This is a genomic window from Paraglaciecola sp. 2405UD69-4, assembly GCF_047525415.1.
Lineage (GTDB): Bacteria > Pseudomonadota > Gammaproteobacteria > Enterobacterales > Alteromonadaceae > Paraglaciecola.
Genome location: NZ_JBLIXM010000001.1, coordinates 449,190 through 679,875, shown reverse-complemented (window position 1 = coordinate 679,875; position 230,686 = coordinate 449,190). Strand labels below are relative to the sequence as shown.

The window sequence follows — 230,686 nt, the reverse complement described above, 5'->3', positions numbered from 1 at the left end:
CCTTAGTTTGCTCAGCAGTGAGCTGCAAAAAACGCCTTTGTATGTCTTGGGCTTTATGCAAACTTGGCCAAAGGTTATTAATAGTCGCTTTTTGTTTTTCAAGATCAACACCACCAGCTTTGGCCTTTAATGTTTTATATTCTGCATCTTTTGCTGCCAGCTCTTTTTGTTGCCCTTGTAAGGCCTCTAGAAGTTGCTGGCTTTGCTTGGTAAGTTGCTCATATTGACGCTGCTTTTCAGCTATTGTTTGCTCAAAAGAGTGGATTTGTTTTTGTATATCCAGGCGGGACTTTTGGTCTCGCTCAATCTGCACTAAGGTAGCCTTCCAGCCACTTAGATGTTCACCCACTGCGCCGTCTGCGCCATGGTCAGCCAAATAGTTTTGTATACTTGTTTGCTGAGCAGTTAACTCTGCTAACTCTTGGTTTACTGCCCTTTGATTTGCTTGAGCGCTTTGCTGCTGGCGTTGAAGCTCTTGGGTTTGTTGTTGCTGCTTGGTTAGCTGTTGTTGCAAACTCGTAATTTGTTGATCTAACGGGATGACCTTGTCGGTGATAAGCTTTTCTTGCTCTTGCTGAGCCAGCTTTGCTTTTTGTAACCTCTGCTCGGCTGCAACGAGTTGAGTGCTGGCTTGGCTTAATGTTTGTTGCAAGCTCACTTCAGAGTTTTGATGTTCAAGCAGCTGGGATTCAATTGTTTGGCATTGACTAGTGACCTCAACTAGGCGTTGCCAGTTTGGGCGCAACTGTTCAGCTGGCTCACTTTTTTGCAGTAGCTCTAAATCAGATTTTGCTTCAAGTATTGCCTGCTCAGCTTGTAAATAAAGAGTATTCGCGGCTTGCTGCTCTTTTTCAGCAGTTTGCAACTTATCCCACCATTTAATGTGACTTTCGTAGCTTTTAGCTTGCTTTTCAATGCTAGTTTGTTTTTTTTGTAACTCAGAAAGTTCTTCTTGCAAGCCTTGTTTTTGCAAAGGACTAAGTAGTGCAAAAGTGTTTGCGCCAGCCTGTAACTCGCTTAATTTTTGTTTAGCTTGGCTGAAGTGCTCGTGAACTTTGATTGAAATTTTGCCGTAAACTTCTGTGCCAGTTAGCTCTTCTAATAATTCAGCTCGCTGCTTTTCATCTGCATTTAAAAATGCCGCAAAGTCCCCTTGGGATAGCATCATAGACTTAGTGAAACGGCCAAAGTCTAATCCGGTTATCTTTTCTATTTCTTCACTTTTTTGACGTATCTGCGTAGCTAATACTTTACCTGTGGCCACTTCTGCTAGCTCTGCATCCGCTGGCTGCAAATTACCTTCTACCTTTCCCCGTGAGCGGCGCATACTCCAAAAAGCCCGATAAGCTATTCCCTTTACTTCAAACTCTACCTCAGCTAAACATTCAGCCGTGCCACGGGTCATGATTTCATTACTGCTGTTTGTAATTTGCCCTAGCCTAGGGGTTTGATGGTAAAGGGCTAGGCATATGGCATCTAACAGAGTGGTTTTACCTGCCCCTGTTTGCCCAGTAATGGCAAAAAGCCCATTATCAATAAAGGGTGACTGGGTAAAATCTACCTTCCACTCACCTTTTAATGAGTTTAGATTTTTAAGGCGTATGCTTAAAATTTTCATAAGTTTGTCCCTTCATGCTCTACCTCAGACAATACTTGTGCAAACCTTTGGCGTACTTGCTTCAATGTCACTTGCTCTTGGTCAGCATCTTCACTGGTATCAAAGGTTTCCATGTCGAGACGTTTTTCAAATACCTCTTCTGGGCTTAGCTCTGCTAGGGTTTCTTTGTTAACTTGATTTAGTAACTGGCGTCGCTGATTCCGATTACGGCGCAGCTGCAGTACATCTACATTTAAGCCCTCCGTCAGGGTTTGAATTCGTGCTTGTAAATCAGATAAATAATCTTGGCTGTCTACTTCAATACACAACCAGCACGGTGAGCTTGCCTCATAGTTTTTAAATCTCGTTAAAGCCTTTTCTATACTAGATAGCTCCCCCTTTAGCACCTCCATAGCTTGAAAACTAGGAACATCAACAGGGGTTAACTCTTTGCAGCTAGAGCCAGTAAACTCCACCAGCATCACTTGTTTAGGTTTGCCTAGTTCATCAAAACTAAGGGGAATAGGTGAGCCGGAGTAACGAATATGTTCTGACTTGGCAACAATTTGCGGTTTATGAATATGCCCAAGTGCAATGTAATCAGCCGGAGGAAAACCATCTGCTGCAAAACCATCTAATGTGCCTATGTAAATATCCCGTACACTTTCAGATTGAGTCACCCCTAAAGCGGTTAAGTGCCCTGTGGCTATGATAGGTATATCTATCCCGCTATCTTGCCTTTTTGACAATGCAAGGTGATACAAGCTTTGATAATGCTCCTTGATGGCCTCGCCTAAGGCTTGACGTTTTTGAAGACCTGTTTCACCCGCGCTACTTTGCAATACGTCGCGGGCACGAATAAAAGGCACTGCGCATAAAATAGCCCCTGGCGCCCCTTGCTTATCTGTTATTGTAAATACTTGTTCTGCAGTGGTAATGCCAGTGCTGGCCACCACAAAAGTATTTAAACAAGCGAGTATTTGCTTTGACTCATTTAGGGTTGAAACCGAATCATGATTCCCCCCTAGCACCACCAATACACAATTTAATTTTTGTATGTCTACAACAAACTGGTTGTACATTTCTCTGGCATAGCTTGGTGGCGTACCTGTATCAAAAATATCACCTGCAATGATTACTGCGTCTATCTGTTCTTTTGCCACCAACTGCAACAACCACCCAATAAACTTTTGATGCTCGTCTTTACGGCTTTTCGTGAAGAAGCTTTGTCCTAGGTGCCAATCGGAGGTATGCAGTATCTTCATTATGGGCCTTTTAAAATGTTAAAAATGATAGGTGAAGGGTTTAGGTCTAGCTAATCGGTAACTAAGCTATTGTATCTTAAAACCCTAAGCTTCCGCCTTACCCTTAATAAAAACTCGGTGTTTTTATTTGCGTATCAGCCAGTGTTACTTGATAGACTAAACCCCGACTTTCTTCGGTAGCCGCTATTCTAAGGTCCACGCTATGATTTATTGCTTACTCGCTATTCCCGCTTTACTAATGCTTTATTGGTTTTATCGAGATAAGCGAAAGCTTCAAAAGCTGCAACAAAGGCGCGCTGAGCTTAAAGGCCAAGTATTTCCAGCAGAGTATGTACAAATTTTAGAAAATGACTTTCCTCTATACACTCGCTTGCCCGATGAGCTACAACAAGTCTTAAAAGAACACATACTGATTTTTTTAGATGAAAAAGAAATAGTAGGCCGCGATGGCTTTGAAATAACCAATCAAGTCAGAGTACTTATTGCTGCCCAGGCTTGTATGTTGATATTAAAGCGGCCGGGTAATTACTACCCTGGGTTCCAAAGTATTTTGGTTTACCCTGATACTTATGTCGCAGAGTCTAGCAGAACCGAAGGGATGCTACATATTACCGATACCAGCACTCGAGCTGGTGAGTCGTGGCACAAAGGTCCAATCGTTTTAGCATGGAGTCACGTTATTCAAGGAGCAAGAGACAGCCGTGATGGCCGCAATGTTGTCATGCATGAGTTTGCCCATAAACTAGACGAAGAGAACGCCGCAATGGATGGGCTGCCCATGTTACCCACTGCACCACAATATAAAGCATGGTCAGAGGTATTAAATGCAGAATTTAAAGTACAGCAACAAAAATGGGCAGATGGAATTGATGATGTTATTGACAGCTATGGCGCAACCTCACCAGCAGAGTTTTTTGCAGTGGTCACAGAGACCTTCTTTGAAAAGCCTCACCCACTGGAAAACCATCACCCTAAGCTTTATGAACAATTTAAACAGTGTTACATGGTTGATCCAAAACAATGGTCTAAAAACAGAACCAACTAAAAGCTATGTAACCCTGTGGGAGCGGTTTGATAAGCACAAACACACTCCCAGCTACGATTCAAATTAAATGGTTAACCCTAATTAGAAGCAACAGTAAGTGGCTCACTGTTTTGATTTTTCATCACATCTATCACTGCTTGAATACCGTCTTGGCGAATCATTGGTGCAAACTCACTTTGCTTACTAGACAACAAGCTAATACCTTCAGCCACTAAGTCGTAGGTCTTCCATTCTTGAGTCTTACTGTTTTTACGTAGTTTAAAGTTAACATGAATATCTGGGCGCGCTTCTTCTCTGATTATCGCTTTTACTGTCATACTTTTTGCGCTGTCTTCGAACTTAACCGGCTCAAATATTAATTCTTGGCCGCCATAACTTGCCAAAGCCACCGCAAAGTTCGAAATCAGATACTGCCTAAACTCTTCAACAAACTCAGGAATTTGTGCTTTAGGTACCGTTCTAAAGTGTTTTCCTAACACTTTAAAGGCTGCAAATTTGTAATCAATATGGGGCATTAACTCTTGATCAATAATATCTCGTAAATGATCAGGGTTGGCTTTAATTTCTTGTGCTTCAGCCTCAATTCTAGTGAAAGTTGTATTGGTTACTTGCTCTAACAATAATTGCGGGTTGCTTTGCTGAGCAAAACTTGTGCTTGCTATAAATGCAGTCAGGACAAAAAGTGTCACTTGGCTCACATTCTTTATGATATTTGAAATTACAGAGTTCATGTGTGTGCTCCTTTGAGCGTAAAAATTATATAAAGTAAAGTTAATACAAACAGAGTTAACGCTAGGTTAAAGTCGCCTTGCGTATGAAATATTTAAAAAATCCAAACCCGGGTTATGATCATTTAGGCCGCCATTCGAATAATGCATATATCGCACAGCGATTGAGCTTTTAAGTTGCTCACCAAATTCCAATATCACACCTAACCTGTCTTCAAACTGATAATGTGAACCAACATTTTTACCAGCAAATCGAGTGTCTGTGATAAGTGAAACCCCTATACCAAACTCCCACTTTAAAGGGTACTTGCCGTATAAAGTGTCAAACTGCTTTGAGAACACAGGAGAAAGGGCTAGGGCATAATTTGTTTCATGTTGATTTTGATCACCAAACTCCCAGAAGTTTAAACTCACTTCCCAATACACATCTAAATCACCTAACCAATCAAACCTAGCTAAGTTTGTATAATAGGGACGATATGCTAAGCGGATCCCAGACAGATCTTGCTCTCCATGGAGATAATCAACTGCCACACCATGCTCGCTAGCATGCGCATTTAAACTTGTAAGCAAGGTGAATACAGCCAACCATATAGCCACACCAATACTTTTACTAACCCTCACCTTCTAAATCCTCATTGTTTGTCATTTTTTGATGGGAGAAGTATGAACGTCAAAAACACATAAAAATAATTATATATTTATATATGACACATTTTATTTTGTGATGTATTCTAGCCACACTATTTGTTGGAGATAAAACATGCGCCCACAAGAACTCAACCTATTGATGGTATTTGATGCCATTATGACCGAACGCTCTATTACCCGAGCTGCAAATCGCTTAGCTATGACCCAACCTGCAGTATCAAACGCAGTAAGCAGAATGCGAATTGCTTGGAAAGACGAGCTTTTTGTTAAAGACGGCCGCAATATTCAACCCACTTTGCATGCACAAAATTTGTGGAATCAAATAAGAGTTCCCTTAACGTCATTAACAGAAGCGGTTGATCCCAAGGCTTTTGACCCTGCTACAGCAAAACGTACTTTTAGGGTAGCGGTTACCGATATAGTTGTAGATATGGTGTGGGCTGAACTACGCTGCGCCATAGAAAAAGAAGCGCCGGGGGTTAATATTCATGCAGTGCCTTACACTATAGTAAACACTAATCAGATATTAGAAGATGCTGAAGTAGATATGGTTATAGGGGCATCAGGGGTAATTTCAAATACCTTTAGAGCTGAGTTTTTGTTTTCACCCATTTATGTATGCGTAATGAATCATAACCACCCACTAGCAAAAGCAAACCTTGAATTAGAAGAGTTTGCAGCGGCTGATCACCTCTTGGTTTCTTTGTCTGGTGATATCGCAGGTTACACAGACCAAGTATTGTTACAACATGGCTTAACTCGGCGCATCGCTATTACAGTAAATCACTTTTCTTCGGTGGCTAACCTTATCCAAAATAGTGACTTAATTTGTGTAGTCCCAATTTCTGCAGTTGCCAAAGAAATCATTAACGGTGACATAGCAGCCACTAAGCCCCCCATTGAATTAATGCCACAACAGGTTTCATCTATTTGGCATAAACGACAAGACAGGGATCAAGGGCTAATGTGGTTAAGAGATCACTTTCAGCGGATTATTAGAAAAAATGTCGAGCTTGAAACCAAGCAGGTAATGAGCAGTTTATGTCAGCAAAACTCAGCCATGTGTGACCAAGAGCATGCAGAAGAGATGACAGTGCCAACCTTAATAGCTAGCTAGTTTCGCCAGAGGCCATAGCCTCAATATTAATGATATTTGAGCGGTTCAAGGTGATCTTGAATCTTTGACTTTGAACCTGCTGCTTTTTATCTGTGTGCATTAACACTAGGTTAATTTGATAGCGGCGCTCAACTGCTTGCTTAGATATTTTACTGCCATCAAGTGAATATAGCCGGCCCTCACCTTTTCTTAAAAAACGAATAAAGGGCGTTAAATTAAAATTAATTCTTTGCTGCACCGCTTCATAACCCGGTAAAAAGGTTTTAGCATTAACTTTAGTATCACTTCGAAAATGTAATAGTTGTGCTGCTTGTTTGTTTTGTTGGCGGCGAGTTTGAAATAACCTATCGACTTGCGGCGGTAAGTCCTTATTACGAATATATTCAAGCCAAATGGTTTGGTAAGAGACGCGAGTTTTATTAACAGAGTGGCTATAAATAATTCGCCATTTGGGTAAGCCTTTTTGGATCCGGCGCCATATCATACGGGTTAAGTCGTCTTTGAATATTTCTCGTAAACCGTAAATCACCCCTAACATCCCAACTAGCGCAATGGTTACCTCTGTAAAGTTAGTACGGGCGTTTAACACCAACGTCATCACAAATGCCATAATAACTGCGGTAACTGAGCCTCGAACCATTCTATTTAAATTGGCATTTAAATTTCTAAAGTCTTTCTTAAACACCACTCCATATTCAATTAACCTTTGCAGTAAGCGCATTTTGTTAGTGATCCGGTTTGGATCTGACAAGGTCACTTCTGAGTTGTATTGATTATCTTTGCGGTAGTTACTTTCTCTTCGGCATAACTCTAGTAAGAAATTCTGTTCACTGGCGTAATCACTGCTTTTAGGCGCTCTAGATAACAGCTTTAAAAATGATTGCTCTACCTGCCAACTTAAGTAATTGTCAGCATTTTCAAAGTAGGCTTTAAGTTTTTGATCCGGCGGGGTGTATCTTCTGAGCTTCTTTAACAGTCCAGAAATTTGCTCTGCCAACTCAATGGCCCTTGGATAGAAGTCTTCACTTTTTTTAAGTTTCAGGGTTTGCTTAATATCTGTATTCAGCGCAATACGAATTTGATAAGAAAACAAATTTAAATTTAAGCGGTAGTCGCTTTGCTCACCCTTTTTTTGGCTGATAAAACGACTTCGGACTAAAGGCAAGTGCAATTTATCGGAATAATAAGCACTCTGGCATTGAATACTGCTATGAAAGTAATGTTCTTCTGTAAGGGTTTTAGAGCTTATTCCCATTTCTTCAGGGAGCGAAAAATACAAATCAAGTCTTTGCTTATCGCTAGGTAATAACGGATAACTAACGTTAATAGAAAGGTTTTCATCTTGTGTTAGTTTAATCTTATCCACTAAAGCTTCGTTATCCTTTTGTACAATATATAAAAACTTATAAGGTAATTATGCCTGAATTTTGCGATTTAACCCATCCTCAGTTTTCACGAATACTCTTGTAACTCACCTAACTCTTTAGAAGCTAACCAAACTTGACTACCACAGCTTTTCAAAAGCATCTGTGTTAATGGTTTATTCAATTTACTTGGTGCAAGTTGCTTGTATAAATATATAGCTAGCAATCCAAATACCACTGAACATAAGCCTTGTGATACAAGCCATGTGGCATCTCCATGCTGCACAATATCTACTCCCCCAAACAGCTTAAAACCAATAACAATATAGGCAAAGTAAAAGGGTAATATCAGCAAAGACACCTTTAAATAGTAAAGCACTGATAGACTTATTTTATTAAGTTGCGTTTGTACTTCGGTAACAGGCTTTGAGTAATCTAAAGTCAGCTGCATATAAAGATGAACAATCCCGCCAACACTTATAAAGCAAGACCAAACCAAGACTACAAGGCCTGCCAAAACCATAGATAGGTTGTCAATATTGGCGTAAATGAAATGACATAAGAAACTAATCATAAATACCCCAACCACTAAGGTAAAAATGTTCATAAACAAAAAACTACGCATTTTTTGCTCTGCCTTTAGCAGTTTTATCTGTTTCAATGCCTCAATGTTTAGCTCAATATTGTCATCATCTTGCTGCTGACTTGCAGCCCACTCTTGTTGCATTTTTTGAATATTATCCATTGCTATCTCCTTTCATATAAAGTGCATTTAAACTTTGTTTAATGCGTGAAATTTTAGTACCAACATTACTTGTTGATATATCGAGCACATCGGCTATTTCGTTATGAGACAAACCATCTAAGTGCATGATAAATAAAGCTCTATCGTATTTATTTAACAGCTTAAGTAAGCGTTGAACTTCAATTAAGACCTCGCTATTTTTACTGTCTATTGGCTCTTCTAATACTCCAGTGTTGGTTACCTCTATATAGTCCTTTCTTAATGATTGAGTCCTTAAAAAAGAAATCGCAGTATTCAAAGCCACTCGATACACCCAGGTGCTTAATTTAAGACTGGGGTCATAGCTATCGAACGAGCGCCAAAGTTGTAACCTAATGTCCTGAATTAAGTCACGCCTTTCCTCATAACAATAACTGTAGCTATTGGCTATTTTATGAAGAATTCCCTTGTGAGCTTTGAGCATACTTTCGAAATTTTGCTCTTTAATATTTGGTATCACACTTAACTACTCTTGTAGGTTGTCTTATAACTGCTGTATCGCCACAGTCGATTTAGCTTACCTAACTATGATTCGCTGCAACCTAGAAAAAATCACAAACCAAAATTAAAGTTTTTTTAAACCCTAAAAAATTCCCTAGAAATGATTTTCCAAACTGATATAAATAAAGATACTTTTTACGTCCAAATACTTACTAGGAGGCATCCCTTGAAAAAGTTGTTTTTATTATTTCCTTTATTAGTTCCACTACAAAGTTGTAGTGATGCAGACGCCACCTCACCTGTTCCAGAAATGGAGTTCCAAGTACTACACGATTTTCAATATAATGAATATGCAAACACAACAGCTAAAAGCACTATCTTGATCAACTCTCAAAGTGAGTACGAAAGTGAACTATTGAAGCGTAGCTCAGATACACCTCAAAATATTGATTTTGATAGTGAAACTGTATTGTTAGTTGATATGGGCACACAAAGCTCTGGCGGTTACAGCCTAAGCGTCACCCTAACCGAGCATAACGATCACATACTGGCGAGTATTGACTACCAGTTCCCGGGGGCGAATTGCGGTGTTACAACAGCTCTGACTAACCCAACCCAAATAATTAAGATTGAAACGACTAAATATGTACTAGTAAGCGAAGACATCAGCTACTCAGATTGTTAACGTAAAAGTCGCCACCCATATAGGTGGTGCAGCTGTGTTAACCTTTTAGCTATTAATTAGCTTGCCGTAAATACCCCCAGTTGAGCACTCTGCTTTGCATTGCGTGTGCAGGTCGCTATAATCCGCCCTTTCCATTCCACTAAGTTTCAACTCGCCTCCAAATATGCAGTTTATAATCAGATTACATCCCGAAATTATTATCAAAAGCCGTCAAGTACGTAAACGCTTTACCTTTTTACTTGAAGGTAATATTCGTCGTATTTTTAAAATGAATGATATATCTGTTGAAGTGCGAGCCTCTTGGGATAAGTTTTCACTCATAGTAAACCGTAAATCTATACATCAAGTAGATGAAGTGATTGAGCGCCTGCAGCGCGTTCCAGGCATAGACCAAATCATCCGCGTTGAACAGAGCACCTTCACCGATTTAGACGATATTTGCCAACAAGTTAAACAAGCTTGGCAAGACCAGTTAGCCAATAAAAGTTTTGTTGTCCGCGTGAAACGCAGGGGCAAACATGAATTTTCTTCTTTAGAAATTGAGCGCTACGTAGGCGGATTTCTTAATAAAAATTGTGATACTAAAGGGGTCGAGTTAAAAAAACCTGATATCACAATAGAGTTTGAAGTTAACCAGCATACTTTGATTCAGCGCCACCATAGAATTAAGTGCTTAGGGGGCATGCCTTTGCCCACACAAGAAAGCGTATTGTCATTGATGTCTGGTGGCTATGACTCAGGTGTAGCCACATATCAAATGATGCGGCGTGGTGCGCGAACTCACTTTTGCTTTTTTAACTTAGGGGGAAAAGAGCACGAAATTGGCGTCAAACAGGTAAGTTACTATTTATGGAAACGCTTTAGTGAATCTCACAGAGTTAAATTTATTTCTGTTAACTTTGAGTCTGTAGTGGCTGATATTCTCGAAAATGTCGATAACCCACAAATGGGCGTGGTCCTTAAACGCATGATGGTCAGAGCGGCCAGTCAAATAGCTGAAAAAATGGACATCAGTGCCTTGGTCACAGGAGAAAGTTTAGGACAAGTATCTAGCCAAACCTTAGTCAACTTGAATGTTATAGATAAGGCAACCGACACGCTTATTTTACGACCACTTATTTGCATGGATAAGTTAGATATTATCGACCAAGCTAAACATATTGGCACAGAAGAATTTGCTAAAGTCATGCCTGAGTACTGTGGAGTGATATCCAAAAAGCCCACCACTAAAGCAGATCTGATGCAAATAATCGAAGAAGAGAAAAAGTTAGACTCGAATATTTTGCAGCAAGCTATAGCTGAGGCAAAACTGCAAGATATCTTGTCTCTCGAAGAAGAGGCCCAGCAAAACACCCAAGTTGTCACTGAAGTTGAAACCCTTCCAAACCATGCCGTGGTATTAGATATACGCCCAACAGAAGAACAAGAAAACGCTCCCTTAGATATCCCAGGCATTACCGTAAAACACATACCATTTTTCAAATTAGCTTCGCAGTTTTCATCATTACCTCAAGAGCAAAGCTACTTTTTATATTGTGAGAGAGGCGTGATGAGTCAGTTACAAGCACTCTTGCTTCACGAGCAAGGTTACCAGCAAGTGCAAGTATATAGGCCCAAGTAAATACTATGCTAAACCGCAACACTGCCTAAGTAATGCCATATACCTTTACCTTGACATGCCAACCAACATAGTTACCATGATAACTATATTAATTAAAACAGAGAAAGATTATGCATTGTGTATTTGCAACTATTACTCCCAAAGAGCAATTTTTTGATATCGCTAAAAACGCGATTTTATCGATACTTGAGCCAACCCGCCAAGAGGCAGGCTGCGTACAATTTGATGTACATAGTAATAAAGAACAGACTCAGTTGTTTCTTTACGAGCAATGGAAAAGTGAGCAAGACTTACAACTTCATTATCAACAAAACTACACCCAGAGGGTATTTGAAGCATACGAAAAGTGGCTTGCTAAACCCGTTGATATTACGACGTTCAATTTGCTAGAGAAGTAATATGTTTTTCCTCAAAGAGCTACCTACCCATGCCATGGTAAAACGCTATAGCAATGAATTTTCACCTAACAAAAGTCATGAAATATCTAAAAAGCTGCAGGGGCTGCGGGAATATAGTTTACTAATTAGAGCATTAGATGATTACTTTAGCTCCTATGAGCTGTCGCAGTTACGTTTTCTCATTTTGATGGTAATTGACAGAGAGTTACAACGGGATTGGCTATACGCGTCCGAAATAACTGAGCGCCTTGATGTATCTAAGCCAGTATTAAGCAGAGCCATAAAAAATCTATTGACCGAGCAGCTTCTCAATAAAGAAAAAGACACTCAAGATGCTAGGGCCAGTAAGTTATCAATCACAACACAAGGCAAGGCCCTATTAACTGAGATACTGCCAGGCTATTTCAAAATTTTAACCGATGCGAAAATAACAAGGTAACAGCTATGAAACACCGACTAGTATCTTCATGTTTGATGTCGAGTTTATTATGCATACTCATGACGCTATGGGTAACCTATTTAAACCTTGGCTTTTCAGAACATTTCATCACACTGTGGCTAAAAGCATTTTGTTATGCTTGGCCTGTGGCTTGGCTTATTTCGTTTACTTGCAGCCCTTTAGTGCTAAAGCTTACCCATAAAATATGTACATCAAGCGACAAGCCTAACTAAAGTTAGCCCTTCCCTTTGGTACCTTTAAAAGCATAACTTAAATAAGCAATGCATATGAATAGTTTGAATGGAGAAGCAAAACAGGAAAAGCTACCAATTCCGTATAAAAATCGATACTTTGCAAGTGAATAATGGATGTTATAAGCAAAGTAAATACTGTTTAATTAAAGATAATAAATTTACCATCGATACAATACTATACTCGTTGCCCCGCTTACGAATTTTCATACATAAGGATATATAGATGCTTAGCTTTAGAAACATGCTCTACTTAGGATTTTCATTTGTACTAGTTTTACTACTTGTCATAAGTGTTAGTTCATTTTATACGCTAAATAATGCATCTCAGGGTTTTACTGAATACCGCAACTTAGCCAGATCAACCAATATTGCAGGTAGAGTACAAGCAAATATGTTGATGATGCGCCTAAGTGTGAAGAGCTTTATTCAAACATCCAAAAATGAAGATAAAGACGCCTTCCTGATGTATTGGGAAATTACCCAAAAGATGATGGAAGACGCGAAGGGATCGGTGAAAACCTCTTCTGGGTTGGCCCAATTAGATTTAGTAGAACAAAATCTAGAACAGTATTATCAGGGCTTTTTAGAGGTAGTTAAGTTAAAGCAACAACGTAATGAACTCGTCAAAAATATTTTAAATATTGAGGGTCCCCAAATAGAAAAGGACTTCACTAAAATACTACTTTCTGCCAAACAAGATGGTGATATGGAGGCATCTTATAGTGCTTCATTGGCTACTCGCTCTTTACTATTAGCTCGTTTGTATGTGGTGAAATACCTAGATGCAAATGAAGACTCTTCGGTTACGCGGGTCAATCAAGAACTAACCACACTGCAAACCCAATTAAATAAGCTTGACCAGTTACTACAAAATCCAGAAAGAAGAGCATTATTAGGCGAAATTAATAGCCTGCTAGGCACTTACTCCACTGCTTTTAATGACGTTGTTAGCGCTATATCTAAACGAAATATTATTATTGCCGATACGCTAGATCGCATTGGCCCTGTGGTAGCAAAATCAATAGAAACCTTAAAGCTAGATATTAAAGGCGAACAAGATACGTTAGGTCCAAAATTACAAAACGCAAATGACCGCGCTGTCCTTATCATTATTGTAGTGTCTGTAATTTCCTTAATTGCAGGGCTTTTTATCGCTCTTTTCATTACCAAAAAGACCTTAACCAAACTAGGCGGCGATCCTACAGACGTCACGAATATTGTGAAAAGAGTATCCCTTGGTGAGCTAGATATAGATCTTCACAATACAGACATGCCCGCCGATAGTTTATATGCAGCTGTTGTTAATATGGTTGAGGCGTTAAAACGCAAAGTAACATTAACTGAGAAGATATCATCTGGCGATTTATCCGTAGAAGTGCAGCTTAGCTCTGAAAAAGACGCCTTAGGTCTAGCACTACAAAACATGTTAAAAAGCCTAAATGTCTTAATATTAGAAGTTCAAGATTCTAGTGAAAACATTTCTGTTGGTAGTGAGCAAATAGCGGCCACTAGCTTGTCTATCGCAGAAGGTGCAAATCAACAAAAAATCAGCCTAGAAGCCATTACCGCTTCTCTTGTAGAACTATCAGCTCAAACCAATGACAATGCTAAAGGCGCAACAGAGGCCAACAAAATTGCAGATAAAGCACAAGACGCTATTATCGAAGGCCAAAAGCACATGAGTGAAATGATAAAGGCTATGGGTGAAATTCAAGAAGCGGGCAAGAGTATTTCCAGCTTTATCGATACCATAGATGAGATTGCAGCCCAGACTAATTTACTGGCCCTAAATGCCGCAATAGAAGCAGCTAGAGCCGGTGAACAAGGCCGAGGTTTTGCTGTGGTGGCAGATGAGGTTAGGAGCCTAGCTTCAAGAAGCACAGAAGCTGCTGTTGAAACATCAAAACTAATTCAACTATCAGAAACCCGAACTGGTAATGGAGTAACAATAGCCGAAAATACCGCAGAATCACTCAAAACCGTGCTAGAGGGCATGAATAGCACCACAGAGTTGGTGGCACAAATTGCTAAGGCGAGCCAAGAGCAAGCCATAGGGGTTGAAGAAGCCACCCGCGGTATTTCAAATATTGATGAAGTTGTACAAATGAATGCAGCCGCTTCAGAAGAAGGCGCCGCTGCAGCAGAGCAGTTAAAAGGGCAATCTAACTCAATGCGCACTATTATTTCTCGTTTTACCTTAAGACGAGCCTAATACCCTAAAAGCCTTAATACATTTACGCACAAACACTTAAACCCAAGTGCTTAAAATGCCATTTACTTAAAATGGCATTTTTGCTTTGTCTTAAAACTTTCTTCTACATACCGTCAGGCAGTAAAAACCTATTTAAACGGGGGTTTAGCTTCAGGAGGCAGGTTTTTCTGTGGTAGCTTGTATAAATTAAGCTAGTGAGGTTTTTTAGCTTTAAAAAAGTACTTAATAAATTGTAATGTTCCATAGTAATAGTCTTGTTCGCTAAAGCTAAACAAGACTATTACTGCCACTACTATTGGTTTGCTAAACGGCTCCCTAATATCAGGGTCTAGCTAGCAGCTTACCGCCGTTTTTCTTGAAACTGTTGTGTAAGTGCGTCAAGTTTAATCGCTAGCGCATTCAATCCATTTGACTCTTCTTCTATTTGCGCAATTTTCAGCATATTTTCTTCTGACTCCTTGCTAATTTGCTGCATGTCGCGATTAATCAAACTAATACTGTTGGATTGTTCATCGGTGGCAGCAGCAACAGAGCGATTAGCCTCGGCTATATCAGTAAAATGTATAGTATTCGCTTCTAACACTTTATTGGCGTTACCAATAGACTCAGCTGTGATATTAGACTGCTCTATAATTGACGCTATCTCTTTGGTGGCAACAGACGAAGTACGTTTCAACTCTTGCATTATACCCTGTACTTCATGGGTAGAATCAGCCGTATGCTTAGCCAAAGTACGAACCTCATCGGCGACAACAGCAAAACCACGCCCTTGCTCTCCTGCCCTAGCAGCTTCTATAGCAGCATTAAGGGCCAGTAAATTAGTTTGGTCCGAAATTGCTTGAATAGTTTCTAGCACTCTAGCAATGGTTTCTGTGTTATTACTTAAAGATCGAATAACTTCTGCAACATCGTTTATCTTTGCCACTAAGCCATTTATATCTTCATGAGTACTGGTTATCACCTCAGATATCTGTGCCCCTTCTTTATTTATTTCTATTGCAACTTCAGAAGCTGACTCGGCGCTTTTGGCCACATCCGTTACCCCATTACTCACTTGGTTTAAGGTATTAGAAATACTATGGGTGAGCTGGTCACTTAGCTGCGCGCCTTGCGCGGTTAACCTGGCTTTATCCTGCAATGATAAAGCAACCTGTTTTAACGCTAAGCTATATTCTTTCACTTCAAAAAAAGTGGTTTCTAAGCGAGATACAAATTGATTGTAGCCTTTAGCCACATCCGCTACTTCTTTTTGCCCATCAACGGACAAACGATAGGAAAGATCAGCTTTACCATTCCCTAATTTTGTAAAAACACCTGATAGCTCGCTAATGGGTTTAGTAATACTGCTCGCTACAAACCAAGCCGCTAAACAGGCCAAAAATGTAATTAAAAGAGACCAAAACACCATGTCAAAGGTGGCACTATCTAATAAGGCAAACATCTCTTCATAAGGAACTTGAGCAACAACAAACCACCCCATACTAGGAATAAAACTAGATGCAACTATTGTATCTACACCGTCTTTATTGACTATGCTCACATTAAAAACATTTTGCTCTAGTAGTTCACCGCTACTCTGCGCACCATATAAACGGCTCAAATCTGTATTGTTAATTAAGCTTGTATCAGGGTGCAGTTGCACTTGCCCTTGGTCATTCACCAAATAAACCAAACCAGTTTGTTCAATTTTAAAACTAGACAAAAGCTCAACTACATCTCTAAAAGACTTAGCAGTACCTGATAACCCACGGCCGTTTACCTGCTGAAAATTAACAAACAAATCTGTTTTACCGGTATTTGGATCGCGGTAGATACTCACCATGTTTGCCTGATTGCTAGCGGTATAATTAAAAAACCAACCATCCGCCTCATCATTTTGTAAAGTTCTAAGAAAGCCTTCTTGATTCCAATAACGATGGGTTTGTTTGTCAGCAAAAGATGCTGCACTTAAGTCATGTTGCTGCACTGTATTTTGTAGCATTTGGATTAGTGCTTTTTCTCCCTCATCACTTTGCCCTTGGGCATTCCAGTTTAAAATAAAAGGGTCGCTAGCAATCTGGGTCGCAATAATTTGCATGCCCTTAATCTTGTTATCAATCTGATTTGCAATACGTTCTATTATGTTAGGCAGCTCAGTGGTTAAAACCCGCTTTTCGACAGTAGAGCGAGCCGTCATCATGCCTACCCCACCAACCAGAACAGAGGTTAGCAACACAAAAATTGTTAATATAATGATAATTTTTTGTTTTATAGACAATTGATTCATAAAGAATTTTTTGAAATACCTGTATTTTAGCTGCGCTAAATATATATCGGAAAGATTACTATAAGATTAAATTTAATTGAGTCAAATAAAGATAGTTATACCTTTATAACAAAGGACAAAAATGTGATTTAAAACTCATTTTCACAATATTTTGGGCATACAAGCTAGGTAAGGAGGCGTAAAGGGGTAGTAGTCTAGATAAAAAGGATCGCAGTCAAATTAAATATCATTATTTAACTGAGAAGAAATTGGTTAACAAGAGTAAAAACAAAAAAGGCTTATCTTGCGATAAGCCTTTTTCTAAACATGGCGGAGAGAGAGGGATTCGAACCCTCGTTAGGTTTAACCCTAAACACACTTTCCAGGCGTGCGCCTTCAGCCACTCAGCCACCTCTCCGTAAAACGTTTAAAGAAAGCGGTTTAACCCACCTCTTCGTAAAACTTTTTAAATTGTAAACCTATTTAAGAGTTACTGAACCTAACTCTGCGCAAGGTGTGCGCTTACCTAGAAACAAGCTAATACTAAATGCCATTCCTATAAAAGTGGCGCGTATGTTAGGGAAAACCGCATAAGTACGCAAGTGTTAACTGATGTTAAACCGTTGATACGGTTATTAATCACTCAAAATATCGCTGAACACTATATTTACAGCCATCGCCCGCACCTAATTACAGCTTAAACCGGTAATTCAATTTTACCGTCCACCACCATAATACAGTCCATACCTGCGTTTTTTGCAGCCATTCGACCAATTTCGGTATCTTCAAAAACAACACAGTCACTCGGCTCTAAGCCCATATTGGTCGCCACAGTAATAAAGGTTTCTCCATGGGGTTTACCATGGGTGACGTCAGTTGAGGTAACCACTGTATCTAATCGCTCTAATAATCCAGAGTCTGTTAACAAGGCCATAGCGTTACTACGATCTGCCCCCGTGCCTACACCCATTTTTAGCTTACCTTGATAGCGCTCCATAACAGCAAAAGTGTCGTCTATTACTACAGGTTTGTCTTTAAGCTGATTAAACATCTCACGCTTAAACATTGCTACTTCATCAGGATTGTTATCTTTATCGTGCTTTTCATTTAGTAATTTTACGATTTCATCAGTAGGTACGCCGCCCAAACCATGCAAGTAGTCTTTATCAAATGGGTAGCCGTATTTTTCGCAGGTTTTGCGCCAAGCTATACTGTGAGTTCCCATAGAGTCAATTATGGTTCCGTCCATATCAAAAACAATTCCCTTGTAACGACTTAAGTCAGGCATGTTGCACTCCAAAATAGAAAAAAATAAATTAGGTATTTAATGTTTATCATTAATTGTTTGCGTAGTTTACATCTTGATTAAAACGAAAAAAGCCAGCAGTGCTGGCTTTTTATGAATTATTTATGACAAACAATCATCAAGCGTTGCCAGTGACTTTCATTTTTAATTCAGCTGAAAAATCTAACATTCTGTTAAGTGGAATTAGTGCTTTGTGGCGTAAAGCTTCATCAACAAATATCTCATGACCACTTACTTCTGTTAAAGATTGGTGGATAGCTTGTAAACCATTCATCGCCATCCAAGGGCAATGGGCACAGCTTTTACAAGTTGCGCCATTACCGCCAGTTGGCGCTTCAAGTAAAATTTTATCAGGAGCGGCATGCTGCATTTTATAAAAAATCCCGCGATCGGTAGCCACTATGAATTTTTTATGGGGCAAGCTTTTGGCTGCATTAATAAGCTGAGTAGTAGAACCTACTGCATCAGCCATTTCTACCACACTGGCAGGAGATTCTGGGTGTACCAGTACTGCAGCGTCTGGATGCAAGTTTTGCATATCTCTTAGGGCTTTTGCTGAAAACTCGTCATGAACAATACACTCACCTTGCCATAACAACATATCTGCACCGGTTTCTTTCGCTATGTATGCACCTAAATGTCTATCTGGCCCCCAGATGATTTTTTCACCTAAGCTATCTAAGTGCTCCACTATCTCAAGGGCAATACTTGAAGTCACCACCCAATCGGCACGGGCTTTCACTGCTGCAGATGTATTGGCATATACCACTACTGTATGGTCAGGGTGAGCGTCACAGAAGGCAGAAAACTGCTCTACTGGGCAACCTAAATCTAAAGAGCAGGTTGCATCAAGTGTGGGCATAAGTACTGTTTTTTCTGGGCTAAGAATTTTAGCGGTTTCACCCATAAATCGCACGCCTGCAACAATTAATGTGTCGGCATCACAATCACGACCAAATCGCGCCATTTCAAGTGAATCTGAAATGCAGCCACCGGTTTCTTCGGCTAGGGCTTGGATTTCTGGATCAGTGTAATAATGGGCAACAAGTACCGCATTTTTTTGCTTCAAAAGAGTTTTTATTTCCTGCACATAATGCTGTTGCTGAGCAACATTGAGAGGCATAGGTTTAGCTGGAAATGGATAGTCGATTGGTTCGACCGCAAATACCTGAGACATAATTGTAAATGATTGCTTTTGGAGAAACTAAATTGTCCAAGTATTATACCCATCTGTCATGAAAATGACATATACCAAGGCGATCCAATTAATTACCAGCTAGATATAACTGATATTCTTTGCGCCAATACTGACTATCATTTTGATTATTAGCATCTTCATACAACTGGGCAAAATTTAAATGTGCCGACGGATGCTTAGGCAAGTTTATTAACAGCTCCTTCCAGGCTGTTAAGTAATGGGCAGGGATATATGCTAAATCATGGTATTCCATAAACGTTAGCTTATTAGATGCTTTAAACGCCTGCGCCGGGTGATTGTCACAGGTTCGCGCTAAATTTTGCGCATTAGCATTGGCTTTTTCGGTAGCTTGTTTAAAGGTTAAATTAGGCGCATCTACGCCGCTACATACCCGTTTAGCCAAAGCCGCACTTAAAGGGTACTCATCAATAAATCCCGAAAAATGCGCCAACTCATGTACAAATACATCATAGGTATCTTGTCTATCTAAAAACATAACGCCATTGTGAACATTGGCTTTACCTTGTTCGGCAAAAATTACCAAATGGGTAAAATCAATACTTTTAAGCTGCTTGGCGAAAGCCAGTAAATCGCATCCTAATCGCCCTCGATTTAACCAGTTTCGCTGGCATAACACAGTAGCAGGATCAAAAAATGTAACTTGGTTCACGCAAATAGGCAGCTTATTTAATCGCTTATCATGGCTAAATCGCTGTTTAAAAGCCTTAGCTTGGGGCAATGATTGCAGCTCACCTGTAACAAATAATATTTTTTGCTTACAACTGGGAGGATACTTTGTTTGCTGCGTCCAAGTAACACTTTGCCCCTTTGCTAAGTAGTCATCTATGTAAGTTTGATACAAGTCAACTAAAGGCTGATCGGCTGGGTTAATGGTTTTAAGGATAAGGTTAGCAGCGAGATATTCTTGCTTGTCCCATAAATCCATAGCGCTAGCCAAAGTGGCTTGGCTTGAAACTTTTGATACATAAAGGGGCTCTTCAACTAATGCTTTTTCGACACTTGGAAGGCTAAAACACAGATAATAAAGTGGGAGCAGCGCCACAAAACAAGCTAGGCTCCCTTTTAGATAACCCACAGAGAGTTACTGGGTTTGCGTAGCTGTAGACTCAGCATCGTTGGCGCTGTCACGTAGTAAGCTTAACTCTAAACGTGCATATCTATGCTCAACGTATTCAAATACATTGGTACTCAAAGCTAATTTGAAATAGTTAGAAGCGATACCTTTGTGGCCTCGGGCAGCATGATACTTTCCTAAATAGAAATAAGCTTCACATAGCCTATCGGTTAATTGTTGCTGGTTTTCTACACCACCAATTAACAAGCTAAGCAGTTGATTTTCTGTTATTTTCCCGAGGTACAAATCAACAATTTGCGTGGCCCAGTTTTGTTCACTAAGATTTTTTCTTAGCTCGGCCAATGTAACCAATGCCTGAGCACTGTCTATTTTACTTGCTGCTAAGTAACTCCAGATGGCTCTGTAAGGATCACTGGCATCTTTACTATAAAACTTTCCAAAATCTTCAACGGCAAGGTCTGGACGTCCGCCATAGTAAAGGGCTATACCTCGATTTAAGAAGGCAAACTCCATTTCAGGATTAATATCTATTGAGGCATCAAAGGCCTCATAAGCTTGGATAAAATCCATTTGCTGAGTGTAATGCACACCAATAGAATTATAGGCTTCGGCTAAGTCGGGCTTTAGTCGTAATGCTTGGTTAAAATCATATAAGGCCAAACCAGACAGGCCCACACTGTCATAGAGCACACCTCTTTGATGTAACAACTGCGCCCTTTGTTCGTTTTCAATTTCGTTATTTCCTAAAATATGACTATAACGGGCAATAGCCAACTGCGACCTTTGATTCATAGGTGCAGGTTCGGCTAACAATAAATTCCCCATTTGCCCAGAGCCGTCAACACTAGAAGAGGATGTATTGGCGCAGCTAACACATAGAAAACTAACAATAGATAAAACGAGTAATCGTGTATACATAGTGATTAGGAGATTTTGACCTGAAAAATAAGTTAGTGATTCGACCTACAAAGCTAGGAGTAGTTTCAATAAGTCCAATAAAATTGTAATTAAGAATCTCTTATTTAAAAGTAAAAGTAAAGTTTCAACCACAAGCACAGCGATTCATTTAAAGACTTGATCCCAACATAAAAAATGTCGCACACTAACCGGCCGACAATTTTGAGAACGATGTTGAATGACAACAGCATACAAACAACAACAAAAAACATTGCTTGAACTAGCATCCAAAGCCCAATCAAAAGCTTACGCCCCTTATTCAAACTTTAAAGTAGGCGCGGCAATATTTGACAATAATCAAAAACATCACGGCGGCTGCAATGTCGAAAACGCTTCGTATCCATTATGCCAATGTGCTGAAGCCGGCGCGATAGCCTCTATGATTGCATCTGGCAGTCAAAGTATTACCGAAATCCTAATACTTAGCCCTAATAACGACTTCTGCCCACCATGTGGCGGCTGCCGTCAAAAAATTGCAGAGTTTGCTAACGAAAAAACCCTTGTGCATTTAGCTAAACAAAATGGTGATGTTAAAACCGTAAACTTCTCTGAATTACTGCCATTAGCATTTGGCTTTGAAAAGTCTGACGTATAATTTGACGCTTGAGTGGCCTAAAATGGATGATGTGTAAACACATCATCTACCATAGTTTCAAGTTCAGCTTGGTCGTCACAGGTTTTAGCGTAAGTACGCAGCCCCATAGTTTGCACTTGAATGTGGCGAGCAAGCTTGTTCACGTCCTTCGAGCTTTCTATTTCACCTAAGTCTTGTGACTCTTTTAGTAGTCTTACAAACTCAATTTCAATTTTTGCCAATAAACGCTTAGTTTCTTGTATTAAATCGGCATTTTCTTCGGTTAGCTCACCCATGGTTTTAGCTAACATACACATTCGACTTGGCGCGGTATTCTCATAATCTAAGACGACCGTTTTCATAAATAATTTAAGGGCTTTTAAAGGAGACTTTGCTGTTTCTCTCGCAGCAAGTAGTGCTTCAATTCCCATATCTGTATAACGGTTTAGGGCTTCTTTAAATAAGCCTTCCTTGCTTCCAAAAGTGGCATAAATACTACCTGGGCGCATATCAATTACGTCTTGTAGATTACGCATTGACGTGCCGTTAAAGCCTTTTTCCCAATATAATTTGGTGGCATTTTCAACCACCTCAGCGCGGTCAAACTTGGCATTTTTTCTCATCATTCACTCCCAAGTAATAAGGTATCATTCAAACCCTACTTTGAACGACCGTTCAATTTTATCTTGAACAATCGTTCAAGTACAGATATATTAGGCCCATCTAAACGCCGCGAATAAGATTTCGCTATTTATTTTTAAACAGGAAACACCCCATGAACGATATCAAACTACATACAATTGAATCAGCTCCAGAGAAAAGCAAGCCATTACTAGAAGACTCAGTAAAAGGTTTTGGCATGTTACCTAACTTGCACGCTGCTATGGCAGAATCACCACAACTACTAGAAGGTTATAAAGTGCTTCACACTTTATTTGGTGAAACATCTTTTGACGCAGAAGAGCTAACGGTTGTATGGCAAACCATTAACGTTGAGCACGGTTGTCATTACTGTGTACCAGCACATACTGGTATTGCTCATATGATGAAAGTTAACCCTGAGCTAACTGAAGCCCTTCGTAACCAAGAAGCTATGCCAACAGAAAAACTACAGGTATTACACGACACTACTTTGTTAGTTGTACGTAACCGTGGTGTGTTATCTGAGCAAGAAGTACAAACTTTTTATGACGCAGGTTATACGTCTGAAAACCTTTTAAACATAGTGTTGGGCCTAGCTCAAAAAGTTATGAGTAACTACACAAACCATTTAGCGAAAACACCTGTTGACGATGCATTTGCACAGTTTGCATGGGAAAAGAAAGCCTAAGGGCATCTAAACCCTGCACTTCATAAAAAACGCCTGCTTTTTACAAGCAGGCGTTTTCTTTTTTGAAAGGGGAAATTGCTAAGCCTCTTAATTTCCCAATAATTCAAACTTAAGTATTTAGCTTTTCTAGATTGGCCTTTAGTTTTTGAGAAACCTGTATAAATTCAGCCAATTGTTCGGGATCAACACCCGCAGCCATAACTCTAGACAGTTCAACTTCCGCTTTAACAAACTCTTCAATTAGATCCTTAGCTGATCCTGTCAACTCTAATAGCTGGCTTCTTTTATCTTTAGGGTTATCTTTTTTAATGAGTAATTGTTGCACTACTAACTCTTTTATTAAGCGGTTAATCTGTGCTTTATCTCGGCCCAGATAGTTAGCTAATTTTTGTCCTGTGCATTCATCTATCATAGAAATAATTTTTAATGATTTCATATGCATAGGTGATAAATTTTGATCTATTTCTTTTAATCTTTGCATCAAATTATTACGCACAAGATGCATTAAACTAAAAAGTGCTTCGTTTAAATTCACTGAATCTCCTGAGACAAGCCACCATAAATGGTTGACATTATCATCTTTTAAATATAGTAGACCTTATCAACTATACTTAGTTTATTTCCAAGCTGCAACTAAACACTAATAGGAGGATGTTATGGGGCCTAAAATGCGAATGGCTCAAGTGTCATCAATTGAGGATTTATCACCTCATATGCGAAGAATTACCTTAAGTGGTGACTCACTACTGGACTTTCCCTCTGATAAAAAAAGCGCCCATGTTAAGGTCATTTTCCCCAATCCCGAAACGCCAAATACACCACCAAAACTGGGGATATATTTGGGATTTAAAAAATGGATGCGTTCATACACAGTAAGATATTTCGATGGGGAAAACTTAACCTTAGATTTTGCGGTAAACGATCATCAAGGTTTAGCAACAAATTGGGCTGCAAATGCCAAAGTAAATGACTATGTGGGCATTGCTGGCCCTGGAGAAGTTAAGCATACGGATTATCAAGCAAGTAGACATCTGTTTTTTGGGGACTTAACTGCCCTGCCCGCCATAGCGGCAACCTTAGAGCAACTACCAAAGACAGCAATAGGTCATGCATGGATACAAGTTCCCACTGAACAAGACATTCAAACCCTGTCGCACCCAGCGGGTGTAAATGTAAAGTGGTTAGTCACCAAAAACAAACTGACCGATGAGTTTTTAAAGGCCCTTCAAGCCCAACCTAATGATCTAACAGGTACCGCTATTTTTATCGCCCTTGAAGCAAGTATAGTGCGCCAATTAAAAACACATCTTAATGAACACTGCGAATACGACAAATCCAAACTGTACGCCAGCGCCTACTGGAATAAAAAACAAAAGCCGTGAGTATAAAAACCCACGGCTTTAAACCTAGTATCGCTGCCAGCTTATAGTGCATTTTTCGATTATTCTTTAGGTAACGGCTAGCTAGCCTTAGCTTGGGATGCTCAAATTACTGGGATGAGTCAACAACTTACTTCACAAAATAATTATGTAACTGAGCATTGATAATAACTAGCCGCGCCTACATTAATCATTCATCGCTATTTAATTTCTACGTTAAATAGAGCAAAAAAACTTATCTTTTCATTTCACTTAAAGAGTATTAAATGTCTGAATTACTAGAAAATCTTCAATGGCGTTACGCCACAAAAAAAATGGACCCAACTAAGCCAGTCAGCCAAGAAAAAGTTGATTACATACTAGAAGCGATACGCTTAAGTGCCAGCTCTAGCGGCTTACAGCCATACGAAGTGATTGTTGTTACTAACCCAGATATTCGCAAACAAATTGTTCCCCACGCTTGGAATCAAGCACAAATAACCGACGGCTCGCATTTACTAGTGTTTGCTGCATGGGATGATTACACAGCCGAGCGTATTAACTATATGTTTGATTTAGTTAACGAAAAAAGAGGCTTTAAAAACGAGGGCTGGGAAAACTACCGTCAAATGTTACTAAGCACCTATCCTGAACGTGATGCTGATACAAACTTTGAACATGCTGCAAGACAGGCCTATATAGGTTTAGGCTCGGCATTAATTGCCGCAGCAGAAATGAAAGTTGATAGTACCCCTATGGAAGGCTTCGTTCCTGAAGAAGTAGATAAAATATTAAATTTAAAAGAGCGAGGCTTAAAGTCAGTACTCTTATTGCCTTTGGGCTACCGTGCTGACTCTGGTGACTGGCTAGTAGACTTACAAAAGGTTAGACGTGAAACAGATGAGTTTATTACTGTAATAGACTAGAAAACGGTTAACAACTTAGATGATAAAACGCCATATTCCACAAGTTATCAGTGGGATATGGCCATGAAAATGGCTAGGGGCTGTTGACCTTTCAAAAGTATTTTTACAGTGAAAGAGCAGCAGCCTCTGCTATCAAACTACTGGCAGCCTGATGTTGAAGGCTCAGTTGCCATTTTTTTAGCTTCTTGCCTCGCTTCAAACGCAGCTAATTGCTCTGCAGATGCTGGAAGTTGATATTTATCTTTCCACTCGCTAAACGGCATACCGTATATCTCTTCACGGGCTTGGTTATAGTCCATTTCAGCCCCTTGCTCCTTGGCTGCAGCCATATACCACTTAGCTAAACAGTTACGACAAAAATCTGCCAAAATCATTAAGTCGATATTTTGCACATCTTTGTTAGCATCAAGGTGTTTAAGTAAATGCCTAAAAGCCGCAGCTTCTGCTTCTGTCTTTTGTTGTTGGTTCATTGAAAGCCTATGTTTGGTGATTATCGTCTGGGGTCAGTTGCGGTTACTTCAATGCGCTGAGAGTTCTCATCATGAAACGCCAACAAATTAGTTAACCCCTGCATATTGTGTAATTCTCTAAATTCTATCCAATCTATTAAGCAATATAAACATATGGCAGGGTAATTCCAGCTAGAGAATAGGCCAGAATCAACGTATGCATTTAATTGCACTAAAACAGCATTCACCCGATCTTTTTGCAGTTTAAAAAACAACTTATCTGCATCAGCTTGAATGCCAGAGTTTGATAAAATGAACATCTGCACTAATGAATCGTTTGCCGAATCAATTAAGGTTAAGAGGTTTTCTTGCTCCCACGTTAGTGCGGGATCAGCGAACTTATCGGTTAGGTATCGGTAAATTACCCTAGAGTCATAAATAATCTGAGTTTTACCATCCTCTTCATCCTCTAACATAGGAATTTTCATAGTAGGATTTTTCACCATGAGCTGTTCCCTGTCTTGTTCAGAAAACACCTGCAAATTAATAAACTCATGCTGAATATTCGCTAAGCAAATACGGATGCGACGCACATACGGAGATGTAGTAGAGCCGGTGAGTTTTAACATTAAATTACTCCTAATTCTTTGCTATCAGTTTACTTACACTATGCCCAACCCTACCTAAGGGGTTGAGCATGGGCCGCAGCCCTAAAAATTGTGTTAGCCAACATCACATTTAAACCATCTAAATAAGCGCGAGTAGTCGGCTCTTGAGTATAACCTATCACCATACCATTGCCTTGAGGTTGGATAATCAAAAAAGGCTTATAAGCAAGTTGTTTAGTGTTTTCTTTCCACAAATATCCGCTTGCTAACAAAGACTCTTCGTCTTTAAACCAGGCTAGGTTTTTACCTGATGTTAAGGTAATAGGCGTATAAATATTACGACCAGATACCATAGCTACTACATTAGGATTGACCCCAGCGGTTAACCAATGTTCCTGATCAACTTCAATATTTGCCAACACACCTGCCACATAATCAGGCTGTTGCTTAGCATCAACACTGGCATCTAACAGGGCTTGCTTGTCGGTTAACAACTGACCTTTGACTCTGTCTGAATCAGATTTGGAATTAGCTGAATCTTCTTTGTCTGTCACTGCAAGTTCACGCTTCACATCTAACAAACCTGCTTTAGACGACGCAGCAAATGCAGTTGCATCACCAAAGGTAATTAATACACCACCATTATCAACCCAGTTTTTAATATTATCTAAGGCAGACTTAGAGAACGCTTGACCGTAACGCCCAGATGGCAGAATCAACACTTGGTAGTGGGCTAAATTTCCCGAGCCTAACTTGTCTGTACGAATAGCGGTAACTGGGTAATTTAACTCTTGCTCTATTACAAACCTTGAATTACCAGCACTTAATGAAGAAACCGGCTCATCCCAAGCCATAGCAATATTTAGCGCAGGCATGTCTACTACATCACCACTACCAAAGCTTGGGCCATTTATCACCCAACTGCTATCAACGCCCGTTACCAAAGCGCCAGTATCAGCTGCGATTTGCTGCACTTTGGCTGCTAAGTCTGCACTGTTACGTCTTTTTTCAATAATCAAACTACCCGCAGGGAAAGACTGCTTAGAGTCTAATTGAAAAGCTTTATCTGCACTTTTAACAATCAAGCCTTGTTGCAATGCTTGTGTTAAGAAATGTACTGATGCCATATCGCCCCAAGGCACTAGATAAGCCACGTTTGCATCTGGGTTAGCAACACTACCTACTAGTTTATCACTAGCCTCTAACTGAATGGCTTTAGCAGAAACGGCTTTACCGCATGTGTCTGTATCCACATTAAACATTAACGGTAACGACCAAGCAGTTACATCGTAAATTTCGTCTCGTAACAATCTCGCTCGGCGTCTTTCTTGTTCTTTTATAAAGGCGTCAGACATATCTACTTGCTGGGTAAAAGTAGTTTTAACAAAACGCCCTCTGGGCTGGGCTGTATCAATAAAATACGTACCCGCTTGGTAGGTTTCACCACAGGCTTTAAATGATTCAGTCGCTTGCTGTACTTCTACACCATGTTGCGCCATTAAAGTAGCTAACTTGTGAGTAGTGGTTCTGTCTTGGCCGTTAGATAAAATAAAAGTCCGTTCTTTTTTGTCAGCCTTACCACTTTTAATGGCGTCTACTTGGTACTGATAATAATCTTTAAGTAGTTTTTCACGATTATCCGCTACCGCCTCTGCGGTAGATATTGAAGCAACAAAATGTTTGTGTACTGTGTCTTTAAAGGTTAAAAGCTCACCATTGTCTTTTAAAAATACTTCACCTCTTGACGAGCCGACTTCATAGGTAGAAGCGGCAGCACCATAAAAAGTTGGCCAACTATCACCGTACCCTGGGAAAAAAGCGTCGTACACTTCGCGGGTAAAGTAATCAAAACCAAACTTGTCGAAATGTTTACCGTTGTTACGGCCCACTAAGGTGATATTTTCTATTTGGTTAGGGTGAATGTGGGGGTTAAAAGGTTGTGCAGATGGGGCAAAAAAGTAGCTTGAGTCACCGCCCATTTCATGAAGATCAATCACCACCAAAGGGCGATATTTATTTAATATTTTTACTTTGCCTTGGGTTTCAGGTTGCGTAAGGGCTAACCAGTCGCGGTTCATATCAAACAAATAATGGTTTGTACGACCTCTTGGCCAAGGTTCGTTATGCTCAGCAGATAAGCGGTCTGGGCTGTGGCTAATACCTACACTGGCATAATAGCGCTGTGTAAATCGAGTTCTTCCGTCTGGGTTTTGTAGCGGGTCAATGAACACAATATTATTGTTCAAAATTTTCTTGTTTGTGGGTTCATCTGGAGCAGCAAGCAGATGATAGGCAGTCATCATGGCAGCATCTGTGGTACTAATCTCATTACCGTGCACACCGTACTGTAACCACACAGAGCTTGGTAAAGCATCTTGGAACTGCTTAGCTTGGTTTTTATCTGTCACCCTAGGATCAGACAAACTTTGCATATCGCTAGAAAACCCTTCTAAATCTTTAATTAATTCAGGCTGGCCAATAGCAGCATAAATTAATTTACGGCCTTCCCATGTGCGACCGTACTCAAATAGTCTAATTCTATCTGGTGCTGCACGCTCTAGGGCTTCAAAAAACCTAAGCATATCGCCATGATTAGTGATTCGCTCACCTACTTCATAGCCCAACACTTGCATATGGGTTGGTATGTTTGGGTTATATTCCACATCTGGCCATAAGTCATATTCAGCATTAGCAGCCGAACTAACTAAACTTGAAATGAATAATATGCCAATAAAAAAGCGTTTGTATAAACAACTAACAGACTGAAAAAAAGCACTAGAAGTAAAGCTCATTAAGGAAGATTCCTATCAAATGAAGGATAAAACAGTGAGGAGCATAATAAAGTGTTTCACTTAAAAACTGCAATTTATCTGCGACAGAAGGCTAAATAAACATGCCAAGCTTATAAATTAAGTAACTGCTGTTTACTAAACCCAGTCTACAAACACTACATTTTTACTAAGCTTAGTTTCAGCATCTTGAATAACAGCTAGCGAGGGCGTTTTGAACACAGCTAACGTACTGCTACTTGACATTTAAGGTAGGTAGTAACGCCACTATCTTGTAAAGAGATAACTCAGCTTTTAAAAGATCGACCTTAGCCTCTATATGCTTCATTTCGGCTTTTATTTCTGTTGATGTTCGTGCATTAAGTAAAAACATATTACTGTCACCGGCGCTAAAACGTTGCCGCTCCATGCCTGATAGTGTTTTTGCAAGCTCTGCATTTTCCTGTTGTAACTTGGTGACATTCTTAGCTTGTACCCAATAGGTATAAGCTTGCTCAAAAGATTGCACCAAACTTTCTTCCATGGCACTTATCTTTAAGGATAGTTCTCTATCTTTACTTTTTGCCTTGGCCACTTCGGCCTTGGCTTTACGGTTGCCCAATGGATAGGAAAACGAAAGCCCAATTTTACTTTCGACTTGATCTAAAGTCTGGCTACCTGAACCAATATCTTTAGCGATTGAAGCCTTTAAATCTAACTTGGGTAGTAAGGCATTGTTTGCTAACTTAACTTTGTTTTGGGTTTGCTCTTGCGCCACTCGCATACTTTTTAAGGCTGGATGTTCAGCTATTTGTTTTCGTAACGCACTAAGTTGCGTATCCCCCACCCATAAGGGCCAAGCTATGTCTTCAGGTACTTTTGTAGCTGGCGGCATATTGATGACATGGCCGTCAGAATCCCGTAAATAATAAGATAATGCATGAGCATAGCCATCACGGGTTTGCTTTAGCTTTTCCACTAGCAAGCGCTGTTCTAGTAGGTTGGCTCTAAACTCAGTTAAGGATATTTGAGCTAAATCTCCTCTTTCAACTCGGGTGGCGATGGCTTCTTCTCTTAGAGAGGTAGTCGCAAGCAGTGACTCTACGGCTTCTACTTGCAGAGAGCTTTCATACCAAGTTAGATAATTTACGAGGCCCTTGTAAATGAAGTCATTAAGCATAGTATTTGCTTGGACTTCCCAGAGCATTAAGTCCAGTCTTGCATTGGTAACGCCAAGACGCTGTTTGTTAATTTCTCGCCCTTTTAACAAAGAAAAGGCAATACCAACACTCGCTTCACCTGCACTTTGGGTTTCATACTGTTGTTCGTAAACAGGGAAGTTACCATCTGTGACCCTATATTCAGTAAAAACAGAGGCGTTATAGTCTTCTAATGGTTTAACGATTCTTTGTTGCAACGAGGTACCGTCGTAGTAACCCGTTACTCTCGAAAAGCTATCGTGCTCTAGGTAAGGGTCAAAGGCACTGTTAGCTATATCAAGATCAGCATTTGCCTGCACTGCCCCTTCTTTTATGGCCTTTGTATACGGGTGTAAATGCTGCATTGAATAAAGCAGTGTATCAACTGTAGGGCCTGTTTCAGCGTTAGCAAGTTGCGCCTTTTTATACTCGCTAGTTTGCGCCCAAGCGCTACTGTTAATCAATAATCCAATCGAAGCTAATGCAGCGCCAAGTAAGGTCTTTTTGACCAAATACTGAGTATTTACCACGTGCTAGCTGCCTCTTCGGTTTCTTGCCCAGTGGTTTGCTGAGGAGGGAAGTTATTGAGTTGACGCCACAACTCATAACCTAGCCTCACTTCTTCAAGTAGTATCCAGCCTTTCACTCGGCTACCTAGTCTTGCGGAACTTTCTCTAGGCCATGGAATGTCTTGTCTATCTGGTTGGATCCATACCTGAAAAGTACCAGTAGCATTGGCCATGGGCTCAACATATACCACCTCACCACCAAATGTACCTACTGCACTCCCTGGCCAGCCACTAAACTGAAACACGGGCCAACCTTCAAACTGCAACCTAGCTTTTGCGCCAGGAGTCACCAAAGGTGCATCTAAGCCAGTAACAGTCACACGCACACTGCGCTTGGCATTAGAGGGGATAAACTGCCCCAACACTTGACCTGCTTTTACATAGGTTGACACACCACCTGAAAACAAACGCACTATTGTTCCGTCTACTGGCGCAACTTTGGTTTGAGTAGATTGCCTCGAAAGGCTCATGCTGACTTCATTAATATCCGAAATAGAAGACGCGGCTTTAGCTTTTAGCTCTTGTAACTTGATTTGCGCTTGCTCAACATCTTTACGAGACACTAGCCCCTGTTCTTGTAATCCCATTTGGCGATTCAAATTATTCAAAGCATTCGCCACTGCAATGTCGTTAGCTTGGTTTCTCTCTTTGGCGGCAGAAAGTTGCGACTGTAACTTTTCTAGCCGCTCGGCATCTATATCAATCAGGGTCACTATTGGGTCGCCTTTTTTTACCTGCATGCCTTCTCGTACGTGCCAAGTTTTTATTTGCCCATCAACTAAGGCACTAATGGCTTGGGTTCTATCTAAGGGATCCAGAGAATCAACCACTCCGGTACCATAGGCGGTTTGCATCCAAGGTGTAAAATACAGAATTAACCCCGCCGCCAACACCAAAAATACAATCAAACCACACACCACTTTATGTAGCTTTGGGATAGCAAGTTTAGATAAAGAGGTTACGTTATAGAGAAAGCGTTTTTCTGCACTATTCATTATTGTCACCCTGCTGAACATTATTATTAACAAGCTCAGTTACATCATCATGCAAGTGAATCGTTCCACTAAACATGCCTTGCTCAGGTGTATTGGTAAAATACAAAACCGTACAATGTAGGCTGTTTAACTTAGCTAACAAGCGCAGACGAAGCGCCTTAGGGATAGCATCAAAGTGCTGATTTATAATAAGTACTTTAGGTTCGGCAATTAGAATACCCGCCAGCTTTAACAATAAAAACTCTAGTGGCTGCAATGGCGCACCTAGCACAGATATTTTTTCTGAAAGACCATTAGGCAGGGTATCAATTACAGATAACACTTCTACTGCGGCTAGGGCATTGCGCATTTCAGAAATACTAACGCTAGGGCTTGCCAAGCGTAGGTATTCTTCAATGGTACATTCTACTATTAACGACCTATCTAAAATGGTGATAGCTTGTCTTAGCTCATAGGTATCATAATCAAATAGGCTAAGGTCACCCAAGAGGATCTCCCCTTTATTTGCCTTATCATAGCGTTTCATAAGAGCCGTTAACTGTTTTTGAACCCAGCTTTTTTCAGTAGTAATAAAATACTTACCACCAGCAATTAAGGTGGTATCAATAAAACAACTATCGTCACCGTGCAACAACACTAAATTGTTGAAAACCAGTTGAGATGAACGGGGCACCCGATTGGCGTTTTCGTTTACATCTTCCTGAGGAATGAATAGTGCTGAGCCAATTTTATCCGCCGCACCATATAATTCGTAGTAAAGTTTAAGGTATTGGGTAAACCGCGACAGACCAAAAAATACTGCAGACATAATAAGCTCAGCAGCAACCAATTGCCCGATAGATAACTGCCCTTGCACCACAAGCACACCACCTATCCCCAGCAAAGAAGCACTGGCTAGGGCATAAAGCAGTAAAAACATCACGACTTGTGAAAAAGTGTAATGAAAATGGCGTTTGTGATTATGAATATAATCACTTATGTACCCATCTGTACTTCTACCAGCGTACTCTAAATGGTCAGCAGATTTAAAAAACTCGTGTGCTGCGGCAATATCATTGAGCCATTTAGCCGATTCGTATTTGGATTGTGAAAGCTCTATAGCCGTGCGCTTAGCACCCGCTCCCCATATTTTCCAAATAGCGTACATGATTAGAATTAACACAAGGTTAAAAGCAAACAATGCAGGGTGATACAAAGAAACCAAAGTAAACCCGACCAGCATTTGTAGTACTAATGCGAAGCCATCAACCATTAAAGAAGGAATGTTTTTCTGTAGCGTCATAATATCAAAATAACGCTGGGTGACATTGGTGTTTTGTCTGCCTTCAAAAAAGCTATGGGGCGCCATAATAGTACGCAAACTTAAGGCTGCAGTTAACCGTGCATACACCTTACGCTCGTAAAACTCCATGATACGCATACGTAACGCGCTAAAAATACCAGATATAAAAAGAGTAAGAAACAACACAGTGGCAAGTATTACAACCGCCCGAGTAGAGCCTATATTTGCAATACTATTAATTAAGGTTTGTACTGCTATCGGCACTGCCAATGTCATTAAACTTATGGCTACACCATATGCAATAGCAACCCAAAAGAACCCAGCCTCGGGTTTTATTAACTTAAACAGCGTTTTTTTGGTGGCACGTAAATCTATCGTTTTTGCCATAAACCCTCTTTTAATCGACCCTGAGTACTTACATACAAGCATGTAAGTTATAAATAACTATTCACAATACCACGTTACGGCACAACCTTTAACGGGCAACTGTCTACCTTTGATCACCAGCAAAATAACTAAAACTTATTGAGGGAAGTTTTTTAACAAAAAGGATAAAACAAGGCCTAATATAATAAATTAAGACAACTCATAACTGCAATTACTGTGAGTTGAAACACAAAATAAATATGCCCAGCTAAAGAATCAATACCTCTGTTATGCCATTGTGGCTATGGACGCTAGCCAATTCAGCAGGCGGAAACACCGCTTTAGAGAAATAAGTGATGTGGGGTATATCACCATTAGAGTAACACCACCCCATATTACAGGTTAAAACTACGAGCCAAAAATCACCACAACTACGGCCACTAGCGCTCCAACCCCAGCTATTTTCAAACCATTTTTATAGACAGGCAACTTAGGTAAAAACATCAAAAAAGCAGAAATCACAAAAAACAACAACCCTAAGCCAAAACTAATATTCAGCCAAAATAATGGGCTATTGTTAGTCGCTTTATGTAGCTTTACCATTTTCGAAAGTACAATAGGATACTCTTTACGAGTCACTGTCGCCGTGCCACTGGATTTTTCGTATTCCCCCACGTTAAGGGTAATAATTGAATCTGTCTCAGATACTACTTTGCTCCCCTTGGTGCGCAGTGCTAAAAGCAGCTCTTTACTATTAAGGCCTGGTTCTAACTGCTTAACCTGAACTTGATCATATTTTAGAATGTCAGTAGGACGGAAAATAAGAAGAATTCCGCTAACAGCGTAAACTCCCATAATTCCCGCTAAGAAAAAGCCAAGCCAACGATGATATTTGCGAAACGTTAGATGTAATTTTGATGCAGCCATTAGTTTAGTTTTCTGTATTTTAAAAATGGCGTACTTTATAAACGAGAATGCTTTCTATTTAAACTATAAAAAGTAATAACTTGGAAAAATAATGATATTTAACATTATGTTAGGCATTACTTACCATTCAAAAACAGTAAATTAAGATAAGCTGACTTTAAGACTAACCCAACCAAAGACAGCAAACTTTTAAAGGCCATAAGAATTAAACCAATCCCCACTATTGAATCAACAGCCATAAAAGAAAACATATACAAGGCTTGGCCAAGCGTAATACCAATAAACGCAATCTCATATGTGGTTTGTCTATCCAACAAAATTACAAATCCAGCGACCAATACCGCTCCGCTGTAATAATAAGTATTTGAGTCTCACGGTTCAATTTAACCTGTGACATACGGCGACAAGAATAAAATTGCGGCACCTAAAAAACTCGATAAAAAAATACTAATTAAAAATTTTTCAATGGTGACCTCTGTATTCCCTTACGCTTAACCTCCCTCCCAAAAAAAGCCTTTGGGCCAAGGCCAGAACCATTTTTGTTATGGCTGTCAGGGTAAATAACAATAAGGTCTAAAACTTCGCTTGCTATATTTCATATGTCTCGCATACGACACTTTCACCACTAGAATAGATTACCTTGTCGTCGCTAACTAAAAATATAACACGTTTACCGAACTCAAAATTATTCACAAAACCGCACTCACCGCTCAAGGTAATATTATTATTTAGAGAAAAGTCATATCGATACTTTCCCTCTTTTTGGAAAATTGAATAATGAAGCTCCTTATCTTCTCCATCATTTAGTGACCAAAATTTTAAATCAGAATTTGGGGTTGTGATTTTAGCATCTACAATTCGTATGTTTGAGCTGTTCAAAATGGTTACTTGAGGCACAAGATTTATGCCTATGAAATACAGTGGAATAATCAAAAAAAGTAAGCTCAGTTTTTTACTTGAATAACCCTTCATACAACAGTCCTTTAAATTTAAGGTGTTACTAAACACTAATAAAATTGTTGGCTAACATTGCGAGAAACAAGCAAAATCAACTGTTATTAGTTCATTTTTGTTATGGCTGTCTACTTAGCTCTCAAGAGACTGCAAACTTTTATGCAAAGCAGCTGCGGTTTTAATAATTGTTTCAGAAATAGCCATTAAACTAGTTTGCTCGTCCATAGCTCGTCTTTGTATTACTCTGTGGGCTTCGGCTTCATCAAGATTCATTTCTTGCATGATTAGCAATTTAGCTCGGTCGATCTTTTTATGCTCAATAAATGCTTGCTTTGCTGTATCTAGCTCCAGCTCCATCCGTTTAATATGATCAGATTGCTCTTTAATCAGCTCATAAAACGCTCGGTTACCAGTTAACTGCTCGGTTTGATTATTTGCATTTATGTAAGATTGTTGAAGGGTATTTTTTGCATCTTCATTTGATGTTACTTGAGTAGACAACCAATAATCCATATCAGAAATGTTGTTTGCAGCAGTATTCACTCGTTTTCTATGGTTGAGCAAATCATCTTCCACCTTGGCCACTCGGCTTTTGGTTTGCTCGAGCAGGCCTGCGCTTAACTGTTCTTCGACTGTATGCATTTTATCTATGCGTGCCGTAGTTAATTCATACCAAACTTCGCTTATCTCAGCGGCTATAGGTGTACCATTAGCTAATTGCTGGATCATAGCTCGCATCTGCGACAGTGACTTAACTGAGTCAGCGCTTTCTAGGCTTTGCCATTGTTGGCTGTCGCTCTCAAGAGCGAACTCAAAGAAAGTTTTAAAACTATTTTGTTGGCTTACCTCTAGTTGCTTGATTCGTTCACAGAGCCTTTTATCAAATGTGCTTTGAGAAAACCCCACTACCCCCCATGCTCGTTCTTGCCCTGCAAACTCTTTACCCTGTATAAAATTAAATAAAGCAACTAATTGCTGGGTGATTTTAGGGTCGCTGGCTACATCAGATGCTTCAAAAACCACAGCCAACAAGGCTGAAATGACTCGACAAAATGCTCGGGTTGATTGGGCAGCGGTCAAACGTTGGTTTTCTATTTTTCGTCTTAAGCTTGGCACATGATCCATATCTTGTAGAGCAAGGGCAATTAAGTTGAATAAGCGCATGTTACTGGCACTATCACTGACTTGTAAGTATTTAGCTTTAAGCTGGCTGCGAAGCATTTCTTCTGTGGTTATGCTTGCTTCTATTTGATTACGCCTTTGCTCGCAAAACCGCGTGGATTTGCTGATTAAAAAGATATTAGAAATACCCCGTTCACGCTGCAATTGGTGAATCAGCTCACAAACAAAAGTAATAACTTGGCAATTTGATGCAAGTTGGTGCAGAGCTTCTATTTCTGATCGTTTAGTGGCAAGTAAAAACTGCTTGGTAGTGTCACTATACTTGTTCATGGACAATCCGAATTTATTACAAGATGAGGGTTAAATGAAACGCTAAACCGTTTCTGCCATAAAAAATAATGCAATTTTTATGCTTATTTTATTGTTCTAAGTAACCACTATGAGTCGTTGAGCGGTAACACCTTTATCATGAATGTTATTTAAAACCTTGTTCTGAGCTTTTTCTAGAGCCACAACTCTCGGGGTAGAAGGCGCGTACTTGATTGGTTGGCAGGCACTAAATGCACCAAGAAGCCATTTGCTTATAAGCAATAAAGTTTACAGATATTCCTTGGTTATTCTCAGAAAAACATACCATTCTTCCGCTATATTCTGGCTGTTTACTAAGCACTTCATCATATTGATTTTTAAAATTGATTAAAGGCTCTTTTCGGTACTTACACTGACAAGAAGTTCGTATATCTCTTTCAGTGATAGAGTCACAGTTTTCTCCCTCTGCATCTAAAACAAGAATGGCTTGATTTCTAAGAGCCGAGACTGCTTTTATTTCTATTTGATTTTCTAGGAATAGACATTCAGCGATAACATCTAAAGATGAAAACAAAGATACTAATAAAATTACGATACTCTTCATAAATACTCGAATGTGAATTGTACAAACGCCAGCAAAGTTATCATGGCTGTCCTGATAAGGATAAGCTCAGTAAACACAAAAACCAACGATGGAATGAAAAATGCCAAGCGTTGGGAATTTGTCTTAAACGCGTTGTTAGTTTGCGTGCCAAAGTGACACATAGATTGCTTATTGCACACTTTAAGACCATAATACACATGTGACATTTTGACACAACAGGAGATAACATTATGGCTACTACTTTGCCTCGCATCACCGCTAGAGTTGATGTCGATACACAAGACTTACTTACTAAGGCTGCCGCGATCGCCGGCATGTCTAGCATCAACTCGTTTGTTCTAAGCGCTGCAATCGAAAAAGCTAAACAAGTCATCGAACGGGAACAAGCTTTAAAACTGAGCCAAGCTGATGCAATGTTGCTAATGGACGCTTTAGACCATCCTGCAACACAGAACTCAAAGCTAAAAGCTGCTTCTGAACGATACGATAGCAAAACTCAGTGATGAATACGGTACTTCTAGATAAAGCTAAACACGATAGAAACCGATTTAACTGTGGCATCGAAGCTCTCAATAATTACTTAAAAGTAATGGCGAGTCAGCAAGCAAAGAAAGACAACACCAGAACGTTTGTCTTGGAAGATGATAATGACAACTCACATATCATCGGCTTTTACACGCTAACAATGACGCCAATTGATTTAAAGACATTGCCCGACAAGTTACAAAAAAAGCACCAATCATCCACCTCGGGAGGTCTGATTGCCCGTCTTGCTGTCGATGACCGATATAAGGGGAAAAGATTTGGTGAATGGCTGCTTATCGACGCACTCAGAAAGCTGTTAGCTGCTAGCGATAGCGTTGCATTTCCGGTTGTTATCGTTAATGCCAAAGACGGTGCGAAACGTTTCTATGAAGGCTATGGTTTCCAAGCATTTGAAGACGCTGAAAATAAACTCTTCATCACCATTGCTGATGTGAGAGCAAGCTTAGGCTAGTTAACCGCTAGCCTTTAGCAAACTAACTTTTAAATAAGGGGATTTTAGGAGCGCTTTACCAGCGAGTAAAACTCCCACCATAATGTTTTTGTTATACAGCATTGCCACTTTTATTAAAAATGTAAAACAACACCCAGAATGCATATACCCCCGCAAATAAAACATAGAACAATGGATGTTGTGCCATACTTACCAATATGTGAGTTAAAAGAGAAAAACTGAAGTCTTTATCCTCTGGCCAATCGACGATCAATGTAAACGGCACCATTACAGCAAAAATTGTAAAATAGAACTTAGAAGCTACGATAAAAGCACGTTTCGCAATTTCAAAAATATTACTTACATTCAACTTTTAATTCCAAAAAATCTCTGCTGTATAACGCTTAACATATGGGGATTTTAGGAGTGCTTTACCAGCGAGTAAAATTTCCATCATTATGCACTTGTTATACATATATGCTCATGCTGCTTTTAGCCTTGCTGCTAGCAAAATTAAAAGTCCTGTGACTAAGCCTGTGACAAGAGAACCGCTAACCCCTAAGTTAACAAATATGGGCCTTAAAAAAAGAATAAGAACCACCGCGGGAATAAAAAGAAGAGCTGCCACTTTGAGGCTGACAAATAAGCGAACTGAATTTTGACAATGAGGGCATGATCTATTCTTTCCGAAGCGATTCATTTCCTTTGAAAATAGGCTCACAGGTTTTTCACAGTGCGGGCACTTCATACTTTCTCCTTTTATGTATAACGCTTAAGCTAAGCAGAAAATACGATGCGTTTTGGCCGAAGGCCAGGGAGTGGTTTTCTGATTAAGCTTTTTGTTAGACATTACCTACCCCAAACTTAACTTTAACTAACTTTACAGTCTCGTAAAATAAAACAGTGAATATTATATAAACAGGCCAAACAGACACTTCCATTAAACCCGCGCCACAATCTCCATTACCATAACGTAAAATTTCGATAATAGATGGAATACAGGCGATCGCTAATATTGTTAAAGGAATATATAAACGTTTTGCTTTTTGAATATATCTAACAAAAGTAGCGATAAAACCAATAACTAGCGATACCAAAAGTAAACTTACCGAATCATGCCAATTTTGTTCATAACCAACACCACTAAAGCACCCATGAGAATGTAGGGGGAATAAAATAATTAGAAATGCGAGTCCATATCTCATGTAATGCCTAACTCCTCACTAAGAGGCAAATAATAGTTGGTTAAAATAAGCGACGAAGGAGCAAAAACCGACTGTTATTTGTCCTTTTAAGTGACTTGTTATATTTATATGCCCGAAATACTAACTTGATTAGGTGACTTGTGCATCATAATGCTAATCAAAATTGGCTCATTAGTGTTTTTAAAAACAAACTCAGCGGCTTCTTTTTCTGGTTGATTTGTTAATTTTGAAAAATACTTAACGTGACTCATATTTAATTCGGTTTTAGAGACACACAAAGATATATGTAAGTTGGATCCCTTTGATATCGGTGAAAATAATTTATCATTGCAAGTAGTGATAGTATTACCTGAAGCTTTGATACTTTCGTACAATTGAATGTAGTTTTTAACTAAAGCAGGTACATAAGCACTTTGGATATATGTTCTGGTTTTATTATCTATTTCACTTTTACTTAGTTCTAAGCGAGTAATTTTTACCTTTGGGCGAAATTGATTATAGATAGAGTCCGTTATTGACTCTATATCAATATATTTAGAGCTAAATAAATCATCAGCGGTTGTTATTTCATCTGATGAATTCAATAAATTATTAAAAGCGCTTTCTTTCGAATATGAAATAAACGAAATTACTAATAATATGAAAAGAGTAAAGCGTCTAATTACCAAAATTGATCACCTATAACACTAAGCTAAGGGGCAAAAACACAATGCGAAAATAGCGAAGCCGCATTGTGTTTTTGTCCCAGTGACCGAAGGGAACGACTTAAGCGCCTTGTTATATTCCTGCTGCTGACTTGCTACTAATCTGATCATTAAGTTCTTTAGTCTTTTCATCTGAGATTTGTAGAGGAAACTCATTAAAACTGCGCTGCATTTCTCGGATTCGGGAAATCATTTTTGATTTGGGTTTGGATTTTATGAGAACTTCCATGATACTCATATGCAACTCCATATCTAACGCCTGCCTTGACTCTTGGCCACCATCAAAATTCAGTTTTTCCCTAATATAAAAGAGTTGTTCAACTCTATCCATATTTAACTCCAATACAAATGCTTCAGCCTCATTTTTGATTTTTTCAATTTCATCAACACAATCTTGCGAAGCAAAAGCACTGAGTGGAGTTAAAAATAGTAAAAGAAAAAGACTTCTCATAAATATCCTTGAGGGAATATAACAATATTAATAAGTAGCAAACACCCGTGTTTAAACACGGGTGTTTGCCGTATATATACATGCGGTTAATTTAGGCATATAGGGTAAGTTATTGCAACGAAAACGGTTTTTTCTAAATCTGTGATTGGGTGATGTGGACATACGGCGATTACACAAGATCTTGCATATATACGGGTCTAGCACTGCAAGTGTAATTACATACAGCTATTAAATTGGAAAAACCTAATGAATAAATCACCGTTTTTAATTCGAACGAACTGCATGGGCCCCCATTCTAATTATTAGTTTTGGAGCCCTAATATTCTGCTTTTTTATGTGGCAAAGCCATGTATTTGCTCTACCCGCGACTCTAATTCTTCGTATTTCAAACTGCCTTACTAGATTTACATGGATGTTACCTTTCGCCGCTCTGGCATTTAAGGTTATTTTCAACATGGTTAAAAACTACTCGGAGCACGGCTTCTTTTATGAAATAGATCCATGTAATTCATAACATAAGTCAGTTGGCGAAATAGATTTCGATTGAAAAAAGCCATGGATGGCATAAGTAAACACAGTCAATAATATTCAGTGCACACAGTACGAGCACTATTCGATACGTATCGTAAAAACAAAAAAGCCAGTGTTATACCTTTCGGTAAAACACTGGCTCAACTAACTGCTTATGCTTTTATTTTATCTCGTTTTTCTTATCTCTTATTTCTAGAACCTAGCTATAAAGCTAGGTTTAAATATTCGATTACAAAACTTTATTCTCAAAAGAGGCTTCTTCGTACCAATCTTCCATGTTGTCGTACATTTCGCCTTTCATGATGAAGTAAGGAGATTTGTGATAAATCTTAATATCGTGAAACGGGTCTGTGATGATTTTACTTGCCCATACTAAACCAGACTGCACGCCCATCAATTTGAATAAGTGTACAGTTCTAAATGCGATTGCTCCTAAACCTACTATTAACCAGATTATTGCCATGTTATCGACGAACCCAACAAAGTCCACAGCAGGCGTAAACATCCCAAAAAAGCTAGGCTCAAAAAACAGCACAATAGGAACCAAAGCCCAAATAGATAACAACACAACCTTGCGCTGTAGGTTGTAACCGACTTTAACGCTTTCTTTGTATTCGTGGGTGGCTTTGTTTACCTTGTCGTAATCTAGTGGCTCAAAGAAAAAATGCCCTGTTTGGCGTAACGTCATAGCTAGTAGCCAGCCCACTAATGCGGCAATAGCAGGGTAGAAAAACACCAATACGTAACTCACTAAAAAGCACATTGCACTTAATAAATGCAAAAACTGATTGATTCTATTGTGATGATAATAGCGGTGATCATCCCAGCGCTGTTGTTGTAGTTCTTGTAAAAAAGTCATGTTATTGCCTTTGATTATTAATTAAACGTAGAGTGGCCAGTCATTAATGCTTGGCCCATTTTGATAGCAACTCCCTCTTTGATCCCTTCACAGAATTCATAATTAGCAGTTGCGAATAAAATAATGGTGGAGCCATGTTGAAAATATCCCATTTCATCTCCTTTAGAGAATGAAGCCTCACATGGCAATATGTTTGGCCCTTTGTATTTAAGGCTCAGTGTTTCTGACAAAAAATTAAACTTCATACTGGCCACTAAAATAGCTGCCACTGGCACTAGCGTGATACTGCTATTTGGCTTATCTGAATGTAATTCGATAACCGCCCGTTCATTTTTGCAAAATAGCTTTTCTACCCGTTTTAATGCAACGGGATTAACGTTCCAAGTATCACCAGAAATATAAGACACTCTGTTCACGTCACAGGCAATTGGCGCATGAAACCTGTGGTACATGCTCGACTTTAACCTTAGGGTGACAAACTTGCCGTTTTTGTACTTTTCTTGAAGGTACCTATCGGGTATCAATTCACTAATGTCATAAGGAAACCCTTTAGCCTGAAACACGCTCGAGCCAAGTATTTCACCATGAGCACCCACAATGGCATCGCATGGACTGGTCACTATATCTTCATCTTGCTCTACGGGGCGCAGCCCTTCTTTAAGCTGCCTAGTAAAGCACTCACCTAAACTATTAAAACGCTGTTTTTGAGCATCTTGCAGGCGTAAGTCTTCAGCAAACAATGACCACACCCAGATAGATACTTTTGTCAGTAATGGGCTTTGAATTTGACTGTACCAGCCAATAAAAAAGGTTAACCAACGCCGCGGGATACGGTTAGTTAGCAAAAAGTTGAGTTGTTCTTTTTTAGTTAAGCTTTGCACTGGGCTATTTATGTAGGAGTTCATACTCAGGCAACCGTTTTTTGATTGTTGTACATCAATGGCAGGGATAAACCTAAGTCACTTAAGAACTGATGCATAATAGGCTCTGCCTGATATTCAGCCGCCCTTAAAATAGCCTGCTGACTCATTGCATCACGCAACGACTTGTCTTTGAAGAAAGTCACGATGCAAGCAGCCATTTCATCTGTGGTGTCCACTAAAAAGCCACTCTTATTGTGCTGAATGATGTCTTTAGGCCCTTTGCAGTTGTAGGCAAGTGTTGGCATACCATGTACAAACGATTCAAGAATAACGTTACCAAAGGTGTCGAACCGCGACGGAAACACAAACAAATCTAAACTCAAATACAAAGTAGCCAGTTGCTTTTTGTTTTGCCAGCCTAAATACACAGCATCTGGCAAGGCTTCTTTTAATTCGTCTAAAGCGGGGCCAGAGCCTGCAATGACAATTTTTAACTCTGGTATAGATTGTTTAGCTTTTTCGACAATGTCGGGTAAATCCAAAATGCCTTTTTCTTTACTAATGCGACAAGCAATAAAAAGCACAGGTGTATCGTCTGTTGCATTAGGAACAATGCTAGATTTACTGATTTTGTGAGCGCCTAAATCTCTTGGTTGCGTATGATGGGCAGTCAATAACACCTTTTCTTCTGGCAGTTGCATTTCATGGCCTATTAACCATTCTCTGTGCTCACTGTTTAATACAAATACACCGTCATAACGGTTATACAAGGCTCGCATTAAGCGCCGGATACGGTCGCGTCCATACTGGTTTAAATCTGTAGTATGTTTAATAAAGTCAATCCAGTCGGTGTGCATAAAGAAGTAACTTGGCACATTGAACATCTGCTGAATAAACATAGATACCAAAGCCATTGGGCCTTCGGTAGAACATACAATGCGGTCGTAACCGCCTTCATAGAAAATTTTAGCTATTTCCATCAAATCAGGAATGCGAATAACCTGCTCGCCGTATTTTTGTAATTCAAACTCAGTAATGGGTTTTACTACATGCAGGTGCGGAGCAGGCTCGGCGCTACTATGACAAATCAAAAAATCCACAGGCAAGTTTGCCCTTTGTACTTCTTTAAGCTTGCCTGATAGCGAATTCGACACACCATTTTTGTCAAGCAAGGTGTCCGTTAAATACAAGGCTCTGTTGGCATGTTTATTTTTACCTATTTGCTCAGCAAAACGATTTAACAACACACGGTTTTGATACAGCACTCGGGTAGAGGCCAAAGTAGACCCCGCCAACACTAAGCTGATTAAAATAGGAAAAGATAAGTTGTCGAGCATTTTTTCAACCCGTACATTACTCATGTTATCTTGGCGCTTACCGTCCCCAAAAAACAGTGCTGTTAACTGGCTAGGGATTTCAAATTTTTGCGTCATTTCTTCCATCGAGAAACTGTCAATATTTAAGCCTTTATTGCCTTGCAGCTCTTTTTCGATGCGGCTAGCAACTAATCTGTTTAGATTAGTAAAAAGATCACCTATGGCGTGATTAACAGTTTCTGTGAAAGTTTCTGGACCTAGTTTTTTGCTGTCTGCAATTTTTTCTAATTGACCTATACAAAACTTATAATCTTTAGAAACTTGCCACTTAAGCAATTTACTGGGCTTTTTGCCTTGCAAAGCTTCGTGCACAAAGGAGAAAAACTTCATTGTTTTTTTGTGCTTTTGCATTTCTAGCAATAAATTACTAACAGCAAAACACCCAATTTTGTCCCAAGTTGAACCCCTGTGTAACATAATGCGGAACAGGCCTGGGTCTTTAATTTTAGTGGCAACTTGAGAGAAGTAATCAAGCAAAGCTATGTTTAGTTTTTGGTTTTCACCCACTTGACCAAATGGCGCGACATCGCCTTTTTTTAAGGCTTCTAGTGCTAATTCAGAGGCAGTTTGAGTTTTCAATCTCTCTTGAAGGTTTTCAACATACAAACGAGAGCCGCATTGGCCTGCAAAAATACCAGTGTGATCATCAGAACCGCCCGTCAGTACTTTGGGCTTATGGGGGTCGACTGCAAAATCCGCTGGGTTCAGATTATGCTTTTTGGCATAGCCTAGTATTTTCTCCGGAGTCAGGCTTTGCACCCAATTAAGGGTAAGCACACTTTGCCACAGGTCTCGCTGTCCATTTAGCACCTCAAAGCGAGAAAACATCACAGCTAGTTTTTCAAATAAATCTAGGTCTATTTTTTCGTTGCGGGTATAAAAATACAAAGGATGCGGCATGATAACCGGAATATCATTAGCTGCCACATAACGTAAAAAGTCATATATGTTTTGGCGTTTTTTATTCAGTATCACTTCTTGCTCTGGGCTAAAACCATAAGTTAATACATGAATAAACAAATCATACTCGGGGAAAAAACAGGTAAATTCAGACCCTACTAATACATCAACTCCTTTTGCTTTTAAGTCCCAGCAAGAGCGAGCATTATTATGATTAGTAACTGTAACCACATCACTGCCGTTTTTCTTTAATAGATTGACCAGCTTTTTAGTTTTAAGCCAGGTTTCTGGCAAACGTAAAATTCTGCCCCAAAGCTCGTCGGGAATATCACTGTTGTGATCATGGCAATGAAAATCAATACTTAAACAGTCATCTGGATTAAAGCGACCTTCTTGTGTCTGCAGGAAAGTCTCAAACTCATTTTTCAATGATGCTCGAAAGTCATTCTGTGGTAATGATGAATTACTACTTAGCATACTTAAAGCACCTTATCGCTAGTACTGCCGCTTTGCTGGGCAGATGACAAATTATTCAGTTCATAACCAGGTTGGCTGTTACTATTTTTTGAGCCGATTAGCGGCGAAGATAAAAAGCGCCCTACTAACGGAAACTTAGCCCTTAGCATGTCATGTAAAAACTGCTTTTTAATCGCTTGGTTAGTGAGCATAGGTGAGCTCCACCACCAGCCATCAGCTTGCATTTGTTTAGCGCCAGAAATAAAGCAGTTTATGACTTGCTTAAACTCCTGATCTGTATAACTCAAATTCATAATAAAGCGCCCTGTCCCTGTCCAGCTAAGCTCAAGTCCTGCATCTCTAAGATAAAACTGCAGCATCCAGTTGTAGCGGCTTGGCTGGGTATAAATCACAGATAATATAGAGTGCATATTAGTAATTTTTAAGGGTAGGTTTGCCGCGGCTAATGCCTTGTTAAACATCGCAACACGGGTGTCCCAAAGCTCTTCAGAGGCAGCATACATAGCTTGAATAGAAGGCTGCTGTACCCGAGTTAAAAATTCGTTCATGGCTGAAATCACATAAGGGTGAGAGTTAAAGGTTCCTCTAGCAAAAGACACATCCACCGGCTTATTGTCTTTAAAACGCTTCATTAATTGGTGAGTACCTGCCACCACACCAATGGGAAAACCGCCACCTATGGTTTTGCCGTATGTCACCATATCTGCTTGGATCCCAAAGAACCCCTGCGCGCCGCGGTAACTTAGCCTAAACCCTGTAAACACCTCGTCAAAAATCAGTACTATGTTGCGTTTAGTACAGATTTCTCGGATTTTCGCTAACCACTTTGAGTAATTAGCTTTATCAAAATGAGTTTGTCTATCACTAGCCACAAGAGACACATCAGAAGCCGAGTCAGCATTAGGGTGAAATGCCTGCAAGGGGTTAATCAATACACAAGCAATATCTTTACGGGTGTTTAATACATGTAGGGTGTTGTTACTTAAATCAGACAAGGTATAAACATCATGGGTTTTACGACTATTGCCTATGCCTGGCTGCACTCCGTCCCACCAACCATGATAAGCACCGCATAGTCGTACTAGATGGGTTTTACCTGTGTGATAGCGAGCCAGTCTTACAGCTTGCATGACAGCTTCGGTGCCAGACATATGAAATGACACTTCATCTAATCCTGACACCTGTTTAATTAGCTCTACGTTTTCGGTGATTAACGGGTGATAGGCACCAAGCACTGGGCCTAGGTCTTTTGCCTTTTCTACACCAATATTCATGCATTCTTTGTAAAAGTCGTACCCAAACACATTGACGCCATACGAGCCCGAAAGGTCGTAGCGCCAATTACCGTCTAAATCTTTAACCCTTGAGCCTTGGGTTTCGGTGGCCATTGACCCTAACGTAAATTCTTTTGCAAGGCTGCTACGAAACGGAAAAGGAATACGGTAATGACTTGTGAATCTAACGTCAGACACGCTTTCTTCAAGAGGCTCATATTTGGCTAGTGTCTGGCTGCACTTAGCACGTATATTCTGTTGTAGTTGCAAAAGCCCTGCACGACGTTTGTCTGCAATATTATTAGGGGCACCATCACTACAAAAATAAACGGCATCGGGGTAAGTAAAATAAGGGATTTGTGCGGCAATACGTCTTGACCACTTACTATGACCCCGTAACGAGGGATGCTTAGCTTTAGAAAGTTGTAGCCTTATAGCTGCCTTATAAACAAGGTAAATACCAAGTAAAGCCAGAATAGAAAAATAAAGAGTAGTTTGCTGCATAACACAATGCCTGTCGTCAGGTTTTGCATAAACTAGCACGGCATTTTGATAAAATTATTTCACTTTTGAGACTGTTTTATTACATAGGGGAAATACAGATAAGGCCTTTTGAAAGGCTAAGTCTTAATATTTTGTAGAGGGGTAAACACAAATAAAATGCCTAAACACCCAGCTAAAGTTTGAATAAGTGACCTTTGCAATTGCAAAAGCCACATCAAATATTTAGGTGTTTTTTAGTTGGGTGAAGTTATATTGCTAACCTTCCAATAATCACTGCAGCAAACAGCAAGGCACGGCAATACCACAACACCCAATGTCACTAAGCGGTAGCAGTTTTCGCCATCTTCAGAGCCTTGTTTTCATCTCTTCTGGCTTTTAACGCCAACATACATGGCGTTAACACCAGAGTTAACACAGTTGCAAAGGCCAAACCACCAGCCACTGCAGTCGCCAATTGTGACCACCACTCTGTAGACGGCCCACCGATATCAACATTACGGCCGATAAAATCAATATTTATCTGCGCAACCATAGGTAGTAAACCTAATATAGTGGTGACAGTTGTCATTAATACTGGCCGCAACCTTTGGGCACCGGTGCGCAGTATCGCTTCCATATAAGGAAGGCCTTCTTTACGTAAGATATTGTAGGTGTCTATCAGCACAATATTATTGTTCACCACTATACCTGCCAACGAAATCACCCCAATCCCAGACATAACAATGCCGAAAGGTTGTTGGAAAATAAGTAAGCCTAAGAACACCCCAACAGTTGAAAACAACACAGCACTTAGGATCAAAAAGGCTTGATAGAAACTATTAAACTGAGTCACTAAAATGATGGCCATAACAAATAAGGCAACTAAAAAAGCGTTAGATAAAAACGCGGTGGACTCATCTTGCTCTTCGTTTTGGCCCTTAACAGTGAGAGTGACTCTAGGGTCTAAGTTTAAGCTGGGTAATTGTTGTTGTAATTTCGGTAACTCGATACTTAACAGCTCACCCGGCACCATATTGGCTTCAACAGTCAAGACACGCTGGCTGTCTATGTGCCTAATAGAGTCAGTTTTTGGTTGTGGTGTGCGCTCTACAAAATTAGAAATAGGCACCATTCCACTGGCGGTTTTCATTCTTAGATCATCTAGTTTTCCGATAAACCTTGAGTCAACTGGGTAACGTACCCGAATATCTAACTCATCGTCTACGTCATCGGGGCGGTACTCACCAATTTTTAACCCATTAGTGACAAACTGAACTGTACTTCCCACTAAGGTTGCATCAGCGCCAAATCTTGCGGCGTCGCTTCTATTTACTTTAAGCTGCCACTCGATCCCAGGTTTAGAGGCAGTATCACTTACTGCCGTAAATTTATCGTTGGCATCCAGGGCAGCTCTTACTTTCAAGGCCGCATCGTCTAAAAGCTCTGGGAACCTTGACGACAATTGAATTTGTAAATCTTTACCTGATTGGGGTCCATTTTGATCAAGGGATATTTCAATATCCATACCCGCCATGCCTTTTACCCGTTCTTGCACTTTTTTAAGTACTTCGTCTGAATGTACTCGCAAATGCCAATCCACTAAATTAAGGCGTAAAAAGCCTACTCTATCTGTGCCACCGGTGCGCACATATAAGTTTTCTATTTCTTCCATATCAAGGAGTCGGTTTTCAACCTTTCTGACAACTTGATCTTTTTCATAAATAGACATATCCCCTGCACTGCGCACAGTGATATTGATACCTTTAACATCAACATTAGGGAAAAACTGCGTGCCTAAGCCAGACATACCGTAAGCAGTAAAAGACACTATGGCCACAACAATTGCCAACAGCAGCATTTTCCAAGGCCGTTGAATCGCGCCGTCTAAGACACGGACATACTTACCTGTAAACCCTTGCAAGTTACGAATATCACCGTTTTCTGCTTCATGAATTTGTTGTTTATCAAATTCAGAGATATACCTTGGCTTACCAAATACCCCTCCTAATACAGGCACAAAAACCAAAGCCATAAGTAAAGAAGCCGACAACACAGCTATTAAGGTAAAGGGTAAATACTTCATGAATTCACCCATCATGCCTGGCCAAAACATTAATGGCGCAAATGCCGCAAGAGTCGTAGCTGTTGATGCAATAATTGGCCATGCCATACGCTGTGCAGCGCGGCCATATGCAGCTCTTTTGTCTAACCCTTCACTCATGCAGCGGTCGGCATATTCGGTTACCACTATGGCCCCATCAACTAACATACCCACGGCCATGATAAGTGAGAACAGCACCACCATATTTAAGGTGTAACCAAACAACGAAATAATTAAAATCCCTGTCAAAAATGAACCGGGAATAGACACCCCAACCAATAAAGCTGTGCGTAGTCCTAAAATTGCCACTATCACTACTGCCACTAAAATAATGGCGCTTGAGACATTATTTTGTAAGTCACTGAGCATAGTATTAACTTCGATGCTTTGGTCACCGGTATAACTTACCGAGATACTTGCAGGCCAAATAGCAGAAGCTTGTGCCGTAGATACTAATTCTTTCACTTTTGCCACGGTTTCAAGCATGTTTTCACCGGGGCGCTTTTTTACCTCTAAAGACACTGAGGGCTCGCCATTTAGCCGAGCAAAACTACTTGGGTCTTTATAAGAGCGCCTAACCTGAGCCACATCTTGGAAGGTAATAACACTTTCACCGTCAACCTTAACTGGCTGCTCCATCACATCTTTTACAGACTCAAAAACAGATGGCACTTTTACAGCAAAACTGCCCTTGCCATTATCCATAGTACCGGCTGGAACTAACTTATTGTTGCGGGATAACAAGTTAAAAATATCTGTTTGATCTAAACCGTAAGACTCCATGAGTAGCGGGTCCACTACGATTTCTACTATATCTTCGCGGTCGCCGCCTATGTCTACTTCAAGGACCTCGCTTATGCCTTCTAACCTATTTTTTAACTCCCGCCCTACCGTCACTAGCGCGCGCTCTGAGACTGGCCCAGATAAAACCACAGTCAGCGCTGGTTTTTCACCAGCTATGGTAACTTCATGAATAGTGGGCTCTTCGGTTTCTGCTGGTAACTTAGCTTTAGCCACAGTGACCTTGTCTCGCACATCTGCTAAGGCTTCTGCCGAGTCTAACCCTGCAACAAATTCTAATGTAATGCTGGCAAATCCTTCACCAGATGTAGCCCTCATCTCTTTAAGGCCATCAATGGAGCGCAGCTCCCGCTCCATTGGCTTAACTAGCATTCGCTCAGAATCTTCTGGCGAAATACCATCGTGCACAATAGACACATAAATAATTGGAATAGGTACGTCTGGCTCAGCTTCTTTAGGGATATTTGAATAGGTCACTAACCCAGATACCACAAGCAGCACAAAGATCATTAAAACAGTGCGGCTATGGCTAAGGGCACTGGCAATAACAGTTCTCATTACATATCCTTATTTAGTTCTGCTTGAGGCTTTTCATTGGCGTACTCTACTTGAACTTTGTCACCTTCCCGCACAAAGCCATGGCCTAAGGTAATGACATCAGCGGTTTGCCCAAGGCCAGATAACCACACACCTTCACTATCACTTTTCACTATATCGATAGGAACAAATTTAACATGCTCATCAACCACAGCTTTTACCCCTAGATTTCCTTTTTCATCTAGAGCCATAACCGCCGGTGATATATTCACAGCCCACGAGGTTTCTAGTGGTAATACCAACTCAGTACTCATACCAGCGATTTGTTGATAATCTTGATTAGGCACAGCCACTTCGATTCGAAAGGTATTAGTGCCAGGCTCAGACACACTAGAGATGTAACGAATAATCCCTTGTAAGGTGTCACCAGAGACCATGCGCCCCTTGGCAGCTTGACCCAGTTTAAGGCCTTTGATGTTTGATTCGGTTACTTGTGCACTAATGACTAATGGGTCTAAATCTACCACTTCTGCAATTTTGTCACCGTCACGAAGTAAATCACCTACTTCTACAAAACGTTGATTTAACACGCCATCAAAGGGAGCGGTGATTTCAGCTCTAGAAATAGCCAACTCATTAGCGGTTACATCAGCCTTCGCCATTTCTAAATTAGCGGTTGCTTGGGCTAATGCTGTTTGTGATTGATAACCTTTTTCTTTCAAAGACTGTGCAGCTTTTAGCTCCACTTCTCTTTGCTTTAAAATAGACTTAGCCGCCGCCAAGCGGTTGGTTGAATCATTGGTATCTAGGCTTATTAGCTTTTGCCCCTTAATGACTCTTTGCCCTTCTTGAACATAAATAGCGTTAACCTTTCCTTGTACTTCAGAGCGCAAAGTAGCCATTCTGTCTGGCTCGGTTCTACCATATAAGGTAATTTCTCTGGTTACTTCAGTCGCCTGCATACGTTCAACTGTCACTTTAACTAAAGCTGTATCAGAAGCCTTTTTTTCAGGTGGTTTTTTATCCTCTGTCCCTAACATTCCTGAGCCGATCCATAAACATAAAGCAATAGAAATGATTAATGCAATCCAAGCGGGTTGTCTCTTAAACACAGAGATTTTTGATGACATGGGTATTCCTTATAGAGTTAACTTGGCCATTTTAACTAATTTATAAAAAAGAAAGCAGTGAATTAACAAAAGTAAATGTTACTAAATACGTCTAGGGTGACAGTGAGCAAATTAACAAAGAATAATCACAAAACAGCTGATACCTACTACGAATTGAGTCAGTAAATCCGATCAAAATTTGGCAACTATAAGTCACAAGTTTGCTAGTAACCTATGGCAGTTTAATTAAGAAAACTTACTATCCCTTGTCTGTAAATATCTCATTACCACAATGAAATATTTGCAATCTTATTTAATCCAGTTTGAGGTAATGTTTAAGAATAAAATAAAATCAATATAAATCATATAGTTAAATGTTAGTGTGAGTTTGGTCTCAAGTTTGCAATTCGGTAAGTTCTTATTCTAAAAAAGGCAGCTTACATATGAGCAATTCTATTCAAACTATTAATCCTTTCACCGAAGCGCCATTACAAAACTATTCTCTTCTCTCAGCTAGTGAGGCAGAAAGCGCTGTTAACCATGCAGACGATACCTTTCAAAATTGGAAATTAGTCCCTCTATCAAAACGGGTCAAACTAGCCAATGCTTTAGCCGAGCAAATAGAACACAACAAAACTCAGCTAGTTAAGTTAATGGTTGAAGAAATGGGTAAAGTCCAATCTCAAGGAGAACAAGAAGTAGATCTATGCGCTGGTATTTGCCGCTACACCGCCAGCATAGCTGAAAAAGAATTAGCCAATGAAGAGCGTGATTACCAACAAGGTAGAGCCATAGTAACCTACCAACCTATTGGTGTTATTCTCGGGATCCAACCTTGGAACTTCCCGCTATACCAAGTTATTAGATACAGCATCACCAATGTAGTGGCTGGTAACACCACAGTCATGAAACACGCCTCTAACGTATTCGGTATGGCACTGAAAATCCAAGAGTTATTTGAAGCGGCAGGCTTCCCTAGGTATGTGTACCAGTCGTTGTTAATTGACGGTGAAACAGCAAGCAAGCTGATTGAACATGATGCAATCAAAGGCGTAACCTTTACAGGTAGTGATGCAATTGGGAAAAAAGTGGCAGAACAAGCCGCCAAACGCAGTAAAAAGACAGTATTAGAGCTAGGCAGTAATGATGCTTACCTAGTGCTAGACGATGCCGACATTGAATTAGCAGTTAAAACCTGTGTAAAAGCCAGAGTAATCAATAATGGCGAAACCTGTGTGTCTGCTAAACGCTTTATAGTAACTGAGAAAAATTACGACAACTTCAAACAAGGTATCACGCAAGCCATGATGGCCTTAAAGCTTGGAGACCCAAAGGCCGAAGATACTGACCTAGGTCCTATGGCACGCAAAGACCTGCGAGAGACCCTGCATGAGCAGGTTACTGAATCAATAAAATCTGGTGCTACTGTAGTGTGTGGTTGTGAAATACCTAAAGGAAAAGGCTATTTTTACCCAGCATCAATTTTAGAAAACGTCACCCCAGGCATGCCCGCTTATGACGATGAATTGTTTGGCCCAGTAGCAGCCTTAATCAAAGCAAAAAATGATGAAGATGCTATGCGCATAGCCAATGACTCACGCTACGGACTCGGCGGTGGCATTTTTTCTAAAAACGAAGAAGCTGCAATTGAGCTGGCAACGAAACATTTCGACACTGGTATGGTCAACATAAACGGTTATGGCTTAGCCCAACCAAACTTACCCTTTGGAGGCGTTAAAAGTAGTGGCTATGGCCGCGAACACGGAGGCTTTGGTATTAAAGAATTTGTAAACATCAAATCAATCGTCATTGCCGAAACAGCTTAAACATTTACTTACAATAACTTACCAAGAGGCGCACAAAAAAGTGCGCCGTAGAATACCTAAAATGAGTAATTAAGTTAAAAGCAGTTGAGCTTAATCTCAAAAGTATTCTTTTTTGTTTTCATAAGCCTGTTTGATATGTGCAATCAGTAGCTTTAATTTCTTAGGTAGGTATTTAGTGTAAGGGTAAACCCCATAAACACCGAGTTTCCTAGGCTGAAACTCAGTCAAAATTGGTACCAATGTTCCTTGTTGTAAATCCTCATAAACGCAACAGCGTGGTACATAAACAATCCCAAATCCAGCTAATGCAGCTTTACGTAATGCTTGAGCATTATTGGTGGCTAAACTACCACTGATGCGCACGCTTTCTTCTACCCCATTTTGAGTAAAACGCCAATCAAACGAACCTTGTGCTTGATAGGTATAAGCAAGGCAATTGTGATTTTTAAGCTGCTCTATGCTTTTTATTTCACCGTGCTTTTTTATATATTTAGGGGAACAACAGACAACCCAGTTTGACTGAATCAATGGCTTGGCAATTAGGCTTGAATCCTCTAGTTTTCCTGTTCGTATCACAAGATCTAAGCCTTCTTCAAGCAAGTCAGCAAAGCCATTATCAAGTCGCATATCAACAGTAATATTGGGGTACATTTGACAAAACTCAGCAATGGCTTCTGCTAAAAGCAGCTCTCCAGATATGGTTGGTACCGATATTTTAATATTGCCGCGAATGCCTTGACTGAAGGCAGAGACAGAAGCAATGGCATCACTGACTTGGCCTTCTATGTTTTTGGCATGAACATAAAGGTTTTCACCTGCTTCTGTTAAGCTAAGGCGCCTGGTTGTGCGGTGAATCAGTTGTACGCCAAGCGCTTGTTCTAGTTTACTTATTTTTTTACTTAACGCTGGGGTAGATAAGCCAGCTTTAAGTGCAGCCTTATTAAAAGAGCCGCTATCAGCGACGTACACAAAGAGGGTTAAATCTGCTGAATTCAAAACTATTAGGCCGTTTTAGGAAATAGTTTATTATTTTATGTCGTATTTATTGCAAATAAAAGCATGATTATAATGAGTTATATGTTCCCTTAGAAGAAATACCATTATGCGACTTAAAGACTGCCATAACTTTCATGATTTCAGGACGTTAGCTAAAAAGCGTCTGCCCAGTCCGATTTTCAATTATATTGATGGTGGCTCTGATGATGAGTCAACTTATCGCCGCAACACTGCTGCATTTGAAACCTGTGACTTAGTCCCTAACGTCTTGACCGGTGTAAAAGATATCGACCTCTCTGTAACAGTAATGGGTCAAAAGTTAGATATGCCCGTTTACTGCTCACCCACAGCCTTACAACGTTTATTTCATCACCAAGGTGAAAGAGCCGTAGCAACGGCAGCAGAAAAATATGGCACTATGTTTGGTGTGTCTTCTCTTGGTACTGTCAGCATGGAAGAGATCGCCAAGCAAGTTGATACTCCTCAGGTATACCAGTTTTATTTTCATAAAGACCGCGGGTTAAACCGAGCCATGATGGAACGAGCCAAAGCATCCGGCATTCAAGTAATGATGCTAACGGTTGACTCCATCACGGGCGGTAACCGTGAACGGGATTTACGCACTGGGTTTTCTATTCCTTTCCGCCTAACGCTAGCTGGTATGTTGCAATTTGCAATCAAGCCCATGTGGGGCATCAATTATGTGACCCACGAACGCTTTCGATTACCACAACTTGACGACCACCTTGATATGAGTGGAGGAGCATCTTCTATTGGAGATTACTTTACCAACATGCTTGACCCTTCAATGAACTGGGACGATGTAGCTGAAATGGTCAAATTTTGGGACGGTGAATTTTGCTTAAAAGGCATTATGAGCCGCGAAGATGCAAGAAAAGCGGTAGATATTGGCTGCACCGGCATTGTGATATCTAATCATGGAGGTCGCCAATTAGACGGCTCGCGAAGCTCTTTTGACCAGCTTGCCGAAATTGTCGATGAAGTAGGCGATGAAATAGACGTGATTTTTGATAGCGGAGTACAACGCGGTACCCATGTACTAAAAGCGCTATCCTTAGGAGCAAAAGCCGTAGGCATTGGCAGAATGTACCTTTACCCGCTAGCAGCGGCTGGGCAACCTGGCGTTGAAAGAGCATTAGGTTTAATGCGAGCAGAGTTAGAACGAGGCATGAAATTAATGGGAAAAACCTCAATAGAGCAATTGTCGACTAATAATTTGCGTTTTCGTTCCTAGTTTAGGTAGCCATAAAAGCCTAATAACCCAAAGAAATAAAAGTAATAAAGACAGATATGGACCCTTCAGTCGGGTCAAGTACGACTCGACTACTTTCCTCAATTTTGTTTTACATCAGCTTTGCATTGCAGGTAAATATTCTCTAGCTAACCATGACACCCATTCTAAAAATTAGCAAAACACTCACCCTAGCTAACAATGACACCCATTCTAAATATAATTAGCAAAACACTCACTCAGGTTCAAGGTTGAAGCTGGGTTACAAAATAATGCCATTTTAATTAAGGGTGTCTTTGTAAAATAATAAAGCATTTGTTGTGTGTAAATTACCTTGTTAGTGGACCATATAAAACATAGCTACCGTCTAAACCATTGTATATAGCTATGTAATTTACCGTTTCATTGGAAGGCTTATATAAAGTAAAGCCTAAGTCATCCATAATTATTTGATTTCTAACTTCGCAGATCTCGTTGTAACTTAAACTACCTCTCAGAAATTCTTTAACTATTTTATTGTTGGGATTTAAATTGCCAGAGGAGAATTGGTTTGTAATATATTCTGCATCACCTTCGTTGCAGCTAACAACTCTAGTAGCAGAGGCCTGAAAGCTAAATATGGCAATTGTTATTATCACAAATATATGATTCTTCATTTTACACATAACGCCAAGTTAACCTGCCGGAGCGGAGTTGTTTGTTTTTGTGGTAGCGTAAGCGTAAAGCCACAAAAACAAAAGACGCAGCGGAGGTCAGGCTGAACTTTTTGTTATGTAAATTAGCCACATTGCCTACCCGCGACAAACAGACTAACAAATATACCAGTTGCCGAGCCGAAAAAAAGACCTAACAGCAAGGCAGATATAGTTTTGTTTTGAATAATGCTGACTGAGTGACCTGCACGAATTCTTAGCCCTAAATAGATAACTGTATTAACTGCCGGGGCCCACAAGATCAATGATGTGAGAAAAATATCTTTCGTAAGACCGCTGAAGCAATATACCCCTCTCTTAAGCTCAATTGAGAAGTGCGGGAGGGTCGTACCATAAATACCAACCACGGCAGTTCCGGTAAAAACTAACGTGAGGATTACCCCCGCAACAAATTCCTTTTTCATTGAGCTTCTCTTCACTTCAATCCTTTACATAACACTGTCCACAAACCCGGTTGATGGTTTTGTTAGATTGCGCCACCTCGTTATGGCACATAAATTAACCCTATCTCTAAACTTATATTACCGTTTTTTTCCATTACTCGACCGTTTAACTCTAAGTCACTCCGCCCTTCATTTTCGGTGAAAAGGTCGACTATAATTTGCCAATAATCACCCATCAATTGAGCACAAGATGTTTCCCAAGTTTCTTCAGGCAGGTTGATTAGAACCTCTCCATAATCTGCTACATAACTTTTGTTAGCAAGTGCTATGTCGACTGGTATAGGTTGAATAGCTAATCATGACACCCATAACTAATACAGAATAGCTAATCATGACACCCATAACTAATACATACACTTAAACATTTGGCTTTATTATCGTTTATGAGAGATATCTAGCTAGTTGAATGAGGTACCAGAGGGGTCTTCGTACTTTTTATTAATCAAGGCTAAATTGGTATTTTGCAGGCGTAACTAGGTTGTAGTATTCGCTTTGTTTTGAATTTTAGTGGTTATGCGGGTTGTAATAATTCTTTAGCTTTTCCCATTCCTCGAAGTCGTTGATGGCCTGTATGACGCTTAAATTGATTCATCATTATTTCTGCACCTGCTGCGTAGCAAAAGTGCTGTTCAAATTCTGTGGAGAGGGTGAGCCATTGTTCATCATCTAAACCTAACCTTTGTAATATGGGGGATTGGATTGGGTTTATATATCCTCGTTTGTCTTCTCGTATGATGCGGCCTGTGGTGTCAACTAACTCACAGTAATCTTTTAAGCTAAACGCTATGCCTTGGGGCATGTTTCCTCTGTGGTTACCTACAAAAGGCATAAGTTGTTGGGGTTGATTGTTATTTAGTTTGATAGCTTGAGTTCGTTTTTGAATACTTGTGTGTTTTGATGTTTCTGGCGTTTTCGCAATTTTGGCCCTGATGGGGTTTAAGTCTACATAGGCCATACAGGCCAGTACTGCTGACTCATCTAAAAGGGCTTGAGATTTGAACCTGCCTTCCCAGAAGCGGCCCGTACAATCATCCTCTTTATTAGCTTCTCGAGCGATATATTCATTTAAGTCACGCATTAGCCAGCTAATGTCGTGTAAACGTCTTCTGTATTCAACTGTGGTTTCATCTAACGTGAGTAATTGACCTTGGGTGAGTGTATCGCCCCTAGCAAACATTTGTGTCAGCAGTGTGCCTTTGTGCAACCTATGCCACCGGTTTATGACCTCTTCATCACTCCAAGCCTCAGCCTGCTCTGCATTGACATGTAACACCACATGCACATGATTACTCATCACCGCATAAGCACACACATCAATCGCTAATACAGAAGTTAAAAACAACAACCTGTCTTCAACCCACCCTCTCCGATGCTCATAGCTTTGACCTGAATAATCATCCACTCCACATAAAAAAGAGCGGCGAACACAACGAGAAACACAATGGTAATAAGGAGTATCTTGCAAACAAATTTGAGACTTCCGTGGCTGAGGCATGACATCAATCCTTTGATTTATTTTATAAACAAAAGCCTAGCTCAGTTACAAAATAATGCCATTTTAATTAAGGGTGTCTTTATAGTTATTTGATGAAACCCGCATATTCAAAGAATACAATTAGTAGTGATAAAAGCAATAAACCACCAAAAGCAAATAAACCAATTAAAATATTTGCTAATGCCGTGTGCTGCCGAATTACTTTACACCCGCAAAGATTACATTTAGCTGGAAAGGCTTCGGTACACACTATATTTTTTAATACGCTAATTTGATGATTACAAATATTCATAAGAAACATAACGCCCTAATTAGGTGGCACAAACGCGTGGGCTATACTGCGAAGCAGCCCGCGTGTTTGTGTCCCCAACATTTGATTGTTAGATGACATTTGTCACCAAACTGCCCAGCGACACTAAAAATGCCAATGATGATATTACAAGAGGTATCGTAAACCGCCTGAATGAATCATCAAGCTCTGCTATAACTGAAGCGAGCAAGGGGAAATGAATAGCATTTATATCTGAACCCACTTTCATTGCGAATAGATGTACATTACTTCCGTTTTCTTGCTTATAACGGTACTTTTTATCCAAATGGTAATAAAGGCGCCCGAAAATTAATCCCGGCTCAGTTGATAATTTTTCCGCTACTAAATTGCAATCTATAGGAACATATATTTTTGCAGAGCGGTTAGGATTATCTTTATCAAAATTGAGATAATCTTTCTCATACAGAGAGTAGATTTTTTTTAGTAACTTCCTATCTGTAACTGTTTTCAAAGTAACTGTCCTGTCATCTAACAATATTAATATCCGGAAAAATTCCGTGTTTAAATATGGAATTTTTTCGCCTTTCTACATTATTCTTTCTTACCATAGCCTCTAACCCATTGTACAGGTTAACTTTATTACCACCTACTCATTCAGCCAATGGGGAAACACAGAATTTTTCCTAGATCTTGCTGTTATGCGGAATTTCAATCAAAACTGGATAAATTAGCAGTACTAATAGCATTCAAAAATGCCGCGGCCGTACTTTTGATATAGCATTTAATAGTTGCCGACAGACAAGCTGGCGGGCTAAAGCCCAACCTACAAGTTCTGTATGCTTTTTTTCTGTGAGTAAAGCGAATGCCTTGTGTGTGAAGCACATGCTCCATCACGCAGTGATACCCTGTGCGCCAAACACAACATCATAAAGCCTGGCCCAACACCTCCCTCACAACTTGCTTAACATCCCCATAACGACAATGCTCAAAACTACCAAACCCTGCCACTTGCCTCACTTTTAAACGGGTGAACAAGGGCATGGTCATGGCGGTTAAAAATCGACAGTAGATAGACTCGGTTAAAGGCACATCGGTTTTATCAGCAAGGTGAGTTTGTAGCGCTGACATGGCCTCTACCACTTGTACTTTATCGGGTACTGCAATTGGGTTTGAGTATTCTAGTTTTGCCACTTGGCCGTTACATACACTGCAATGGCCACAATGCTCGGGTACTTGCTTGTCATCAAAGTAAGCGGATAGATTAAAGTTTAAGCATTTACCTAATTCAAAAAATCGCACAAGTGCGGCAATACGCTTCACTTCTTTTAGTTCGTTCTCTGCAAAATACTGGGCTAAGGTTTTAGCTAAGTCTGGTGCTAATAAGGCTTGTTGATTAACTTGGTAAACATCGGTAATTAACCGAGAGGCTAGTTCAATATGATTGTGTTCGTGTAAATATTCTAAGGCTGTCACCACCCTACTGCGCTCGGCTCCATATGCTTGATAAATCTCATCAAAATTCACTACACCCCAAACCTTTTTCATAGCGGTATGGGTAAATACGGCATTGAGAAAATCACTTCGTTCTTTAGAAAACTGACTTAAAATTGTCCCTTTGTCTGTGATGAATTTATATTTAAACTCGCCAAAGTAGGCGTATAAAGGGCGAATGACCTTGGCAAGTTCAAGCTGCACCAATAAGGTTTTTAGGGGTAATTGGCGAATATTACTCAAGGTCGACAAGCTATTGATTTGGGTTTCCCATTGAAATTGCCCGAGATTCGATATCTCAGTACCTTGGGCGGCAATATCGTCTATGACCCGCTGAATGGCTGGCAAGTCTGGGGTATCACCATATACAAAGTTTTCGATTGTCACTAAGCCATCTAAATTAGCTAACACAGTGCAATTAGCAGCTTGCCCATCTCGGCCTCCACGGCCTATTTCTTGGCTGTAGTTTTCAATAGATTTGGGTAAATCGTAGTGCACCACAAAACGTATGTCTGATTTGTCTATCCCCATACCAAAGGCAATGGTGGCCACCACTACTTGCAGCTTGTTTTCCATAAAGTCCTGCTGAATGGACTGCCTAATTTCACTGTCTAATCCGGCATGGTAAGCTTTTGCCACGCAGCCATTTTGCTTTAAAAAACCTGCTATTTGTTCTGCCGTTTGCTGCAATGTGACATAAACAATTCCAGCCCCTTGCTGCTGTGACACTTGTTTTAATAGCGCTTGATTTTTATGGACCTCGATTACGGGCACCACATTAAGGTTAAGGTTAGAACGATAAAACCCCGTTTGAATTATGTCATTTGGGGCAATGGCAAACCTGCTGGCCATGTCTTGCTTAACTTTTTTAGTGGCCGTTGCTGTGAGTAACAGTACCAAAGGTATCTTGAGTTCTTGCTTATAGGCTGGAAGTTTTAAATAGTCGGGTCGAAAGTTATGGCCCCATTCAGAGATACAGTGGGCTTCATCAACCACCAGCATAGATACTTGAATAGACTCTATAAACTGCCTAAAACGTTCGTTTTTAAAACGCTCTACCGACACCATTAATATTTTGCATTGGCCTGAACGCACATCGTGCATTACCTGTTTGTTTTGCTGAGCAGTTAAGGTCGAATCGATACTGGCCGCTGCGATACCTTTACTGTGTAAGAATTCAAGTTGGTCTTTCATTAACGCTAATAGCGGTGATACCACTAAGGTTAGATGGGGCAATTGGGTGGCCACAAACTGGTAACACAAAGACTTGCCCGACCCGGTTGGAAATATAGCAAGTGTTGAGCGCTGATTTAATAGGCCATCTACCACTTTTTGTTGGCCAGTGCGAAATGCTGAGAACCCAAACAAGGTTTGCAGTAATTGCGTGTGATCTGGATTTGAATTCATTTGTTGTACCTTCCTTGTTTACTGTCACTAAGCTTCAAAGTTTCAAGGCAAGGTTTGTTAGCTAGATTAATGGTCAGCGCCATTTAAGATTTCTCTAACTGATAAATTGCATCGGTAAGTGAATCCATTCTGTCTACCAATACTGCCTGAGCATCGTATAGTCCTTGATTATAGTAAAGACTCCCCATTTCTTTAGAAATAAAATCAATCAAGAAATCTGCATCAAATTGCCCAAGCTCTAAGTCTAACTCTGAGGACATAAACTTTTGTAACTTAGTGATAATTTGTTCTTTTTGTTGCGACGAAAACTCAATTTTTGACACTGGTACTCTCCGAATAAATTGGAATATAAAATAAGTGAGTGCTAACTTTTATGTAAGTGTACTTAATCAAGCAGGCTAGCTTGGAAGTTAACCATGCTTTGAGGTAACTGTGGATTTTCTAATGTAAAAAGTGTGCGCTCTGCTAAGCTAAATTTTTCAAGCAGGTTATCATGATAGAGATTAAAAATTGTCGAAAATTCATTAGTATCTTGTAAAGCCTGCAAGCCCTTTTGTAAACGTTTAGCTAACTCAGGACGGTTAGGATTAACGTAAAAAACAAGGGGGAATGGATAATAAAGCATTAAAGATGGCTCTATGCTCAAGCCACCTAAAGGTGCTGCTAAGTGATTATAAATGTCCTCAATTTCATTCACTCCTAAAGCCACATAATCAAACTCTTTGTGCTTAAGGCGATGAAACAATTCATCTAAAGAGCCTCGCTCAACCACTGGATAATGGTTGTGCCTAAACAAGGCAGCATCGGCCCATGTATTAGGGATCCCGATACTATGCTGTTGTAATTGTGCTTGAGACCTAAATTTAGCAAACTTAGGTAATGAAGCGTCTCTAACTATCAAGAGCCTAAACCCCAACAACCCCTTGGTGAGTGGACTTGGGACCACTAGCTTATTGATACCATCAAATTTACTGTTACCTGCCACGGTAACTAACACATCAACCCCGGTTTCAAACACACGCCCTTCATCAGCCGCGCCGGGGTAGTCAGTATTGTCTATATAAACACTTGTTGCTTGCCCGTTAACGTCTGTTATGCGCAAACAAGCCTTAAGTAAGGCCACTTCATAAGCTTGCCTGCTGGCAGATTTATTGCCATTCCAAAAATGCACTCTATCCATCCGCTTAACCCCTTCAATAATCCACGTCGCCGAATTCAGGCCCATTTAAGTACTTAATGGCCATTAGCTAGCATACAATTTAATACATATAGTTAACATTAAGGCCATTTATGCAACTTGCGATTTTTATTATGTCTCGCTTACCAAGACTCTTTTTAGTCGTACCCATTTGTCTATTTTTAAGTGCATGCACAAGTTCTGAGCAGTCGAGCGCTCCCTCAGTTGTGAAAGTAATAAAACATGAAGGTAAATACTCACTATCTGTAAATGATGCACCATATGAAGTAAGAGGAGTAGGCCTAGGATTTAAAAATATTGAAAAAGTAGTCGCATTAAAAGCAGCTGGCGGTAACACCTTTAGAACTTGGGGTATGGAGCACATTGACGAAGAGTTGGCGATAGCTGAGCAATTAGACTTGATGATTGCTGTAGGCATTAGCACAGGTAAAGAGTTGTTAGGGTTTGATTACAATGACCAAGCCGCTGTCGCTAAACAATTTAAAGAAGTGACCGCTGCCATAGAGAAATATAAAAACCACCCTAATGTTTTAATGTGGGTTATCAATAACGAGCCTAACCTACTATTTGATGACCAAGGTAAATTAAAAGATGTTAACCCTAAGGTGTACGCTGCCATGGGCGACATCATTGACTATATTCATGCAAATGATCCCAACCACCCTGCTACCTTTAGCTTAGCTGGCGCCAACCCTGCACATATACAGCAAGTTGTTAAATACGCCCCAAATATCGATATTATTGCGGTGCAAACCTATGGTGACCTAACCACAGTCCCCCAAAGCATTGCACAAAGTAAAGTGGATAAACCCTACATGGTCACAGAGTTTGGGCCTATGGGACATTGGGAATTACCAACAACCGAATGGGGCCGAGAAATCGAAGAGCCAAGCGCAGTAAAAGCAGCAGGTATGGCAAAACGTATGCAAGATGTCATCATAAACGACCAAACTGGGCACATAATAGGGTCCTTTGCTTTTTTCTGGGGCCAAAAACAAGAGCGTACTCCTACTTGGTATGGCATGTTCAATGAATCTGGGGAGCACACTGCCCGTATTGATGAGCTCACCAAAATTTGGACTGGGCAATATCCTAGCAACCGCGCACCTTTATCAAAGGCCATTACCATAGATAATATTACAGCGGTGGATAATGTTTATTTAAAGCACGGGCAAACGGCCACAGTGAAAGTACTAGTGTCAGATCCAGATGGCGACACTTTGTCCTATGAATGGGTGCTAATGGAGGAAGTTAAAGCCCGTAGTCAGGGAGGACATTACGAAGCCAAACCAGCAAGCTTAACCTTAAATATAGTGAACACAAGTACTGCAAATGATTATGTAGAAATGACATTTGTGGCCCCTAAAACTCCCGGTGAATACCGTTTATTTAATTACGCCTACGACGGAAACAATAATGTAGCTAATGCAAATATTCCATTTATGGTTCAGAATTAAAAACAACTAGAGACTAGAGCGTTACTTTGCTCTAGTCTCCATAATTTAGAACACTATATTTTGGAATGACTATGTCTAACACTGCCAGCGAGTTTGCAAACCTAACCCCAGAACAACGCCTTAACTACCTAGTAAAAGAGTGTGTTGCAGCAAATCAAATTTGGATCCTCACAGACCAAGACGGTTGCGTTATGCTAAACACCGAAGACGAAGACTGCGCCCCAGTTTGGCCAAGCCAAGCCACTGCGCAAGATTGGGCCACTGGTGACTGGGCTGAGTGCCAACCCCATGCCATTGACTTAAAAACCTGGCATAGCCGCTGGAGCCAAGGCTTAGAAGACGACGATGTGGCTATTGTTGTATTTCCTGATGAAAACGACCAAGGCCTAGTTTTATCAGCTTATGAATTTGATTTAGAGCTAAAGAACCAAGCTAAAAAATAATTCTACTACACACCAAGTTAGCGGCCTCTAACACCATAGGGGCCGCAGATTAGCCTTTCACAAAAATATAAATTACAGGTTATTGATAAAGTACTGAGCCCTTAAAGTACTCAAATGTAACGACGTCCCCTCGCCTTCAACAATTCCATGACGCCTATTTGGGTAAGACATCAAATCAAACTGCTTATTATGTTTAACTAGCTCATTAATAAGTAACTCACTGCCTTGGTAATGCACATTGTCATCTCCAGTGCCGTGCACTAACAAGAGCTTACCCTTAAGGTTAGCTGCATGAGTAATAGCAGAAACTTGTGCATAGTTGTCTATATTATCTTCCAGTAATCCTGAATATCGCTCTTGGTATATAGAGTCATATAATCGTTTATCTGGCACTGGAGCTTGAGCCACCCCGACCTTAAAGGTATCTGACTGTCTAAATAGTAGGTTTAAGGTTAATGAACCGCCTCCTGAATGCCCCCATACACCAACACGATCACAGTCTATAAAACTCCAACGGGCACACATGGCGTTTATTGCATCTGCTTGATCTTGGGGTTCGTTGTTGCCATCACTTGCGTAAATAGAACGCCTCCAGTTGTGACCTCTTGGGGCAGCTGTACCTCTATTATCTACAGATGACACTACAAAACCTTGTTGTGCCATCATAAGGTGCCACATACCTAGGTTACCTTGCCACATGTCTCGCACGGTTTGACCAGCGGGCTCTCCATAAACATAGTGAATCAGTGGATAGGTTTTGTTTGCATCAAAGTTTGTGGGACGTAATATAAAACCATCTAAACGTAGGCCGTCTTGCGCTTTTACGTCAAAAAATTCGAATTCACCCATGTCTAATTTAGCGAGTTTTTCTGTGAGCTCTGCGTTATCTTCCATCACATGATGTACCTTGTGATCAGGTAGCGAAACTAAACTATAAACGGGTGCCGACAAAAATGATGAATGCTGGTGTATTGCCCAGCTAGAATCAGCCGAAATCTGGTAGCTGTTAGTTCCACTTAACTCAGTTGGCGTAACTTGCTCCATTTGGCCGCTGCCATCTAAACGTGCGCGCTGTAAATAACGTTGAGACACATTGCTTGGAGAAGCAATAAAATATAACCAACCATTTTGTTCATCAATGGACACAAACTGGGTAACATCAAACTCACCTGGGGTTAAATCGATATAGCTTTTTCCATCTCTAGACACCCGATAAACATGCTTCCAACCATCTCTTTCACTTTGCCAAATAAAATCATCCGATTGTTTCAACCATTTAGGCTCAACCATTAGCTCAATAAAGGTTTCTTCTTGTTCTACTAAGAAAGGTTGCGCTTCACCTGTATCAGCATTTGCGTAGAACAAAGTGTTAGTATCTTGCTTGCGATTCATTTGTTGGATCAGCAGCTGCTCACTATTATTGGCCCAGTCCATTCTTGGTATATACATGTCTTTAGCCACGCCCGGTAACTTAACCCACTGCGTCTTAGGGTTTACTACTGTAACTACCCCTATTTTTGCAGCAGCGTTTTCTTCACCTACTTTAGGATAGGGAATAGCTGCCACTTCAGGATAAAGCGTGTCGGTGTTGTTAATGATAAAAAAGTCTTTAGCTGCGTGAGTATCAAGCTGCCAAAATGCAATTCGCTTGCTATCTGGACTCCAGCGAAACCCGTCTCGAATCGAAAACTCCTCTTCATATGCCCAATCAAATAAACCATTGATGATGCTATCTGAAGCATCAGATGTTAGTGCCGTAATCTGGCGAGTTTTAAGATCTTGTGCATAGATATTGTTATGCATCACATAGGCAAACTTCAAACCATCAGGAGAAAACTTACCAAACATCATTTGTGCGGGCTCAGCTTGATTATCGCCTAATTGCCACAGCTCATTGGTGTTAAAGTCGCGGACCCAGTAATCACCTCGATCTTTTTGACGCCAAACATATTCTGCATTGGTGTAAATGAGTATTTTTGATTTGTCAGCAGACCATTGGTAGTCATCTATGGGTAAGGCTTTGTCTGATCCTTGAGGAATTAATTGCGCTAATGGCAACAACACAGTTCGCTCTAATGTGGCTGGATCGTATTTTACAATTTCTTCATATATTTTGATGTCGTCGCCGTATCTGTCTTTTTCTAGCTTGGCATCTTCAAACCCCGGCGCTGTTTCTAACGCACTATAGCTAGCACCTTCATCTAACCAGCGCACTGCACCTGGTCTTTTGGCATTGTATTTCCATTCGCCATAAATCGCTTCATTGGTTAAAGTTTCACTCACCTTTATTGGCTCCACATTATTTGATTGGTTATTACTTATACATGCAGACAAAGTAAACAAAGCTGCGACTAATGCTGTAATTTTCTGCTTTAAGTTAGGATGTTTCATTGGTGTCTTCTTTGGTTTTTGTTAACAAGCCAGTTATTAACTTTTAGGGGGCAGTAACCTGTCTATTCACTAAAATATCTCCTCTGGGAATATTTGGTGATTGAGGATTACTATCGGACAATCTTACATTCAACTTTTGTTACAAATATTATTGTTGTTCAAAGGTTTCAAACTGATTGGGTAAAAAGTCGACCAATCTGCCTGACAACCCCACATAAATTTTCATTGTGTTACCAAAGGATTGAAAAATCTTTGGTAGCATATCTTCAAGGTTATCATTGCCCCGCTGCTTAGCTTGGGTTACCGCCAAGGACATATCTGCAAAGGTGGTAAACATATATAAACAATGGCTTAAATCTTTTTGCAGCTTTTGCATTTCCTCTTGTTTAGTTACCTGCATTTTATCCCATGCATTTTGCCAAACACCTTCAAGCTGACTGTGGCCTAACAACATTCCTTGGCACCATAAGGATAAACGTTTTTGCTGTGAATTTCCTTTCAGCCCAATACCTGCGGGCAATTGAATAATTTCATCACTCATGTCTTTCAACTGATTTTGGAGTAACCCCATCAGCAAATCAGTTAATTCATCAGCTTGCTCTACACTGGTTAGTTGATTACTTTTTTTAATAACCCAAGGTAACCAAACCTCAGGCATGGGAATTTCAGGTGCTGCAGCGGCGGCAAACACACACCCTTTTATAAATTCAAAAGGGTAAACCACATCACTTAATTCAGGTGAAGCACATAATGCACTCAACCTAGCTTCTACGCCTGTTTCACTTTTGAACATACATGACTATTTTTATGAAAAGTTATGCTAACAATAAAACAGAACCTAGACCTAAGTGCAACGCTAAATCACCTACTCCATACCTTAAAAATCACTTGCATCAAAAACCACAAGTTATAATATAACATTACCTTAATAACGAGATTGGTTGCCCATGTCGCACAAATTATCTACTACTTGCACTTTTGTTATGGCCGCCCTGCTCGGAAATTCAGCATTAGCTGCAGATAAAGTCATTCAAAAAGACGAAAATGACATCGAAACTCTAATAATTACAGCTAGCCCTTTAGAACGTTCTGTTCTTCAGTCAACTACACCTGTATCTATTTTAAGTGGCGATGAACTAGAGAAAAACCAAGCCGCCACTTTAGGCGAAACTTTAAAGTCAGTACCGGGTGTTAATAGCACCTATTTTGGCCCTGTATCTAGTAGCCCTATTATTCGCGGCTTAGATGGACCTAGGGTAAAAGTAGTTCAAAATGGAATGGACAGTTCGGATGCCTCACGAGTAGGACCGGATCATGTCACAACCAACGAAGCGAGTACTGCCACCCAAATCGAAGTACTTCGTGGGCCATCAACCTTATTATTTGGTAGTGGTGCCATTGGTGGTGTAGTTAACGTTGTTGACAACCGCCTGCCGAAAACCCGCCAAGATGAAACCTCTGGACGTGTTAGTGCCTTATATGACTCTGTGTCAAACGAACGCATGGTATCCACTGATATTAACGGTGGTTCAGGAAACTTTGCTTGGCACTTAGATGCCTTTAAGCGTAAAACCGATGATTATGATGTGCCTGAGTTTACCCTTGAAGATGGTGACATAGTCGACACTATTGATAATTCAGATATTGACTCGCAGGGTTATACCTTTGGTGCGGGCTGGATTGGAGATGACGTAACTGTTTCTCTTGCCTATGGAAGATTAGAAACAGACTATGGTATTCCTGGACACTCCCATGATGATCACGAGCATGAAGATGAGGAAGACGAAGACCATGATGAAGAAGATCATGACGAAGAAGATCACGATGAAGATGAGCATGAAGAAGAGGAAGAAGTCTTTGCTCGTATGAAACAAGATCGTTTCCAGTCTGTAGTGGATTGGAAGAATATCTCAGGATTCTTCAACGAATTACATTGGCACAATACCTACACAGATTATCAACATAGTGAAATTGAAGAAGGTGAAGTAGGTACAACCTTCAAAAATGAAACCCTAGAATCACGACTTTGGGCTAAGCACAAAGCCACCGGTGGTTGGGAAGGGGTGGTTGGCCTTCACTACACGGACTCTGAGTTTTCAGCGGAAGGTGAAGAAGCCTTTACCCCATCTACAGACTCAACTCATACCGCTTTGTTTATTCTTGAAGAAAAAACAGTAGGTGACTTTTTATGGCAACTTGGAGGAAGAGTTGAGCGGGTATCTCACAAGCCTGATAATGACTTTTTCATTTCAAGTGATGTAGATGCAAACTTCGAAGAGCTAACCTATACAGCAACTAGTGCATCAGCTGGTTTTGTTTACAATATTAGCGATAATCAGTCTCTTGCTTTGAACTATGCTTTCTCTGAGCGCGCGCCTTCATCAGCTGAAATATTCTCTAACGGACTGCATATCAGTACCTCTACCTATGAAGTAGGCGCAGGTTATGATTTGGTTATTGATGATAGCGACCCCGATGATGTTGAGTTCACAGTTGTACAATCTAGTGATGCCGTTGACAAAGAAATATCCAACAACCTAGACATAACTTACAGAGTACAAGGTGATAACCTTCAAGCAAACTTCAGTGTGTTCTACAACCAAGTAGACAACTACTTGTTCCAACAAAACACTGGTTTGGAATTCCACGACCATGAAGAAGAAGAACTTGAAGAAGAAGAGCACGATGAGGAAGAAGGTACGCCAGTATATGTGTTCAACCAACAAGATGCGGTAATTTATGGATTTGAAGCAGATGTAGATTGGCACTTCAGTGAAAACCTACGTTTAAGTGGTTTTACCGACTTCACTCGAGCCAAGTTAACCGATAGTGATGATGGCAACGATAACCTGCCTAGGATCCCTCCGATGCGAGTTGGCGCTGAGTTACATTGGGAACAAGATAATTGGCACGCAGAGCTTGGCGCAACTCACTACGCTAAGCAGGATAAAATAGCTGATTTTGAAACTGAAACAGACGGCTACACTATAGTTTCAGCTTCATTTAACTACTATGTACCTCTCGGTGGTAATGATTTAACCCTTTATGTTAAAGGTAACAACTTAACTGATGAACTAGGTAAAGTGCATAGCTCATTTATTAAAGATGTTGCGCCTTTACCGGGCCGTTCATTTGTTGTGGGTGCTAAATATAACTTTTAGTACTCCTCAGTAAAGGACTAACAAAAAAGGCTTAACCTTGCGGTTAAGCCTTTTTTATTTCTGTAAACGCCTTTAACTAGTTAACAGTGCAATGGCTTTTTCTAGTTGCGAACGAGGGCAACCGAAGTTAATACGTACAAAGTTCTTATCGCCAAAATCGATACCCGGTGACGGGCCAATTCCTTTATCTTCAAAGTACTTTTGAGGGTTATCTACCCCTAGCCCACTGGCATCAATCCAAGCTAAAAAGGTAGCTTGGGGAGTCAGTAACTTAAGGCCATCGATTTTTGCAATTTCAGCAGCTAGGTAATCTCTGTTACCACGTAAATAAGTAAGTAAATCTTGTCGCCAATCTTCACACTCGGTAAAGGCTGCCTGAGTAGCACTAAGCCCCATAACATTTACCCAAGGCACAATGCCTTGTGCCGCCTGATTGAAGCTTTTTCTTATTTTTGCATCTTCTATAATCGCAAATGATGTGCCTAAGCCTGCAACATTAAAGGTTTTACTGGCGGCCATTAAGGTAATGGCTTTACCACCAAAAGCTTCTACTTTACCAGCGGGAATATGTTTAGCCGTTTCATCTAAAATAATATCGCAGTGAATTTCATCAGAGCAGAGCATGACATTATTTTGAACACAGATTTCGCTAATACGCGCCAACTCCTGTGCAGATAACACTGAGCCAACAGGGTTCATTGGGTTACAAACAATAAATAACTTACATTTTGGATCAGCGGCTTGCTTTTCTAGCTCTTCAAAATCAATTGTCCAACGGTCGTTTATGGCAACTGTACCTATTTCTACCCTTTCCAACCCATGTAGCTTAGGGGCTGCCAATAAGGGCGGGTAGTTAGGGGTTTGCATCATAACTTTATCGCCGGGCTCACAAAACGCTTTACACACTACATTAAATGCAGGCACTACCCCTGGCGTCCAAACGATCCACTCCTCAGAAATATCCCAGTCATATTGCTGGGCCATCCAACTAACAACAGCTGCATTTGCATCTGCATGATGAGCAGGCAAGGTATATCCCATCAGCCCATGTTCAGTACGCTCATGTAAGGTATCTATAATGGGTTGTGCACACCTAAATTCGGTATCAGCAATCCACATTGGCAATATATCTCGGCCTTTGTATTTTTCCCACTTGTAGGCATAACTAGGAGATCTATCAATAATTTTATCAAATTGAGGCATTGGGTTGGTCACTTAAAGTTATTAGTATTATTAGAGCAGAAGTGCTTACTTCAATGTATTACACTTCTGCGTTACGAATTAGATCTTCGACTTTCGTAATAAAGTCGTGGCTGTGAAAAGGTTTTGCAACAAAGTCAGATGCACCTAAGCGCATAGCATTAACGACCAAATCTTTTGTGGCATTCGCAGTAAGCATTAAAAAAGGACATGTAGGACTCTTTTTTCGCAATTCAGACAAAATATCTAAACCACTGACATCTGGCATTAACCAATCACAAATTACCAGTGATATATTATCTATCTTGTCACTATTAATGAAAGTTAATGCTTCAGTACTATTCGAATAACTAATAATTTTACCTGATATCAGTTCTTCCAATACAAGCTGAATTAACTCTAGTGTGACAGTGTCGTCATCTATTATAAGTACGTTGCAGTTATACACAAAATCATCCTTTACTTACCTGTAGGCTAAGCTTTGTATATACCAAGCACCTACTAAAGGTCAATTTAATTACCAAATAAAATAAAGCCCAGACTCCGCTGGGCTTCAACTTAATAACTAACCTAACTTATTTGAGGCCACATGGTAACGGGGATCTTCATTTAAATTCATTTCTACATATTGTTGAGCTTTAGTCATTAACTGACGACACTCTGGGCTAATATGACGAATATGTAACTTCTTACCTTGTTCCTGATATTTATCAGCTAGGCTATCAATGGCATCGACCCCTGAAGAGTCCCATACTCTCGACTCTTTGAAATCAATGACCACATCTTGAGGGTCATTTTGCGGGTCAAATAGCTCTTTGAAGTGTAATACAGAGCCAAAAAATAGTGGCCCATCTAACTCATAAACTTTCCAACCATCTTCATCTTCGTGGGTACGAGCGTTTATATGTGTAGCGTGTTTCCATGCAAACACTAACGCAGAGACAATTACACCTACAATAACAGCTATGGCTAAATCTGCGATAACCGTTACCGCTGTGACTAAAAACAGCACAAAGGCATCTTCTTTATTTACGCCACGAATAATCTTAAACGAAGCCCATTCGAAGGTACCAATAACCACAATAAACATAACACCTACTAATGCAGCTAGGGGGATCATTTCAATCAAAGGAGCAGCAAACAAAATAAACCCAAGTAATACCACAGCTGCTGTAATACCAGATAAGCGGCCTCGCCCACCAGAATTAATATTAATCATACTTTGACCAATCATGGCACAACCGCCCATACCGCCAAAGAAACCATTAACTGTATTCGCTAAGCCTTGCCCCATGCACTCTCTGTTGCCTTGACCTCGGGTATTGGTCATTTCATCAATCAAAGACAGCGTTAACAAAGATTCAATTAAACCAATTAACGCAATGATTACAGCTGTGGGTAAAATGATATAGAGGGTTTCAAAAGTGAAAGGCACCATGGGAATAGCAAAGGTAGGTAATTCACCGGCAAGAGTAGCCGCTGCTTTTTGATCTTCTGGCAACATATCACGAACAAAATCGATTACCGTTCTGGCTTCTAAGTCTAACATTTGCACTAACACAGTCACGCCGACTATTGCGACAAGAGAAGCGGGTACAGCTGTGGTTAACTTAGGCAAAAAGAAAATAATAGCCATAGTTAACAGCACTAAACCTAACATGATGTAAAGAGCTTCACCTTGCATCCACACTGAGTTACCTAGTGCATCTAACACTTTAAATTGCCCTAATTGGGCGAGAAAAATAACAATGGCAAGGCCGTTTACAAATCCCAACATGACAGGATATGGCACTAAGCGGATAAACTTACCTAACTTACATATTCCGGCTAGAATTTGTATTAAACCAGCAAGCAAAACTGCAGCAAACAAATATTGGATACCGTATTGTGCAACTAATGCCACCATTACAACGGCTGTTGCACCAGTCGCACCAGAAATCATTCCTGGTCTACCACCTGCTATAGAGGTGATTAACCCCATCATAAATGCTGCATACAAACCCACCATAGGTTCAACGCCTGCAACAAAAGCAAAGGCGACAGCCTCTGGTACCAAAGCTAAAGCAACTGTGATCCCTGACAACACGTCATTTTTCACTGTTCCGTCTTTACTGGTAATCAAATTAAACATCTAACTTTCCACTATCAGGGTTATAAAAACAAAGATGCGCAGGTTACCAGAATTTGCAAAAATATTCTTTTAACAGTTTGTTAAATAGATAGAATTTAGGCATAAAAAAGACCGGATAACCGGCCTTTTTTGTATGACTAGTTTTAAACGCTCAAAACTAAGCCACTATGTCCAATAACTCAACGTCAAAAATTAGTGTGCTATGAGGACCAATCGCGCCACCAGCACCTTGCTCGCCATATGCTAATTCAGCAGGAACGTGTAGTTTTAATTTAGTCCCAACTTTCATTAGTTGCAGTGCTTCAGTCCAACCTTTGATAACCCCATTTACAGGGAATTCAGCAGGCTGACCACGGTCATAAGAACTGTCAAACACAGTACCGTCTAAAAGTGTACCGTGATAATGAGTACGTACTGTTGAAGTTGGGGCAGGAACATCGCCATCACCTTGAGTGATCACTTCGTACTGAAGACCACTTTCTGTCACTGTCACTTCATCACGCTTAGCGTTTTCTGCTAAGTATGCTTCACCTTCAGCAATCACACCTGCAAATTGCTCAGCTTTTGCTGCTTGCATGCGCTCATGAATTTCGTTGAAAGCAACACGTAAGGTATCGTTGTCAACTTGGGCTGCTTTTTTCTCAAAAGCATCGGCTAAACCAGCTTGAACAGCTGAAATATCTAAACCTTCAAATGGGTTACCCGCTAATTGCTCGCCCATTTGTAAACCAATACCGTAACTTGCTTGTGTTTCTACTGTAGAAAATTTATCTGACACTATAACTCCTAACTTGCCCCCTCAACTATTTAGAATTGAGTGAATGGCACTTTGCTAAAAAATGGAAGTATATCGGTAAACGTCACTAAAAAGTATATTTTAGAGCGTAATTGCTTAGACAAATAGTTTACATGTCAGTATCGTATAAATTGCTTATTAATTAGTAATGGAGACGAATGTGTCACAAGTTTTAGATTCTCAATTAACAGGAACAGTTCGAAACCTAGGCGCTGTGTTGGGCGACACTATCCGTGAACAGCTTGGCGAAGACTGGCTAGAAAGAATTGAAGCCGTAAGAAAAGATGGGCGAAAAGCACACCAAGGCGATGAAGAAGCAGCTAAACGCGTGAAACAACTTTTTAGTGAGCTAAAAAATGAAGAGTTGCTCACCGTTGGTCGCGCATTCTCACAATTTTTAAATCTGGCAAATATTGCAGAGCAAGAATTCAATAGTAACAATGACCAAAACGATCCTATTGATACATTATTTAGCCACTTAGACGATGCGGGTATTCAAGCAGAAACCTTTGAAAAAGCCCTTGAACACTTAAACATTGAGCTGGTTTTAACAGCTCACCCTACAGAGGTTACACGTAGAACCCTGATACATAAACATAGCGAACTTGCTAAGTGTTTAAGTAAAGTACATGAATCTGAAGTCTCTGAAACCCAAAGAAGCAAGATTGAAACTCGCATAGCAGAGCTTATTAGCCAAGCTTGGCACACAGAAGAAATTCGTACTATTCGACCTACACCTGTAGATGAAGCACGCTGGGGATTCTCTGTGATTGAGAATTCTTTATGGGAAGCAGTGCCAGACTTTATCCGCGAACTCGACAAACGCTTTGTAGATAAATTTGATTTATCTATTCCGTTAGATGTATCTCCCGTTAAATTTGGCTCATGGATGGGTGGCGACAGAGACGGTAATCCTTTTGTAACGTCAAAAGTAACAGAGCAAGTTTTACTATTGGCTCGCAAACGTGCAGCAAAACTATTTGCTCAAGACATAGATTTTCTGCAAGTTGAATTATCTATGAGCGACTGCAACGATGCACTAAGAGCACAAGTTGGAGACGTACTTGAGCCATACCGAGCAGTATTAAGACCGCTACTAGATAAACTCTTAAACACCAAAGAAGGTATTACAGAGAAGCTTAAAGGCAACACTGTTGACACAAGTGATTGGATTTCTGATAAAGAAGAATTACTTGCACCATTAATGGCGTGTTACGAGTCATTGCAAGCCTGTGGCATGACAGTTATAGCTCAAGGCCATTTACAAGACACCATACGCCGAGTGCATTGTTTTGGTGTACATCTATTGAAGTTAGATGTTCGTCAAGATTCAGAGAGACATTCAGATGTATTTGCTGAACTTACCCGTTACTTAGGTTTAGGTGATTACAGCCAATGGAGTGAAGAAGACAAGCAAGCTTTCTTACTGAAAGAATTAGGCTCTAAACGCCCATTGTTCCCTGCTACTTGGCAGCCAAGTGCAGATGTCCAAGAAGTAATTGATACCTGTAAAGTCATCTCTGAAAACGGTAAAGACGGCTTTGGTATTTACATTATATCTATGGCAAGTCTTCCTTCAGATGTGCTTAGCGTAAACTTGTTACTGAAAGAGCTAGGTGTAACTTGGCCTATGCCAGTTGCTCCATTATTCGAAACACTAGACGATTTGAATGCAGCTGCCAGCGTAACGAAAAAACTATTCTCTATTGATTGGTATCGTGGCTACATTCAGGGTAAACAACACATAATGATTGGTTACTCAGACTCAGCTAAAGATGCAGGTGCTATGGCAGCTGGCTGGGCTCAGTATGAGTCACAAGAAGCCTTAGTTGCACTAGCTGAAGAGAACGACATTGAATTAACTTTATTCCACGGACGTGGCGGTACAATTGGACGAGGCGGCCTACCAGCCCATGCAGCCATTTTATCGCAACCACCTGGCTCATTAACCGGCGGATTTAGGGTAACAGAACAAGGTGAAACCATTCGTTATAAGTTTGGTATGCCTGTTTTAGCTCAGCGAAGCCTAGCGCTTTATGCAAGTGCAATATTAGAAGCACTAATACTGCCGCCACCAGCACCAGAACAAGAATGGCGTGAAGCTATCACCAAAATGGCTGCGGATGGTCGTGATAATTACCGCCAAATAGTGAGACACGACGAAAACTTTGTGCCTTACTTCCGCGTTGCAACTCCAGAACAAGAGCTAGGTAAATTACCATTAGGTAGTCGCCCGGCTAAACGTAAGCCAACAGGTGGTATTGAAAGTTTACGTGCTATTCCATGGATATTTGCATGGGCGCAAACTCGTATGGTTTTACCTTCTTGGTTAGGCACAATGAAAGCGGTACAAGCTTCTCTAGATGCTGGCAAAGGTGACACCATAAAAGACATGTTAGACAACTGGCCGTTTTTCTATTCTAGATTGTCAATGTTAGATATGGTGTTTGCAAAAGCGGCTCCTAACATCAGTAAAGAGTACGATGAAAGCCTAGTACCTGAAGAACTTAGGCACTTTGGAGATGCATTGCGCTCTGAGCTACAAATGAGCATAGATTTACTTCTCAAACTTTTAGATCAAAAGACAGTAATGGAAAGCGATCCTAAAGGTACAGAGTCGATGAATATACGTGCAGGTTACCTACAACCGCTACATTACCTTCAAATTGAATTGTTGAAGCGTATTAGGTTGTTAGATGATGAAGAGCATGACGCTACACTAGAGCGCGCTATGATGGTGACAATCGCTGGAATAGCCGTAGGTATGCGTAACACCGGCTAAATTTGCTTTAAAACATCTAAACCAACCTATTTACTGCCTTAGTAAATAGGTTGGTTTAATTTTAGTGAACTTCTTCCCCAAAACCATCCCCCGGGTCTTTATCAAAATCAGCCTTTATACCTAAGACTATCGAAATACCTAAAATTGATTTGCATTTAACATTTCCTTTGATAGATTGGTTAAAAAAGGAGCAGAATCAATGAAGATTACCACCACTATTTTATGTTTAATTGCTTTAATCCTATTAGGTTGCAATAAAGCCCCAAATAAACAGACTGTCGCTAATAAAACCGAAGCGGCTCCCCCCGTTAACGCACAACACTCGTTTCAAACTTATAGTGCCGAAGCGCTCTTTAATACCACTGCATACGTAATGGCTAACTCAGAAGGGTTTGCTATATCAAACGATGACAACACCCTATTAATATCGAGTGATGATACTGGGATATTCAACGCTTACTCTTTAAATTTAGATAGTGCTGAGCTAACCCAACTGACCCGCTCTGCCAACTCAGCTATCTTCGCAGAAAGTTACTTTCCAAATGATAATCGCTTCTTGTACACAGCAGATAACGGTGGTGATGAACTTAACCATATTTGGGTACAAGAGCTAGACGGAAAAGCTCTAGATCTAACACCAACAGCAAATACCAAAGCTTTGTTTTTAGGGTGGTCGGGTGATCAAGCGCGCTTTTATTTATTAACCAATGAGCGGGATCCAAAATCATTTGATTTATATGCATATAACGCTGACGACTATCATCGAGAGCTAATATTTCAAAACGATAATGCATTAAGCATTTCTGCTATTAGTAAAGATGGCCAATGGTTAGCAGCAGTTGAGCCAAGGACAAGTGCTGACGCAAATATCTACCTTAAAAACTTAACAACTGATGAAGACGCTAAACTCATTACTCCTCATCAAGGTAATATAAAGTATGGTGTTTACAGTTTTACTCCAGATAGTCAGCAGTTAGTTATCTCCACCGACGAGCATGGAGAATTTTATCAAGCTTGGTTATATGATTTAGCCTCAGCTAAAAAGCAAGCTTATGAAACAGCACAATGGGATGTAAGCTTTGTTGGCTTCTCCCAAACAGGGAGATACAAATATTCAGGGATTAACCAAGACGCTGAAACTAAGATCAAACTAACTGACATCACTACAGGAAAAGATGTAGAACTTCCAAATTTACCAGCCGGCAATATTATGAATGTCCGCTTTTCAAGTGATGACAAAAAAATAGCATTTTTACTCAATGGAGACACCAGCCCTAGCGATGTCTACACCATGAATATTGGCGATACCGCCAAACGTTTAACCTATGCCTTAAATGAAGAAATCGACCAAGCAAACTTAGTTGAAGCCCAAATAATTAGATACAAAAGTTTTGATGGTACAGAAATCCCCTCCACACTATACAAACCTAAGCAAGCCAGCGCTAAAAATAAAGTACCAGCAATAGTATTTGTTCATGGCGGTCCAGGGGGGCAAACCCGAAAAGGTTATTCAGCACTTATACAGCACCTAGTCAATCATGGTTATGCTGTACTTGGTGCTAACAACAGAGGCTCCTCAGGATACGGTAAATCATTTTTTCACATGGATGATAAAGCCCATGGCGAGGGCGACTTACAGGACATAGTGTGGGGTAGAAAATACTTGGAATCTTTAGAATGGGTTGATAAAGATAGTATAGGAGTAATGGGCGGCTCTTACGGAGGTTTTATGGTGGCAGCGGCCCTTGCATTCGAACCTGAAGTATTCGACGTTGGGATTAATATTTTTGGCGTGACCAACTGGGTTCGAACGCTTAAATCCATTCCACCATGGTGGGAGTCTTACAAAGAAGCATTATATGACGAGATGGGAGACCCAGCGACCGATGAAGAAAGACACAAACGTATTTCTCCTCTTTTTCATGCCCAAAACATCACCAAGCCACTCCTAGTGGTGCAAGGAGCTAACGACCCCAGAGTATTGCAAGTTGAAAGTGATGAGCTAGTGGCTGCCGTAAAAGAAAATAATGTACCTGTTGAGTATGTATTATTCCCAGATGAAGGCCATGGGTTTCTTATAAAAGCAAACCGTATAAAAGCGTCAAATGCGTACGTTGAATTTTTAAATACCTACTTAAAGAAAACCGAAAAATAAGCCAAAAAACTAAAACCTAACTTGATAACGTTTCACAAACCTTAACGTTATCAAGTTAGTGTTAGATAGTAATGCTCCCCGTTAGATATTGAACCGCATTTCCTGAAATCAGTACTCGATTGGAAGTCACCTTGCAATTAAGCACGCCACCGCGGCTAGAGGCTTGGTATGCTTTGAGCTCATTCTTACCTAAGCGCTGCCCCCAAAACGGAGCCAAACCGGCATGAATAGACCCTGTTACTGGGTCTTCATCACCACCGTTGGCAGGCCAAAAATACCTAGAAACAAAATCAAACTCTTGGCGCTCAGACACAGAAGTTACAACCACATCCAAAGGCGCAAGCTGCTTTAATTTGGCATTATCACGAACCACAGATAACACTTGTGACTCTGAAGCATACACAACAAAATAGGCCTGCTGATTACGGAAAACTTCGTTAGGTTCAATTGAAAGTCCAGATGTTAATGCGCCGGGCCAGGAGTCTATTTTCTCTGGCTTATTGTTAGGAAAGTCCATTTGAATTTCCCCATCACCTTTTTTAACTACGGGAAGCTTACCCACAGCTTTAGCAATAAAAGTTACAGTACTAAGCTCTGGAAATTTTTTGAATAAAACAAATGCTGAGGCCAGCGTAGCATGACCACAAAAATCAATTTCTGTGATGGGTGAGAACCAGCGAATTTGATAGCTATTAGCAGTATCTTTAACTAAGAAAGCCGTTTCAGAAAGGTTATTTTCTAAGGCAATAGACTGCATCTTTGAATCCGCTATCCAAGTGTCAGTTATAATAACTGCAGCCGGATTTCCTGCAAACACAGTATCAGTAAAAGCATCAATTATGTTTATTTCAAGTTCCACTTTATTCTCTATTTTCAACCTACTCTTAGGCTATTATTTAGGATTAGTAAGGCCTTGCCTATTAAAATATTTATGAAGGGCATCAAAGCAGTGATACACCCCCACAGCAAAATGTGGCCCAGCGCCCAATCATAATATTCGTCTACTGCAGCCACCCATAGCAAACACATTTATCGTCTAAGCAGCTTGTAAACTCGGATTAAGTCTTTTATTCTCTGTGGCAATTAGTCCGTCGGGGTGCCTATATTTTTAGGCTGAGAGATGAATATCATTAACCCGGTGAACCTGATCCGATTAGTATCGGCGTAGGGAACGGATATGCTGTATTTCAGCGTACTCTTTGCACACTTTCGTGCCTCCACACCCTATGTCGCTTAGTTAAATTTGGTGATATAGATGTCCGATTGTTCAATAGCTACACCTATCGCATTAACCATAGCAGGCTCAGACAGCGGTGGTGGTGCAGGTATTCAAGCCGACCTTAAAGGGTTTTCTGCAAATGGTGTATATGGCGCAAGTGTCATAACAGCCGTTACGGCTCAAAACACCCTCGAAGTATCCGCTGTACATGGTATCCCCATAGATATCGTTACCGCTCAAATTCTTGCTGTACTTAGCGACCTAGATGTTAAAGCCATTAAAATTGGCATGTTGTATTCTAGCGAATTAATAGAAGCCGTAGCCGAAGCCATAAAAGATTACCAAGGTTTAGTGGTGCTAGATCCTGTGATGATCGCCAAATCCGGTGACGCACTTTTACAAGAGGATGCTGTGCATGCGCTAAAAACCCTACTTATACCAAAGGTAGATTTACTTACGCCTAATTATCCAGAGGCTCTTGTTTTATTGGGTTTACCCGCTCAAGAGCAACTAGATGAAAGCCTGCTAACTGATTACGGCAAAAAACTGTTAGCACTAGGTCCTAAATACGTATTGCTTAAAGGGGGTCATGGCCAAGGCGATATATGTACCGATTTATTGATAACAGCGAATTCTGAAACAAGTGTCCTTAAAGCACCAAAGGTAGCGACTAAGAACACCCATGGAACAGGCTGCACCTATTCTGCAAGTATTGCAGCTTGGCTGGCTAAAGGTGTTGATATGCACCAAGCGGTTTCCTTGTCCCATAGTTATTTGCACCAAGCTATCTTAGCCGCTGACCAGCTAAATGTAGGTTCAGGCCACGGACCAGTGCATCACTTCCATCATCTGTGGAAGCAATTATGAGTACAGGCGTATTAGCCCAAAAGCCAGAGCAGATCACTGTACTAGGGGGCGGAGTAGCCGGCCTTTGTGTGGCAACTGAGTTAGTAAATAAAGGCTTAACAATTACTGTACTAGAGCGCCAATTAGCGCCCGGACCTGGATCTACCTCTTGGTGGGCGGGTGGAATGCTTGCGCCTTTTTGTGAGGCAGAAAGTGCTGAAGAAGCGGTAGTTAGATATGGACAAAAAGCTGCAAAGTGGTGGCAAGACAATACAGAGCTGGTCAAGCAGCAAGGCTCCATGGTTTTGGCTTTAGGCCGGGATCAAGCCGACTTACAACGCTTTGCTAAACGTACTCAAAATTATGATGTATTGGATGCAGCAGGTATAGCAGCATTAGAGCCTGACCTAGCCCCAAAATTTTCAAAGGCTTTGTATTACCCTTCTGAAGCCCATTTATCACCAAGAGAAGCCCTTAGCACCCTAAAAGAAAAGCTAGTTGCAAAAGGCGTTAAATTTGTACATGAGACTGCTGAGCCTGAAGCCTTGTCCCACGACTCTTTAGTAATTGATTGCAGAGGAATTGAAGCGAAACCCGATATTTCAGACCTTAGGGGTGTAAAAGGTGAAATGTTAATTCTTAACTGTCCTGACGTGCAGCTTCACAGGCCTATTAGACTACTCCACCCTAGGATCCCTTTATACATAGTACCTAGGGGAGATGGTATCTACATGCTAGGTGCGACTATGGTAGAAAGTAACGCCAAAAAGCATGCTACAGCTCGCTCTGTTATGGAGTTACTCAACTCAGCTTATGCCCTCAATCCAGCTTTTGGCGAAGCAGAAATATTAGAAATAGGTGTAAATAGCCGCCCAGCTTTTGCTGACAACTTACCTAAAATTCGCCATAAAAATAACGTTATTAGTGCCAATGGTTTGTATCGCCATGGCTTTTTACTGGCCCCCACATTGGCACAAATGGTTGCAGATTATATTTATCACGGTTCTAAGCCCGAATGGTTTGAGCCTTCATAGAAGATTTAAAAAATGAAAACAATACAACTAAATAGTCATGATATCGAAAGCCAATCAGAACATTTGGCCGAGCTACTGATTGAGCAAGGTTATGGAGGCTCCATTGTCGCTACAGCAGTGAACGGCGAGTTTGTCCCCCAAGGAAATAGGGCAAATACACAACTACAAAATGGCGACCGAGTTGAAGTTCTTGCGCCTATGCAAGGAGGTTAGCAATGAAAACATTTTATGGCGTGCAGCTAGACACACCTTTCATGCTAGGTACGGCTCAGTACCCTTCTCCCGCTATTTTAAAGCGCGCTTTTGAAAAAAGTCGTGCAAGTGTCGCAACTGTATCTTTAAGGCGAGAAGCCAGTGGTGATAAAGCAGGGCAAGATTTTTGGCAGCTCATCAAAGAGCTAAAGGTACGTGTTTTACCAAATACTGCAGGCTGTCATACGGTAAAAGAAGCGGTCACCACAGCACACATGGCGCGGGAGATTTTTAATACCCCTTGGATAAAACTAGAAGTAATAGGTGAAGAAGACACCTTGCAGCCTGATGTATTTGGCCTAGTAGAAGCCGCTCGCATTCTCACGGAAGACGGATTTCAAGTGTTCCCGTATACAACAGAAGACCTAGTGGTAGCTGACAAGCTCGTCAATGCAGGCTGCCAAGTATTGATGCCTTGGGGCGCACCTATTGGCTCAGGAATGGGGCTAAATAATGTATTTGGACTACGCGCCCTTCGAGCTCACTTTCCAGATATTCCTTTGGTTGTGGATGCAGGATTAGGCTTACCCAGCCAAGCTGCACAAGCCATGGAGTTAGGGTTAGACGCCATACTTTTAAACACTGCGGTATCTAAAGCCGGAGACCCTGCAATGATGGCCGAAGCATTTTCTTTAGCTATTCGTGCAGGACAACTTGCAGCTCAGGCAGATCCTATGGAAGTACGAGATATGGCTGCCCCTTCCACTCCTTTGCTCGGCAAAGCATTTTTGGACTAAATACCCTATGAATTTAAGTCGTTTTTACCCCATATTTAATAGCTACGATTGGCTAGAGCGCTTGGTGCCACTTGGTATAAAGCTAGTACAACTGCGTATAAAGGACAGCAGTGAGCCCGATATTCGCGCCCAAATCATTAAAGCCAAAGCCTTATGTGAACAACATAATTGCACCTTAGTTATTAACGACTACTGGCAATTAGCCATCGAATTAGGCTGTGAATGGATCCACCTAGGCCAAGAAGACTTAGAAATAGCAGATATAGATAAAATCAAACAAGCCGGATTAAAGTTAGGCATAAGCACCCATGACTATGACGAACTAGATTTAGCTAAGCAATTAAATCCTGATTACATTGCCCTTGGCCCTGTCTACCCCACCATTTTGAAGAAAATGAAATGGCATCAACAGGGATTAGAAAAAGTAACCGAATGGAAGCAAAAACTCGGCACAACGCCACTAGTGGCAATAGGCGGTATATCGGTGGCAAGAGCAGAAGGAGCCTTTGCTGCTGGCGCAGATATAGTAGCAGCAGTTACTGACATCACTTTGCATAGTAGCCCAGAGCAACGGGTAACAGAATGGCTTGAAGCTTGTACTTATGAGCTGCCAAAGGCGCAGTCATGAGCATTCTTGAAACTAACCGCTACATACGTCAAACCTGCTTAGCTGAAGTGGGCGAAAGTGGTCAAAAAGTTATAGCCAACGCACATATTTTAGTGGTTGGCGCAGGAGGTTTAGGCTGTGCAGTTTTACCCTACTTAGCAACAGCTGGCGTGGGTAATATCAGTATTGTGGATGGCGATAGAGTGTCACTGTCTAATTTACATAGGCAAGTATTGTATCGAGAAGCCGATGTAAACCAGCCTAAAGTGCTCTGCGCAAAAAACCATCTACACGCGTTAAATAAAGACTGTAATATTACCCATCACTTCATGTCTCTTACTCCAAGTAATGTTGCCAAGTTATGTGATGGTGTAGATATAGTTTTAGATTGCGCCGACAACTTTGCAGTGAGCTATATGCTCTCAGATTACTGTCATGAAGCATCCATAAAATTAGTTTCAGCTTCAGCACTTGGCTTTACTGGCTATGTAGGCGGCTTTTGCGGTAAGGCGCCTTCTTTACGAGCGGTTTTTCCTGAGCTACCACAGCGAGCACAAAACTGCTCATCGGCGGGCGTAATGGGGCCTGTAGTAGGCGCAGTTGGCTGCATTCAATCCCAGTATGCATTGAATATACTTTTAGACATATCCCCTTCTCCACTTGGACAGCTACTTTCTATCGACTTACAAAATCTTCGCCAAAGTGCATTTCGGTTTGATGATGCTCCGGAGCCACCCGCTGCCCAGCAATTGAGTTTTATTGATGCAGCAAACATAAATCCACAAGACTGGGTAGTTGACTTAAGAGGCCTAGAGGCACAAAGCGCCCCCAGTACCCAAATTACAGAAGTGCTGCACCATACGATAGAGGATTTTCAATCAGAAGGTCCCAAACCTGGCCCCCAACAGCGAGCTGTCATGGTTTGCCGCACTGGGCTAACAGCTTGGCGAGCCGCTCGATTATTACAAGATTATTGGCAAGGCAATATTTGCCTAATAGCTATGCATGAGAATCCTTTGTAGTGATGCACTAAAGAATCTCAACACATTTACTTAACTAAACAAGATGGCAATAAAATGACGACCAAAATACCCAATTACGGAAAGACCTTCGCTCTTATGAGAGAGGGATGTAAAACACAGTGGCACGACTACATTACCCACGACTTTGTTAACGGCCTAGCCGATGGCTCACTGCCTCAAGAAGCCTTCTTACAATATATGGTGCAAGATTATGTCTATCTAACCCATTATGCTCGCGCTTGGGCTTTAGGCGTTGTAAAGGCTGAATCTCCCGAAGAAATGCGTTTATGTGCAGCCACAGTAGACTCGCTTATTAACCGAGAGTTTTCTTTGCATATCAAAACCTGTGCTGCCCAAGGCATAGATGAAATGTCTTTATTTAACGCTAAAGAAGAGCTAGAGACAGTCGCCTACACTCGCTATGTATTGGACTCTGGCTTACAAGGCGACTTCTTAGACTTAATTTTAGCCCTTGCTCCCTGTGCGTTTGGATATGGTGAAATAGGCCTGCGCTTACAAGATAGCGTTTACCCAGGACACCCCTACGAGAACTGGATAAATACATACTGCGGAGAAAACTTTCAGAACGTCTGCGTGGAAGTAGGCCACTTAGTTGATTTAGCTATTGCTAGTCGTATTGGTGATAACCCAGAAAAAAGCCCTCGCTGGAATAAAATGCAAGCCCGCTTTACTAAAGCCACCGAGCTAGAGTCTCAGTTTTGGAGTATGGGTCTACGAGCAGGAAAATAACCCCTGCTTGTTGAGTATTTATTAAGAACAAGATCTGCCTGCAAGGTTAACAACTTACATCATAGGAATCGTTTTGCTTAATTCAAACACAGCCATACTTTGGCTATCTTTTTTTGCTGCTGTATTTGCTGTTGCAGGTCTTGTATTTGCTCGTCGTCATCAAGGAGACTTAGAAGAATTTATTGTGGCACGTAATAGTCAAACCAGTCACGCCACCTTTTTAACCCTACTCGCCACAACTATGGGTACTTGGGTGTTATTTGGCCCAGCAGAGTCAGCCACTTGGGGAGGCATAGGTGCAATACTTGGCTACGCATTAGGGACCCTAATACCCAGCTTAATTATGATCCCCCTAGGCACCAGAATAAGAGAAATCATGCCTACAGGCCATACCTTAACCGAGTTTGTGCGCGCTCGATATGGCCGCTCTGTATATTTATGTGTGCTATTTATTATGTTGTTTTATCTTTTTATTGGACTTTCTGCGGGGCTCACTGGCATTGCACAAATGGTTGCATTGTTAGCGCCTGTACCGCTGTGGGTAACCGCATCTATTGTAATGCTTTCCACCTTACTCTATACCTTATACGGCGGCTTAAAAGTCACAATTTTTACAGATCGTATGCAAATGCTGGTCATACTCCCTTTTATTATTCTGATGTTTGTTTTAGGTTGGCAAGCTACTGGTGGTTTGGCACCAGTAATAGATGGGTTAAAAGAAAAAGCGCCGCAACTACTCAACCCCTTTGACAGCCAAGGCATGGAAACTGGAGCTACTTTTTTCTTAGCAGTATCTTTAACCGGTTTATTTTATCAAGGCACTTGGCAACGTATATTTGCAGCCAAAACAGATAAGGTTATACGAAATAGCTTTATATTAAGTGGGCTGGTTAGCTTCCCTATTCTGATTGCATTTGGTTTATTTGGGTTAGCCTTTGTAGGCCTATCACTTCCAGGATCTGGTTCTACAGCGCTGTTTAGTGTTGTTCTAGATAACGCCCCCAGCTGGTTATTAGTAGGTATGATATTTTTCGGTCTAGCACTTATTATGAGTAGTGCAGACTCCACTATAAGTAGTTTTCATAGCCTATTTATTGTCGACCTTAATCGCCTCTTTCCCTCCCTTACACAACACAAATTAACCTTAACATCCCGTTTGTTAATTGTTTTGATATCGGTACTAGCCTTACTGGTTGCCGCTAAAGGTTATAGCATTTTGTATCTGTTTCTATTGGCTGATTTACTATGCTGTGCTGCCGCATTCCCGGTATTTTTTGGCTTTTATAATAGCCGCTATCAAAACTACCAAGCGCTGATTAGCATCATAGGGGGATTAATAGCAGGCTTACTATATTTTCCGAAACCCGGAGAGCCCATAGCGTTCTTATTTGAATCCTTCTTATTAGCTACCCTTACTCCCGTAGCTACTTCCTTAGTTTTACTATCACTACCAAGCAAAAAGTCTTTCGACTTTTCAATCATTCATAAAACAATCAACAAAATAGGTGGTTAAACCATAATCACATGAAATTTTTACATTTTAACGGGTAGTGGTTACATAGGTAGTCAATATCCAAAATTGGAACAAACCAACAAAACATATAAAAATCAATATCTTACATATTGGCATTGAACTGGCATTAACCCATGTGAACTTTAAACAGGAGAAAAATATGAAACGTACAAGTCTTTCACTATTAATCGCAACTGTTATTAGTACAGCCTCTTTCACAGCAAGTGCTGAAAATACTTGGAAAGAAGAGGCAAAGGATGCATGGCTTGATGGCAAAGCTGAATCAACCTTGCTATTTAATGGAAACTTAAACTCATTCGATATCAATACCGACGTACAAAACGGTACTGTTATATTAACTGGTAAAGTAGATACATCAGTAGACAAAGCATTAGCCGAAGAGCTGGTTTCGTCTCTAGATGGTGTAGAAGAAGTTGAGAACGAACTGACAATAGTTTCACCAGAGCCTGATGCAGACGACGAGATGATGCAAGATTTAAAAGACTCTAAGGTAGAAACTGTCGTTAAAACTCGATTACTATTTGAATCTGAAGTAAGTGGATTGGATATAGAAGTCGAAGTTGACGAAGGTGTAGTCACCTTAGCAGGTACAGTAACCACCGACTCAGAACGTCAATTGGCCATCGCCATAGCGGAAAACACTGAAGATGTATCAAAAGTCGTTAATAAACTGACGTTAGAAATCTAGAAAATACGGCCCCTTTTTAAGGGGCTTTTCTTTAAATACCCTAAAACGAACTCCACTACCCCTTCATTTAATAGCTGTTATTTCCCCGCTCCTTGACAGAGCAATTGAAACCCCTTACAAATATGAGTTCACATAACCTAAAGTTTAAAAATTCATTTCTGAACTAGTTAACGCTCAACAGCTAAAGCCCATATAAGTGCATTTCTTTGGACCGCCCTAGTACAATTTTAAGGATGTAAAAATGTCGATCTTATATAATAAAAAGTCCTTCCATAGAGCTAAGTATCTATGCTTTAGTTTACTATTCGCTATTCTCTTTGTAGGATGCAACAGCACGCAAGACCTAAATCCCAACAGTAAATCTAGTCATCAACTCTCTATCAATGCAACTAAGGACTTAACTGATCGAATCGCTATTTCAGCAAACGTGAATTATCAGTCAGGAAGCGCAAAAGAAAGCTTTAATAAGGAAAGTGACACCGTTCAAATTGATGATACCCGCTTTGTGGGTACTCCTAGTGATCCAGTGGATCTAAATTATGACTTTGACTTAGTTACCAGCAAGCTTCTATTAGACTTTTACACAGTAAAAGGTGGGTTTTATGAGCTCACCATTTCTCCAGGGTTGAGTTACGTAAGCTACGACTTAGACTTCAACGTTAATGAAGAACAATATTTTACAAAAAAGGTAAATAGCATCGGCTACGGGCTCCAGATCAATAATAGATTCGCATTAAGCGATAAGCTGAGTATTAACCTAAACGTAGCTCACTTTGCCACAGAATCAGATGAGATAGGCTATCTGAGTCTATATAGAGCTTCATTAGATTATGCAGTTTACAAGAACTTAACCCTAGGCCTTGGCTACCAATTTACTAATGTGGGTGACCCATCTAACAATCACAATAATGGCGATAATTGTGACGAAACTGCAGTAGCCGAAGAATGTAAAAACTCGGAAATAGATCTAGAAGCTCAAGGTTTACTACTAAGTCTAAAATACCTTTTTTAGTATAATCTAAAGTAATAAAAAGGATGGTTTTAGTTTCCTTTTAAACACTCCTATTTAATTTATTTCCAGACACAAAAAAGGCTCCCGAGGGAGCCTTTTTCAATCAATAACTAAATATTAGTCAAGGATTTTAGCAACAACACCCGCAGATATGACCGTAAGGAATTGCATAAATGCCGAGCATACAGGGGTTGTAATTATCGGCCTATAAGGCCACGTGACTCTGGGCATCCTGCCCTACACCCTTCGGGCCATGCTGCGCATGTTCTATTTTGTTTCGACGAGCCGGCCCTCCGGAAAATAGTCACGGAGGTATCCATTCAGGGTACCGTACAGAAGCTACGGGCAATAAAAAAGGCCACCTAAGTGACCTTTCTTGAATTGCTTAATTTAGAACTAGTCTAAAATCTTAGCAACAACACCCGCACCTACTGTACGGCCACCTTCACGGATTGCGAAGCGTAAACCTTCGTCCATCGCGATTGGGTTGATAAGCTCTACTTTGAACTTAAGGTTGTCACCTGGCATTACCATTTCTACGCCTTCAGGAAGCTCTACTGCACCTGTTACGTCAGTTGTACGGAAGTAGAACTGTGGACGGTAGCCTTTGAAGAATGGAGTATGACGGCCACCTTCATCTTTAGACAATACATATACTTCTGCTTCGAAGTTAGTGTGTGGGTTGATTGAACCTGGCTTAGCTAATACTTGACCACGCTCTACGTCTTCACGCTTAGTACCACGTAACAACGCACCAACGTTCTCACCAGCACGACCTTCGTCAAGAAGCTTACGGAACATCTCTACACCAGTACAAGTTGACTTAGTTGTCTCTTTGATACCTACGATTTCTACTTCGTCACCTGTGCGTAAAATTCCACGCTCAACACGACCTGTTACAACCGTACCACGACCTGAAATTGAGAATACATCTTCAATTGGAAGTAGGAAAGGCTTGTCAACGTCACGCTCTGGCTCTGGGATGTATGAATCTAGCGCTTCTGCTAGTTCAACAATCTTCGCTTCCCATTCTGCTTCGCCTTCAAGGGCTTTAAGAGCAGAACCTTGGATTACTGGTAAGTCGTCACCTGGGAATTCGTATTCTGAAAGTAATTCACGTACTTCCATTTCTACTAATTCTAGTAATTCTTCGTCGTCTACCATGTCACATTTGTTCATGAAAACAACCATGTAAGGTACGCCAACCTGACGGCCTAACAAGATGTGCTCACGTGTTTGTGGCATAGGACCATCTGTAGCTGCAACAACTAGGATTGCGCCGTCCATTTGAGCAGCACCAGTGATCATGTTTTTAACATAATCGGCGTGACCAGGACAATCTACGTGGGCATAGTGACGTGTTGGAGTATCATATTCAACGTGAGACGTTGAAATTGTGATACCACGCTCACGCTCTTCTGGAGCGTTATCGATTTGATCAAATGCAGATGCATCGCCACCGTAAGTTTTTGCCAATACAGTTGTGATTGCAGCTGTTAATGTGGTTTTACCGTGGTCAACGTGGCCAATAGTACCTACGTTTACATGCGGTTTAGTACGTTCAAACTTTTCTTTTGCCATTTTACTGGTTTCCTAGTTAAAAGTCCGGCCCCTACCCTAATGGAATAGATAACCGGACCAGACCTTCATTAAGATTTACAGTCGCGACTCGGAGATGGCTTTTGCCACCGCATTAGACGCTTCTGCGTAATTAAAAAATTCCATAGAGTATGAGGCTCTACCCTGAGTTGCACTACGCAAATCAGTAGCATAACCAAACATTTCTGATAACGGTACTTTTGCATGTATAATTTTTATACCTGCAACACCATCATCCATGCCTTCAATCATACCGCGGCGCCTGTTAAGGTCACCGACTACGTCACCCATCCAGTCTTCTGGAGTGGTAACTTCAACTTTCATGGTTGGCTCAAGTAAAACAGGATTTGCTTCTGCAGCTCCTTTCTTGAATCCCATCGACCCAGCGATTTTAAACGCCATTTCTGAAGAGTCAACATCATGATAAGAACCGTCGTATAAAGTTACTTTTACATCAAGTACCGGATACCCAGCTACTACACCACTTTGCATTTGTTGTTGAATACCTTTATCAACTGCAGGAATGAATTCTTTTGGAACCACACCACCTACTATTTCGTTAATAAATTCGTATCCAGCGCCTTCTTCATTAGGTTCGAGCTTCAACCAAACGTGACCATACTGGCCTTTACCGCCTGATTGACGAACAAACTTACCTTCAACTTCAACGCTAGAGCGTATTGTCTCACGGTAAGCAACTTGTGGTTTACCTACATTACAGTCAACACCAAACTCACGTTTCATTCTGTCGACAATGATATCAAGGTGCAGTTCACCCATACCCGATATAATTGTTTGTGCAGTTTCTTCGTCGGTGTTTACCTTGAAAGATGGGTCTTCTGCCGCTAGCTTACTAAGGGCAATAGCCATTTTTTCTTGGTCTGGCTGAGATCTAGGCTCTACTGCTATAGAAATTACCGGTTCTGGGAATTCCATACGCTCAAGGGTAATAACATGATCTGGATCACATAAAGTGTCACCCGTCGTCACATCTTTTAGCCCTATAGCGGCAGCAATATCTCCTGCTCTTACTTCTTTAAGCTCTTCTCTATCTTTGGCATGCATTTGAACAATACGTCCAAAGCGCTCTCGTTTACCTTTTACAGGGTTGTAAACGGCATCACCAGAGTTAACCACACCAGAGTAACAACGAAAGAAGGTTAACGTCCCGACAAATGGGTCTGTAGCAATTTTAAATGCTAAAGCTGAAAAAGGAGCATTGTCATCCGCTGGACGCTCTGCTTCCGTTTCATTTTTGTCGTTTAGTACACCTGTAATTGCTGGCACATCCATTGGAGCAGGTAAAAACTCGATTACAGAATCAAGTACTGCCTGAACACCTTTGTTTTTAAATGCCGAGCCACAGGTTGCAAGAACAATTTCATTAGCAAGTGTACGCTTTCGTAAGCCAAATTTGATTTCGTCTTCGGTAAGGTCAATACCTTCCAAATATTTATCCATTAACTCATCGGTAGCTTCAGCTGCAGCTTCAACCAACTCAGTGCGAAGTTCTTCAGCACGGTCGATTAAATCAGCAGGAATTTCTTCGTAGGTAAACGTCATACCTTGATCAGATTCATTCCAATTAATGGCTTTCATCTTGATAAGATCAACAACACCTTTAAAGGTTTCTTCGGCACCAATATTTAAATGGATAGGAACGCAATTAGCCCCTAAACGATTTTTAATTTGCTTTACTACGCGCTCAAAGTCTGCACCTGCTCTGTCCATCTTGTTAACAAATACCATACGAGGAACGTGATATTTGTCAGCTTGACGCCAGACAGTTTCAGATTGAGGTTCTACACCAGAGGAACCACAAAAAACCACTACCGCACCATCAAGTACCCTAAGAGAACGTTCAACTTCAATTGTGAAGTCTACGTGCCCAGGAGTATCTATAATATTGATACGGTGTTGATCATATTGCTTGTTCATGCCCGACCAGAAACAGGTCGTGGCAGCCGATGTAATGGTTATGCCGCGCTCTTGTTCTTGTTCCATCCAATCCATGGTGGCTGCGCCATCATGGACTTCACCGATCTTATGAGAAAGACCGGTGTAGAAAAGAACACGTTCAGTGGTGGTAGTTTTACCAGCATCAACGTGGGCGACAATACCAATATTACGGTAACGCTCAAGGGGCGTTTTACGAGCCATAGCTTTCTCTTATTACCAACGGTAGTGAGCGAATGCTTTGTTAGCTTCGGCCATACGGTGAACGTCTTCACGTTTCTTAACCGCAGAACCTTTGTTTTCAGCAGCGTCGAGCATTTCAGCTGCAAGGCGTTGAGCCATTGATTTTTCACCACGCTTACGGGCAGCGTCAACTAACCAACGCATACCTAGAGCATTTCGACGAACTGGACGTACTTCTACTGGCACTTGATAAGTAGAACCACCAACACGACGAGATTTAACCTCTACCGTAGGGCGGATATTGTCCAACGCATCTTCAAATATGTCTAAGTGTGCTTTGTCAGCTTTAGAAGCAACAATATCTAGCGCACCGTAAACGATTTTTTCAGCAGTCGATTTCTTGCCGTCTAACATCACGACATTCATAAATTTAGCTAATAACTCTGATCCGAACTTAGGATCTGGTAGGATTTTACGTTGTCCTACGACTCTTCTTCTTGGCATCTCAATTCTCCGTAGAATTCAGGGGATTCCCAAAACTCAATTAATACTATAGTTTGGCCTTACTAACGGAGAACCGTTAAGACTTAGGCCTTTTTGCGCCGTACTTAGAACGGCCAGCGCGACGATCACTTACACCAGCACAATCTAATGTACCGCGAACTGTGTGATAACGAACACCTGGTAAATCTTTAACACGACCACCACGAATAAGAACAACACTGTGCTCTTGTAGGTTGTGACCTTCTCCACCGATATATGAAGATACTTCAAAACCGTTGGTTAAACGAACACGACATACTTTACGTAATGCAGAGTTCGGCTTCTTTGGTGTGGTTGTATATACACGAGTACATACTCCACGACGTTGTGGACAGGCCTGCAAAGCCGCGACGTTGCTCTTCGTCGCAGGTTGTTTGCGTGGCTTGCGCACTAACTGGTTAACTGTTGCCATTAACAAGCTCCTGATTAAAATTACGACTGTTTGCCCTTTTATTAGGGCGTAAAACGCGAAAAATCCGCGAGCCTTAATTAAGTGATGAAATCATCACCAAATTTCGGGTCGCGGAAGTCTAATGATCAATAGCTGAACTGTCAAGTAGGAGTATCGCTAAAGTCTATTTTATATAGCTTTAGCGACAACTTTTACCCTTTCAGATCAAATTTGATCTTATTTTTTACTCGTCTGCTGGACTATCACTTACTTCAGCGTTTAATGCTTCAGTTAATGCTAATTCAGCTTCAGATGCAGAAACAGAAGGTTCTTCTAGTTCTTGCAATTCTGCTAGTTTTCTAGCAGTACGTTTTTGGTGATACGAGAATCCAGTACCAGCTGGTATTAAGCGACCAACAATAACGTTTTCTTTCAAGCCACGTAACTCATCTTCTTTACCTTGCACTGCGGCTTCAGTAAGAACACGTGTTGTTTCTTGGAAAGATGCTGCTGAGATAAATGACTCAGTAGACAATGACGCTTTAGTGATACCCAATAACTGTATTTCGTACTGAGCAGGGATTTTCCCTTGCTTTTCCAATTCACGGTTAGCGATTTTCACGTTAGATACTTCTAACTGCTCACCTTCTAGGAAGTTACTGTCACCAGCATGAGTGATTAAACACTTACGCAACATTTGACGAATAACAACTTCGATATGCTTATCGTTAATTTTTACCCCTTGTAAGCGGTAAACTTCTTGTACTTCGTTAACGATATAGTTAGAAACAGCACTAATACCACGTAAACGTAAGATGTCATGTGGAGACTCTGGTCCATCGGCGATTACTTCACCTTTTTCCACAGACTCACCTTCAAATACGTTAAGTTGACGCCATTTTGGAATCATCTCTTCGTAATGATCTTCACCTTTAGGTGTGATAGTTAAACGCTTCTTACCTTTGGTTTCTTTACCGAAGCCAATTGTACCTGAAACTTCTGCAAGGATAGCTGGCTCTTTAGGCTTACGAGCTTCAAACAAGTCAGCAACACGTGGTAGACCACCGGTAATATCACGAGTTTTTGAGCTTTCTTGTGGTATACGTGCTAACACGTCACCAGGCTTAGCATCCATACCATCAGTTGCTTCGATGGTCGTAAAGCTTGGTAAGCGTATTTCTTGTAAACCAAACTCAGCACTCTCAAGAATTAGCTTAGGCTCTTTAGCGTTCGCTTTAGATAGATCGTTAACAACGATACGAGTTAAACCAGTTAACTCATCTTGCTGCATCTCAGTGTTACTATCATCAACGTCAGCAAAGCTAATTTTAGCTGCACGTTCAGTAACGATTGGATGCGAATGCGGATCCCAGTTAGCAACTACTTCACCAGCTTCTACTTTAGCGCCGTCATCTGTTGTTAAGATTGCACCGTAAGGTACTTTATAACGTTCTTTCTCACGACCTTGATCATCAATAATAGTGATTTCAGTTGAACGAGAAACAATCACTACTTTGTCATCTGTGTTACGTACGAATTTCGCATTATGTAACTTCAATGTACCGGTAGTCTTAACTTGTACGCTGTTTTCAGCCGACGCTCTTGATGCTGCACCACCGATGTGGAAAGTACGCATGGTAAGCTGTGTACCTGGCTCACCGATTGATTGAGCGGCGATAACACCAACTGCTTCACCGTGACCAACCATGTGTCCACGAGCCAAGTCACGACCGTAACATTTAGCACAAACACCAAAGTCATTATCACAAGTAATTACAGAGCGAACCATAATTTGGTCAACTGAGTTTTCTTCAAGCATGTCTACTAGCGCTTCGTCTAACAGAACGTTACGCTCTACTAGCACTTCGTTAGTACCAGGCTTTAATACGTCTTCGGCTACAGTACGACCTAGTACACGTTCACGAAGAGGCTCAACAACGTCACCACCTTCAATTAGTGGTGTCATTTTAACACCTTCGAACGTGCCACAGTCATCGTTATTAATAACCAAATCTTGTGCAACATCTACTAGACGACGAGTCAAATAACCCGAGTTAGCAGTTTTAAGTGCCGTATCGGCCAAACCTTTACGAGCACCGTGAGTAGATATAAAGTACTGAAGTACGTTTAGACCTTCACGGAAGTTTGCAGTAATTGGAGTCTCGATGATTGAACCATCTGGTTTTGCCATCAAGCCACGCATACCCGCTAACTGACGAATCTGAGCGGCACTACCACGAGCACCAGAATCGGCCATCATAAATACCGAGTTGAAAGAAGCTTGCTCTTCCATTTCGCCATCACGATTTAATACAGATTCTTTAGATAGGTTTTCCATCATAGCCTTTGCAACTTTTTCGTTTGCATTAGACCAGATATCGATAACTTTGTTATAACGTTCACCCGCAGTTACAAGACCTGATTGGAATTGTTCTTGGATTTCGTAAACTTCAGCTTCGGCACCTTCAATGATGTCTTTCTTAGCGTCAGGGATTACCATATCGTCTATACCAACAGATGCACCGGCGATCATCGCATAGTGGAATCCTGTATACATGATTTGGTCAGCAGCAATAACTGTATCTTTCAAACCAAGTGAACGGTAACAAGCGTTCAATAGTTTAGAAATCTGCTTTTTACCCATAGCTTGGTTAATCAATTCAAAAGGTACACCTTTTGGCAATACTTCAGAGAAGATTGCACGACCAACTGTAGTATCAGTTAACGTAATTTTTTCAACTTTATTACCTTCAGCGTCAACGTCATATTCAGTGATACGAACTTTAACGCGAGCATGTAATTCAGCAGTTTCCGTACGGTATGCTTTTTCAGCTTCTTTTGGACTGGTGAATACCATGCCTTCACCTTTACCATTAACACGGTCACGTGTCATATAGTACAAGCCCATTACAACGTCCTGTGAAGGTACGATAATAGGCTCACCGTTGGCTGGTGAAAGAATGTTGTTGGTAGACATCATCAATGCACGAGCTTCTAACTGTGCTTCGATAGTCAAAGGTACGTGTACCGCCATTTGGTCACCATCGAAGTCGGCGTTATATGCCGCACAAACCAATGGGTGTAACTGAATAGCTTTACCTTCAATTAGAATAGGTTCAAAAGCTTGAATACCTAGTCTGTGAAGTGTTGGTGCACGGTTAAGCATGACCGGATGTTCACGGATTACTTCATCAAGTACATCCCAAACTTCTGGATCTTCACGCTCAACTAATTTTTTTGCTGCTTTAATAGTAGTAGCTAAACCACGACCTTCTAATTTTCCATAGATAAACGGCTTGAATAACTCGAGTGCCATTTTTTTAGGAAGACCACATTGATGCAAACGTAAAGTAGGACCAACTGTGATTACAGAACGACCTGAGTAATCAACACGCTTACCTAGCAAGTTCTGACGGAAACGACCTTGCTTACCTTTGATCATATCAGCCAAAGACTTAAGAGGACGCTTGTTAGAACCCGTAATAGCACGACCACGACGACCATTATCAAGAAGCGCATCTACCGCTTCTTGTAACATACGTTTTTCGTTACGTACTATGATGTCTGGTGCAGCTAGGTCTAGAAGACGCTTAAGACGGTTATTACGGTTAATAACACGACGATACAAATCGTTTAGATCAGACGTCGCGAAACGGCCGCCATCTAGTGGTACTAATGGACGTAAATCTGGTGGTAAAACAGGAAGAACTGTTAAAATCATCCACTCTGGCTTATTACCAGATAGTTGGAAAGATTCTAATAATTTCAAACGTTTAGTAATTTTCTTACGCTTAGTTTCAGAGTTAATAGTAGGTAACTCTTCACGCATAGCAACAACGTCAGCATCAACATCTAGTGCTTTTAGCAATTCAAATACTGCTTCTGCACCCATTTTTGCTTCAAATTCGTCACCATGTTCTTCTAACGCGTCTAAATACTCTTCTTCAGTTAGAAGCTGGCTACGCTCTAGCGTAGTCATACCTGGCTCAGACACCACGTATGATTCAAAATAAAGTACACGCTCAATATCACGTAATGTCATATCTAACATTAGGCCGATACGAGATGGTAATGATTTAAGGAACCAGATATGTGCAACTGGGCTTGCCAGTTCAATGTGTCCCATACGCTCACGACGTACTTTAGTTAAAGTAACTTCAACTCCACATTTTTCACAAATAACACCACGGTGTTTAAGGCGCTTATACTTACCACATAAGCATTCGTAATCTTTTACTGGCCCAAAAATACGAGCACAGAACAAACCATCACGCTCTGGTTTAAAAGTACGATAGTTAATAGTTTCTGGTTTCTTAACCTCACCAAAAGACCACGAACGGATCATATCCGGAGCAGCTAAGCCGATTCGAATATTATCGAACTCTTCAGTCTTATGTTGTTGCTTAAGAAACTTTAATAAATCTTTCACATTTCTCTCCAGCGGAGTCAGTTGCAAAGATCCTGTTAGTGCTTATCACACTAACAGGACTGTCGGTCTACAAGCTATACCTGAGCGTTTTATTGCTCTTCTAGTTCGATATTGATACCTAGTGAACGGATCTCTTTCAACAATACGTTGAATGATTCCGGCATACCAGGTTCCATACGATGATCACCATCAACAATGTTTTTATACATTTTAGTACGGCCATTCACGTCATCGGACTTAACGGTTAACATTTCTTGTAGAGTATATGCAGCACCATATGCTTCTAGTGCCCATACTTCCATCTCTCCGAAACGTTGACCACCGAACTGAGCTTTACCACCCAACGGCTGCTGTGTAACCAAGCTATATGAACCAGTAGAACGAGCATGCATTTTGTCATCAACCAAATGGTTAAGTTTCAGCATGTACATATAACCTACAGTTACTGGACGCTCAAATGGGCGACCTGTACGACCGTCAAACAAAGTGATTTGTCCACTTTCAGGAATGTCGGCTAGGGTTAACATATGCTTTATTTCAGCTTCCGTAGCACCGTCAAATACTGGTGTTGCCATAGGCACACCTTTACGTAAATTGCCGGCTAAACGGGTTACTTCGTCGTCGGTAAAGTTATCGATATCAACAACCTGATGTGACTTACCAGCACTATAAACTTCTTTAAGGAAGTTACGTAACTTAGCCATCTCTTCGTGTTCTTTCAACATACGGTCGATTTTCACACCGATACCGCTTGCAGCCATACCTAAGTGAGTTTCTAGAATCTGACCGATGTTCATACGCGAAGGTACACCAAGCGGGTTCAATACGATATCTACAGGAGTACCGTTTTCGTCGTAAGGCATGTCTTCAACTGGTTGTATAGTTGAGATAACACCTTTGTTACCGTGACGTCCCGCCATTTTATCACCAGGTTGGATGTGACGTTTAACAGCTAGGTAAACCTTAACAATCTTAAGTACACCTGGTTGTAAATCATCGCCTTGAGTGATTTTACGACGCTTAACTTCAAACTTGGTATCAAAGTCAGCTTTAATTTCGCTATGCTGCTCTGCAATTTGATCAAGCTCTGCTTGTGCGTCTTCGTCACTTAAGGTTAAATCAAACCATTTATCACGAGGTAAACTCTCAAGCTTCTCTTGCGAAACACCAGATTTAAGCAATAAGTTGCTAGCACGAGCGAAAATACCGTCAGCTAGAATACCAAACTCGTCACCTAAGTCTTTCTTAACTTCGCGCAATTGCATATCTTCGATTTCACGAGCACGTTTATCTTTTTCAACACCATCGCGAGTGAAGACTTGAACATCGATAACCGTTCCATGAACACTATTAGGTACACGTAGTGATGTATCTTTAACATCAGACGCTTTCTCACCAAAGATTGCTCTTAAAAGTTTCTCTTCTGGGGTAAGTTGGGTTTCACCTTTTGGTGTCACTTTACCAACTAAGATATCGCCGCCTTTAACTTCAGCACCAATATAAACAACACCAGAATCATCCAGTTTTCCTAAGGCAGACTCACCAACATTCGGGATATCAGCACTTATTTCTTCTGGACCAAGCTTAGTATCACGAGCGATACAGCTTAGCTCTTGAATGTGAATAGAAGTAAATCTGTCTTCTTGTGCTACACGCTCAGAGATTAAGATTGAATCTTCGAAGTTGTAACCATTCCAAGGCATAAATGCGATACGCATATTTTGCCCTAGAGCAAGGTCCCCCATATCAGTGGATGGACCATCAGCTAATACATCACCAGCCACTACAGGCTCGCCAACATTACATGTTGGTTTCTGATTGATACATGTATTTTGGTTTGAACGGGTGTATTTAGTCAGGTTGTAAATATCAATACCTGCTTCACCTGCAGTCATTTCTGACTCGTTCACTTTAACTACGATGCGACTTGCGTCTACATAATCAACAAAACCACCACGTTTAGCTACAACTGTTACACCAGAGTCAACGGCTACAGTTTTCTCCATTCCTGTTCCTACTAAAGGCTTTTCAGCAATTAGTGTAGGAACGGCTTGACGTTGCATGTTAGCACCCATCAATGCTCGGTTAGCATCATCGTGTTCTAGGAACGGGATAATGCTTGCAGCAACAGATACGATCTGTTGTGGTGAGACATCCATGTATTTGATGTCATCAACTGGCATTAATGTAGTTTCACCACGGAAACGACAAGGGATCAATTCTTCAGCAAGCTTACCTTCGTCATCTAAGACTACGTTAGCCTGTGCGATAGCAAATTGACCTTCTTCGATTGCAGATAAGTAATCGATTTCGTCAGTTACTAAACCGTCAACAATTTTACGATAAGGCGTTTCTAAGAAACCAAAATCGTTAGTTCTAGCAAAACTCGAAAGTGAGTTGATCAAACCGATGTTAGGACCTTCAGGGGTTTCGATTGGACAAACACGACCGTAGTGAGTTGGATGTACATCACGTACCTCAAATCCAGCTCTTTCACGTGTTAAACCACCTGGGCCTAATGCAGAAATACGACGTTTATGCGTGACTTCTGACAACGGGTTGTTCTGATCCATAAACTGAGATAATTGGCTTGAACCAAAGAACTCTTTAACGGCAGCAGAAATAGGCTTAGCGTTAATTAGGTCTTGTGGCATTACTGCATCAAGGTCACCTAAGCTTAGACGCTCTTTAACAGCACGCTCTACACGAACTAAACCAACTCTGAATTGGTTTTCTGCCATTTCACCTACAGAACGAATACGTCTGTTACCTAAGTGATCGATATCATCTACTTCATCTTTACCATCACGAATAGTGATAAGTTGCTTCATTACTGAAACGATATCGTCATTATCTAACGTACCAGAACCGGTAGATTCTTCACGCCCTAGACGGCGGTTGAACTTCATACGTCCAACTGAAGATAAGTCATATCTATCATCAGAGAAGAATAAGTTAGTGAACAGAGTTTCTGCTGCATCTTTAGTAGGTGGTTCACCAGGACGCATCATACGGTAAATTTCAACTAAGGCTTCTAGCTTATTAGTTGAATTATCTATCCGTAACGTATCAGAAATATAAGCACCGTGATCTAATTCGTTGATATATAAAGTATCAAAAGATGTAACGCCTGCTTCTGTTAATTCAGCAAGATTTTCTAATGTTAGCTCATCGTTTGCGCTAACAATCACTTCGCCAGTTTCTTCGTTTATATAGTCACGTGCGAACACTCGACCTACCAAGTATTCAGCAGGAACTTCTAGCTCAGTTATTTTTGCTTTTTCTAATGCACGAGTATGACGTGCTGAAATACGGCGACCCGCTTCAACAAGTACTTTTCCTTGAGCATCTAGAATATCAAATTGTGCGGTTTCACCACGCAAGCGGTCTGGCACAATGTCTGACAAATATTTTTCGCCATCTATTCGAATCTGGTTCTTTTCAAAGAAAAGATCTAGAATTTCTTCAGTGGTCATTTCTAGTGCACGTAAAATGATAGTAGCCGGCAATTTACGACGTCTATCAATACGTACGAATAAGTTATCTTTAGGGTCAAATTCAAAGTCTAACCACGAACCACGGTAAGGTATAACTCGTGCGTTATACAAAACTTTACCTGATGAGTGAGTTTTCCCTTTATCGTGATCGAAGAACACGCCTGGAGAACGGTGTAATTGCGACACGATAACACGCTCAGTCCCATTGATAACGAAGGTACCGTTATCAGTCATAAGTGGTATTTCACCCATGTAGACTTCTTGCTCTTTAATGTCTTTTACTGTGCCTGGTGCTGCTTCTCTGTCGAACAACACTAAACGCAATTTCACACGTAGAGGGGCTGAATATGTAACACCACGTATCTGACATTCTTTGACGTCAAATACTGGCTCACCTAAACGGTAACTTACATATTGTAATTCAGCGTTACCAGAGTAACTTTTGATTGGAAATACTGATCTAAATGCTGCTTCCAATCCATGTTGACCTTCTTCGTCAAGATCAATAAATTTCTTAAAAGAATCTAATTGGATTGAAAGTAGATACGGTATTTCCAATACCTGTGGGCGTTTGCCAAAATCCTTACGGATACGTTTCTTTTCGCTATAGGAGTAAACCATGGGTTCCTCAGCCTGCCGATTTTTGACCCAACTTGTTTAATGAGTGCACTCGTTAAACAAACTTCCGCTATCCTTTAACTTGTAAATTAAATCTTTTCCAAATTCATTAAGAGGCTTACTTAACTTATTGGTTTTATTAGATTTAAAATACATTTTGCGCTTTATTGCTAGGATTCATATCAAAGGATGAAAATACCAAATCCTACAGCGCAAAAAGGCTGGTGACTAAAAAGTCACCAGCCTACGCCATTTCAGGCTAACAATCTGTGTTTAGGCAGATTATTTAAGCTCAACTTCAGCGCCAGCTTCTTCAAGCGTCTTCTTAAGTTCTTCAGCTTCTTCTTTAGATACGCCTTCTTTGATAGCTTTAGGAGCAGATTCAACTACTTCTTTAGCTTCTTTAAGACCTAGGCCAGTTGCACCACGAACAGCTTTGATTACTGCAACTTTGTTTCCACCGAAAGAAGTCATTACAACGTCAAATTCAGTTTGTTCTGCAGCAGCTTCAGCGCCACCAGCAGCAGGTGCAGCAACAGCTACAGCTGCAGCAGCAGAAACGTTGAATTTTTCTTCAGCCGCTTCGATTAGTTCAACTAGTTCCATTACTGGCATTTCAGCAATAGCGTTTAAAATATCATCTTTAGTTAGAGCCATTTCTCTAAACTCCTGGGTTTAATGTTAAAAATTTAAATGTACAAAAACGAAAATTATTTTTCGTCTTTGATCGCCGCCAATACACGCACAAATTTGCCTGGAACTTCGTTGATAGTTTGAACGAATTTCTCGGCAGGTGCTTTGAAGGTAGCAAGTAGTTTTGCCAACGCTTCGTCGCGGGTAGGTAGTGATGCTACTGCTTCCAGTTTTTCTGGACCCAATAAACCACTGCCAATAGAAAGTGCAGTTACGTTTAACTTGTCGTTAGTTTTTGCATAGTCTTTGAAAAGACGAGCAGCACCACCAGGTGCATCTATAGAAAAACCATAGATCAACGGACCAGTTAACGCACTGTCCATGTCAGAAAACTTACTATCAGCTAAAGCACGTTTTGCAAGAGTGTTACGAACTACTCGTAAGTAAACACCTTGTTCGCGAGCTTTAACACGAAGTTCAGTTAATTCTGCCACTTCCATGCCACGGTATTCAGCAACGGCAACAGATAGAGCTTGAGATGCGACGTCGGTAATTTCCGCTACGATCTCTTTTTTTGCTGCTAAGCCTAATGCCACTGTGTTCACCTCTTAAAGTCTGAAACTTCATTTCCTTAGGAAATATCCGCCTCAGGATTCACAGATTGATATCATTACTAAGATGTTATTCAAAGTAAATCCACCGCTCTACGGTGTTCGTTAATCCCAGAGAGTCTGAGTCGAAACCACCGTCTGCGCAGGCTCGTTTTTTAAGTAAGTTGTTTGCAATATGTAATATTAAAATTACTCTCTAGGTAAATGCTCTCTTACTTCATTTACCAACTTACGCCTGCGGTCTTGGACGGGAGTCTGTTGTTAAACTTATCTTGCAACAAGCCTAACTTAGACTCCAACCCATAACCTTTACAGAGAAACAACCAGTCATTAATGACTAATTGCTAAAATCAAACTAGCTTAAGCGCCTAAAGTAGTTTGATCTACAGAAACACCTGCACCCATTGTTGTGCTAAGGCTTACTTTCTTGATGTAAGTACCTTTAGCTGATGAAGGCTTAGCTTTGTTAAGCGCTTCAAGCAATGCAGTTAGGTTTTCTTGAATTTGGTTTGCTTCAAAAGCGATTTTACCGATGCTAGCATGGATAATACCGTTTTTGTCGTTACGATAACGAACCTGACCAGCTTTAGCATTTTTAACTGCTGTTGCTACGTCTGGAGTTACTGTACCAGTTTTAGGGTTAGGCATAAGGCCACGTGGACCTAAGATTTGGCCTAATTGACCAACAACGCGCATTGCATCAGGAGAAGCAACAACAACGTCAAAGTTCATTTCGCCTTTCTTAACTAAATCAGCTAAGTCATCCATACCTACTATGTCTGCACCAGCTTCTTTAGCCGCTTCAGCATTTGCACCTTGAGTGAATACTGCAACACGAACATCTTTACCAGTACCGTTAGGTAGTACAGTTGCACCACGAACGTTTTGATCAGATTTCTTAGCATCGATACCAAGGTTAATTGATACATCAATGCTTTCAGCAAATTTAGCAGTAGCTAATTCTTTCAATAAAGCAACAGCTTCATTGAACTCATATTCTTTAGTCGCATCAACTTTTTCTTTAACTAAGCGAGCGCGTTTTGATAATTTAGCCATGTCTTATCCCTCTACTACCAAGCCCATGCTGCGTGCAGAGCCAGCGATGGTGTTTACTGCTGCATCTAAATTCGCTGCAGTCAAATCAGGTTCTTTCGCTTTAGCAATATCTTCTAATTGCGCACGAGTCACTTTACCTACTTTTTCGGTATTAGGACGGCCAGAACCACTTTTTATTCCAGCAGCTTTCTTAAGTAAATAAGATGCAGGTGGAGTTTTAGTTTCGAAGGTAAAAGAACGATCTTCATATACAGTAATTTCTACTGGAACTGGAGCGCCTTTTTCTTGAGATTCTGTTTTTGCGTTAAACGCTTTACAGAATTCCATGATATTTACACCGTGTTGACCTAAAGCAGGACCAACTGGTGGACTAGGGTTAGCAGCACCTGCTGCTACTTGTAGCTTAATTAAGCCAGTGACTTTTTTCGCCATGATTATTACTCTCTAATTTGGGTATAACGCCTTGTAAACATTGAGAATGCTTACTCAAACGGCTTCCCTTTCAATAAAATCGGGTCGCGCATTATAGATGAAGTTTTAAACAGGAGCAAGGCTAAATTTAGTTTAATTACCTAATTTGTTCCCTCAAACTCCAGAAAATAAAAAAGGATGCCGAAGCATCCTTTTTTCGTAAGATTAAATCTAACCTTTTTCTACTTGGCCAAATTCTAATTCTACTGGTGTAGAACGACCAAAGATAAGAACAGACACTTTTAAACGGCTCTTCTCGTAGTCGACTTCTTCCACCACACCATTGAAGTCTGCAAATGGACCATCGGTAACACGAACCACTTCGCCTGGTTCGAATAAAGTTTTTGGTTTTGGCTTATCCACGCCTTCTTCTAGACGGTTTAGAATAGCATTCGCTTCTTTAGTTGTAATTGGTGCAGGTCTATCTGATGTACCACCAATAAACCCAAGGACACGAGGTACGCTTTTAACCAAATGCCATGAATCTTCATTCATATCCATTTGAACCAATACATAACCTGGGAAAAATTTACGTTCACTTTTACGCTGTTGTCCAGCGCGCATCTCAACAACTTCTTCAGTAGGAACTAAAATTTCACCAAATGAATCTTCCATTTCATGCATTTTAATATGTTCAAGCAATGTTTTTTGAACACGGCCTTCATAACCAGAAAACGCTTGAACCACGTACCATTTTTTGTCAGACATAGCTTAAATCCCTAATCCGGTTATAAAAGAAACAACTTCTACAATAATGCCATCTAAACCCCATAACAGGAGTGACATAACAACAGTTGCAGCTAACACTATCATAGTCGTTGTAGTAGTTTCTTGACGAGTTGGCCACACAACCTTTCTCACTTCAGTGCGAGAGTCTTTAGCAAAAGCTAAAAAAGTACTACCTTTAACGGTTGTGGATGCAATAAACCCAGCAATACCTACACCTGCAACCGCTACTAGCGCAATATACAGCACTGAAAGCTCAGGGAATAAATGGTTGAAAGCAACCACTCCAGCCAACAAACCAAAGACTAACAGCCACTTCAACACATCTAGAGAGTTGGAACTGCTTTCTGTATTTTCGCTCATGCTAAACCTTAATTCTGTTACGCCTTTTTGGTTACCCAAAGTAGACTTATCTAATTCAACAACTTTTATGTATCAAAAATGGCAGGGGTGGAGGGATTAACTCAGCTACATCCCTGTAACTGACCGCAAGCGGCGCTAACGCGGTTCAAATCGTTCCAGACGACTTGTCAAACCCATGGGGGTTCTCACCCTCCACCTCTCATCTATCTTATTCTTTACAGCCCAATCCTTGAACCTGTAACTTATTTTTATATGGCAGGGGTGGAGGGATTCGAACCCCCAACCGTCGGTTTTGGAGACCGCCGTTCTACCAATTGGAACTACACCCCTAAAATAATAATGTTTTACCGCTAAGTATATCGGCGATAATACAAATTTTAGTCACACTACCCTTGTTGAAACATAGATTTTTTCAGGAAAAATTTAGAATCATACACGGGAGGGTGGCGTATTATACTTATTGATGATGGGGATTCAAGCAGAAAAACCAATACAAGTTACATAGAGTTGTAATTAACTTTATAAATGTCTGACTATACTCAAATGAACTAGTATAAATACTGAATAAGGGCTTAGAATATTGCTACTAATACTTCATTCATAATACTGGCCTGCCCATTACTATCTTATCTGCTTTAAATGCTCTTTTCTGGGAAAACCCCGCTGCACAAAGTGTTGGTTTATTAGCACTGTGTATTGGAGTCAGTGCCTTTTTTCAAAAAGACGACCAAAAGCTACGCTATTTTTTAACTGTGTTTACCCTAGTTATGGCGGTGCACTTTGTTATGCTCGAGCAATGGACTGGGGCATTAATGGCATTTTTAGGGAGCCTAAGAAACTATGCATCAAGTAAAACAAATAGTTTAAAGATAATGTATGGATTTATATTCGTTGTTTGGGTGCTTGCTATCCCTAATATTGAAAGCCTGATCCACTTTCTTCCAGTAATTGCTACTAGTCTAGGTACTGTTGCAGTGTTCAGAATGCAAGGCATAAAGTTGAGACTGTTAATGTCAATGGGCACTATATGCTGGCTTGCTCATAATTACCTTGTCTTCTCTATCGGAGGTGTTTTAGTAGAATCTTTATTTTTAGTTATTAATATGCGTACTATGCTAAAACTTAGGCAAGTCCAAAATTGATAACCTCCAGTTTACCCACATAGCGATAACCTAGATTGGTATTAGATTCATCAGAGATTAGTTCCATTCAAGATTTTACATTGACACCAATATTTTTATTGATATAAACCTTACCGTTTTAATAATTATCCAAACCACTCAAAATAATCTTTATTTTCAAAGGAGTCTGTATTTTGAATAAAAGCTTAATTACAAATGTCATAGCACTTTTCATACTTTTGGCCGGCATTCTTTTAGATCATAGCCTACTTAAAAACATCGGCATATTTGCTCTATCCGGAGCAGTCACAAATTGGTTAGCTGTACATATGCTTTTTGAAAAAGTGCCAGGCCTGTATGGCTCAGGTGTGATACCTACGCGTTTTGAGGAATTTAAACAAAGCATCCAAAGCTTACTCATGACTGAGTTTTTCACACAGGCAAATATTGAACGGTTTATCACAGATAAAGGTGCCAATAGCATTGACTTAGCCCCTATCATTGCAAAGATAGATCTATCTCCCACTTTCGACTCGTTAATCGAGGTAGTCAAAGCGTCATCATTTGGGCAAATGCTAGGAATGTTTGGTGGTACAGAAGCCTTAGAGCCCATGCGCCAACCATTTGTAAACAAGATGACAGAAGCTGTAGAGAAGATTGCTCAATCAGATAACTTTAAAAGCTTATTACAAGAGCACCTAGAGCAATCTGGTACTCAAGAGGATATACAGCAAAATATAGCTAAGGTTGTAAAGCAAAGACTGGAAGAGCTCACCCCAGAAATTGTTAAAAACATAGTGCAAACAATGATAAAGCAACACCTAGGATGGCTGGTAGTTTGGGGCGGCGTATTTGGCGGTTTAATCGGTCTTATTGCTGCTTTAATTAACATTTAAAATGAGCAAGGCGAGGTAAATGTTACCCGCCGCTGAGTGTCAGGATGACAAATTGAGATATCTAGCGCATGTAATAGAAGCCTTGGTGCCATGCGCTGGGTTTCCTCTGAACCATACAAATCACAACCAAGAATAGCATGTCCAAGGGCTTGGCTGTGTATTCGTAACTGATGTGTTCGTCCTGTTAGTGGGGTAAATATAACTCTTGTGCGAGATGGGGCACCTAACCTTTCTAACACCTGAAACTGCGATTGTGCCTGCTTTCCACTACGCTGACAGATTTTAAGCCTTGGAAACAGTGCTGGGTCCTTCGCTATAGGTAAATCTATAACACCTTCATTTTGCTGTAAGCATCCAGCTAAAATTGATTCATAACGCTTTTTTACAGTTTTATTTTGAAATTGCTTTGTCAGGTTAGCGTTTACCTGCTTAGTTTTAGCCAAGAGCATCACACCTGATGTACCAAAATCCAAACGGTGAGCCAATGTAATCTTAGGGTAATCTTGAACCAAGCGATAATGTACAGAGTCCTTGTTTTTAGGATTTTTACCTGACAGGCTCAATAAACCGCTTGGTTTATCTATGACTAGTAAGTAATCATCTTCGTACAATATAGTGATATTCTCAAAACAAGGCGGTGCTACAAAATTATCTTCAATTTGTTTAAGCACCGCTATTACCCCCTATTGCTTTGCATAAGTTCATTAACTAAATGAATGTTAAAGCTATTTATTCAACACCAATGAATCCACCTGTTTGGTGCTCCCATAACTTGGCGTAAATACCATTTTTAGCGATCAATTCACTATGAGATCCTTGCTCGACAATACGGCCCTCGTCCAATACCAATAATCTATCCATCTGGGCAATAGTAGATAATCTATGGGCTATGGCTAACACTGTTTTGTTTTCCATTACCCTATCTAAACATTGCTGAATCGCCACCTCTACTTCTGAGTCTAATGCTGACGTTGCCTCATCTAAAATCAAAATAGGGGCATCCTTCAACATCACCCTAGCAATAGCTATGCGCTGACGCTGACCACCAGATAATTTAACACCTCGCTCACCTACATGGGCATCGTAGCCAACCCTTCCTTGTAAATCAGTGAGGCTCTGAATAAATTCGTGGGACTCGGCTTGCTTTGCAGCCTTTAGCATGTCCTCTTCGCTAGCATCTAAACGACCATATAAAATGTTATCTCGCACAGAACGGTGTAATAAAGAGGTATCTTGGGTCACCATACTAATATTAGCTCGTAGGGTTTCTTGTTGTACTTGGCTTATATCCTGCCCATCTATTTTAATGCTACCGCTTTGAATATCGTAAAATCGCAATAACAAGTTTACTAAGGTTGATTTACCAGCGCCCGAACGCCCGACTAAACCTACTTTCTCTCCAGCGCTAATTGTTATATTGAGATCTTTAAATACGCTAATAGGTAGGTCGTTTGCACCTTGGTAACCAAAGTTAACATTATCAAAATGAATTTGGCCGCCTTTCATTTGCAATGCCTTAGCATTAGGCTCATCTTTAACTGCTACAGGTACAGACAAACTATTAATACCGTCTTGCACAGTACCAATATTTTCAAACAAAGATGACACCTCCCACATCACCCATTGAGACATACCATTTAACCTCAAACATAAGCTAACGGTAATCGCAATTTCACCTGGGGTGACCAGCTCTAACATCCACAAATAAATGGCTAGAGCGCTGATCCCAAACACTAGTAGTGCATTACTAAACCACACGCACCCATACAACAAAGTAACCAGACGCATTTGCGGATAAACACTTTTCAAAAACCCCATCATGCCTTCTTTTGCATATTCGGCTTCACGACTGGTGTGGGCAAACAGTTTCACTGTTGTGATATTGGTATAACTATCGACTATCCTGCCTGTCATCATGGAGCGTGCATCCGCTTGCTTTTGTGATACCTGCTTCAGTTTTGGTATCAAGGTCCGCAATATAAGCACATACACTAAAAACCAAATTATCAAAGGCGTACTTAACCTCCAATCCGCTGTAAAAACCAAAAACACAATACTGACAAAATACACACTCACATAAACTAATATATCTAAGGTTTTCATGACTGTTTCGCGCACAGCTAATGCTGTTTGCATGACTTTAGTCGCCACTCTTCCAGCAAATTCGTTTTGAAAAAACCCCAAGCTTTGGCCAATAATATAGCGGTGTGCCTGCCATCTGATTTTCATGGGGTAATTCCCCATCAAGCCTTGATGTGACAATAAAGACTGAGTGATCACTAAAATAGGCAAAATAACCACTATCAGTATCCCCATCCAAATGAGGTTACTAGACTCTTTCTCTAAAAAGTTTTCCCTTTCACTAGAAGCTAACAAGTCTACTAGCTGCCCTAAAAACCCAAACAAAGAGACTTCGATGATGGCTATCGCTGCGGCTAAAAATGACACGCAAAAAATTACCGGCCACATACCTTGAGTATAATAACGACAAAAAGCAAAAATGGTTTTAGGGGGTTGCTCAGGATGAGCTGCTGGAAACGGGTTAGTTAACCGTTCAAAAAATGAAAACATGAAGATTGTAGACCTTGGACTGGCAAAGGGTGCTTACGTTTTTAAAGACACCCTTTGTTTTAAAATTAAGTTAACCAGAATACCTTATTTTATAGTACTCAACGTAACACTTTTATGATCATAATTTCGTCTAGATGGCGCAGTGTTAAAGGTTTGTAAACTTATTTAAGAATTGCAGTACCCAAAAACCGCAAATACCCACTTGAACCAAGAAAAATGCAAAGCGTATTTGTACAGCCAAGACACTAGTTGAAATAAGATGGGTAATAGATTGCCCTAACCTAGCCCCAAGTAAAAACCAAGCAAGGTCATTAGTAATAAAAGCTGAGTTGGTTGCTAATGCCAATAACAGCAAGCCTCCAATAAATGCAAAACTCTCTACACAATTACCCAGAGCACGACTTAAACGTTCGCCAAAAGGAGGAGAGTCGGAGCCATCAGATTTAAAGCCGTTAGGTGCCTTTTGCTTCTTAATAACCAAAGAAGTGCGATAAGTTGCAATTCCAAGCAATAAAATTAATATCCAAGAAATGTACCCTACAAGGGCCAAGATAGTCGCGTTCATTCTTACTCCGGGTAATTATTCAACAAAGTGCACTGTCGCCAAACATCATAGTACTTCAGCATTAGTAAAAATAAAAATGGAGCCAATAGGCCCCATTTTATTTCAATCAAGATAAAAGAGTGTACATGTTCGTACCAATATTAAACAAATTTACGAGCTTTAAATTTACGGCCCTTTAACTTGCCTTCATTAAACTGCTTGAGTGCTCGTTTTACACTGCGAGTTTTGACGGCAACATAGGTGTGAGTGGCAGTAACATTGATTTTACCCACATCATCAAACTCTATCCCTGCATCTTTAGTCAGAGCGCCTAATATGTCTCCAGGGCGAATTTTGCTCTTTTTGCCACCATCAATACAAATAGTAGCGTATTCAGGCTGAATTAAACGATTGGCATGAAAACGCAAAGCTTGGATACCAGTCCACTTAATTTTGGACTGTTGATAATCTTCTATAGCGTTCGCCCGATGCATTTCTTTTGGCGAGCATATAGTCAACGCTAACCCTTTAGCATCGGCTCGGCCAGTCCTGCCTATTCTATGGATATGAACTTCTGGATCTGGCGTAACTTGATAGCTAATAACAGCATTTACTTCTTTAATATCTAAGCCACGTGAAGCAACATCTGTCGCAATTAATACAGAAACACTTCTATTGGCGAACCTCGCCAACACTTGAGATCTTTCTCTTTGTTCTAAGTCACCGTGTAACGCTAAAACAGAGACTCCCAAAGACTTAAGTTCATCAAATACCTCTTGGCAGGCAATTTTAGTATTACAAAACACTATCGCCGATTCGGGTTGATAATGGCTTAACATAGCCGCAACCGCTTTTACTCTGTGTGCTTCTTCTACTTCAAAAAACAACTGTTCAATTTTACTAGTTTCGTGGGTTGCTTCAACACTCACTTCAATGGGGTCGCGCTGCACATCTTTACTAATTTGTGCAATTGTATCTGGATAAGTCGCTGAAAATAATAAGGTTTGTCTATCAAGCGGCACAGCATCAATAACCTTTGCCATTTCCACTTCAAACCCCATATCTAACATTCGGTCAGCTTCATCAAGCACTAAGGTATTCACTTCACTTAAATCTAAGCGCTGGCGAAACAAGTGATCCATAATACGCCCAGGCGTTCCTACTATAATGTGCGCGCCGTGTTCCAATGAGCCAATCTGAGGGCCCATAGGTGTACCTCCACATAAAGTAAGCACTTTAATATTATGGATTCCCCGACCTAATTTACGAATTTCTAGTGCAACTTGTTCTGCCAGCTCACGAGTAGGACACATCACCAAAGCTTGGACTCTAAATCGCTTCACATTAAGGTTATGAAGTAACCCCAAGCCAAAAGCGGCCGTCTTGCCACTACCTGTTTTAGCTTTGGCAACTACGTCCTTACCTTCAATGATGGCAGGCAAACTCATTGCCTGTATTTCAGTCATCTCTTTGAAACCCATGGTTTCTAAATTATCAAGTAAGGCGTTATTTAGGCCTAATGAAGCAAATTCTTTATTCAAAATAATCTCTTTGGTTACACAGTTTTCAATTACAAACTGCTATGGCGGTCTTTTTCAATACTTTCGTCTAGCACTTGCAATAATTCTGCACGGGCTTTCAATTTAGTTTGGTAATGTGCCTTCATATCTAATTTAGTCATAGCTTGGGCAATAGCATTAGCAGTAGGTAGCAACTCCTGCTGGGCAACCACTTTATCTAAAAACCCTGCTGTCACAGCTTCTTGAGGAGATACCATTTCAGCTAAAACCACAGAACGATTAAAAAACACGGGAGCTAAACGACCTCTCGCTAATTCTACCCCAGCATGATGGATTGTCATACCAATAGCGACTTCATTTAAGCCAATTTTAAACGCCCCTTCTACCCCAACGCGGTAATCTGCTGCCAGTAGTAAGAAGGCACCTTTAGCTACAGCATGACCACTACATGCAACGATAACAGGCATAGGAAAAGACAACATACGTCTGGTAAGGCTAGACCCTTTAGCCACAAGGGCCATAGCAGCATCCATACTTTCGCTCATAATCTTCAAATCATAACCACCAGACAACATGCCTGGTTGGCCTGTTAGTACAACAACTGCTTTATCTTGCTCTGCTTTGTCTAAGGCTTTATTTAGCTCATCGATAACATCATGGGAAATAGCATTCACTTTTCCATTTTGCAAAGTGATAGTGGCTACATTATTGTCAATTTGGTAAGTAACTAAGTCGCTCATAGTGTTCTCTTCTTGGTTAATAATTGAAGTCCAGCAGGACTGAATGGCGTAGCTACATATGGAAAGCAAATAAGGTTAAAACAACAACTCACAAATATTCATAGCTATCTATCATTCAAATTAAGAATGATTTACATCGAATCTAGATAATCTAATTTGCGAGTTGAATGCCGGGTGACAATTTCATCAATAACCCCTGTCTGCTTCATAGTTATTATTGTGGAGTCAAAATCTTGCAATCTGTGTTGCCAATCTTTGTTCAACATCAAAGAAATAAACTCTTTAGATACATAATTAGGAGTACGATAAATGTCACTCATGTTAGGAATATTATTCACTAACCACTCTTTTCTAAACTCATCTATTAAGGCTAAATCGCATCGCCCTTTCATCATGATTTTTATAATAGGAGCGCCTACGGAAACATTTAATCTATTTAAAATATTTTGTTTTAGTAGAGGGTCAATAACCGGATGTACAAAATTGTCCCGGGTACAGATTGTCTTACCTCGAGCCCAGCTTTCTATGGCACCGCTGCTTTCAAAGGGAGTAGTTGAGTAAAGATATTCGGAGTAGTAATAAAACGGTTCACTAAACAAAACTTTTTCTTGAATCGATACCCAACTTTTAGCTAAAAAAGTGGCGTTATATTCTCCACTTAAAATATTCGCTTCAACCTTGTTACGAGGTGTAGGAATAAACTCAACCTTAAGCCCCATGCGCCGGCCTAACTCTTCAGACATATCAATTAGAATGCCTGCATATATCTCGTCTTTAGGATTAAAATATACAAATGGAGGCTCTTGAGCGTGTAAGATACCCACTTTTAGAACATCCATACTAGTGTCAGCGCCAGCCTTAGGATGACATAACAGAGATAAAAATAACGCAGCATAAAACCACACATAAGTTGGTAACGTCTTATTCAACATTTTTATCCCCGTTTAGATGCTCTTGCATTGAATGCACTGTACCCCACTGACCCTTTGACGGTTTGAAACAACAATTAAATTTGCCAAGCTCACATTACTCTTGAGTAATTTACCTACCAACTAGTTCAAGTTGACAGCTTATTTAATTTTCCAAGCCACTGCCTGACCTGCAAAAAACGGCACTATTGCTTCACCGTTTGGTAAGGTAACTGTATCTGGCACTGACCACGTTTCTTTAACAAGTGTCACAGTGCTGCTATTACGGGGTAAGCCGTAAAAATCTGCACCATGGAAGCTAGCAAAGCCTTCAAGTTTATCTAATGCGTCTAGCTCATCAAATACCTGCGCGTATAACTCCAAGGCACTCCAAGCACTGTAACAGCCAGCACAACCACATGCATTTTCTTTCGCATGCCTAGCATGGGGCGCAGAGTCAGTACCTAAGAAAAACTTTGAAGACCCACTCGCCACAACCTTACGTAACGCTTGTTGATGCGTGCCTCTTTTCAACACCGGTAAACAATAATTATGGGGCTTTACACCGCCTACAAGTAAATCGTTGCGGTTAAGTAAAAGATGTTGCGGGGTTATGGTAGCGGCTAAGTTTTCAGAACCGGCGGATACAAATTCAGCGGCGTCAGCGGTTGTGATATGCTCGAATACAACTTTTAGGGCCGGAAAATCACTCACTATCTTGCTCATGTATTGATCAATAAAGACTTTTTCACGATCAAAAATATCCACATGATTTTCAGTCACTTCGCCATGCACAAGTAACAAAAGCCCCTGTTTTTGCATTTCTTCAAACACTGGATATAAAGCCTCAATACCTTTTACAGCTTGGGCTGAGTTGGTTGTGGCTCCAGCAGGATACAATTTTGCCGCCACCACTCCTGCCGCTTTTGCATCAATAATATCTTGCTGCGATGTTTGATTCGTCAAATACAAGGTCATTAATGGCTCAAAATTACTACCTTGGGTACGAGCGGCTAAAATTCGCTCTTTATATTCTAGCGCCAATTTAGCGTTAACAACTGGTGGTACTAAATTAGGCATCACGATTGCGCGAGCAAAGCATCTTGCGGTAGCCGGTACAGTTTCCCCCAACATATAGTCATCTCTAAAATGTAAGTGCCAATCATCAGGAGTCGTAATAGTAAGTTCTTGCATAGTCGCGCCTAAAATTAAGAAGAGTTCAATTAATCAGAGTATTATGCCTTAATTTGCTCTGTTACGCCTGTGGTGATGTTCCCTTTTTTACATTATTACTAACTGACATATAATAAGCTCTATGCAAAGTGAATAAATTGCTGATTTTCAAAGTAAATTAAAGCAAAATAGGAAGATTCTATTTAATTTACATTATGGAGCTGGTGTTATGCCTGCAGCCATTAGCTTGCTCAACCTTATCCCTAAAGATAAGTTAAACCCCGTCAAAAAATTTATTATTAAAACCTTAGACAAAGCCCTTGGCATTTCAAAACTAAACGAGCTTTACGTAGATACTCGCCTTCAAGGGGTGGACAGAACTACTTTTGCTAAAGGCCTATTGGATACGCTGAATATTCAACTAGACGGAATAGCAGATCTTCAAGACAAGATCCCCAAAGAAGGGCCAGTTGTGATTGCTAGCAATCACCCCTTTGGTGGAATTGAAGGGGTCATTTTAGCCTGGGCTATTGAGCAAGTTCGCCCCGACATTAAAGTCATGGCGAATCAAGGGCTAAAAATATTTCCTGAATTACAAGACTACTTCATCTTTACTAATCCGCTATCAGAAAAAGATCCTAAGAATGCGCCATCCATTCGCCAATGTTTAAAGCATGTAAAATCAGGAGGTGCGCTACTCCTTTTTCCTGCGGGTCGAGTCAGTTATTACCATAAAGATAGCAAACGAATAGCAGATCACAGCTGGAATAGAATTGTTGCCAGTATTGCCAGCCGCGCAAATGCGCCTTATGTTCCTGTATTTGTGAGTGGCTTAAACAGCCCTCTTTTTTACAGATTAGGCAGAATTTATTACCGTTTACGACTTCTTATGTTAGCTCGCGAACTAACAAATAAGCAAAACGCAAAAATTAAAGTCACAGCTGGCTTTCCCATAGAAGAAAAGCACTACGCTAAAGATTCGGATCTAATATGTCGTACAGAGCTTTTAAGAGCCCAAAGTTATCTAATTTCACCTGAATATCAAAAGTCTTGGCCTGCCGATCCAGTTACCGACATGCAGCCCCTTGCAGATGAAATCCCGTACCACGAAATTCAAGCCGAACTAGCAGCATTACCAGCTGAACAGCATCTGTTTGATCACAAAGACTTCTCTGTATATTTTGGTTATCAAAATCAGCTCCCAAAAACAGTAGATGAAATAGCGCGTTTACGAGAGCTAGTCTTTCGAGAGCATAACGAAGGCAGTGGAGAGCCAAGAGATACCGACAAGTTTGATGCAACCTATGTCCAGCTTTTTGTTACTAAAAAAGACACAGGGCAAATTATTGGTGCCTACCGAATGGGGCAAACAGACAAGCTACTAGCAGACGGTAACCTTGAAAACCTATACCTAAATCGAATGTTTGATTTTGGTCCCGAGTTTGTAAACCGTCAAAAGCCATGTTTAGAAATGGGGCGCTCTTTCCTGATTCCAGAGTATCAACGGAGCTTTCAAGGGTTATTTTTACTTTGGAGAGGTATAGGCGCTTATGTTTGTAAATACCCTAAGTATCGCACTTTGTATGGAACAGTATCCATTAGCAAATTATACGATATGCGCAGTGTCGCTGTCATCGAACAGGCAATGGTGACCACTACAAATAACGTGGCTCGCAGATACCCATACACCTACAACTTTCACCCAGAGTTTGCAGACTTTGCTAAAAAGTATGGTCTTAAAGATCACATTACTTCGCTATTAAAAACAGTAGAGCCAGATGGCAAAGATGTGCCTGTTTTATTAAAGCATTACAATAAGCTTGGGGCTGTGTTCCATAGCTTAGGTGTTGATAGAAGCTTCAATGATACGCCAGGCTTGTTATTGAGTGTTGACTTACCCTCTGCGCCAGAAAAACTATTAAAGCTTTATTTGGCCGAAGGCTACGAAGGGTATTTAGCGTCTGAATAAGTTATTGAAAACTACGGCTTAGCTAACAGAAAATTTACAGAGCTCGTGATCTGCTCAGTATCATGGGTGTTAGTTCGGTCTTTTAACGCCACTCCAGAAATCTTTTTGTCTCTGGACTCTCGCAATAGGTACATGGCTTTATGACTCGCCTCCATAAAGCTCATACCTGCTGGTCTTACATTAGAAATACAATTGCGAGATACATCCGTTAAGCCCAGTTTTGGTGCCCAGGTTAAATACATACCTATGCTGTCTGGAGAGCTCAGCCCAGGCCTTTCACCCACCAGCACTAAAACAGCATTAGCATTTAACAAAGAGGCCACCTCGTCACCTATAGCTACCCTTCCCTGCTGAACTATAGTTATGGGAGCTAGTCGCCAATCTTGACCTAGCCTATTGCTGTCATCTCGTAATTCATTGGCGAGGGCGTTAATAAGTGCAGCAGCATTATCTTGAATAGCACAAGATGACAAACCATCCACAACCACAATAGCCAAGTCATATTCTTTGCAACTAACTTCACCAGATTGTTGCAGCTTAATAATTTGCTGCTGAGACACCTCATCAAGCCTACGGCCAAGGTTAGGACGCTGTAAGTAGGTAACTCGGTTTTCTGCAAGGCTATGCAAAATGATAGGTGATTGCGGCACAACTGGCAGACTCAAACTCCGTATATCATCAGCTAAAGTTTGCACATTTAATGGTAAATGCACCGCATCACGGGCCTGTGCATGTGCTAATTGAAAAGCCAGTAATTCATTAGTTGGTAAACTAATACCGGCTCGACCTAAACCGATACGAGCATCTGTAAAATTTTGTAGAATGCGCCAAGGGTTATCAGTAACTAAATCTGAAGCGCTAAGTCCAATATCCTCTAATGCGTTAGCCTTGTGTGATTTTTTATCTGTCATGATTAATCCTTAAACACCAGAGCCTGAGAATGGCGCCAAACTATGGGCAAAAGAGTCAGGTATAGATGAAGTTAAGGAGGGGCGTTTTTCATCAGTAAATATATTCATTTTATGTAACCACACTTCAAACTCTGGCGCAGGCTTTAATCCCAACACGCTTCTCGCATACAAAGCATCATGAAAAGAGGTGGTTTGGTAGTTAAGCATGATGTCATCAGCACCGGGGACACCCATAATAAACGAACAACCCGCTACCCCAAGTAAAGTTAATAGATTATCCATATCATTTTGATCGGCTTCTGCATGATTGGTGTAACACACATCACAGCCCATAGGTAAACCTAACAATTTACCGCAAAAGTGGTCTTCTAAACCTGCACGAATAATCTCTTTGCCATCAAACAAATACTCAGGCCCTATAAATCCCACCACTGTATTGACCAATAAAGGATTAAACTTTCTTGCAACAGCATAAGCTCGGGCTTCACAGCTTTGTTGGTCTATTCCAAAATGTGCATTTGCAGATAAAGCGCTGCCCTGGCCGGTTTCGAAATACATAACATTTTGCCCAACAGTGCCGCGATTTAGAGATAAAGCTGCTTGTTGCGCTTCAGCAAGTAGCGATAAATCCACGCCAAAACTAGTATTAGTAGCTTGAGTGCCACCAATAGATTGGAACACTAAATCAACAGGAGCGCCGGCCTCTATGGCTTCAATGGTATTCGTGACATGAGTTAAAACACAAGACTGGGTAGGTATTTGGTATTTCTGGATCACCTCATCCATTAAGTGCATTAACTTAATGGCTTGCTGCACATTGTCAGTGGCAGGGTTGATACCAATAACCGCATCACCGCTACCATACAACAAGCCGTCTAAAATACTCGCAGCAATACCGTTGATGTCATCGGTAGGGTGATTGGGCTGCAGGCGGGTTGATAACCTACCTGATAGACCGATAGTGTTTCGAAAAGCACTGGTAACTTGGCATTTTTTAGCCACTAAGATGAGATCTTGGTTACGCATGATTTTACTCACCGCAGCTGCCATTTCGGGAGTAATACCTTGGGATACATTACGTAACTCAGCAGTACCTACATTATCGCTTAACAGCCAATTACGAAAGTCGCCCACAGTTAGGTGTGATATAGGCTGAAAAGCCACGCTGTCATGCTCGTCAATAATCAAACGAGTCACCTCATCCAGCTCATAGGGTACTAAAACATCATTTAAGAATGTCTTGAGTGGTACCTCAGCTAATGTCATTTGCGCAACAACACGCTCTTCGTCAGTGGCCGCTGCCACACCAGCTAAGCGGTCTCCAGAGCGAGCAGGTGTCGCCTTTGCCATCAACTCAGCTAAACTTTTGAAGTGATAGACTTTGCTACCTAAAATATGTTGGTAAGTGGCAGGCATAGTACTTTCCAAGAATGAGTAAAATCAAAAACCCTACCTGTTTTTAACACATAAGGATTTAAGTTTCATTACAGCTAGGTGTACTGGCCTTGTCCCACCTTTAATGCTAATGAGTTTACGCCACCACTAAAAAAGCCATAGCAAAGCTCATTAGGTACCCATATAAAATGTGGTACATCACTTAAAGCACAAATCAGCCCATCTTGCTAAACCAGAGGTAACCGACCCTTCGTAATCCCCATTGGCAATAGGTATGTTACCCACCACAGATTTTATCGCTGCTCTTAAAAGCGGAGAACGGGCAGAACCACCTGTGATGAATATTTCATCTGGCTGTACTTGTGTTTGGGCGAGAGTCTCTTGCACTAATTTTTGGATTTTAAGTACTGGGCGGTATATGGATTTTTCTAGCTGCTGGGCAGAAACCGGAATAGCGATATTCTCAGAAGCAAGCTGCAAATTCGCGGTAAAACTATCGTTATTAGACAAGGCAACTTTTGTTCTTTCTGCCTCAGCCACAATGCTGTGACCTAAGGTATTGTCGTACACCTCTATCAACCTAGCTAGCTTATCTGGCTGCTTAGCAGAAGACTGCATACTCTTCAGCTCTCGATAATTAGCCCGTGAATAAAAGGTTTTTTGGGCAATCACATCGTTAATGGCAATACATTCCCAAAATGGCATATTGGGCATAGGTAAGCCAGATTTAGCCTCGGTGTCTTTACCAAATTCTTGCATAAAGCTTTTGCTAGCAAGGTGGATATCTAAGTCATTCCCACCAACAAAACTGCCTGCATGTCCTAACAAAGATTCTGCACGTTGCTCTTTGCCTACCCAACTAGGCCCCATGCGTATAAGAGAGCAATCTGAAGTACCGCCACCAATATCCACCACCAGCACATTTTTGTCAGAGGTTAAACTCGCTTCATATTCTAACCCTGCAGCCACTGGCTCAAACTGAAATTCGATATGCTTAAACCCAGCTCTGGTGGCGGCTCGGCGTAAAATATCCTCAGCCTGAATATTAGCTTGCTCGCCACCTTTATTATGGAAATTAATTGGCCGGCCAATTACCGTTTCATCTACCTGTTTATTTAATGACGCTTCAACTTTTTGCTTTATATTGGCCATCATGGCACACACAATATCTTCAAATATGGTGTAGCGAATTTCATCTAAGCCCAACAAGCCTAAAAATGACTTAGGTGATTTCACATAGTAATAATCAGTTGGATCCTCTAAATACAAAGCCGTGGCTTGCTTCCCAAAACGAATATCATCAGGCACCAAATCTATGCCTTCTCTTTTGTTGGTATTAATCGAACTTTGTAGCAAAGTTTTACCCACATTACTGATAGGTAAAATGTTTAAGTGTCGATATAGATATTCAGTGACAGATTCTCTATTAGGCGCACACAAGGTAGATGAAAGTAACACCTCTCCGTCATTTAATGGGATGGACTGAACCTTATTATTAACTATATGTGCAACGGAACATGTGGCGGTACCGAAATCAAAACCAACGGCCATTATTACCTCTTAAAAGATTGTATCTAGCTGACTAATTGAGCTCTAAATTAAACGACTCTGTGAACAGCAAGGAAATGCTGAGCTTATATTTTACAGAGAACACAAAGAAAAGACATGACGGCTTGGCTGAAAGATGAGTATCTGTGTCCTCTGGCGATTAGAACTAGTGAAGGCTTGCACACTAAGCTAACGATTGGCAGATATATTAGAAATTGTCTGATAGTTTGGATTAAGGTTAGTTTTCAGCCCAAAAGGGACTGAATAACTTGGCTATATAGACGGGGAAAATGAGTCACTTCATTTAATTTCATTTAATTTGGATCTGACCCTATTAATAAAACGACTAAGCCCACGTGTTATTGTCCCAGGAAGCTTGCGACCGACTACAGCGGTTTATTATGTGTTTTTAACGTAGTTTGAAAAAAGTTGTTTAATCTGTCGTTCGAGTAGCATGTGATTACAACGCTCTAAAAATGAATAAATTTCTAATAACTGAATAATCGTTATTTTTGCTGAGCCCAGCTCTTTATTAAATTTTAAGTTATCGGTAGTTTTTTTGTAATCCTGTAATTTTGCATATTCCGGTAAATTAGACAGTCTTTTACTATCAAAATCACTGATGGTTGTACTTATTTCTAATGGTGCTTGATTTACATAAAGACCAAGCATAGAAATAAAACCATTCTCAATTTCTGGAGCGTCATTTTCTTCTCCCGCAGCAGAAGCCGCACCTAATATTTGCCCCAATGAACTTGAAAGCTCTTAATGACCTGATGCTAGTTTTTGCTGCCGGTCTTTGTAATATGAGAATAAGTACTCTCTTGCCTTAAACTCGTGATTTTTAGATAGCTCTTTAATTTTGAATTTATACTGAGAGCTTGTTGCTTTATAGGTGGCAAAAGACGCGATTATGGCTGGACCTATAATCTTTGTCGCTTCAATAAGAACAGTCTCAATACTTTTTATTACCTCAACTTCCAATGTAGTTTCCTATAGTGCATAACGCCCTCAGCACGCGCGGTTCTGTGGTGTAGGCAGAGCCGTAACGAAAAAGCCGTCGCTGTGCCTGCAATTGTTATGCATATCCCAACATATCTCGTACTTCATTTACATAAAGCCCCCACTCCTCAGCCACCTGCCGAGTAACGCTGGATTCAAACTCTGGATATTTTCGCGTGTGAAACCATGTTTCAGAGTTACCGGAGACTCTAGCTTTGTATCCAGGGCCCTTTCCCCATTGTTTAAACAAATCATTCCAAAACTGATTATCTGATGAAAGGTTGTTTTCATAAACAGCACGTCCTTTAGCAAACGCTTTTTGGTAAATATCACCAAGTCGTTTCTCAGTTGTTTGTTTTAATTGTTTTAGCAACGCGTAGGCAGGTTGAAGCTCATTTTGGGAAAGCATGTTATCTATTAGTACGATGAATTCATCTTTTAGGGTGCCGATTTGATCAACAACTTGCTCACGAGAACCGGCAGCTAAAAGTTGATAGTAATCGAGGTTGTGCCACTCTCCTCGGCGATTGACACTAGCTCGAACACTCGCGGCATAAGTACCCTTGTTCTTGATGTCATTAACCAATGGTAAAAAATATTCCTTTAGCGAAGGAGAGCAGCCTTGAGCCTTTTTTATCCATGCTTCTAGGGTATTCTTAACCTGATTTTTCGCCGCTCTAGCTGATTGAGAGACTAATTCAGTTTCGATGTCGCTAATAGCCTTCTCGATATCGAAAATATCTTGGGCATATTGGCCACGTAGCACAGAGACTTTTTCGGCCAATAATTTTCTAAGCTGCTTTGGGTCATCAGACTTTACATCGAAAAATTGCACATCTAAGTTGTCAAATTGTAGTGTGTGCTTTAGATCATTAACCACCTGCTCAGCACGGATCTCGCGCCCCTCAATTTTGTCACCGACAGGTTCATCTATATCGATAACTTTCTCAGCTTCACTCTCCCGATCCAGAATTAATAGAACGGTTTCTTTGGCAACTCGTTGACTTAGGCCTGCATCCTTGGCGAGCTTCAGTAACCCAGTCATTGTTTTATCGGGCGCTTCGTTAAATCGGCAACAGAGTACACTCACGGTGCGATTGTCCGTAAGGCAGCCATCAAGGTCGGCACGGTTAACTGTCTGATCGACACCCTTCGTATCAATTACTGACAGTGCATAATTGATATGTTCAAAAAGTCTTACCGGTACTAATATGCGTATATGCTTAGGCAATCCAACGCTTGGATAAGTGCAGCTATTGATGGCCTTGAATGTTGAATGAAGCCACTGGTTTTGATCCAATTCAGTATCATTAGTAAATAGTGTTTGATGACGAGAAGGAAAGTCAATACGCTCCATCAGCACATCTGTTAACGATTCGATGGATTGATAATCGGCAGCGAAATTTTTCGCGCTGTCTGTAGTGATTCGCTTTCCCTCTGGGTTTTTCGTTCGAGATATTCGGAGATTGAGCATGTTACGGAGCGCTCTTTCAACTTCGGCGCTTAGTTTGAACGACTCTGAGTTATCTGCTTCTGCTATATCTGATGCATGTAGGTATTGAGCAAAGTCGCTAAGATAACTCTTTAGCTCGGCTTCAGTGTGCGGAGTTACTTCAACTCTCAGTTGACTACCAGCTGCTATTTCTACTTCGCAAAGAGTGGTCCGACCACTACCAGTGCTAAGAATTGGTTCATCTCCATGCAGTAAGCCTAGCAAGTGACATATAGCGGTTGTCTTTCCGGTTCCGACGTTACCGATAAATGCCAGCCTTTGATCTGAATTTGATAGATAAGAAACGGCATCGTCAAAAAGCTCCAGATGGTTAGCTAACTGCTTCCGTGTTGCGCTCTCCTCCGGTAGTTTTTCAATCAAATTATTTATTACTTCATGCAAAGTCTTTTGCCTATCTTTCAGATCATTAGCTTCAATTTCTATATTCATTTATCGCACCCTTTGCTCTCCATTTGACAGCTCTCCAGAACCACCACTTATTTCATAACAATTTAATATGAGGCAACTTGCCTGTTTTTCTGCTGGCTGTTTGCCTCTTTTTGTCCTTCTACCATTTGTATCAAATTTATCCAGCCTTTACCAAGTGTTATTCTCCGGCTTATTCGCTGATTATAATTTGGCCTCCTATCGAGACACCCATTGTAACAAAACAATAAAATATGCTTTAAATCAATATATTACAGAATACAGCATCGTAAAAATAATGATAGATTCACCAAACTGGTAGGCTGCCAAGCCAAGAGTCTGGAAAGCAACGGCTCTGGCCCGCAGGTTTTTGTTTTAATTAGTTTTCAATTCAAAGTTTTTAGGAGGTGTTTTTCCTAAAAGGTGCTTGTAAAAATAATCCCATCTTTTCCTCATAAAATATGGATGTCGGGAACTACTATGATTTGCGTTTGGAATTAAAATAAAATCAAAGTCTTTATTGGCCTTTATTAATGCATCTACTAGGTTAATTGTCTGCGAAGGGTGCACGTTGTCATCCATATCACCGGTCATTAGCAACAACTTACCTTTCAAGTTTTCTGCTAATATGATGTTGGAGTGAGCTTTATTTTCATTTAAACCTTCGCTACACATATATGTGTCCATCCAAATGCTGATATTTCCTTCACTGTCGTGATTTCCAGCGGAACTTACAGCAACATCATAAAAATCTGGAAACTTTAATATTGCTCTAGCAGATGCGTAGCCCCCCGCAGAGTGCCCAAAAATGCCTACACGATCAATGTCGAGATAGGATCTGCTCGCAGCGAGTTGTTTTATTCCAGACACATGATCAACTAGTCCACCAGCAAAGCCCAAATTGTTATATGCATGGAGTAAAAACGCTTTGGAGCGCAGCGGTGTTCCTCTGCCATCCATGTTAATCACAATAAACCCAAGCTCTGCCAGTGCAGATTGATGTCTTAAACCTCCGTTGACTGGCCAGTCATACCCTATTTCTGCCCTTGTCATTTGCGGGCCTGGGTAAATGTCATCTATAACAGGGTAACGTTTTTCACTATCTAAATGAGTGGGTTTAAATACAAGACCGTATGTTTTTGTATGCTCGTCAGCAGCTTTCATTTCAACTCTTTCTGGCCATTGCCAGCCCTTGTTAGTCCACGCCGAAAAATCACTGACTTCTAAGTTCATAATAAACTTGCCACTAATATCTCTGAGAATGGATACGGGCTCACCACTCCAAGCATTATTGGATATGAAAAATTTATTATTTGGAGAGAGCTTAATTTTGTGGTCTGCATTTTCGGGCGTTAGCAGCGTTAAATTACTCCCATCAAAATTTACGCTATAGAAATTAATAAAATAAGGATCTCGCCCTTTTTCCTTGCCTGAAGCAGTGAAGTATATCTGTCTCTTACCTTCATCAAGGTAAAGGACATCTCTTACTACATAATCCCCTTTCGTGATGGCGTTTTTTAACGCCTTATTGTGATCATACAAATAGAGGTGGCCGTAGCCACTTCTTTCTGAAAACCAAATAAACTCACCTGATGAAAGTCTTCTGACGTTAGGTTTAGAAAATAAGAAAGCGTTTACAGCGACAAGGCTGTCACTGGATTCTGTAATCATCAATCTAGCATTACCGTTATTTGGATTTATTTGATAATACTTAATCTCTTTTAGGCAACGGGGTTGCCAAAGTGCTTCGATAGATTGGCTTGCTTCATCCCACCATAAACGCGTTTCAACTTTATCTAGTGGCGTTACCGTTGTTGAAATAAAAGGAGGTACATCCAATTTTGTGATTACCTTTTCTTTTACATCTATAACAATCGGATAGGCCAAGGGCACATTTGTGTCACTGGGAACAGGGTATTTATATGTGTGTATAATTGGCCGTAACGACTTACCTACATCAGTCATTTGCAGCAAGTGCGTTGATACAACCTTTCGTTCATCTAATTGGTGAGTAAGGATTTTGCTTGAATCAGGAGACCAAGCTAGCACCGGTGGTATTGGCCATTGACCTCTTGTTTGCGAAATATGATAAAGGCTTGACTCGGTATTAGTCCCGTATGCAAAATGTTTTAATCCATCAAATGTTAATTGCGTTTCTTCATCTGAATCTACATTCCTCACGAAGAGATTATATTCTTTGACATAGGCAACCCAGTTGCCATCAGGAGACAAACTCTCTGTTGGAGACGGCAAAAAAGTATCGGGAGCGTCGTTAAGCACACCTTCATTTAGATAATAAACGAAAGACTTTTCTAGGTAACTAAATTCAAGACTTTGGGCTTGGTGATCATATTTTTTTATCGTTATGGGTAAGTGGTCTGAATCAATTTTTTCTTCAGTTGACTTTTGCAGCGCTAACGCTAATTTTTGACGGTCAAATAATGGCTTTTTTAACTTTTTGTTGGGAATGACCAAAAAGTATTCTTTGGCTTTAACACCATCTTTTTCATACCAAAATGTTTCGCCGTCATCAATCCAATTAGCCGTGATATATGCTTCGTAAACTTTACTCTGCTTAGCATTAAGAAAGTATTGCGCACGTTCATAGCGCTCTAAAGAATGGGCTGCTTCAGCTTCTTTGGTATCTTCTGCTTGAGTTGGAAATCCAAAAATCAGTAGGAATAAAATAAGAAAGGGGTTAACTAGTCGCCTATGTGCTTTTGTCATGTATAGTGGCCTAATAAAATCTATTGATTGTTTATCGTTGCAACCCTAACCACTATTTTTATACGGATGCATATTACTCGGTGGTACTTTGTGCAAAACCACCTAGGCTATCAGAATAAGCTATCACTTATGTTTGCACAACTGACTACACGTTTTTCTGTTCAGCAATCCAATTTCGGCGATTTAAGTACTTGGGACACATAGCTACTTATCCCTCTTTCACTCCCGGCTCAGTGGCTCTGACTCCACTAAAAAGTTTACTAATTTATGATGTTAAAAAGTCCAATTACAAAAAAACTCAAGGGGCTTAACGAATTGATTCATTAAGCCCCTTGAGTTTTAAAAATATATAACTTGGGAGTTTAGCAGTGGCGCCCTACTTGGCTAAGGTTTTAAGCAGATTGCTTTTTAACAAACTTAGCCGTTACCATCATTTCGCCAATACCATCCACTTTGCAGTCTAATTCATGGTCTTTTTTATCAAATACTCTTCTGACTAAGGCTTTAGTTCCAATCTTAATAACCTGTGAGCTACCTTTAATTTTTAAATCTTTAATCACAGTCACTTTATCGCCATCAGACAATAAGGCTCCATTGGCGTCTTTGATGAGTATTGCATCGTCATCTTGCTCACCAGATTGAGACCATTCGTGAGCACATTCTGGGCAAACGTACATATCACGGTCTTCGTAGGTGTAAGTTGAACTGCATTCGGGGCAGGCGGGTAAATCACTCATTGTAGAGGGGATCCTAAAAAATCATATAATAACGCTAATTATCCTCCCTTTAAGGTATAAATGCTATACCTTACAACTTGGTAGCAACGGCAGAATAATATCAAACCTACAGATGATTAGGCCTGCTTCCTAAGATAAGAGGCCGTGCTTGGCGCCACACCAAATCCAGATAAACTGCCATTGCCCAGTAAAGAGTTTATAACACCAAGCAATGAAAAATGATGAATGGCATGGCTTGATACAAACACTAGCTCTCTGGCTAAGGTTGATTGAGTTTGGGTGTTTTGAGTCTCATTCACAGAGGTTTCACAAATAATACTGATGGGTAGGTCAGCATCAAGCTCACTCACCTCTTCTAACCAAAGCTCAATTTCAGCCCACATAGATAAAGCAGTTGTAATACAAGACTCAACATTAGAATGTCTATTACGTTTATTGTAATTTACAACACCAGATGCAATGCCATCTTTTAAAGCCAAATAGTGATCTAGTATGTGACGCATGTGTGCACCAGCACTACTAGAAAAATGAGGCTTTAATACCTTTTGATAGCCTTCAGCAGTAATGCCTAATAAAAACTCTTTAGCTTGTTGAACAGTTTCTATTTGACCTGTTAGCGGGATTGTATTGTTGAGCATGAGCTACCTGTTTTACTTGTATTTGTTATTAATTTAATCGGACACGGGTATGACCATGATCAACCGCAAAAAATTTCATTACCAGATTACCTATTTAAACTTTTGTTTAAAAGACCATTCAGGATAGGATTTATTAAATTAATACACTTATGTTACAAACATATTATTCGATAAATCATTGCTTTACACCAAGGTAATGCAAATTATTCAGGTATTCTTACATAACTTAATCATCCCTTTCATCACAAATCATTCACTTTTTGTAGCGAACTTGTTGCATATTTAAGACCAAAACGATCAAATTACCAACTAGTTGTCATCACAAAAACTACGATTATTCTTGACCTAGATCAAGTTTCGATCTAAAGTTTCAATAATTACTGAAACTTTAGAACTTAGAGAAAGCTATGAAAATGACTCCTATGATTGAAACCTTTGTTATGCATTTTGGCGAAATGGGTAGTCGTTGGGGCTTTAACAGAACCGTTGGCCAAATATACGCCTTACTGGTTATCACAAAAGATCCCGTCAGCGCTAACCAAATAGCCGAAGCCCTAAGTATATCAAGGGGTAACGTTAGTATGGGCATTAAGGAATTACAATCATGGCAGCTCATACAACTTCATCATAAAGCTGGGGACAGAAAGGATTATTACCAAACCAATGGCAGCATTTGGGACATGGCCAACCGTGTATTTGAAGAACGGAGAAAGCGTGAAATAGACCCCACACTTTCTTTGCTACGAGATATATTGCTCGACACTGCTGCCAATGACAACGAGCTTTACGCCCAAGAAAAGTTACAAGAAGTACATGACTTGCTAGAAGGTGTAACCAAGTGGTCTAGCGAATTACAACGTTTAAGTCCTGAAAAGCTAGATACCTTAATGAAGCTTGGTTCTGGTGTCGGAAAAGTACTAGATATCAAAGAAAAGCTCTTAAAGCGAAGTAACGAATAAACGTTTCTTAGCAAATGAATTAATACATAAATTAACCTATTCACATTAAACACAAAGGTGCCCTATGGACGACGTCTTCCTGTTGTCTCGCCTGCAATTTGCAGCCAACATAAGTTTTCACATTTTATTCCCTAGCATCAGTATCGCTTTGGGTTGGTTCTTATTCTATTTCAAACTCAGATTTAACATTAGCGGCCATCCTGTATGGATGCGAATCTACCGTTTTTGGGTCAAGGTATTTGCTTTGACCTTTGCTATGGGCGTGGTTAGCGGTATTACCATGTCATTTCAGTTTGGCACTAACTGGCCAGGCTACATGGAAACCGTGGGTAATATTGCTGGCCCCTTACTCGGTTACGAAGTGCTCACAGCCTTCTTTTTAGAAGCCACCTTTTTAGGCATTATGTTGTTTGGGATCCACAAAGTGCCTAATTGGCTGCATACCCTTTCTATTCTAATTGTGGCAGTAGGGACAACCATCTCAGCGTTTTGGATAATTGTACTGAACTCTTGGATGCAAACTCCAGCAGGCTTTGAAATGCGTGAAGGTGTGGCACATGCGGTAGACTGGTGGGCAATTGTATTTAATCCATCCTTTCCTTATCGCTTAGGGCATGTATTACTCGCTTCTGGGCTAACGGCTTCATTTCTTATTGCTGGTTTGTCAGCATATCGTATTTTACGTGGCGACCATAAAAAAGCACCCAGGCTTGCATTAAAAACAGCAGTGTTTGCAGCATCTATCTTGATGCCACTACAAATTTTTGTTGGTGATGCCCATGGGCTAAATACCCTTGAACATCAACCTCAAAAAGTAGCTGCAATGGAAGGTATATGGGACACAGAAAAAGGCGTGCCCTTACTATTGTTTGCTATTCCTGATGAGAAAAACCGTACTAATCATTTTGAGCTGCCCATTCCAAATGTCGCAAGCATTATATTAACCCACGATCCAGAGGGCGAGATTAAAGGCTTAAATGAATTTGTTGGCGAGCATCCTCCTGTTGCCCCTGTGTTTTTCGGGTTTAGGGTAATGGTCGGCATGGGTGTGCTGATGTTAATCGTAGCTTGGTTTTGCAGTTTTCATCTTATTCGTAAGAAAGAGCTAGGCTCAGTGCCGCTATATGCTTTAGTTGCTATGACGTTTTCTGGGTGGATAGCCACATTGGCAGGCTGGTATGTCACAGAAATCGGACGTCAGCCCTATCTAGTCTCTGGGATATTAAAAACAGCAGATGCCGTGACAGATATTCCACCAGAGAATGTAGTGTTTAGCTTTGTCATGTATATGTCTGTCTATGTCGTCTTGCTAATCGCCTATTTACATACCCTGTTTTTAATGGCGAGAAAGTCTGTCGAAATAGAAGAAATGAAACCAGAAGATGAATTACAGTCACCTTTTAATTCCTCCACTAACAAAGCAATAGAGCAAGGAGCATAACTATGTTTGCCGATCATAATTTGCCAGTAATCTTTGCAGGACTTATGGCTTTATCTGTCATTGTATATGCCATATTAGATGGGTATGACTTGGGGGTTGGAATATTACTCCCCCTAGAAAACGACAAGCAAGCGGATCAAATGATTGCTTCAATTGGCCCATTTTGGGATGCAAATGAAACTTGGCTAGTACTAGCCGTGGGCTTGTTATTGATAGCCTTTCCTAGCGCCCACAGTGCCATACTTAAAAGTTTGTATATTCCAACCGCCATTATGCTAATTGGGCTCATACTCAGAGGCGTCGCCTTTGACTTTCGAGCTAAAGTGGCTCAAGTGAACAAACATAGATGGAATCAAGTGTTCAAACTAGGATCATTTGTAGCCAGTTTAAGTCAAGGGTATATGCTGGGAAGCTTTGTGATGGGTTTTGAAACTACCCTAGCAGCCTACTTGTTCTCAGCTTTAAGTGCGTTAGGTGTTACCTGTGCTTACGCCTTAATTGGTAGTACTTGGCTGATTCTAAAAACCACAGACGATTTGCAATTACGCGCTATTAAATGGGCAAAACTGGCAGGAATAATTAGCTTCGTAGGCATAATAGCGGTGTGTATTGTCAACCCTCTAATAAATGCTTTTGTGTTCGAACGTTGGACTAGGGCACCATTTGCATACTTTGTGGCGATTATACCCTTTGCCTGTTTTACCTTAATGTATGTAGGGTATTTAGTCCTCAGAAAACTCCCATTAAAAAATGATATAGGCTGCTGGCTTCCATTTTTAATTACTGTGATCGTGTATATTTTTTGTTTTAGTGGCCTAGCATTTAGTTTTTATCCTTATGTGGTACCAGGTGAACTAACCATATGGCAAGCCGCAAGTGCGCCAGAATCACTTAGGTTTATTTTATATGGAGCACTTATCGTCATACCCTGTATTCTGGCCTACACAGTGTTTTCATATCGAGTATTTTGGGGCAAAGTAGAGGAACTAAGATACCATTAACCCATAAGGCCAAATGTTAAACTCGGCTCATAAACAGCACTTTGACGAATATGGTTATGTTAAGTTAACTAATCATTTCGTTGAAGGGCAGCTTGCACCAATACAAGACTTGGTAGATGTTTTTCATCATGCTTGGCGCAAAGACAATTATGCGTTTTATAGCAAACAAGCTGTGAATAGCTCTGGTTTAACCTCGCAGCAATACCTAACCGATGCAATGAGGCTAAAGCTATTCGAGCTGATTTGTGACACATCTATACTCAGTATAATTGAACAGCTTATTCCGAATCCTTTGTTTATGGGCACACAATTATTTTTTGACCCAGTCACCTCTAATCAAGCTAATTATTGGCATAGAGATCCTCAATACCACTTGTCAATTGAAGAGCAAAAAGCGGCACTGATAGGGCCTGAAGTACTGCACCTTAGAGTACCCCTTAAAGATGAACCCGGAATAGAATTGATACCTGGCTCACATAACAAATGGGACAGCGAAGAAGAGTTACAAGTACGCTTGCAACAAAATGGGCATACAAATGCAGAGGGTTTGTCTAAGGGTAAAAGCCTACCGTTACAATATGGCGATGGCTTAGTGTTTTCCGCCAAAATGATCCATCGAGGATTGTATGGTAATAACCGACTTAGCCTAGATATTTTATATTGTGAAAGAGCCACACACCTCATTGAATTTATAAATCCAGAGCATCAACCGACTCCTGCAATGCAAGCTAAATTAAATCAAAGCCTATTTTTATAAGTCTTCTTTAGTGTAACAAATCCGTCACAGCAGCTTCACCTAACTGTCACCCAGCTTTCATATCCTTATCGTCATAATTAACAAATGAGTAAGGAATCCAATAGTGTCAAAATCAACTTTTTTTAGCAAAACGGCAATCGCCTTAGCGATTACTTTATCAATCACCGGGTGCGCCTTAGAGGGCGACGACGGTGCCGATGGTGTAGCTGGAGCCCAAGGAGAAACAGGAGCTGATGGCCTAGACGGAGCAGACGGTGCCGATGCAAATGCCGGAATAGAATTAAGCCTAGTGGGCCGTATTCAGCTTAACGAAAACGACCCTGAAGGTGCAGCTGAAATCGTTCAATATCACGCAGCTACCAATACTATCTATGCAATCAATAGTGCAGCTGATGAGCCAACTGTAGAAGTCATTGATGCTTCTTCAATTACATCTGAAGCGGTTTCAAACCCTCTTACTGCCAACAACATGACATCTAATGCACTTGTACTGCCGACCACTCAAGATGGCGTTGAACTTGACGGCCCAACCAGTGTAGCGGTTTATGGCGACTTAATGGCTATTGCAGTACCTGCAAGCGCTAAAGCAAACAATGGTTTTGTATTGTTCTATAACGGATTAGACACTAGTGCACCTGCATTTATGAAAGCCGTTGAAGTGGGTAACCTGCCAGATATGGTTACCTTTACTCCAGATGGCACTAAAGCCATAGCAGCTAATGAAGGTGAACCTAGCGGTGATTATAACATCGACCCAGAGGGTTCTATTTCTGTCATTACTATCACAGATAGCATACCTGCAGATACTGCAATAGCGATAGATTTCACCGACTTCAATGGTCAACAAGAAACCCTTGAAGCACAGGGCATGCACTTCCCTAACCCTTCAGGTAGAACCATAAACGGTACGTTAATCGACACTAGTGTTGCGCAAGATTTAGAGCCTGAATATATCACTGCTACAAATGAATTTGCCTATGTAGCCTTACAAGAAAACAACGGTTTATCCATAGTAGACTTGTCTGATTACAGTGTTGAAATTGTAGGTTTAGGGTTTAAAGATTGGAGCCAATATCAACTAGATGGTATGGAAGATGGTACCGTTAGTTTTGGCCAATATGAGGATGTTTATGGCATGTACATGCCAGATACTATTGCCTCTTTTGAGTGGAAAGACGCGACTTTCATTGTTTCTGCTAACGAAGGTGATGCACGAGAGTATTTTTTCGACACATTAAACGCTGACGGTGAGCAAGACGAAGACCTATGTGAAGCAGCTGGCGGTGTAGATTTTGATGACGATGACGGTTGTTTATCTTACACAGATGAAACCCAAGCTAGACGTTTAGAGTATGCCCCTGGTTCAAACCTTGAAACAATAGCAGGTGATGATCCTGAAGATGACGACTTCACAAGTTACCCACTTGGACGCTTAACTGTGACTTCTGCTTTAGGTGATAGTGATGACGATGGCGAATACGAAGCAATATACGCTTACGGCGCGCGTTCTTTCACTATCTGGGATGCTAATGGCTTAGTTGTATTTGACTCGGGCGATGACTTTGAACGTATCACTGCCTCAATTCACGGCGACGCTTTTAACAACAATAATGATGCCAATGAAGGCGACTCACGCTCTGCCAACAAAGGGCCAGAGCCAGAAGCTTTAACAATAGGTGTAGTGGGCGATAAAACCTATGCATTTATTGGCCTAGAACGCATGGGTGGGATTTTTGTTTACGATATTACCAACCCTTACAGTGCAGAGTTTGTTGATTATGTGATCAACCGAGACCTAACTGAAGATGGCGATATCATAGGAGATAGCGCTCCAGAAGGTATGGTGTTTGTAGACGCTGATACCAGCCCAACTGGCAATGCTTTGGTTATAATAGGTAATGAAATTAGCGGTACAGTATCTGTTTGGCAAGTAGCTGAAAAGTAAGCTAGGCGCTATGCAATTATTTTTATTGAACTAGTTCATACATAAAATAAAAAACGCCGTTATTTGCAAAAATAACGGCGTTTTTGTTTGCTATTTTAAACTTACTTTTTATAAGTCGTATTTATCTTTCATCAAGTAGGCAAAAGCGGTATTAAACGCCACCTCTTGGAACATTTTTAAACCTGTTTCTGCCATAGGAACATGTACAGGGTTACGCTTTAAAGACTCTTTAATCGCCACCGGGCTAATGACTTCTACGTCTACATCTTGCAATAACTCTAATGCTGCTTCTAATTTAAAACCTACAGCTCCACCAGCAAACTTGCCTTTCATGGGACGCTGGCGGATGACTATTTTGTCAATTTTGTAATCTGTCACTAGTTGAGCAAATGACTTTTGAAAGTAACGTATATCTTTACTAACGGCATCTTTTGGTAAAGTAAACTTACGAGCACGGCAATCTGGAATTTGAAACACCTCATCATCCAAAGATAAAAGACACACATTTGCATCATTCCCACTCAACTCAACACCACATACTCGCATTATTTCTCTCCCAAACTTAATTGCAGCGAGTATACCTCAAAGTCGCATTAACCACAGCTTTCACTATGATTTTTATAACGGCTTAGCCCAATGCCAACAGAAAATGCTATGCTGAAATAGCACTAGTCTAGGAAAACAGGAAAATAACTATGTATAAAAATACTAATGTATTCAGGCGCACCCTAGTTCTTTTTATACTGTTTATTTCACTACCTATTCAGAGCGAGCAAATCTATTTCAATAAATCTAAAGATGGTACAGACCTTAACTTCCATTACCAGTGGACAGATAGCGAAGATGAAATTTCAATATTAGATTTCACCATACCTGCTAAAAGCTTAAATACTAAAAACCATAAGCGCTTTGTTGCCGATTTAGCACAGCAGTATGTGTATATAGAATTGCACAAAGAAGCCCGTAACATAGACCCTAGAGAAGCGAGGATTCAAATCCATAAGATAGGTCAGGATGTTCAAGTTCAAGTCAAAAGCCGCTCCAGCAAGCTTTTAACAAAATGGCAGCAATCAATGGCGATAAGTCAAGAGAAGGCGTTCGACCAATATCTTGAAGACAACTACTATAGCCGCTTCCACTCCTATTTAGGGCAAGAAGCCGTGAAGCCAGACCATATACGCTACATTAACGAAAACAAACTCGCTTTAATGCCAATTGCACAAGCAATCTATAAAATGGTTCCAGAAAACAGTGAGCCAAGGGTGTATATCAATTTATTACTTAGTTGGGTTCAAAGCATTCCATATGATGAACTTCAAGATCGCATGACTTCAAATGGTGCGGGCTACCTGCCACCGCTTTCAGTGATAGCTAATAACATTGGCGATTGCGACAGTAAAAGTGTGCTTATGGCAAGTTTAATCAGGGCTCTGCTCCCTAATGTGGAAATGGTAATGGTGTACCTACCAAACCATGCTTTATTAGGCGTTAAACTCCCCCTGAGCCCATCAGAAAAAACCTATGAAATAGATGGGGTTGGTTATACTCTGATGGAACCAACAGGCCCCGCAAAGATACCTCTTTCTAACATTTCGAACACTAGCCGAAGTAATATACTGTCGAGAATGTATAGCTATGAAAAAGTGATTTAGCCCCATTACTCAGATAACAGGGCCTAACATTTCACTTAAAAATAAACTTACAATTGCTCTTCAGCAAATTCAGCTAAACGACTACGTACCACTCCATCTAAGTTCAAAGTAGCACTGCCTGAAAAGTTTTTAAACTTCTCGACTAAATAGGTTAAACCAGACGTTACCGCACTTAAGTAGTTACTATCAATTTGTGCCAAGTTACCACTACAAATCAACTTAGTGCCCTCGCCACAGCGTGTAATAATGGTTTTCAGCTGTGATGCAGTCAGGTTTTGTGACTCATCCAAAATCACAATCGCATTTTGAATACTACGGCCACGCATAAAGTTAACAGACTTAAACTGAATGTTAGCTTTTTCCATAATGTAGCTCATGGAGCCTTTGGTATTTTCATCGTTTTTGTGTAGCACTTCTAATGAGTCAGTTATAGCCGCTAACCAAGGCGCCATTTTTTCTTCTTCAGTACCCGGTAAAAAACCAATAGACTCTGCGATTTCTGGTGTGCTGCGGGTCACTATAATTTTGTCGTACATATTCTTCTCTACGACCATTTCCAATGCAGCCGCTAAAGCAAGCAAGGTTTTACCACTGCCAGCAGGCCCAGTTAGCACCACCAAATCTATATGTGGGTCTAAAAGGGCATGCAATCCCATGGCTTGTCCGATATTTTTAGGATGAATTCCCCAAGCTTTGTGGCTCATTAGTCGGTCGTAACCTAAATCTAAAACTTCTAAATAATCGCCATTGATAGACTCAACCAAGCCCGCAAAACTCTTACTCTCGTCGATTAGAAATTCATTTACATAGGCTTCAGGTAGCACTTTTTTCTCAATTGTGTGGATCGTGTCCCTGCCTTCCGTTCTACTATCAACAGCCTTAATTACATCCCAAAAATTACCAGAGAACTCATGGTAACCCTTAGACAAATATTTAATATCCGTGACAAGTTGGTCGGTGCGATAATCTTCTACATGGGCAAGCCCTGCTCCTTTGGCTTTTAAACGCATGTTAATGTCTTTGGTAACCAGAACAATCTGAGTTGGATGTTGTGATTTTTGTAGATAAAGGGCGCTATTAATGATGCGGTTATCATTTTCATTACTAGTAAAAACCTGTTGCGATACAGGCATGCCATGGTCAACAAAAATAGAAAGCTTACCTGTTGGAGCGGTTTCACCTGCTCCTAAGCCTTCCATAGATACCCCCTGCATAAGCTCTTCAGGTGTGGCTTCATGTAGTAGGTCTTCCATAGCTCTAATGGAAATACGAGCATCTCTGGCTACATCTTTTTTGCTATCTTTGATGTAATCAAGCTCTTCTAGGACTGTCATGGGAACGACAACGTCATGTTCTTTAAAGGATAAAAATGCGAGGGGTTCGTGGAGGAGAATATTGGTATCTAAAACATAAATTTTTGAATCTAGTGCTGCTTTTTTTTGCATCCGACGCTCCTAAATTTACAGATAAAGGCCTGCCAGCTAAACGAATTTTGAAAAACATAAGATGCAGTAAACAACTGAGTCTAAGAATCTATGCCAAACACACACATTTAACTACAGGTTTACGAATGGGTTACCACCCAAACTAATTTTCAAATTAGTTAATACCAACAATAAACCACTTTCTTCTGACAATCATCTATTTTTAAACAGTATAAAATTTTATTTTTGCTACAATGCGCGCCCTTCAGTTTAGGGTTACCAAGTAGCTCTAGCAGCCACTATTTTATAAGTGAGGGTACAAATGGCGAAGCAAGATATGTTAGCACTTGGGCAACGTTGGCTCAGTGACACGGAAACTGAGTTAGGCTTAGGAACTATTGTGTTAATCGAAGCCCGTACAGTCACTGTGTTATTTCCTGCAACAGGTGAAACCCGAGTCTACGCCTCACAAACCGCCCCCCTTACCCGTATTAAGTTTGACTTAGGTGATACAGTAAAAAGCCACGAAGGGTGGGAGCTCATAGTAAAACATCTTGAGGAAAAAGATGGGCAGCTTACCTATGTTGGTGTTCGCACAGATAATCAAGAAACCGTGACCTTAAAAGAAACCTTCGTAGACCATCACTTTCAGCTTAATCAACCAGAACAACGTTTACTCAACGGCCAATTCGATGATCCTAAATGGTTCGATTTACGAGAGCAGTGTTTAACTCATCAGTTTACTCATAGTACCTCTCCTTTGTTGGGCTTTGTGGGTGCAAGAGTTGACCTTATCCCTCACCAATTACATATAGCCTCAGAAGTAGGTCAACGCCATGGACCTAGAGTATTACTTGCCGATGAAGTAGGCCTAGGAAAAACCATCGAGGCGGCTTTAATTATCCATCAACAACTATTAACAGAGCGAGCTCAAAGAGTATTAATAGTGGTGCCATCTAGCCTAGTCCATCAATGGTTAGTAGAAATGTTACGTCGCGTAAACTTGGCATTTTCTGTGTTTGATGCAGAGCGTTGTGAAGCTATGGCAGAAGATGCCAATAACCCATTTGAAGCTGAGCAATTAATCATTTGTAGCCTAGATTTTCTAACCCATAATAGCCGCTACTATCAGCAAGCATTAGAAGCACAATGGGATTTGATGGTAGTAGATGAAGCTCATCATTTGACTTGGTCTGAAGGTCAACCCTCACAAGAGTATCAAGTCATTGAAGGCCTAGCTAATGTTACCAAGGGTGTGTTGTTACTCACAGCTACTCCAGATCAACTTGGACATGATAGCCACTTTGCTCGTTTACGTTTGCTAGACCCAGCACGTTTTCATGATTATCAAAGCTTTGTAAATGAAGAAAAGCAATATAGTCAGTTAGCTAAGGCTATAAACCCGCTAATTCACGGTGAAACACTCTCTACACAGGACATAGACGCGATTAGACATTTTGCCGACACCGATATGTTAGAAGGTATTAACACCGCGAGCACTGAACAAAAAACCAAGTTACTGCATACACTTTTAGACCGCCATGGCACTGGACGTTTGTTATTTAGAAATAGTCGAGCTGGGGTAAAAGGTTTTCCAAAGCGTCAACTCTTTAGTTCTGGATTAACGCTTCCAAAGGAATTTGAAGCCATTCTTGCCAGTGAACCAGATAATATACAATTGCAACTGACTCCCGAAAGACACCCTGATTTAGTAAACAGTTGGACCGAGATAGACCCTAGAGTTGAGTGGTTTATTTCCCAGTTAAAATCACTAAAAGGTAAAAAGGTACTTACTATATGTGCCAATGCGAGTACCGCATTACAATTATCTGAAGCTCTGCGTATAAAAGCCGGAACAAGATCCACTGTTTTTCACGAAGGTATGAGTATTGTTGACCGTGACAAAGCGGCCAATTATTTTGCACAAGCCGATGATGGCGCCCAAGTACTTATTTGTAGCGAAATAGGCAGTGAAGGAAGAAACTTTCAATTTGCCCACCACCTGATTTTATTTGATTTACCCTTAGTGCCTGATTTACTGGAACAACGTATAGGCCGCCTAGATAGAATCGGCCAAAAACATGACGTATGTATCCATGTTCCTTATTTTGATATGAGTGCTCAACAAGTATTACTAGATTGGTACCATCAAGGCTTAGGGGCTTTTGAGCACACCTGTCCAACTGGAATGACAGTTTATGAAGAAACCGAAGAGCTGCTATTAGAGTGCATCCAGCATCCAGAGAATTCAGAAAGGAATTATCAGTTAATCAATCAAACTGCTTTACTGCATAAAGATTTGAAGAAAAAGCTAGAACAAGGTCGAGACAAGCTATTAGAACTCAACTCCTCTGGCCAAGGCCGTATCGATGCATTCTTAACACAACTCAATGATGCAGAAGACTCCCCTACCCTTGAGTTATTTATGACTCGTTTGTTTGATAGCTTAGGAGTGTTACAAGAAGAACACGATGAAAGCTGTTACCTGTTAAAACCCACCGAAAAAATGATAGGGCCATTACCGGGTTTAGATGAAGAAGGCATGACCATCACCTACGAAAGGCCAACAGCTACTCTTTTAGAGCATGTACAATTTTTAAGCTGGGATCACCCCATGATACAACATGCAATGGACACGCTAACCACTGATGTCACAGGAAAAAGTGCTGTCGCTTTGTGTCAAGACAAGTCCAAACCAGCAGGAAGCTACTGGTTAGAATGTTTATTCGTGCTATCAGCTAAGGCTGACAAAGGCCTGCAACTTTCGCGGTTCTTGCCCCCCACGCCAGTCAAAGTCTGTTTAGATGCGAACCAAGCATTAACAGACAAGCGTTTTACACAATTAAACTCAGTGTTACCTAAAATGGGGAACCAGCTCATCAATGCCCTTAAACCCCAACTTGAAAAGTGTTTAGAGCACAGTCATGTATACGCTGAAAAAACCGCACAGCATATAAAAAGCCAACGCATAGCTGAAATGAAAGAGCAACTGGGTGACGAGCTAAGCCGTCTAAAAAGCTTACAAAAAGTAAACCCAGCTATTCGAGATGACGAAATCGATTACCTAACGCAACAAATCACCAGTTTAGAAAAGGTAATGCATAGTGCTAAATTAAACCTAGAAGCCGTACGCTTCATAGTGAATAATCCCCAGTAGGTCTAGTATGGCACTTCTAAATTACTCTCCTCCAACTCGGCCGTATCTGGATATTGTCTATCAGGATGATGATATTGTGCTCTTAAATAAACCCAGTGGATTACTTAGTGTTCCAGGTAAGGCTAAAGAGCACTTCGACTCCTTACAGACTAGAGTGCAATTAGTATTTCCAACAGCGACTGTAGTACACCGGCTTGATATGGCCACCTCAGGTTTAATGCTAATGGCACTCAATAAGCATGCCCACCGCCATATATCTAAACAATTTGAGCTCAGAGAAACATCTAAAACCTACCATGCTGTGGTGTTTGGCATAATGAACAATGACAGTGGAGAGGTTAACCTACCACTAATTTGTGACTGGCCTAACCGCCCAAAACAAATGGTAGACCATGAGCGTGGTAAAAAAGCCCTCACTAAATGGCGTGTAATCGAAAGGTATACTGACAGTACACGTGTTGAGTTAAGTCCCATTACAGGAAGGTCTCATCAATTGCGAGTTCATATGCTTAGCCTTGACCACCCAATTATAGGTGACAAGCTATATGCACATAGCCAAGCCCTAAAAATGGCACCTAGGCTCAACTTACATGCAACTAACTTAAGTTTTCGCCACCCAAACACCGAAAAAGTAATGACTTTTGCAACACAGGTGCCGTTTTAACCCCCCTGCTCTTATGCAAATACCTTTTGCTGTATAAAAAGCTCTTAAGCTAGCGCTGCTAAACATAACAGTCTTTATTTTTGCAGTTTGGAATTAAAGAACTGAAAGGTATATTCCGATAACCCCTATATACCCTCTTATGAGCCAATAACATCTTTAAATATCTAACGATTAGTTCATTTATAATTTTAACGTTTATAAGTGAAGCCGCTCCAGATACCCAACTGTTAAAAACGTTGGACTTAGAGCGTGCACTATTTTCAGAAGAGTACAAAGACTTTACCCTAGGTGATAGACAAGCTATTTACTTGGTACAAGAAAATACCACGGCAATAGCTTTAGGGGTCGCGATTATGATCCCCGAAAGTGGAAGGCCAATAATAGGGCAAAAGGGATTGCAACCGCTGGCTAATGAACTTAATAAGTTAGGCTGGGTAACCTTACTAATGCCCGCGCCAGAAGTTGGTTTTTTGCAGCTAACCACTGAACCACCAGCAAACAACACGGACCAAGAAGGTACTAATGTAGCGCCAGAATCAATGGCCAATTCCGATAAAACGGCGTCAATTCAAAATATCTCAGATTTAAATAAATCTGCTATGACTCAACTTAACCCTGAAGCATTTTCGTTACATGAGAAAGAGTTAATAGCCATCTTGCAGGAGTCCGCAAGGCAAGCAGCTAATTACCCTGGCTTTTTTATTGTCATTGCTCAAGGAACATCAGCCGCTTGGATGACTAAAATATATTCTGAGAAAAAATTAGACATTCCAGATGCACTTGTGACCATTAGTCCCTTCTGGCCTGAGAGAAAACTTAATGACTCTTTGCCTTTGTTAATGGCTAACACTCCTATGCCGGTATTAGATTTATTCAGTGAAAATGATAATAGCTGGGCGCGACAAACAGTAGAACTAAGAAAAATATCAGCCACTAAATCCTTAAAATTGCAGTACCGTCAACGCTCAATTATGGGATACCTTTACACTCAACAAAGTAACCTTTACCTCAGTAAGGAAATCTATGGCTGGACCACATACATGGGGTGGTAGGCACCAAACGCCATTCACTTTTTACAAACTGAATTGTGCAAAGATTGTGTAAAGATCCCACCCTTTCAAGAAAAACAAGTAATAATGTCTATACTTGATTTAGGTAAGCAATACGGTTGAATTTCACTGGTGTCTAGTGTTAATACTTTTATAAACCAAAAATCTAAACAGCTGATTTATTTCGTCAGGGGCTTTTTAAATAATAAAATCCCTTACAGTGAATTAGACTTACATTTTTGGGATACCATGGAAGAGTGGTCTCAAATTCAAAAAGACAAGCATCAAGCTTACGAAAAAACCGAACATGTATTTTGGCATGTACTACATCAAATTCACTACTGGCCACAAGACGTTCTGTTGCAAGACATATTTTTAAGAGAAGAGCTAGAAACCTGCTTAGATTGTTTAGAGAACAAAGGTAAGTACCCACTTCCTCTAGACTGCATAGGTATTAGGCCTTAATTATTGCGGTTTTGTTTCTACTTTATTCCCGTTCCAAGGTGCAATTTTAAATAGCATCAGCATTCCCGGTATTGCGCATAAAAAACAAATTACAAAAAACTGAGTGTAACCTACTGATTCAATAACAAACCCAGTCGTAGCACTCACAAATGTTCTGGGTATCACCGCAATACTAGACAGCAAGGCAAATTGTGTTGCAGTAAAATGCTTATTCGTTGAACTTGCCATAAATGCAATCAAAGCAACCGACCCTAAACCTACGCCCAAGTACTCTAACCCACTAGCTAAAGCCAAAACAAAGTGGTTATAGCCCACCACAGACAAGAGTACATAACCTAAGATAGACACAATTTGAAATGCACCAAAAACCCAAAGACTACGATTAATACCTAACTTCACCATAGCCAAACCACCAATAATAGTTCCTATTGTGGCCCCTAGTGTTTTTGATACTTTCGCAATTGAGCCTATTTCTACTGTCGTAAAGCCCATATCCATAAAAAACGGCGTTTCTAACGCAGTGGCCATGCTATCGCCTAATTTATATAAGATGATAAAGAACAGGATCCACAAAGCGTTCTGCCAACCACTTCGCTCAAAAAACTCTTTAAATGGCTCTACCACTGCAAGTTTTAACGTTTGAGGCTCCTCCCCTGGTTTAGAGGACTCTTTAATCAATAACGTTGTCACTAAGCCCACTAACATAAATACAGCGATCGACAAATGAGCAACAGACCAAGGGAAAAAGCCTGCTAAGATCATTGCCAAAGAACCAGGTACAAATGAAGAAATTCGATAAGCTTGGGCATAAAAAGCATTACCTGCACCTAGCTCGTCATCGGGCAGGATTTCTCGGCGATAAGCATCGATAACTATATCTTGACTGGCACTAAAAAAGGCAATTGCAGAAACAATGATAATTATGCTTTGTAACTGGCTAGCCGGGTCAAACAAAGAAAGTGATCCCATTAAAGCAATTAAGCCTAACTGAGTGACAAACATCCAGCCTCTGCGGCGGCCAAAAAATGGCAGAACAAACCTATCCATAACGGGTGACCATAAAAATTTCCAGGTATATGGAAACAGCACCAAGTTAATTAAACCAATAGTCGCCAAATCAATTTCAGCAGAACGTAACCAAGCAGGTACGAACTGAATAAGTAGGTAAAGAGGTAAACCAGATGAAAAGCCAGTGGTAATACACACTAGCATTCGTTTATTTAAAATCGCTTCTTTGAAAGTCTTCTTAGTCATTAAGTCACATTATTATTAAAATTTTAACTTCCGAGAGGGGAGATTACTCAGCTATAACAACCTTATTTCTACCCGACTCCTTGGCTTGATATAAGGCATTATCGGCGGCTGCTAACCATTCGGTGTATGATTTATATGACTCATTAAAACCTGCTATACCAACACTCACAGTGTAACTAATTTCAATATCACCATGGATGACCGGCTTTTTTTCCGCAAAGCGGCGAATACGTTGTGCCACAAACTCTACATTCTCCACCGGGGTATCAGGTAAAATGATAGCAAACTCTTCACCACCATATCGCCCTACCAAATCGGTTCCGCGAGTTGCTTTTCTGATCACATTAGCAAATGACTTGATAACACTATCTCCAGCTGGGTGGCCATAGGTGTCATTTATATGCTTAAAGTGATCAAGGTCTAACATCACAAGCGCAGAGGGCACTTCAGTTCTTTTATCTCGAGCATACTCCATCACTAATTGCTCTTCCCAGTATTGTCTGTTGTATAAACCCGTCAAGCCATCTGTACGGCTCATTTTTTCTAGCTGTTTATTTAAAGACTCTATGCGTAGCCTTCCCATAGCCTCATCCGTTACATCATAGATAACCAAACAAATCTGCTCGACTTGACCTGTTAATGACGCCAACGGAAAAATAGTAATATTCTGGAACATATATTCCGATTGGGATGTTATCGGTCGATTACAGTCAAAACGAAACAAGTAAGGTCTCTGTTCCCAGATAATAAAAACAGGACTTTTTAGAGTAAAAGCTGGTTGAGCTTTGCGAGTAAACCAACGCTCGTCTATTTCAGGGAAAAACTCAAACAAGCTCTTATCTTGGATCATCCCTGGAACGATACTACTATGGTTTTCCATAAACTGGTTCCATACTTTGACATTATAGTTTCTATCTAAAACTACAATTCCAACCTCAATCGAACCAAGGAGATCATGCTTCCAATGCATTTCAGCTAAACTACTATCAATTGCCATTACAAAGCCTTATTAATTGTTTTTTACTAGCTTATCGAACACTAGATCGATAGATTTCTGCGGGAATAAAAGCAATAAATCAAAATTTATTTCTTGGCTTTTAATCGAATATGCAATTTCAATTGCAAGCATATCTTCCTGACGATCTGTGGTGGTTTTTAGGATTTCATCTAAATCACAATGCCGCCCTAAAATAATAGGATGATTATGACTGAAAACTGAATGTAACTGCTCTGAAAGCGCCCTTAAGCAAGCACCGATTAAAATATTTGATACGTCCATCAATGCTTCTAACTCAAAAGAAGCATCACTCTCACCTTCTGTGTATTTCAGCAACTTCACCATATTTGCAAAGTTCGAATCATTAAAAATGACTAAGGCCTCACCATTGATTCCCGCACTAATAAACCCTTGAGATACAGCAGAGACACTCTCATTACACTGAATATCGGCAATTGCCATATGCAGCTCTGTGTTAGTGATTAAGTTAACATTTGGAATAGGTAAATCAATGAACTCTCCCAAGAGCTTAGCTAAGCTTTCTCCCGCTTGCCCCATAGCCACATTGGCCATTTCTCGATAGGCATCTAACTGCTCATCGATTGAATTCTTAGTCACAGGGGCTACGTCTTGAACTCTCTGAGATGTTTCAAAATCTCCAGAATATAGACCATACTGAACGAGGATCTCCGCTAATTTAGCATTATCCGTAGGTTTACGAATAAAATCCAAAGCCCCCATTTTTAACATGCGCGTCCGAGCTTCTGGTTGCACATCACCAGAAACCACAATAACCATAGTCGGTAAATCTTCTTCTTTAATTGCCTGCATGGTTTCGTAGCCGTCCATGACAGGCATATTAAGATCTAAAAACATCACATCGGCTTTACCTGCTCGAATCAATTGCAAGGCTTCTAAGCCATTCTCAGCAAAGCTAATCTCTACATCCCAACCATCGGGAATGGATCGTTGCATTTGTTTACGAGCAAAACTCGAATCATCACAAATCAGTACGGGTGTCGTCATATTGACATGTCACTCAGTTATTATTTAAAGGTTTCAAAACTAAATCGCTACTGGCGCTTTTATATGGTCATGGGCTTGATAATTTTGTAATTCAAAATCATCAATTTTAAAAGCGAATATATCTTTTACATTAGGATTAATACGCATATTAGGCAAGGGGTGAGGCGTACGACTTAACTGTAACTTTGCCTGCTCTAAATGATTTGAGTACAAATGGGCATCTCCAAAAGTATGCACAAAGTCACCGAGCTCTAAATCACACACCTGTGCCAACATCATAGTCAGCAAAGCATAACTAGCAATATTAAAGGGCACACCAAGGAAAATATCACCACTTCTTTGGTATAACTGACAAGACAGCTTACCTTCCAATACATAAAACTGAAACATAGTATGACAAGGAGGTAAAGCTTGTCGTCCCTGGGCTGCGTTTTCCTTCGGAGAAAAACTCGTATCTGGTAATACAGCCGGGTTCCAAGCACTAACAATCAAACGCCTAGAATCGGGGTTCGTTTTAATCTGCTCGACTAACTCACTAATTTGGTCAACAACTTGGCCATCGGCGCCTTCCCAGCTGCGCCATTGCTTACCATAAACTGGCCCTAACTCTCCGGAGTCAGTGGCCCATTCATCCCAAATTTTAACTTTGTTTTCAGTTAGGTACTGGGTGTTAGTCTCACCTTTAAGAAACCACAATAATTCGTGAATAATGGAGCGTAAGTGGCACTTCTTAGTGGTAACAAGTGGAAACCCCTTGCTTAAATCGAACCTCATTTGATAACCAAAAACACTAATGGTGCCGGTTCCTGTGCGGTCTTCCTTTTTTACACCATTGTCCAAAACATGGCGCATTAAATCTAAATACTGTTGCATTTCATCTTTCTCTTACTTTGGTATCAACCAAATAACATTACCAAGCTTACAAAAGTCAAAAATCCTGCAAAGACTTTTTTAAGTACACTTGTATCTAACTTTTGACTGACTCTAGCCCCAATGCCGGCTGTTAAAACAGACGTGATAACTATACCCACTGCAGCAGGTAAATATATATAACCAAAAGAAAATTCTGGCAAGTGAACATTATTCCACCCCGCTTGAACAAAACTTAAAGAGCCGAATATAGCAATAACAACACCGCATACAGAAGCACAGCCAATGGATTTTTTAATAGATATATTGAACCACACAAGGGACGGCACCATGATTGACCCACCACCGATCCCCATTAACGAGGACAAAAATCCAGCAAACAAGCCAACCCCAGTCAACTTAGACTTACTCGCCTCTTGATTTGACGCTTTGCGTTTCCCAAATAACATATAGCAAGCAATCCCGAATACCAAAAAGGCAAAGATAGATTTTAGTAACTCTCCAGATATATGGCTTGCCAACTGTGCACCCAAAATCGCGCCCAAGGCAATACCCAAACCACTCCAAGTGGTAATAAACCAATCGACATTTCCTAGTTTATAATGGGTTCGTGATGCCGAAAATCCAGTTAGAATAATAGTGAACAATGATGTGGCGATTGCCATAGGCATGGCATGAGATAAATCTAAACCGAGCTCTGTTATTAACAAGTGAAGTAAAATAGGTACGATAATTAGACCACCACCTATCCCTAATAACCCAGCCATGAAACCAACCACAGCTCCGATAAGTAAACAAAATAAAAATATAGTAACAAATGGTTCCACTGTTTATTAGCACTCCGATAAATGGATAAACGTTAGTTTCCTGCTCTAACTAGGCCACCAAGGCCTGTTTCTTCTAAAAATAGATTAACCTCAGTTCTAACGTCTGCTGGGTTATTTAGCGTGACCACTTTTGCAAGTAACTGCTCTGCTTCACTTAAATATATATTGCGTATTATCCATTTAACTTTTAACAAATTATGGGTGTTCATACTTAACTTACGGTACCCCATAGCCACCAATAACACGACTCCACCAGGCTCACCAGCTAATTCACCACATACGGTAACTGGTACATTTAACGCACCAGATGTCTTGGCTATCGTGTGCAGTGCAGATAAAACAGCGGGGTGATAACTATCATAAAGGCCTGAGACACGAGCATTATTACGGTCAACTGCCAATAGATATTGGGTTAAATCATTACTACCTACAGAAAAGAAATCTACAATTTTTGCAAGTTGTGGCAACTGATATAAAACAGCTGGCACTTCTAACATCACACCAATTTTTGGCATGTTAAGCTTGACGCCTTTTTCTTCTGCTTCTTCATACACTTCATTAAACGCTTGGCGTATCAAGCGCTTTGCTTCACTCACTTCACTTACTGAGGTGATCATCGGAAGCATGATATTTAGGTTTTCCAAATCAAAACTTGCTTTTAACATCGCACGAATTTGTACTAGGAAAATTTCTGGATGATCTAAAGTCAAACGGATCCCACGCCATCCAAGAAAAGGATTCTCCTCGACAATGGGAAAATATGATAAAGGCTTATCGCCTCCCACATCCAAGGTACGCATTGTAAACTGTTTCTCAGGCTCTGAACTTAAAAGCCCCTTATATAACTCTACCTGCTCTTGTTCTGTTGGAAAGCGTTGGCGCATCATGAATGGAATTTCAGTACGGAATAACCCCACACCATCAGAATAAGGATTATTGCTTACTTCAGTTTCAAGAGATAACCCCGAATTAACCAAAAGACTCATCGCGCAACCATCTTTGGTGAGCGCAGGTAACGTATCCTCTGAATGGATACGCTCTGATAGCAACTGCTCTTCGAGTATAAGCTGATCAAATTCTTGGCGTATCGTCACATTAGGTGACACAATTACATCGCCAGTATAACCATCAAGCAGTATTTCTTTATCTCGGAGCATGGCAATAGGCACATTGTCGAGCCCCATAACCGCTGGCACTCCCATAGCTCTTGCCATAATGGCAGCATGGGAGTTGTTGGAACCTCTAATAGAAATAATTCCTACCAACTTTTCACTTGGAAACTCTGCCAGCATGACAGCTGTTACTTCTTCGGCAATTAAAATAGTTTGATCGTAGGGCTCACGAGTAATAGGCTCATTGGCACTAATGCCTATAATATTTGCTAAAACTCGATTCCCCATATCCTCTATATCTACTGCTCTTTCGCGCATATAGGGATCATTCATTGATTGAAACTGGCGAATAAAGCTTTCAATAACCATTTTTAAAGAGGTTGGCGCATCCCAGCCTTTTTTAATCTCTTTTTCGACATCTCGGCCTAAACTATTCGCGTCTAGTAAATGATGATAAAGCTGAAAGATGGCTTGTACATCATCTGGAACTTCACCTTGCACACGATCAGACAATACAGCCATGTCCTCTTGAGTTTTCTTAACCGCCTGTCTGTAATGCTGTATTTCTTGCTGTGTTTGATTACTTCTTTTTGGAAGGTGATTACGAATATTGACCAACAAGTTTTGAATGTAACCAAACCCCACAGCCAATCCTGAAGAGCCGGGCACACCTTGCATAGCTTTTTGCCAATCTTTAGGAATATTCTCTTGCAGTAAGTTGATCGAGCCTCGCGCTTTGGCATTGGATATTTCTACAGCCAACTGCATTGCTAAGGTGACTAAAAAGGCTTCTTCATCTTCACTAAATCGTCTTTTTTTCTGTTGCTGTAGAGTTATGACTCCTAAGACTTTTCTCTGATGAATAATTGGCGCACCTAAAAACGCGTGGTAATCATCTTCTTGGACTTCTGGATAGTGTTTAAAACGAGGGTGATGAGGTGCATCGCTAATGTTAATAGGCTCTTCTCGTTGAGCTGTTAATCCAACTAAACCTTCGGAAAAGCCAATCTTAACCTGACCAACAGCAGACTTAGCCAGCCCTTCTGTGGCAAATAACAAAAAATGTTGTTGGTCGTAATCTGCTAAGTAGATACTGCAGGAGTCTACCTTCAATGCTTCTTTTAATCTGTCAGCTAGACAATTCAGAGCATCGTCTAGCACAGGGGTTTGGTTCACTTCTTGAACAATACGTTTGAGTGTAGTCAGCATTAGGCTCTGTTATCTCTCAGTTTTGTATCAACAAGTGACACTATTATGCCTTACGTCGGCGCTTTGATTTTTGCGAATTCCCTTGATTCGCTACCCCATTATCTGGCATGGCTGTTAACGAAAACTCTTTCATTACACGGCGATACACATCCCGTTTAAAAGATACAACATTACGAACAGGGTACCAATAGCTTACCCAGCGCCAGTCATCAAACTCGGGATGTCCAGAATGTAACAGATCTACATCGCATTCTTTACAAACAAGCTGCAACAAAAACCATTTCTGCTTCTGACCAATACATACAGGATTACTTCCCTGTCTAACCAAGCGTTTAGGTAACTTGTAACGTAACCAATTTTTGGTAACACCCAGAATTTTAACATGCTCTGGTTTGAGTCCTACCTCTTCATTTAGCTCGCGATACATAGTTTGTTCGGCAGTTTCACCTTCATCGATTCCGCCTTGCGGAAACTGCCAGGAATGTTGCCCATAGCGCCTTGCCCAAAAAACCTGTCCCATTTGATTGCAAATCACTATGCCAACATTAGCGCGGAATCCTTCGGCATCAATCACTTAGACTCCCGAGAACTCAATTCTTTTAATGTCATGCATTCTTCCATAAACTACTGCTTATTCAAAGGAATAAAAAAGCATAGCGCTTACTCACAGTAACAAATGAAACAATTTAAACTTTCTCAATCAGAGCCAACTAGCGTAAATGAACTACTCGCCAAAGCTGAAACCCTTGCGGGGTTAACCCTAGGAGAGGTCGCTGCTATTGCTAACATTAAAGTTCCTAAAAACTTTAAGCGAGAGAAAGGATGGACAGGCCAATTAATCGAAACCTGTTTAGGGGCCAGTGCAGGCTCTAAAACCCGTCAAGACTTTGCTCAAATTGGCGTTGAACTGAAAACCCTCCCCATTGATGAGAATGGTCGCCCCCTTGAAACAACCTATGTTTGCTATGCCCCTCTTACCAATATTGCTGGCATTGAATGGCACACCAGCAGTGTTAAAAACAAGTTAGCTCGTGTTTTATGGGTTCCAATTGACGGGAGACGAGACATACCACCAAGCGACAGGCATATCGCAACACCATTTTTGTGGACAGCCAGTGCAGAGCAAGAAAGCCAGCTACGTAAAGATTGGGAAGAGCTAATGGAGATGATCGCGCTAGGGCAAATAGAAGAAATTACCGCAAGACATGGTCAGTACTTACAAATGCGACCTAAAGCAGCCAACGGCAGCGCTCTTACCACTGCAATTGGTGCCAACGGACAAAATATTCAAACTCGCCCCAGGGGGTTTTACCTTAAAAAAGAGTTTACCCAACAAATACTCGATGATCTTTTCAGTTAATAGGGAGTTGGACTTAGTAAAAGCAAACAATGATGCTAACCTAGCCATTGAAATTTGGTCACTTGCTAACCAATTTAGAACTACGCACAATATGGCAAAAACTGTAAGGCTGATATTTTTCCACCAATACCTTATCTATAAATGAAGAGTATGAAGCAATTCTAATGACAACTAAAATTAAGGTACTTCTATTTAAGACCCTGTTAAGTTGCACCTTACTAATCTGCTCTATTGTTTGCGCCAAAGAAATTAACATAGCTACTGTAGATACCAGTAATAGAGGTTATCTTAATGCAGATGGACAAGTGTTAGGTAGCTCTTATGAAATAGTGAATAGCATTGTCAATGACAGTGGATTTACCTATAAGAACACCCTAATGCCATTTGGACGAGTGTTAGGTTACCTTGGTTCAGGAGATATTGATGTTGCTCTGTTGGTGCCCAATGAAACCACGAATAAAGTCTCTATACCGCTAGAATATATACAAGACGTAAACTTCATCGTTGTTGGAAGAAATAACCTTAGCATTAAACGTTTAACGGACATTAGAGGAAAGTCTGTAGGCTACCTTAGGTTAACGCCCACTGCAGTAGAAGCGCTGAAAAGCTTAGACGTCATGAAAGTGGAAGGAAGTAAATATAGCCACATGATTGAAATGTTAATGCGAGGTAGAATCGACGTCTTATTTGGCCCCGAATCTAATATTTTTTGGGCATTAAAAAATTTAGGTTATGCTCGTCAAGAGCTAGGGGAGCCATTATTAATAGAAAAACTAGATATGTACCTAGTGTATTCAAAAAAAGTCGCGGATAAGAGCATAATGTCTGCACTTACCTCTTCTGCTAAAAAACTAAAAGCGAACAACACTATCCAAGAGATTATTCATAAATATGAAGATTCAAAGCCCCATTAATTTATCGGGCATAGCTGAAACGATACACAAACAAAAACGCCTCTCAATATGAGAGGCGTTTTTTAGTAAAAATTAGCGATTTTAGCTAGGAGTACGCAATACCATTAGGCGTATTTCAGTCATATCTTCCATCGCAAAAGTAATACCTTCACGACCGAGACCAGACTCTTTAACACCGCCATAAGGCATATTGTCTACACGCCAGCTTGGTACGTCACCAATAACCACCCCACCGACATCAAGTTCATCCCACGCTTTATGGGCTTTGTAGATATCGCGAGTAAAGATACCGGCTTGAAGACCGAATTGACTGTTGTTCACTTCTTTCAGCGCTTCATCAAAATCACTAAATGAACTTAACACAGACACAGGGCCGAATGCTTCTTCAGTATTAATAGAGGCGTCATTAGGTACATTTTCAAGCAAAGTCGCTTGTAACATGTTGCCATCGCGCTTACCGCCGCATAACAAGGTAGCTCCTGCAGAAACCGCTTCTTGTACCCAAGTGTCTAAACGAGAAGCTTCAGACTCAGAAATCATTGGACCAATAAAGGTGTCTTCGTTCAAAGGATCGCCATGTACTAGATTCGCCACTCGGTCTGTATAACGTTGTTTAAAATCTGCATAAATTGAATCATGAACTATTACACGTTGCACACTGATACAGCTTTGACCTGATTGATAATAAGCACCAAATACTATGCGCTCTATGGCATCATCTAAATCAGTATCATGGTCTACCACACAAGCTGCATTACCACCTAACTCTAGAATAACCGGCTTTTTACCTGCTTTTGCTTTAAGGTCCCATCCAACTTGAGGTGAGCCAGTAAAGCTAAGTAATTTAAACCTATCATCAGTGGTAAATAAGTCTGCACCGTCACGGCTACAAGGCAAAATTGAAAATGATCCTTTTGGCAAATCAGTTTCAGCTAAGATCTCACCAATAATGAGTGCACCAAGCGGCGTACGACTAGCTGGCTTTAATACAAAAGCACAGCCAGTAGCTAACGCAGGAGCAATCTTATGAGCAGCCAAGTTAAGAGGGAAATTAAAAGGCGATATAAATGAACAAGGACCAATTGGTACTCGTTTATACATGCCAGTATATCCTTTAGCACGAGGAGTAATTTCTAAGTTAATGACCTCACCATGCATACGAACTGACTCTTCAGCAGCAATACGGAAAGTGTCGATTAAACGGGTAACTTCTCCACGAGCATCTTTAATTGGCTTGCCCGCTTCTATACATAAAGCATGGGCTAATTCATCAAAACGCTCTTCAAAACGTTTCACACAATAATTAAGAATATCCTGACGCTGATAAGGCGCCATTTTATTTAGCTCTGGCTGACTTGCTTCAGCAGCCGCAATTGCTTGATCTATAACCTTGGCATCAGCCAATGCAGCATAAGTCGCCACTTCATTAGTGTACTTATTAGTAATTTCTAGATCTTCGTTTGCAAAGACAGCTTCACTGGCTAAAAAATAGGGATAAGCTTTCGCTAACATTCTGTAACTCCTTACACCGCTTCACTGCGAATACGCAATGTTTGATTTAATGTTTTGTCATTTAATGTGTAATCAACTGGAACGTCAATTAAGTGCACACCAGGTTGAGCTAAACATTTTTGAACCTGAGGCAATAAGCCTGCAGCTGAATCAACTCTCCAGCCATGACCACCGTAGCTTTCAACATATTTAACAAAATCAGGGTTACCGTAATCCAAACCAAAGTTTTCAAACTCCATATTGGCTTGCTTCCACTTGATCATACCGTAAGCATCATCACGTAAAATGATAACAACAATATGTAGATTTAAACGTACTGCGGTTTCTAACTCTTGGCTGTTCATCATAAATCCGCCATCACCACATACTGTAATTACAGGCTTATCTGGATGAACCATTTTTGCAGCCATAGCAGAAGGTAAACCTGCACCCATAGTAGCCAAAGCGTTATCTAGTAAAAGGGTATTTGGAAGAGCTGCAGGATAGTTACGAGCAAACCAAATTTTGTAAACACCGTTATCTAAAGTAACAATGCCGTCGTCAGGCATAGCTTCACGGATATCTTTAACGAAACGCTCTGGTAAAATAGGGAATCTATCGTCATTTTCACTTTCTGATTTATGATCCAGATACGCCTGATGTACTTTCTTGAAGAAACTAAAGTCCCAATTGTCTTGTGAGGCAACTTGTTCTTTTATTTGCCAAATTGTATTTGCGATATCACCTACAACTTCTAGTTGCGGGAAATATACTGGGTCAACAGCAGCAGGCTCAAAGTTAACATGGATAACTTGACGACCGCCATGCTTCATGAAGAAAGGAGGCTTCTCAACCACATCATGGCCCACATTGATGATTAAATCGGCACTATCAATAACACGATGTACAAAGTCACCAGAAGATAACGCAGTGTTCCCCATGAACAACTCATCGCGCTCATCCAATACACCTTTACCTAATTGCGTAGTGACATATGGGATACCAGTTTTGTCGACTAATTCTTTTAACATTTTAGATGTTAATTTACGGTTAGCACCCGCACCAATCAATAGTAAAGGAGACTTAGCTGCTTCAATCATTTCTACAGCTTTATTGATTGCCTTGTATTCAGCAATTGGACGACGGCTAATACTAGGCGTCAATATCTGCATTGATGTATCTTCTGCAGCTATATCTTCAGGTAATTCAATATGTGTAGCACCAGGACGTTCATTGTGAGCTAAGCGAAACGCTTCACGCACAGCCGAAGGAATACGGTCACCACTTACTAACTGAGTGGTATATTTAGTAATAGGACGCATCATATCTACTGCATCAATTACTTGGAAACGACCTTGTTTACTTGTTTTTACAGGTTTTTGACCTGTAATCATTAACATTGGCATTGCACCTAGTTGTGCATATGCAGCAGGAGTTACTAAGTTAGTAGCACCTGGGCCCAATGTTGAAAGACACACTCCAACTTTACCTGTAAGACGACCATAAGTTGCCGCCATAAAACCAGCGCCTTGTTCGTGACGAGTCAAAATAAGCTTAATATTTGATTCACGAAGTGATTCTAACAAGTCTAAATTTTCTTCTCCGGGGATACCAAAGATGTACTCAACGCCTTCTGCTTCGAGGGCTTTGATAAATAAGTCAGACGCTTTCATGGGCGCTCCTTTTATGTAGTGTAGGGGTTAATACTTACCCATTGCGATACAACGCAGCGGTAATAAGCATTGAATTTATTATCGGAATTTATCCTTTTTTTATTCTGGGTATATATTCCACTTTGTTATAAGGTTAGGTAAAGCATAAAAAATCGATTAACTAAATCATTTTTTTATTGCTTATAATTAGAACACGCAAAATAGCCTTAAAATATCTATTTAACGCAAAATAATGAGTATAAATACTCATTACCCATTTATTTCGAGCTAACCCAAGATTTCTCTAACATTACTTGAATTAATTCAAGTTGAAAGGCTAGGGTTTGTGAATGTGTTAAAAACTCAGATATGTGTTCTTGAAGTTCGAAAGAGACACCCGATTCAACCTTCATGTTAATTGTAACTGAAGACCAGCTAGATATTAACTGTAAAGACTCATCATATAACTCTAAAAACCCATTAAATTGCGTATTCTCGAATAGGTTCTTTAAACAATCACTTAACAATGAGAGAGATTTTGATATCTCTTCTACATCCTTAATCTTGAGTTGGCTTGACTCAAAACCAAAACAAGAAGAGTAGTGTTGAAAATGTGAAAGCACCTGATTTAAAAGAAGTATTCGTTCTTCAGTAGTTGATAACAAATTCATACTTTGCGGCGGTAAAATCGGGGTTGGCTTACTTACTTTATCAGCCAAACCATAACCTCTAGCCGCTTTACTTTGTACACCTAAGACTGTGGGAATAGATGATGTAATTTTTTTGGCTAGTTGAAACAATTCACTGACATTCCCCTTTTTGAGCTCTAATTCAACTTCACAAATAGGTAAACTTTGATTCGCTGCACTGACTTTCCCCATATCCGATACAATTTCAATAACAGAACGTTCGTTTTCGTACAAATAAATATGGCGAGAAAAATTAGTAGCAAACATAGTCTCTAAATTTTGCTGAGCATATACTAGGTCAAAGTCAGTTGGCCAAGCGCTTGGATCAAACAAGCTCAAATTTGGCACCTCAGCGCCTTCTTGATCGTAATTATCTAATGACACATTAAATTCTGGGCGCTTGTGCAAACCTCCAATGGACTGCCCTGAAGTTTTTAAGGTTTGTTCGCACTCGTTATTGTTAACGCGAATTCGTAACCCCATATCAAACTTTCGCAATAAACGCTTTGGTGTATCAAAATAGTAATTTTCAAGCACGACTTCTTGTTTTGTAACCTTTCCACCTAGTGTTGGCAGTAATTTATTTTCTAAGATATTTCTAGCATTATTATTGGTTAATAACTTCAGCTCTATTTCAAATTCCACAGGATATTTTTCTCTATTGTTCAGACAGAATCACAATAACCTGAAGGTAAATATGGATCAATTTTAAGAAGCGGCATAAAAGTGGCTTCAATTGAATCAGCACTTGCCTTTCCTTGTCTCAACCCATACCATTTAGGGCTGATTTACTAAGCTAATTTCAATTATGAAGATTCGATTTATACAAATATTTTTATGGGTTACTTGTTGTACACTTGGTCTACAACTTAACGCTCAAGAACCCAACGATAGCGAAGGTGAAATTCGCTACATTTCCGATGAACTCTACACTTATTTACATTCAGGACCAGGAAGAAACTTTCGCATATTGGGATCAGTAGTAGCAGGAACCCGAGTAACCTTACTCCAAGAAAAAGACGACTTCACAGAAATTATCGATGATAAACAGCGCACAGGCTGGGTAGATTCTGATTTTATCAGTGCAACGCAAAGTGTTAGGGAGCTAGTTCCAAGCCTACAACAGCAAGTTTCATTAGCGAACAATACAATTGAACAGCAGCAAAATGACATTGACCTGTTACAACAAGAGCTAGCGTCAATTAAGTCTCAAAATAGCAGGCTAACAAGTCAAGTTAGTGCAGCAGAAAAAGAAAACGCGAGTCTAACCCAAACCATTAATGAACATGACCAAACAGCACAAATAGAATGGTTTACTCGTGGAGGTATAGTCGCGGTTATTAGTTTGCTTTTAGGCATAATAATTACTTATCTACCCAAAAAACGTCGCAGAAATGATAACTGGATGTAATCAAAGAGTTGAACATTTCTAAAAATAGTTAGTCTGAGTTTTTTAGTTACGATTTTGTAAGAATACTTAGATAAGACTCCAGGGAGTATAAATGGGCTTACTAGCGAAGTTATTTAAAGCACTGAATTCAGATGATTCACCATGGCAACTGGCCTATGGGTTTGCTCTTGGCATGATTATGGGCTTGACTCCTTTTCTTGGAATACACTCTTTAATATTACTGTTTTTAGTATTGTTCTTACGGGTTAACATCAGCAGCTTTTTAGTGGCTTGGGCTGTTTTCTCTGTTATCGCTATTCCCGCTAGTTACGGTTTTTCATCCCTAGGGGAGACAATATTGCTGTCTCCTAGTTTAGAGACTTTATGGACAAGCTTTTATGGAACGACAATTGGCCAATTAACACAGATTTACCATACCACTACACTGGGCAGCCTGTGTATTTCTATACTGTTTTTCCCAGCCATTTTATTGATAAGTAAAAAATTAGTAGAAGAGTACAGAGAACGCTTTATGAAATGGGTTAACCAGTGGCGTATCGTACAACTAATAAAAGGTTCTCGTTTTTTCCAACTTTATCAAGCCATACAGGAATAAGTTATGAAATCAATTATTCGCTGGCCTGGATTAGTGGCCTTCTTTGTTGTCGTTGGCTTGTTTGCAGCAATTAGTATCGTATTTTTAGATTTTTGGATTAAGCTGGCTGCAGAAAAAGTGTTGGGCAAGACAAATGGAGCCGAGGTTAACATTGAGTCTGTTGAACACACTTTCTCTCCTTTCAGTATTACTTTAAACCGCATACAAATGACGGCTCCTGATGCTCCTGAAACAAACAAGTTTGAAGCTCAAGCAGTTTCAGCAGCCATTGATGTACCGCCATTATTGCTGCGTAAGTTTATTATTGATGATTTGAAAATCACAGGGGTTGAGTTTGGAACAAGTAGGGATTCAGAAGGAGATGTTTACCTCGAATCAGAAAATGATTCGTTAGAAAACCAAAGTGAACTTACTGACCCGAAAAACCTACCTAGTGTTGACGAAATATTAGCTAAATCTCCCCTTAAAACCACTCAAGCAGCTGAAGAGGTAGCAACTGCCTACAATAGGCATAGTGATGATTTACAAGCTCAATATGAAGCCTTACCTAGTAAAGACAAGTTAAAGGGCTATGAAAGTCGTATTAAAGAATTGACTGAAACCGATTATAAAGACGCAGCCAAACTGTTAGCGGCTAAAAAAGAGTTTGATGAACTTAAAGAAGACATTAAAGCTGATAAAAAGCAGCTAGAGAATTTTAAAACTGCCGTTACTGATGCGAAAGCTGATTTAAGTCCCAAATTAGCCGCGTTAAAAGATGCTCCAACACAAGACTACAATCAACTTAAGTCATTAGTAGCCGGTGACCCTGATGCCATCGAAGATGTGACAACCTTAGTGTTTGGCGAAAAGATCGGACAATGGAGTCATTATGCTCTCGCAGCTTTTGAAATTGTAGGGCCAATGCTTTTAAGTAGTGAAAAATCTGAACAAGAAGCGAAAGCTTACAAAGGCCAGTGGATTAGTTTTGACAATAACGCTGGATTACCAGATTTATTAATAAAAAAAGCAGAAATTTCTTTAGCATGGCAAGAAGAGAACATAAGTAGCTACTGGACTGACATCACTTACCAGCACGACATTATCGGTAGAGCGACTACCTTTTATGTAGACTCCAGCGCGAGCAAGTTATGGAACTCTCTGAAAATTAACGGCGACTTATGGTTTAGTGATACAAATGGCGCTAAAGCGAAACAAAGCTGGGCGTTAGATGGATTAACCTTAAGCGACTTAGCATTGGTTAACCAAGACAAGATAACAAGCCAACTTAACTCAGGCTTATTGTCTAGTTCTGGAAACCTGTCTTTAACTGGTGAGACCCTTTCAGGTAAGGGTTTAGTAGATTTACAACAATTATTAATTGATGCTGCAGGCACCAATAAAATTACCAATATCGTTGCTGACACTTTAAACCAACTGACTAAGCTGACACTCACAACAGATATTGCAGGCACCCTAGGAGATTTAGACTTATCAATTGGGTCTGACTTGAATCAGCAAATTGGTGGTGCTTTGTTATCAAATATCAGCAGTGAGCAACAAGAAAAGCTAGATGAGCTTCAGCAAAAATTAAACGCACAAACTAGTGGCGTGTTAGGAGAAGGGAATGAACAGTTTCAACAACTTCTCGATTGGGAGCAACTTGCCGATGGCGATCTAAGCTCTGTTAATTCTATGCTGGAAGCTAAACTAGATAGTTTAGTTGAGCAGAAAAAAGACGAAGCCAAAGATAAAATTTTAAATAAACTTTTTAATTAATCTACGCAAGTGAATAGGTGACTAGCCCTCGCTCAAAAACCTCGGCATAATAAGCCAACTTTAAGTCTATTGGTGAGCAGAAAAATGAAATGGGTAACCTTAATTTTATTTATATTGTTTTCTACTCTCCAATATCGCTTGTGGTTCGGTAAAAACAGTATCACTGACTTTATGAATCTAAAGCAAGAAGTTGCTACTCAAGTAACCTTAAATAGTAATTTACGTCAACGTAACAACCTTCTTAAAGCAGATATTCAGGACCTAAAAATTGGTTTAGAGGCTGCCGAAGAGAGGGCGAGAAACGAATTGGGACTTATCAAAGAAGGCGAAACCTTTTATCGTATTTTGCCCACAGAGAATTAATACTTTTACATGCCATCCCCCACGCAATATTCAGTAATTGTTCCAGCCGCAGGCATTGGAAAACGTATGAAAGCGGCTTGCCCAAAACAATATTTAAATATTCTTGGCAAACCTATCATCGAACACACTTTAGAAAACCTGCTGGCCCATCCGCAAATAAAAACAGTTGTTGTGGCCTTGAACCCTAACGACACAGTTTTCAAAACCTTAGCCATTTCTAAACACCCTAACCTTGAAATTGTAACCGGTGGTAAAGAACGAAGTGACTCTGTTTTAGCGGGCTTGAATTACCTTCCAGATAATGAAAAGTGGGTATTGGTGCATGACGCAGCAAGGCCTTGCCTACAACACTCTGACTTATCTGCATTATTGAATTTAGCTGACACTGGCCCCCATGGTGGGATATTAGCAGCCCCTGTGCGGGACACGATGAAGCGAGGAGTGTTAACAGCGAACAAACGTCAAAGCAGAGTCAAACATACTGAGTCTAGAGATAACCTATGGCATGCATTGACGCCTCAATTTTTTCCCCTTCCCTTACTAAAACATGCACTTAGTTCAGCGCTTTTAAAAGGGGTAGAAATTACAGATGAGGCATCAGCAATTGAATTTATATCCGAAACTGTGCTTTTAGTGGAAGGTCGCGCCTCAAATATCAAAGTGACACAACCAGAAGATCTACTTTTGGCTGAGTTTTATCTATCTCAACCTAACAATTAAGAAAGCTCTCGAGGAGCAATAAAATGAATATGCGTATTGGTCACGGCTATGATGTCCATAAATTTGGGGGTGAAGGCCCAATCGTAATTGCTGGCGTTAGCATAGATTATGAAATGGGTTTATTGGCCCATTCAGATGGTGACGTAGCCATTCATGCATTATGTGATGCTTTACTGGGTGCTGTTGCACTAGGCGATATAGGCAAACACTTTCCAGATACCGACCCAGCTTTATCTGGAGTTGATAGCCGAGAACTTCTTAGACATGTTGCACAGCTAATCACTAAAGAAGGCTACCAAGTTGGCAACATAGATATGACTATAGTCGCGCAAGCGCCAAAAATGGCTCCACATATTCAAGACATGAGAAAAATATTAGCCACAGACTTATCTATTAATATTTCTCAGGTCAATGTAAAGGCAACTACTACCGAAAAGTTGGGCTTTGCAGGTCGTAAAGAGGGCATAGCTGCGCACTCTGTGGTTTTACTTACTGCAATAGAAAGCCAATAACTATGGATATACAGCACTGGAGCTATCTATATCCTAAACTTAATATAAGTGGTTTGTTCAAAGACTCTCCCTGTGACTTTCAAGTGAAAGAGGTCTTGGGTTATGAACCCATAGGTGAAGGCGAACATATCTACGCTTGGGTCCGAAAAACAGGATTAAATACAGCCTTTTTGGCAGAGCAAATTGCTAAGTATGCAAAGCTCCCCTTGCGGGCTGTAACCTATGCAGGTCGAAAAGATAAACATGCCCAAACTGAGCAATGGTTTGGGATACACCTTCCAGGAAAAACGGATATAGACTGGTCTAATTTTGATGTAGACGGAGCTGAGGTTCTTAAAACTATTCGTCACAATAAAAAACTTAGAACTGGCGTGTTAAAAGCTAATCACTTCAAAATTAGAATAAAAGAGCTAACTGACACTGCAGGTTTAGAAGAGAGGTTAGAGACAATTAGTACTCTTGGTGTTCCCAATTACTTTGGTGAACAACGTTTTGGGGATACTCGATACGATCCAAAAGGAGGGAACCTAGTCCTAGCTGAGAAAATGATAGCTGGTGAGCCTATTCGTAATCGAAATAAACGCTCTATGGCTATTTCAGCAATGCGTTCCTGGTTTTTTAACGAAGTTATCCATCACAAGATACAAAATAATACCCTAACCACACCTCAATTAGGTGACGTCATGGAGCTAGCAGGCAGCAATAGCTTTTTTTGTGTTGACGAAATTAATGACACCCTAATCAACAGGCTAAAGCAAAGGGATATTTTTATTTCTGCGCCCATGTGGGGCGCAGGTAATCTGCCAAGTAAAGAGGCTGTGCTAGCATTTGAAGAAAGCATCGCCTCTGCAAACAAGTCTGTAACTGAAACACTTGAGAGCTTGGGGCTAAAACAAGAAAGAAGAGCGGCACACTTGTATCCCACTAACCTAAAGTGGATCATAGATAATAATACCCTTACCCTTGAGTTTTCTCTGCCTTCTGGTGCATTTGCTACATCTGTGCTTCGAGAGTTAGTTAATATTTAAAAAATAATCAGAACAGGTTAAATTTTGCTAGCGCATTAAAACCTGTCGTTGATACTATAAATCGACTAGAGAACATTAATATTGCGAGCTTACCGAACCAAGAATCATCAGTAAGTATCGCTAAACATGACATTAAAACCATATATTAATAAAAATAGGTAAATTATGAGAGCAACTTCACGCAAAGGCGAAAACCTAGCTCAACTCTTACATCAAGAAGGCATCATAAATACCAAAGTATTGACTGCTATTGCCAGCATTCCGAGAGAATTATTTCTACCTGACGCACTGAAACATAAAGCTTACCAAAATACAGCTTTACCTATAGGCCAAGGGCAAACCATCTCGCAACCTTATATAGTCGCCAGAATGACGGAGCTGTTATTAGAGTCAGACAACAATGCTCAAAAAATTCTGGAAATAGGTACTGGTTCTGGATATCAAACAGCTGTGTTAGCGCAACTATTTGAACAAGTATTCTCTGTTGAGCGAATAAAAACCTTACAGTTTCAAGCTAAGCGACGCATGAATCAATTAGATTTACATAATGTAAAAATGAAACATGGTGACGGATGGCAGGGTTGGTCTAGCAAAGGGCCATACGATGCTATTATTGTTACCGCAGCAGCCAGTTCAGTTCCTGAAAAACTATACCAACAACTAAACGATGGGGGTAGGCTGATCATTCCAGTAGGAGAATCTAATCAGCAACTGCATTGCATTACACGTCAACAGGATGAGTTTTCTTCATCAATTATCGAAGCAGTTCGTTTCGTACCACTAGTAGCTGGAGATATCATTTGAAACCAAGACACTCAAAAGCCTACATCGGACTTACCCTCAAAGGTATGTTAATGGGCGCAGCCGATGCAGTACCAGGCGTATCTGGCGGCACTATCGCCTTTATGACGGGCATTTATGAAGAGCTTATATATTCCCTTAAGCAATGTGGCTTTGGTGCTTTGCAGGTATTGTCAAAGCAAGGAATAAAAGCAGCGTGGCAGTACATTAATGGAAACTTTTTAGTGGCGATTTTTGGTGGAGTGCTATTAAGTTTATTAACCGTTTCTCGAGCTGTACTATATCTACTCGACAACCACCCTATCTTACTGTGGTCTTTCTTCTTCGGATTAATATTAGCAGCGGTTTGGTCACTAGTGAGACACATTAAAAAATGGGATATTTCCGCAATTCTGATATTTGTTGTAGGCGCTGTAAGTGCTTGGTTTATAACGGTTATGAGTCCTACTAGCATAGAGTCTTCACCTTTAATCATTTTTGTGTCAGGCATGATTGCAATATGCGCGATGATTTTACCTGGCATATCAGGAAGCTTTATATTACTTCTTCTGGGAATGTATGCGCCCATGCTAACTGCAATAAAAGAACTTCAAATTGCCACATTAGCTATCTTTGCTGCAGGCTGTGCATCAGGCTTAATTAGCTTTTCTCACGTATTAAGTTGGATGTTCAAGCATCATAAAACCAAGACCTTAGCCCTGTTAGGTGGCTTTATGTTGGGCTCACTGAACAAGGTTTGGCCTTGGAAGGAAACGATTGAGTCAGTAATTAACCGCCACGGAAAGGAAATCCCCCTAGTACAAAACAATATTTCTCCCTTTACCTACGAAACTCTCAACAACCAAACTGCTTACCTCTGGTATGCAATTGCGTTATCTTTATTTGGTATGTTTTTAGTTATTTTATTGGAAAAAATAGGCTCACCAGATAACGAATAAACAATGCTTAACAACAAGTATAATCATAGTTCTCGTTATTCTAGGTTTGGGGTTCTGTTGCTAGTATCAAGCATTTTCATATGGGGATGCAGTAGCAGAAAAACCCCTGCCCCTGTAGTAGAATTATACCAAGGAAAAACATACAAAGACTTTACAAAACAAGGGTATGACGGCACCTCTTACAAGGTTCAGGCTGGTGATACTCTGTATTCAATAGCTTGGTACACTGGTCATGATTTTAGAGACTTAGCCAAACTTAATAACATTCCCTCTCCCTATCATATTTATCCTGGACAAAAACTACAGCTAAGCAGCGGTAAAAAAACATCTCCAACTCATTCATCAACAATTACAGCGTCTTCACCTCAAAAAATTAAGAAACAAGCTATTGACCCGCCTAAAAAGCAGGCGTATGGTAAAAGTGAAAAAAATGTTAAAAACGAAAACAAAGTGTCTTCAGGGGGGGAATTCCCTAACCAAGTTACAGCTTGGTCTTGGCCTACAACACGCAAAGTTTCTAGAGGATTTTCTGCTAAAGATGAAGGTAACAAAGGTTTAGACTTCAACGGAGAGCAGGGAGAGCCCATTTGGGTCTCAGCTGATGGAAAGGTTGTATACACTGGTGATGCTTTAAGAGGCTTTGGAAAGCTGGTAATAATCAAACATTCTGAAGACTATTTAACCGCTTATGCTCACAACGATACCATATTAGTAAAAGAGCAAGAGTGGGTAAAAATTGGCGATAAAATTGCCACTATGGGTAAAAGTGGAACCGATAAGGTAAAGCTTCACTTTGAAATTAGGTATAAGGGAAAATCAGTAAACCCTTTGCGTTACCTACCCAAACGATAATAACTATAAATAATAATAATAATTGAGAAACAAGGAGACCAAAACATAACATTGAGGAATTAATCCAATGAAAAACGAACTATTAGATGTAATTGAAGCGGAACATAGCACTAGATCCAAACCCACTCCCACACACAAAAGCGATAAAGCTCAGTTAAAAGAAGAGCTTAGCAATCTAGAAGACTCACCTAAGAACTTAGATGCAACACAGCTCTATTTAGGCGAAATCGGATTCTCACCATTGTTATCTGCTGAAGAAGAAGTCTACTTTTCCAGACGTGCGCTAAAAGGCGATGAAGCAGCCCGTAAACGTATGATTGTCAGTAACCTTCGCTTAGTAGTCAAAATTTCCAGACGTTACAACAATCGAGGCTTAGCCCTACTTGATCTGGTAGAAGAGGGGAACCTAGGGCTTATTCGAGCAGTAGAAAAGTTTGATCCCGAAAGAGGGTTTAGGTTTTCTACTTACGCAACTTGGTGGATAAGGCAAACCATCGAAAGAGCCATAATGAACCAAACCCGAACAATACGATTACCCATTCATATTGTTAAAGAACTTAATGTTTATTTAAGAGCGGCTCGTGAACTGTCACAAAAACTAGATCATGAGCCAACCGCGGAAGAAATTGCAGAAGCTCTAGATAAGCCAGTAAAAGACGTAACAAAGATGCTGCGCTTAAATGAAAGGATCAGTTCTGTGGATTCACCTATAAGCGGTGATAATGATAAAGCTTTGCTCGATTTAATTGCAGATGAAAAAGCTGATGGGCCAGAAGATACCTTGCAAGACGCCGGTATGAAGCAAAATATAGTTAATTTGCTTCAGGAGTTAACCCCAAAACACAGAGAGGTACTAGCTCGTAGATTTGGGCTACTAGGTTATGAACCTTCCACATTAGAAGATGTGGGACTCGAAATTGGTTTGACTCGAGAGAGGGTGCGTCAAATTCAGGTAGAAGCATTAAGGCGTTTAAAAGACACCTTAAGAAGCCAAGGACTAAGCTTAGAGTCAGTCTTTAACAACCTAGCGTAAAATATCTAATTTAAAAAAAGCCTCATCAGAGGCTTTTTTATTTTTTATAAGTGTTAAAGCGCAGCTATAGCGGCTGTGTAATCTGGTTCTTCCGTTGTTTCAGCAACTTGCTCTGTGTAGATAACTTTACCTTCTTCATCTATTACTACAACACTACGAGATAGTAATCCAGCCAGTGGGCCAGTAGTAAAGACAACACCATAATCCTTGCCAAAATCACTACGAAAAGAAGAGCCTGTCAAAACATTTTCTATGCCTTCGGCGCCACAAAACCTTGCGCCAGCAAAGGGTAAATCAGCAGAAACACAAAGTACTTTGGTCCCCTCTAAGCTTGTAGCCTTTTCATTAAACGTACGAATAGAAGTAGCGCAAACCCCAGTATCAACAGATGGGAATATATTTAGAATCAGTTTAGAACCCTGATAGTCAGATAAACTGATCTCAGATAAGTCTGCACCAACTAGAGTAAAGTTAGGAGCTTGCTCACCTACAGAAGGCAGCTCACCGCTAGTCTCAAAAACATTTCCTTTTAAAGTCACATTAGCCATATACATACTCCAAGTTTGTTAAGAAAGAAAAGTGTACCGCAAATTGTTTATTGGTATCGTATTAGTTCGAAGTTTTCCGTTGTATTATGGCTTTTTTGCGACTTTTCAGGTACCTATATATGTCATCGACTCTGCGACTAACCTTGTCTGCGACTATCTCTTTTGCCTTTTATTTTGCTTGGTCATATTGGGCAAATAGTTTAGTAACCGAAAACACTGCGGTTTTATTAAGGTCAGCACTGGTCCAAGGAACCTTAAGTGCCACTATCACCATACTATTTACATATATTTTGGAAAAAACGGTAGGAAAGTTTGAAAAGAGTTATATTTCTTTAATATTTGTAGTTCCCATCATTTGCACAGTTCATTCAAAAACTAAGCAGAATGTTGCTATTTTTAAAACATTCAAAAATGTATTAGATAAATCGGCAACCTATCTAAAAAATAACGCCTTACCCGGAACTACCTTAGCTCCTTTACTTCCCATAAGCATTCAAGGAGCCATAGCAATTACTGTCAATATTATAAATCAAACACCAAATTTATGGTTAACCGTCACACCTAGCATATTGATTACTGCAATTTACGGGTATATTTATACTTTTACGCTATTAATATCTAAGCCTGCTCAGCCTGTTTCACAAGATTAATAAAGTGGTAAGAATATGGGTTTGCGTCGTCACCTTTAAAAGACTCTTTTGACTCCTCATTCCAAAAATATTGACCTTCATAATCTGGAAAATAGGTATCTCCCTCTACATCAAGATCAATATGTGTAAGGTATAAGCGATGACACACAGGTAAAAAGTGCTGATAAATTGTTCCGCCACCTATAATCATTACTTCTTGTTCTACTATATCCGTAGAGTCAAAATGGTCCTTGGCAAGGTTAACTGCTGCATCACAATCGCTGACCACTGACGCATCACTTAAAGTAAAGTTAGAATTTGAACTCACCACAATATTCAAACGCCCAGGCAGAGCACTGCCTATCGACTCATAGGTCTTTCTACCCATGATTATAGGCTTACCTAAAGTTACCTTTTTAAAGTGTTTTAAATCTGCAGGAAGGTGCCAAGGCATAGTATTATTAAAACCAATAACACGATTATTTGCCATAGCGGCAATCATTGAAATTTGCATCATGAATATATTACACGTTTGAATTTATCAAAATTTGAGGGAGCAATTCATCAAAGAACTGCCCTCATAGCTCAGAGTGCTCTAGTGAACTCTATTCTTTGGTATAAATAACCTCAAAGTCATCATCACCTTCAAAATCGTCGTCGTCATCAAAATCATCATCGTCCATAGCAGTGCCGCTTTCAAAGGAATCTTTTTGTGGCGTGTCCCATTTAAAGCCGCCATCATCGTCTACTGGCTCTGCTACTTCTTCAGGTAATGCGTCGATAAAGTCCATGGCATGGTGACATAACTCTTGAGTACCAAGCTTTTGGAAAGCAGAGATTTGGTAATACTCACCTTCCCAACCAATAGCTTCTGCAATACGTTTACATTCAGCTTCGGTTTCTTCTTCTAGCATCAAGTCAACTTTGTTAAACACTAACCAACGTGGCTTAGCAGCCAATTTCGGACTGTACTTTTCTAATTCACCGACAATCGCTTTAGCGTTATCTACAGGATCTGTGCCGTTAGCAGGCATTAAATCCACTAAATGCAATAACACCCGGCAACGTTCTAAATGCTTCAGGAACTGTATCCCTAAGCCCGCACCTTCAGCCGCACCTTCAATTAATCCGGGAATATCGGCAATAACAAAACTACGCATTGCATCTAAACGCACAACACCAAGGTTAGGCACTAAAGTAGTGAATGGGTAGTCAGCCACTTTAGGCTTAGCAGCGGATACACTGCGAATAAATGTCGACTTACCCGCGTTTGGCATCCCTAATAAACCTACATCGGCTAGTAGCATCAGCTCTAATTTTAAGTTTCTGATTTCCCCAGGAGTACCATTTGTTTTTTGTCTAGGCGCCCGGTTAGTACTGGTTTTAAAACGCGCATTTCCCAAACCATGATAGCCACCTTGAGCAACTTTCAATCTTTGCAAATGCTTAGTCAAATCACCTAAAACTTCTCCGGTGTCACTGTCTGTAGCTCTGGTTCCAACAGGTACTTTCACCTCTAAATCAGAACCACCTCGACCGGTACAATTAGCACTTTGTCCGTTCTTTCCTCGCTCGGCGCGGTGAAACCGTTCAAAACGATAATCAATCAAGGTGTTTAAGTTTTCGTCAGCGACTAAATAGACACTACCACCATCACCGCCATCACCGCCATCGGGGCCGCCATCAGGGACATATTTTTCTCGGCGAAAACCAACAACGCCGTTGCCACCATCTCCAGCTTCAACGCGGATATCAGCTTCATCTACAAATTTCATGACTTACTTAACACCTTGATAATAAAACGACTTAAACCAGTATAGCGTGTAAAACTTTAAAACAAGTAGTACATAATTTATACGGGTTAAACAAAAAACCCCGCATAAAGCGGGGCTTTTAAAAATAATACACTCACTGCTTATTCAGCAACAATGCTCACAAATTTGCGATTTTTTGGACCTTTAACTTCAAATTGAACTTTACCATCAGATAAAGCAAATAAAGTATGGTCTTTACCGATACCCATGTTGTCACCAGCGTGGAATTTAGTACCACGTTGACGAACAATAATGTTACCAGCTAATACAGACTCACCACCGTAACGCTTAACACCTAAACGTTTACTTTCTGAGTCACGGCCGTTGTTAGTACTACCACCAGCTTTTTTATGTGCCATTTGTAATTACTCCTATTAAGCGCTAATGCCAGTGATTTTCACTTCTGTGAACCACTGACGGTGACCCATTTGGGTACGTGAATGCTTACGACGACGGAACTTAACGATTTTTACTTTCTCGCCACGTCCATGAGTTACAACTTCAGCAGTAACCTTTCCACCACTAACAAAAGGTGTACCAATCTTAATATCGTCACCATTGCTCACCATTAAAATATCATCGAACTCAACTGACTCACCAGGAGCCACTTCGATTTTTTCTAGGCGAACGGTTTGGCCTTCAGCCACACGGTGTTGTTTGCCACCACTTTGGAAAACCGCGTACATAATTAAACTCCGCTCTGTGTCTCTTGACACTATATTCAAAAACAGGGCGCGAATTGTACGTGAAGCGATATCACCAAGCAAGCCCATTTTTTAATTAATTTGGTTAAATAACCAACGTTTTACATTATCACTGTACTATTATGGGATATATATCTAAGTGTGACTGGATACCCTATTAAAATTCTGTAAAATCCGTCTGCGAATTTAATCGTATGGAAACTGTAGCTTATTAAAAGTGAAGGCATGAAATTAGAAGACATCAATAAACTAGCGCACCAAGATATGATGGCTGTAAATGAATTAATTCAACAGCAGGTCAACTCTGACGTTTCACTTATCAATCAACTTGGATTCTACATAGTCAACAGTGGTGGCAAACGCTTACGTCCATTAATAACGGTGCTTGCAGCAAATGCCGTAAAAATTACCAATAACGATCACCATACCCTTGCCACTATCATAGAGTTTATTCACACTGCCACCTTACTACACGATGATGTTGTTGACGAATCTACCATGCGCCGTGGTAAAGAAACTGCCAATGCAGTTTTTGGTAACCAAGCAAGCGTGTTAGTAGGTGACTTTTTATATACACGCTCTTTTCAGATGATGGTAAGTTTAAAACGTATTCGCGTAATGGAAATCTTATCAGACGCAACTAACGTCATATCTGAAGGCGAAGTATTACAGTTAATGAACTGTAACGATCCAGATACAACCGAAGCCAGTTACATGGAAGTCATTTACAGTAAAACAGCTCGCCTGTTTGAAGCTGCTACATTACTTGCTGCTGTACTTGCAGACGAATCAGAAGAAATTGAAACAGCGATGCAAGATTATGGAAAGTATTTAGGTACTGCATTTCAACTTATTGATGACGTACTTGACTACGATGCCGATCCAGATGAAATGGGTAAAAATGTAGGTGATGACTTAGCTGAAGGTAAGCCTACTCTGCCATTGCTGCATGCTATGTGGAACGGTAACGACGCCCAATCCAGTATGATAAAACAAGCAATTGAAACCGGTGACGGTATGCAACACTTCGATGAGATTATGGAAGCCATGAAGCAAGCAGGCTCTTTAGAGTATACAAAAAGTCTAGCGATAGAAGCATCAGAACAAGCTATTAACGCTTTAAAGCCAGTCCCCGACTCAGACTATAAAAAAGCCTTGATTGGACTAGCTAAAATCTCGGTACAGCGGTCAGCATAACAGTTGCTAACCGCTATAGCCCTTATATGAATATCGATAAAGCTATTTAGTACTTAACTTTACTTTGCCACTCACTGTAGATACATCTACTTCAGCATGACCACCATTTAGTGAAAACTCTAACCAGCGACTGGGCCCATACTTAGCTTTTTGCATTTTATCATCAGATAACAAATTCTTGATAGAACCGCCCGCGTGAGCTTGAATATCGAACCTTGCTGAAACCTGCTTTTGAAAATACAAGTTAATTCCACCATCTACAGAATAAGCTTCAATATCACCACTTTTTAAGAGACTAAGGTTAGCTTCAATATCGCCATTTACTGTACTCACACTTAACTGCGAAACGTCACCAAGCTCTAGTTCAATATCGCCATTAACCGTACCCACATTAATTTCTTGGCTTTTGCTAACCACTTTAATATCGCCATTCACAGAGTCATAACTATCGCCATTCCCCCCCGAGCTTACTGAGTTGATATCACCATTAACCGTTTCTATTTTTACATCACCTATAAGCTCTTTGGCTGAGATATCTCCATTGACTGACTCCAGATGAATGCGTCCAGCCAAGGCTCTACTGTTAATACTGCCATTTACAGTATCGATACTCGCTCCTCCTTGGACACCTTCAATATCCACATCGGCATTAATAGCGCTGTAATAAACCTTACTTAGCCGCGGTACATAGATATCTAATATATCTCCTTCATCATCCCCCCAACTATCCCACTTTCGATGTTTCTTTACTTTAACTTCAATCATGACTTCATCATTATCATGTTTAAAAATAAACTCTTCAGTGTTATCACCTAAGGTCCCCACTACCCTAACCTGGTTTTTGTCCCAACCTTTAATATTGGCTTTACCGTTAACATGTTCAATTTTAATAAATGCATCTTGGTCAACATCGGCAATGCGATCAATCTGCTCACCAGCCCAAGCGGTTACAGCTACACAAGATAACAATACGCCCATAATTAACTTTTTCATTTAACTCTCCTTAAACTTCACAGTTTAAATATGCGACCACTTTGGTGAGTGTACTCGCTCAATTAGACTTATCTGTTGTTGGTGCACGCTTTGCAGCATTTTTAACAGCGCCATATTATTTGGATCATTCTGTAACGCCTTTTTAATGGCGTCAGCGGCATCATCTAGTTCAGCAAGTTGATCCTGCCAATTTTCGGTTAACGCAGTCTGATTTTGCAGTTTGACTAGTAGTTCGTTTTTTTGCAGCTCATGTTGCTGGCTCAATGAAGCAACTAAATCATCTCCTGTTAACAACACCAATTGCGGACTCATAGAAAACCATCCTAATAAGCTAACCAGCGCAACTGCAGCCACCGCCAAAAACGTCTTACGCCCATCATTAGCTGATTGCTTTTCTTGTGATAAATCATCTCTAGAAATAGCCAGTTCAATACCTGTCCACAGCTCTCTTTCAGGCTGTTTTTCTTTGTTAATACCTTTAATTTGCTCAACTAACTTCTTTTCAAATTCGGCATTATTCATGACTCATCCACTCCTGTAACAACTGCTTGGCCCTATGAAACTGAGATTTACTGGAGCCTACTGCCATGCCCGTCATAGTGGCAATCTCTTCGTGGCGATACCCTTCAATGGCATGTAGCACAAAGACAATTCTTGCTCGCTCGGGAAGCCTAACCACATAGCTTTCTAAATCAACAGTATCGCTTGACGACTCGGTTTCCTCGTACATAGCGACAGAATCTTCAATGTTAAACATTTTCTGAAGCCAGCCTTTTTGTTTACGGATATAAGAAATAGTGACATTAGACGTAACTGTATGTAGCCAAGTCGAAAACTTACTTTCGCCTTTATAATTATTTATCTTTCGCCAGACCTGAATAAACACCTCTTGAGTAGCATCTTCGGCTAAGGTTTTTTCTCCCGTCAATCGATAACACAACCCATACACTTGCCCAATATATTGGGAGTACAATATGTTATATGCTTGTTTGTCGCCGTTTTGCACAGACACAATTAAGTCTTGCTCACTTTTTGTGGCAAACTTATGCTGGGCAGCAACAACATTTCCTTGGGTAGTCAAAATCAGGTAATTCTCTTGTCTAGTTGCATCTTTAGTCGCAAAGTAGAAGGTAAAGGTTTAAAAGGCTCAATAAAAAAGCATACACTAATATCCTATGAAATACGGCTAGCCAAAAGGCACTTTTAACCTTTAGTCACTTAGCTCAAAAATAGGTGGGATCATGGAACAAAACTTATTAGAAAAAACAGGCAAAACATTAGAGCAATGGAAGCAGCTATTAGCCACCCGCTCTTTTAGCAAACATGGAGAAATCATGACCTTTTTGAAGAAAGAGCATAATATTACCCATGGATTTGCAAATTTCATCACCTTAAAGTTTCGTGAAACCGATGCAGCATCCTTTAGTAATGATGACCTAATTGCAAACCAATACTTAAAGAAAGAAAACCTAAAAGATATTTTCAACGAGCTCGACCAACACATAAAGTCACTTGGCGCTGACGTTATAGTCGCCCCAAAAAAATCTGCGGTTAGCTACAAAGTAAAACGCCAATTTGCTTTAATTAAACCCAGTACCAAAACTCGGATTGATCTAGGTTTGAAATTTAATGACAAAGGCAACACTCAAAGATTAGAAACGTCCGGGCCATTTGGCACAATGTGTACACATAGGGTTCAAATAACCCAACCAGAACAAGTAGATAGTGAATTATTAAACTGGCTTAAAGAAGCCTATCTAGAGGCTAAATAAGCCCTCTTACAAAACGTAAACTTTAATGATTGAAAAAGGATAATAATGAAGGTTATTGGTTTATACAAAGCTCAGCTTAAAAGAATCGGCCCTAAAAGCGAATTAACAGGTATCTACAAATACCCCACCAATACAGCAACAGTCGACAAGCTAGGTATAGTCGGTGATATTCAAGTAGACAAACGATATCACGGTGGGCCAGAGAGAGCCCTCCATCAATATTCTCTGAGCAGTTATGAAAAAATCATAAAAGCTTATCCTTTGCTATACAGAAAGGCCAAAGTAGGCTCTATGGGTGAGAATATAAGCGTTGGCACTATGAACGAAACAAATGTTTGTATTGGAGATACCTATGAGATCGGTAAGGTAGTCGTTCAGGTATCAGGACCAAGAATGCCCTGTTTTAAAATCTCTGAAAAATTTAGTACACCAGGCCTAGATAAGTTTATCGCAAAACACGGAATTCATGGTTGGTATTACCGCATACTAACAGAAGGCAGCTTTGCAGTAGACGATCAAGTGACTTTAGTTTCTCGGCCAAACCCCACCTTGACCATTGCAGAATTTTTAAAACTCGCCCAAGGTAAAACCACTCCTAAAGACGTTTTACAAAATGCCAGTAAAGCAGAAGGGTTAGACCCTGAATGGCAAGAAACCTTGCAAAGAAAAGCAAGCAAATCCTAAATATGATACATAAAAAAACACCGCTAAATTAGCGGTGTTTTTATAAGCGTTACAACAAGTAGCAATTAAGCTTCTTGAATGATAACCAACTTGATAGTGGCAGTAACGTCTGAGTGAATTTGCAAATCGATTTCGAATTCGCCAGTTTCACGTAAAGTACCAACAGGTAATTTAACTTCAGATTTAGTTACTTCAACACCAGCAGCAGTAATTGCATCAGCGATGTCGCGAGTACCGACAGAACCAAACAATTTACCTTCATCACCAGCTGGAGAAGCAATAGTTACTTCACCCAATTCAGCGATTTTATCTGCACGAGCTTGTGCTGCAGCATGTTGTTCAGCGATTTTCGCTTCCAACTCAGCACGACGCTGTTCAAATTTTTCAACGTTTACTTTAGTAGCGGGAACTGCTTTACCTTGTGGGAACAAGAAGTTACGCGCGTAACCTGATTTTACAGTGACTTTGTCACCCAAGCCGCCTAGGTTAGCGATCTTGTCTAATAGTATAATATCCATCTCTGCTACCTACGATTACTTGTGAGAATCAGTATATGGAAGCAACGCCAAGAAGCGCGCACGCTTGATAGCAGTTGACAACTGACGCTGATATTTAGCGCTAGTTCCAGTGATACGGCTAGGTACAATTTTACCACTTTCAGTGATGTAATTTTTTAACATAGCGATGTCTTTATAATCGATCTCAGCAGCACCTTCCGCTGAAAAACGACAGAACTTACGACGTCTAAAAAAACGAGCCATTATGCTTCCCCTTTTTCTTCGGCAGCTGGTGCTTCAGGAGCAGCGGCAGCAGGTTTGTCATATGATTTTTCTTCACGCTTTTCACGACGTTCTTCTTTAGCCATTGGCGATTGCTCTGTAACAGCAGCTTTAGTACGCATAACAAGATTACGTAAAACAACATCATTAAAGCGGAAAGCAGTCTCTAGTTCTTCAACAGCTTCTGCAGTTGCTTCAGCATTGATCAAAACATAGTGTGCTTTGTGAAGTTTATCGATAGGGTAAGCCAACTGGCGACGGCCCCAATCTTCTAAACGGTGAATTTGACCACCCTCTTGGGTAAGAATTCCGGTATAACGCTCGATCATACCTGGAACTTGTTCACTCTGGTCAGGGTGAACCATGAATACGATTTCGTAATGACGCATCATATTGCTCCTCACGGTTGTAGTCTCAATAGCACAGCCAAGCTATATAGAGACAAGGAACTAAAAGTTAGTGACTGTTTTAAGCGGCGCGGATTGTATATAAACTGGGCTTTTTGTACAAGGTTTATTTAGCTTTTAGCCTAATTAATGTCATTTCATGACGAAATGCTCAAAACAATAAGAAAAGCATCGCAGTGCGACTAAGCATTCGCGTTGCGCACCGCCTTCATTTCGTCCAACTGACTTTTCTTCAACAGCCAAGGTTAGTAAGCAAAAATTAATAGGGAATAAATTTGAATATCCACTGGATAATCCCAAGGTGAAATGCAAAATCACATTTCAAAATAAAGCTATGTTCCAGACACACTCCTAATCCATCAAATAATTAACTTTACTACCAAAGGGTAATAAGCTGCTCTTAACTACAGACAATCGCAATGCTCGAATGTCCCTATTCAGGGATTCGACAAACCATTTATTCAATGTGGAATGTATAGTCGCAGGTTAGTCAAGGTCATGACTTTGTGACTAGTAATTAACATGAATATTCTCATGCAGAGCTATTTAACTCTTAAAATAGCCACAAAGATTACACTTGTAATCGACATTCTATAATACTAAGCTCACCATACTAAATTTATATACGAAGCGGTGAATATGAAAAAACTACCTCTAGCAGTGTACTTCTTAACTTTGTTTAGTATGTCTACGTCCGCGATTGTCTTACGTCACGATGTTCCTAAAAATAAATACGCAGCTTCTTGGCAAGACTTTCCAGCATTGGCACAGTTTTATATTGATGGAGCGCACGGTGTACTAGTTGAGCCGACTTGGATTATTACAGCTGCACACACTACTTTTTGCACAAATCCGGGAAGTACTATTTTAGTCGGAGACAAGAAAGCCATCGTTAAACAAAGGTTTGTACACCCCGGTCACACACCAGGTGTAAGCCATGATATCGGCCTGCTAGAACTAGAGTCACCCATTACACATGTGCAGCCAGCCAAAATGTATGTGGGTAATGAAGAAGTAGGAAAGGTTGTCACCTTCATTGGCGCTGGAGGTACAGGTATAGGCACTGAAGGTCAGACCGTTGACAATTATGAAAATAAAGGTGTTTTGCGCAAAGCAAATAATACTGTTGAAGGTGCTAACGGGCCACTACTTGAATTCATTTTCCATCAAGGAGAGAAAGCTTTGCCACTGGAAGGCATTGGCGGAGGTGGCGACAGCGGTGGCCCTGCTTTTATAAAAAACGGGCAGGACTATATCGTATTAGGTGTAAGTTCTCGAGGAGAAATAGGTAGCATCATTGGCAAATATGGTAATCATGAATACTATTCTCGACTATCTTTTTTCAGGGATTGGATAAGAAAGGTAATATTCGGCAATAAAGAAACAAGAGCGGCTATGGCCTTACCTAAGTTAAAACATTTAATGCCTGGCTTAACTGAAGAAAACCTACCTGATATTTGTGCTGATATCAGCATTCCTTCTGAACAATAAAATAATCGCTAACGAAGTCCATGAAATAACAATTAGGGGCAGATGAACATTAAACTGCAGTGGCAAAAGCCCCCTTCACTTTAAGTGACTCTGCCACTACCTTTCTTTTCATATAAGAACGACAGCTTATTTTCGAACTACTTTAAAACTTCGTCATAATAACGTATCCAGTTTAGACCTAATATTTTCTCAATATCTCCAGTGCTATATCCTCGTCTATCGAGGGCTTTGGCAACATTTAGGAACCTTTCTGGTGCGTCTAATTCTGGGATCCATGCTGGCCACTGAACTTTGTAAGAAGGTTTAAAACGTGTAAGCCTAGGGGTATACCAATTCTCTTTGGTGGCGCCCGAAGCTTCCAGCCCTTGCACAGCAAAATCAGAGGCAACAGCAACGTGGTCAATTCCTCCTATCTTAACTGCATGATCAATATGATCTATATAAGTTTCTAGTGTGGTCTCTTTTCTTACTTTTGGCCCAAGCATATAACCTAAAGAAATAATTCCAATCACCCCGCCTTTATCCGCCAATGCCTTAATCTGTTTATCTGTTTTTGCTCTTGGGTGGTTTCTATGAAGCGCTTCGCACATTGTGTGATTGCAAGATGCCGGAGCTTTACTAAAATGAATCCCGTCATCAGTAGTTTTTGGCCCGCAATGTGATAAATCAACAATAATACCCAAATCATTCATTCTCTCTACAGCTTCCACTCCAAAATCGGATAGACCAGAATTAGTTCTTTCTGTTGAGCCATCTCCTAATAAGTTGCGCTGATTGTAAGTTAACTGAATCCATCTAGTGCCTTTTTCATAAAGGAGGTCTATGTTATCAATTGACCTTTCAATCATTGTTGAATTTTGAAAACCAAATAAAACTGCGGTTTTGTTTTCTTTTTTCGCTCTAATGAAGTCTGCTGCAGTTGTTGCAAAAAGTAATTTATCTGGATTGTCTTCAATTCTTTGATGCCACTCTGCTATAGAATTTAAAGCAAGTTTTAGGTTGTAAGACACAAGCGAAGCAGCAAACCCTGTGTAACCCGATTTAGGTAAGGCATCGAAAGAATCTTGATTCCAACCTCTTGGAATGACTAAACCATCAATAACTATCGATTTTTTATACAACTCTTCGATATGCTTTTGATTCGATAAATCTAACTTTGAGTAAGCCAATTCCTCAGTCGCAGAACTTACAAGCCCGTTACTGCTTCCAAAAGCACGACTTATTTGGCTTTGAGCAAGTGCACCTATTGATATCATTTTTAAAATAGTTCTGCGTTCAATATTCATTGTTCTAATTTTATTCCATCTATCAAGTTTAAAACTCAGTTAGGTCATCAAGTATAGATACCACTAAACCACCAGTTAACTGATAGCCCCTCTGAGCTAGCAGCTATGAGTTGTAAAATTATGAATTCATTTAATGACTTCTACCCGTCGACTTATCAGACACTTTAGTGACTGAAAATCCCCCCTTCAAAACAAATATTTTCTTAAATTCCTATCTTTTTATTATTCTTAATTTCTTAATGGGGGAAAACCTAGTTTTACGTGTCTTTTTTATAACAATTTACTAATTCGATATTTGTTCGTTTTTCTTGAAGCCTGTTGGCAACATATTCAGAACGACAACATGTCACCTAACAATAACAAGAGGCAATTTGTGGAATTTTTGTTGAGAAATAAACTAAGTCTATTAGTGACTAAATTAGCTATAACACTCACTTTTATATTAATTGGGTCAACAGGTTATGCTAAAGAATCTAATGACAAATCTTGGCAAAATCTTTACGAGGAATCTTCATTTCAAGTATATAGAAGACAATCTCCTATAGGTGAAGAGACATACAAGATAGCGTCCGATAATGAGAAAATAATAGTTAGCTCATTACAAGGAGAAAATGAAAGAGGTCGTAAAGTTGGGGTCGTTACCGAACTCTACCTTACTAATACACTTAAACCTTTGTTTTATTCCAGTAAAATCGTTAGAGGAAACCAAAACCAATCACTGTTTATTATGAATACTGATTCCAACTCAGTTACCTATACAGAAAAAAACTTCGACTCTGTTACAGTAAAAAAGCCAGACATTTTTTTCCCTGTTCACAGTAACATTTCTGCAGCTGCAGAAATGATGCTGTATCACTATTATTTACAAAATGGCAAGCCCAAGACTATCCAAACATTTCCTAGAGGTGAAGTATCTATTACTTTTTCTAAACAGGATGAAGTAATTGTTAACGGCCAAAAAGAAATACTAGATAGATATGTTACTACCGGAATAAACTGGGGTGGCAGAACGGTATGGTTAAACCAAAAGGGTGATCTAGTCGCATTGGTTAAAGCCAACACTCAAATTAGAGAAATGGTACGCAAGGGGTATGAAGATGCATTACAGGTTTTCATTGATGGAAATGTAGAGGAACAACTCAAGCAACTAGCTACATATACCAAGAATACTAAAACAGAGGCAGCACCTTTAACCGCCTTAGTTGGTGCAGATATAATTACCGGCCTGAAAGAAGACATCATGAAAGATATGACGTTAATTTATCAAGGCAAAAACATTGTCGAGATTGGCAAACGAACCGAAGTTAATATTCCTAAAAATGCTAAAACTATTAACCTTGATGGGAAAACGCTCATTCCAGGGCTTTGGGATATGCATGCGCATTCGAATCAGGTTCAGTGGGCCCCTGCATATTTGGCTGCAGGTGTAACAACCATACGAGACAATGGCAATGAAGTTGAGTTTGCCACAGCATTTAGAGATGCAGTTGCTGGAGGGCTTGTAGGGCCGGATATTTTACTAGCAGGCATGACCGATGGTGCTGGTAAAAAAGGCAATGGTGTGATTAGAGCAAGATCTCCTGAAGAAGCTCGTAGCGTTGCCCGAATGTACCATTCAAAGGGGTACAAACAGATAAAAATATACAGTTCAATGGAGCCAGACATAGCAAAAATATTGATAGATGAGGCTAAAAAGTTAGGAATGAGTATAACCGGTCATGTTCCTACTAAAATGCCAAGCATTCGCGCCGGCATTGAAATGGGAATGAACCACCTAAGTCATCATAGTATCTTTTTGAAGATTCTTTATCCCGACAGAGAGCCGTCCTCTTTAAAAAGCCTTTACCTAGTAGACAATGCATTTACTCAAGAAGACCTAGCGAGTGCTACAAAATTTTTACTAGAACACAATGTCGCCCTTGAGCCAACGGTAGCCTTGGATGTCGCTAGAACAATGGAATGGGGGGAGAAAATCGAAACCTTAGAACCTGATGCTTACCGAATTGCGTACGAACTATGGGAGGGTAAGCGCTTACGAACCGGTTTTTCTCCCGAAGACACTGAAAAAGGGATTAAGAACTATAAAACCGCTATGGATGTAATTGGACATTTTCATCGAGCGGGTATACCAATTATTGCTGGCACAGATAATGTTGTGCCTGTTTTCAGCCTTTGGCTAGAACTAGAGTCATTTCATAAATTAGCTAAAATGACACCATTGGACACCATTCGCTCCGCAACTATTGTTCCAGCACAATTAATGGAAATGGATAAGTTAACAGGCACCTTAGAAGTAGGAAAAGAAGCCGATATAGCAATACTAGATAAAAACCCACTTGATAACATAGAAAACTTACGCTCAGTAACTGCAGTGATAACCAATGGGAATTACTATCAAAGCAAACCTCTTTTTGAAGCTGCGGATTTTAACCCTAATCGTAACCCCATTTCGAATTAGTTAGTACACAACTGAGGTGTAAGTTGATTTCACATTAACTTACACCTTTCACTGCCATCATCCCCACAAAGGCACTACTTAGCTTTTATCACTGAAAAAACATCCACTTGCTCTAAGTGTTAATACTTATGGGGGATTATTGGCACTTAAGTGTCTAATACCTTGAACTACAACAATTGCAATTTTAAGTCATGCATTTGAAAAAATAGACAAAACTACAAGAGAATAGTCCATGAAAAACCCAAAACTTTTAAAGCTCCTAATATCTGGAATTTTTATTACTACTTTAGGACTGGGCAGCAATGCCAGTGCAAAACAAAACTCTAGCCCAGAGACACGATTGCAAGAGCTTAAAATCACCCTGCCACCAGCGCCCAATCCAGTAGCCAACTATGTAAATGGTGTAAGAACTGGCGATCTAATATTTCTAGCAGGCAAAGGGCCATACTATCCTGATGGTACAGAACTACGGGGAAAGGTAGGAAAAGATGTGTCGATCGAACAAGCATATGAAGGTGCTCGCCAGACAGCCATTAATCAAATGGCTGTGCTAAAAGAAATGTTGGGCGATTTAGATAAAGTTGTACGCATAGTAAAAGTATTGGGAATGGTTAACTGCGAGCCAGACTTTATTCAGCAACCAGCAGTCATTAATGGCTTCTCAGATTTAATCGTAGAGGTTTTTGGTGAAAAAGGTAAACATGCTCGTGCAGCAGTAGGAATGGCATCGTTACCCCGAGGACAGTCAGTTGAAATTGAAATGATTGTAGAAGTGAGAGATTAATGATGAAAAAAAATCATTTTTTGCGTTATTTTCTGCTTTATTTCTCACTTTTACACATAGCAGGGACTAGCGCAAAAGAAGCCGCTATAGGTGACTCTCCAATAGAGATGACATACTTAGGCAGTGCAGGATGGATTATAAAGGATGGAGATATAACCGTTCTCCTTGACCCCTATGTATCTCGTCTACAATTGAAAGGACGAGAACTTGATGGTGATGACCGTAAAGTCTACTCTGTGAATGAGGTGGGCCCAACTAATACGGCACAAGTAGATAAACTTATCACAGATGCCGACTATATATTAGTACATCATAGCCATCATGATCATTTAGGTGATGTACCCTATATTGCTAAAAAAACTGGAGCAAAAGTAATAGGTACAGAGACAACAAAAAGCATATTAATGTCTTATGGTGTGCCAGAGGAACAGCTTTATGTGGTGGTAGGTGGTGAAGATTACCAATTTGATAACTTTTCTGTACGGGTATTACCTTCCATTCACTCTGCTCTAAATAACAAGCTTTATCACGATTCTCGTCGATACGATAGCAATAGCAATTTAAAAGCACCGCTAACAATAGGACAGTTTGTAGAGGGTGGCTCACTTATGTTTCTTGCAAGGTTCAAGAATAAGACAGTGTTAACTATGGGCTCAATGAACTTCTTACAGCGTGAAATTGCTGATTTAAAGCCTGATATCCTATTGGCGGGTGTAAATGGGTCAAGATTAAATATTTACAATTATGATGAACGTTTGATTAAATTAACTGGAAAACCACCAATCGTAATCCCAACACATTGGGATTCGTTTAGCTGGCCCTATGATGTTTCCCAAAAGGTAAATGTGGATAAAAAACTTAAGCCTTTCAAAGAGAATGTACTTAAAGTCGCTCCAAACACTGATGTGATTTTCCCAACACATTTAAAGACAATAACAATAAATTAGGTAGTTTTATGTACTCAAATATTTTTAATATACGTTTGTTGTATCTAAGCAGCAGCTTAGCCATTTGTCCGTTTTTCAGTCAAGCTATTGGCAATGAAATTAGTTATTCAAACAAAGCTTCATATCCCATTTCCGTTGAGCCTTTTTACACTGGAGGAGTCGCGTTAGGGGATATGGATAATGATGGCGATATTGATTTAATTGAATCCAATGGACGTCATTGGTCACAGGCAAATTATGTATATCTAAATGCTGAAAATAGAGGTTTTACAAGCCGAATTAAGTTAGGAGATATCGATACCACATCATACAGGGCTATTCTAGCTGATATGGACGCTGATGGTGATCTAGATATTATCCAACCAAATGATAGGCTTGAAAACCAGATATTCTTTAACGATGGCCATGGCAATTTTAACATCATAAAACCATTTGGCAGCATCCAATCAAACACTCGAAGTATCACAGTAGCAGACATTGATGGAGATAATGATCTAGATGTCTTAGAAAACTGTAGAGGCACTCAAAATCTAATATTTTTAAATGATGGCAAAGGAAACTTGTCTTCTACAGATAGCAAGGGCAACCAAATCACCTATGGCAAACTGAATGATAAAACGCTGGCAGTAGCCGTTTTCGACATGAATAACGATGGTTTTGTTGACCTAGTACAGGCTAATCGCAACGGCGGCCAGAATAAAATATTGCTTAATGATGGAAACTTAAACTTCACTAAGTATATAGATTTTGGCTCAGGCAATGATGACACCAGAGGCGTAGCTGTGGCAGATATGAATAATGACGGTTTACCGGATATTGTGACAGCAAATATCGGTGAACAAAACACTGTCATTTTGAATAAAGGTGATGGGCATTTTGTTATCAACCAATCTTTCAGTTATGAAAAAGGAAGGAGCTATGCCGTCCTAACATATGATTTGGACAATGATGGCGACAGTGATGTCGTTATCGCAAATGACAAAAATTACAATGAAGTTTACTTAAACGATGGGAGCGGAAAGCTAACGTTACTATCAGAGATTGGTGGCAAGGATGACAAAACTTACGCGCTAGCAATAGGTGACATTAATGGTGATTTACTTCCAGATATAGTTGTTGGTAACTCAGGCTCAGCTAACTTTTTGTATCGCCAAAAACTAGTTAAATCCAAACAATAATCAAAGCACATAAACAGGTAATATCCTATTTTGTTGTAAAGATTTAAGTTTTAATGACCTCACCACAATACTAAAGCCTAAATTCACAAATTGATTTAGGCTTTTTTTTCAGCTCAAAATTATTGGCACCCAATAGATTGATAATGAAGTTAGCAATAACACACCAATAATATTCATAATAATTCCCGCTTTCGCCATTTGAGGTATCTTAATAAAACCTGATGAGAAAACTATTGCATTAGGTGGTGTTGCTACCGGCAACATAAACGCACAACTTGCAGCCATTGCAATAGGTACGCATAGCATTAACGGGTCTATACCTGCTTCTACTGCAATTGCTCCCATAATGGGTAACAAGGTCGCAGTTGTTGCTAGATTACTGGTTAACTCCGTAAGTAGTACAACTAAAAGCACCGATGCTAAGACTAACATAGACACTCCCAAAGTCCCCAAAGGAGCTAGACTCTGTCCCAACCACAATGCTAAACCACTATCAGCGACGGCTGCCGCAAGGGATAACCCTCCACCAAACAACAGCAACACTCCCCAAGGTAGTCTTCCTGCTTCATGCCAAGTCATCAATTGTGGTTGGTGCCTGTTACCACTAGGAATAATAAACAAAAGTATAGCAGCGGCCATGACAATTCCAGGATCGGATATACCAGGTATATCCCAAAAAATTGCGATTGGTTTTCTGAGCATCCAAGCTACGACTACAACTGAAAATATAATCGCGACACGCTTCTCAGCAGCAGACATTGGGCCAAGATCCGCTCTAAGTTTTTCTATATAATTTGCTGTTTCTTTGTTTTCGGGAATACGGACAGGATATAGCAATTTAGTTAAGGTTAGCCAAGCAATAGGAAGCAATATCATAGATACCGGAAGACCAACTGCTACCCACTCTAAGAAACTTATTTCGTAATCATAATTTTCGTTCATGAAGCCAACAAGTAAAGCATTAGGGGGGGTGCCGACTAGCGTGGCTAGCCCTCCTATAGTTGCTGAGTATGCAAGGCCAAGTAGCATGGCAATTTGAAAATTACTTTTTTCTTTTTCTGTAAGGTTTGGCTGATTATCCAATATAGTCGCGACAACAGATAACGCGATAGGCAAAAGCATCAAAGTTGTGCTTGTATTCGTCATCCACATAGATAAAAACGCACAAGCGAGCATAAAGCCACCAATTAACTTTGCACCATCTGTGCCCGTCAAGGATAAAAGAAACAGGGCCACTCTTCGATGCAAGTTCCATCGCTCAACAGCTATGGCTAACAAAAACCCACCTAAATATAAGTAGATAATAGGATTAGCGTAGGGCTCCGCAGATTCCCTTAAAGACTTAATGCCAAGAGGTTCAAATACAACTATAGGAAGACAAGCTGTGACGGAAACAGGTAAAGCCTCTGTTGCCCACCATGCCGCCATCCAAAGGCTAATTGCCGCTGTTTTCCAAGCGACAGGCTCCATAATATTTTGAACACCAGAAAATAACATCATTAAAGCAAACAATGCTGGCCCTAAAACCAAACCTACATTTTGATAGGTGGGGCGATCTTGAGTTATCGCTTTTGCTTGAGTGCTATCATTCATAATTCTATGTTTCTCTACTTAAAAGGTGTTTTATGGCGTTACTGGCCTTAGAAGGTTTATTTTCCAAAACCTTACTCAATGAGTTTTTTATAAGAAATAAACTGGTTTTGTAAATCGAATATAGAGCTGCACTAACATAGTTAGACACTCCCAAGTAAATCATCCCCCATTACTCTTCAAATTTTTCTTACGTAATATATATCTACCCGGACGAAATTCTTTTGCTTGAACATCCAACCTACTCAACATATCGAGGAATGTTTTTGTATCACCAATTGCGACTGACCCGTTCAGATAAATATTGGGTAAATTATTTGATGCTATTAGAAAACTTCCTTCAATATATCTTTCAAACTCTTCTACAGCCTCAGGTAGAGGCACTTGTTTCCAAACCAACATGCCATTTAACCAAGTAGGCTTTGTGTTTGAGACCTCACCAATTTGTTCTGGATAAGCCTGGCCCGCCTCTAACTCAAACCCTTTCCCCTCAATGACGTGATTGGCTTTATAATCATATTCGGACAGAATTGCTTTCGCGACGGGAGGTATAACTTCTATTTGGCCTGAATAAACTTGGATTTTTTTCATTGAAGGTAAATCAGCGACATAAAAAGAAGTAGGCCCTGAGTTAATACTACCGAAGCTGGTTTTGACATTGAATGGCCGCAAGTCATTTGAAATATCAAAAATAGCCTCACCCTTTAATAAAGTAAGTTGTCGAAGTTCATCCGTCATATGTACTTCAATGAGGCTATCAGTATTTAGAAAAATAGTGGATTCATCAGAAAGGACAACATATTTTTGTTCCCCTTTTACTGTAAAATAAACATCCGGCTTTGGCTCAAGAAATACAAGCGCTAAAAAGCCGAGTATTAGGAAACATAGGGTTGCTTTTATACTCCAACTTGGTGCGCTCCCTCTGTTACCTACTGTAGACTCAATAGTCATAGTACGAGCGTGTGAAATTGGCACTATATCTTCATGCTCTAACAGAACATTGAGTTCACTCAGCGTGCTTAATTTAGCCCATACAGGAGTGAGTTCTTCGTATGCCTTCGCGTGAATAGGATCACTTTGTAGCCATATCGCGAAATCGACTTGATCTTGTTTGGTTACTTCTTCAGAGTCTAAACGAGCAATCCATAGTGCAGCCTCATCAAGTTTTTCGTCTGGGATGTTGTCAACAACCCATTCAAATATTGTCATGAAGCCGTTTTCTTAATCTTCGCTGAGGGGTCGTTACCTTTTTTGATAGATTTGAATAATAGGTGTGTATAACGAACTCCTTTCGCTAAATGCTTTTCAACAGTTTTTATCGATACTTGTTGTCGTTCTGCAATTTCTTTATATGATAATTGCTCAACATGCCGCAAAATGAATGCCTCTCGACATTTTGGAGGAAGAGTATTAATCGCATCAAGCACTTGCTGAAGATCTTGCCGAGCTTCAATCTTGCTTTCAGTATCATTTTCCTCACTTTGTTCTTCTTGAACCTCTACATTTTCCAGAGCTTTCTGCTGGTTCTTATTTCGTCGAAATTCATTCAAAGTAATGTTTTTAGCTGTCTTATACATATAAGCTTTTAGATTAATGACATTACTAATTTTATCAGTAGATTGCGCTCTTATAACCCTTTCACAGGTGTCTTGCACAACATCTTCTGCCTCAGCTACATTTAGAGACATTCCACGCAAAAACCTGAATAACCCAGGTAGCGCATCTAGAATTATTTTATCAAATTTATTATTTTTATTTATCATGATAAGTGGGAATTTTAACTCAAAATTAACAGATTAAATTTCAATCAACCTGCCATAAGGTCCTATTATTACTAAATAATTTACGTAAATACAATAGTAACTAAAAAATTAAGTTCCATGTGTAACTTAATTCTAAATACCAAAAATTTAAAACATCAGTGGGGGGATCAACCATCAAAGGGCATCTAGTTTATGCATAATAAATGCATTTTTATTCGCTCATAGGTCAAACAAAACTTTCAAATGTTAATGTAAATTAAAAAAATCAGCTCTACAAAGGTGTTGCCATTGAATTGTCGTTGATGACATTTCAAACAAACGCAGCTGAAAGTACCGATGCAGAAGAAGTAGGAAGTACTGAAAATATTGAGGTGACAGGTTCTAGAGTATAAAGAACCCAATTTTCTTTCCCTGTACCAGCTCAATCTCTCACCATAGATGATTTAGAAGCGATTGGTGCAAACGAGCTTAGCGAAGCTATTACAGAAATCCCAGCTGTAAGTCCGGCATCACAACTGAAGCATCACAGAGTAGCGCCCAAGACAGCGAACTTACATCTATCTCTTCAAGAAATATTGTTCAGAAAGAACACTACCTCTTATCGACGATAGAAGAACAGTAGGTAACACCTCAACTGGTAGCACAGTTAGCCTATCTACTATTCCTGATGCATTTGTTGAAAGAATTGAGGTCATTTCTGTAGGGGCTTCAGCACTTTATGGCTCAGATGCAGTTTTAGGTGTAGTTACTATCTTTACAAAGCGTAATTTTGAAAATTGAAATCGTCATTAACAAGTGCTCCCAAATGATTGCTTTTTAACATTTAACCTGTAGTTTTAGCTTGGTATGGCCCAGTGCTCTGGGTTAAGCCACTAGCCTTTTCGGAACATAAAACTAGCATGCAAGAAACAACAAACAGTGATCAAAACGATAAAAGCTCAAATAGCGCTAGGTTAATTGATGTCCCCAGCATTCAATGGATACTCGTATTAGCAATAATCTATACGCTTTACTTCGCTCAAACCCTCATCATTCCCCTAGTGTTAGCTATATTGGTTGCTTTACTACTTTCTCCATTGGTATCAATTTTACAGAGGTTCCATGTTCCTCCAGCTATATCATCCATTGCACTTTTATTAGCCCTTGCTACCCCATTTACTTTAGTGGGAATGGAGTTGATAGAACCCGCACAAAAATGGGCTAAGCTTATTCCCAAACTTTCCTCACAAGTCACAGAGCAAGTTGAGTCTTTAAGCGATGCATTTGAAGAAGAGGCAGCCCAGCAGCGTGCTAGTCAAGACCGATTTAGTTTATTTAACTGGTTCTCTCGAAAACCACCAGAGCAACCAGTTAAGAACAACACCAGTAGCCTAGTTACAGACCGCATTAAACAAAATGGCACAGAGCTGTTGATAGACACACTTGGTGCCGCCCCAGTATTTTTTGCTCAGCTATTGGGATGTGTGATCTTAATATTATTTCTGCTTATTTTTGGGCCTAGCCTTTTTAAAGCCTTTATTAGAGAAATGCCAACGGACGAACAAAGGGATAAAGCCAAGCGTTTAGTTACTATGACGCAAAAGCAATTATCTAAATACATAATCACCGCCAGTGCTATTAATTTAGGGCTAGGACTATCAACGGCATGCGCCTTGTACTTTATTGGTTTAGAAGATGCCTTGTTATGGGGCGTAATTGTAGGCTTACTAAATTTTATTCCTTATGCAGGTTCTGTAATAGGTTTAATCATTTTGTCACTGGCGGGTATAGTGCAATACGGCGTAACACCAATAGTGTTAATGCCGCTAGGCGCTTATCTTGTGCTTAACTTTATAGAATCGCAAATCATCACACCCACAGTAATGGGCAAAAATATGCTTATTAATCCACTTGTTATTATGGTTTGGCTACTTATTTGTGGCTGGTTGTGGGGCATAGTTGGTGTATTGATATCAGTCCCATTATTGGTGTGTATTAAACTGGCATTAACTGAACTGAATATTTGGAAGAACTGGTTGCGTATTATTGAGGCCAGCAGTTAAGGCCCCAATTACACCCCTGTGTTCAAACTAAGCTTAAGAACACAGGGAGGGTTTTATTTACCGGCTACCGGCTACAGCTAACATGACCTCTTTAAAGTTTTGAGGTTTAGGGGTAATTTGAACTGGCATATGCAAAGTTTTAGCTATATCAATCGCCGAAATCATCCCAATAATTTCCTTATTGGCTTCTGAAATAACTAATAAATACAGCGTACCAACCGCTCGCATGGTTTCTAAAACATCACCAATTTTTGAATTAATAACATGCTGCAGTTGTATTGCTGTACATGCAGCTTTAGGTGTCATTAAGTGTGAAACCGTTAAGTCTTCTCGGTGAAGGTTTAGTTGATTTGCTATGCTCAGCACACGAGAGCTTTGTAAATCAGCCAAAGTAACTATACCTACAAATTGTTCTTGATCATTTCTTACCAAGGCTTTGCTCATGTGGGTATTTTTAAGTAACCCTGTCGCCTCTTGAATGGTCATATCATCGAATAAAATAAGCGCGGTGTTATTAGCAAAACTAGCCATAATCTCGATAGCTGGGCTGTCTAACTGTAAAGGTATATTTAAAGATCTGTGGCTAATTTCATAGCCGTCTAAATTGCTAATAGGTAAATTTTTGAAAGTCGACATAGTGCGAACTCCTTAGAGCTAAAATTAAAAAATAAAGTAACGGTGTAATAGGATTTTTTAATTTAAAGGTGGAGCTCTAGGGTTAACAAAGTAGTCATAATGACAAAGCGCTGCATCACAAGTATCACCCTGTTTCTTTTGACTAAGGGCAGTAAAGCTAGCAACACCAGTATAAGGAAGAGATACATCAGGGGTGTCGTCGTCATCAAATACAACGCCCACATCAGTAAATTCAGCGGTTAGGTTAGACGTAATTCCATCAAAATAACTTTCACTTTGCGCAAAGCTATTTGTAGAGAACATGCAAATCAAGTACATCACTAGCACGCTAAATAGCGGCCTAGTCATACTTGAAGTGTTAGTTGTAGTTCTCATGGTTTGTTCTTACATTTTGTGGTTAAAAATTGAGACAGATCAATTATCAGTAAGTTTCAATTAATTTTACTTTAATACTATTTTTCATAAGTTAAAATTAACAACTTTGTCTTACATTAATGAATGGGGCTGAATGCAGAGTTTACAAGCATCAAACGTACAATAAGTATTTAAGGTGACTATCTGCCCGAGACTTTTTGCTCGCTCTCCCACAGCTGCCAAACCATACCCACTCCAATTGAATAGGTGCTATTGTCTATAAATAAAGGACTATCTTCATTAGCTGCGCCACTATGAACAGAAGTACTCGCCCCTAAAAATACTCTTAAATCATCGGTCGCATTAAAGGACACACTTACTAATAAGCGCGTACCTAAGTACCCTGCTTTGGCGTCGTACTGATTACGCTGTGCGGTGACAAATTCTTGATCAACTTGATAAAAGTAATCGTGTAATTTTTCCGAAGCCCAAGTAGGCGACAAGCTAATAGACAAAGCCGTTTTTTCGCTAAGCCAGCCCCGTTGCCGATATCGTAAATCAGGCTGAAACACATAACCTCTATGGTCAATTCCCGAAAAGTCCGTTGAAAACACAGCACGGGTTTGCAAATTTAGAAACAGCTCGCCCTTACCATGGCGGTCAAACTCAAACTTTGACAATCGTAATTTCAACTGAGGACCCAGCTCAAAATTAAAATCTAAGTCAGGCATACCCACTCTTGCGTCGTTATCTTCGGAGTTAGCTCCAAATGAAGCTGCCAAAGAAAGATCTAATTCGTACCAACTTTTATCTAGCGCTACCGCTCTTGCGATAGAACCATCACCTACCCGTAGGGTTTCGCCTCTGTATATAAAATAGGGAACAGGCACCACATTTGTGTTGCTCTGATTCGACGCTGGATATTCTGGGTTATTGAACACACCTAAAAACGCACCTCCCTCCCACACTGGGCGCATGTCATCTTCTAACGTGATGTCTTCTTGGGCGATGGCCCCTAAAGGGAGTAACGCGAGTACTAACAATAAATAGCGAGTCGAAATCTTCATTTTGTTTCTTATTTTTAATAATTTGATCCACTTACCCCTGCCACTAAAAATCAGCGTACTTCAAAATGGAAACCCAAAAATTAGCAACAGAGATACGACACTTATAGGATTTTGCGTTGTTATAACAAAAATAAACAGCAAATTTTCTAACAAATTTCTTTCAATACCCTTGAGATAAAAATGGCCAACCCCATCTCTGGACGCAGAACACAGTTCTAATCATAGAATTCTGGATGGGTGAAAGCTTCAGCCATCCAATAACCGCCTAGAATACTTAGGCAATAAACACCATTAACATTGGAATTTTCAGGAGATTTGAAAATGGCAATTCGTCCTTTAAACGATCGCGTTATCGTTAAGCGTCAGGAACAAGAAAGCAAATCTGCAGGTGGCATTGTATTAACAGGCTCTGCAGCAGAAAAATCTACTCGCGGCGAAGTCGTAGCAGTAGGTAATGGTCGAGTACTAGACAACGGCGAACTAAAAGCTGTTGACGTAAAAATCGGCGACATCGTAATTTTCAACGATGGATATGGCGTAAAAACTGAAAAACTAGACGGCGAAGAAGTGCTTATCCTAGGTGAAAGCGACATCTTAGCAGTAGTTGAATAAATCCAATCCATTAACAGAATTTTAGAGGAATAATTATCATGGCAGCTAAAGAAGTACGTTTTTCTGATGACGCACGCGTAAAAATGCTTGCAGGCGTCAACGTTCTAGCTAACGCAGTAAAAGTAACACTTGGTCCTAAAGGCCGTAACGTAGTTTTAGACAAATCATTCGGTGCACCTACCATCACTAAAGATGGTGTATCAGTAGCCAAAGAAATCGAATTAGAAGATAAATTCGAAAACATGGGCGCACAAATGGTTAAAGAAGTAGCGTCTAAAGCAAATGACGAAGCCGGTGACGGAACGACTACTGCAACTGTACTTGCCCAAGCAATCGTAACTGAAGGTTTAAAATCAGTTGCTGCTGGTATGAACCCAATGGATCTTAAGCGCGGTATCGACAAAGCAGTGGTTGCTGCAGTTGAAGAACTTAAAGCACTATCTGTTCCTTGTGCCGACAGCAAAGCAATCGCACAAGTAGGAACTATCTCTGCTAACTCTGATTCAGAAGTAGGCGACCTTATCGCTGAAGCAATGGACAAAGTTGGTAAAGAAGGTGTTATCACAGTTGAAGAAGGCCAATCTCTACAAAACGAATTAGACGTTGTAGAAGGTATGCAATTCGACCGTGGTTACTTATCTCCTTACTTCATGAACAACCAAGAAAACGGCACAGTTGAATTAGACAGCCCATTCATCCTATTGGTTGACAAAAAAGTATCTAACATCCGTGAATTACTTCCAACCCTTGAAGCCGTAGCAAAAGCCTCTAAGCCTTTGTTAATTATTGCTGAAGACGTTGAAGGTGAAGCACTAGCTACACTAGTAGTAAACAACATGCGCGGCATCGTAAAAGTAGCGGCAGTTAAAGCACCTGGTTTTGGTGACCGTCGTAAAGCTATGCTTCAAGACATCGCTACACTAACTGGTGGTACTGTGATTTCTGAAGAAATCGGTCTAGAGCTTGAAAAAGTAACACTAGAAGACCTAGGTACAGCTAAGCGCGTTGTTATCAACAAAGACAACACCACTGTTGTTGACGGTGCTGGCGAAGAAGAAGCTATTCAAGGTCGTGTTGCGCAAATCCGTGCACAAATCGAAGAATCTACTTCTGACTACGACAAAGAAAAACTTCAAGAGCGTCTAGCTAAACTAGCTGGCGGTGTTGCAGTAATCAAAGTTGGTGCAGCTACCGAAGTTGAAATGAAAGAGAAAAAAGACCGTGTTGAAGATGCACTTCACGCAACACGTGCTGCCGTAGAAGAAGGCGTAGTTGCCGGTGGTGGTGTAGCTCTAGTTCGCGCAGCGTCTAAAGTTAGCAACCTAACAGGTGAAAACGAAGACCAAACTCACGGTATCAAATTAGCACTACGTGCAATGGAAGCCCCACTTCGTCAAATCGCAGCTAACGCCGGTGCTGAAGCATCAGTAGTGACTAACGCTGTTAAAAATGGTGAAGCTAACTTCGGTTACAACGCTGGTAACGACACATACGGCGACATGATCGAAATGGGTATCCTAGATCCAACTAAAGTAACTCGTTCTGCACTACAATTTGCAGCATCAATCGCAAGCTTGATGATCACCACAGAAGCTATGATTGCCGATGCACCAGCTGACGACTCAGCAGCACCTGCAATGCCTGATATGGGCGGCATGGGTGGAATGGGCGGCATGGGTGGAATGATGTAATTTTACTAGTCTAAAACGTTGATTTTGGCGTTGTTATTTGGCTCACGTACAAACGTACGCTACGCTCATAACGCCTTGTACTAAACGTTTTATTCTGCGTAAAACATCACGCTTCACTCAAAGCTTTGCTTTGAAATAATAAAAAACCCGCTTTATGCGGGTTTTTTATTGGTTTTAATTTCAGTGTGTCTACTGTTTTGCCCATTACAACCCAAAGGGGTTATCTATGCTTTCGCTGGGCTCGGTAAACCAGCGTGGGCCTTTGTCAGTCATGTAAAAGTGGTCTTCTAAGCGAATGCCAAATTCATCGGGTATTACTAGCATTGGCTCGTTACTAAAACACATGCCTTTAGCGAGTGGTGTTTTATTACCGCCAACTAAATAAGGCCATTCGTGAATGTCTAACCCAATGCCGTGGCCGGTGCGATGGGGGCAACCTGGTGTTTGATATTCTGGGCCTAAACCTTGTGTGGCTAGGTATTGGCGGGCAGCTTTATCCAGATTTTCACAAGGTTCACCAATTTTAGCGGCGTTAAAGGCTGCTTGTTGCGCGGCTTTTTCAGCGTCCCAAAACTGTCTTTGCCTAGCTGTTGGCTCGCCAAATACGTAAGTGCGGGTAATGTCTGATATATAGTCGTGTATTTTACAGCCAGTATCGATTAACACTACATCTCCAGCTTTTAGCGTTTGCGGATCTTTTACTCCATGGGGGAATGATGTCGCCACGCCAAAAAGTACAATACAAAAGTAATTACCAGGTGCGCCCACTTTTTGGTGGGCTTGCTTGATAAAAGCTTCGACCTCTGTGGTGGTGATACCCGCATGTAACATGCTTGCGGTAGCTCGATGTACAGCCAACGTCATATTCATGGCAGCTTGCATAAGGGCTATTTCGTTATCTGACTTATGCATTCTGCAGTGGGCTGTGACTTCTTTTGCGTTAATAATATTTAAGCCAGTTTGCGCTTTATTGATGCCGTCGAATATAAAAAACTGCGCGCTTTCATCAATGCCGATAGTGGCGGTATTCGCTATGTTTAATTGCTTTAAAACGTCAACAAATAAACGATAAGGGTTTTCATGCTCTTGCCAGCCGTGAATGGGGCCGTCTATGACTTTGAATCCGTTCAAACTGCCTATTTCAAAATAAGGAGCTATGTATTGTATGCTCCCTTTTGCAGGTAAAATAGCCCCTACCATGCGTTCGCTAGCGTGCCATTTCATACCGGTAAAATATGTAAGGTTGGTTCCAGCGTTTAGATAAATAGCATCAATATTATGAGCCAGCATATAAGCTTGAGCCTTGGCCATTCGTTCTAGGTGCTCCTTTGGCTCAATAGGCCTAAGGTTAGCTGTCATATCAGTTAAGCCAGCTAACGCTTGTTCTGGTGACTGGGTACCCACACCAATAGTAGTCATGTTTTCTCCAAATTCTTAACAGCTATAAATCAAATATCCTAGGGGCTAGAAAGTAGCTAGCTCAAGGCTAGCCAAATGCCCACACCAATTAACAAGGTGCCAGAAATAGCATTCATCCAGCGTATGTTGTTACCTCGGTTAAGTAGGCGCTTTAAGCCTTTACCGCCTGAGGCATAGATGAGCATACACACAAACTCACTAAGCATAATAACCGCCACCAGCGCTAAAAGTTGCCAATAAATAGAGCGACTAGTATCAATAAAAGGCGGCAAAATAGATAACATAAATGCCCACCCCTTAGGGTTGGCAATGGCAGTTACAAAACCTTGCGACATTAAAGCAAAACGGCTTAGGGTTACATCTGCCTCAGCGTTCAAGCTTAGGTGACTACCCGACCAATACATTTTGCACCCTAAATACATCAGGTATATCCCCCCTATCCACTTAAACCAAGTAAATAATGCCGGATAACTCAACATAATGGCCGCAGCCCCCATCACGGCCGATACTGCAACAACCGCAACGCCGAATACCTCTCCAAGCATCATCCATAGTGTTCTACGCAGGCCAATTTTTAAGCCCAATGTCATCGCCAAGGTCATACACATACCTGGGGTAATTGAGATAAAGAACATAGTGGGAATAAATACGGCTAGGGTGGCTAAAGTTGGCATAGGCTGTTAGTAAAAATAAAACTGGCGCTAGTTTACGGTGCCGCGAATAGTTTTAAAACCGAATAAATGCGTAAATTAAGGTTACTCATCCCAATAAGGGCTATCACCAAAAAACTCTAGGTAATAATCAATAAAAGCTCTGACTTTAGGAGCCAACATTCTAGAACTAGGGTACACCGCCCAAATTGCTGTGTTCGCAACTAAAGGGTAGTTAGGCAATACCTCAACTAGTTCACCACTTTGCAACTGCTTATAGGCACTCCAAGTTGAATTAATAGTGATCCCCATGCCGTTAGTACAAGCATCCCGTATGGCCTCACCGTTATCGGTTGAAAAGGATCCCTTGGCCTTCACAGAAATAATATTGTTGCCGTCTTTGAAGCGCCAAGTATCTAACCCCATCAAAGAGATACAATTAAAGTTAACTAAATCTTGAGGGGTATCAGGCGCACCATAATTGGCTAAAAAGTCAGGAGAGGCACATAAAATGCGTTTATCAGGTGCTAACCTTCTAGCAATTAGACTTGAGTCTTTTAAGCCTGAATTACGCACCGCAATATCAAAGCCCCCTTCGACTAAATCTACAATGCTATCAGATAGCTTTAAGTCCACCTTTAACTGAGGATTAGCGTCTAAAAAATCACTTAAGGCAGGTAAAAGATGCATTCTGCCAAATGAGGCAGGGGCAGCAATACGCAAGGTGCCACTTGGGGATAAACTCCCTGCCCCAACCGATGCTCGGGCGGCTTCAACACTGTCGAGCACATCTTCTGCATGGTGTAAAAACGCTTGGCCATCTTCAGTCAACGACACTTTTCGGGTAGTTCTATGGATAAGACGAACCCCTAAATTTTCTTCAAGTTTATTAATATGAGCACTGGCCACAGCGGGCGATAGCCCCAGTTCAGAGCCAGCCAAACTAATATTGTGTGTAGCCGCAATGCGCACAAATAGCCTGAGATGCTCTATATTCATTAACCACCCATTATCAACAAAATCTATATAGTCATTCAATAAAGATAGCAATTATCAAATATTATAACAATAACTATACTGGCTTCACTTAAACGAACTCCACTAAGCAGGACGTAAAAAATGAAAGCAATGATAGTTAAAGAATTTGGTAATAGTGATGTATTCGAATTAGCCGACGTAGCAAAGCCAGCGGTAAAAGCAGGCCACGTACTGGTGAATATTAAAGCAACAAGTGTTAACACAGTTGATACCATGATCAGACAAATGGGACCTGATTTACCTTTATCGCCACCAGCCCCTGCTATCTTGGGTATGGACTTTGCCGGTGTAGTAGAAGCTATAGGTGAAGACGTAAGTGATTACAAAATTGGTGATGAGGTATATGGTTGTGCTGGCGGACTAGCAGACTTACCAGGCACATTAGCCGAATATATAGTAGCCGATGCTAATTTAATTGCTTTAAAGCCTAAAAACTTAACTATGGAGCAAAGTGCTGCCATCCCCTTAGTAGGCATAACCGCCTATGAAGGCTTGCAGCGTGCTGGCATAAGTCAAGGTCAAAAAGTTTTAGTGCACGGTGGCTCCGGTGGCGTAGGTCATATTGCCATTCAGCTTGCTAATTATTTTGGCGCACAAACCTTTTCGACGGGTGGTGGAGACAATCAGTTAGCACTTATCGAGCAACTTGGAGCTACGGCTATAAACTACAAAACAGAATCAGTTAGTGATTATGTTAACCAGCACACACAAGGCGCTGGGTTTGATTTGGTATTTGATTCTGTGGGCGGACTCAACATGACAAATTCATTTGAAGCTGCCAAGCTAAATGGTCATGTAGCCTCTACTGTGTCTATGGTAAGTCTAGATTTATCAACAGCTCACTTTAAAGGGCTTTCTCTTCATGTTGTGTTTATGCTTATTCCAATGTTGCACAACCAAGGTCGTCAGCAGCACCACACTATTCTGAAGGCCCTAGCTGACATTGCAGAAGCTGGAAAGCTTACCCCAGTGTTAGACGAGCAAAGCTTTTCCTTAGAGCAAGTAGCCGATGCACATGCTCGTTTAGAGAGCGGAAAAGGTATGGGTAAAGTTGTGGTTTCTATCTAATACCAAATCTAACAAGGGGCAAGTTATGCCCCTTGCTTACAAAGCGAAAACATGAGTATGTCATTTCAATCAATTAACGCCGGATACAATGCCACCTTTAATGAGAACAAACTCTCGTTAGGATTAGTTGTGCCACTAGTGAATTACGCCCATAGTTCAGTGCCTACCATGCATCAGCAAATTGAACGTATTCAGTTGGCTGAAAAGCTAGGGTTTGCTGCTGTATGGCTACGAGACGTTCCTTTTAATGTTCCGTCTTTTGGTGACGCAGGACAAGTGTATGACCCTTTTGTATATTTAGGTGTCTTGTCTGCTATGACCTCAAAGATAGCCTTAGGGGTAGCCAGTATGGTGCTGCCACTGCGTCATCCGGCTCATGTTGCTAAATCGGCAGCAAGTGTTGACCAATTATCCAATGGGCGGCTTATCCTTGGCATTGCCTCAGGTGACAGGCCAGATGAATATCCCGCTATGAACATCCCCTTTGATGACAGAGGTAGTCGCTTTAGAGATAGTTATGAGTACATACGCAAGAGCTGGAAAAACGCCTCCCAGTTCACCAACCAGTACGGGGAACTAGGAAATGACTTAGATATTTTACCTAAACCCGTAAATGGCCGTTTTCCCATGTTAATTACTGGCAGTAGCCAGCAAAATGAAACTTGGTTAACCCAAAATGGAGATGGCTTTATCACCTATCCCAGAACACTGCATACTCAAGAACAAATAATTAATCGTTGGCGCCAACTCAGCAGTAAATTTGGGCAAGTCAGTAAACCCGTGATGCAACCTTTGTATATAGATATTCAAGATGATGACAATGCCCCTATGGAGCCTATTCACCTTGGCTTTAGAAGTGGTGTAGTGGCGTTAAAAGAATACTTGTTGGCTTTAGAAACCATAGGCGTTAACCATGTGGCATTAAATTTACGCTTTAACCAAATGCCGATAAACAAAACTCTGCAACGAATTGCAGACCAGCTTTTGCCACTTTTTAAGTAAGGAACGAATCAAGATGAAAAAAATACTGATCACTGGCGCAACTGACGGCATTGGACTAGAAACAGCAAAACTCCTTGCCTCAAAAGGTCACCATTTACTCATGCATGGCCGTAACACAGGCAAGCTGCAGGCCGCTGTTGAACAAATAGAGCAACAATCACCAAACGCTTTAATAGATATCTACCTTGCTGACTTATCTAACTTTAATGACATAACACAATTAACCCATACCGTTAAGCAAGAACATAGCAGCCTTGATGTCATCATCAATAACGCTGGGGTATTAAAAACGCCACAAACTATTACCAAAGATGGCTTAGATTTACGCTTTATGGTTAATAGCTTTGCGCCGGCAATCATCACCCATTCTTTATTGCCCCTATTAAGTGATGATGGAAGAGTCGTGAATCTTTCATCGGCAGCCCAAGCCCCTGTTAATACACAGGCTATGAAAGGCGAAGTGGCAATGAAAGACGATTTTCAAGCCTACGCCCAAAGTAAGCTTGCTCTTACTATTTGGTCTAAGCAGCTTCAAGCACAGCTCAAACCTAAGCAAGTTTCTGTCGCAGTAAACCCTGGCTCACTTTTAGCGTCAAAAATGGTAAAAGAAGGCTTTGGAATGGCCGGTAACGATTTGAGTATAGGCTCAGAAATTTTAGTTAAAGCAGCGCTATCGGAAGAGTTTGCAGATGCATCAGGCAAATATTTTGACAACGATGCTAAACAATTTGCCTTGCCTCACACATTTGCTAGTAATCAAGATAATTGTGAGGCGGTTATAGCCACAATGAATTCGATGATAGAAAAACACACTAGCAACTAGTTTGCTAGTTAGCTCTCCATTGTTTTTTTAATCCAATCGATAAACACTCTCACTCGTAGGGATTGCTCACTTGGACTTTGGGAGACAATAAACAACTGCTTAGTTGGCGCTATTGTGTGGTCCCACAAACCTATCAAGCGCCCTTGGCGAATATAGTGAGCCACCTCTAATTTATCTGCTAGCGCAATACCAAAACCAGACAAAGCAGCATTGATAGCTTGATGGGCATTGACCAACTGAAACCGCCGAGTACTTTTAGGGATCTCGATATTGACGCTACTGAACCAATTTTTCCAAAGGTTAGATTGGTCCACAATCAAGGTAAAATCCAATAAGTCTTGGGGAGCCTTTATATGTTTATTGTTCTCTAACAATTGTGGCCTGCAAATCGGAAACAGTTGCTCCTGATACAAAAGCTCAGTGTGTTTAGCAGTCTTGCTTGGTTTACCGTAACAAATAGCCACATCAATACTACTATCTAAATCTACCGCACCTGGTTCTATCATTTTCAAACTTGTGGCAACTTCTGGGTACTGTAATTGAAACTCACCAACGGCATCTAAAAGCCAAGTAGATACCTGCGACTCGGTACTGGCCCAAATAAGTGGCCCTTTAAGCTCTTCAGGAGCGATATTAAGCGCCCCTTGAATTATGGTGTCTAAGCCTTCGGTTGTGGCATGCAGCAAGCTTTGTCCTGCTGATGTTAACGCAAGTTTATTATGCCTGCGGTCAAACAATTGCACCCCAAACTTATCTTCTAATAATCGAATTTGCCGACTGACAGCTGCATGGGTTACACCTAGCTCTTGGGCTGCAGCTCGCATATGCAAATGCCTACCACACACTTCAAAGGCTCTAAGGGCATTTAGGGGTAAATCTCGCCTTGTGATCACGGCAACCTCTTGGTTAGTTTTAATTACCAATAGGGTAACAATATATAGATTGTGGTAACTAAAACAAACAAATAATATGGTACACACCTGTTAAAAACCTAATTGGAGTGCCTATGTCTGCCATGATTTACCCCACATCAAACTTTGCCGATCAACAAAAACTCTGTTTTGAACGAGCCGAAGGTGTCTATATTTTTGATTCAGATAATAAAAAATATTTAGAAGGCATGTCGGGACTTTGGTGCACAGCATTAGGTTACGGTAACCAAGAATTAATTGATGCTATTTCAGAGCAATTACAAACCCTTTCATTTAGCCATTTATTTGGGGGTAAAAGCCACACTCCAGCTGAAGAGCTAGCCAGTAAAATTGCCGCAATGGTGCCAATTACTGATGCCCATGTATTTTTTGGTAATTCAGGCAGCGACGCCAACGATACCCATTACAAGATGTTGCGCTATTACTTTAACGCCATTGGCAAACCTGAAAAACGCAAAATCATTACCCGTCAGCGGGCTTACCATGGTGTTACTGTTGCCTCAGGCTCACTAACCAGCTTACCAGTGAATCTTGCTCATTTTGATGCACCTTTAGATGCCTTACATATTTTACGTACAGATGCCCCACACTATTATTCTGGGCATCAAGTGGGTGAGTCTGAAACACAGTTTGTTGACCGAATATTAGGAAATCTTGAAAGGCAAATACTCCAAGAAGGTGCCGATACAATTGCAGCCATGATAATAGAGCCTATCACTGGCGCCAGTGGCGTGATTGTGCCACCAGAAGGTTACTACCAAAAGCTACAAGCTCTACTGCGTAAACACGACATCTTGATTTGGGCAGATGAAGTCATCACAGGGTTTGGTCGTACAGGTAATGATTTTGGGTGTACCACTATGGGGATCAAACCTGATCTTATGACATTTGCGAAGCAACTTTCTTCGGCCTATTACCCTATAAGTGCCTCGGTTATTCCAGGTTTTATGTACGATGCCATGATCGAACAAACCAATGCCAGCGGAGTATTTGGTCACGGCTATACCTACTCTGGCCACCCAGTGGCATGCGCGGCAGCGTTAAAAACCTTAGAGATTTTTGAGAGAGACAATATCTTTGAAAAAGCCGCAAAAGCCGGTGACTACTTACATCAGAAACTAGCAACATTAGAGGCTCACCCTTTAATAGGTGAAATTCGAGGCGCAGGGTTATTAGCTGCAATTGAGCTAGTGGCAAATAAAGAGCAAGAAATACACTTTAAAGATGCAAAAATTGGTGCGTTCGCTCAAAAGTCTTGTGAAAACCATGGGCTCATTGTGCGCGCGGTTGCAGGTAACTCAATCGCACTATGCCCACCTTTAATTATCAGCAATGAGCAAATAGACGAGATAATAGAAAAACTTACAAAAGCACTGGATGACACCCTTGTTTTTGCCAAACAGCAAGACTTGTTACAAGCCTAACTTTTCATTTCGGCCCTTACAACAAACCTTAAGCCGCACACACTAATGTGCGCGGCTTAAGTTACTCACCTAAACTCAGCCAACACTTATAGCCAAATACCGCGTTTTATACTCTGTCGTTCTGGATAACCCTAGATTACTGATTGCAACCCACAATCGTTATATTATAACATACCAAAAATAACGTTATAATATAACAATAGGTGTACTGTGGGTACAAACGATCAAGCTAACTCAGTCATTGAAGTATCTTCGCTGTGTGTAAGCATTAATAAAAAATCCATTCTAAAAAATCTCAGCTTCCATGTAGATGCAGGTGAAGTCTATGCGTTACTTGGTGGCAATGGAGCCGGTAAATCTACAACCTTAAAAACCCTGTTGGGTTTCAACAAGCCCAGTGAGGGCATAGCAAAAATTGATGGTGACCAAGTGTCAACCGCTCTTAACCAAGTCCGCAGAAAAACCGCTTATTTGCCCGAATCTGCCACCTTGTATTCACACCTTACAGCCAGAGAAAATGTTCAATATTTTCTATCCTTAGCTGATATCAAAAAATCAGACACTGAAATCAATCAAGCATTTGACCGGGTAGCATTACAACCAGATGCCCGCGACCGCTATATGCGAACCTACTCTAAAGGCATGCGCCAAAAAACAGCAATAGCCTTAGCACTGTTGCGTGAAGCTCCTATATTTTTATTAGACGAACCCACATCAGGCCTAGATCCCGTTGCCATTGACGAATTTAATCAACTCGTTCGTGAGCTCGCAGCCACGGGGGCCACTATATTAATGGTTACCCATGATGTTTATGGAGCTTGCCAAGTGGCTAACCGAATTGGCTTGTTACGAGACGGCGCTTTAGTGGGCGAATTTGCTGCGTCAGAGAATTGCCCAATAGAAACAGAACAAGTCCATGCAGCCTTCACCCAAAGGGTTTTATCGTGACTAGCAACACAGGTTCAAAATTACTCTTAGTCGCCAAAGACGAGTGGCGTTATTGGTTACGCTCTAAATTAGCGGTTTCAGTTTTGATTATTGGTGCACTGTTAACCTTATCATCTGTGATTGTCACCTCAATAACTATGATGGAGCTGAGCCATACCCGACACGAACTTCAAGACAATGCAGAAGAGACCTTTGCAGACCAACCTGACAGGCACCCCCACAGAATGGTGCATTATGGTCATTACGCCTTTAGGTCTCCCTCTCCCTTAAGCATTTTGGACCCTGGCATTGATGCTTACACAGGTAATTCAATTTTTCTTGAAGGTCACCGTCAAAATAGCGCTATGTTTGCCGACCAAAAACAAGGCACGGCACTGACTCAACTAGGTAGTTTAACCCCTTCATTTATCGTCCAAACTTTAGCGCCCTTGCTACTGATTTTGATAGGTTACAGCTCAGTCAGTCGTGAGCGCGAGTCGCAAACTCTTACCTATTTATTATCACAAGGAACCTCAAGTACAACCTTAATAGCGGGTAAGGGCCTAGCCCTACTCTCTGTTATTGCGCTTATTTTAATACCTTTAGCAATTGCGGCCTTGTTTAGTTTACATGATGGAGAAAGCATCCTAGCTATTTTAGGGTTTGTATTAGGCTATGGCCTTTACTTAAGCATATGGGCTTTATTGGTTTTGTTGTTTTCTACTGCTTTCTCTAAAAATAGTGAAAGCTTTACCGCGCTAGCCTTTTCTTGGATATTGCTTTGTGTGGTTATGCCGCGCATAGCCAGCACTGTTGCAGCAACGTCTGTCCCCTCAGCCGGAAAAATTGAAACAGACTTTGCCGTCATCGCACAATTACGAAAACTAGGCGATGGCCACAATGCCGCCGATCCTGCCTTTGATAAATTAAAAACTTCATTGCTAGAAGAGTACAAAGTCGATTCAATCGAAGAGCTACCCATTAACTACCGCGGGGTAATAGCAAAGGCCTCTGAAGCCGAACTTACCCATGTACTTAATGAATTTGCTGAAAAGCGAATGGATACTGAGCTTTCGCAAACCCTAGTATCAAGAGCTTTTGGTTGGTTATCACCTATGGTGGCTATCCGTTCATTATCTATGATAGTGGTTGGCACTAGCATAGAAACCCATCATAGATTTTTACGAGAAGCTGAAACCTTAAGGTTTGACTTTGTACAAGGCCTAAATTCTGTGCATGTAGAACAGCTTAGTTATCAAGATGATATGAATCGAAATAATGATGCACAAGCTGCACAGAAGGCGCGAGTGGCAGCCGAAAACTGGCAGGTACTAGAAGACTTTAACTTCAATGTTGACCCGGCAGGCCAGAGATTGCAGCGAAGTGTATCGGCATTTTTACAGCTCGCTCTGTGGATCTTTATTTTACTCATCGCCATAAGAACCCTTGGGAAGCGCCTGATATGACTTACTTCTTTGCACAGCTCTCTAGAGAATGGCGATTTATGTTACGCCAAAAATACATACTTGTACTCTTGGCTTGTACCCTTCTCATTTCAGGGTTTTCAGTATTCAGTGGCTTAAATGAAATAGCCCAGCAGCAACAAACCATTGCACGATTAAAGGCTGCAGATACACAAGACAGGGCGGCAGCTCAAGCCAAACACCATGACGTTGGCTCTATTGCTTATTACAGCTTTCATCTTACCTATTCCATGCCAACAGATTTAGCGTTCGCGGCCTTAGGTGAGCGGGATATTTTCCCTTGGAAACACAGAATAAAAGTGTTGGCGCTAGAGGGGCAAATTTACGAAAGTGACACCCAAAACCCCGAGCTAGCTCAAGGGGGAAAAATCGACTTTGTGTTTGTGCTAAGTGCCTTGTCACCTTTGTTGGTTATTTTGTTGTTTCATGACTTATTTGCAAGTGAACGCACAGCCGGCAGGCACGATTTACTCGTTACCACAGCAAAATCCCCTTGGGCATTGTGGGGCGCTAGAAGCGCAACACGGTTTATTTGCCTACTATTTTGCCTGATGTTGCCGTTTTATATAGGTGCTTGGCTAAGTGGCACTAACTTAGGCCATGTCGTTCTGGTTTCTTTGTATAGCCTGATATATCTCGGTTTTTGGACCTTGATTAGTCTTTACTGGGGCAAAAAGGCCAGCAGTGCACCTAGGGTAGCGTCTGGCTTAATTGGCGTTTGGGTATTGTTTGCTTTCATCATTCCTATTTTAGGAGATTTGGCGATTAACAACTCAGTGCACTCACCTAAAGGTGGTGACATTTTGTTAACCCAGCGCGAGGCAGTAAATGATGCTTGGGATATTCCTAAAAAAGTCACTATGGACAAATTTACAAACACCTACCCAGAGTGGAAAGATCACGTAGCGATGCAAAGTATGTTTGAGTGGAAGTGGTACTTCGCCTTCCAGCAGGTGGGCGACCAAAGTGCGGCTTCATTATCACAGGCCTACAGAGAAGCTGCACAAAAAAAATATGAACTTGCAGGATACGCATCTTTACTTTCTCCGCCTCTGTTATTGCAGCGTTTGCTAACTCGCCTAGCCGATACGGATGCCGTAGCTGCATTTCAATACGAGCAACAGATACGAGATTTCCACCAGCAGTTGAGGCTGTTCTATTACCCGTTTTTGTTCACCGATAAACCACTAGGTGCAAAACAACTGGCTAGCATGCCTAGCTTTGAAAAACTCATTCAAAAACCAAAAGCTGATATCAAGAGCAGTACTGATACAGCCCAGTAAGTCGTTTATTTACACACAATTAATAAAAAGGTTTTACCATGAACACCACCACAAAAGGGCTAAAGCTCACCTACTTAAGTGTATGCTTAGCTAACTTATCTATTCCTTGCGCAATTGCAGCAGAAGAAAATGCAGATGCAATCGAAACCGTTGAGGTAATAGGCTCTCGCCAAGCTTACCAAGGTAACTTTACCCCTTTAGAAACCCCACAGTCTGAATTAAGAATCAACTCAGAAGCCCTACAAAATGCAGGTGCCTTTGACCTAAACCAAGCCTTAGATTTATCTGCCTCTGTGGCACGTCAAAATAACTTTGGAGGGCTGTGGAATAGCTTTGCTGTTCGTGGTTTTGTGGGGGACGAAAACCTGCCAAGTAATTACTTAGTGAATGGATTTAATGCAGGCCGTGGCTTTGGTGGCTCCCGTGATTTGTCTGGCATAGAGTCGGTAGAAATATTAAAAGGTCCAAGAGCTGCATTATTTGGCCGCGGTGAGCCCGGTGGCACAATCAACCTAGTTACCAAGCGAGCTAACTTTAGTGATAAGGCTGAGGTCACTGTATCAGTGGGGAGTTTTAGCACGCTACGAGGGGATCTAGATGTAAACAAAGTAGTTTCTGATGATCTAGCCGTTAGATTTGTAGGTTTTTATGAAGATGCAGAAAGCTTTCGTGACACAATAGAAACCACAAAACAAGGTTTCAGCCCGTCGGTTTTATGGTCCATAAGTGACGATAGCCAACTTACTTATGAGCTTGAATACAGCCACCAAGAAATCCCATTTGACCGAGGCGTTATTGCTATTGATGGTAAGCTTGGTGTGATACCAGAAAGCCGCTTTTTAGGCGAGCCTGGTTATGGTCCTATAGAAACCGATGTCTTGGGTCATCAAATTGAATTTCAAACAGACATAAATCAAGATTGGAGTGCTTTACTAGGCTTTAACTACCGTGATACTTCGCTAGAAGGATTAGCCTCAGAAAACGGATTTAGTGCACCAGATGAAGACGGCAACTTTGGTCGCTTTAGCCGTTATCGCGATTACGATGCTATCTATCAGGTATTCAGAGCTGAGCTAAGTGGCAGTTTTGAAACAGGCTCATTAACCCACAGCCTTATAGTAGGGATTGATTCAGACAAATTCGAAAATGATCAATTTGCCCTAAGAGACAGATCCACAGACCAAAGCATCAATATTTATGATCCTGTTTACGGGCAATACCCAGAGTCGTCTCTGGCCCTAGCAAGTAACATTGACCGTATTGAGACACAGGAAAGTTCAGGCTTGTACATCCAAGATCAAATTAGCTTAACCGACAAGTTAGACATTCGTATTGGTGCCCGCTTTGATGACTACCAACAAAAACTGGTTAACCGTTTATCCGATAGTACTTCTGAATATTCAGAGTCGAAAGTGAGCCCTCAGCTTGGGGTTGTCTATAAAGCCTCTGACGCTTTATCTTTTTATGCAGCATACGGCGAAAACTTCCGTCCACTTTCTGGAGCAACAGATGAAAACGACTTAGATCCAAATTTATCTGAGTCCACAGAGGTAGGGGTTAAGTTTGCCCTCAATGACGGGGCGCTATCGGGAACATTCGCAATCTTTGATGTGAAACAATCTAATATCGCCACCTTTGATGCAGACTTTAATGCAACAGCAGTAGGTAAAGCAGCTAGCCAAGGGGTTGAGCTTGATTTGACAGGTGACATCACAGATAACCTAAGTATTTGGGTTTCATATTCTTATATTGATGCAGAAACCAAAAACGACTATACCGATGCTATTTCTTACAACTTTATTCCTGCTGGTTCAGACCTGCTGAATATTGCTGAGAATCAATTAAGCCTACAGTTGGTTCAACAAACCCAGCTAGCTGAGAGGGATCTAGATCTAATAGCCGGATTAGTCTATGTGGGTGAAAGAAGTGGTGAGTTTGGTGATCCTAGCTTCAAATTGCCTGAGTACACTACAGTTCGTCTTGCCTCAAACTACGCGGTATCTGATGCATTGACGGTACGCGCAGAAGTAAACAACCTGTTTGACGAAGAGTATTACACTAACTCTTACGCTAGCGTTTGGGTTCAGCCCGGCACACCTCGCAGCTTTAGAGTATCGGCTACTTACAACTTCTAGATGTAAGGCTACACATTCAATAAGACAAAAAGCCCCCATATGCTAAATATGGGGGCTTTTTATTTTACTTAAGCTCAAAGGCTACCTCTGAGTATCTTCATGACTATGGTCTGGTTTTGTATTTTTGTTAGATGTATCGAGTTGTTGAATGGGCTGATTTCTCACGCATAACAGACTTTCTGCCATATGTTGGCAGGTACCAATATACAAATCATTATGAACTCCTTGATATCGACACGCCTTAGACCTTTGCTTTTGCACACATGCTTTAATGGCGAGTTCATTTAAAGGACCAGAATGGGCATAGGCATTAGTTGCCTGCATACCGAGACTCACCGTAATGATCAGGAATATAAATAGATTAAACCTAGGTATCTTCAAGTTTAATGTTCACCATTTCTTGGTGGAGCACCATTAGGTGGAGGTCCGCCCCTTGGAGGTGGGCCACCTTGGGGACCGCCACTAGGTCGTACAGTTTCACCGTGTAAACACCCTATAAATAGGTTCTCGCTGGGACTGGCAGCATGGTAGTGATAGCCTCTTACAGCATCGGTTTGCCCACGGCACTCATCTAAGCCTTCAGCTTCTTTACCTTGGGAGTCTTTCATAGCATAAATGCCATAGCCATCTATGGCGTAACCTATCAAGGGTGCATGATCATTATCGGTATTTACTGCCCTATCAGTACATCCTGTTGACGAATGATAATGATAACCTTGGTGAACATTAATATGCCCACCACAGTCATCAAAAGCAGCAATAGTATATGCCCCTAAAATCGCATTAACAGGTGCAGGGCCAGACAACTCACTACCGTCTAATGCTATACCAACAGTGCGCACTCGCCCTGTTCTTTTGGCTGGGATAGGAGTGGTGGGAATAAGATAAGTAACCGAAAAATCATCGTCTAAGTACTCTAGCTTACACTCGATGCAATTTTGCATGTACTGGGCTTCAACATCTGGTTTTGCCGCCCCTAAGCAAGCTTCCTTGGTTGCGGTATAACGCACTTTTTTAGTGTCGGCGTCATACACCAACCACTTTTCATCACCATAATATTCGTCAAGTTTCAGGATAAACTCACCTGTTATATCGACTAAATCACCTGAACCATTTTTATCAAACCAAGCTCCACCAGCATCGGCACCATCATCAATTGTTCTTGGACAAAAAGGGCCCGGCTCTCGACCAGCTGGTGCGCCTGTTGTTATAAATTCATAACAACTAGTTTTGGTGCCTTGCGCCGTTTCACAATCTACAATTTTAGGTGCTTGGCTAAACGCTCCTTCAGTAAACATTGAGATATCTATGCCTTCTGAGATATCAGCTGACTCCGACTTTAATTGGGTCTTACCATCACAACCAAGCAAGACCAAAGAGCCCAGTGCAAATGCCATGAACAATGACCCACAGTGTTTTAAATTCATTAATACCTATCCTTAAACTCATATGGGGAACAACAGCCCCTCACCTACACCCACTCTAATAGTTTATAGCGTAATTGTGCAGATAATATGGACATTATTAACCTTTCGGCACAACTGGGCCTGCTGATACATTTTTTGAAACTGTTTGTTCTTTTAGTTTCTTCACTTCTACCCAAAAGCTCATTACAATGGCGCTGACATTTACTAGAGATAAACATGTTCAAACCATTTTCAAAATTGTTGATTATAACTAGCTTATTGATTGCCTTTGTAGGGCAAGCTATGGGTTCTTATGTTGTAATCTTTGATGATGCTAGAACCAATCAGCAAGTAACCCCCCAGCAGCTAGACGCAGATGAAGCCGGTGATAATCATGGTATTGCCGAAAAAGACGACTGCTGTGATGTTGACTGCTGTGAAGGCGAGTGCTTTTGCCCAGCTAACGCTTGCGTCTCTATGGTTTATCTAAACAATAGTCTTGCTCAGTCAACCCTTAAACTCATAAGTGAGTTTGCATTACCCTACACGCAAAAATCCCCCCATTATATTGCTACCTCTTTGTATCGGCCGCCTATTTTTACCTCCTAGGCTAAACCCATAATCACCCCTAGAAAACACTAAAAGTCGTTATATTAACTGCGGAATTGTCGCAGTTTTTAGCATTATTTTGAGGTAAAAAATGCTTACTAATTATTCTAAAGTCGCGCTGGCTATTTTGTTTGCGCCCCTACTATCTTACGCAAATGAAGGTGAGCATCACGAAGATCACCATGACGAGCATGGCGAGCCTAAGATTGAAAAAATTCAGGTTACGGCATCACGCCTTGGCCGCATAGTCACTGAATCAGCGACCCGTACCGAGATTATCAATGGCGAAGAAATTCAAGAAAAAGCCATGATGCGCCCCGGTAACATTTCTATGTTGGTTGCCGAAACCGGAGGAGTACGTGTACAAACCACCTCTCCTGCCTTAGGCAGCGCCAATATTCGCTTGCAAAGTTTATATGGCCGCTACACCCAGTTATTAAGTGATGGTTTACCTTTGTACGGCGGACAAACAGCCTCTATCGGCTTGTTACAAATCCCCCCTACCGATTTGGCCAATGTAGAAATTATCAAAGGCTCTGCTTCGTCACTTTATGGCGGCTCAGCCCTCGGTGGTGTGATTAACCTTATTTCTCGTACTCCATCAGATGAATTTGAAGGCGAGGTCTTACTAAACGCCACATCAAAAGATGGCCAAGACCTTACTTCGTATATTGCATCACCCATAAATAAGCGCACTAGCGCTTCGCTTACCGCTGGCATCCACAATCAAGAACAGCAAGATTTAGACAATGATGGCTGGCTCGACATGGCTGAGTTTCAACGGGCTACACTTCGCCCCCGTTTATATTGGGAAGGAGAAAACGGCGCCAACTTATATGTGACAGTTGGCGCCATGAAAGAAGAGCGTGTGGGTGGCACTGCTGAGGGGGCAAGCGTTCCCGATGGCAATGCTTTTATCCAAAGCCAAGATTCACTTCGCCTCGACAGTGGCTTTATATTTGATCAGCCCCTTAATGATGAGCTTAATCTTAATATACGTGGCTCGGCTATGCGCCAAGAGCATGACCACATTTATGGTACGGTACAAGAAAATGACCTTCATCAAAGTTACCTACTTGAGTCCAGTGTTTCGGGTTACAAAGATACAGCTGCCTGGGTGGTTGGCCTAGCCTATCAAGTTGACCGCTTTGAATCAGAAGACTTTGCTGAGTTTAATTACAACTACCAAGTGCCGGGGTTATTCTCGCAACTAGATTACGAGGCCTCTGATGATGTTTCGTTATCACTCAGTGCCCGCGCAGATTGGCACAGCGAATACGGCACGCAATTTAGCCCGCGGATTTCAGTCTTGTATAATCCAGATAGCTGGACCATTCGCGGTGCTTACGGACAAGGTTTCTTTGCCCCTACTCCCTTCATTGAAGACATTGAAGATGCTGGCTTATCACGCTTAGCCCCCTTTGATGATGTGGTTGCAGAGCAAGCCACCACAGCCTCAATAGATATCAGTTACGTATTTGATAGTATCGAAACTAGCATGGTTTTATTTGCTTCTGATGTTGATAATGTCACCGAACTTGAAGAGGTTGAGCCAATTGATACTTTTTCAGACAAGCAAGTGCGTATCGTCAATGCTCCAGGAGAAAGCGAAATTCGTGGCGCTGAATTACTGCTTCGTTATCGCTGGCATGACATAAAGCTAACCGGTAGTTATCTGTACACAGACGCGACCAAGCTAAGTGAAGATGGCCTTGGACGGGCGCCCCTAACACTCACCCCGCAACACTCGGCGGGTGCAGTTATCATGTGGGAAGAGCATGGCAGTCATCTTGTGGGGTTTGAAGCATATTACACGGGCACTCAACACCTTGAAGGTAATCCACTTCGCAGTAGAAGCGACGCGTATTGGCATTTAGGTTTACTTGGGCAAATTACCATTGGCAAAGTGAGTTACTTTTTAAATGCCGAGAACCTGCTCAATGTGCGCCAAACTAAAGGCGAATCCTTAGTATTGCCACAGCAAGCCCCAAGCGGACGCTGGACCACAGATATCTGGTCACGAAACGACGGCTTTACTGTGAATGCAGGTGTGCGTATTCAATTTGGGGATTAAAGACTCAACAAACTTAGTTAGTTGATTATCATCCAGAGTGAGAGACAAATAAGGGTTTCTCACTCTGGATTCAAAAATGTTTTATACACAAGGGGAAAATCCCAGTGCTATGATGCCAGTTAACAACCCTCAATCAGATATCGTACCTGCGATAACATAAGCATCACTATTAATCGTAATAATGAACCCTAAATTCCAGAACACTGCATAAAATGGGTAGCCTTTTTTAAGCCAGAACTCTTTTATACTGCTTGCATGGCTGGTTAAGCGTTTCAGCTCGCTACCTAGCTCTACTAAATGCTCGCCATGCTCAGCAGAGCCAACATAAGCCCTGTTAGGATGGGAGCTGCCAAGCCCCTCATAGCTAAGCATAGCGCTAATCCCTGCTATTAATTCTTGTTGATTGGATATAGCTATTTTCTCGATGATCACCTCACCTTTCAAGGCTTTATTGAGGATCTCTATTGGTGACTTTTCTGCATAATCACAAACCGGATAAATTTCGAGTTCAGCCACATAGTTAGCTGAGTCATCATGTAACCTGTCAACAAGGCGCTCAAGTTTAGTCACTAATACATCTATATTTTGCATACCTGCTACCGCCTTAATTAGGTTTTTATTCACCCTGAGCTTCCCAATATAAATAGTGCTTTTTACTGGGTCAATAACCCAAAAGTTAATGTATTTAGGCCGGTTGCCAGCAACTCATATTATGGAAATTTGGTATCAGCTACAGCTGTTCATAAACCATGTAGGGTTGAGCGATGGGTAAACACCTCAACATACGTCTCCCTCAAAGACTTTGCTTGATTTTTATCACAAACACAAATACCATAAATACAAATGAGACTAATTACTATTTAGATTTAATGTTTAGAATTGCAATGTCTGTGCTTTTAGTTGCCGTATCACAGGCAAGTTATGCCAATCAATCATCAATAGAAAAGGTGGTGGTAACCGGCACCCGTTACGCTGTACTGCAGTCTCAAAGCCCTGTATCTGTAGACGTCATTACTGCAGAAACATTAAAAACCATCAGTCATGGCACTTTGGCGAGTGCCCTAAATTACATTCCTGGCGTGGTGGTAACACGCAACCAAAAAGACGGTTATACCGTGCAGATGCAAGGTTTTAGTAGTGACCATGTGTTGGTGTTAATTGACAGTCAGCCTTTCGTTTCTCCTACTGGCTCATCGGTGGACCTAGACCAAATAGGTGTACTTGATATCGAAAGAATCGAAGTTATGCGCGGCGCAGGATCTGTACTCTATGGAAGCTCAGCTATGGGTGGCGTAATTAATATCATTACCCGTAAGCTTAGGTCAGATCATCTCAAGCTAAACTATCAAGCTGGTAGCTATAGCAGCAACGCCATCGAATCGGCAGATTTAACCCATTTATTGCAACTTGATGGCAGTAAAAATCTAAAGGGCTGGCAGTCATCGTTAAGCTTACAAGCTAGCTCTGATCCCGGCTTTGATTATGAACCAGAAACAGTAGCGCAAAGCGCTCCTAGTAGTGACAAGTACCTTGTGAACCTTGGCCTAGTAAAGGCATTTGAGAATGACCTCAGTGTTTCAAATAAGCTTCGCTATTTTAACGATGCCAAAGAAAAGTTTAGGTATAGCATTCCCGGGCAAGAGCAAGATATTCGCTATATTTCTGATGTAGAGCAATGGCAGTGGGATTTGGGACTGGCGAATGGCCAAAATTGGGAAGTTAAATCTCGTGTACTCAATCATATTGAAACAAGTGGCGATACCAATGCATTACGTGATGCAGATATAAGTTTAGCCCAGTTAGATGGCCAAATTAATTGGCAATTTGGAGATATTGACTTGGTCTCAGGCCTAACTGCCCGTCTGGACAAACTCAATCAAACTAAGCAAAACATCACCACAGGTGAAATAGAGTCTTATGAAGTTGATGATGAGTCTGCCCAATCAATTCAAGGGTTCACACAAGCAAGTTGGTCCTTAGCTGACCATGAATTAGTATTTGGCACACAACTGCAACATGACAGTGATTTTGGTCTGCAGTCCGCTTCACGTTTAAACAGTTTATTTAATTTTGGTAATAGCAGTAACGCAAATGGTTTTGCAGAAGACGGCAGTTGGCAACTCAGGTTAGGTTTAGGGCAAAGTTATCGGGTGCCTACACTAAAAGACCGTTTTTATGTGTTTGACCATAGTAATTTAGGTTACATGGTTTTAGGGAACGAAGACCTAATTCCAGAAGAAGCCTTAACGGCAAACGCAGAGCTTAGCTATCGCTTATCGAACACCAAAATATTTGATATAGCCGTTAATCAGCTCTCAGTTCGCATGAATTTACACACCAGTAAAGCAGATAACTTTATTACTACTGTGGTTGACGCTGAAGCCTCAGCCGAAAGTGGCTTGCTGATTAGTCGCTACGAAAACATTGATGGAGCCGACCTAAATGGTTTTGATATCTCGGCTCAATTTGCAATGAATAAACTCGACTTACAATTTAGTTATAGCTATATCAGCGCTAAGGATGACGCAGATGAGCATCTAAGTGATCGCCCTACCCACCAATTAAAAGGCAACCTAAATTGGTCGCTGCCATACGACATGCAAAGCCTTTTGTATGTGGTGTATGAATCAGGGGAATACCCCTCAAGTTCACAAGTAGGCGTGGCTCGTGATCATTGGATGACAGTTAACTTAAGCATAAATCAGTCCATAAACCAACACTGGGACTGGCGAGCAGGTATCGACAATATTTTTGACAATCATCAAGACGAAACCGCTATTGCTGCAGGTTTACTTGATGTTCGCCCCTTGTCTAGCAGGTATATCTTTGCAGGCATCTCGTACACCTTTTAAGAAACCACATTAAAAAACAATTGAATACACAGGAACATTACCCATGAAAATAAAATACCTTTCATCCTTAATCATTGCCGCCGGACTATCTGCTTGCGGCAGCTCAGGAAATGATGACGAAACTCCTACGGTAGACGATGTTGTTGAAGAGGTAGTAGTCGAAGAGGGCACCATTGTTGGGCCTTTTAGTACTGGCAGTACCTCAGAGCCTGTAAGTGTTTATTATGATTTAGATGCAGGAGCAGTCGTAGACATAACAGAAGAAGAAGCTGCAAATAATAGCGTATGGGATATTGCTTTTAAGCGTACCGCCATATCACTAAACACCCATGCTGATAACACTGTTGGTATGTACTTTACCGACGTCAACAGTGATTTTTTTGATGCTGAAGGTGTTGCTATTGCAGACTCTTTTATCAACGCCACAGCAGATACTGAGTTAGACGACTATCTAGCTGTAAGCAGTGACTCTATGCCAACAGATGCAGAGTATAGTTATGATGCTAGTGATTATGTGATTGGCGACAAGTTCTATAACTATGACTTTGCAACTCACCAAGTAACTGCCGCAGACGATGTCTACTTTATAGTAAGTTCGGATGATGCTTATACTAAATTCAGAGTGACCTCATTAACCACTGCTGGTTTTACTATGTCCAACATCACATTAGAGGTTCAACATCAAAGTAGCCTAGACGGCGAAACCGAGTTTGCTGCAGCTGAAACCATTGATTTAGATTTAAGCGGTTGTACTACGGATATTTACGTTGATTTCGATTTGGCAGAGCAAGTATCAGTAGATGATGCATGGGATATTTATTTGCCATGTATCACGGTCGACCCAGATACAGGTGCTGATTTTTATATTTACATAGCGGATGATGCATCAGCCTTTGTTGATACAGACAACGAATATACAGGCTTAGACGTTGCAGCTCACGCGTATTATGGCTTTGAAGCCAACTCCACTCTAATTCGTTCATTTGATAGCAGCCCTTGGTATCAATATGGCTTAAATGGTGGTCACTTATTGTGGTCTCAATATGGCGTGTACCTTATCGAAACCAACTCAGGGCAGTATAAGTTACAGATCACCAGCTACTACGATGAGAGCGGTACGTCTGGCAACTACAGCTTCCGTGCCGACAGTACATCAGCTGAATAATCAACTTTGCATAACCAAACACAGGACTGAACATTCAACTAGTCCTGTGTTTGCTATCTTCATTCGAGATTTATTATGAACAAACATCTAATTGTAGCCATTTGTATGTCAATGCTTGCACTGTCAACAGCAGCATTTGCCCACAGCGATATGCGGGTAATTAGCTCTGGCGGCAGTATCACAGAAGTGATTTACGCACTAGACAAACAAGACTTAATTGTAGCTGCAGATAGCACCAGTCATTACCCTAGGGCCGCCGCGGCATTACCCAAGCTTGGGTATTTTAGACAACTTAGTACAGAGGGAATTTTAAGTTTTCATCCCACCCATTTAATTGGTGCCCAAGCCACTGGCCCAGATACTCTATTCCCAGAGCTAAAAGCCGCAGGCGTTGAAGTGTCCATATTGGGAGAGCAGCGTGATTTAGCAGGGCTAAAACAGCTCATTAGCCAAGTAGGTGAGATAGTCCACGCGCCTGTCAAAGCTAAAGAATTAATCGAACAAATTGACAGCCGCGTGTCCCAGTTAAAAAAGCAGGCCCAAGGACTAAAGCCCATTACTGCACTTTTTATTTTATCTGACAGTGACCGTGGATTAACGGTAGCTGGGGCAAACACTGTGCCGCAAGCCTTGTTTAACGATGCAGGTATTACCAATGCAGCGCAACAAATGCGTGATTATAAAGTCATGGATAACGAGTCCATATTAGCCGCAAATCCAGATATAATTTTTGTTGCTAGTCACAGAATACGCAGTGACCAAGAAGTCCAAACTTTATGCCAACACCCAGCTATTAAAGCCACCACAGCGGGGCAAATCTGTAAGCCCGTTGTCATGGAAAGCAGCAGTGCCTTGGGATTATCACCTAGATACCCAGAAGCCCTAGAACATATCATCAAGAAGGTACAGGCATTTCATGCCAGAGGCTAACGCATCTCAGCTGTTGCAACTTGATTTAGACAAGCGGCGCAACAAGTATATAAAGCAAATACTTTTGGCTTTACTTGGCTGCGGCTGTTTAATATTGCTTGGTTTACAAGCGGGTAGCTACGAGCATTCTGTTTCTGAACTAGTTGATGTCATTAAACAGAAAATAACAGGACAAGACCTGCAAGGTCAGCAGCGCATTCAGTGGTATATCTTTTCTGAACTTAGAGCGCCGCGGATTGTGATGGCCATAATGGTCGGTGCTCTATTGGCTATGTCTGGCTGCGCCATGCAAGGTTTAGTACGCAACCCCTTGGCAGACCCAGGATTAATTGGGATATCTGGTGGCGCGGCGGCCGCTGCTGCAACGGCACTACTGATAATTAATCATCACCCCGAATATGCCCTAGGTGGTCCGTATTTAATAGCCGGCTCTGCTTTTGCTGGTGCCTTACTCGCCGTGTGGATAGTATTAAAAGTAGCCAAAACGCCCGCAGGCCTAGCGATTACCTCTTTGATACTAGCCGGGGTGGCAGTAAATGCCTTAGCGGGTACTCATATTGGCGCCATTAACTATATCGCCAATGACGATGCCCTAAGGCAAATTACCTATTGGACTATGGGCAGCTTAGCAGGCATTTCATGGGCCAAAGTATTATTTGTAGGGGCATTAGCCTTACCTGTGATTGCTATGTTTATCCATTTAAGACAGCCTTTAAATATGCTCGCCTTAGGTGAAAACGAAGCCCAGTGCATGGGTTTAGATGTGTCTAAATATAAGCGCTTAACCTTATGGTTAGTGGCATTTTCTGTAGCTTTAGCCACAGCACTATGCGGCATTATTGGTTTTGTGGGATTAGTGGTACCCCATATTTGCCGCACCCTTTTTGGAGCAGACCATAGATACCTAGTGCCTGCCTGCGGGGTATTTGGTGGAGGCTTGATGTTAGTAGCCGACATTAGTTCACGTTCGCTGTTTCCACCGCTAGAAATACCTATTGGAATAGTCACCTCAGCTGTGGGCGCACCGTTTTTCTTGTATCTACTGGCAAAACAAAAGGGGAAGCTATCCGGTGTTTAATATCAACAACCTCAGTGTTAGCTATAGCCAGCAGCAAATACTCGAAAAAATAAATTTGCAGGTTAACAGCCGCGATTTTATCACTATTATTGGTGAAAATGGCTGCGGTAAATCCACTTTGTTGCGCTGTATAGCTGGCCTACACAGCGAATTTACTGGCAATATTCAGTTAGAAAACAAAGAGCTAGGTGATTGGTCAACCAAAGCCTTAGCGCAAAAACGTGCTTTTGTGGCGCAAAGTAACCAGGTTTACTTTGCATTTTTAACGGAAGACGTATTGCGATTAGGTCGAGCCAACCGAGCTGAAACGAATCAATACACCACCAATTTAATCTGCCAAGTTGCTGAACAGGTGGGTATTTCCCACTTATTTGGCCGCGATGTACGCACTTTGTCTGGGGGTGAGCGCCAACGGGTATTTATTGCTAAAGCTTTGTTACAACTGATGCCAGATATGAACGACGCTGAAACTCTACAGCCATTCACTGGTAAGTTGCTCTTGCTAGACGAGCCAACCTCAGCTTTAGATTTTCGTTTTCAAAAAGCCACTATGGATTTGATGCAAAGATTTTGTGAGCAAGGTTTAGCAGTAATATGCGTAAGCCATGATATGAATTTAGTTTTACCCTATGCCACCAAAACCTTACTGCTAGCCAATGGCCGTTGCTTAGCACAAGGCCCTGTAATTGAGGTAATTACCGAAGATAATTTATTTAAATGTTTTGGGGTGAGGCCGCGATTAATCCCGCAGGACAATGCCATCCCGTTTGTGACACATTAATTGCTAATTACCTTGATATATAAAAGCCAAGTTAAATAGCACAAGTTTATTAGGAAGAATCAAAATGAAAAAAGAACAACACGTATTTGATGCTAAAACACTTACCCGTCAACAACATTCTGGCGTGTTAAGCACACTGTCAGTGTCTGTGGCAGGTTACCCTTTTGGCTCAATTGTTCCATACTTTATGACCCATGAAGGTAATTTGATCATTTACATCAGTGATATTGCTCAGCATACACGTAATATAAAGGCAGATAACAAAGTCTCTATGACTATTTTCGATAACCTAGCAGATGACTCGCAAGCCTCTGGCCGCGTCACAGTGCTAGGTGATGCAGAGATTATCAAAGATGAAAAAATTGCCGAGCAATACTACAGCTTGTTTCCCCAAGCCATTGGCTACAAACAAACTCACGACTTCAACTTTTACGAGATCAAAACCAAACGAGTTCGTTATATTGGTGGCTTTGGTAAAATATTCTGGATCAGTCAAGACGAATGGCAAGTATCAATAGAAGATTGGCAAAGCACAAGCGCAGCGATAGTTGAGCATATGAACGATGACCATTTAGACGCCATGCAGTTAATTGTTGAACATCAATTCAATATAAAAGCTAAACAAGTCAAAATGTTATCCGCCTTTAATGAAGGCACTCATATTGCCGCTGACGAACAAGTTTTATACATGCCGTTCGAGCAAGTATGTGTCGACTCTCAACAAGTTAGGCAACAATTAGTCGCAGCCACTCATGCTGCAAGAGCGGCCTTAACACCAAGTAGCACCGAAAAATCTGAAGCTTAGAGAGTAACAGAGGCGAACTTGCTTCTGCTCACTATGTATCCATACTGATTCAGTCATTGCAGCGGCAAGCAGGCTTTTATAGCTTCTTGCCATGCAAAAAAACTTGGCTCAACACCTAAGTTAGTTTTAACCTAGCCCTTGTAAACAGCCCTCAAAATAATAATTCCCCAATATCTTCAAATCTTTGAGTTTCTTTAACCTTTTCTTAACCATGGCCTTGTTATATTCCATGCAATTGTTGGTTAATGCATTCGTTTTTTAACTAAAGAGCAACAACTTGAATGCACCGGCCAAACCTTTTTAGTGTATTTATTGAGGAATACGACAAATGAAATACTCCATACGCATAACAGCTTTGGTACTGCTTACAACTGTTCTTGCTGCTTGCCAAGAAGAAGCTGCAGCGCCACAAAGTATGCCTGCTCCTGCTGTTTCTTATATCAAAGTAGAAACAAGCCAACATAAAATTGATACCCAAATGCAAGGGCGTGTTGCTGCGTCATTAACCGCTGAAGTTCGCCCACAAGTGGGTGGAATTTTAGAACAACGCTTATTCAAAGAAGGCAGCTCTGTTAAACAAGGTGATTTGCTTTATCAAATTAACCCTGCCACTTATGAAGCAGCTTACAATGAAGCAAAAGCAAATTTAAACAGCGCTAAAGCATCGGTTGAAACCGCAAAATTAAAAGATCAGCGTTACGCTACCTTATTAAAAATTGAAGGTGTATCACAACAAGATGCTGATGATGCACATGCCACTTACCTAGAAGCTGTCGCTGACATTGAAAAATATGAAGCAGCATTGGCTACCGCTAAAATCAATCTGGAATTCACTAAAGTAAAAGCGCCGATTACTGGAAACATTGGGATATCGAATGTCACTCAAGGTGCTTTAGTGACAGCCGAGCAAACCACAGCATTGGCCACAATACGTACGTTAGATCCTATTTACGTGGACATGACTAAAAGCAGTAAAGAGTTATTAAAGCTGCGCCGTTTAATGGGCGAAAGTGACATAACTCAAGGTAGCACAGAAGTTACTCTAACCCTTGAAGATGGCAGTGAGTATGACCACAAAGGAAAACTCACTATGCAAGAAGTCTCTGTTGATGCTTCAACGGGCACAGTTACTTTACGTGCGGAGTTCCCTAATCCAGATGGCATCTTATTACCAGGCATGTTTGTACGAGCGGCGGTAAATGAAGCTATGGATACCCATGCTATTTTAGTACCACAACAAGGCATTTATCATGCGGCAAAAGGTGAAGCCTACGCTTATGTCATTAATGATGAAAACAAGGTAGAAAAGCGCATAGTAACTACGGTTAGCGCGGTAGATAACAAGTGGTTCATTGACTCTGGCTTATCTGTTAACGATAAACTTTTAGTTGAAGGCCAAAACAAAATCCGCCCCGGTAGCACAGTTAACCCAATTCAGGTGGAAATGGACAACTCTGGCACTATGATTACCGTTGCCGACAAACAGAGTCAAACTCCTTCATTAGCAGGAGGCTTATAATTCATGTTTGCGCGCTTTTTTATCGACCGCCCAGTATTTGCTTGGGTTATCTCGATTATTATTATGCTATCGGGTATCGCTTCAATTATGTCGTTACCGATAGCTCAATATCCAAATGTTGCACCTCCTGTAATTAGTATCAGTACATCTTACACAGGAGCCGATGCGCAGACTGTTGAGAACAGTGTGACTCAAATATTAGAACAGCAATTAACTGGCCTTGACGGTTTGCTGTACTTTTCATCTTCGAGCACATCAGACGGCTCAGCTTCGGTTAGCGTTACATTTGAGCTAGGTACCGACCCTGATTACGCGCAGATTCAAGTGCAAAACAAGGTACAACAGGTTACGTCACGCTTTCCAGAGTCAGTACAAACACAAGGTGTCACAGTTACTAAATCAAACAGTGACTTCTTACTTGTTACTGCTATTTACGATGAAAACAACCAAGTATCTTCATATGATATTGCAGATTACATCTCTTCAAATATCGAAAATGAATTAGCACGCATAAATGGCGTGGGTGATACCCGAGTGTTTGGGTCTGAGTATGCCATGCGTATCTGGCTAGACCCTAACAAACTGGCCTCATATGAATTAATGCCATCGGATGTTACTAGCGCTTTAAGTGCCCAAAACGTGCAAATTGCTGCAGGCAAAATTGGTGCTGTGCCCGCATTAGATAACCAAGAGTTAAATGCAACTGTCACTGCACAGTCTATGATGTCTACCCCAGATCAATTTCGCAAAATTATAGTTAAGTACAACACCAGTGGCGCGAACGTACTTTTAGAAGACGTTGCAAGAGTTGAAATAGGCAGTGAAAGCTATACCAATATATCCCGTTTAAATGGCCACCCCGCATCTGGTATTGCAGTCATGCTTGCCCCCGGAGCCAATGCCCTAGATACCGCTAACTTAGTAAAAGAAAAAGTTTCTGAGCTTGCTAAAAGCTTACCTGATGGCTATCAAGTGACTTTCCCAAGGGATAGCACAGACTTCATCAAAATATCTATTAGTGAAGTAGTACAAACACTTATAGAAGCCGTAATACTGGTTGTTATCGTTATGTGGTTGTTTTTACAGAATTGGCGAGCAACCTTAATACCAGCTATCGCAGTACCAGTGGTGTTACTAGGAACCTTTGGTGTGCTTTCAGCATTCGGTTTTTCCATAAACACACTTACTATGTTTGGCATAGTGTTATCAATAGGCCTATTGGTTGATGATGCCATAGTGGTAGTAGAAAACGTTGAGCGCCTTATGCGAGAGAAAAACCTCTCTCCTCGGGATGCAACCATTGAGTCTATGTCTGAAATAAGCAGTGCCCTTATCGGTATTGCAGTGGTTCTTTCTGCTGTATTTTTGCCTATGGCATTTTTTGGTGGCTCTACAGGTGTGATATATCAGCAATTCTCTGTTGCGATTGTATCTTCTATGACCTTGTCAGTTATCGTAGCCTTGACGCTTAGCCCCATGCTTTGTGCAAGCTTGCTGACCAAAACCGAACACCATACTAGTGAAAAAGGTTTTTTTGCTAAATTTAATCGCTCGTTTGACCGCTTAACTACCTCTTACACAGGCCATGTTAAACACATCATCAGCCATAAAATTCGCTGGATATTGGTATATGGTGTCATCATTGCAATCTTAGGTTTACTCGTTGTACGTATGCCAACTGGTTTCTTACCGCAAGAAGACCAAGGCAGCACTATGTTTCAAATAAGCTTACCATCTGGTGCTTCAATCAAACGTACGATTGCCGTTGCAGAGCAAGTAGAAGAATATCTGTTAACCGAAGAAGCCGATGATATTACCCGAGCATTTACTATTTCTGGATTTAACTTCACAGGAACAGGACAAAATGCCGGTATGGGGTTTGTTGGATTAACACCTTGGAGTGAGCGTCCTTCTGAAGAGCAAAGCGCAGATGCGTTAATCGCCCGCATGAATAAAAACCTTTCATCTATTCGTGATGCCAGTGTATTCGCCATGCAGCAGCCGGTCATTCGGGGATTAGGCCAAAGCAACGGCTTTACCTTTGAATTACAAGCAGCCTCAGGAACCAGTCGTGAAGAGCTAGTAGAACTTAAAGATGAACTACTTAACAGAGCCAGACAAAGTGAATTGCTTACTGGAGTCCGTGAAGGAGCTTTGAGTGATACTCCTCAACTGAAAATAGATATAGATAATACCAAAGCCACTAGCTTAGGCTTAGCACTGTCAGATGTATCAAGTACCTTGACCTCTGCATGGGCCGGCTCATACGTAAATGACTTTATTGACAATGGTCGAGTGAAGAAGGTTTATGTGGAAAGTGACGCACAATTTCGTTCCAAACCAGAAGACTTATACCAGTGGCATGTAAGAGGAACCAATGCAGATGGCGACGCCACCATGACGCCGTTTTCAGCCTTTAGTTCTTCATCTTGGTCTATGGCACCCCAAAGCCTATCGCGCTTTAACGGTATTGCTTCTTATCAAATACAAGGCGCCTCTGCGAGTGGCGTAAGTTCAGGCCAAGCTATGGCTGAAATGGAGCGTTTGGCTGATGAAGTAGGCCAAGGAAAGTTAAGTTATGCTTGGAGCGGCTTGTCTTACCAAGAAAAGATATCCAGTGGACAATCAACAGCCCTGTATGCCATCTCTGTTTTGGTTGTATTCCTAGTGCTAGCCGCGCTATATGAAAGCTGGTCTGTTCCTTTCTCGGTAATTATGGTTATTCCGTTAGGCTTAGTAGGAGCGGCGTTAGCCAGTACAATGCGAGGGCTAGACAATGACATCTACTTCCAAGTAGCTCTGCTTACTACCATTGGACTGGCGTCTAAAAACGCGATTCTAATTGTAGAGTTTGCTGAGGCCTCATATCAAAAAGGTTCGTCATTGATAAGCGCGGCAACTGAAGCTGCAAAATTACGCTTACGCCCGATAATCATGACCTCATTAGCCTTTATGCTTGGTACCTTACCCTTAGCACTGTCTTCAGGAGCTGGTGCTAACAGCCGTATATCAATAGGTACAGGTATTGTTGGTGGAACCTTTACGGCAACAGTTTTAGGGATTTTCTTTGTACCTATGTTTTTTGTGTTAATTCGTGGTTTCTTCCCAAAAAGACAACCCGTATATGAAGACAATAACTCAGCTAAAACATTGGAGAACCAAAATGATTAATGTTTTACCTCGCACAATAACCCGCATGGCTATTGTGCCTACAGTGGCTGTTTTGTTTTTAGCTGGCTGTACCTTAGCCCCTGAGTATTCTCGCTCAGAGTTGCCTGTACCAACTGAGTGGCAAGACGCCCCCAGCACAGACACAAATGGCCTGTCTAATCAACAAGCCATAACTGTACCTTGGCAAACCTTCATTAAAGATGAACGCTTAAGCCAGTTGATTGAACTGGCTTTAAATAGCAATAGAAGCCTGCGCCAAACCTTGGAAGATGTTGAGTCTGCTCGGGCAACCTATCGTATTCAAAAAGCAGACTTGTACCCACAAATTGATGCAGGCCTGTCGGGCAGCCGCGCTAAGGTATCCTCTGGAACAATCTCTACCGAGTACGAAGGAACCATAGGCTTAACTAGCTATGAGATAGACCTATTTGGGAAGAACCAAAGCCTAAGCACAGCCGATTTGGAGTCTTATTTAGCCAGTGAAGAAACCGCCAAAGCTGCCCAAATTACCCTCATTGGCGAGATTGCAAATGCTTGGTTAACCCTAGCGGCAGATAACAACCAACTTAGCCTTGCTCAAGAAACTGAGGTAAATGCTCAAAAAACCTTAGATATTACGAACAAGCGCTTAGAGTTTGGGATTGACTCAAAAATTGACGTTGCCAGTGCAGAAACCGTCTATTACACAGCAAAATCAGACATTGCCACTTACACCACGCAAGTGGCACAAGATCTTAATGCATTACGTTTACTGGTTGGTGAGGAGTTTGATGAGAGTTTACTCCCAGACGCGCTACCAGAAGGATACCAACTTGTTGGTGATGTACCTGCAGGTTTGTCTTCTGAGCTACTATTACAAAGACCAGATGTGTTGGCCGCTGAACATAACTTAAAAGCAGCAAATGCAGACATTGGAGCCGCTAGAGCGGCGTTTTTCCCATCGGTATCATTAACTGCTACAGGTGGTTTAGCAAGCTCAGTAATAGCTGATATATTCACTGGTGGAGCAAGCTCAATATGGGCAATTGCACCTAGCATTAGCTTGCCGATTTTTAGTGCGGGAGCAAATGACGCAGCCCTAGAATATAGCGAATCCCAGCAGCGAAAATACTTAGCTGCCTATGAATACGCTATTCAAAGTGCCTTTTCTGAAGTGGCAGATGCCCTTGCCAGACGTGCCACCATTCAAGCGCAAGTGGAAGCAGAAGAAGCATTGGTGAGCTCAGCCACAAAAAGTTATGACTTATCATTAGCGAGATACAAAGGTGGTATTGCCACATTCCAAACTGCTTTAGAAGCACAAAGAACTATGTATCAAGCGAAACAATCTCTAATCGTGAGCAAGCAAGCTGATTTAGATAATAGAATTACCTTGTATAGAGTATTAGGTGGCGGTTTAGCTCAAAACAACTGAACTTAATTGAGGGCATAAGCAACTGTTTTGTGAAAAGTAGCGACTTTATTCACATAACAGTTGCTCCCTCAGTGCTTGAAAATAAGCGAGAAAGGAATACAAATTAATGATGAATGTACTCTTGGTTGAAGATGATATCGACCTTGCTACAACCATAGTTGAGTATCTAGAAATTGAATCTATTGATTGCGACCATGCCAGTAATGGCTTGATGGGATTACAGTTAATCGAAAGCAATCAATATCAAATGATTATGCTAGACATCAACATGCCTAAAATGGACGGCTTCACCCTTTGCAACACCCTACGAGAAAAAGGCATAGATATTCCAATATTGATGCTAACTGCAAGGGACAGCTTAGAAAACAAACTACAGGGTTTTGAAGCGGGAACCGATGATTATTTAGTTAAACCCTTTGCCATGAAAGAGTTAGTTGCCAGGGTACGAGTTTTAGGAAAACGCAAAAGCGGCGAAGCTAAAACCCTTAAAGTTGGAGACTTAACCCTAGATTTAGGGCAATCAAACGCCTATCTAAAACAGAATAACTTAAAATTGACCCCAATAGCTTATAAGCTATTAGAAGTATTGGTACGAACCAGCCCTAAAATTGCCAGTCGGCAACATATAATGCAAAGCGTATGGGGTAATGATCAACCAGACAGCAATAGTTTAAAAGTACATATTTATCATTTACGAAAACAGCTTGAGAGCATACCAAGCAACGTGAAATTAGAAACCGTGTCTGGAACTGGCTTTATTCTAAAAGTCGAAAACAATGCGGATACAATTGGAGAGTAGTAGTGAAAATTAGACCAAGCCTAAGGTTATATTTTTTCATCAGTGTACTTTTGCTTGGTACTATCATGGCCATTGGCTTTTCATTTTTAAGTGTTAATTATTTTGTAGATGGTCTCGACAGAAGCCTAAAAGGGATTATGTTCGAGTTAGCCAAAACCCCTAATATTAAAGATGGACATCCTGTAAATGTAGCAGGTATCAATATCGCTAGCAGCTGGCAAGATACGCCTGATATCATACAAGAACGCTTTGTTACACCTCCTTCAAAAATAGGAAATTTACAAAAGCAAAAGGTGCAAACGACCATATTTAATATGCCTAAAAGTGTATATTTTGTGGTGTTATATGAAAGCCCAACAGGTGAAAAAAGGTTTATTTCTAAGGTGATGCTTGAAGAAGATTTTATTGCCTCACAAAAAGTAAACACTCCAAGTAACCGATTACAATGGACCTTAATGGTAGCCCTTTCTGCCATAACATTGTTTGCATTTTTACTGGTTATGATAATGGGAAAAATTGCAAAACCGGTTGAGTCATTAAAGAACTGGGCTAAAAATCTCAGCCCCAAAAATGTGCAAGATTCACCACCTGATTTTAGCTATCAGGAGTTAAATGTTTTAGCTTCATTAATACAAAGTAGTTTAATTTCTACCCATCAAAGTTTAGAGCGTGAACAGCGGTTTTTAAGTTACGCCAGCCACGAAATACGCACACCTATTGCGGTGATACGCAGTAATGTAGAGCTACTACAAAGGCTCAACGAAAAGCAACCTAGCAGTGAAAAACAACAATTAGTATTAGAGCGTATTCAGCGAGCTGGGCTAACTATGAGCAACTTAACTGACACCTTATTGTGGCTAAGTCGTAATGAACAACTCAATGTATCACCTGAGCCTTTAGACTTAGAGAGAATCATCAAGCAAGCCTGCATCGACTTAGAGTATTTGCTTAAAGGAAAACAAGTAGAGATTACCGTCGAAAGCGAAGCACACCAAGTCCACACCATAGCAGTGGCCTGTCATATTGTAATAAACAACTTGATCCGCAATGCTTATCAACATACCCAACATGGCCAAATAGTCGTTAAGCAAAGCGGCAGTCGAGTCACCATCATTAACAGTAACTCTAAAGAGAACAACCCCCAGAAAACAGTAGACTCAAATGGTAAGCCTATTAGTTTCGGATCTGGCTACGGCTTAGGTTTACAACTCAGCGAAAAAATAGTGGAGCACCATGGCTGGCTTTATGAAAAAACCAACGGCGAAGAGTATTACCAAGTGGTTGTTGATTTTGAAAAAAACACTAGCGCTACAAACTAAGATTACCCTCCTCTTTTACGAGAGAACTAAATATGCGTAGCGCTACCTTTAGTACCTAATGTTGTTTTACAAAGTCATCTATTTGCGTAAGGTAGTTATTTTTAGTGTCATCATCTAGCCATGCCACTTTAAATGCATTACTTACCATAGTGGTAATTTGCTGCTGATCAAAACTGCCCTCTTTTTGTAACTCTAGAAAGTTCTCGTTTAAATAAGCCCTAAAGTAGGCTGGATCATCTGAATTGATAGTCACTAACATGTCTTTATCTAGCATAGTGTGAATTTCATCAGATGTGAGGGATTGCACCACAAAACGGTTAGATACTGGGCACACAGTTAAGCCTAGCTTTTTATCTTTAATCATTTCACAAAGGGCATCGCTCTCTAATGAATTGACGCCATGGTCAATGCGGTCTACTTCAATGGTATTTATACACTGGTCGATATGAGTAAGGGTATTTAACTGATTGACATCACAGTGCATAGTCAGCTTTAACCCCATAGCTTTAGCCTTAGCAAATACCTCAGTAAACTTAATGGGCGGGTTATTGCGCTCATCGGAATCTAGACCCACACCCACTAACCAATCAAGGTAAGGCTCAGCCATTTCTAGGTGTTCCATGGCAGACTCGGCACTCATATCCCTTAAAAAGCACAATATTAACTGACTCTTGATGCCTAGCTTTTCTTCAGCATCTAATTGCGCCTTATGAATACCGGTGATCACAGTATCAAAGCTTACCCCTCTGGTAGTGTGACCTTGGGGATCAAAGAACAGTTCGGCATACACAATCTCTTGACTGCGGGCTTTGCTCAAATAGGCATAAGTGAGTTGATAGAAATCATCTTCATCTAGCAGCACATTCATACCCGCATAATAAATGCTTAGAAACGAAGGTAGATCATGAAAATCATAGGCTGCAACTAAAGCTTCTGGTGTTTCAAAAGGAATATCTACACCATTCTTTTTTGCCAATGCAAAACTAAGTTCTGGCTCTAAGGTGCCTTCTAAGTGCACATGTAACTCTGCTTTAGGAATATTTTCGATAAAGGATTGCATAAGTGAGTCTCTTAAATTGTTTGTCTGATTACTAAGCAAATTCAATACCCATCTCAGCGTATCTTGATTTTAGGTATCTATATTAAAAAAGTGCGAAGTTAATCTACCTATTACCTGCAAACACACAGAACAAGCTGCACTAAGCAAGTGCACTTTTTGACGCAAGTGAGACTTATAAGAAATCACACTTATTAACTACAACTATTTCAGCCCCTAAAAAAAGAAAGCTCAAACTTTAATAAAGTTTGAGCTTTTCGTTGTCCATTATTGACTGGCTATTGATGGTTATAACCAAGCAATTTGTGTTCTCTTTCTTTAAATTAATAACAGAGATGTAATGTATTTTAAAATTGTTAATTATTAACCGGCGTAACTTTCTGCAAGTTTATAACGTCTTCAAGATCAGTAGCTGTCACGCGAATAGGCGTGACAATCAAACTACCATCAGTTAAGCCTGCAGCAACTGAAGCATCGATAGTAATCACCTCTGTTGCGCCTGCAGCAATACTAGCAAATGCCCAAATCGCTTCTTGTGTTGAAGACAACGAACAAATGTCATTTAAGCAATTAAATGAGTTTGGCTCTACATCAATGGTATCATGAAAAGATATTTCACTAGGCGTACGTAGCTGAATATAAACATCTTCAACTGCTAACGCACTGTTATTTGATACTTCAAGTACATAACTTAAGATACTGCCAGACGAAACACTTGTTGACAAAGTACTCATGTTAGCACTCAAAATTGGAGAGTCTGTAGAAACAGTAATCGTAAATTCTGATCTAAGATCTACCTCAAGGCTACCCTCAAAACTCAAGTATGCCATTATTCCAAGAACCTCCCCTCCAACAACAGAATCATTGGATATGACATCAATTTGGCGAGTAAAAGCAGATCCAGACGACACTGAGCCTTCAGTCCACACCACTACACCTGCGCTTTCCTCAACTCCTCCATCACTTATACTACTTACCGTTACTCCAGCTGGAAGTTCAACTCGCAACTCAGTCTCATCCAAACTACTTGAGTCAATGTTCCCTAGGTCAACCATATAACTGAAGCTTTCACCTGCT

At 40.7% G+C, this 230,686-nt stretch carries 206 protein-coding genes, 2 tRNA genes and 1 riboswitch (1 of these 209 running past the window's edge); of the genes, 91 read left to right on the top strand and 117 right to left on the bottom strand.

Annotation, left to right across the window (positions count from 1 at the left end):
- A protein-coding gene (locus ACMUMK_RS03050; protein WP_414699648.1) for an AAA family ATPase crosses the window boundary here: on the bottom strand, positions 1–1,618 show its 5' portion. 2,057 nt of this gene lie to the left of the window's left edge; 1,618 of the gene's 3,675 nt are visible here — the first part of the coding sequence; the start codon lies at positions 1,616–1,618; the stop codon falls past the left edge of the window.
- Positions 1,615–2,862, bottom strand: a complete 1,248-nt coding sequence (gene sbcD / locus ACMUMK_RS03045) for an exonuclease subunit SbcD (RefSeq protein WP_414699647.1) — start codon at positions 2,860–2,862, stop codon at positions 1,615–1,617. Before sbcD ends, ACMUMK_RS03050 begins: the two co-directional genes overlap by 4 nt.
- 202 nt (positions 2,863–3,064) lie before the next feature.
- Between sbcD and ACMUMK_RS03040 the strand changes: the two genes are divergently transcribed.
- Positions 3,065–3,907 (top strand): zinc-dependent peptidase, encoded by an 843-nt coding sequence (locus ACMUMK_RS03040; protein WP_414699646.1) that lies wholly within the window; start codon positions 3,065–3,067, stop codon positions 3,905–3,907.
- A gap of 77 nt (positions 3,908–3,984) precedes the next feature.
- On the opposite strand, the gene ACMUMK_RS03035 is transcribed toward ACMUMK_RS03040, so the two are convergent.
- Both ACMUMK_RS03035 and ACMUMK_RS03030 read right to left on the bottom strand, forming a co-directional pair.
- Entirely contained in the window at positions 3,985–4,638 is a 654-nt protein-coding gene (locus ACMUMK_RS03035; RefSeq protein ID WP_414699645.1) for a phospholipid-binding protein MlaC, read from the bottom strand.
- Positions 4,639–4,704: 66 nt separating this feature from the next.
- The gene (locus ACMUMK_RS03030) at positions 4,705–5,241 is read right to left on the bottom strand and encodes an acyloxyacyl hydrolase (protein WP_414700318.1); all 537 of its coding nucleotides are present in this window, start codon (positions 5,239–5,241) and stop codon (positions 4,705–4,707) included.
- Between the two features lie 157 nt (positions 5,242–5,398).
- Between ACMUMK_RS03030 and ACMUMK_RS03025 the strand changes: the two genes are divergently transcribed.
- Positions 5,399–6,403 carry a LysR family transcriptional regulator gene (locus ACMUMK_RS03025; RefSeq protein WP_414699644.1) on the top strand — a complete coding sequence of 335 codons (1,005 nt, stop codon included), beginning with the start codon at positions 5,399–5,401 and terminating at the stop codon, positions 6,401–6,403.
- Here ACMUMK_RS03025 and ACMUMK_RS03020 read toward each other — a convergent pair.
- From ACMUMK_RS03020 to ACMUMK_RS03010, 3 genes are all read right to left on the bottom strand, one after another.
- Positions 6,396–7,769, bottom strand: coding sequence for a hypothetical protein (locus tag ACMUMK_RS03020; RefSeq protein ID WP_414699643.1), 1,374 nt, complete (start codon positions 7,767–7,769; stop codon positions 6,396–6,398). The two genes, ACMUMK_RS03025 and ACMUMK_RS03020, sit on opposite strands and share 8 nt — an antisense overlap.
- An 86-nt stretch (positions 7,770–7,855) precedes the next feature.
- Entirely contained in the window at positions 7,856–8,512 is a 657-nt protein-coding gene (locus tag ACMUMK_RS03015) for a hypothetical protein (protein WP_414699642.1), read from the bottom strand.
- Complete coding sequence (locus ACMUMK_RS03010) at positions 8,505–9,011, bottom strand: RNA polymerase sigma factor (RefSeq protein ID WP_414699641.1); 507 nt, start codon at positions 9,009–9,011, stop codon at positions 8,505–8,507. Before ACMUMK_RS03010 ends, ACMUMK_RS03015 begins: the two co-directional genes overlap by 8 nt.
- Before the next feature lie 207 nt (positions 9,012–9,218).
- Between ACMUMK_RS03010 and ACMUMK_RS03005 the strand changes: the two genes are divergently transcribed.
- The 6 genes from ACMUMK_RS03005 to ACMUMK_RS02980 all read left to right on the top strand — a co-directional run bounded on the left by ACMUMK_RS03005 (position 9,219) and on the right by ACMUMK_RS02980 (position 14,601).
- On the top strand, positions 9,219–9,677 hold the full coding sequence (locus tag ACMUMK_RS03005; protein WP_414699640.1) for a protease complex subunit PrcB family protein: 459 nt from the start codon (positions 9,219–9,221) through the stop codon (positions 9,675–9,677).
- Between the two features lie 163 nt (positions 9,678–9,840).
- Positions 9,841–11,298, top strand: a complete 1,458-nt coding sequence (thiI, locus tag ACMUMK_RS03000) for a tRNA uracil 4-sulfurtransferase ThiI (protein WP_414699639.1) — start codon at positions 9,841–9,843, stop codon at positions 11,296–11,298.
- A 110-nt stretch (positions 11,299–11,408) separates the two neighbouring features.
- Positions 11,409–11,696: a putative quinol monooxygenase gene (locus ACMUMK_RS02995; RefSeq protein ID WP_414699638.1), complete on the top strand. Its 288-nt coding sequence runs from the start codon at positions 11,409–11,411 to the stop codon at positions 11,694–11,696.
- 1 nt (position 11,697) lies between these two features.
- On the top strand, positions 11,698–12,135 hold the full coding sequence (locus ACMUMK_RS02990) for a MarR family winged helix-turn-helix transcriptional regulator (protein ID WP_414699637.1): 438 nt from the start codon (positions 11,698–11,700) through the stop codon (positions 12,133–12,135).
- A gap of 5 nt (positions 12,136–12,140) precedes the next feature.
- Entirely contained in the window at positions 12,141–12,368 is a 228-nt protein-coding gene (locus tag ACMUMK_RS02985) for a DUF2798 domain-containing protein (protein ID WP_414699636.1), read from the top strand.
- Between the two features lie 244 nt (positions 12,369–12,612).
- Positions 12,613–14,601, top strand: a complete 1,989-nt coding sequence (locus tag ACMUMK_RS02980; protein ID WP_414699635.1) for a methyl-accepting chemotaxis protein — start codon at positions 12,613–12,615, stop codon at positions 14,599–14,601.
- Between the two features lie 340 nt (positions 14,602–14,941).
- Here the strand turns inward: ACMUMK_RS02980 and ACMUMK_RS02975 are convergent, their stop codons facing one another.
- The 6 genes from ACMUMK_RS02975 to nlpI form a co-directional block, all read right to left on the bottom strand.
- Entirely contained in the window at positions 14,942–16,867 is a 1,926-nt protein-coding gene (locus tag ACMUMK_RS02975; protein ID WP_414699634.1) for a methyl-accepting chemotaxis protein, read from the bottom strand.
- A 307-nt stretch (positions 16,868–17,174) separates the two neighbouring features.
- A tRNA-Ser gene (locus ACMUMK_RS02970) sits at positions 17,175–17,264 on the bottom strand.
- Between the two features lie 279 nt (positions 17,265–17,543).
- Positions 17,544–18,134: an HAD family hydrolase gene (locus tag ACMUMK_RS02965; RefSeq protein ID WP_414699633.1), complete on the bottom strand. Its 591-nt coding sequence runs from the start codon at positions 18,132–18,134 to the stop codon at positions 17,544–17,546.
- Between the two features lie 136 nt (positions 18,135–18,270).
- Complete coding sequence (gene nadA, locus ACMUMK_RS02960; protein ID WP_414699632.1) at positions 18,271–19,329, bottom strand: quinolinate synthase NadA; 1,059 nt, start codon at positions 19,327–19,329, stop codon at positions 18,271–18,273.
- A gap of 88 nt (positions 19,330–19,417) precedes the next feature.
- Positions 19,418–20,413 (bottom strand): hypothetical protein, encoded by a 996-nt coding sequence (locus ACMUMK_RS02955; protein ID WP_414699631.1) that lies wholly within the window; start codon positions 20,411–20,413, stop codon positions 19,418–19,420.
- Positions 20,414–20,452: 39 nt separating this feature from the next.
- Positions 20,453–21,364 (bottom strand): lipoprotein NlpI, encoded by a 912-nt coding sequence (gene nlpI / locus ACMUMK_RS02950; RefSeq protein WP_414699630.1) that lies wholly within the window; start codon positions 21,362–21,364, stop codon positions 20,453–20,455.
- A 217-nt stretch (positions 21,365–21,581) separates the two neighbouring features.
- On the opposite strand from nlpI, the gene cdd reads away from it, so the two are divergent.
- A complete protein-coding gene (gene cdd, locus ACMUMK_RS02945) occupies positions 21,582–21,998 on the top strand; it encodes a cytidine deaminase (protein ID WP_414699629.1) in 417 nt (138 codons plus the stop codon).
- Positions 21,999–22,015: 17 nt separating this feature from the next.
- On the opposite strand, the gene ACMUMK_RS02940 is transcribed toward cdd, so the two are convergent.
- Positions 22,016–22,603, bottom strand: a complete 588-nt coding sequence (locus tag ACMUMK_RS02940) for a TetR/AcrR family transcriptional regulator (RefSeq protein ID WP_414699628.1) — start codon at positions 22,601–22,603, stop codon at positions 22,016–22,018.
- 149 nt (positions 22,604–22,752) lie between these two features.
- Between ACMUMK_RS02940 and ACMUMK_RS02935 the strand changes: the two genes are divergently transcribed.
- A complete protein-coding gene (locus tag ACMUMK_RS02935; RefSeq protein ID WP_414699627.1) occupies positions 22,753–23,307 on the top strand; it encodes a carboxymuconolactone decarboxylase family protein in 555 nt (184 codons plus the stop codon).
- A 109-nt stretch (positions 23,308–23,416) separates the two neighbouring features.
- On the opposite strand, the gene ACMUMK_RS02930 is transcribed toward ACMUMK_RS02935, so the two are convergent.
- Positions 23,417–23,842 (bottom strand): MarR family winged helix-turn-helix transcriptional regulator, encoded by a 426-nt coding sequence (locus ACMUMK_RS02930; protein WP_414699626.1) that lies wholly within the window; start codon positions 23,840–23,842, stop codon positions 23,417–23,419.
- 121 nt (positions 23,843–23,963) lie between these two features.
- Here ACMUMK_RS02930 and ACMUMK_RS02925 point away from each other — a divergent pair, with 121 nt between their 5' ends.
- Complete coding sequence (locus tag ACMUMK_RS02925; protein WP_414699625.1) at positions 23,964–24,689, top strand: siderophore-interacting protein; 726 nt, start codon at positions 23,964–23,966, stop codon at positions 24,687–24,689.
- 263 nt (positions 24,690–24,952) lie between these two features.
- Complete coding sequence (locus ACMUMK_RS02920; RefSeq protein ID WP_414699624.1) at positions 24,953–25,591, top strand: NAD(P)H-dependent oxidoreductase; 639 nt, start codon at positions 24,953–24,955, stop codon at positions 25,589–25,591.
- Between the two features lie 137 nt (positions 25,592–25,728).
- Here the strand turns inward: ACMUMK_RS02920 and ACMUMK_RS02915 are convergent, their stop codons facing one another.
- The 11 genes from ACMUMK_RS02915 to ACMUMK_RS02865 form a co-directional block, all read right to left on the bottom strand.
- Entirely contained in the window at positions 25,729–26,061 is a 333-nt protein-coding gene (locus tag ACMUMK_RS02915; RefSeq protein ID WP_414699623.1) for a DUF1244 domain-containing protein, read from the bottom strand.
- Positions 26,062–26,081: 20 nt separating this feature from the next.
- Positions 26,082–26,669 (bottom strand): glutathione S-transferase family protein, encoded by a 588-nt coding sequence (locus tag ACMUMK_RS02910; protein ID WP_414699622.1) that lies wholly within the window; start codon positions 26,667–26,669, stop codon positions 26,082–26,084.
- Positions 26,670–26,719: 50 nt separating this feature from the next.
- Positions 26,720–29,440 carry a M14 family zinc carboxypeptidase gene (locus tag ACMUMK_RS02905; protein WP_414699621.1) on the bottom strand — a complete coding sequence of 907 codons (2,721 nt, stop codon included), beginning with the start codon at positions 29,438–29,440 and terminating at the stop codon, positions 26,720–26,722.
- Between the two features lie 232 nt (positions 29,441–29,672).
- Positions 29,673–31,145, bottom strand: coding sequence for a TolC family protein (locus tag ACMUMK_RS02900; protein ID WP_414699620.1), 1,473 nt, complete (start codon positions 31,143–31,145; stop codon positions 29,673–29,675).
- Positions 31,139–32,179, bottom strand: coding sequence for an HlyD family secretion protein (locus ACMUMK_RS02895; RefSeq protein WP_414699619.1), 1,041 nt, complete (start codon positions 32,177–32,179; stop codon positions 31,139–31,141). Before ACMUMK_RS02895 ends, ACMUMK_RS02900 begins: the two co-directional genes overlap by 7 nt.
- Positions 32,172–33,848, bottom strand: coding sequence for an ABC transporter transmembrane domain-containing protein (locus ACMUMK_RS02890; protein WP_414699618.1), 1,677 nt, complete (start codon positions 33,846–33,848; stop codon positions 32,172–32,174). Before ACMUMK_RS02890 ends, ACMUMK_RS02895 begins: the two co-directional genes overlap by 8 nt.
- 387 nt (positions 33,849–34,235) lie before the next feature.
- Entirely contained in the window at positions 34,236–34,754 is a 519-nt protein-coding gene (locus tag ACMUMK_RS02885; protein WP_414699617.1) for a hypothetical protein, read from the bottom strand.
- A 116-nt stretch (positions 34,755–34,870) separates the two neighbouring features.
- Positions 34,871–35,092 (bottom strand): hypothetical protein, encoded by a 222-nt coding sequence (locus ACMUMK_RS02880; RefSeq protein WP_414699616.1) that lies wholly within the window; start codon positions 35,090–35,092, stop codon positions 34,871–34,873.
- Between the two features lie 250 nt (positions 35,093–35,342).
- Positions 35,343–35,726, bottom strand: coding sequence for a hypothetical protein (locus ACMUMK_RS02875; RefSeq protein ID WP_414699615.1), 384 nt, complete (start codon positions 35,724–35,726; stop codon positions 35,343–35,345).
- Between the two features lie 114 nt (positions 35,727–35,840).
- Positions 35,841–37,160, bottom strand: a complete 1,320-nt coding sequence (locus tag ACMUMK_RS02870) for a nitrate- and nitrite sensing domain-containing protein (RefSeq protein ID WP_414699614.1) — start codon at positions 37,158–37,160, stop codon at positions 35,841–35,843.
- 226 nt (positions 37,161–37,386) lie between these two features.
- Positions 37,387–37,743: a hypothetical protein gene (locus ACMUMK_RS02865; RefSeq protein ID WP_414699613.1), complete on the bottom strand. Its 357-nt coding sequence runs from the start codon at positions 37,741–37,743 to the stop codon at positions 37,387–37,389.
- A 230-nt stretch (positions 37,744–37,973) separates the two neighbouring features.
- Between ACMUMK_RS02865 and ACMUMK_RS02860 the strand changes: the two genes are divergently transcribed.
- Both ACMUMK_RS02860 and ACMUMK_RS02855 read left to right on the top strand, forming a co-directional pair.
- A complete protein-coding gene (locus ACMUMK_RS02860; RefSeq protein WP_414699612.1) occupies positions 37,974–38,246 on the top strand; it encodes a DUF1778 domain-containing protein in 273 nt (90 codons plus the stop codon).
- A complete protein-coding gene (locus tag ACMUMK_RS02855) occupies positions 38,243–38,740 on the top strand; it encodes a GNAT family N-acetyltransferase (protein ID WP_414699611.1) in 498 nt (165 codons plus the stop codon). The genes ACMUMK_RS02860 and ACMUMK_RS02855 overlap by 4 nt, the downstream gene beginning before the upstream one ends.
- 821 nt (positions 38,741–39,561) lie before the next feature.
- Here the strand turns inward: ACMUMK_RS02855 and ACMUMK_RS02850 are convergent.
- The 9 genes from ACMUMK_RS02850 to ACMUMK_RS02810 all read right to left on the bottom strand — a co-directional run bounded on the left by ACMUMK_RS02850 (position 39,562) and on the right by ACMUMK_RS02810 (position 52,411).
- Positions 39,562–39,924, bottom strand: coding sequence for a hypothetical protein (locus tag ACMUMK_RS02850; protein WP_414699610.1), 363 nt, complete (start codon positions 39,922–39,924; stop codon positions 39,562–39,564).
- 104 nt (positions 39,925–40,028) lie between these two features.
- Positions 40,029–40,508, bottom strand: coding sequence for a hypothetical protein (locus tag ACMUMK_RS02845; protein WP_414699609.1), 480 nt, complete (start codon positions 40,506–40,508; stop codon positions 40,029–40,031).
- A gap of 193 nt (positions 40,509–40,701) precedes the next feature.
- Positions 40,702–41,079: a hypothetical protein gene (locus ACMUMK_RS02840; protein WP_414699608.1), complete on the bottom strand. Its 378-nt coding sequence runs from the start codon at positions 41,077–41,079 to the stop codon at positions 40,702–40,704.
- Positions 41,080–41,839: 760 nt separating this feature from the next.
- Complete coding sequence (locus tag ACMUMK_RS02835) at positions 41,840–42,469, bottom strand: hypothetical protein (RefSeq protein WP_414699607.1); 630 nt, start codon at positions 42,467–42,469, stop codon at positions 41,840–41,842.
- A gap of 17 nt (positions 42,470–42,486) precedes the next feature.
- Positions 42,487–43,374, bottom strand: coding sequence for an archaetidylserine decarboxylase (asd, locus tag ACMUMK_RS02830; protein ID WP_414699606.1), 888 nt, complete (start codon positions 43,372–43,374; stop codon positions 42,487–42,489).
- A gap of 2 nt (positions 43,375–43,376) precedes the next feature.
- Positions 43,377–46,085 carry a glycosyltransferase gene (locus ACMUMK_RS02825; RefSeq protein ID WP_414699605.1) on the bottom strand — a complete coding sequence of 903 codons (2,709 nt, stop codon included), beginning with the start codon at positions 46,083–46,085 and terminating at the stop codon, positions 43,377–43,379.
- Positions 46,086–46,087: 2 nt separating this feature from the next.
- Positions 46,088–47,863: an aminotransferase class III-fold pyridoxal phosphate-dependent enzyme gene (locus ACMUMK_RS02820; RefSeq protein ID WP_414699604.1), complete on the bottom strand. Its 1,776-nt coding sequence runs from the start codon at positions 47,861–47,863 to the stop codon at positions 46,088–46,090.
- Positions 47,864–48,182: 319 nt separating this feature from the next.
- Complete coding sequence (locus ACMUMK_RS02815) at positions 48,183–51,302, bottom strand: efflux RND transporter permease subunit (RefSeq protein WP_414699603.1); 3,120 nt, start codon at positions 51,300–51,302, stop codon at positions 48,183–48,185.
- Positions 51,302–52,411 (bottom strand): efflux RND transporter periplasmic adaptor subunit, encoded by a 1,110-nt coding sequence (locus ACMUMK_RS02810; protein WP_414699602.1) that lies wholly within the window; start codon positions 52,409–52,411, stop codon positions 51,302–51,304. Before ACMUMK_RS02810 ends, ACMUMK_RS02815 begins: the two co-directional genes overlap by 1 nt.
- Positions 52,412–52,833: 422 nt before the next feature.
- Between ACMUMK_RS02810 and ACMUMK_RS02805 the strand changes: the two genes are divergently transcribed.
- The gene (locus ACMUMK_RS02805) at positions 52,834–54,216 is read left to right on the top strand and encodes an NAD-dependent succinate-semialdehyde dehydrogenase (protein WP_414699601.1); all 1,383 of its coding nucleotides are present in this window, start codon (positions 52,834–52,836) and stop codon (positions 54,214–54,216) included.
- A gap of 96 nt (positions 54,217–54,312) precedes the next feature.
- Here the strand turns inward: ACMUMK_RS02805 and ACMUMK_RS02800 are convergent, their stop codons facing one another.
- Entirely contained in the window at positions 54,313–55,212 is a 900-nt protein-coding gene (locus tag ACMUMK_RS02800) for a LysR family transcriptional regulator (protein WP_414699600.1), read from the bottom strand.
- A gap of 106 nt (positions 55,213–55,318) precedes the next feature.
- On the opposite strand from ACMUMK_RS02800, the gene ACMUMK_RS02795 reads away from it, so the two are divergent.
- A complete protein-coding gene (locus tag ACMUMK_RS02795) occupies positions 55,319–56,467 on the top strand; it encodes an alpha-hydroxy acid oxidase (protein ID WP_414699599.1) in 1,149 nt (382 codons plus the stop codon).
- Between the two features lie 775 nt (positions 56,468–57,242).
- Here the strand turns inward: ACMUMK_RS02795 and ACMUMK_RS02790 are convergent.
- From ACMUMK_RS02790 to ACMUMK_RS02765, 6 genes are all read right to left on the bottom strand, one after another.
- The gene (locus ACMUMK_RS02790; RefSeq protein WP_414699598.1) at positions 57,243–57,581 is read right to left on the bottom strand and encodes a hypothetical protein; all 339 of its coding nucleotides are present in this window, start codon (positions 57,579–57,581) and stop codon (positions 57,243–57,245) included.
- 550 nt (positions 57,582–58,131) lie between these two features.
- Entirely contained in the window at positions 58,132–59,115 is a 984-nt protein-coding gene (locus ACMUMK_RS02785; RefSeq protein WP_414699597.1) for a transposase, read from the bottom strand.
- A 380-nt stretch (positions 59,116–59,495) separates the two neighbouring features.
- Positions 59,496–59,897 carry a hypothetical protein gene (locus ACMUMK_RS02780; protein ID WP_414699596.1) on the bottom strand — a complete coding sequence of 134 codons (402 nt, stop codon included), beginning with the start codon at positions 59,895–59,897 and terminating at the stop codon, positions 59,496–59,498.
- Positions 59,898–60,310: 413 nt separating this feature from the next.
- Positions 60,311–62,284, bottom strand: a complete 1,974-nt coding sequence (locus tag ACMUMK_RS02775) for a RecQ family ATP-dependent DNA helicase (RefSeq protein ID WP_414699595.1) — start codon at positions 62,282–62,284, stop codon at positions 60,311–60,313.
- 83 nt (positions 62,285–62,367) lie between these two features.
- Positions 62,368–62,607 (bottom strand): DUF2164 domain-containing protein, encoded by a 240-nt coding sequence (locus ACMUMK_RS02770; protein ID WP_133471374.1) that lies wholly within the window; start codon positions 62,605–62,607, stop codon positions 62,368–62,370.
- A gap of 62 nt (positions 62,608–62,669) precedes the next feature.
- The gene (locus ACMUMK_RS02765; RefSeq protein WP_414699594.1) at positions 62,670–63,509 is read right to left on the bottom strand and encodes a hypothetical protein; all 840 of its coding nucleotides are present in this window, start codon (positions 63,507–63,509) and stop codon (positions 62,670–62,672) included.
- 65 nt (positions 63,510–63,574) lie between these two features.
- Between ACMUMK_RS02765 and ACMUMK_RS02760 the strand changes: the two genes are divergently transcribed.
- Positions 63,575–64,939, top strand: a complete 1,365-nt coding sequence (locus ACMUMK_RS02760) for a glycoside hydrolase family 2 TIM barrel-domain containing protein (protein WP_414699593.1) — start codon at positions 63,575–63,577, stop codon at positions 64,937–64,939.
- 71 nt (positions 64,940–65,010) lie between these two features.
- Positions 65,011–65,382 carry a DUF2750 domain-containing protein gene (locus tag ACMUMK_RS02755; protein WP_414699592.1) on the top strand — a complete coding sequence of 124 codons (372 nt, stop codon included), beginning with the start codon at positions 65,011–65,013 and terminating at the stop codon, positions 65,380–65,382.
- Positions 65,383–65,454: 72 nt separating this feature from the next.
- Here the strand turns inward: ACMUMK_RS02755 and ACMUMK_RS02750 are convergent, their stop codons facing one another.
- Complete coding sequence (locus ACMUMK_RS02750; protein ID WP_414699591.1) at positions 65,455–67,773, bottom strand: S9 family peptidase; 2,319 nt, start codon at positions 67,771–67,773, stop codon at positions 65,455–65,457.
- 148 nt (positions 67,774–67,921) lie between these two features.
- On the bottom strand, positions 67,922–68,566 hold the full coding sequence (locus ACMUMK_RS02745) for a UPF0149 family protein (RefSeq protein WP_414699590.1): 645 nt from the start codon (positions 68,564–68,566) through the stop codon (positions 67,922–67,924).
- 154 nt (positions 68,567–68,720) lie between these two features.
- Here ACMUMK_RS02745 and ACMUMK_RS02740 point away from each other — a divergent pair, with 154 nt between their 5' ends.
- Positions 68,721–70,934 carry a TonB-dependent receptor domain-containing protein gene (locus ACMUMK_RS02740; protein WP_414699589.1) on the top strand — a complete coding sequence of 738 codons (2,214 nt, stop codon included), beginning with the start codon at positions 68,721–68,723 and terminating at the stop codon, positions 70,932–70,934.
- A 72-nt stretch (positions 70,935–71,006) separates the two neighbouring features.
- On the opposite strand, the gene ACMUMK_RS02735 is transcribed toward ACMUMK_RS02740, so the two are convergent.
- From ACMUMK_RS02735 to ACMUMK_RS02720, 4 genes are all read right to left on the bottom strand, one after another.
- A complete protein-coding gene (locus tag ACMUMK_RS02735; RefSeq protein ID WP_414699588.1) occupies positions 71,007–72,137 on the bottom strand; it encodes a MalY/PatB family protein in 1,131 nt (376 codons plus the stop codon).
- 58 nt (positions 72,138–72,195) lie between these two features.
- On the bottom strand, positions 72,196–72,582 hold the full coding sequence (locus tag ACMUMK_RS02730) for a response regulator (RefSeq protein ID WP_414699587.1): 387 nt from the start codon (positions 72,580–72,582) through the stop codon (positions 72,196–72,198).
- 117 nt (positions 72,583–72,699) lie between these two features.
- Entirely contained in the window at positions 72,700–74,265 is a 1,566-nt protein-coding gene (locus tag ACMUMK_RS02725; protein ID WP_414699586.1) for a SulP family inorganic anion transporter, read from the bottom strand.
- Positions 74,266–74,422: 157 nt separating this feature from the next.
- A complete protein-coding gene (locus ACMUMK_RS02720) occupies positions 74,423–75,043 on the bottom strand; it encodes an FKBP-type peptidyl-prolyl cis-trans isomerase (protein ID WP_414699585.1) in 621 nt (206 codons plus the stop codon).
- Between the two features lie 178 nt (positions 75,044–75,221).
- Here ACMUMK_RS02720 and ppc point away from each other — a divergent pair, with 178 nt between their 5' ends.
- Both ppc and ACMUMK_RS02710 read left to right on the top strand, forming a co-directional pair.
- Complete coding sequence (ppc, locus tag ACMUMK_RS02715; RefSeq protein ID WP_414699584.1) at positions 75,222–77,843, top strand: phosphoenolpyruvate carboxylase; 2,622 nt, start codon at positions 75,222–75,224, stop codon at positions 77,841–77,843.
- 199 nt (positions 77,844–78,042) lie between these two features.
- Positions 78,043–79,998 (top strand): alpha/beta fold hydrolase, encoded by a 1,956-nt coding sequence (locus ACMUMK_RS02710; protein WP_414699583.1) that lies wholly within the window; start codon positions 78,043–78,045, stop codon positions 79,996–79,998.
- A gap of 61 nt (positions 79,999–80,059) precedes the next feature.
- On the opposite strand, the gene ACMUMK_RS02705 is transcribed toward ACMUMK_RS02710, so the two are convergent.
- Positions 80,060–80,857: a PhzF family phenazine biosynthesis protein gene (locus tag ACMUMK_RS02705; RefSeq protein WP_414699582.1), complete on the bottom strand. Its 798-nt coding sequence runs from the start codon at positions 80,855–80,857 to the stop codon at positions 80,060–80,062.
- 223 nt (positions 80,858–81,080) lie between these two features.
- A riboswitch (TPP riboswitch) is annotated at positions 81,081–81,186 on the top strand.
- 67 nt (positions 81,187–81,253) lie between these two features.
- Between ACMUMK_RS02705 and thiD the strand changes: the two genes are divergently transcribed.
- The 10 genes from thiD to ACMUMK_RS02655 all read left to right on the top strand — a co-directional run bounded on the left by thiD (position 81,254) and on the right by ACMUMK_RS02655 (position 89,699).
- Positions 81,254–82,084 carry a bifunctional hydroxymethylpyrimidine kinase/phosphomethylpyrimidine kinase gene (gene thiD / locus ACMUMK_RS02700; RefSeq protein ID WP_414699581.1) on the top strand — a complete coding sequence of 277 codons (831 nt, stop codon included), beginning with the start codon at positions 81,254–81,256 and terminating at the stop codon, positions 82,082–82,084.
- Complete coding sequence (gene thiO, locus ACMUMK_RS02695; RefSeq protein ID WP_414699580.1) at positions 82,081–83,097, top strand: glycine oxidase ThiO; 1,017 nt, start codon at positions 82,081–82,083, stop codon at positions 83,095–83,097. Before thiD ends, thiO begins: the two co-directional genes overlap by 4 nt.
- Before the next feature lie 12 nt (positions 83,098–83,109).
- A complete protein-coding gene (thiS, locus tag ACMUMK_RS02690; protein WP_414699579.1) occupies positions 83,110–83,310 on the top strand; it encodes a sulfur carrier protein ThiS in 201 nt (66 codons plus the stop codon).
- A gap of 2 nt (positions 83,311–83,312) precedes the next feature.
- On the top strand, positions 83,313–84,086 hold the full coding sequence (locus tag ACMUMK_RS02685) for a thiazole synthase (protein ID WP_414699578.1): 774 nt from the start codon (positions 83,313–83,315) through the stop codon (positions 84,084–84,086).
- Between the two features lie 7 nt (positions 84,087–84,093).
- Positions 84,094–84,714: a thiamine phosphate synthase gene (locus tag ACMUMK_RS02680; RefSeq protein WP_414699577.1), complete on the top strand. Its 621-nt coding sequence runs from the start codon at positions 84,094–84,096 to the stop codon at positions 84,712–84,714.
- Positions 84,711–85,715, top strand: a complete 1,005-nt coding sequence (locus ACMUMK_RS02675) for a HesA/MoeB/ThiF family protein (protein WP_414699576.1) — start codon at positions 84,711–84,713, stop codon at positions 85,713–85,715. The genes ACMUMK_RS02680 and ACMUMK_RS02675 overlap by 4 nt, the downstream gene beginning before the upstream one ends.
- A 54-nt stretch (positions 85,716–85,769) precedes the next feature.
- A complete protein-coding gene (gene tenA, locus ACMUMK_RS02670; RefSeq protein ID WP_414699575.1) occupies positions 85,770–86,465 on the top strand; it encodes a thiaminase II in 696 nt (231 codons plus the stop codon).
- A 73-nt stretch (positions 86,466–86,538) separates the two neighbouring features.
- Positions 86,539–87,978 (top strand): sodium:solute symporter family transporter, encoded by a 1,440-nt coding sequence (locus tag ACMUMK_RS02665; protein ID WP_414699574.1) that lies wholly within the window; start codon positions 86,539–86,541, stop codon positions 87,976–87,978.
- 160 nt (positions 87,979–88,138) lie between these two features.
- Positions 88,139–88,687: a BON domain-containing protein gene (locus tag ACMUMK_RS02660; RefSeq protein ID WP_414699573.1), complete on the top strand. Its 549-nt coding sequence runs from the start codon at positions 88,139–88,141 to the stop codon at positions 88,685–88,687.
- 241 nt (positions 88,688–88,928) lie between these two features.
- Positions 88,929–89,699: a hypothetical protein gene (locus ACMUMK_RS02655; protein ID WP_414699572.1), complete on the top strand. Its 771-nt coding sequence runs from the start codon at positions 88,929–88,931 to the stop codon at positions 89,697–89,699.
- A 396-nt stretch (positions 89,700–90,095) separates the two neighbouring features.
- Here the strand turns inward: ACMUMK_RS02655 and tuf are convergent, their stop codons facing one another.
- From tuf to ACMUMK_RS02590, 13 genes are all read right to left on the bottom strand, one after another.
- Entirely contained in the window at positions 90,096–91,280 is a 1,185-nt protein-coding gene (gene tuf / locus ACMUMK_RS02650; RefSeq protein ID WP_414699571.1) for an elongation factor Tu, read from the bottom strand.
- A 75-nt stretch (positions 91,281–91,355) separates the two neighbouring features.
- The gene (fusA, locus tag ACMUMK_RS02645) at positions 91,356–93,458 is read right to left on the bottom strand and encodes an elongation factor G (protein WP_414699570.1); all 2,103 of its coding nucleotides are present in this window, start codon (positions 93,456–93,458) and stop codon (positions 91,356–91,358) included.
- A 12-nt stretch (positions 93,459–93,470) separates the two neighbouring features.
- The gene (gene rpsG / locus ACMUMK_RS02640) at positions 93,471–93,941 is read right to left on the bottom strand and encodes a 30S ribosomal protein S7 (protein ID WP_133471475.1); all 471 of its coding nucleotides are present in this window, start codon (positions 93,939–93,941) and stop codon (positions 93,471–93,473) included.
- A gap of 76 nt (positions 93,942–94,017) precedes the next feature.
- The gene (gene rpsL, locus ACMUMK_RS02635) at positions 94,018–94,392 is read right to left on the bottom strand and encodes a 30S ribosomal protein S12 (RefSeq protein ID WP_007623100.1); all 375 of its coding nucleotides are present in this window, start codon (positions 94,390–94,392) and stop codon (positions 94,018–94,020) included.
- A gap of 223 nt (positions 94,393–94,615) precedes the next feature.
- A complete protein-coding gene (rpoC, locus tag ACMUMK_RS02630) occupies positions 94,616–98,800 on the bottom strand; it encodes a DNA-directed RNA polymerase subunit beta' (protein ID WP_414699569.1) in 4,185 nt (1,394 codons plus the stop codon).
- 89 nt (positions 98,801–98,889) lie between these two features.
- Complete coding sequence (gene rpoB, locus ACMUMK_RS02625; protein WP_414699568.1) at positions 98,890–102,918, bottom strand: DNA-directed RNA polymerase subunit beta; 4,029 nt, start codon at positions 102,916–102,918, stop codon at positions 98,890–98,892.
- A gap of 279 nt (positions 102,919–103,197) precedes the next feature.
- Positions 103,198–103,572, bottom strand: a complete 375-nt coding sequence (gene rplL / locus ACMUMK_RS02620; RefSeq protein ID WP_414699567.1) for a 50S ribosomal protein L7/L12 — start codon at positions 103,570–103,572, stop codon at positions 103,198–103,200.
- 53 nt (positions 103,573–103,625) lie between these two features.
- Complete coding sequence (gene rplJ, locus ACMUMK_RS02615) at positions 103,626–104,144, bottom strand: 50S ribosomal protein L10 (RefSeq protein ID WP_414699566.1); 519 nt, start codon at positions 104,142–104,144, stop codon at positions 103,626–103,628.
- Positions 104,145–104,519: 375 nt separating this feature from the next.
- Positions 104,520–105,215: a 50S ribosomal protein L1 gene (gene rplA / locus ACMUMK_RS02610; protein WP_414699565.1), complete on the bottom strand. Its 696-nt coding sequence runs from the start codon at positions 105,213–105,215 to the stop codon at positions 104,520–104,522.
- Between the two features lie 3 nt (positions 105,216–105,218).
- On the bottom strand, positions 105,219–105,647 hold the full coding sequence (rplK, locus tag ACMUMK_RS02605) for a 50S ribosomal protein L11 (protein WP_414699564.1): 429 nt from the start codon (positions 105,645–105,647) through the stop codon (positions 105,219–105,221).
- A 210-nt stretch (positions 105,648–105,857) separates the two neighbouring features.
- A complete protein-coding gene (gene nusG, locus ACMUMK_RS02600) occupies positions 105,858–106,394 on the bottom strand; it encodes a transcription termination/antitermination protein NusG (RefSeq protein WP_133471468.1) in 537 nt (178 codons plus the stop codon).
- Positions 106,395–106,397: 3 nt separating this feature from the next.
- Positions 106,398–106,775, bottom strand: a complete 378-nt coding sequence (gene secE, locus ACMUMK_RS02595) for a preprotein translocase subunit SecE (RefSeq protein WP_414699563.1) — start codon at positions 106,773–106,775, stop codon at positions 106,398–106,400.
- Between the two features lie 253 nt (positions 106,776–107,028).
- Positions 107,029–107,105, bottom strand: a tRNA-Trp gene (locus tag ACMUMK_RS02590).
- 266 nt (positions 107,106–107,371) lie between these two features.
- On the opposite strand from ACMUMK_RS02590, the gene ACMUMK_RS02585 reads away from it, so the two are divergent.
- Complete coding sequence (locus tag ACMUMK_RS02585) at positions 107,372–107,917, top strand: YgjV family protein (protein ID WP_414700317.1); 546 nt, start codon at positions 107,372–107,374, stop codon at positions 107,915–107,917.
- Positions 107,918–108,090: 173 nt separating this feature from the next.
- The gene (locus tag ACMUMK_RS02580) at positions 108,091–108,792 is read left to right on the top strand and encodes a DUF445 family protein (protein ID WP_414699562.1); all 702 of its coding nucleotides are present in this window, start codon (positions 108,091–108,093) and stop codon (positions 108,790–108,792) included.
- Here ACMUMK_RS02580 and ACMUMK_RS02575 read toward each other — a convergent pair.
- From ACMUMK_RS02575 to pyrC, 7 genes are all read right to left on the bottom strand, one after another.
- A complete protein-coding gene (locus ACMUMK_RS02575; protein WP_414699561.1) occupies positions 108,789–109,463 on the bottom strand; it encodes an RluA family pseudouridine synthase in 675 nt (224 codons plus the stop codon). The genes ACMUMK_RS02580 and ACMUMK_RS02575 overlap by 4 nt on opposite strands.
- Positions 109,464–109,521: 58 nt before the next feature.
- Positions 109,522–111,363 (bottom strand): ABC transporter ATP-binding protein, encoded by a 1,842-nt coding sequence (locus ACMUMK_RS02570; RefSeq protein ID WP_414699560.1) that lies wholly within the window; start codon positions 111,361–111,363, stop codon positions 109,522–109,524.
- A 145-nt stretch (positions 111,364–111,508) separates the two neighbouring features.
- Entirely contained in the window at positions 111,509–111,928 is a 420-nt protein-coding gene (locus tag ACMUMK_RS02565; RefSeq protein ID WP_414699559.1) for an MAPEG family protein, read from the bottom strand.
- Positions 111,929–112,068: 140 nt separating this feature from the next.
- Positions 112,069–113,448, bottom strand: coding sequence for an ATP-dependent RNA helicase DbpA (dbpA, locus tag ACMUMK_RS02560; RefSeq protein WP_414699558.1), 1,380 nt, complete (start codon positions 113,446–113,448; stop codon positions 112,069–112,071).
- Between the two features lie 29 nt (positions 113,449–113,477).
- The gene (locus tag ACMUMK_RS02555; protein ID WP_414699557.1) at positions 113,478–114,167 is read right to left on the bottom strand and encodes a crotonase/enoyl-CoA hydratase family protein; all 690 of its coding nucleotides are present in this window, start codon (positions 114,165–114,167) and stop codon (positions 113,478–113,480) included.
- Positions 114,168–114,298: 131 nt separating this feature from the next.
- A complete protein-coding gene (locus tag ACMUMK_RS02550) occupies positions 114,299–115,099 on the bottom strand; it encodes a substrate-binding periplasmic protein (RefSeq protein WP_414699556.1) in 801 nt (266 codons plus the stop codon).
- 138 nt (positions 115,100–115,237) lie between these two features.
- Positions 115,238–116,269: a dihydroorotase gene (pyrC, locus tag ACMUMK_RS02545; protein WP_414699555.1), complete on the bottom strand. Its 1,032-nt coding sequence runs from the start codon at positions 116,267–116,269 to the stop codon at positions 115,238–115,240.
- A 208-nt stretch (positions 116,270–116,477) separates the two neighbouring features.
- Here pyrC and ACMUMK_RS02540 point away from each other — a divergent pair, with 208 nt between their 5' ends.
- Positions 116,478–118,217 carry a lysophospholipid acyltransferase family protein gene (locus ACMUMK_RS02540; protein WP_414699554.1) on the top strand — a complete coding sequence of 580 codons (1,740 nt, stop codon included), beginning with the start codon at positions 116,478–116,480 and terminating at the stop codon, positions 118,215–118,217.
- A gap of 11 nt (positions 118,218–118,228) precedes the next feature.
- Here ACMUMK_RS02540 and eutC read toward each other — a convergent pair whose 3' ends face one another.
- The 9 genes from eutC to ACMUMK_RS02495 all read right to left on the bottom strand — a co-directional run bounded on the left by eutC (position 118,229) and on the right by ACMUMK_RS02495 (position 129,093).
- On the bottom strand, positions 118,229–119,128 hold the full coding sequence (gene eutC / locus ACMUMK_RS02535; RefSeq protein WP_414699553.1) for an ethanolamine ammonia-lyase subunit EutC: 900 nt from the start codon (positions 119,126–119,128) through the stop codon (positions 118,229–118,231).
- A 9-nt stretch (positions 119,129–119,137) separates the two neighbouring features.
- Positions 119,138–120,544, bottom strand: coding sequence for an ethanolamine ammonia-lyase subunit EutB (locus ACMUMK_RS02530; protein ID WP_414699552.1), 1,407 nt, complete (start codon positions 120,542–120,544; stop codon positions 119,138–119,140).
- Positions 120,545–120,721: 177 nt separating this feature from the next.
- Positions 120,722–122,074 carry a molecular chaperone gene (yegD, locus tag ACMUMK_RS02525; RefSeq protein WP_414699551.1) on the bottom strand — a complete coding sequence of 451 codons (1,353 nt, stop codon included), beginning with the start codon at positions 122,072–122,074 and terminating at the stop codon, positions 120,722–120,724.
- 396 nt (positions 122,075–122,470) lie between these two features.
- Positions 122,471–122,821, bottom strand: coding sequence for a hypothetical protein (locus tag ACMUMK_RS02520; protein WP_414699550.1), 351 nt, complete (start codon positions 122,819–122,821; stop codon positions 122,471–122,473).
- A 15-nt stretch (positions 122,822–122,836) separates the two neighbouring features.
- Positions 122,837–123,055, bottom strand: a complete 219-nt coding sequence (locus tag ACMUMK_RS02515; RefSeq protein ID WP_414699549.1) for a hypothetical protein — start codon at positions 123,053–123,055, stop codon at positions 122,837–122,839.
- A 94-nt stretch (positions 123,056–123,149) separates the two neighbouring features.
- Complete coding sequence (locus ACMUMK_RS02510) at positions 123,150–125,015, bottom strand: ATP-binding protein (RefSeq protein WP_414699548.1); 1,866 nt, start codon at positions 125,013–125,015, stop codon at positions 123,150–123,152.
- A gap of 351 nt (positions 125,016–125,366) precedes the next feature.
- Positions 125,367–127,718, bottom strand: a complete 2,352-nt coding sequence (locus ACMUMK_RS02505; RefSeq protein ID WP_414699547.1) for a DPP IV N-terminal domain-containing protein — start codon at positions 127,716–127,718, stop codon at positions 125,367–125,369.
- Between the two features lie 392 nt (positions 127,719–128,110).
- Positions 128,111–128,455 (bottom strand): zinc ribbon domain-containing protein YjdM, encoded by a 345-nt coding sequence (locus ACMUMK_RS02500; protein ID WP_414699546.1) that lies wholly within the window; start codon positions 128,453–128,455, stop codon positions 128,111–128,113.
- A gap of 116 nt (positions 128,456–128,571) precedes the next feature.
- The gene (locus ACMUMK_RS02495) at positions 128,572–129,093 is read right to left on the bottom strand and encodes a hypothetical protein (protein ID WP_414699545.1); all 522 of its coding nucleotides are present in this window, start codon (positions 129,091–129,093) and stop codon (positions 128,572–128,574) included.
- Between the two features lie 407 nt (positions 129,094–129,500).
- Here ACMUMK_RS02495 and ACMUMK_RS02490 point away from each other — a divergent pair, with 407 nt between their 5' ends.
- The 5 genes from ACMUMK_RS02490 to ACMUMK_RS02470 all read left to right on the top strand — a co-directional run bounded on the left by ACMUMK_RS02490 (position 129,501) and on the right by ACMUMK_RS02470 (position 135,196).
- Positions 129,501–130,052, top strand: a complete 552-nt coding sequence (locus ACMUMK_RS02490) for a GbsR/MarR family transcriptional regulator (RefSeq protein ID WP_133471448.1) — start codon at positions 129,501–129,503, stop codon at positions 130,050–130,052.
- A gap of 64 nt (positions 130,053–130,116) precedes the next feature.
- On the top strand, positions 130,117–131,493 hold the full coding sequence (locus ACMUMK_RS02485) for a cytochrome ubiquinol oxidase subunit I (protein ID WP_414699544.1): 1,377 nt from the start codon (positions 130,117–130,119) through the stop codon (positions 131,491–131,493).
- A 2-nt stretch (positions 131,494–131,495) separates the two neighbouring features.
- Positions 131,496–132,494 carry a cytochrome d ubiquinol oxidase subunit II gene (cydB, locus tag ACMUMK_RS02480; RefSeq protein ID WP_414699543.1) on the top strand — a complete coding sequence of 333 codons (999 nt, stop codon included), beginning with the start codon at positions 131,496–131,498 and terminating at the stop codon, positions 132,492–132,494.
- A 13-nt stretch (positions 132,495–132,507) separates the two neighbouring features.
- Positions 132,508–133,251: a phytanoyl-CoA dioxygenase family protein gene (locus ACMUMK_RS02475; protein WP_414699542.1), complete on the top strand. Its 744-nt coding sequence runs from the start codon at positions 132,508–132,510 to the stop codon at positions 133,249–133,251.
- 103 nt (positions 133,252–133,354) lie between these two features.
- Positions 133,355–135,196 carry a choice-of-anchor I family protein gene (locus ACMUMK_RS02470; RefSeq protein WP_414699541.1) on the top strand — a complete coding sequence of 614 codons (1,842 nt, stop codon included), beginning with the start codon at positions 133,355–133,357 and terminating at the stop codon, positions 135,194–135,196.
- 108 nt (positions 135,197–135,304) lie between these two features.
- On the opposite strand, the gene ACMUMK_RS02465 is transcribed toward ACMUMK_RS02470, so the two are convergent.
- Entirely contained in the window at positions 135,305–135,742 is a 438-nt protein-coding gene (locus ACMUMK_RS02465; protein WP_414699540.1) for a DUF3010 family protein, read from the bottom strand.
- A gap of 149 nt (positions 135,743–135,891) precedes the next feature.
- Between ACMUMK_RS02465 and ACMUMK_RS02460 the strand changes: the two genes are divergently transcribed.
- The gene (locus ACMUMK_RS02460) at positions 135,892–136,848 is read left to right on the top strand and encodes a hypothetical protein (protein ID WP_414699539.1); all 957 of its coding nucleotides are present in this window, start codon (positions 135,892–135,894) and stop codon (positions 136,846–136,848) included.
- Between the two features lie 47 nt (positions 136,849–136,895).
- On the opposite strand, the gene ACMUMK_RS02455 is transcribed toward ACMUMK_RS02460, so the two are convergent.
- The gene (locus ACMUMK_RS02455) at positions 136,896–138,293 is read right to left on the bottom strand and encodes a PhoH family protein (protein WP_414699538.1); all 1,398 of its coding nucleotides are present in this window, start codon (positions 138,291–138,293) and stop codon (positions 136,896–136,898) included.
- 301 nt (positions 138,294–138,594) lie between these two features.
- Between ACMUMK_RS02455 and rapA the strand changes: the two genes are divergently transcribed.
- The 4 genes from rapA to ACMUMK_RS02435 all read left to right on the top strand — a co-directional run bounded on the left by rapA (position 138,595) and on the right by ACMUMK_RS02435 (position 143,607).
- The gene (gene rapA / locus ACMUMK_RS02450) at positions 138,595–141,429 is read left to right on the top strand and encodes an RNA polymerase-associated protein RapA (protein WP_414699537.1); all 2,835 of its coding nucleotides are present in this window, start codon (positions 138,595–138,597) and stop codon (positions 141,427–141,429) included.
- Between the two features lie 7 nt (positions 141,430–141,436).
- Positions 141,437–142,093, top strand: a complete 657-nt coding sequence (locus ACMUMK_RS02445; RefSeq protein ID WP_414699536.1) for an RluA family pseudouridine synthase — start codon at positions 141,437–141,439, stop codon at positions 142,091–142,093.
- Between the two features lie 152 nt (positions 142,094–142,245).
- Entirely contained in the window at positions 142,246–143,145 is a 900-nt protein-coding gene (locus ACMUMK_RS02440; RefSeq protein WP_414700316.1) for a DUF3530 family protein, read from the top strand.
- Between the two features lie 246 nt (positions 143,146–143,391).
- The gene (locus ACMUMK_RS02435) at positions 143,392–143,607 is read left to right on the top strand and encodes a hypothetical protein (protein ID WP_414699535.1); all 216 of its coding nucleotides are present in this window, start codon (positions 143,392–143,394) and stop codon (positions 143,605–143,607) included.
- On the opposite strand, the gene ACMUMK_RS02430 is transcribed toward ACMUMK_RS02435, so the two are convergent.
- From ACMUMK_RS02430 to rppH, 7 genes are read right to left on the bottom strand one after another with little or no spacing between them, the layout of a single operon-like run.
- Entirely contained in the window at positions 143,608–144,861 is a 1,254-nt protein-coding gene (locus ACMUMK_RS02430; RefSeq protein WP_414699534.1) for an AmpG family muropeptide MFS transporter, read from the bottom strand.
- A gap of 43 nt (positions 144,862–144,904) precedes the next feature.
- Complete coding sequence (locus ACMUMK_RS02425) at positions 144,905–145,858, bottom strand: diguanylate cyclase (RefSeq protein ID WP_414699533.1); 954 nt, start codon at positions 145,856–145,858, stop codon at positions 144,905–144,907.
- A 12-nt stretch (positions 145,859–145,870) separates the two neighbouring features.
- Positions 145,871–146,884 carry a response regulator gene (locus ACMUMK_RS02420; protein WP_414699532.1) on the bottom strand — a complete coding sequence of 338 codons (1,014 nt, stop codon included), beginning with the start codon at positions 146,882–146,884 and terminating at the stop codon, positions 145,871–145,873.
- A 39-nt stretch (positions 146,885–146,923) separates the two neighbouring features.
- Entirely contained in the window at positions 146,924–147,757 is an 834-nt protein-coding gene (locus ACMUMK_RS02415) for a thymidylate synthase (protein WP_414699531.1), read from the bottom strand.
- A gap of 23 nt (positions 147,758–147,780) precedes the next feature.
- Positions 147,781–148,581, bottom strand: a complete 801-nt coding sequence (locus ACMUMK_RS02410; RefSeq protein WP_414699530.1) for a sulfite exporter TauE/SafE family protein — start codon at positions 148,579–148,581, stop codon at positions 147,781–147,783.
- Between the two features lie 32 nt (positions 148,582–148,613).
- Entirely contained in the window at positions 148,614–150,902 is a 2,289-nt protein-coding gene (ptsP, locus tag ACMUMK_RS02405; protein ID WP_414699529.1) for a phosphoenolpyruvate--protein phosphotransferase, read from the bottom strand.
- A gap of 43 nt (positions 150,903–150,945) precedes the next feature.
- Entirely contained in the window at positions 150,946–151,476 is a 531-nt protein-coding gene (gene rppH, locus ACMUMK_RS02400; protein ID WP_414699528.1) for an RNA pyrophosphohydrolase, read from the bottom strand.
- 102 nt (positions 151,477–151,578) lie between these two features.
- On the opposite strand from rppH, the gene mutH reads away from it, so the two are divergent.
- Both mutH and ACMUMK_RS02390 read left to right on the top strand, forming a co-directional pair.
- Positions 151,579–152,262: a DNA mismatch repair endonuclease MutH gene (gene mutH, locus ACMUMK_RS02395; RefSeq protein ID WP_414699527.1), complete on the top strand. Its 684-nt coding sequence runs from the start codon at positions 151,579–151,581 to the stop codon at positions 152,260–152,262.
- Positions 152,263–152,426: 164 nt separating this feature from the next.
- Positions 152,427–153,176: a substrate-binding periplasmic protein gene (locus ACMUMK_RS02390; protein WP_414699526.1), complete on the top strand. Its 750-nt coding sequence runs from the start codon at positions 152,427–152,429 to the stop codon at positions 153,174–153,176.
- Positions 153,177–153,257: 81 nt separating this feature from the next.
- On the opposite strand, the gene ACMUMK_RS02385 is transcribed toward ACMUMK_RS02390, so the two are convergent.
- The 3 genes from ACMUMK_RS02385 to ACMUMK_RS02375 form a co-directional block, all read right to left on the bottom strand.
- On the bottom strand, positions 153,258–154,688 hold the full coding sequence (locus ACMUMK_RS02385; protein ID WP_414699525.1) for an aldehyde dehydrogenase family protein: 1,431 nt from the start codon (positions 154,686–154,688) through the stop codon (positions 153,258–153,260).
- An 11-nt stretch (positions 154,689–154,699) separates the two neighbouring features.
- Positions 154,700–156,340: an acetolactate synthase large subunit gene (locus tag ACMUMK_RS02380; RefSeq protein WP_414699524.1), complete on the bottom strand. Its 1,641-nt coding sequence runs from the start codon at positions 156,338–156,340 to the stop codon at positions 154,700–154,702.
- Positions 156,341–156,597: 257 nt separating this feature from the next.
- A complete protein-coding gene (locus ACMUMK_RS02375; RefSeq protein WP_414699523.1) occupies positions 156,598–157,653 on the bottom strand; it encodes an inorganic triphosphatase in 1,056 nt (351 codons plus the stop codon).
- A 163-nt stretch (positions 157,654–157,816) separates the two neighbouring features.
- Here ACMUMK_RS02375 and ACMUMK_RS02370 point away from each other — a divergent pair, with 163 nt between their 5' ends.
- The 11 genes from ACMUMK_RS02370 (at position 157,817) to rpoS (ending at position 167,019) form a co-directional block, all read left to right on the top strand.
- Positions 157,817–158,419, top strand: a complete 603-nt coding sequence (locus ACMUMK_RS02370) for a TIGR04211 family SH3 domain-containing protein (protein ID WP_414699522.1) — start codon at positions 157,817–157,819, stop codon at positions 158,417–158,419.
- A gap of 91 nt (positions 158,420–158,510) precedes the next feature.
- The gene (locus ACMUMK_RS02365) at positions 158,511–159,014 is read left to right on the top strand and encodes a TIGR03546 family protein (RefSeq protein ID WP_414699521.1); all 504 of its coding nucleotides are present in this window, start codon (positions 158,511–158,513) and stop codon (positions 159,012–159,014) included.
- Positions 159,015–159,017: 3 nt separating this feature from the next.
- Positions 159,018–160,772 carry a TIGR03545 family protein gene (locus ACMUMK_RS02360; RefSeq protein ID WP_414699520.1) on the top strand — a complete coding sequence of 585 codons (1,755 nt, stop codon included), beginning with the start codon at positions 159,018–159,020 and terminating at the stop codon, positions 160,770–160,772.
- An 84-nt stretch (positions 160,773–160,856) separates the two neighbouring features.
- Positions 160,857–161,135 (top strand): cell division protein FtsB, encoded by a 279-nt coding sequence (gene ftsB, locus ACMUMK_RS02355; RefSeq protein ID WP_414699519.1) that lies wholly within the window; start codon positions 160,857–160,859, stop codon positions 161,133–161,135.
- A gap of 9 nt (positions 161,136–161,144) precedes the next feature.
- Complete coding sequence (gene ispD, locus ACMUMK_RS02350; RefSeq protein ID WP_414699518.1) at positions 161,145–161,855, top strand: 2-C-methyl-D-erythritol 4-phosphate cytidylyltransferase; 711 nt, start codon at positions 161,145–161,147, stop codon at positions 161,853–161,855.
- A 29-nt stretch (positions 161,856–161,884) separates the two neighbouring features.
- On the top strand, positions 161,885–162,367 hold the full coding sequence (gene ispF / locus ACMUMK_RS02345; protein WP_414700315.1) for a 2-C-methyl-D-erythritol 2,4-cyclodiphosphate synthase: 483 nt from the start codon (positions 161,885–161,887) through the stop codon (positions 162,365–162,367).
- A gap of 2 nt (positions 162,368–162,369) precedes the next feature.
- Positions 162,370–163,395, top strand: coding sequence for a tRNA pseudouridine(13) synthase TruD (gene truD, locus ACMUMK_RS02340; protein ID WP_414699517.1), 1,026 nt, complete (start codon positions 162,370–162,372; stop codon positions 163,393–163,395).
- Between the two features lie 165 nt (positions 163,396–163,560).
- Positions 163,561–164,199 (top strand): protein-L-isoaspartate(D-aspartate) O-methyltransferase, encoded by a 639-nt coding sequence (locus tag ACMUMK_RS02335; RefSeq protein WP_414699516.1) that lies wholly within the window; start codon positions 163,561–163,563, stop codon positions 164,197–164,199.
- 44 nt (positions 164,200–164,243) lie between these two features.
- Complete coding sequence (locus ACMUMK_RS02330; protein ID WP_414700314.1) at positions 164,244–165,134, top strand: DUF368 domain-containing protein; 891 nt, start codon at positions 164,244–164,246, stop codon at positions 165,132–165,134.
- Positions 165,135–165,137: 3 nt separating this feature from the next.
- Positions 165,138–165,986 (top strand): peptidoglycan DD-metalloendopeptidase family protein, encoded by an 849-nt coding sequence (locus ACMUMK_RS02325; RefSeq protein ID WP_414699515.1) that lies wholly within the window; start codon positions 165,138–165,140, stop codon positions 165,984–165,986.
- A gap of 67 nt (positions 165,987–166,053) precedes the next feature.
- Entirely contained in the window at positions 166,054–167,019 is a 966-nt protein-coding gene (gene rpoS, locus ACMUMK_RS02320) for an RNA polymerase sigma factor RpoS (protein WP_414699514.1), read from the top strand.
- Positions 167,020–167,072: 53 nt separating this feature from the next.
- On the opposite strand, the gene tpx is transcribed toward rpoS, so the two are convergent.
- Positions 167,073–167,567 carry a thiol peroxidase gene (gene tpx / locus ACMUMK_RS02315; protein ID WP_414699513.1) on the bottom strand — a complete coding sequence of 165 codons (495 nt, stop codon included), beginning with the start codon at positions 167,565–167,567 and terminating at the stop codon, positions 167,073–167,075.
- Between the two features lie 119 nt (positions 167,568–167,686).
- Between tpx and ACMUMK_RS02310 the strand changes: the two genes are divergently transcribed.
- Positions 167,687–168,217, top strand: coding sequence for a hypothetical protein (locus ACMUMK_RS02310; protein ID WP_414699512.1), 531 nt, complete (start codon positions 167,687–167,689; stop codon positions 168,215–168,217).
- Here the strand turns inward: ACMUMK_RS02310 and folA are convergent.
- The 4 genes from folA to rplU form a co-directional block, all read right to left on the bottom strand.
- Positions 168,186–168,713 carry a type 3 dihydrofolate reductase gene (gene folA, locus ACMUMK_RS02305; protein WP_414699511.1) on the bottom strand — a complete coding sequence of 176 codons (528 nt, stop codon included), beginning with the start codon at positions 168,711–168,713 and terminating at the stop codon, positions 168,186–168,188. The two genes, ACMUMK_RS02310 and folA, sit on opposite strands and share 32 nt — an antisense overlap.
- A gap of 88 nt (positions 168,714–168,801) precedes the next feature.
- Complete coding sequence (gene cgtA / locus ACMUMK_RS02300; protein ID WP_414699510.1) at positions 168,802–169,971, bottom strand: Obg family GTPase CgtA; 1,170 nt, start codon at positions 169,969–169,971, stop codon at positions 168,802–168,804.
- Positions 169,972–170,111: 140 nt separating this feature from the next.
- Positions 170,112–170,369, bottom strand: coding sequence for a 50S ribosomal protein L27 (gene rpmA / locus ACMUMK_RS02295; RefSeq protein ID WP_414699509.1), 258 nt, complete (start codon positions 170,367–170,369; stop codon positions 170,112–170,114).
- A gap of 15 nt (positions 170,370–170,384) precedes the next feature.
- Positions 170,385–170,696 (bottom strand): 50S ribosomal protein L21, encoded by a 312-nt coding sequence (rplU, locus tag ACMUMK_RS02290; protein WP_414699508.1) that lies wholly within the window; start codon positions 170,694–170,696, stop codon positions 170,385–170,387.
- Positions 170,697–170,939: 243 nt separating this feature from the next.
- Here rplU and ispB point away from each other — a divergent pair, with 243 nt between their 5' ends.
- Positions 170,940–171,911: an octaprenyl diphosphate synthase gene (ispB, locus tag ACMUMK_RS02285; protein WP_414699507.1), complete on the top strand. Its 972-nt coding sequence runs from the start codon at positions 170,940–170,942 to the stop codon at positions 171,909–171,911.
- Between the two features lie 42 nt (positions 171,912–171,953).
- Here the strand turns inward: ispB and ACMUMK_RS02280 are convergent, their stop codons facing one another.
- Genes ACMUMK_RS02280 through ACMUMK_RS02270 form a run of 3 tightly spaced genes read right to left on the bottom strand, consistent with a single transcriptional unit; the run spans position 171,954 to position 173,985 of the window.
- Positions 171,954–172,904: a DUF4097 family beta strand repeat-containing protein gene (locus tag ACMUMK_RS02280; protein WP_414699506.1), complete on the bottom strand. Its 951-nt coding sequence runs from the start codon at positions 172,902–172,904 to the stop codon at positions 171,954–171,956.
- A 24-nt stretch (positions 172,905–172,928) separates the two neighbouring features.
- Positions 172,929–173,426: a hypothetical protein gene (locus tag ACMUMK_RS02275; RefSeq protein ID WP_414699505.1), complete on the bottom strand. Its 498-nt coding sequence runs from the start codon at positions 173,424–173,426 to the stop codon at positions 172,929–172,931.
- Positions 173,419–173,985 carry an RNA polymerase sigma factor gene (locus ACMUMK_RS02270; protein ID WP_414699504.1) on the bottom strand — a complete coding sequence of 189 codons (567 nt, stop codon included), beginning with the start codon at positions 173,983–173,985 and terminating at the stop codon, positions 173,419–173,421. Before ACMUMK_RS02270 ends, ACMUMK_RS02275 begins: the two co-directional genes overlap by 8 nt.
- Before the next feature lie 160 nt (positions 173,986–174,145).
- On the opposite strand from ACMUMK_RS02270, the gene ACMUMK_RS02265 reads away from it, so the two are divergent.
- The gene (locus tag ACMUMK_RS02265; protein WP_414699503.1) at positions 174,146–174,676 is read left to right on the top strand and encodes a DUF5655 domain-containing protein; all 531 of its coding nucleotides are present in this window, start codon (positions 174,146–174,148) and stop codon (positions 174,674–174,676) included.
- A gap of 45 nt (positions 174,677–174,721) precedes the next feature.
- Entirely contained in the window at positions 174,722–175,360 is a 639-nt protein-coding gene (locus ACMUMK_RS02260) for an MOSC domain-containing protein (protein WP_414699502.1), read from the top strand.
- A 65-nt stretch (positions 175,361–175,425) separates the two neighbouring features.
- Here the strand turns inward: ACMUMK_RS02260 and rplI are convergent, their stop codons facing one another.
- From rplI to rpsF, 3 genes are read right to left on the bottom strand one after another with little or no spacing between them, the layout of a single operon-like run.
- On the bottom strand, positions 175,426–175,878 hold the full coding sequence (gene rplI / locus ACMUMK_RS02255; protein WP_414699501.1) for a 50S ribosomal protein L9: 453 nt from the start codon (positions 175,876–175,878) through the stop codon (positions 175,426–175,428).
- A 15-nt stretch (positions 175,879–175,893) separates the two neighbouring features.
- Entirely contained in the window at positions 175,894–176,121 is a 228-nt protein-coding gene (gene rpsR, locus ACMUMK_RS02250; protein ID WP_133471395.1) for a 30S ribosomal protein S18, read from the bottom strand.
- Positions 176,121–176,528, bottom strand: a complete 408-nt coding sequence (gene rpsF / locus ACMUMK_RS02245) for a 30S ribosomal protein S6 (RefSeq protein WP_414700313.1) — start codon at positions 176,526–176,528, stop codon at positions 176,121–176,123. Before rpsF ends, rpsR begins: the two co-directional genes overlap by 1 nt.
- A gap of 657 nt (positions 176,529–177,185) precedes the next feature.
- On the opposite strand from rpsF, the gene ACMUMK_RS02240 reads away from it, so the two are divergent.
- Entirely contained in the window at positions 177,186–178,037 is an 852-nt protein-coding gene (locus ACMUMK_RS02240; RefSeq protein WP_414699500.1) for a trypsin-like serine protease, read from the top strand.
- A gap of 137 nt (positions 178,038–178,174) precedes the next feature.
- Here the strand turns inward: ACMUMK_RS02240 and ACMUMK_RS02235 are convergent, their stop codons facing one another.
- Entirely contained in the window at positions 178,175–179,323 is a 1,149-nt protein-coding gene (locus ACMUMK_RS02235) for a dipeptidase (RefSeq protein ID WP_414699499.1), read from the bottom strand.
- Between the two features lie 385 nt (positions 179,324–179,708).
- Here ACMUMK_RS02235 and ACMUMK_RS02230 point away from each other — a divergent pair, with 385 nt between their 5' ends.
- The 4 genes from ACMUMK_RS02230 (at position 179,709) to ACMUMK_RS02215 (ending at position 184,690) form a co-directional block, all read left to right on the top strand.
- Positions 179,709–181,781, top strand: a complete 2,073-nt coding sequence (locus tag ACMUMK_RS02230) for an amidohydrolase family protein (RefSeq protein ID WP_414699498.1) — start codon at positions 179,709–179,711, stop codon at positions 181,779–181,781.
- Positions 181,782–182,013: 232 nt separating this feature from the next.
- Complete coding sequence (locus tag ACMUMK_RS02225; RefSeq protein ID WP_414699497.1) at positions 182,014–182,565, top strand: RidA family protein; 552 nt, start codon at positions 182,014–182,016, stop codon at positions 182,563–182,565.
- A complete protein-coding gene (locus tag ACMUMK_RS02220) occupies positions 182,565–183,512 on the top strand; it encodes an MBL fold metallo-hydrolase (protein WP_414699496.1) in 948 nt (315 codons plus the stop codon). The genes ACMUMK_RS02225 and ACMUMK_RS02220 overlap by 1 nt, the downstream gene beginning before the upstream one ends.
- 8 nt (positions 183,513–183,520) lie before the next feature.
- A complete protein-coding gene (locus ACMUMK_RS02215) occupies positions 183,521–184,690 on the top strand; it encodes an FG-GAP repeat domain-containing protein (protein ID WP_414699495.1) in 1,170 nt (389 codons plus the stop codon).
- A 108-nt stretch (positions 184,691–184,798) separates the two neighbouring features.
- On the opposite strand, the gene ACMUMK_RS02210 is transcribed toward ACMUMK_RS02215, so the two are convergent.
- From ACMUMK_RS02210 to ACMUMK_RS02200, 3 genes are all read right to left on the bottom strand, one after another.
- On the bottom strand, positions 184,799–186,283 hold the full coding sequence (locus tag ACMUMK_RS02210) for an SLC13 family permease (protein WP_414699494.1): 1,485 nt from the start codon (positions 186,281–186,283) through the stop codon (positions 184,799–184,801).
- A 159-nt stretch (positions 186,284–186,442) separates the two neighbouring features.
- Positions 186,443–187,489, bottom strand: a complete 1,047-nt coding sequence (locus tag ACMUMK_RS02205) for a FecR family protein (RefSeq protein WP_414699493.1) — start codon at positions 187,487–187,489, stop codon at positions 186,443–186,445.
- Positions 187,486–188,043 carry an RNA polymerase sigma factor gene (locus ACMUMK_RS02200; protein WP_414699492.1) on the bottom strand — a complete coding sequence of 186 codons (558 nt, stop codon included), beginning with the start codon at positions 188,041–188,043 and terminating at the stop codon, positions 187,486–187,488. Before ACMUMK_RS02200 ends, ACMUMK_RS02205 begins: the two co-directional genes overlap by 4 nt.
- Positions 188,044–188,598: 555 nt before the next feature.
- Here ACMUMK_RS02200 and ACMUMK_RS02195 point away from each other — a divergent pair.
- Both ACMUMK_RS02195 and ACMUMK_RS02190 read left to right on the top strand, forming a co-directional pair.
- Positions 188,599–188,823 (top strand): TonB-dependent receptor plug domain-containing protein, encoded by a 225-nt coding sequence (locus ACMUMK_RS02195; RefSeq protein ID WP_414700312.1) that lies wholly within the window; start codon positions 188,599–188,601, stop codon positions 188,821–188,823.
- Between the two features lie 119 nt (positions 188,824–188,942).
- Entirely contained in the window at positions 188,943–190,085 is a 1,143-nt protein-coding gene (locus tag ACMUMK_RS02190) for an AI-2E family transporter (RefSeq protein WP_414699491.1), read from the top strand.
- A 57-nt stretch (positions 190,086–190,142) separates the two neighbouring features.
- Here ACMUMK_RS02190 and ACMUMK_RS02185 read toward each other — a convergent pair whose 3' ends face one another.
- The 3 genes from ACMUMK_RS02185 to ACMUMK_RS02175 all read right to left on the bottom strand — a co-directional run bounded on the left by ACMUMK_RS02185 (position 190,143) and on the right by ACMUMK_RS02175 (position 192,142).
- The gene (locus tag ACMUMK_RS02185; RefSeq protein WP_414699490.1) at positions 190,143–190,721 is read right to left on the bottom strand and encodes a CBS domain-containing protein; all 579 of its coding nucleotides are present in this window, start codon (positions 190,719–190,721) and stop codon (positions 190,143–190,145) included.
- Between the two features lie 57 nt (positions 190,722–190,778).
- A complete protein-coding gene (locus ACMUMK_RS02180) occupies positions 190,779–191,096 on the bottom strand; it encodes a hypothetical protein (RefSeq protein ID WP_414699489.1) in 318 nt (105 codons plus the stop codon).
- A gap of 179 nt (positions 191,097–191,275) precedes the next feature.
- Complete coding sequence (locus tag ACMUMK_RS02175; RefSeq protein WP_414699488.1) at positions 191,276–192,142, bottom strand: MipA/OmpV family protein; 867 nt, start codon at positions 192,140–192,142, stop codon at positions 191,276–191,278.
- 321 nt (positions 192,143–192,463) lie between these two features.
- Here ACMUMK_RS02175 and ACMUMK_RS02170 point away from each other — a divergent pair, with 321 nt between their 5' ends.
- Together ACMUMK_RS02170 and groL are read left to right on the top strand one after the other, a co-directional pair.
- Positions 192,464–192,754: a co-chaperone GroES gene (locus ACMUMK_RS02170; RefSeq protein WP_348112635.1), complete on the top strand. Its 291-nt coding sequence runs from the start codon at positions 192,464–192,466 to the stop codon at positions 192,752–192,754.
- A gap of 38 nt (positions 192,755–192,792) precedes the next feature.
- Entirely contained in the window at positions 192,793–194,445 is a 1,653-nt protein-coding gene (gene groL, locus ACMUMK_RS02165) for a chaperonin GroEL (protein ID WP_414699487.1), read from the top strand.
- A 204-nt stretch (positions 194,446–194,649) separates the two neighbouring features.
- On the opposite strand, the gene ACMUMK_RS02160 is transcribed toward groL, so the two are convergent.
- The 3 genes from ACMUMK_RS02160 to ACMUMK_RS02150 form a co-directional block, all read right to left on the bottom strand.
- Complete coding sequence (locus tag ACMUMK_RS02160; RefSeq protein ID WP_414699486.1) at positions 194,650–195,864, bottom strand: M24 family metallopeptidase; 1,215 nt, start codon at positions 195,862–195,864, stop codon at positions 194,650–194,652.
- A gap of 56 nt (positions 195,865–195,920) precedes the next feature.
- Positions 195,921–196,538: a LysE family translocator gene (locus tag ACMUMK_RS02155; RefSeq protein WP_414699485.1), complete on the bottom strand. Its 618-nt coding sequence runs from the start codon at positions 196,536–196,538 to the stop codon at positions 195,921–195,923.
- Positions 196,539–196,619: 81 nt separating this feature from the next.
- Positions 196,620–197,513 carry a LysR family transcriptional regulator gene (locus ACMUMK_RS02150; protein WP_414699484.1) on the bottom strand — a complete coding sequence of 298 codons (894 nt, stop codon included), beginning with the start codon at positions 197,511–197,513 and terminating at the stop codon, positions 196,620–196,622.
- Between the two features lie 120 nt (positions 197,514–197,633).
- Here ACMUMK_RS02150 and ACMUMK_RS02145 point away from each other — a divergent pair, with 120 nt between their 5' ends.
- The 3 genes from ACMUMK_RS02145 to ACMUMK_RS02135 are packed head-to-tail and all read left to right on the top strand — an operon-like array spanning position 197,634 to position 200,445.
- Positions 197,634–198,620, top strand: a complete 987-nt coding sequence (locus ACMUMK_RS02145; RefSeq protein WP_414699483.1) for a zinc-dependent alcohol dehydrogenase family protein — start codon at positions 197,634–197,636, stop codon at positions 198,618–198,620.
- 51 nt (positions 198,621–198,671) lie between these two features.
- The gene (locus ACMUMK_RS02140) at positions 198,672–199,622 is read left to right on the top strand and encodes an LLM class oxidoreductase (protein WP_414699482.1); all 951 of its coding nucleotides are present in this window, start codon (positions 198,672–198,674) and stop codon (positions 199,620–199,622) included.
- 13 nt (positions 199,623–199,635) lie between these two features.
- Positions 199,636–200,445, top strand: coding sequence for an SDR family NAD(P)-dependent oxidoreductase (locus ACMUMK_RS02135; protein ID WP_414699481.1), 810 nt, complete (start codon positions 199,636–199,638; stop codon positions 200,443–200,445).
- Between the two features lie 8 nt (positions 200,446–200,453).
- Here ACMUMK_RS02135 and ACMUMK_RS02130 read toward each other — a convergent pair whose 3' ends face one another.
- Complete coding sequence (locus ACMUMK_RS02130; RefSeq protein ID WP_414699480.1) at positions 200,454–201,338, bottom strand: LysR substrate-binding domain-containing protein; 885 nt, start codon at positions 201,336–201,338, stop codon at positions 200,454–200,456.
- A 113-nt stretch (positions 201,339–201,451) separates the two neighbouring features.
- On the opposite strand from ACMUMK_RS02130, the gene ACMUMK_RS02125 reads away from it, so the two are divergent.
- From ACMUMK_RS02125 to ACMUMK_RS02105, 5 genes are all read left to right on the top strand, one after another.
- Positions 201,452–202,801: an aminotransferase gene (locus tag ACMUMK_RS02125; protein ID WP_414699479.1), complete on the top strand. Its 1,350-nt coding sequence runs from the start codon at positions 201,452–201,454 to the stop codon at positions 202,799–202,801.
- Between the two features lie 210 nt (positions 202,802–203,011).
- Positions 203,012–203,749 (top strand): ABC transporter ATP-binding protein, encoded by a 738-nt coding sequence (locus ACMUMK_RS02120; RefSeq protein WP_414699478.1) that lies wholly within the window; start codon positions 203,012–203,014, stop codon positions 203,747–203,749.
- Complete coding sequence (locus ACMUMK_RS02115) at positions 203,746–205,194, top strand: ABC transporter permease (protein ID WP_414699477.1); 1,449 nt, start codon at positions 203,746–203,748, stop codon at positions 205,192–205,194. Before ACMUMK_RS02120 ends, ACMUMK_RS02115 begins: the two co-directional genes overlap by 4 nt.
- Entirely contained in the window at positions 205,191–206,495 is a 1,305-nt protein-coding gene (locus ACMUMK_RS02110) for a DUF3526 domain-containing protein (RefSeq protein ID WP_414699476.1), read from the top strand. The genes ACMUMK_RS02115 and ACMUMK_RS02110 overlap by 4 nt, the downstream gene beginning before the upstream one ends.
- Before the next feature lie 38 nt (positions 206,496–206,533).
- Positions 206,534–208,630 carry a TonB-dependent siderophore receptor gene (locus ACMUMK_RS02105; RefSeq protein WP_414699475.1) on the top strand — a complete coding sequence of 699 codons (2,097 nt, stop codon included), beginning with the start codon at positions 206,534–206,536 and terminating at the stop codon, positions 208,628–208,630.
- A gap of 81 nt (positions 208,631–208,711) precedes the next feature.
- On the opposite strand, the gene ACMUMK_RS02100 is transcribed toward ACMUMK_RS02105, so the two are convergent.
- Positions 208,712–208,954 carry a hypothetical protein gene (locus ACMUMK_RS02100; RefSeq protein ID WP_414699474.1) on the bottom strand — a complete coding sequence of 81 codons (243 nt, stop codon included), beginning with the start codon at positions 208,952–208,954 and terminating at the stop codon, positions 208,712–208,714.
- Positions 208,955–209,013: 59 nt separating this feature from the next.
- Positions 209,014–210,057, bottom strand: a complete 1,044-nt coding sequence (locus ACMUMK_RS02095) for a YHYH protein (protein WP_414699473.1) — start codon at positions 210,055–210,057, stop codon at positions 209,014–209,016.
- A 216-nt stretch (positions 210,058–210,273) separates the two neighbouring features.
- Between ACMUMK_RS02095 and ACMUMK_RS02090 the strand changes: the two genes are divergently transcribed.
- Together ACMUMK_RS02090 and ACMUMK_RS02085 are read left to right on the top strand one after the other, a co-directional pair.
- The gene (locus tag ACMUMK_RS02090) at positions 210,274–210,645 is read left to right on the top strand and encodes a hypothetical protein (protein ID WP_414699472.1); all 372 of its coding nucleotides are present in this window, start codon (positions 210,274–210,276) and stop codon (positions 210,643–210,645) included.
- A gap of 91 nt (positions 210,646–210,736) precedes the next feature.
- Positions 210,737–212,719, top strand: coding sequence for a TonB-dependent receptor plug domain-containing protein (locus tag ACMUMK_RS02085; protein WP_414699471.1), 1,983 nt, complete (start codon positions 210,737–210,739; stop codon positions 212,717–212,719).
- 129 nt (positions 212,720–212,848) lie between these two features.
- Here the strand turns inward: ACMUMK_RS02085 and ACMUMK_RS02080 are convergent, their stop codons facing one another.
- Positions 212,849–213,343 (bottom strand): hypothetical protein, encoded by a 495-nt coding sequence (locus ACMUMK_RS02080; RefSeq protein ID WP_414699470.1) that lies wholly within the window; start codon positions 213,341–213,343, stop codon positions 212,849–212,851.
- 260 nt (positions 213,344–213,603) lie between these two features.
- On the opposite strand from ACMUMK_RS02080, the gene ACMUMK_RS02075 reads away from it, so the two are divergent.
- From ACMUMK_RS02075 to ACMUMK_RS02025, 11 genes are all read left to right on the top strand, one after another.
- Positions 213,604–215,571 carry a TonB-dependent receptor plug domain-containing protein gene (locus ACMUMK_RS02075; protein ID WP_414699469.1) on the top strand — a complete coding sequence of 656 codons (1,968 nt, stop codon included), beginning with the start codon at positions 213,604–213,606 and terminating at the stop codon, positions 215,569–215,571.
- Positions 215,572–215,614: 43 nt separating this feature from the next.
- Positions 215,615–216,736, top strand: coding sequence for an HmuY family protein (locus ACMUMK_RS02070; protein WP_414699468.1), 1,122 nt, complete (start codon positions 215,615–215,617; stop codon positions 216,734–216,736).
- Between the two features lie 75 nt (positions 216,737–216,811).
- Entirely contained in the window at positions 216,812–217,666 is an 855-nt protein-coding gene (locus tag ACMUMK_RS02065) for a heme/hemin ABC transporter substrate-binding protein (protein WP_414699467.1), read from the top strand.
- Positions 217,653–218,744: a FecCD family ABC transporter permease gene (locus ACMUMK_RS02060; protein ID WP_414699466.1), complete on the top strand. Its 1,092-nt coding sequence runs from the start codon at positions 217,653–217,655 to the stop codon at positions 218,742–218,744. The genes ACMUMK_RS02065 and ACMUMK_RS02060 overlap by 14 nt, the downstream gene beginning before the upstream one ends.
- Complete coding sequence (locus ACMUMK_RS02055) at positions 218,737–219,525, top strand: ABC transporter ATP-binding protein (protein WP_414699465.1); 789 nt, start codon at positions 218,737–218,739, stop codon at positions 219,523–219,525. The genes ACMUMK_RS02060 and ACMUMK_RS02055 overlap by 8 nt, the downstream gene beginning before the upstream one ends.
- Positions 219,526–219,589: 64 nt before the next feature.
- Positions 219,590–220,330, top strand: a complete 741-nt coding sequence (locus ACMUMK_RS02050; RefSeq protein WP_414699464.1) for a HugZ family protein — start codon at positions 219,590–219,592, stop codon at positions 220,328–220,330.
- 328 nt (positions 220,331–220,658) lie between these two features.
- On the top strand, positions 220,659–221,849 hold the full coding sequence (locus ACMUMK_RS02045; protein ID WP_414699463.1) for an efflux RND transporter periplasmic adaptor subunit: 1,191 nt from the start codon (positions 220,659–220,661) through the stop codon (positions 221,847–221,849).
- A 3-nt stretch (positions 221,850–221,852) separates the two neighbouring features.
- Positions 221,853–225,020 carry an efflux RND transporter permease subunit gene (locus ACMUMK_RS02040; RefSeq protein WP_414699462.1) on the top strand — a complete coding sequence of 1,056 codons (3,168 nt, stop codon included), beginning with the start codon at positions 221,853–221,855 and terminating at the stop codon, positions 225,018–225,020.
- Positions 225,013–226,434, top strand: a complete 1,422-nt coding sequence (locus ACMUMK_RS02035; protein WP_414699461.1) for an efflux transporter outer membrane subunit — start codon at positions 225,013–225,015, stop codon at positions 226,432–226,434. Before ACMUMK_RS02040 ends, ACMUMK_RS02035 begins: the two co-directional genes overlap by 8 nt.
- A gap of 106 nt (positions 226,435–226,540) precedes the next feature.
- Complete coding sequence (locus ACMUMK_RS02030) at positions 226,541–227,233, top strand: response regulator transcription factor (protein WP_414699460.1); 693 nt, start codon at positions 226,541–226,543, stop codon at positions 227,231–227,233.
- Positions 227,234–227,235: 2 nt separating this feature from the next.
- Positions 227,236–228,552, top strand: a complete 1,317-nt coding sequence (locus tag ACMUMK_RS02025) for a sensor histidine kinase (protein WP_414699459.1) — start codon at positions 227,236–227,238, stop codon at positions 228,550–228,552.
- A gap of 55 nt (positions 228,553–228,607) precedes the next feature.
- Here ACMUMK_RS02025 and add read toward each other — a convergent pair whose 3' ends face one another.
- A complete protein-coding gene (gene add / locus ACMUMK_RS02020; RefSeq protein WP_414699458.1) occupies positions 228,608–229,612 on the bottom strand; it encodes an adenosine deaminase in 1,005 nt (334 codons plus the stop codon).
- Between the two features lie 353 nt (positions 229,613–229,965).
- Positions 229,966–230,686 (bottom strand): hypothetical protein (locus ACMUMK_RS02015; RefSeq protein ID WP_414699457.1); only part of this gene is annotated, 721 nt, incomplete at its 5' end.

What these genes read in the sequence shown, in the direction of transcription:
- ACMUMK_RS02330 (WP_414700314.1), top strand. Translation starts at nt 164,244, where the DNA reads ATGTTAATGGGCGCAGCCGATGCAGTACCAGGCGTATCTGGCGGCACT.
- cydB (WP_414699543.1), top strand. Translation starts at nt 131,496, where the DNA reads ATGTTTGCCGATCATAATTTGCCAGTAATCTTTGCAGGACTTATGGCT.
- rpsF (WP_414700313.1), bottom strand. Translation starts at nt 176,528, where the DNA reads ATGCGTCATTACGAAATCGTATTCATGGTTCACCCTGACCAGAGTGAA.
- ACMUMK_RS02260 (WP_414699502.1), top strand. Translation starts at nt 174,722, where the DNA reads ATGAAGGTTATTGGTTTATACAAAGCTCAGCTTAAAAGAATCGGCCCT.
- ACMUMK_RS02490 (WP_133471448.1), top strand. Translation starts at nt 129,501, where the DNA reads ATGAAAATGACTCCTATGATTGAAACCTTTGTTATGCATTTTGGCGAA.
- ACMUMK_RS02420 (WP_414699532.1), bottom strand. Translation starts at nt 146,884, where the DNA reads ATGACGACACCCGTACTGATTTGTGATGATTCGAGTTTTGCTCGTAAA.
- ACMUMK_RS02505 (WP_414699547.1), bottom strand. Translation starts at nt 127,718, where the DNA reads ATGACAAAAGCACATAGGCGACTAGTTAACCCCTTTCTTATTTTATTC.
- ACMUMK_RS02205 (WP_414699493.1), bottom strand. Translation starts at nt 187,489, where the DNA reads ATGACAATATTTGAATGGGTTGTTGACAACATCCCAGACGAAAAACTT.
- ACMUMK_RS02040 (WP_414699462.1), top strand. Translation starts at nt 221,853, where the DNA reads ATGTTTGCGCGCTTTTTTATCGACCGCCCAGTATTTGCTTGGGTTATC.
- ACMUMK_RS02190 (WP_414699491.1), top strand. Translation starts at nt 188,943, where the DNA reads ATGCAAGAAACAACAAACAGTGATCAAAACGATAAAAGCTCAAATAGC.
- tuf (WP_414699571.1), bottom strand. Translation starts at nt 91,280, where the DNA reads ATGGCAAAAGAAAAGTTTGAACGTACTAAACCGCATGTAAACGTAGGT.
- ACMUMK_RS02455 (WP_414699538.1), bottom strand. Translation starts at nt 138,293, where the DNA reads ATGCAAAAAAAAGCAGCACTAGATTCAAAAATTTATGTTTTAGATACC.
- ACMUMK_RS02745 (WP_414699590.1), bottom strand. Translation starts at nt 68,566, where the DNA reads ATGTTCAAAAGTGAAACAGGCGTAGAAGCTAGGTTGAGTGCATTATGT.
- ACMUMK_RS02275 (WP_414699505.1), bottom strand. Translation starts at nt 173,426, where the DNA reads ATGAATAATGCCGAATTTGAAAAGAAGTTAGTTGAGCAAATTAAAGGT.
- ACMUMK_RS02335 (WP_414699516.1), top strand. Translation starts at nt 163,561, where the DNA reads ATGAGAGCAACTTCACGCAAAGGCGAAAACCTAGCTCAACTCTTACAT.
- ACMUMK_RS02540 (WP_414699554.1), top strand. Translation starts at nt 116,478, where the DNA reads ATGCCTGCAGCCATTAGCTTGCTCAACCTTATCCCTAAAGATAAGTTA.
- ACMUMK_RS02920 (WP_414699624.1), top strand. Translation starts at nt 24,953, where the DNA reads ATGTCTGAATTACTAGAAAATCTTCAATGGCGTTACGCCACAAAAAAA.
- ACMUMK_RS02045 (WP_414699463.1), top strand. Translation starts at nt 220,659, where the DNA reads ATGAAATACTCCATACGCATAACAGCTTTGGTACTGCTTACAACTGTT.
- ACMUMK_RS02965 (WP_414699633.1), bottom strand. Translation starts at nt 18,134, where the DNA reads ATGCCTGACTTAAGTCGTTACAAGGGAATTGTTTTTGATATGGACGGA.
- ftsB (WP_414699519.1), top strand. Translation starts at nt 160,857, where the DNA reads ATGAAATGGGTAACCTTAATTTTATTTATATTGTTTTCTACTCTCCAA.
- cgtA (WP_414699510.1), bottom strand. Translation starts at nt 169,971, where the DNA reads ATGAAATTTGTAGATGAAGCTGATATCCGCGTTGAAGCTGGAGATGGT.
- ACMUMK_RS02940 (WP_414699628.1), bottom strand. Translation starts at nt 22,603, where the DNA reads ATGATGAGAAAAAATGCCAAGTTTGACCGCGCTGAGGTGGTTGAAAAT.
- ACMUMK_RS02555 (WP_414699557.1), bottom strand. Translation starts at nt 114,167, where the DNA reads ATGAGCGACTTAGTTACTTACCAAATTGACAATAATGTAGCCACTATC.
- ACMUMK_RS02070 (WP_414699468.1), top strand. Translation starts at nt 215,615, where the DNA reads ATGAAAATAAAATACCTTTCATCCTTAATCATTGCCGCCGGACTATCT.
- ACMUMK_RS02385 (WP_414699525.1), bottom strand. Translation starts at nt 154,688, where the DNA reads ATGTTAGCGAAAGCTTATCCCTATTTTTTAGCCAGTGAAGCTGTCTTT.
- asd (WP_414699606.1), bottom strand. Translation starts at nt 43,374, where the DNA reads ATGAACTCCTACATAAATAGCCCAGTGCAAAGCTTAACTAAAAAAGAA.
- ACMUMK_RS02815 (WP_414699603.1), bottom strand. Translation starts at nt 51,302, where the DNA reads ATGAGAACTGTTATTGCCAGTGCCCTTAGCCATAGCCGCACTGTTTTA.
- ACMUMK_RS02475 (WP_414699542.1), top strand. Translation starts at nt 132,508, where the DNA reads ATGTTAAACTCGGCTCATAAACAGCACTTTGACGAATATGGTTATGTT.
- ACMUMK_RS02075 (WP_414699469.1), top strand. Translation starts at nt 213,604, where the DNA reads ATGTCTGTGCTTTTAGTTGCCGTATCACAGGCAAGTTATGCCAATCAA.
- ACMUMK_RS02785 (WP_414699597.1), bottom strand. Translation starts at nt 59,115, where the DNA reads ATGCCTCAGCCACGGAAGTCTCAAATTTGTTTGCAAGATACTCCTTAT.
- fusA (WP_414699570.1), bottom strand. Translation starts at nt 93,458, where the DNA reads ATGGCTCGTAAAACGCCCCTTGAGCGTTACCGTAATATTGGTATTGTC.
- ACMUMK_RS02980 (WP_414699635.1), top strand. Translation starts at nt 12,613, where the DNA reads ATGCTTAGCTTTAGAAACATGCTCTACTTAGGATTTTCATTTGTACTA.
- ACMUMK_RS02925 (WP_414699625.1), top strand. Translation starts at nt 23,964, where the DNA reads ATGGGGCCTAAAATGCGAATGGCTCAAGTGTCATCAATTGAGGATTTA.
- thiO (WP_414699580.1), top strand. Translation starts at nt 82,081, where the DNA reads ATGAGTACAGGCGTATTAGCCCAAAAGCCAGAGCAGATCACTGTACTA.
- rpsR (WP_133471395.1), bottom strand. Translation starts at nt 176,121, where the DNA reads ATGGCTCGTTTTTTTAGACGTCGTAAGTTCTGTCGTTTTTCAGCGGAA.
- ACMUMK_RS02750 (WP_414699591.1), bottom strand. Translation starts at nt 67,773, where the DNA reads ATGAAACATCCTAACTTAAAGCAGAAAATTACAGCATTAGTCGCAGCT.
- ACMUMK_RS02370 (WP_414699522.1), top strand. Translation starts at nt 157,817, where the DNA reads ATGAAGATTCGATTTATACAAATATTTTTATGGGTTACTTGTTGTACA.
- ACMUMK_RS02435 (WP_414699535.1), top strand. Translation starts at nt 143,392, where the DNA reads ATGGAAGAGTGGTCTCAAATTCAAAAAGACAAGCATCAAGCTTACGAA.
- nlpI (WP_414699630.1), bottom strand. Translation starts at nt 21,364, where the DNA reads ATGTATACACGATTACTCGTTTTATCTATTGTTAGTTTTCTATGTGTT.
- rpoS (WP_414699514.1), top strand. Translation starts at nt 166,054, where the DNA reads ATGAAAAACGAACTATTAGATGTAATTGAAGCGGAACATAGCACTAGA.
- ACMUMK_RS02160 (WP_414699486.1), bottom strand. Translation starts at nt 195,864, where the DNA reads ATGACTACTATTGGTGTGGGTACCCAGTCACCAGAACAAGCGTTAGCT.
- add (WP_414699458.1), bottom strand. Translation starts at nt 229,612, where the DNA reads ATGCAATCCTTTATCGAAAATATTCCTAAAGCAGAGTTACATGTGCAC.
- ACMUMK_RS02155 (WP_414699485.1), bottom strand. Translation starts at nt 196,538, where the DNA reads ATGCCAACTTTAGCCACCCTAGCCGTATTTATTCCCACTATGTTCTTT.
- ACMUMK_RS02915 (WP_414699623.1), bottom strand. Translation starts at nt 26,061, where the DNA reads ATGAACCAACAACAAAAGACAGAAGCAGAAGCTGCGGCTTTTAGGCAT.
- ACMUMK_RS02495 (WP_414699545.1), bottom strand. Translation starts at nt 129,093, where the DNA reads ATGCTCAACAATACAATCCCGCTAACAGGTCAAATAGAAACTGTTCAA.
- ACMUMK_RS02220 (WP_414699496.1), top strand. Translation starts at nt 182,565, where the DNA reads ATGATGAAAAAAAATCATTTTTTGCGTTATTTTCTGCTTTATTTCTCA.
- tpx (WP_414699513.1), bottom strand. Translation starts at nt 167,567, where the DNA reads ATGGCTAATGTGACTTTAAAAGGAAATGTTTTTGAGACTAGCGGTGAG.
- ACMUMK_RS02910 (WP_414699622.1), bottom strand. Translation starts at nt 26,669, where the DNA reads ATGTTAAAACTCACCGGCTCTACTACATCTCCGTATGTGCGTCGCATC.
- ACMUMK_RS02360 (WP_414699520.1), top strand. Translation starts at nt 159,018, where the DNA reads ATGAAATCAATTATTCGCTGGCCTGGATTAGTGGCCTTCTTTGTTGTC.
- ACMUMK_RS02935 (WP_414699627.1), top strand. Translation starts at nt 22,753, where the DNA reads ATGAACGATATCAAACTACATACAATTGAATCAGCTCCAGAGAAAAGC.
- pyrC (WP_414699555.1), bottom strand. Translation starts at nt 116,269, where the DNA reads ATGCAAGAACTTACTATTACGACTCCTGATGATTGGCACTTACATTTT.
- ispB (WP_414699507.1), top strand. Translation starts at nt 170,940, where the DNA reads ATGAAATTAGAAGACATCAATAAACTAGCGCACCAAGATATGATGGCT.
- rplL (WP_414699567.1), bottom strand. Translation starts at nt 103,572, where the DNA reads ATGGCTCTAACTAAAGATGATATTTTAAACGCTATTGCTGAAATGCCA.
- yegD (WP_414699551.1), bottom strand. Translation starts at nt 122,074, where the DNA reads ATGGCCGTTGGTTTTGATTTCGGTACCGCCACATGTTCCGTTGCACAT.
- secE (WP_414699563.1), bottom strand. Translation starts at nt 106,775, where the DNA reads ATGAGCGAAAATACAGAAAGCAGTTCCAACTCTCTAGATGTGTTGAAG.
- tenA (WP_414699575.1), top strand. Translation starts at nt 85,770, where the DNA reads ATGACGACCAAAATACCCAATTACGGAAAGACCTTCGCTCTTATGAGA.
- ACMUMK_RS02425 (WP_414699533.1), bottom strand. Translation starts at nt 145,858, where the DNA reads ATGGCAATTGATAGTAGTTTAGCTGAAATGCATTGGAAGCATGATCTC.
- ACMUMK_RS02765 (WP_414699594.1), bottom strand. Translation starts at nt 63,509, where the DNA reads ATGGGCCTGAATTCGGCGACGTGGATTATTGAAGGGGTTAAGCGGATG.
- ACMUMK_RS02790 (WP_414699598.1), bottom strand. Translation starts at nt 57,581, where the DNA reads ATGAAAAAGGAATTTGTTGCGGGGGTAATCCTCACGTTAGTTTTTACC.
- ACMUMK_RS02430 (WP_414699534.1), bottom strand. Translation starts at nt 144,861, where the DNA reads ATGACTAAGAAGACTTTCAAAGAAGCGATTTTAAATAAACGAATGCTA.
- ACMUMK_RS02215 (WP_414699495.1), top strand. Translation starts at nt 183,521, where the DNA reads ATGTACTCAAATATTTTTAATATACGTTTGTTGTATCTAAGCAGCAGC.
- rpmA (WP_414699509.1), bottom strand. Translation starts at nt 170,369, where the DNA reads ATGGCACATAAAAAAGCTGGTGGTAGTACTAACAACGGCCGTGACTCA.
- ACMUMK_RS02655 (WP_414699572.1), top strand. Translation starts at nt 88,929, where the DNA reads ATGTCGATCTTATATAATAAAAAGTCCTTCCATAGAGCTAAGTATCTA.
- ACMUMK_RS02170 (WP_348112635.1), top strand. Translation starts at nt 192,464, where the DNA reads ATGGCAATTCGTCCTTTAAACGATCGCGTTATCGTTAAGCGTCAGGAA.
- rplK (WP_414699564.1), bottom strand. Translation starts at nt 105,647, where the DNA reads ATGGCGAAAAAAGTCACTGGCTTAATTAAGCTACAAGTAGCAGCAGGT.
- groL (WP_414699487.1), top strand. Translation starts at nt 192,793, where the DNA reads ATGGCAGCTAAAGAAGTACGTTTTTCTGATGACGCACGCGTAAAAATG.
- rpsL (WP_007623100.1), bottom strand. Translation starts at nt 94,392, where the DNA reads ATGGCAACAGTTAACCAGTTAGTGCGCAAGCCACGCAAACAACCTGCG.
- ACMUMK_RS02030 (WP_414699460.1), top strand. Translation starts at nt 226,541, where the DNA reads ATGATGAATGTACTCTTGGTTGAAGATGATATCGACCTTGCTACAACC.
- ACMUMK_RS02460 (WP_414699539.1), top strand. Translation starts at nt 135,892, where the DNA reads ATGTATAAAAATACTAATGTATTCAGGCGCACCCTAGTTCTTTTTATA.
- ACMUMK_RS02095 (WP_414699473.1), bottom strand. Translation starts at nt 210,057, where the DNA reads ATGAATTTAAAACACTGTGGGTCATTGTTCATGGCATTTGCACTGGGC.
- ACMUMK_RS02200 (WP_414699492.1), bottom strand. Translation starts at nt 188,043, where the DNA reads ATGATAAATAAAAATAATAAATTTGATAAAATAATTCTAGATGCGCTA.
- ACMUMK_RS02325 (WP_414699515.1), top strand. Translation starts at nt 165,138, where the DNA reads ATGCTTAACAACAAGTATAATCATAGTTCTCGTTATTCTAGGTTTGGG.
- ispD (WP_414699518.1), top strand. Translation starts at nt 161,145, where the DNA reads ATGCCATCCCCCACGCAATATTCAGTAATTGTTCCAGCCGCAGGCATT.
- ACMUMK_RS03025 (WP_414699644.1), top strand. Translation starts at nt 5,399, where the DNA reads ATGCGCCCACAAGAACTCAACCTATTGATGGTATTTGATGCCATTATG.
- ACMUMK_RS02710 (WP_414699583.1), top strand. Translation starts at nt 78,043, where the DNA reads ATGAAGATTACCACCACTATTTTATGTTTAATTGCTTTAATCCTATTA.
- ACMUMK_RS02210 (WP_414699494.1), bottom strand. Translation starts at nt 186,283, where the DNA reads ATGAATGATAGCACTCAAGCAAAAGCGATAACTCAAGATCGCCCCACC.
- ACMUMK_RS02140 (WP_414699482.1), top strand. Translation starts at nt 198,672, where the DNA reads ATGAGTATGTCATTTCAATCAATTAACGCCGGATACAATGCCACCTTT.
- ACMUMK_RS02185 (WP_414699490.1), bottom strand. Translation starts at nt 190,721, where the DNA reads ATGTCGACTTTCAAAAATTTACCTATTAGCAATTTAGACGGCTATGAA.
- ACMUMK_RS02530 (WP_414699552.1), bottom strand. Translation starts at nt 120,544, where the DNA reads ATGCCTGCCACTTACCAACATATTTTAGGTAGCAAAGTCTATCACTTC.
- ACMUMK_RS02990 (WP_414699637.1), top strand. Translation starts at nt 11,698, where the DNA reads ATGTTTTTCCTCAAAGAGCTACCTACCCATGCCATGGTAAAACGCTAT.
- ACMUMK_RS02870 (WP_414699614.1), bottom strand. Translation starts at nt 37,160, where the DNA reads ATGAACAAGTATAGTGACACTACCAAGCAGTTTTTACTTGCCACTAAA.
- ACMUMK_RS02565 (WP_414699559.1), bottom strand. Translation starts at nt 111,928, where the DNA reads ATGAACGCGACTATCTTGGCCCTTGTAGGGTACATTTCTTGGATATTA.
- ACMUMK_RS03040 (WP_414699646.1), top strand. Translation starts at nt 3,065, where the DNA reads ATGATTTATTGCTTACTCGCTATTCCCGCTTTACTAATGCTTTATTGG.
- ACMUMK_RS02875 (WP_414699615.1), bottom strand. Translation starts at nt 35,726, where the DNA reads ATGAAGGGTTATTCAAGTAAAAAACTGAGCTTACTTTTTTTGATTATT.
- ACMUMK_RS02795 (WP_414699599.1), top strand. Translation starts at nt 55,319, where the DNA reads ATGCGACTTAAAGACTGCCATAACTTTCATGATTTCAGGACGTTAGCT.
- rpoB (WP_414699568.1), bottom strand. Translation starts at nt 102,918, where the DNA reads ATGGTTTACTCCTATAGCGAAAAGAAACGTATCCGTAAGGATTTTGGC.
- ACMUMK_RS02180 (WP_414699489.1), bottom strand. Translation starts at nt 191,096, where the DNA reads ATGAGAACTACAACTAACACTTCAAGTATGACTAGGCCGCTATTTAGC.
- ACMUMK_RS02085 (WP_414699471.1), top strand. Translation starts at nt 210,737, where the DNA reads ATGCTTACTAATTATTCTAAAGTCGCGCTGGCTATTTTGTTTGCGCCC.
- ACMUMK_RS02840 (WP_414699608.1), bottom strand. Translation starts at nt 41,079, where the DNA reads ATGAGAAGTCTTTTTCTTTTACTATTTTTAACTCCACTCAGTGCTTTT.
- rpsG (WP_133471475.1), bottom strand. Translation starts at nt 93,941, where the DNA reads ATGCCAAGAAGAAGAGTCGTAGGACAACGTAAAATCCTACCAGATCCT.
- ACMUMK_RS02725 (WP_414699586.1), bottom strand. Translation starts at nt 74,265, where the DNA reads ATGTTTAATTTGATTACCAGTAAAGACGGAACAGTGAAAAATGACGTG.
- ACMUMK_RS02860 (WP_414699612.1), top strand. Translation starts at nt 37,974, where the DNA reads ATGGCTACTACTTTGCCTCGCATCACCGCTAGAGTTGATGTCGATACA.
- ACMUMK_RS02660 (WP_414699573.1), top strand. Translation starts at nt 88,139, where the DNA reads ATGAAACGTACAAGTCTTTCACTATTAATCGCAACTGTTATTAGTACA.
- ACMUMK_RS02415 (WP_414699531.1), bottom strand. Translation starts at nt 147,757, where the DNA reads ATGCAACAGTATTTAGATTTAATGCGCCATGTTTTGGACAATGGTGTA.
- ACMUMK_RS02995 (WP_414699638.1), top strand. Translation starts at nt 11,409, where the DNA reads ATGCATTGTGTATTTGCAACTATTACTCCCAAAGAGCAATTTTTTGAT.
- ACMUMK_RS02820 (WP_414699604.1), bottom strand. Translation starts at nt 47,863, where the DNA reads ATGCAGCAAACTACTCTTTATTTTTCTATTCTGGCTTTACTTGGTATT.
- ACMUMK_RS02145 (WP_414699483.1), top strand. Translation starts at nt 197,634, where the DNA reads ATGAAAGCAATGATAGTTAAAGAATTTGGTAATAGTGATGTATTCGAA.
- ACMUMK_RS02445 (WP_414699536.1), top strand. Translation starts at nt 141,437, where the DNA reads ATGGCACTTCTAAATTACTCTCCTCCAACTCGGCCGTATCTGGATATT.
- rplA (WP_414699565.1), bottom strand. Translation starts at nt 105,215, where the DNA reads ATGGCTAAATTATCAAAACGCGCTCGCTTAGTTAAAGAAAAAGTTGAT.
- sbcD (WP_414699647.1), bottom strand. Translation starts at nt 2,862, where the DNA reads ATGAAGATACTGCATACCTCCGATTGGCACCTAGGACAAAGCTTCTTC.
- ACMUMK_RS02280 (WP_414699506.1), bottom strand. Translation starts at nt 172,904, where the DNA reads ATGAAAAAGTTAATTATGGGCGTATTGTTATCTTGTGTAGCTGTAACC.
- ACMUMK_RS02100 (WP_414699474.1), bottom strand. Translation starts at nt 208,954, where the DNA reads ATGCAGGCAACTAATGCCTATGCCCATTCTGGTCCTTTAAATGAACTC.
- thiI (WP_414699639.1), top strand. Translation starts at nt 9,841, where the DNA reads ATGCAGTTTATAATCAGATTACATCCCGAAATTATTATCAAAAGCCGT.
- ACMUMK_RS02755 (WP_414699592.1), top strand. Translation starts at nt 65,011, where the DNA reads ATGTCTAACACTGCCAGCGAGTTTGCAAACCTAACCCCAGAACAACGC.
- ACMUMK_RS02065 (WP_414699467.1), top strand. Translation starts at nt 216,812, where the DNA reads ATGAACAAACATCTAATTGTAGCCATTTGTATGTCAATGCTTGCACTG.
- thiD (WP_414699581.1), top strand. Translation starts at nt 81,254, where the DNA reads ATGTCCGATTGTTCAATAGCTACACCTATCGCATTAACCATAGCAGGC.
- ACMUMK_RS02500 (WP_414699546.1), bottom strand. Translation starts at nt 128,455, where the DNA reads ATGAGTGATTTACCCGCCTGCCCCGAATGCAGTTCAACTTACACCTAC.
- folA (WP_414699511.1), bottom strand. Translation starts at nt 168,713, where the DNA reads ATGATGCAAATTTCAATGATTGCCGCTATGGCAAATAATCGTGTTATT.
- ACMUMK_RS02485 (WP_414699544.1), top strand. Translation starts at nt 130,117, where the DNA reads ATGGACGACGTCTTCCTGTTGTCTCGCCTGCAATTTGCAGCCAACATA.
- ACMUMK_RS02570 (WP_414699560.1), bottom strand. Translation starts at nt 111,363, where the DNA reads ATGTTTTCATTTTTTGAACGGTTAACTAACCCGTTTCCAGCAGCTCAT.
- ptsP (WP_414699529.1), bottom strand. Translation starts at nt 150,902, where the DNA reads ATGCTGACTACACTCAAACGTATTGTTCAAGAAGTGAACCAAACCCCT.
- ACMUMK_RS02865 (WP_414699613.1), bottom strand. Translation starts at nt 37,743, where the DNA reads ATGAAGAGTATCGTAATTTTATTAGTATCTTTGTTTTCATCTTTAGAT.
- ACMUMK_RS02265 (WP_414699503.1), top strand. Translation starts at nt 174,146, where the DNA reads ATGGAACAAAACTTATTAGAAAAAACAGGCAAAACATTAGAGCAATGG.
- ACMUMK_RS02390 (WP_414699526.1), top strand. Translation starts at nt 152,427, where the DNA reads ATGACAACTAAAATTAAGGTACTTCTATTTAAGACCCTGTTAAGTTGC.
- ACMUMK_RS02150 (WP_414699484.1), bottom strand. Translation starts at nt 197,513, where the DNA reads ATGAATATAGAGCATCTCAGGCTATTTGTGCGCATTGCGGCTACACAC.
- ACMUMK_RS02775 (WP_414699595.1), bottom strand. Translation starts at nt 62,284, where the DNA reads ATGAATTCAAATCCAGATCACACGCAATTACTGCAAACCTTGTTTGGG.
- ACMUMK_RS02985 (WP_414699636.1), top strand. Translation starts at nt 12,141, where the DNA reads ATGAAACACCGACTAGTATCTTCATGTTTGATGTCGAGTTTATTATGC.
- truD (WP_414699517.1), top strand. Translation starts at nt 162,370, where the DNA reads ATGGATATACAGCACTGGAGCTATCTATATCCTAAACTTAATATAAGT.
- cdd (WP_414699629.1), top strand. Translation starts at nt 21,582, where the DNA reads ATGACAACAGCATACAAACAACAACAAAAAACATTGCTTGAACTAGCA.
- ACMUMK_RS02240 (WP_414699500.1), top strand. Translation starts at nt 177,186, where the DNA reads ATGAAAAAACTACCTCTAGCAGTGTACTTCTTAACTTTGTTTAGTATG.
- rapA (WP_414699537.1), top strand. Translation starts at nt 138,595, where the DNA reads ATGGCGAAGCAAGATATGTTAGCACTTGGGCAACGTTGGCTCAGTGAC.
- ACMUMK_RS02550 (WP_414699556.1), bottom strand. Translation starts at nt 115,099, where the DNA reads ATGTTGAATAAGACGTTACCAACTTATGTGTGGTTTTATGCTGCGTTA.
- ACMUMK_RS02675 (WP_414699576.1), top strand. Translation starts at nt 84,711, where the DNA reads ATGAGCATTCTTGAAACTAACCGCTACATACGTCAAACCTGCTTAGCT.
- ACMUMK_RS02850 (WP_414699610.1), bottom strand. Translation starts at nt 39,924, where the DNA reads ATGAGATATGGACTCGCATTTCTAATTATTTTATTCCCCCTACATTCT.
- ACMUMK_RS02895 (WP_414699619.1), bottom strand. Translation starts at nt 32,179, where the DNA reads ATGAATAGTGCAGAAAAACGCTTTCTCTATAACGTAACCTCTTTATCT.
- ACMUMK_RS02365 (WP_414699521.1), top strand. Translation starts at nt 158,511, where the DNA reads ATGGGCTTACTAGCGAAGTTATTTAAAGCACTGAATTCAGATGATTCA.
- thiS (WP_414699579.1), top strand. Translation starts at nt 83,110, where the DNA reads ATGAAAACAATACAACTAAATAGTCATGATATCGAAAGCCAATCAGAA.
- ACMUMK_RS02310 (WP_414699512.1), top strand. Translation starts at nt 167,687, where the DNA reads ATGTCATCGACTCTGCGACTAACCTTGTCTGCGACTATCTCTTTTGCC.
- ACMUMK_RS02975 (WP_414699634.1), bottom strand. Translation starts at nt 16,867, where the DNA reads ATGAATCAATTGTCTATAAAACAAAAAATTATCATTATATTAACAATT.
- ACMUMK_RS02740 (WP_414699589.1), top strand. Translation starts at nt 68,721, where the DNA reads ATGTCGCACAAATTATCTACTACTTGCACTTTTGTTATGGCCGCCCTG.
- ACMUMK_RS02090 (WP_414699472.1), top strand. Translation starts at nt 210,274, where the DNA reads ATGTTCAAACCATTTTCAAAATTGTTGATTATAACTAGCTTATTGATT.
- ACMUMK_RS02135 (WP_414699481.1), top strand. Translation starts at nt 199,636, where the DNA reads ATGAAAAAAATACTGATCACTGGCGCAACTGACGGCATTGGACTAGAA.
- ACMUMK_RS02510 (WP_414699548.1), bottom strand. Translation starts at nt 125,015, where the DNA reads ATGAATATAGAAATTGAAGCTAATGATCTGAAAGATAGGCAAAAGACT.
- ACMUMK_RS02685 (WP_414699578.1), top strand. Translation starts at nt 83,313, where the DNA reads ATGAAAACATTTTATGGCGTGCAGCTAGACACACCTTTCATGCTAGGT.
- ACMUMK_RS02885 (WP_414699617.1), bottom strand. Translation starts at nt 34,754, where the DNA reads ATGGCTGCATCAAAATTACATCTAACGTTTCGCAAATATCATCGTTGG.
- ACMUMK_RS02680 (WP_414699577.1), top strand. Translation starts at nt 84,094, where the DNA reads ATGAATTTAAGTCGTTTTTACCCCATATTTAATAGCTACGATTGGCTA.
- ACMUMK_RS02890 (WP_414699618.1), bottom strand. Translation starts at nt 33,848, where the DNA reads ATGGCAAAAACGATAGATTTACGTGCCACCAAAAAAACGCTGTTTAAG.
- ACMUMK_RS02380 (WP_414699524.1), bottom strand. Translation starts at nt 156,340, where the DNA reads ATGAAAGCGTCTGACTTATTTATCAAAGCCCTCGAAGCAGAAGGCGTT.
- ACMUMK_RS02735 (WP_414699588.1), bottom strand. Translation starts at nt 72,137, where the DNA reads ATGCCTCAATTTGATAAAATTATTGATAGATCTCCTAGTTATGCCTAC.
- mutH (WP_414699527.1), top strand. Translation starts at nt 151,579, where the DNA reads ATGAAACAATTTAAACTTTCTCAATCAGAGCCAACTAGCGTAAATGAA.
- rplI (WP_414699501.1), bottom strand. Translation starts at nt 175,878, where the DNA reads ATGGATATTATACTATTAGACAAGATCGCTAACCTAGGCGGCTTGGGT.
- ACMUMK_RS02905 (WP_414699621.1), bottom strand. Translation starts at nt 29,440, where the DNA reads ATGAGCTTTACTTCTAGTGCTTTTTTTCAGTCTGTTAGTTGTTTATAC.
- eutC (WP_414699553.1), bottom strand. Translation starts at nt 119,128, where the DNA reads ATGACAGATAAAAAATCACACAAGGCTAACGCATTAGAGGATATTGGA.
- ACMUMK_RS02235 (WP_414699499.1), bottom strand. Translation starts at nt 179,323, where the DNA reads ATGAATATTGAACGCAGAACTATTTTAAAAATGATATCAATAGGTGCA.
- ACMUMK_RS02105 (WP_414699475.1), top strand. Translation starts at nt 206,534, where the DNA reads ATGAACACCACCACAAAAGGGCTAAAGCTCACCTACTTAAGTGTATGC.
- ACMUMK_RS03035 (WP_414699645.1), bottom strand. Translation starts at nt 4,638, where the DNA reads ATGAACTCTGTAATTTCAAATATCATAAAGAATGTGAGCCAAGTGACA.
- ispF (WP_414700315.1), top strand. Translation starts at nt 161,885, where the DNA reads ATGCGTATTGGTCACGGCTATGATGTCCATAAATTTGGGGGTGAAGGC.
- ACMUMK_RS02810 (WP_414699602.1), bottom strand. Translation starts at nt 52,411, where the DNA reads ATGTCATCAAAAATCTCTGTGTTTAAGAGACAACCCGCTTGGATTGCA.
- ACMUMK_RS02225 (WP_414699497.1), top strand. Translation starts at nt 182,014, where the DNA reads ATGAAAAACCCAAAACTTTTAAAGCTCCTAATATCTGGAATTTTTATT.
- ACMUMK_RS03015 (WP_414699642.1), bottom strand. Translation starts at nt 8,512, where the DNA reads ATGGATAATATTCAAAAAATGCAACAAGAGTGGGCTGCAAGTCAGCAG.
- ACMUMK_RS02060 (WP_414699466.1), top strand. Translation starts at nt 217,653, where the DNA reads ATGCCAGAGGCTAACGCATCTCAGCTGTTGCAACTTGATTTAGACAAG.
- ACMUMK_RS02835 (WP_414699607.1), bottom strand. Translation starts at nt 42,469, where the DNA reads ATGACTTTTTTACAAGAACTACAACAACAGCGCTGGGATGATCACCGC.
- ACMUMK_RS02760 (WP_414699593.1), top strand. Translation starts at nt 63,575, where the DNA reads ATGCAACTTGCGATTTTTATTATGTCTCGCTTACCAAGACTCTTTTTA.
- nusG (WP_133471468.1), bottom strand. Translation starts at nt 106,394, where the DNA reads ATGTCTGACAAAAAATGGTACGTGGTTCAAGCGTTTTCTGGTTATGAA.
- ACMUMK_RS02035 (WP_414699461.1), top strand. Translation starts at nt 225,013, where the DNA reads ATGATTAATGTTTTACCTCGCACAATAACCCGCATGGCTATTGTGCCT.
- ACMUMK_RS02050 (WP_414699464.1), top strand. Translation starts at nt 219,590, where the DNA reads ATGAAAAAAGAACAACACGTATTTGATGCTAAAACACTTACCCGTCAA.
- ACMUMK_RS02465 (WP_414699540.1), bottom strand. Translation starts at nt 135,742, where the DNA reads ATGCGAGTATGTGGTGTTGAGTTGAGTGGGAATGATGCAAATGTGTGT.
- rplU (WP_414699508.1), bottom strand. Translation starts at nt 170,696, where the DNA reads ATGTACGCGGTTTTCCAAAGTGGTGGCAAACAACACCGTGTGGCTGAA.
- ACMUMK_RS02175 (WP_414699488.1), bottom strand. Translation starts at nt 192,142, where the DNA reads ATGAAGATTTCGACTCGCTATTTATTGTTAGTACTCGCGTTACTCCCT.
- ACMUMK_RS02805 (WP_414699601.1), top strand. Translation starts at nt 52,834, where the DNA reads ATGAGCAATTCTATTCAAACTATTAATCCTTTCACCGAAGCGCCATTA.
- ACMUMK_RS02110 (WP_414699476.1), top strand. Translation starts at nt 205,191, where the DNA reads ATGACTTACTTCTTTGCACAGCTCTCTAGAGAATGGCGATTTATGTTA.
- ACMUMK_RS02825 (WP_414699605.1), bottom strand. Translation starts at nt 46,085, where the DNA reads ATGCTAAGTAGTAATTCATCATTACCACAGAATGACTTTCGAGCATCA.
- nadA (WP_414699632.1), bottom strand. Translation starts at nt 19,329, where the DNA reads ATGTCTCAGGTATTTGCGGTCGAACCAATCGACTATCCATTTCCAGCT.
- ACMUMK_RS02125 (WP_414699479.1), top strand. Translation starts at nt 201,452, where the DNA reads ATGTCTGCCATGATTTACCCCACATCAAACTTTGCCGATCAACAAAAA.